The following is a 225,051-nucleotide window of genomic DNA, read 5'->3' as shown; positions in this document are numbered from 1 at the left end:
GACCCGAGGACGCGCTGACCGAATGGCGTGAGGTCTATGAAGCCGAGAGCTTCGAGGCCGTGGGTGCGGACCCGCTGGACCTGCGCCTGCATGCGATCAACAACGCCGCGCGCCTGCTCGAGACCGAGCGCCGCTATGGCGAATCACAGGCCCTGATGCGCCGCAGCCTGGAGCTGAAGGCCGACCAGAGCGACGTGCAGCAGCACTATGTGCACATCCGCCAGAAGCAGTGCGACTGGCCCGTTTACCAGCCGGTGGGCGAGGTCACGCACAACCAGTTGCTGGTCAACACCTCGCTGCTGGCCACGCTCAGCGCCACCGACGACCCGGCCGTACAGCTGATGGCGGCCCAGCGCTTCGTCCATGAGAAGGTGGTCAAGTACAAGGGCCCGGCCTTCCATTTGGAGGCCTCGGGCAAGCAGCGCCGCGCTGGCAAGATCAAGATTGGCTACCTCTCGGGCGACCTGCGCATGCATGCGGTGGGCTTGCTTACGCCCGAGCTGTTCGAGCTGCACGACCGTGAGCGCTTCGAGGTCCATGCCCTGTGCTGGAGCATCGACGACGGCACGGCCCAGCAAGCCCGCATCCGCAAGGCCATGGACAAGCGCCTGCCGCTGGCCGGTGTCGACGACATCACGGCGGCGCGCCTGATTGCCGAGGCTGGCATCGACGTGATCGTCGACCTGCAGGGCCTGACCAGCGGCGCTCGCCCCAACATCCTCGCCTACCGGCCGGCGCCCATCCAGGCCAGTTACCTCGGGCTGCCCGCCACCTCGGCCATCCCGGGCGTGGACTGGATCATTGCCGACCGCTTCACGATGCCGCCGGAGTACCTGCCGTACTGCACCGAGAAGCCGCTCTACGTGCCGCATTGCTACCAGGTCAGCGACCGCCAGCGCGAGGTCGGACCGCTGCCCACTCGCGCCCAGTACGGCCTGCCGGAAGACGCCTTCGTCTACGCGACTTTCAACAACAACCACAAGTTCAACGAAGAGACCTTCTCGGCCTGGATGCGCACCCTGCATGCCGTGCCCGGTAGCGTGTTGTGGCTGCTGGCCGACAACGAATGGGCGCAGGCCAACATGCTGCGTGTGGCGGCCGAGAACGAGGTGGCGGCGGAGCGCCTGATCTTCGCGCCGCGCGTGGCGCCGCCGGAGTACCTGGCTCGCTTCACGCTCGCCGACCTGGTGCTCGATACCTTCCCCTACAACGCCGGCACGACGGCCAGTGATTGCCTCTGGATGGGCACGCCGATGCTGACCCGTTCGGGCCGCAGCTACATCTCGCGCATGTGCGGCAGCTTGCTCACCAGTGTCGGCCTGCCGGACCTGGTGACCTTCTCTCTGGAAGAATACGAGCAGCGCGCCATCCAGATCGGCCGCAACCCGGCGCGAGCCGCCTCCTACAAGCGCTTCCTCGCGGAGCAGGGGCGTTCGTCCAAATTGTTTGACATTCCGGGCCTGGTGCGCGATCTTGAGGTCGAGTTCGAACGCCTGGCCCTGGCCGCCCGCCAGCGCCAGCCCGGCTGAGAGAGATTTGTAGGACCGATTCACCGTGCCGCAGCGCCACGACCCCTTCTTCGACGGACCCGGCAAGGGCGCCGGCGGCCTTTACCTGGCCGCCGACGGCTCCACGCCGCCGCCTGCCGCTGATCCTCCCGCGCTCGACGCTGGCGCCGCCGAGTTGGGTGATCCGCTGCTGCAGGCCCTGGTCTGGCTGACCCAGCATCATGGCAAACCGCGCTCGGCCGCATCGCTGCGCGCGGGCGCTGCCTTCAACGGCGTGCTGGCTCCCGACCAGGCCATGCGCATGATGCGCGAGGCCGGCTATGAGGCTGGCCTGCTGCGCCGCTCCATCCCTGAGATCAGCCCGCTGGTGCTGCCGGCCGTGCTGCTGCTGAATGGTGGCGATGCCTGCGTGCTGGTACGCAAGGGGGAGGGTGGCGAGTTCGATGTGGTCTTTCCTGGGCCCGAGCCCAAGATCTGCCGCGTCACGGCGGCCGACCTGGAGAGCGAGTACGGCGGCTTCGTCATGCTGGTCACGCCGCAGGAGCAGCCGCAGGCCAATGCCCGCAACAGCCTCTTGCTGCGCGACAGCGGCAGCCACTGGCTGTGGGGCACGCTCAAGCGCTTCATTCCCTACTACCGCGGCGCCATGCTGGCGGCCCTGCTCAGCAATGTGCTGATGCTGGCCTCGGGCATCGTCACCTCGGTGGTCTACGACAAGGTGATCCCGCACCACGACGCCATGGCCACGCTATGGACGCTAGCGATTGGCGCGGGCCTCGCCCTGCTGTTCGACCTGTTCGCCCGCCAGTTGCGCGCGCACTTGATCGACCTGGCCGGCCGCAAGGCCGACCTGATCATCGGCTCCAAGCTGTTCAAGCAGACCCTCGGTGTGCGCATGGAGCACAAGCCGGCCTCGGCCGGCAGCTATGCGCACTACCTTGGCCAGATCGAGGTGGTGCGCGACTTCTTCACCTCGGCCAGCATGTCGGTGGTGTCGGACCTGCCCTTCATCCTCGTCTTCGTGGCGATGACCTTCGTGATCGGCGGCCCGCTGGGTTGGGTGGTGGCGGGGGCGGTGCCGCTGCTGATCTGCCTGACCCTGGGCATGCAGGCCTACCTGCGCCGCGCGGTGCGCACCAATATGGCCGAGCAGGCCGAGCTGCAGGGCTCCCTGGTCGAGGTGATCGAAGGCCTGGAAGACCTCAAGACCTCGGGCGCCGAAGGCCGCTTCCAGCATCGCTACGAGGTCAGCAATGCCGTGGCCGCGGAGTCCGGCCTGCGCATGCGGGCGATGCATGCGATGTCCAGCAATCTGACGATGACGCTGCAGCAGGCGATCACCCTCGTCATGCTGGTCTGGGGCGTCTACCTGATCCAGGACAAGACCATCTCTTCGGGCGCCCTGATCGGCGCCATCATGTTCGCCGGCCGCGCCATTGCGCCGCTGGGGAGCGTGGTGAGCCTGGCAGCGCGCTACCAGAGCGCCCGTGCCGCCATGCAGTCCATCGACGACATGATGAGCCGCCCGGTCGAGCGCGAGTCCGACAAGAACTATGTGCCGCTGTCCAGCTTCACGGGCCGGCTGGGCCTGCGCGAAGTCGGCTTTGCCTATCCGCCCACTGGCGCCACGCCCTCGCCCAAGGTGCTGAAGAGCGTGACCATGCGCATCGAGGCCGGCGAGCGCATCGCCGTGCTGGGCCGCATCGGCAGTGGCAAGTCCACCGTGCTGCGTCTGCTGGCGGGCCTGTACCAGCCGACCGAGGGCATGGTCGACGTGGACGGCATCGACCTGCGCCAGATCGACCCGGCCGAGTTCCGGAGCCGCGTCGGCTTCGTTTCGCAAGAGCCGCGCCTGTTCCATGGCACGCTGCGCGAGAACGTCTCCATGGGCCGCGCCGAGATCGACTCGGCCCGTCTCGTTGAAGTGGCCCGGCTGACCGGCCTGGACCGCGTGATCGCCGGCCATCCGCAGGGCTGGGACCTGCCGGTCGGCGAGATGGGTGGCCTGCTCTCGGGCGGCCAGCGCCAGATGGTGGCCCTGGCCCGTGCCTTGGTGAACAAGCCCCAGCTGCTCCTGATGGACGAGCCCACCAGCTCGATGGATGCGCAGAGCGAGATCGCCTTCCTGCGCCAACTGCGCGACGCCACACAGGGCTGCACGCTGATCGTGGTGACGCACCGCCCTGCGGTGCTGGAGCTGGTGACGCGCATCGTCGTGATGGATGCTGGCAAGCTGGTGCTCGATGGTCCGCGCGACCAGGTGTTGGCGGCGCTCTCGGGCGTGCGTCCGACGCAGCCTGATCAGGCTGCCGCACAGTCGAATCTTCACATGCACCCGTCCGCACAGCCCGTGCAGCGCTCACCGTCGGTGTGAGCACCTTTCCTTTTCCGATGACCCAGAGCGAAGAAGGTGGCCATGGCCGCGCAGCGTGAGGAAGGCCTGTTCATCAGCAGCCTGGCGGCCGCCCAGGTCGATGAGCCCTTGCCCCGCGTGATGTGGGCGCTCTACCTGCTGCTGGCCGTGGTGGCCACGGCGATTGCCTGGGCGTCGTTCGCCCAGGTCGACCAGATCAGCCGCAATGAGGGCCGCGTCGTGCCCGACGGCCGCGAACAGGTGATTGCCAGCCTGGAGGCCGGCATCCTGCGCGAACTGCTGGTGCGCGAAGGCCAGCAAGTCGAGGCCGGCCAGGAGCTGGCGCGGCTGGACCCGACCCGCTTCGAGGCGCAGCAGAACGAAGGCCAGGTTCGCTACGTCGCGCTGCGTGCCACGCAGGCGCGTCTGCTGGCCGAATCCAGCGGCGGCAGGCTCAGCTTTCCGCCCGAGGTGCAGGCCCAGCCCAGCCTGGTGCAGGCCGAGACGCAGGCCTTCCAGGCCCGTCAGCGCCTGCTGGAAGAGGCGCTCTCCACCATGGACCGCAGCATCGCCTTGCTGGTGAAGGAGCAGGGCGTTTCGCAGCAGATGGCGGCCAAGGGCTTGATGAGCGACGTGGAGGTGATGCGCCTCACCCGCCAGGTCAACGAGTTGCGCCAGCAGCGCAGTGAGCGGCTGGGGCGTTTCCGCCAGGAGGCGGCCTCTGAACTCGTGAAGCTGCAAAGCGACCTCGGCATGCTGGACGAGCAGCAGGTCGTGCGCAAGGACGCGCTCACGCGTACGGTGCTGCGCTCGCCGGTCAAGGGCGTGGTCAAGAACATCCGCGCCAACACGATTGGCGGCATCGTCACCAGCGGCTCGGCCGTGATGGAGATCGTGCCGCTCGGCGCCCGCTTGCTGATCGAGGCCCGCATCCCGCCCAAGGAGGTCGGTTTCGTCCATGTGGGCCAGGAGGCCGTGATCAAGCTGGCCGGCTACGACTTCAATAACCTCGGCGGCCTGGAAGGCAAGGTCGAGCAGATCAGCCCGGACGCCATCGTCGACGGCGAGAAGGTGGCCGGCGGCGAGAGCCGCTTCTACCGTGCCCTGATCAGCGCCGAACGCAAGGGCCTGAAGTACAAGGGCGAAGACCTGCCAGTGATTCCTGGCATGACGGCCAATGTCGAGATCAAGACCGGCCAGCGCTCGGTGCTGCAGTACCTGCTGCAACCGATGATGAAGTCGCGCGACGCGCTCAAGGAGCGTTGAAGCCCTGACGCTTCGCGGCCGATAAACGCCCGCTGCGCGGCGCTGTTCCGGCCTTTGAGAGCCGCTCATCCGTGATGAAGTAGCGGCATGTCAAGATTTCCCCTGGCCTTGCTCGCCTGCCTGCCCTTGCTGGCCCTCACGCCGGCGGCTGCGCAGCGTGGCTGCAACGAAGACGAGGCCGGCCCTTCGGGCAGCGGCCGCGATGCCTCGATGCTCGAGACGAGCGGTGTGGACCCGCGCGCCCAGATCCTCGAACTGGTCGAGCGCGCCATGCAGCGCAGCCAATCCATGGGTGCCATCACTTTGCTCGCCCAGGCCGCGCGCGCCGACTGGGAAGAGGCCAAGGACGCCGGCAAGCCGCGCGTCACGGCCGATGGCTATGCCAACCACCTCGGCAGCATCAACAACGGCATCCTGGATCGCAAGGGTTTCCAGGGCCGCATCGGCCTGACCGCTACCGCGCCGATCTTCGACTTCGGCCGCGTGGCCCAGACCACGGCCTGGCGCACCCAACTGGCCGAGAGTGCCCGTCAGGGCATGATCAGCAGCGAACAGCAGCTGGCCTTGAATACCGTTTCGCTGGCCCTGGACCGCAGCCGCTATGTGTTGCAGGCCCAGGTCTATGGCCAGTACGTGCGCAAGATGGCCTGCCTCGTCGATGCGCTGGAAATCATCACCAAGGCCGACCGAGGCCGCGCCAGCGAACTGGTGCAGGCGCAGAAGAGCCAGCAGCAGGCCGAAATGGCCGTCGAGCAGACCATGTCGGCACTGCGCCAGACCGAGATCCGCCTGAAGCGCTTTGTTGGCGAGCCGCTGCCGCCCAGTGCCAGCTATTCCAACCTGCTGACCAATATTCCCGACCTGGCCGAGATCCAGCGCGATGCGCGCAGCGCCGCCGACATCATCCAGCTCGAGGCCCAGGAGCGCGCCCAGGCCCGCTACGCCGAGGTGGTGGCGGCCAACAACAAGCCGCTGATCAGCGCGGCCGTCAATACCGGCGCCCTCGCGGGCCTCAGCAAGGGCCAGGAATGGAGCGCGGGTGTCAACGTCAGCATCCCCATCCTCTCGCCGGGTGCCGATGCCGGCGTCGACGCGGCCCGCAAGCGCGCGGCCGCCGCCCGGCTGCAGCGCGAGGATGCCGTGGAATCACGTCTCTATCGCGCTGCTGACATGTACGAATCCGCCAGCTCGGCCTTCGACCGCGCCCGCCGCGTGGTCGAGATCCTTCGCAACAGCGACCGCGTGCGCGCCTCGACGCTGCAGCAATGGCAGCAACTGGGCCGGCGATCGCTGTTCGACGTGATGGGTTCGGAAGCCGAGTACTACTCCCTGCGCGTGGCCCATGTGAACGCCATCTACGATGGCCAGCAGGCAGTGGCGCTGCTATGGTCTCTGGGCCGTGGCGTGATGACGCCATTGCGCTGAGCCATGAGCATTCAAGATCCCCGCGAACTTCTCACCCCGCTGCGCTTCGACATCAATGCCAAGACCTTGTACGCGCGCCAGCGCGACAAGGGCGTGGCTTGCGTCTGGAACCAGGCGCTGTACCTGGAGCATCTGAAGGTCTGGAACGGCTTCTTCGAGGCTGAGCCGCGCAAGAGCGGGCCGCATGACTTCATGAATGCCTTCAATGCCTTGCTGGATTCGGTCAAGGCCGAGGGCTGGCGCGCCGACGCGCCGCCGGTGCCGTTGAAAGAGGGCTCGCCCTACAACGGCGCGCACCGCGTCGCGGCAGCCATCACCTACGGCCATCTGCCCGCCACGACGGACCAGATCACCAGCGGAAGGGCGCAGTGCGACTGGACCTTCTTCCGCGACAAGACCGACATCGTGCCCAACGGCCTTTTGCCGATGTTCAGCGACGCCATGGCGCTCGAGTACATCCGCCACAAGCGCAAGGTCCACACGGTCTCGCTGTTCGGCGCCGACCGCATTGACTGCGCAGCGGCCGAGGCGCTGCTGTCGCGCTTTGCGACCATCGTCTATGCGAAAACGGTGCAGCTCAGCGAGCTCGGCAAGTTCAACTACATGCTGCAGCTGTACGAGAACGAGCCCTGGATAGGCACGGCCGAGAACGGCCATGCTGGACTGCATTTCAAGAAGCAGGCCTGCTTCGGTGATTCGGGTGCCGTGCGCGTCTACCTGATCGAGGCTGAGGGCCTCGAGCCGCTGATCGAGTGCAAGCGCCTGATACGCGCCCACTACGGCCGCGAGAACCACTCGGTCCACATCAATGACAGCTGGCGCGAGACCTGGGAGATCGCCAGCGCGGTCTTCCACGGCAACAGTCTGGCCTTCCTGAACCAGGGCCGGCCGCTCTCGCAGCCGCGCTTCAACGCCTGGTTCCAGCTCTACCGCGACTGGGTGATGCAGAGCCAGGATGTGGAGGACCTCTGCGTGGTCTCGAGTGCCGTGCTGGCGGCCTACGGTCTGCGCGATTGCCGTGACCTCGATTTCTTGAGCCACGCCGAGCCGCCGCCGGCCACGCCGCATCCGGGCCTCGGTTGCCATAACAAGGAAATCGAGCACTACGGCGTGCACCGCGACGAGATCATCTACAACCCGCAGCACCACTTCTACCACCGCGGCCTGAAGTTCTGCACGCTGAACGTGGTCAAGGTGATGAAGTGGAAACGGCGCGAGCCCAAGGACCTGGCGGACCTGCAGCTCATCCTGGAATTCGAAGGCAGCAAGGCATGACGACGATGAAGAAGGTGGCCTTTGTGGGCGGCTGGGGCGAGAGCCCGCAAAGCATGTTGCAGCGCTATGCCATGCAGACGCCAGGCAACCGCGGCATCTGGGGCGATCTGGTCGGCATTCCCGACCCGCGCCAGGCCGACCTGATCGTGGTGATGGACCGCACGCCGCGCGACTGGGACCTGGACAAGCTCGACTTTTCCAAGGTCATCTACTTCGAGCGCGAGCCGCACCAGGAGCCGTGGCTGAGCCGCCAGTTCCCGTCGAACATGCTGTTCGACGGCAGCTACACCAAGTGCCACAACGTGCCGACCTGGTGGATCAGCGTGCCCTTCGATCAGCTGGTGGCCATGCCCTACCAGGCCAAGACCAAGCGGTTGTCATGCGTCAACAGCGGCATGTACAGCCAGGTGCTGGAGCACCGGCTGCGCGTCGAATTCCTGGCGCGCTTCACCCGCGAATATCCGCACATCGATATCTGGGGGCGCGGCATCGACAAGTTCATCAACCCGGCCACATTCCGGGGCGAGCTGAACTACAACGGCAACTGCAAATTGCGCGGCTTCATCGACCATGAATATGCGCTGGTGCTCGAAAACGTGCGCCTGCCCAATACCTGGAGCGAGAAGATCTGCGACCCGCTGTTGTCCTGGACCGTGCCCATCTACTGGGGCGCCAGCAATATCGACTATTTCTTCCCGGCCGAATCCTATTTCGCGCTGCCCTGTGACATCACCACCGTGACGCCGGCCATGATCGAGGAGATCCTGGCCCGCCCGGTGAATGTCGATGCCTTGCGCGCCGCGCGCAACGACCTGCTGTTCAAGTGGAATATCTGGCCGACCATCCAGCGGATTGCAGACGGTCAGCCGGCCATGTAGGTATCGGTGGCAATTCCTGGCTGTTTTGCTAGCCGATGAGGCGGCGCGGGCCGGTGCTTTTCTTGTGCCCCATCGGGAGATTCAGGTGGCGGACTGTGGCATATGAGGTGAAAACCACTTGAATACTGGCCGGTGGGCGCCGATAAGTTACTGAAGGGCCCTTGCGGGACTACCATCGCCGGCACGGGTGATCTTTGATTCCTATCAAAGTCGTTGGTTCGCGGCCCGCTTGGGTCCGGCCGCCACAGTTTGCAAGGAGACGGCTCATGAAGATGCTTCAGCAACGCCCCCTGCTGCGCCGCACCGCCGCAGCCCTGTTGGCCAGTCTGGGCGGTCTGACGGCCATCCCCGCCGGCGCAGCCGACAACGCCACCGCCAGCGCCACCGCCGTGGTGCTCATTCCGATTGCGGTGAGCAAGTTTGCCGACATGGTGTTCGGCAACCTGGTGGCTGGCAACGACGACGTGACCATCTCCACCAGCGGCGCGCGCACCAAGTCCGGCACCACCGGCCTGCCTTCGGGCGGTTCGGCCCCGGCCGCAGCCCGCTTTGACGTGACCGGCAGCGGTGCCGCCACCTTCTCCATCGACTACACCGGCAGCGACAGCGTGCTGACCAGCGGCTCCGACACCATGGCCATTGCCTGGATCAGCGAGGCCGTGGCCACCTCTGGCGGCGCCACCGGCAAAACCACGACGACGACCGATGCCACCGGCACCCTGAGCTCGGGCGCGGCCTACATCTTCGTCGGCGCCAAGCTGACCGTGGGCTCGACCCAGCCTGCCGGCACCTACACCGGCAGTGTCAAAGTCACGGTCGCCTACAACTGAGCCGGGCCGGCCTCGGCCGGACCTTCAGATGCGTCGTTTGGAGAATACCCATCGCCCCGGGTTTTGCTGGCCGCTGGCCGGCCGGCTGGGCTTGGTCCTTGCCCTGGCGGGCCTGTGCTCGCCCGGCAGTTCGGGACCTTTGCCGACAGGCCGCGCTGGCGCCGCAGCGGCCGTGTCGGCCACCGTGGTCGAACCCATCAACATCAATGGCGTGCTGGGCGGCCTGTTCGGCGTGAGCGAGGTGCTGGCCTTGCAACAGGGGGCGGCCAGCCCCAGCACCGGGTCCGTGCTGATTCGCCTGGTCAATACCGTGCCGGCCGTCGTCAGCTCGGGCGGCGAAGGCGGCTCCACACTGAGCCTGCTGATAGCGGCCGGTCGCAATGCCGATGCGGGCGGCCTGGTCGCCACGCTGAACGGCTTGCTGGCACCGCTGGGTGGCGGCACTTTGCAGCGCGAATTGGTGGCTGCCGTCAGCATGAGCACCGAGGCAGCGAGCCTCACGAACGTGCAGGGCCAGGCGGCCCGCGAAGGGGATGAGCGTGTCGCCATCGTCGTGGCCTTCAACTGAGGCCCGGCGGCGCCGCATCTTCCGGCTGGCGTTTCCCCTGTTCCTGCTGCTTGCGTTCAGCCCGAGCGGCGGCCAGAGCATCAGCTCTTCCATCAACATGTCCTTCGGCAGCTTCTCGGCCGGTGGCGGCGGCACGATCTCGCTCACGGCAGGCGGCGCGCGCACCAAGACCGGCGGCGTGTTGCTGACCAGCCAGGGCGCTCTGCCAGCGGCGGCCCAGTTCACCTTGAGCGGCACACCCAGCGCCAATGTGGTGATCAGCCTGCCGCTGGACGGCACCACCCAGCTCGACGACGGCAGCGGCCATTTCATGGCCTTGAACAGCTTCGTCAGCAGTCCCGGACCGGTGGGCACGCTGTCCGGTGGCGGGACGCTGATGCTGTCCGTCGGCGCGACGCTGACTGTTGGAAATCTGCAAGCACCGGGCAGTTATTCGGGCTTTTTCACCGTGACCATCAACTACGAGTAGCGGCATAGTCCCGACACAGAAATGGATCCACGCATGCATGCCTCCTCACTTTGCCGCTGCCTGGCCGCCAGCCTGCTCCTGCTGCTTTGCAGCCCGGCCGCCTGGGCCGACCTGGTGCTGTTCCCGACCCGCGTGGTGTTCGAGGGCCGCCAGGGGGCGGCGCAGATCGAGCTGATGAACCAGGGCAAGAGCCCCGAGACCTACCGGCTCAACATGGTCAACCGCCGCATGGGCGAGAACGGCGAGTTCATCGCCATAGAAACGCCGGGCCCGGGCGAGCAGTTCGCCGATGCCCTGGTGCGCTTCTCGCCCCGCCAGGTGACGATTGCCCCGGGGGGCTCTCAGGTCGTGCGCCTGCAATTGCGCAAGCCGGCCGACCTGGCGCCTGGCGAGTACCGCTCCCATCTGCAGATCGATCGCGTGGCCGAGGCCAGCGGCAGCAGCAGCGTGGAGTCCGTGGCCCAGCGCGGCGCCAAGGAGATGGGCGTGGTGATCCAGGCCCTGGTGGGTGCCTCCATCCCGGTGATTGTCCGCCACGGCGAACTGCAGGCCACGGTCGGCCTTTCGGAGCTGAGCCTCATCCCGCCGAGCGCTGCCAATCCCGGCGGCATGCTGGCCCTGAAGATGAGCCGCGAGGGCAACCGCTCGGTCTATGGCGACCTGCTCGTGACCCTGACCACGGCCGCCGGCGTCACGCTGGAAGTGGCCAAGGCTGGTGGCGTGGCCGTCTACGCACCGAATGCGGTACGCCGCGCGCGCCTGCCGCTGCAACTGCCGGCCGGCACGCCCATGCCCGGCGGCACGCTCAAGCTGACCTACCGCGAGCGGCCCGAGGCCGGCGGCAAGCTGCTGGCCGAAGCCAGCCTGACCCTGCCCTGAGCCACGGGGCAGGCTTCGGCAGCATCCACGATGAGCCGCCCGCCCGCCCCAAGCCACCGTCTGCTCCTGCTTGCGCTGGCGGCGCTGGCTCTGCCGCCGTCCATCGATGCCGAGGCCAAGCCGGCGCGCAGCAGCCCGCGCCGCATCGAGAAAGCGCCTGCAGCGCCCCCGGTCCAGCTCAAGCCGCTGACGGCGCGCCTCGACGGCCTGCTGCTGAGCCCGCGCATCGACGCCATCCAGAACGGCTACCAGGTGCTGCTGCCGCTCGGAGAGCTGTCGCGCCTGCTGGTGCTCGGCATCACGGTGCGGCCGGAGCAGGGCGTGGCCGGTGGCTTCGTGCTGCAGCCCGACCAGACTTTCTGGCTGAACCTGGCGGAGTCGCGCGTGACGATTGGCGGCCGCCAGCAGAGCTTCGAGCCGCGCATGGCGCAGGTGGTGGGCAATGACATCTATGTCTCGACCCAGCTGCTGTCGCGCTGGCTGCCGGTCGAGCTGGCGGTGAACCTGCCGACCGCCGAGCTGCGCCTGCAGGCCCGCCAGCGCCTGGCCGTGCAGACCCGGCTTGAGCGAGAAGCGCCGCCCCGGCCGCCTGCGCCTGCCGTGACTGCTGCCGCCGCCCCAGCGCCTCGCGCCCTGCGCAAAGCCAGCGAGATGGAGTCCAGCCTGCTGGTGCTGGAGGTGTTGCTGGATGGTCAGCTGCTGTCCGACAGCTTCAGCGCCTACCAGGACGAGCGCCAGGTGCTGCTGCCGTTGGGCGAGCTGTCGCGGTTGCTGACGATGGCCATCAAGGTGCAGCCTGAGCAGGGCAATGCCACTGGCATCGTGCTGCGCGAGGACCGTCCGTTCGCGCTGAATCTGGCGGAGTCGCTGGTCAGCGTGGCCGGGCGCGAGCAGGTGTTCGAACCGCGCATGGCGGTCGTCATCGGCGAGGACATCTATGTCTCGACGCAGCTGCTCTCGCGCTGGCTGCCGCTGGACCTGCGCATGGATTTGCAGACCCTGCAGCTGCACATCAAGCCGCGCGAGAAGCTGCCCTTGCAGGAACGCCTGGAGCGCGAGCGCCAGGCCGCCAGGCTGGCTGGCATCCAGACAACGGAGCGGCCCAACTACCCCTTGCAGAACTCAGCACCGGCACTGGCCGGCGTGCCCTTCATTGACCAGTCGCTCGGAGTGGACGTGCGCCGCAACCCGGCCGGCAGTCAGAGCCGCAGTGCCTACACGGCCTACCTCACCAGCGACCTGCTGGGCATGGAGGGCTCGGCCTACCTGCTGAAGACCAGCGACGTGAACAAGCCCGAGCTGCGCATGACGCTGGCCAGGCACGACCCCGAGGCGCGCCTGCTCGGGCCGCTGCAGGCGCGTTCCTTCGTGGCCGGCAACATCGTGCTGCCAAGCATCCGCAACATCATGCAGGGCGCCTCCAAGGGCAGCGGCATGACGGTCAGCAACCGCTCGCTGGACCAGCCGACGAGCTTCGACCGCCACAGCCTGCGCGGCGACCTGCCGCCCGGCTGGGACGTCACGCTCTACTACAACGACGCGCTGCTGGCCTACCAGACCTCGCGCGCCGATGGCCAGTACGCCTTCGACGACCTGCCGCTGTCCTTCGGCCCGAACGAGTTCCGCCTGGTCTTCCATGGCCCGCTCGGCCAGCTGCGCGTGGAGCGCCAGAGCTTCCTGCTTGACCAGGCCAGCATCAAGCCGGGCGAGTTCTTCTATGCAATGACCCAGCACTACGCCGACAACGGCGATGTGCGCAGCATCGCCCAGGTCGACGTCGGCCTGAGCAAATCGCTGACCGCCAATGCCGGCCTGGTGCGTCGGCCCCGCGGTATTGGCGGCCTGCCGACCGACTATGCCCAGATCGGCCTGCTGGGCTACCTGAACTCGATGATCCTCAGCGGCCAGCTGACCCGCATGCGTGGCGGCTCGCTGGCCGAGTTGGGCTTGAAGACGCGCCTGGGCAAGGTCTCGGTCGACCTGCTGCATGCCCAGGCCCAGCGGCAGTTCGAGAACGACCAGTTCCTGCCCGGCTTCGGCAGCCTGCGCCAGCGCGACCAGCTGAGGCTCAACGGCAGTGTCAAGCCCGACGGTTTTCCGACCCTGGCGCTGACGCTGGATGCGCAGCGCCTCGGACTCTCAGCAGGCCCGGACGACTACCTGCTGGCCGGGCGCGTCTCGACCATCCTGAGCGGCACGGCCTTCTCCAACTACCTGCGCTGGCAGCGCAGTGCCGGCATCGCCGGCACCGATGGCAGCCTGCAGGTCAGCCGCCGCGTGGCCAATGTGGGCCTCAACGCGCAGCTGGCCTACACCGTGCAGCCCACCTCCAAGCTGCAGGCGCTGGCGCTGAGCGCCGACCGCAACATGAGCGACGGCTACCAGATCAACGGCGGCCTCCTGCATGCGCTGGATTCCAACCTGACCCTGGTCTCGGCCGGCGTCAGCAAGAACTTTGGCGAGTTCGGCCTGGCACTCAGCGGCAGCTATTCCAGCCAGCGCGAGCTGGCCGTGGGGCTGCAGCTGTTCATGGCCCTCGGCCGCGATCCGCGCAGCGGCAAGTGGACGCTCGACGGCCAGCCGCTGGCCGGTACCGGCGCGATCTCGGCACGCGCTTTCGTCGACCGCAACATGAACGGCCGGCGCGATGCCGATGAAGAACTGGTGCAGGGCGCCGGTTTCATCCTCAACGGCGGCGGGCGCCATCCCAAGCTCACCGACGCGAATGGCACGGCCTTCCTGGGCCGTCTGCAACCCGGCCGCTACACCGACATCGCCCTCGACCCAGCCACGCTGGAAGACCCGCAATGGAAGCCGCTAACACCCGGTGTGCGCGTGCTGCCAAGGCCCGGCCGCGTCGAGCTGCTGGAGTTCCCGGTGGTCTCGAGCTCGGAGATCGAGGGCACGGTCTACCTGGTCGAGCAGGGCAAGCGCCGCGTGATCGGCGATGCGCAGCTGGAACTGGTCGATGCCAAGGATCAGGTCGTGGCCAGCACCACCAGTTCGGCCGATGGCTACTACCTGTTCCACCAGATCAGCCCCGGCAAGCTGAAGCTGCGCATCAACCGCGACCAAGCGGCCAAGCTGGGGCTTGGCGGCTTGGTGGAGCGTGCTGTCGACGTGCCGGCCAGCGGCGACTTCATCAACGGCCTGGACCTGGAGCTGCGCCTGGTGGGGCGCTGATCAGGGCTGGGCGAAGGCCAGGCACGCGGCGGCCAGATCCTCGAGCCCGGTGCCCACCGACTTGAACACCGTGCGCTGATCCGCCTTGTGCGCCGTCCCTGGGGCGAGCCGGCTGAGCGCCGCCAGGTCGCCGCGCACCGAGGCCGGCGTGATCAGGCCCTCGGCCAGCGGCTGCAGCAGGTCGCCGCTCTTGCACAGGGCTTCATCGGTATCGACCCAGAGTTCGGCGTCGGCAAAGCAGTTTGAATGGGCCTCGCGCATCTGCGGCGTGAAGCCGCCAATCAGGTCCAGGTGGCTGCCAGGCCGGAGCCACCCGGCCTGGATCAAAGGCTCGCGAGCCAGCGTGGCGCAGCTGATGATGTCGGCCTGACGGCAGGCTGCGGCGAGATCGGAAACGGCCTGCGCCTCGATGCCCAGCGCTCGCCAGTGCTCGGCGATCTGCTCGGCCGCCTCCGGTCGGCGTGCCCAAACCTGGATCTCTTCCAGCCCCGGCAAGGCTGCGCGATAGGCCTCGGGCAAGAGCGCTGCGACGCGGCCGCTGCCCACCACCAGGAGCCTGCGCGCCGCGGGGCTCGCCAGGCGCGATGCCGCAAGCGCCGAGGCCGCCGCCGTGCGGCGCGAGGTGATCTCGTTGCCGTCCAGCATGGCCAGAGGCTGGCCGGTCTGCGCATCGAACAAGGTGTAGCTGGAGAACAGCCCCGGCAGGCCGCGATCTGCATTGCCAGGCGCAATGCTGACCGTCTTGATGCCCAGCAGGCCACCGCTCTGCCAGGCCGGCATGATCAGGAGCGTCAGGTCTTGCCCGACCGCATGCTGGTGTCGCTGCGGCACCTCGCAGCCCTCGACGAACAGCTGCCGCAGCGCCTCGATCAGCGCCGGAAAAGGCAGGGCCGCGCGAGTGGCCTCGGCATCGAAATGCCGCATGGCTTAGAACCACTCGATCGGCAGGCTCAGGCCCACGCCGGCCAGCAGGGCCTGGCGCTGCGCCTTCAGCTCCGGCGTCGGCGCCGGCCAGCGGCGGTAGGTGTAGAGGAAGTCGAGGATGACCACGTTGTTGGACGAGGTCTCCTGCGTGCCACGGCGGGTGCCGGGGTTCACATAGTCCTTGTGCATCACCACGCCGGTGCTGGCGAAATGCTGGGGCAGGGCGCGGGCGCAGACGGCAACCAGGAACTCCCAGTCTTCCAGCGAGGCCATGTGGGCGTCGAACGTGATGCCCTCCAGCAGCGAGCGGCGGTAGGCCAACGCGTGGTTGGGAATGAAGTTCTTGACCCAGAGCTGGCTCACGTCCTGGCGGCTGAAGTCCAGCTGCTGGCGCGACAGCGGCGGCATGCCGGCTTGCGTGCGGTCTTCGGTGACGACGGCGCAGTCGGTGAACAGCACGGCTGAGCTGGAGGCCGCGATGGCCGCCTTCAGCGTGGCAAGGTGCTGGGGCTCGAAGCTGTCGTCGTCGTCCAGGAAGACGATCCATTCGCCGCGTGCCTGGGCCATCGCCACATTGCGGCTGGTGGCCGGGCCATTCTTGCCCTGTCGCTTGATGAAGCTGTCCTGCGGCCGCAGCAGTTCGGCCGCCACGGCCGCGCTCTCGGGGTCCCAGGCATCGGCCACGACGATGATCTCGAAGTCCTGGCAGCTTTGTGCCAGCAGCGAGCCCAGCGAGCGGCGCAAGAGCGCCGGCCGCAGGTGGGTGGGCATCAGGACGGAGAAGAAGGGGGGCGTGACCATGCGGCGATGCTAGCGCCGCCGCCTGCAGGCCGATGCCCCGATTTGTACGGGTTTGGCCCGCAGAACTGGGCCACCGGCTGCCCGCAGATGCCCGGATCGTCCGGCCGCTGGCCTTCGTATCATCGGCAAACCCAAGAGACCGAGAAGCCAGCCATGCCGAGCGTTGCCATCGTCATCCCCACTACCGGCGCGCCGCTGGTGCGCCAGGCCATTGAATCGGTGCGAGCGCAGACCCATCCGGACATCCAGCTGCACGTGGTGATCGACGGCCCCGAGTTCGTGGCGGCTTTTCAGGCCTCGACGGCCGGCATGGACCTCACGGGCATTCATGTCACCACGCTGCCCAACAACGTGGGCCGCAACGGCTTCTACGGCCACCGCGTCTATGCGGCCTGGTCGCACCTGGTCAACACCGACTACATCAGCTTCCTCGACCAGGACAACTGGTTCGAGCCCGACCACATCGCCGCCCTGGTGGCCGCCATCGAACGCCATGGCTGGCAATGGGCTTTTGCGCTGCGCCGCGTGGTCAGCGAGGAAGGCCAGTACCTGATCGACGATGAATCGCAGAGTGTCGGGCCCTGGGGCGCCACCGGCCCGCTGAAGCTGGTCGACACCAACTGCTATTGCCTGAAGGTGGACACGGCCCACCGCATCGCCAGCCATTTCCATGGTGGCTGGGGGCAGGACCGGGTGTTCTACACGCAGCTGGCAGCAGCCTTCACGAACTTCGGCTGCTCGGGTCAGTACACGGTCAACTACCGCACCCGGCCCGAACTGCAGCCGCGCGTGCTGGAGCTCTTGCAGCGCGAGAACGCGGCGATGCGGGCGCGCTATCCGCAGGGCTTCCCGTGGATGGCGGCTGCAGCCTGAGCACAGCCGGGCTTGAATCAGCGGCCGTAGAAGCGGCGGATCTCGCTGCAGATGCGCGCGACTTGCGCGTCCGTCAGCTGGATCATGCTGGGCAGCCAGAGGCCATCGCGGCCCACCAGTTCCGAGACCGGATGGCTGCCGGGCAGGGCATAGGCCTTCTGCTGGTTGATCGGCGGATACATGGTGCGCGTGCCGATGCCCGCAAGCTTCAGGTGGGCGGCCAGCTCATCGCGCCGCTCGGCCAGGCAGTCGATGAACCAGGGCGTGCAGAGCTTGAGGTCATGGCCGAACAGCTTGAGCTCGGGGATGCCGGCCAGGCCCTCGGCATAGCGCTGCCAGATCACTTTCTTGCGCACCACGCGCTCCGGCAGCTTCTTCATCTGCGCAATGCCCACGCAGGCCTGCAGCTCGGTGAACTTGAAGTTGTAGCCCACCGAGTCGTGCACGTCGGTGCCGCCGGCGCGTCGTCCGAAGTCCTTCAGGCGGCGCAGCTTTTCGGCGAGTATGTCGTCATCGGTGATCAGGGCGCCGCCCTGGCCGGTGGAGATGATCTTGGGGGCCGAGAACGAGAAGCTGCCGATGGCGCCAGCGCGGCCCACATGCAGGTCGGGCGCGTAGAACGAGCCCAGCGATTGGGCCGAGTCCTCTATCAGCGCGATGCCACGTTCGGCACAGAGCTGCTGGAACGCGCCTATGCCGGCCTTGGGTGCGCGGCCATTGGCCGAGACCAGCATCAGGGCCTTGGTCTTGGGCGTGATAGCGGCGCGGGCCTTCTCGAGGTCCATCACCAGGGTCTCGGGCTCCACGTCGACGAAGACCGGCGTGGCGCCCAGCATCTTCACCGAGTTGGGCGAGGCGATCATCGTGTAGTTCGGGACGATGACCTCGTCACCGGGCCCCACGTCCAGCGCGATGGCGGCCAGCGTGAGGGACACCGTGCCGTTGTTGACCACGATGCAGTGGCGCGCGCCCGTGTAGTGGGCGATCTGCTGCTCGAACAGCTCGGTGCGCTTGAACTCGGTGAAGAAGCCGTCTTCGGTCAGATAGTCGGCCAGCTCGGCCTTTTCTTCCTCGCCGAACAGCGGGCGCATTTGCGGGATGAATTCGGGAGCGGACATGGCGGTTCAGGCTTTTCTGGCTTGGAGATTGAGCGAGAGTAGCAGGCCATGGGCCTTGTCCATGTGCGGAAAATAGGCCTGGGAGTAGTCGTCTATCTGCGCATGCTCGGTCTGGCGCCAATCCCAGTGGCGGATGCTGACGAAGCCGGCCTCATGCATCAGCCGGCCGAGCGTGGCTTCGTCGTAGGCGGTCTTGTGGAACAGCGTGGCGGGGCCGGCCTCAGTACTGATTTCCAGCCGGCCATACAGAGGGCCGAGGATGCGCGAAAGCTCTCCCGTCTGCTGGTAGACCTTGACCAGGGCGGCGATGTCAGGCACGGCCAGCCTCAGGAGGCCGCCGGGCTTGAGCACACGGCGCCATTCGACCAGCGCCTGCTTGGCTTCGAGGGCGTCGAGGTACTCGAAGGCGTGGCTGCAATAGATCATCTCGGCCGCGTCGTCGGCCAGGAAGGGCAAGGGGCTGATGGCCGCCTTGTGATCGATGTGCGGATGGTCGGCGAGATCCACGTGGACGAAGCCCGGGATCACTCGCGGGCCGCATCCCAAATGCAGACGCATGCTCAGGCTTGCTGGAGCCGGCGGCGATCGGCGTCCGCGCCGACGTAGGGGCCATTCTTGATCTCGAGCACCTGGGTGCCATCCTCGAGGATCTCGTAGCCATGGCCACCGCGCAGCAGCACAAGGATGTCGCCGGCGCCGGCTTCCAGTTCGGCCACCTTCTGGTCGTTCGTGTCGAAGACCTCGGCCTTCACGCGGCCCTGGCGGATGTAGAGCACTTCCTGGGTCCACAGCACGGCGCGCGTCACCTCGTTGTGGCTGTGAGCCAGCAACTGCTTGCCCTGGTCGTAGCCCCAGGTGCCGACCTGCTGGTAGTCGCCGTCGGGCGAGAAGAACTTGAGGCCGCCGCCCCAGGCGTCCCCAGCGGGGATGTGGCGGGCGAGGACCAGCTCGCCTTCCTTGATTTCTTGCACAGCCATCGTCTTCAGCTTCCGTGTTCCATGTACCAGGCCACAGTGTCGCGCACGCCTTGCTCAAAATCGCGCGAGGGCGACCAGCCGAGCAGGGCGGCGCCCTTGGTGCCGTCCACCGTCTTGTAGGGCGCGCCATCTTGCTTGCTGGTGTCCAGCACCAGCTCGCCTTGATAGCCGACCACGCGCTTGATCAGCTCGGCCATCTCGATGATGGAGATGCCCTGGCCCACGCCGACATTCACCGGCTGGTTGGTGGCCGGCGCCGCCAGGCCGCGAACCAGGGCCTCGGCGCCATCGTCCACATGCAGCCACTCGCGCACCGGTTTGCCGCTGCCCCAGACGACGACTTGCGGCGTCTGTTTGCGCTTGGCATCAGCGATCTTCATGATCAGCGCGCCCATGGCATGCGAGCGTTCTTCCTCGAAGTGGTCGTCCGGGCCGTACATGTTGGAGAGGATCAGGTTGACCACGTCCAGCCCGTACTGCTGCTGGTAGGCCCAGGACCCAACCCAGGAGGCCTTGCGCACGAAGCCGTAGACCATCACCGAGTCGTGCAGCGGACCATCCCAGAACTCCTCTTCCTTGAAGAGCGTGGCGGCGGCCGGGTAGGCGCAGTTGCTGATCGGGTTGACGATGCGGGTGACGCCTGTCGCCTGGGCGGCGGCCAGCAGGCTCAGCGTCATCAGCAAGTTGTTGTGGAACAGCTCGGCCGGATGCTTGCTGCCGAACTGGATGCCGCCCACGTAGGCGGCGCAGTTGATCACCGCGCTGGGGCGGTGCTCTTCGAAGAAGGCCAGCGTGGCGGCGGCGTCGCGCAGGTCGAGGCCCATGGACTGCGAGGTCCGCATGAAATCGCGGCCCTGCGTGGTCAGCAGTCGGCAGACGCGCTTGCCCAGGAAGCCGGTGGCACCAGTGACCAGGATCACAGCTCGGGCCCTCCGTACTGGTCGTTGTGCAGGTCGTACTGCACCATCTTGCGCACCAGCTCGCGCACGGGGGTCTTGGCGACCCAGCCCAGCTTCTCACGGGCCTTGGCCGGGTTGCCCCAGAGCAGGTCCACCTCGGCCGGGCGGAAGTAGCGCGGGTCGATGGCCACGCGCACCTTGCCGGTCGCGCGGTCTATGCCCTTTTCGTCCACACCGGTGCCGACCCAGTCGAGCTTGACGCCGATCTCGTCGAAGGACATGTCGACGAACTGGCGCACGGTCCAGGTCTCGCCGGTGGCGATCACGTAGTCGTCGGGCTGCTCCTGCTGCATCATCAGCCACATGGCCTCGACGTAGTCGCGGGCATAGCCCCAGTCGCGCTTGGCGTCCATGTTGCCCAGCGTCAGCAGCTCCTGGCGGCCCTGGTGGATCTTGGCCACGGCCTGGGTGATCTTCTTGGTCACGAAGGTCTGGCCGCGGCGCGGCGACTCGTGGTTGAACAGGATGCCGTTGCTGCCGTGCAGGCCGTAGGACTCGCGGTAGTTCACCGTCACCCAATAGGCATAGAGCTTGGCTGCGCCATAGGGCGACTTCGGGTAGAAGGGCGTGGCCTCGCTCTGCGGCGCCGTCTCGGGCAGGCCACCGAACAGCTCGGACGTCGAGGCCTGGTAGAAGCGCGGCTTGATGCCCAGGTCCTTGATCGCGTTGAGCAGGCGGATGGTGCCGAGCGCGTCGACCTCGGCCGTGTATTCGGGCACCTCGAAGCTAACAGCCACATGGGACTGGGCGCCGAGGTTGTAGATCTCGTCCGGCTCGATCTTGGACAGCAGGGTGTGCAGGTTGCTGGAGTCGGTCAGGTCGCCGTGGTAGGTCTTGAAGCGCTCGTGGTCGATGAAGCTGTCCACCCGGTGCGTGGTGAAGACCGAGCTGCGGCGCAGGATGGCGTGGACCTCGTAGCCCTTCTCGAGCAGCAGTTCGGCGAGGTAGGAGCCGTCCTGGCCGGTCACGCCGGTGATGAATGCTTTCTTCATGGGATGTGCTGGCCTCGGTCTGGGATCCAGGGGGAATTGGAGCGCATCTGTCGCCCGGGCAGCGGTCAGAGTGGCGCAGGAATCCCCCCGTATTTTGAGGGTGCGGGCGTCTGGCCCTGATTTGCCGCCGTCTTCGCTGGACCGCGGCGCCCGCGCTGCGGGACACTCGCCGCATCTCGAAAACGCGGGAGACGCTTCCCATGCAACTGCTGAGCCTGGGCTACGACTGCAAGGTGGCCTGGCAGATCCGCCGCCACAGCGGCCAGGACCAAGCCTTCTTCTTCGACTGGCTGATGACGCCGGTCGATGCCTTGTCGGTCCTGCTCGGTCGGGATGAAGACCTGCTGCGCGACGGCCGCTGGGAGCTGATCAAGGACGACTGCTGCCTGCGCGACCTCGATACCGGCCTGATGTTCATGCACGAGTTCCCGTCGGTGCCGGTGGTGGGCGGCGAGCAGTCGCACCGCATCCTGCCGGAGCAGGTGCCGGCCCATCTGCCCATCGCCCGGGCCAAGTTCGCCTACCTGCGCAAGAAGACGCTGGAGCTGATACGTCGCGCCCCGGATCTGTTGATGGTGCGGGCTGACGAGGTAGCCACGCTGGACGAAGCCATGGACATCGCCAACCAGATGCGCCGCCTGCTGCTGCCGATCAACCCGAGGCTGAAGTTCGCCGTCGCCTCGACGCTGATTCCCACCAGCGGTGCGGTGGCCGACACCTTGATCTTCAAGACAGAGGCCGGCGAGGACTGGCGTGGCGGCCATGAGAGCTGGAGCCAACTCTTCCGCACGGCCGAGCAACTGTTTGCGCCGCAGCCCGCCTGAGGCCTGCCATCATCCGCCCCATGAGCAAGATCGATTACTACGTTCATCCGCAGGCGCTGCTGGAATCGACCCAGGTCGGCGCCGGCAGCCGCATCTGGGCTTTCAGCCATGTGCTGCCAGGTGCGCGCATCGGCGCGGACGCCAACATCTGCGACCACGTCTTCATCGAGAACCAGGTCGTCATCGGCGACCGCGTGACGGTCAAGTGCGGCGTGCAGCTGTGGGATGGCGTGACGCTGGAGGACGACGTCTTCATCGGCCCCAACGTGACCTTCTCCAACGACCCGGCGCCGCGCAGCAAGCTCAAACCCGAGGCGCCGCTGCAGACCCTGGTGCGGGCCGGCGCCAGCATAGGGTCCAACGCCACCATCCGCCCTGGCATCACCATAGGCCCCGGCGCCCTGGTGATGGACGGCGCGGTCGTGACCCGCGATGTGCCTTCCAATGCCATCGTGGCCGGCAACCCGGCCCACATCACCGGTTACCGCGACACGCCGCAGCTGGCCCTGGCCGGCAGCCTGAACGCCGGCGCGACCTTGCCTACATTGCAGGCACGTGGCGCGGCCTTGCACAAGCTGCCCAAGATCGTGGACCTGCGCGGCGCGCTCAGCTTCGGTGAGGTCGGCGCCCATCTGCCGTTCACGCCGCAGCGCTTTTTCATGGTTTACGACGTGCCCAGCAAGGAAGTGCGCGGCGAGCATGCGCACAAGGCCTGCCACCAGTTCCTCGTCTGCGTGAAGGGCAGCGTGGGCATCGTGGTGGACGATGGCGAGCGCCGCGACGAGCTGCTGCTCGACAACCCGCAGCTGGGCCTGCACATCCCGCCCATGGTCTGGGGCATCCAGTACCAGTTCTCCAGCGACGCGGTGCTGCTGGTGCTGGCCTCGGACTGCTATGCGGCCGACGACTACATCCGCAACTACGACGACTTCCTGGCCGCTGTTCGGGGAGTCAACGATGGCCGTTGAAGCCATTCCCTTCCTGGACTTGCAGCCGGCCTACCGGGCGGCGCAGCCGGCCATAGACGCGGCCCTGCTGCGCGTGGCCGGCAGTGGCTGGTTCTTGCTCGGCAAGGAGCTCGCAGCCTTCGAAGAGGCCTGGGCCCGCAGCTGCGGCACGGCGCACTGCGCCGGTGTGGCCAATGGGCTGGACGCGCTCTTCCTCAGCCTGAAGGCGCTGGGCGTGGGCGAGGGCGACGAGGTCATCGTGCCCTCCAACACCTACATCGCCACCTGGCTGGCGGTGAGCCAGTGCGGCGCGAAACCGGTGCCGGTGGAGCCCGATGCGCAGACCTACAACCTCGACCCCGCCCTCCTCGAGGCGGCGATCACGCCGCGTACCAAGGTGATCTTGCCGGTGCACCTGTACGGCCAGCCGGCCGACATGGACACCATCATGGACGTGGCGCGCCGCCATCACCTCAAGGTGCTGGACGATTGCGCCCAGGCCCATGCCGCGCGCTACAAGGTGAGGCCGGTGGGTGGCCTGGCCGATGTGTCGGCCTGGAGCTTCTACCCGGGCAAGAACCTCGGCGCCTTCGGCGACGGCGGCGGCGTCACCAGCCGCGATGCCGAGCTGATGCAGCGCGTGAAAGTGCTGCGCAACTACGGCTCGGAGAAGAAGTACCACAACGAGGTCAAGGGCATCAATTCGCGGCTGGACGAGATCCAGGCCGCGGTGCTGGCCGCCAAGCTGCCGCTGCTGGAAGCCGCAACCCATGAGCGCCGCGCCATTGCCGCGCGCCTGCTCGAAGGCCTGGCTGGCTGTGACCTGCAACTGCCCCATGTTCCGCACTGGGCCGAGCCGGCCTGGCATCTGTTCGTGGTCCGCCATGCGGATCGCGATGGTCTGCAGCGCCGCTTGGCCGAGCAGGGCATAGGCACGCTGATCCACTACCCCGTGCCGCCGCATCGCCAGCCGGCCTATGCGGAACTAGGCTATGCCGAGGGTGATTTCCCGATTGCCGAGGCCATGCACCGCGAGGTCCTGAGCCTGCCGCTGTGGCCGGGCATGAGCGAGCTGCAGATCGAGCGCGTCATCAAGGCGGTGCGCGCGAGCTGCTGAGGCGGCCGATCAGCTGCTGTGGTCGTGCACGGCCTTCCAGCCCTTGGCCGTGCGCTGCCACACGAGCGTGAACCAGCCGGTCTGGTCCGGCTCGCCGCCGCCCGAGAGGATGAAGTTGCCGGTAACCAGGGCCGAGTCGGGCGATAGCGAACGGATCACCACCTTTTCCATCCGCAAGGCCTGCTTGGGTTTGTCGCCGTTGAAGTACTTGGCGCGGAAGGCGGCTTCGATGGGCGCGATGCCGGGCCGTGGGCCCTTCTCCGTCATGAAGGTGATGGATTCGTCGTAAAGCCCCAGGTGGCGGCGCAGGTCGCCTTCGTTCCAGCCGGCCAACGAGGCATCGAGCTCGGCCTTCAGCAGGCGGTGGTCCTCAAGCTGGCGGGCCGAGCCCTCGTAGGGAGCGCTGGCACAGGCGCTCAGCAACACGAGCCCGAGGCTGGAGAGAAGCAGTCGCATGGATTCAGTCCTTGGTTGATGCTGGTTGATGTCAGACCGGGCCGCGCGAGCGCGCCGGGTTGCCCACCCAGAGCTCGCCGGCCGGCACGTCGCGGGTGACGACACTGCCGGCACCGATCATGGCACCGGCACCGATGGTGATGCCGCCGAGGAGGGTGGCATTCGCGCCTATCGAGGCGCCACGCTGCACCACGGTGCGCTGGAAGGCCTCGGGGTATTGCTTGGAGCGCGGCCGCTTGTCGTTGGTGAAGGTGGCGTTGGGGCCGATGAAGACATCGTCCTCGAGCGTGACGCCGTCCCACAGCTGCACGCCGCATTTGACGGTCACGCGGTCACCCACCGTCACATCGTTCTCGATGAAGCACTGTGCATTGATATTGCAGTCGCGGCCGATGCGGGCGCCGGCCAGCACGACACAGAACTGCCAGATGCTCGTGCCTTCGCCGATCTGCGGGCTCTGCACGTCGGAACTCGGATGGATGAAGGCAGCTTGGCTCACGTGATCTCGTGGTGGCTTGTTCGAGGCGGCCCAGCATAAAGCAAGCCGCCCCGCCTCGGCATGAACCGGGGCGGGGCGGCTTTGGGAGCGGGGCGCTGGGCCCCGCTCGGGTTTTCATCAGATCAGCGGCGGCAGGCGCTCATCCTCGTCCAGCTTCTTGTGCGCCAGCAGGTGCGCATTGAGCGGATCGTGGTGCGGCACGTAGCCGGTCGACGCCGAGGCATCGCCAAGCACGCTGCCCTGCGGCGGCGCCAGCACCTCGTGCAGGCTGACCTTGGGCTCGGTCGTGGCACTGCCCTCGGGCTTGACGTCCTTGGCGAACCAGACGTCGGCCATCTGGTGCGTGCTGCCATCGGCCGTCTTGTAGCCAGACACCAGGCCCACCAGGTTGCCGTTGTCGATCACGCTGCTGGCCTGCGCCTTCAGGTCGAGCTCGGTGATGCCCAGATCCTGCAGGGCCTTGAGCTCGCCGGCATCGGTCTTGCCGTCGTGGTTGGCATCCACCCAGACCTTGAGGTCCTTGAAGGCCGCATCGAGCAGGTCGATCTTGCCGTCGTGGTTGATGTCCAGTGCCGCCAGTGCCTGGTAGCCGTTGGCCGCATGCTGGCCGTTCGCGAGCACCGTGCCGCTGCCGAACAGTTCCTTGCCGTCGTTGATCAGACCGTCGTGGTTCAGGTCCATCACCAGCAGGCCGTCGTTGCCGCCGACCCAGCCCCACTTGTGGGTGTTGCCGTTGCCGAGCAGGTCGAAGTTGACGCCCTGGGCGGCCGACAGCGTGGTGATGCCGTTGCCATCCAGGTCCAGCATGATCGGCGTTGCCGAGACCATGCCTTCGATCTGTTCGCCGGTCATCGAGCCAATCTGGTCGGACGTGAAGGCGGCAACCTGGGTCATCGTCATCTTGGCGATGTCCTGGGAGTCGAGGCCGTCGATCTGATCGGTGGTCAGCGAGCGGATCTGGTCGGTCGTCAGGCCCGGCATCTGCGCGGTGGTGAACGCGTGGATGTGATCCGAGTCCAGCTGACGCAGCTGATCCGTCGAGAACGCGCCGATCTGGCTGGAGTTCAGCGCCGCGATGTGGGCGGTGCTGAGCGCATCCATCTCGTCGGTCGTGATCGCCCTCAGCTGGTCGGTCGTGATCGCGGTGATCTGCGCCGTCGTGAACGAGCTGATCTGGTCGCTGGTGAAGGCCAGGAACTGATCGGTCGTCAGGGCGTGCAGGGCCGAGGTCGTGAGACCGCGCAGCGAGTCGGTGCTGATGTTGTCGATGTCGGCGGCGTCGATGCCCACCACCTGCGAGGAACTCAGGGCACCGATCTGGGCGCTGGTGAAGGCGCTGATCTGGTCGGAGTTCAGGGCCGACAGATCGTCCGAGGCCAGACCCTTGAGCGCCGAGGTGCCCATGGCACGAAGATCGTCGGTCGCGAAGGTCTTGATCTGGTCACTGTTCATGGCCGAGATCTGGTTGGACGTCAGCGCACCCACCTGGTCGGATCGCAGGGCCTGCACATCGTCAGTCGCCCAGGTGGCCACTTGGGCCGTGGACAGCAGCGAGACCTGCAAGTTGGTCAGCGTGCCGACCTGGTCGGTGGTCAGCGCGTTCAGCTGATCGCTGCTGAGGGCACGCAGGCCGAACAGGCTCAGCGAGCGCAGGTCGTCCGTCTCCAGCTTGGCCATCATGCCGACCGTGATACCGGCCACCTGGGTGGCGGTGAGCGCGCCGAACTGAGCCGTGCTCATCGCATTCAGGTCGTCCGAGCCCATGGCCGTGACCTGGGCCGAGGTGATCGCCGTGACCTGGGTATTGGTCAGCGTGGCCACCTGGTCGGAGGTGAAGGCCACGAACTGCTCGGTCGTCAGCTTGGACAGGGCCGCCGTGGACAGAGCGCGGAGGTCGTCCGTCTCCATCTTGGCGATCTGGTCGGTGCGCAGGCCGGCCACCTGGCCCGAGCTCAGGGCCGCGAACTGCTGCGTGCCCAGGGCCACGATGCCGTCGGTCGTCAGGGCCGCGATCTGGTCGGAGCTGAAGCCACGCAGTCCCGCCGTCGAGATCGCTGCCAGGTCGGCCGTCTGCAGGGTCTTGACCTGATCGCTGCTGATGGCAGCGACCTGGTTCGAGCCCATGGCGCGGAACTGGTCGGTCGTGAAGGCGTTCAGGTCGTCGCTGACCAGGCCCTGGATCTGGACCGAGGTGAGCGAGTTCACCTGCGTCGTCGTCAGCGCGCCGAGCTGGTCGGAGTTCAGGGCGCCGAGCTGGTCGGTGCCGAACTTGGACAGGGCCGCCGTGCCGATGGCGCGGAGGTCATCGGTCTCCAGCTTGGCGATCTGGTCGGTGCGCAGGCCGGCGGTCTGGGCGCTGGTCAGCGAGGCGTACTGGGCCGTCGTCATGGCCACGGTCTCATCCGTGGTCAGTGCGCCGATCTGCGTTGACGACAGGCCGCGCAGCGAGGCCGAGCTGATGGCAGCCAGGTCGTCCGTCTGCAGCGCCTTGACCTGGTCGGTGCCGAGGCCGGCGATCTGGGCCGAGGTCAGCGCCTTGAACTGATCGCTGGTGAAGGCGTTCAGCTTGTCGGTCGCGAGACCCGCGACTTGCGCCGTGGTCAGCGAGGACACCTGGGCCGAGGTCAGGGCGCTCAGCTGGTCGGTGCTCAGGCCGGCCAGTTGGTCGGTGCCGAGGCCACGCAGCGCGGCGGTGTTGATCGCACGCAGGTCGTCGGTCTCGAGCTTGGCCATCTGGTCGCTCGACAGGCCCTTGACCTGGGCCGTGGTCAGCGCCGCGGCCTGGGCCGTGGTCAGCGCCTTCACGTCGTCGGTCGACAGGCTGGTCAGCTGCTGCGAGGTCAGCGACACGATCTGGGCCGTGGACAGCTGGCCGATCTGGTCGGAGGTCAGCGCTGCGAACTGGTCGGTCGAGAACTTCGACAGGGCCGAGGTGCTCAGCGCACGCAGGTCGTCGCTTTCCAGCTTGGTGATCTGGTCGGTGCGCAGGCCGGCGATCTGGCCCGAGCTCAGCGTGCTGACCTGGGCCGTCGTCAGGGCGACGATCTCGTCGGTCGTCATCGCGCCGATCTGGTCGGAGGCGAAGCCCTTGATGCCAGCGGTGGAGATGGCAGCCAGGTCGGCGGTCTGCAGGGTCTTGATCTGATCGGTCGTCAGGGCGGCCACCGTGGACGAGGCCATGGCCTTGAACTGGTCGCTGGTGAAGGCGTTCAGGTCGTCGCTGACCAGGCCGCGGATCTGCGTCGAGGTCAGGATGTTGACCTGGGCGGTCGTCATCGCGCCGAGCTGGTCGGAGTTCAGCGCACCGAGCTGGTCGGTGCTGAGCGCGCGCAGGCCGGCCGTGCTGATTGCACGCAGGTCGTCGGTCTCCAGCTTGGCCATCTGGTCGGTGCGCAGGCCGGCCACCTGGTTGCTGCCGAGGGCAGCGAACTGGGCGGTGTTCATCGCCACCACCTCGTCGGTGGTCATGGCGCCAAGCTGCGCAGAGCCGAGGCCCTTGATGCCGGCCGTCGAGATGGCCGCCACATCGTCGGTCTGCATGGCCTTGACCTGATCGGTCGTCAGCGCGCCGATCTGGGCGGAAGACAGGACCTTGATCTGATCGGTCACCAGGGCATTCAGGTCGTCAGTCTGCAGGCCGGCCACCTGGGCGGTGGTCAGCGAGCTGACCTGCGCCGTGGTGAGCGCGCCGATCTGGTCGGAGTTCAGTGCAGCGAGCTGGTCGGTGCCCAGGGCCTTGATGGCGGCCGTGTTGATGGCACGCAGGTCATCGGTCTCCAGCTTGGCCATCTGGTCGGTCGAGAAGCCCTTGACCTGCGAGCTGGTCAGCGCAGCGGCCTGGGCCGTGGTCAGGGCCCGGATGTCGTCGGTGGACAGGGCACCCAGCAGGTTGACCGGCGTCGTGCTCAGCGTTGCGACCTGGGCCGTGGTCAGCTGGGCCACCTGGTCGGAGGTCAGTGCCGCGAACTGGTCGCTGCTGAACTTGGACAGGGCGCCGGTGTTGATGGCGCGCAGGTCGTCGCTTTCCAGCTTGACGATCTGGTCGGTGCGCAGGCCTGCCACCTGGGCCGAGCTCAGGGCGGCGTACTGGGCCGTGGTCATGGCCACCGTTTCATCGGTGGTCATGGCCGCGATCTGGGCCGAGTTGAGGCCCTTGATGCCGGCGGTGGAGAGGGCCGCCACATCGTCGGTCTGCATGGTCTTGACCTGATCGGTCGTCAGCGCGCCGATCTGGGCCGAGGACAGCACGCGGATCTGGTCGCTGACCAGGGCGTTCAGGTCGTCGGTCTGCAGGCCGGCCACCTGGGCGGTGGTCAGCGAGCTGACCTGCGCCGTGGTCAGCGCGCCCATCTGGTCGGAGTTCAGCGCGGCGATCTGGTCGGTGCCCAGGGCCTTGATGGCGGCCGTGTTGATGGCCCGCAGGTCATCGGTCTCCAGCTTGGCCATCTGGTCGGTCGACAGACCCTTGACCTGCGAAGAGGTCAGGGCAGCGGCCTGGGCCGTGGTCAGGGCACGGATGTCGTCGGTGGACAGGGCGCCGAGCTGGTTGGCCGGCGTCGTGGCCAGGGCCGCGACTTGCGCCGTGGTCAGCACGGCCACCTGGTCGGAGGTCAGCGCGGCGAACTGGTCGGTCGTGAACTTGGAGATCACGCCCGTGCCGATGGCGCGCAGGTCATCGCTTTCCAGCTTGGTGATCTGGTCGGTGCGCAGGCCGGCCACCTGGGCCGTGCCGAGGGCGGCGTACTGGGCCGTCGTCATCGCCACCACCTCGTCCGTGGTCAGCGCGGCGATCTGGGCCGAGTTGAAGCCGCGGATGCCGGCGGTGGACAGCACGGCCAGGTCCTGCGTCTGCAGCGCCTTGACCTGGTCGGTCGTCAGCGCAGCCACCGTGGCCGAGGCCATGGCCTTGAACTGGTCGGTGCTGAAGGCGTTCAGGTCATCCGTGGCCAGACCCTGGATCTGGCTGGAGGTCAGCGAATTGACCTGGTTGGTCGTCATCGAGGCCAGCTGATCCGAGGTCAGCGCGCCGAGCTGGTCGCTGTTCAGCGCACGCAGGGCACCGGTACCGATGGCGCGCAGGTCATCGGTTTCCAGCTTGGCCATCTGGTCGGTGCGCAGGCCAGCCACCTGGCCCGAGCCGAGCGCGGCCATCTGGGCCGTGTTCAGGGCCACCACCTCATCGGTGGTGAGGGCGCCGAGCTGCGTCGAGGTCAGGCCCTTGACGCCGGCGGTGGAGATCGCCGCCACGTCGTCGGTCTGCATGGCCTTGATCTGATCGGTCGTCAGTGCGGCGATCTGGCCCGAGGTGAGGACCTTGATCTGGTCGGTCACCAGGGCGTTCAGGTCGTCGGTCTGCAGGCCGGCCACCTGGGACGTGGTCAGCGAGACGAGCTGGGCCGAGCTGAGCGCCGCCATCTGGTCGGAGTTCAGGGCCGCGATCTGGTCGGTGCCGAGGGCGCGGACGGCGCCGGTGTTGAGCGCACGCAGATCATCCGTCTCGAACTTGGCCATCTGGTCGGTGGTCAGGCCCTTGACCTGCGAGCTGGTCAGGGCTGCCGCCTGCGCCGTGGTCAGCGCGCGGATGTCGTCGGTCGAGAAGGCGCCGAGCTGGTTGGCCGGCGTCGTGGCCAACGAGGCAACCTGGGCCGTGGTCAGCTGGGCTACCTGATCGGAGGTCAGCGCCGCGATCTGGTCGGAACTCAGCTTGGACAGCACGCCCGTGCTGATCGCACGCAGGTCATCGCTTTCCAGCTTGATGATCTGGTCGGTGCGCAGGCCGTTGAGCTGGGCCGTGCCCATGGCGGCGAACTGCGCCGTGCCAAGCGCCTGGATCTCGTCGGTCGTCATGGCCGCGACCTGGTCGGACAGCAGGCCCTTGACGCCGGCCGTCGAGATGGCGGCCAGGTCTTGCGTCTGCAGCGTCTTGATCTGGTCGGTCGTCATGGCCGCGATCTGGCCGGACGACATGTTCTTGAACTGGTCGGTCGTGAAGGCGTTCAGGTCGTCACTGACCAGGCCCCTGATCTGGGTCGAGGTCAGGGAGTTGACCTGCGCCGTGGTCATGGCGCCGAGCTGGTCGGAGTTCAGGGCGCCGAGCTGGTCGGTGTTGAGGGCTCTCAGCGCGCCGGTGTTCAGCGCACGCAGGTCGTCGGTCTCCAGCTTGGCCATCTGGTCGGTGCGCAGGCCGGCCACCTGGGCCGAGCCGAGCGCGGCCATCTGGGCCGTGTTCAGGCCCACGACCTCGTCGGTGGTCAGGGCGCCGATCTGGGTGGACGAGAGGCCCTTGATGCCGGCCGTGGAGATGGCCGCCACATCGTCGGTGGTCATGGCCTTCAGCTGGTCGGTGGTGATCGCACCGACTTGCGTGGAGGTCAGCACCTTGATCTGGTCGCTCACCAGGGCGTTCAGGTCGTCGGTCTGCAGGCCGGCAATCTGGGCCGTGGTCAGCGACACCACCTGGGCGCTGCTCAGCGCGCCGATCTGGTCGGAGTTCAGCGCGGCCAGCTGGTCGGTGCCGAAGGCCTTGATCGCGGCCGTGTTCAGGGCGCGCAGGTCATCGGTCTCGAACTTGGCCACCTGGTCGGTGGTCAGGCCCTTGATCTGGGCCGAGGTGATGGCCGCGGCCTGGGCCGTGGTCATCGCGCGGATGTCGTCGGTCGAGAAGGCGCCGAGCTGGTTGGCCGGCGTCGTGGCCAGGGCCGCGACTTGGGCCGTGGTCAGCTGCGAGACCTGATCGGAGGTCAGTGCCGCGATCTGGTCGGAGCTCAGCTTGGACAGCACACCCGTGCTGATGGCCCGCAGGTCGTCGCTTTCCAGCTTGATGATCTGGTCGGTGCGCAGGCCGTTGAGCTGGGCCGTGCCCATGGCAGCGAACTGCGCCGTACCGAGGGCTTGAATCTCGTCGGTCGTCATCGCCGCGACCTGGTCGGACGACAGGCCCTTGACGCCGGCCGTCGAGATGGCGGCCAGGTCCTGCGTTTGCAGCGTCTTGATCTGGTCGGTCGTCATGGCCGCGATCTGGCCGGACGACATGTTCTTGAACTGGTCGGTCGTGAAGGCGTTCAGGTCGTCACTGACCAGGCCCCTGATCTGGGTCGAGGTCAGGGAGTTGACCTGCGCCGTGGTCATGGCGCCGAGCTGGTCGGAGTTCAGGGCGCCGAGCTGGTCGGTGTTGAGGGCTCTCAGCGCGCCGGTGTTCAGCGCACGCAGGTCGTCGGTCTCCAGCTTGGCCATCTGGTCGGTGCGCAGGCCGGCCACCTGGGCCGAGCCGAGCGCGGCCACCTGGACGGTGCCCAGCGCCACCACCTCGTCCGTGGTCAGCGCGGCGACCTGGGCCGAGGAGAGACCCTTGACGCCGGCGGTGGAAATGGCGGCCAGGTCCTGTGTCTGCAGGGTCTTGATCTGGTCGGTCGTCATGGCCGCGATCTGGCCCGACGTCATGTTCTTGAACTGGTCGCTGGTGAAGGCGTTCAGGTCATCGCTGACCAGGCCCTGGATCTGGGCGGAGGTCAGCGAATTGACCTGCGAGGTCATCATCGCGGCCAGTTGGTCGGAGTTCAGCGCGCCGAGCTGGTCGGTGTTGAGGGCGCGCAGCGTGGCGGTGTTGATCGCACGCAGATCGTCCGTTTCCAGCTTGGCCATCTGGTCGGTGCGCAGGCCGGCCACCTGGGCCGAGCCGAGCGCTGCGAACTGGGCCGTGCCCATGGCGACCACCTCATCGGTGGTCAGCGCAGCAACCTGAGCCGAAGACATACCCTTGACGCCGGCGGTCGAGATCGCCGCCACATCGTCGGTCTGCATGGCCTTCAGCTGATCGGTGGTCAGCGCCGCGATCTGGCCGGAGCCGAGCACCTTGATCTGGTCGGTGGTCAGGGCGTTCAGGTCGTCGGTCTGCAGGCCGGCCACCTGGGCCGTGGTCAGCGAGACGAGCTGGGCCGTGGTGAGCGCACCGATCTGGTCGGAGTTCAGCGCGGCCAGCTGGTCGGTCGACAAGGCCTTGATGGCGCCGGTGTTCAGCGCGCGCAGGTCGTCGGTCTCGAACTTGGCCATCTGGTCGGTGCCGATGCCCTTGATCTGCGCCGAGGTGATGGCGGCGGCCTGGGCCGTGGTCAGCGCACGGATGTCGTCGGTCGAGAAGGAGCCGATCTGGTTGGCCGGCGTCGTGGCCAGGGCCGCGACCTGGGCCGTGGTCAGCTGGGCGACCTGGTCGGAGGTCAGCGCCGCCGTCTGGTCGGTGCTCAGCTTGGACAGTGCGCCGGTGCTCAGGGCGCGCAGGTCGTCGCTCTCCAGCTTGGTGATCTGGTCGGTGCGCAGGCCGGCCACCTGGGCCGAGGTGAGCGAGGCGAACTGGGCCGTCGTCATCGCGACGATTTCGTCGGTCGTCAGCGCGCCGATCTGGTCGGAACCAAGACCGCGGATGCCGGCGGTGGAGATCGCGGCCAGGTCCTGCGTCTGCAGCGTCTTGATCTGGTCGGTCGACAGCGACGCGATCGTGGCCGAGGCCATGGCCTTGAACTGGTCGCTGGTGAAGGCGTTCAGGTCATCGCTGGCCAGGCCCTTGATCTGGGTCGAGGTCAGCGAGTTGACTTGCGCCGTGGTCATGGCTGCCAACTGGTCGCTGGTCAAGGCGCCGAGCTGGTCGCTGTTCAGCGAGCGCAGCGCGCCCGTGTTGATGGCGCGCAGGTCGTCGGTTTCCAGCTTGGCCATCTGGTCGGTGCGCAGGCCCACGACCTGGGCGCTGCCCATGGCTGCCACCTGGGCGGTGCTGAGGCCCACGACCTCGTCGGTGGTCATGGCGCCGAGCTGGGTCGAGGTCAGGCCCTTGATGCCTGCCGTGGAAATGGCTGCCACGTCGTCCGTGGTCATGGCCTTCAGCTGGTCGGTCGTGATGGCACCGATCTGCAGCGAGCTCAGGACCTTGATCTGATCGCTGACCAGGGCGTTCAGGTCGTCGGTCTGCAGGCCGGCCACCTGGGCCGTCGTGAGCGAGACGACCTGGGCCGAGGTGAGGGCGCCGATCTGGTCGGAGTTCAGCGCTGCGAGTTGATCGGTGCCGAGGGCCTTGATGGCGCCAGTGTTCAGCGCGCGCAGGTCATCGGTCTCGAACTTGGCGATCTGGTCGGTGCCGAGGGCCTTGACCTGGGCCGAGGTCAGCGCGGCCGCCTGGGCCGTGGTCAGGGCGCGGATGTCATCGGTCGAGAACGAGCCGAGCTGGTTGACCGGCGTGGTGGCCAGCGAGGCGATCTGGGCCGTGGTCAGCTGGGCGACCTGGTCGCTGGTCAGCGCGGCGGTCTGGTCGGACGTCAGCTTGGACAGCGCGGCGGTGCTGATGGCACGCAGGTCGTCGCTCTCCAGCTTGGTGATCTGGTCGGTGCGCAGGCCGGCCAGCTGGGCCGAGGTCATGGCAGCGAACTGGGCTGTGCCCAGGGCCACGATCTCGTCGGTGCTCAGCGCAGCGACCTGATCGGAAGACAGGCCGCGCACGCCGGCGGTCGAGATGGCGGCCAGATCCTGGGTCTGCAGCGTCTTGATCTGGTCGGTCGTGATCGCGGCGATGGTCGCCGAGCCCATGGCCTTGAACTGGTCGCTCGTGAAGGCGTTCAGGTCATCGCTGACCAGGCCCTTGATCTGGGTCGAGGTCAGCGAGTTGACCTGGGCCGTGGTCATGGCGGCCAACTGGTCGGAGCCGAGGGCACCGAGCTGGTCCGTGCTGAGCGAGCGCAGGGCGGCCGTGCCGATGGCGCGCAGGTCGTCGGTCTCCAGCTTGGCCATCTGGTCGGTGCGCAGGCCGGCCACCTGGGCCGTACCCAGCGCAGCGACTTGCTGAGTGCCGAGGGCCACCACTTCATCGGTGGTCAGGGCGGCAATCTGAGCCGAGTTGAGGCCCTTGATGCCGGCCGTGGAGATCGAAGCCAGGTCGTCGGACTGCAGCTTGCCCACCTGGTCGGTACCGATGGCGCCGATCTGCAGCGAGGTCAGGACCTTGAACTGGTCGGTGGTGAAGGCGTTCAGGTCGTCGCTGGCCATGGCGGCGATCTGGCCAGTGGTCAGCGAGACGACCTGGGCCGAGGTCAGGGCAGCGGTCTGGTCCGACGTGAGTGCTGCGAATTGGTCGCTGTTCAAAGCACGAAGCGCGCCGGTGTTAATGGCGCGCAGGTCGTCGGTTTCCAGCTTGGCGATCTGGTCGGTTCGCAGCCCCGCCAGCTGGCTGGATCCGAGGGCATTGAACTGGGCCGTGCCCATCGCCCGCACCTCGTCGGTGCTCATCGCGGCGATCTGGGCTGAATTCATCCCCTTGATGCCGGCGGTGCTGATCGCCGCCAGGTCATCGGTCTGCAGCGCCTTGATCTGGTCGGTCGTGAGGCCGGCCACCTGGGCGGAACCGAGGACCTTGAACTGGTCGCTGGTCAGGCCGTTGAGGTCGTCGGTGGTCAAGCCCGCCAACTGGGCCGTGGTAAGCGACACCACCTGGGTGGTGCTCAGCGCGGCGAACTGGTCGGAGTTGAGGGCGCCCAACTGGGCGGTGTTCAGGGCGCGCAGGGCGCCGGTGCTGAGGGCGCGCAGGTCGTCGGTCTGCAGCTTGCCGATCTGGTCGGTCGTCAGGCCGGCCATCTGGGCCGAGGTGAAGGATTTGAACTGGTCGCTGGTGAAGGCGTTCAGATCGTCGCTGACGAGGCCGGCCAACTGGGTGGTGGTCAGGGTCGAGACCTGGTTGGTACCAAAGGCCGCGAGCTGGTCAGAGTTCAGCGCACCGAGCCGGTCGGTGCTCATCGAGCGCAGGGCCGTGGTGGACAGCGCCCGCAGGTCTTCGGTCTGGAACTTGGCGATCTGGTCGCTGGACAGCGAAGCGATGGCGAAGGTGCCGAGCGTGCCGACTTGCCGGGTTGTGAGGGCCGCTATCTGGTCGGAGTTGAAAGCTGCCCAGTCTTCGGTGGTCAGCTTGGCGAGTGTTTGAGTGGCAAGACTGGCGATCTGTGCTGTCGAGAGGCTGGAAATGATAGAGGCCATCTTTAACTCACTTGGTTCATTGCTGAATTGCCACCCAGGGGCGACATCTTCGACACAGATCTCACAGGCGCAGTGTCACACGCCATTGCTGTCATTCGGGCAGGCGTTCGCGCATGGCGCATGCACGAGGCCTTCCCGCTTCATTCGGTTTTCGACAAGAGTGCTCACAACTTGAGCACTCTTGTCGCAAGCTTCGCTTGAGCGACAAGCAAGCCCGGAACTGGGCACGCTTGTTACAAATATTGCTGAGGCCACATATTGCTATAAAAACAGGCAATTGGGGGCTCCGGGCGGACTGATTTCAGGGTCCGACCATGCTAGGGGTCAGGCGTCCCGACAATGGTTACAAAAGCCGGAGCAATACTTGGCTGTTCTGCCCATGAACCCTGATGAGTCGCGAGTTAAATCACGCATCGTCGCCGGCCATCCGGGCGACAGTCGCCCCTGCGCAATTCCATGCAAATCACCACGCTGATTCCTGCCTACAAGACCAAGTACATGGTCGAGCTGATGACCAGCCTGGTCACGCAGACGCACAAGAGTCACCGCATCATCGTTTCGGACGACAGCCCGGGCGGGGAGTTCCGCCAGATCCTGGAATCACCCGCCATGCTGGTGGCACGCGAGCGCCTGCCGATCGAGATCCACGAGGGGCCGCGCGTCGGTGCCTACGAGAACTTCCTGCACCTGCTCAAGCTCTGGGACAACAGCACCGAGCTGGTGCACCTGCTGCTGGATGACGATGTGATCTACCCGGACTTCTATGCCGCCCACCGGGCGATCCATGGGGCCGGGAGTTTCTCCTGCAGCATCAGCGCCCGCTGGACGGCCAATGAGCGCGGCCAGCCCATCGAGGGCATGCCGATACCGGCCGGCGTGCTGCAGGCGATGAGCCGCGTCGTCTCGCTGGACGCGGGCGCGATGTTCACCACCACCATCCCGAAGTGCCAGAACTGGTTCGGCGAGTTCTCCAATTGCGTGATGACCCGGCAGTCGGCCGCGCTCCTTTTCAAGCCGGAGTTCGGCGGCGTCTCCTACGCTGGCCTGTGGGACCTCGGAGCCTTCCTGGCTGCCAGCCTGAACGGGCCGGTCGCCTACATCCAGGACCGGCTCGGCCACTTCCGCACCGGTGGCGAGGGGCACTCCAACCAGCTCTACGGCAAGCACATGAAGGCGGCCCACCTGGGCTATGCCGCCCTGGCCGTGGGCGCGCGGCGCATCGGCCAACTGGGCGAGGAGCATGCGAGGCAGTGCTACGACGGCATTGCCGCTGCCCTTCATCAGCGCTACACGGGGCAGGAAGACATGCAGCCCTTCTGCCGTGTGCTGCCGCGCATGCGGGATGGTGAGCCGGGTGCGGAGGACGAGTTCCTGCCGATCTGGCAGGAGTTCCTCGCCTTGCACAAGTTCTGAACCGGCGGGCTTCGCACCATGCTGAACATCATCGAAGGCCTGCGCAAGCGACTGTCCCGCAGCAATCCGCTGGACCTGGAACTGTGGGTGCGCGGCCTCCTGATCCACTATTTCTTCCACACCTCGGAGCGTGGGCGGATCGAGCTGACGGGTCAGGGCGCCCGCACGCTGAACCTGCTGACGCCCACGCAGTTCAAGGGCGCTGGCCGCATCCGCATCGACGCCACGGCCGTCTTCGGCGTGCCGCGCTCGCCCGGCGCGCACAGCTGTACTTATGTGGAGGCGCGGACGCCCGAGTCGCTGATCGAGATCGGCCCGGGCTGCGTCTTCAACAACCGCTGCGTGCTGATCTCCGAGGGCGCCAGCATCCGCTTCGGCGCCAATGTGCTCGTCGGCCCCGAGTTGCATGTGATGGACAGCAATTCGCACGACCTGCGCCTGCCGCACCGTCGCTCGCCCGATCCGCGCCCGGCCGGCGTTGAAGTGGGCGATGAGGTTTTCATCGGCTCGCGCGTCACCCTCTTGAAGGGCGTGAAGATTGGCCGGGGCTGCGTGATTGCGGCCGGCGCGGTAGTGACGCCTGGCTTCGAAGCGCCGCCCATGAGCATCGTGGCCGGCAATCCGGCGCAGGTGGTGGGTCAAGTCAGCGCGGAGGGAACCAACCCATGAAGGTCGACATCCACACCATTCCCGTGGTGGCCGTCTCCTATAACTCGCCCGAACTGCTGCAGGGCCTGTTGAGCTCGCTGCGGCAGTTCTATTCGAACCCGGTGCACGTGGTCGATGGCTCGACGCCCGAGCATGTGGAGAAGATCCGCGAGGTGGCGGCCGGCTTCGAGAACGTGGCCCTGCACGTGATGGGCTACAACATCCACCACGGCCCTGGCATGGCCTGGGCGATCACGGAGCTGGGCCTGAGCGGCCCGGTGCTGTTCCTGGATACCGACATCGTGATCCGCCGCGATGGTTTCCTCGAGTTGCTGGCCGAAGCCCTGCAGCCCGGCGACTACGGCGCCGGCGGCGTGGCCTATGTGAACCGCGACGGTTTCGACATTCCCTATGCCTACGGCGCCGTGCCCTATCTGCATCCGCCCTGCATGCTCTGCAATGTCGAGGTGATGCGCCAATGGCCGCTGCCGATCAAGCATGGCGCGCCCATGGTGGCGCCCATGCTGGCCCTGCACGATGCCGGCAAGTCGGACCTGCTGCGCCACCTGGACTGGTGCGGCAACGACGTGCTGATGGGCACAAAGAAGGTCTATGTGGACCACATCGGCCAGGGCACCAGCCAGGCCACGGGCAGCTACAACCTCGATGAATGGTTTGCAGAGGTGCGCGCCAAGCAGGCCGCCCAGGCGCTGCCGCCGCCCACCGGCCACAACCCGGACCTGCTGGCCCTGATTCCCGCCACGGCCAAGGCCATTGTCGAGATCGGCTGCAGCACCGGCGCCCTGGCGCATGCGGTGAAGAGCAGCCGGCCGGGCGTCCACTACATCGGCGTCGAGTTGGACCCCAAGGCCGCCGAGATCGCCGCGCGTTTCTGCGACGGCGTGCAGGCGCTGGACCTGGAGGCGACCGACGACAGCCAGTTCCGCGACTACGCGTCGCGCGACTGCTGGGTGTTCGGCGACGTGCTGGAGCACCTGCGCGACCCCTGGAAGGTGCTGCAGCGCATCCGCGCCGTGCTGCCGCCCGGAGGATGCGTGGTGGCGAGCATTCCGAATGTCCAGCACTGGAGCCTGCAGGGTCGGCTGTCGGTGGGCGACTTCCGCTATGAATCGGGCGGCTTGCTGGACCGCACCCATCTGCGCTGGTTCACCCGCGTGACCCTCTTCGAGCTGTTCCAGTCGGCCGGCTTCAGGATAGAAGCCGGCGTGCCGCGCATCTTCGACGAGCCGGGCCGCGAGCCGGTCCTGAACGCGATCCGGCAGATGGCCATGGCCATGGGGCGCGATCCTGAAGGCGCGGTGCGCGACGCGCTGCCGCTGCAGTACGTGGTGAGGGCGGTCGCGGCCTGAAGGGGGGGTCAGGCGTCGGCCGTCGCGGCCGTCAGCCCGTTTTCGAAATGCTCGCGCATCAGGCGCGCTGCGGACTTGCCATCCCGCTGGCTGATGGCCTTCATCACGGCCTGGTGTTCGGCCAGGGACTCTGCCAGCCGGCCGTGCTTGAACAGGGAGTGGTGGCGGTTCAGCTTCATCACGCGGCGCAGATCGTTGACCATCTGATGGCGCCAGCGGTTGCCCTCGATCTCCAGCAGGCGCAGGTGGAAGCGCTCATTGGCGATGAAGAAGGCGTCGCGCTGGTCGATGGCGGCTTCGAGTTCTTCATGCAGGCCTTGCAGTTCAGCCAGTTCGGCGTCGCTGCCTGATTCGGCCACGCGGGCTGCCGCATCGCTTTCCAGCAGGGCGAGCAACTGGTAGGCCTCGCGCACATCGCGCTCGCTCATCTCGGTGACATAGGCGCCGCGCCGAAGCTTCATCGTGACCAGGCCTTCGACGGCCAGCACCTTCAGGGCCTCTCGCATCGGCGTGCGGCTGATTCCGAGCTCAGCGCAGAGCTTCAGCTCGTCGATCCAGCTGCCGGGCTCGAGCTCGCGGCCGAAGATCTGCTGACGCAGGCGTTCGGCGACCTCCTGGTAAAGGGCGCGGGGGGCGAGGGGTGGTGCAGCGGACATGCGTGTTGAAAAGCGAGGCGTGTCAGATTCTAGCCAGTTCTGAATTCATAATTATGAATAACGGAGGCGGTATGATGCCACCTTCAACGGAGTTGCCCCATGCCTGAGTCCAAGCCCAACCCATCTGAATTTGCTGCCGCCACGCTGGAGCAATGGCACAAGGCGGCCGCCAAGTCGGCCCCGGGCGGCGATGTCTCGGCCCTGAACTGGGTGACGCCCGAAGGCCTGACGGTCAAGCCGCTCTACACGGCGGCCGACACGGCAAATCTGCCGCACGCTGACACGCTGCCTGGCTTCGAGCCCTATCTGCGCGGCCCGCAGGCCACGATGTATGCGGTGCGTCCTTGGACCATCCGGCAGTACGCCGGCTTCTCCACCGCCGAGGAATCGAACGCCTTCTATCGCAAGGCTCTTGCCGCGGGCGGGCAGGGCGTGTCGGTGGCCTTCGACCTGGCCACGCACCGCGGCTACGACTCCGACCATCCGCGCGTAACCGGCGACGTGGGCAAGGCCGGCGTGGCCATCGACTCGGTGGAAGACATGAAGATCCTGTTCGACGGCATCCCGCTCGACAAGGTCTCGGTCTCCATGACCATGAACGGCGCCGTGCTGCCCGTGCTGGCCGGCTACGTGGTCGCGGCGGAGGAGCAGGGCGTTTCGCAGGACAAGCTGTCCGGGACCATCCAGAACGACATCCTCAAGGAGTTCATGGTCCGCAACACCTACATCTACCCGCCCGAGCCGAGCATGAAGATCATCGGCGACATCATTGGCTACACCGCCAAGAACATGCCGAAGTTCAACTCGATCTCGATCTCGGGTTATCACATGCAGGAAGCCGGCGCGAACCAGGCGCTGGAACTGGCCTTCACGCTGGCGGACGGCAAGGAGTATGTGAAGACGGCCATTGCCTCCGGCCTCGACGTGGACGACTTCGCTGGCCGTCTCTCCTTCTTCTGGGCCGTGGGCATGAACTTTTATCTGGAGATCGCCAAGATGCGCGCCGCGCGCCTGCTGTGGTGCCGGATCATGAAGGGCTTCGACGCCAAGAACCCCAAGAGCCTGATGCTGCGCACGCACAGCCAGACCTCGGGCTGGAGCCTCACCGAGCAGGACCCGTACAACAACGTGGTGCGCACCACCATCGAGGCCATGGCGGCGGTGTTCGGCGGCACGCAGTCCTTGCACACCAACTCGCTGGATGAAGCCATCGCGCTGCCCACCGAGTTCTCCTCGCGCATCGCCCGCAACACCCAGCTGATCATCCAGGAAGAGACCCACATCACGAACGTGGTCGATCCCTGGGCTGGCAGCTACCTGATGGAGTCGCTCACGCAGGACATGGCCGACAAGGCCTGGTCCATCATCGAAGAGGTCGAGGCCATGGGCGGCATGACCAAGGCGGTGGACAGCGGCTGGGCCAAGCTGAAGATCGAGGCCAGCGCGGCCGAGAAGCAGGCCCGCATTGACTCGGGCAAGGACGTGATCGTCGGCGTCAACAAGTACAAGCTGGCCAAGGAAGACCCGATCGAGATCCTCGACGTGGACAACATGAAAGTGCGCGACAGCCAGATCGCCCGCCTGAACACCATCAAGGCCACGCGCGACACGGCTGCCGTGCAAGCGGCGCTGGCCGCGCTGACCGAAGCGGCGCGCAACGGCCAAGGCAATCTGCTGGACTTGTCGATCAAGGCCGTGCGCCTGCGCGCCACCGTCGGCGAAATCAGCGATGCGCTGGAAGAAGTCTTCGGCCGCCACCGCGCCGACACGCAGAAGGTCAGCGGCGTCTATGCCGCCGCCTACGACTCGGCCGAGGGCTGGGCCAAGCTGCAAGACGAGATCAAGGCCTTTGCCGAGACGGAAGGCCGCCGCCCGCGCGTGATGATCGCCAAGCTGGGGCAAGACGGCCATGACCGCGGCGCCAAGGTCGTGGCCACGGCCTATGCCGACCTGGGCTTCGACGTGGACATGGGCCCCCTGTTCCAGACACCCGAGGAATGTGCCCGCCAGGCCATCGAGAACGATGTGCATGCCGTCGGCGTCTCGACTCTGGCTGCCGGCCACAAGACCCTGGTGCCGGCCATCATTGCCGAGCTGAAGAAGCAGGGCGCGGACGACATCATCGTCTTCGTCGGCGGCGTGATCCCGGCGCAGGACTATGAGTTCCTCTATGAGGCCGGCGTGAAGGGCATCTACGGCCCCGGCACGCCGATCCCGGCCAGCGCGAAAGACGTGCTCGAGCAGATCCGAAAATCCGTTGCACAGGTCGCCGCCTGATGAACCTCGCTGCGGCGGTCGCTGGGGAGCCGGGTGCCGAGCAGCGCCGTGCCATCGCCAAGAGCATCACGCTGCTCGAATCCACCCGCGCCGACCACCGCGTGGAGGCCGATGCCCTGCTGACCGAGCTGCTGCCGCGCACCGGCCGCTCGCTGCGCCTTGGCATCTCCGGCGTGCCCGGCGTGGGCAAGAGCACCTTCATCGAAGCCCTGGGCCTGTTCCTGATCGCGCGCGGCCACCGCGTGGCGGTGCTGGCGGTGGACCCGTCCAGCAGCCTGTCGGGCGGCTCCATCCTCGGCGACAAGACGCGGATGGAGCGGCTCTCGATGGACCAGCGCGCCTACATCCGTCCTAGCCCCAGCAGCGGCACGCTGGGCGGCGTGGCGGAGAAGACGCGCGAGGCCATGCTGGTCTGCGAGGCGGCGGGCTTTGACATCGTCATCGTCGAGACCGTCGGCGTCGGCCAGAGCGAAACCGCCGTGGCCGGCATGACCGACATGTACTGCTTGCTGCAACTGCCCAATGCCGGCGACGACCTGCAGGCGATCAAGAAGGGCGTGATGGAACTGGCCGACCTGGTGGTCATCAACAAGGCCGACCTGGACCATGCCGCTGCAACGCGTGCGCAGGCCCATATCGCCTCGTCGTTGCGCCTGCATAGCATGCACGGCCATGCGCATGACGAATCCGTCTGGCACCCTCGCGTGATGCAATTCTCAGCCTTGAAGGGCGAAGGGCTCGATCATTTCTGGGAAGCGGTGAGCCGCTTCCAGCAACTGCAAGCCGGCAACGGCAGCTTCGCCGCCAAGCGCCAGCAGCAATCGCTGGCCTGGATGTGGGAGCGCATCCAGGCCGGGCTCAAGCAACAGTTTTCCGAAGCGCCCGCCGTTCGCGCGGCGCTCTCGACCATCACCGAGCGAGTGCTGCAAGGCCAGCTCGCGCCCTCAACGGCAGCCCGTGCGCTGCTGTCCAAGTTTTCAGGAGACACCGACCATGCATGACATCCAGCAGATGCTCGAAGAGAAGCGCGCCAAGGCGCGCCTGGGCGGCGGCGAGAAGCGCATTGCCGCCCAGCATGCCAAGGGCAAGCTGACCGCGCGAGAACGGCTCGAGCTGCTGTTCGACGAAGGCACGTTCGAGGAATGGGACATGTTCGTCGAGCACCGCTGCGTGGACTTCGGCATGCAGGACAACAAGATCCCGGGTGACGGCGTGGTCACCGGCTACGGCATGATCAACGGCCGCCTGGCCTTCAGCTTCAGCCAGGACTTCACCGTCTTCGGCGGTGCGCTCTCGGAGTCGCATGCCGAGAAGATCTGCAAGGTGATGGACCAGGCAATGAAGGTCGGCGCGCCGGTGATCGGCCTCAACGACTCGGGCGGGGCCCGCATCCAGGAAGGTGTGGCCTCGCTCGGCGGCTATGCCGACGTGTTCCAGAAGAACGTGCTGGCTTCGGGCGTGATCCCGCAGATCAGCATGATCATGGGCCCCTGCGCCGGCGGCGCCGTGTACTCGCCGGCCATGACCGACTTCATCTTCATGGTGAAGGACTCGTCCTACATGTTCGTCACCGGCCCCGAGGTGGTGAAGACGGTGACGCATGAGGAAGTGACCGCCGAAGAGCTCGGTGGCGCCACCACTCACAACACCAAGAGCGGCGTGGCTGATCTCGCGTTCGAGAACGACGTCGAGGCCATCCTGATGCTGCGGCGCTTCTTCAACTACCTGCCTCTGAACAACCGCGAGAAAGCACCGGTGCGCCCCAGCGGCGACCCGGGCAATCGTGTGGACATGTCGCTGGACACCCTGGTGCCCGACAACGCCAACAAGCCCTACGACATGAAGGAGCTGATCCTCAAGACGGTCGACGATGGCGACTTCTTCGAGCTGCAGCCCGACTACGCCAAGAACATCATCATCGGCATGGCCCGCATGGACGGCCAGACCGTGGGCATCGTGGCCAACCAGCCGCTGGTGCTGGCCGGCTGCCTGGACATCAAGAGCTCGATCAAGGCCGCACGCTTCGTGCGTTTCTGCGATGCCTTCAACATCCCGGTGATCACCTTCGTCGACGTGCCCGGCTTCATGCCCGGCACCTCGCAGGAGTACGGCGGCATCATCAAGCACGGCGCCAAGTTGCTCTACGCCTATGCCGAGTGCACGGTTCCGAAGGTGACCGTGATCACCCGCAAGGCCTACGGCGGCGCCTACGACGTGATGGCCTCCAAGCACTTGCGCGGCGATGTCAACTTCGCCTGGCCCAATGCCGAGATCGCGGTGATGGGTGCCAAGGGCGCGGTCGAGATCATCTTCCGCGAGGACAAGAACGATCCCGAGAAGCTGGCGGCTCGCGAGGCTGAATACAAGGCCCGCTTCGCCAACCCGTTTGTCGCCGGCGCGCGAGGCTTCATTGACGATGTGATCCAGCCGCACGAAACCCGCAAGCGCATCTGCCGTTCGCTCGCGATGCTCAAGGACAAGAAGCTCGAGAACCCGTGGCGCAAGCACGGCAACATCCCGCTGTGATCAGGAACGAGGAGAAGACCACCATGTTTACCAAGATCCTGATTGCGAATCGCGGCGAGATCGCCTGCCGCGTCATCAAGACCGCCCAGAAGCTGGGCATCAAGACGGTTGCCGTCTATTCGGAAGCCGACAAGGATGCGCGCCATGTCGAGTTGGCCGATGAAGCCGTGCTGCTCGGCCCCGCACCTTCGCGCGAGTCCTATTTGGTGGCCGACAAGATCATTGCGGCTGCCCAGAAGACCGGCGCTCAGGCCATCCACCCTGGCTACGGCTTCCTGTCCGAGAACGAGGACTTTGCGCGCCGCGTCGAGGAGGCCGGTATCGCCTTCATCGGCCCCAAGCACTATTCCATCGCGGCCATGGGCGACAAGATCGCCTCCAAGAAGCTGGCGAACGAGGCCCGGGTCAACACCATCCCCGGCCACAACGAGCCCATCCTCTCGCCTGAAGAGGCGGTGAAGATCGCGCAGGGTATCGGCTACCCGGTGATGATCAAGGCCAGCGCTGGCGGCGGTGGCAAAGGCCTGCGCGTGGCCTTCAACGACAAGGAGTGCTTCGAAGGCTTCACGTCCTGCCGCAACGAGGCGCGCAACAGCTTCGGCGACGACCGCGTCTTCATGGAGAAGTTCGTCGAGGAGCCGCGCCACATCGAGATCCAGGTGCTCGGGGACGCGCAAGGCAATGTCGTCTACCTGCACGAGCGCGAATGCTCGATCCAGCGCCGCCATCAGAAGGTGATCGAGGAGGCGCCGTCGCCCTTCATCAGTGACGAAACGCGCAAGGCCATGGGCGAGCAGGCCGTGGCCCTGGCCAAGGCTGTGAAGTACCAGAGCGCCGGCACGGTGGAGTTCGTGGTCGGCAAGGACCAGAGCTTCTATTTCCTCGAGATGAACACCCGCCTGCAGGTGGAGCATCCGGTGACGGAGTGCATCACCGGCCTCGACCTGGTGGAACAGATGATCCGCGTGGCCGCCGGCGAATCGCTCGCCATCAAGCAAGCTGACATCAAGCGCGAAGGCTGGGCCATCGAGTGCCGCATCAATGCAGAGGACCCGTTCCGCAACTTCCTGCCCTCCACCGGCCGCCTGGTGAAGTACCAGCCGCCCGAGGCCAACCTGGAGCAGGGCACGGTGACGCTGCAGGGCGAGAGCTACGAGGGCGCACATTTCGGTGGCGTGCGCGTGGACACCGGCGTCTACGAAGGCGGCGAGATCCCGATGTTCTACGACTCGATGATCGCCAAGCTGATCGTGCACGGCCGCGACCGCAAGGACGCGATTGCCAAGATGCGCGAGGCGCTGAACGGCTTCGTGATCCGTGGCGTCTCGAGCAACATCCCGTTCCAGTCGGCCCTGCTGGCCCACCCCGATTTCGCCAGCGGCAACTTCAACACCGGCTTCATCGCCCAGCAGTACGGCGGCGGCTTCCTGGCCGAAGACGTGCCGCATGACGACCCACTCTTCCTCGTGGCGCTGGCCGGTTTCATCCGTCGCAAGGCACGCGAGCGCGCCGCCGGCATCAGCGGCCAGATGGCGGGCCATGAGGTCAAGGTCGAGCACGACTATGTGGCCGTCGTCAACGAAGGCCATGGCGACTTCGAGCGCCACGCCATGCATGTCTACGAATTCAGCGGTAGCCAAGGCGAGGCGCTGATCGACGTCAGCGACGGCACCGAGACCTGGAGCTACCGCATCGTCTGCCAATCGCGGCTCAACGACATCCGCTTGAGCGGCACCGTCAACGGCCGCCCGTTCACGGCCCAGGCCGAGCGCGGCACGCCCAAGAACCCCTTGGCCTACCGCATCCAGCACAACGGCCGCGCCATCGAGGTGACCGTGCTCTCGCCGCGCGCGGCCGAGCTGCAGCAGCTGATGCCCTATAAGGCGCCGCCCGATACCAGCAAGTTCCTGCTCTCGCCGATGCCGGGGCTGTTGGTCCACATTGCCGCACAGCCAGGGCAGGTCGTGCAAGCTGGCGAGCGCCTCGCCGTGATCGAGGCGATGAAGATGGAAAACATCCTCGTCGCCGAGCGCGACGTCAAGGTGGCCGAGGTGCTGGCCAAGATGGGCGAGAGCCTGTCGGTCGATCAGCCCATTCTTCGATTCGAGTGAGGTTCGAGTGATGAGCGCCAAGCCGTACAAGATCCTCGGCATTCAGCAAATCGCCATCGGCGGGCCCGACAAGCAGCGTCTCAGCAAGCTCTGGGTCGATGTGCTGGGCCTCACCGTCACCGGCAACTTCGTCTCCGAGCGCGAGAACGTCGACGAAGACATCTGCGCGATTGGTTCGGGCCCGTACAAGGTCGAGGTCGACCTGATGCAGCCGCTGGACCCGGAGAAGAAGCCGGCGGTGCATGCCACGCCGCTGAATCACGTGGGCCTGTGGGTGGACGACCTGCAAAAGGCCGTCGAGTGGATGACGGCCAACGGCGTGCGCTTCGCCCCCGGCGGCATCCGCAAGGGCGCGGCCGGCTACGACATCTGCTTCATCCATCCGAAGAGCAATGACGAGTTCCCGATAGCCGGCGAGGGCGTGCTGATCGAGCTGGTGCAGGCGCCGCCGGAGGTGGTGGCGGCGCTGGGCTGATCAAGGCTGGCCGGCAATCGCCTGTGCCAGCTGCCACAGCGCGCTGCGGTGGGCACTGACCAGGGCGTCGGTGTCGGGGCCGGTCACGGCCACCTCGATGCGCCGCTCGGCCACTTGCGGCCGGCTTGCGCCGCTGGTGTCGATCAAGGTCCAGCGGGCCTGCAGGACCACGCTGCGCCCGCCGCTCTCGGCATCCAGCCGCTGGATTTCGACGCGCAGTTGCCGCGCGGCCGCGACGCCGGGCGGCAAGGGCATGCGCCAGACCGATTCGCCGCCCCGCAGCCGTGCCAGGTCTTGCTGCAAGAGCCGGGGCACGGCATCGCGCAGCGCCTCGGCCCAGCGCTCGCCAGGGTTGGTGAGGAGGCTGGCCTGCCCGCTGGCGCGGACGATGGCGTCACGGTCCAGGTACTCGGGCAGCAAGACCGGGCCGAGGCCCCAGGTGGCCGCGTTGGTGGTGGCGGCGAGCGCCTGCGCAGGGCTGTAGCCGGGCGGATCGGCCCGCAGCTGGTAGAGCTGCACCGGCGGCGAGGTACCGCAGGCGCCGAGGGCGAGGGCGGCCAGCAGGCCGAGCTGAGTGACTGTCGATTTCATCGCGCTCATTTGCGCCCCTTCAGCACCGACTCGGGTTGCTTGTCCAAGGTGTCGGCCAGCTCGCGCAGCGCGCGTGCCGCCTGGCCTATGTCCTTCAGCGCGCGCTGCAGGTTCTGGTTCAGTGGCGCTTCGTCCTGGGCTGCGTCAGCCACGGCCGCTGCGGCGCGGGCCAGCTCGTTGGCCACGCGGCGCAGGTCGGCCACCATGGGGCCGTCCGGATTGAAGGTCTTGCTGACGCGGTCGGCCGCGCCATCCACCGTGACGGCCGCCTTGCTCATGCGCTCCATGGCCTGCTGCGTGGTTTGCAGAGCGGCCAAGGTCGCCTCGGTCATGGGGCCGGCGCGGCGGTCCAGTTGCTCGCTCAGGCGGCGCAGATTGGCGGCCACTTGTTCGATGTCCTTGACCGCATGGCTCAGCTCTGGGCCTTCGATGATGCGCCGGCCGGTGCTGGCCAACGCCGACAGGTCAACCACCAGGCGCTTGATGTCCAGGCCATCAACCTGGTTGCGCAGATCCTGGAAGGGCGTGGTGACGGTGGGAATCTCCACGTACTTGTGCTCGGGTGCATCGACCACCGGGCCCTTGCCGGGACGGAAGTCGAGGTCGATGTAGAGCTGGCCGGTCAGCAGGCTTTGCAGGCCCAGCTGGGCGCGCAGGCCCCGCGCCACCAGGGTGTTGAGCGTGGGCAGGGTGCTGCCGCGCTGGTGGTCGCCAGTGAGGTTGCCGAGCATGTCGCGTTCCAGCTCGGCCTCGACCGGAATCGACACCGTGTTGTTGGCGCCGTCGTAGGCCACACCGATGGCACTGACGCTGCCCAGGTGCACGCCCCGGAACACCACCGGCGCGCCGACCTGCAGGCCGTAGATCGAACCGTTGAAATACATCACCACCTTTTCCTTGCCGCCGAGCAGCTTGCCGCCGGCGATCACGAAGACACCGATGAACAGCAGGATCAGCCCGGTGACGACGAACAGGCCCAGCAGGGCAGGGTGGCCGTGGCGCTTCCTCATCGTGGACCACCTTCCCTTCCGCGCAGGAACTCGCGCACGGCCTCGGGCCCGGTTTCCAGCAAGCGGCGTGGCGCGTCCAGCGCGGTCATGGTTCTTTCCTTGGCGTCGAGAAATAGAGCGCGGTCGGCCACCGCGAAGATGCTGCTCAGCTCATGCGTGACCAGCACGATGCTGGTGCCCAGATGATCGCGCAGGTTCACGATCAAATCATCCAGCCGGGCCGAGGTCAGCGGGTCCAGGCCGGCCGAGGGCTCGTCCAGGAAGAGCAGTGGTGGGTCCAGCGCCATGGCGCGGGCAATGGCGGCACGCTTCTTCATGCCGCCACTCAGGCTGCTCGGCATTTCATCGAAGGCGCCATCCAGGCCGACCAGGGCCAGCTTGAAGCGAGCCACCTGCTCGACCGCTTCTTCGTCCAGGTCGGCGAACTCGGTCAGCGGCAGCATCACGTTCTCGCCCACGGTCATCGAGCTCCACAGCGCGCCGGACTGGAACATGACGCCGAAGTGGCTGCGGATCCGCGCCAGCTCGGCTTCATCGGCCTCGGCCAGGTCCACGTCGCCATAAAGGACGCGGCCGCAAACGGGCTGTTGCAGGCCGACGAGATGGCGCATCAAGGTGCTCTTGCCGCAGCCGCTGCCGCCCATCAGCGCGAGGATCTCGCCGGGCCGCACGTCGAAATTCAGATCTTTCTGCAACAGGCGGCCTGCCACGCTCAGCGACAGGTTCTCGGCACGCAAGAGGGCTTGCTCGCTCATCACCAGCCCAGCCTCTGGAAGGCGATGGTCAGGGCCGAGGCGGCAATGACGATCCAGATGATGGCCTGCACCACGGCCTGGGTTGTGGCCTGGCCCACGGCCTCGGCGCTGCGACCGGCGTAGAGGCCCTGGCGGCAGCCGGCCAAGGCCACCAGCACGGCGTAGACCGTGCCCTTCAGCAGGCCAATGCCGGCATGGGCCAGGGTCAGGGCCTTGGCGCTGCGGTAGAGGTAGTCCAGCAACTCCACGTGGAAGATGCCCACGGCCACCAGCAGGCCGGCCGCCATGCCGACGACAGCGGCAAAGGTGGTCAGCAGCGGCGCCATCAGGGCCATGGCCAGCACGCGCGGCAGCACCAGATGCTCGACCGGGTTGAGCCCCATGGCACGCAGCGCATCGATTTCCTCGTTGGCCTCCATGCTGCCGAGCTGGGCGGCAAATGCCGCGCCCACGCGGCCCGCGAGGATGATGCCAGTCATCAGCGCGGCGATTTCGCGCACCACGCCTATGGTCACGAGGTCCGCCATGAAGGACTGGGCACCGAGCCGCTGCAGCTGGGCCGCGCCCATGTAGGCAATGATCAGCCCGACCAGGAAGCTCACCAGGGCCACGATGGGCAGGCTGGCCGGGCCGGTGGCATGCAGCTGGGTGGCCAGGTCTTCGCCGCGCATGGCCGTGCTGCCGCGCATGGCCGTGCTGCCGCGCATGGCCTTGTAAAGGGATTGCAGTACCGCTCCGGTGAACTCCAGCGTGTTCCGCGTGCGCCGGTAGCGGCCCAGCCAATCCAGGCCGACCAGGGTGAGCCAGCGTGCGCGGCGGCTCCGGTTGGAAGCACTGGGTTCCGCAGCAGCGGGGGCGCGGCTGACCAGGTCCAGCATGCCGCGCAGGCCGGGCGGCAGAAGTCGGGTATCGAGCTCGCAGCGGCTCCGCTGGCACAGCGCCCACAGCGCGGCGGGCAGGGCACTGTCGAAATGGGTGAGGGCCTGGCCGTCGAGGCGCAGCGCTGCACCGTCGGCATTCAATTCAGGCAAGGGGGGCAGGGCCGAGCGGCCTCGCCAGTCGCCGGACAGCCGCAACAGCGGGCCATCGTCGTTGGTCTCCCACTGCGCCAGGGCGGCGCCCGCGCCCTCGGGTTCCGGTCTGTTCGTGGGCAAATCAGAGAATTCGCTCAAGGCCTCTCCCGGGCTGTCTTGTCGCCAGGTGGCCGCAGGTTAACAGGGCGCTGCGAGTGCCACCATCGCCGCGAGCTTCCGGCCAGGAATGTCTTGAGGCTTCGCATTCAAAGAATGCACAATTGGAATTCGCCGTAGTTGCCTTGAATCTGGCGAAGGCAAAATCCAAACCGATCCCGAAAGGGCTAGATGCCATGAGACTCGACCTCACCACCCTCAACCTCGTGCTGGCGATTGAGCAGACCCGCTCCATCACCCGCGGGGCCGAGCGCGAGCATCTGGCGCTGGCGGCGGCGAGCAAGCGCATCTCCGATCTGGAGTCGCGCCTCGGTGTGCAACTGTTCGAGCGCCGTGCGCGCGGCGTCGAGCCCACCGAGGCCTGCCGCGCTCTGGTGCGGCACATCCGCACGCTGAACGCCTCGCTGCATGCGCTGGAGAGCGAAGTGGTCGAGTTCGCGCGGGGCATCAAGGGCCATCTGCGCATTGCAGCCAACGCCGGGGCCATCGCCGAATGCCTGCCTGCCGACATGGCCGGCTTCCTGCAAGCCCATCCGCAGATCCGCATCAGCCTGGAAGACATGACCAGCGCTGAAACCCAGGCCGCCGTGGCCGAAGGCCGGGCCGACGTCGGTGTGTTCACACCGCCCATCCTTGACAACCGCCTCGAGACCCGCAGCTACAGCCAGGGCCGCCTGGCCGTGTTGGTGCCGGATGGCCATGCGCTGGCGGGCCGCAAGTCCGTGTCTTTCGATGATCTGCTGGACTACGACCTCGTCGGCCTGCATGCCGGCGCCTCGGCCCAGGAGCTGATGCGCGAGCAGGCGCTGGCCCGAGGCCGCACGCTCAATGCGCGTTTGGCTGTGCGGGGCTTTGATGCGATCGCGCAGTTGGTCGAGGCCGGCCTCGGCGTGGCCGTGCTGCCGCAAGGCCCGGCCCAGCGTTTTTCGCAAGTCTTTGCCGTCAAGCTGCTGCGCCTGGAAGAACCCTGGGCGCAGCGCGACTATGTTCTGGGGGTGGCCCGCGTCGAGCGGCTGCCCACCGTGGTGCAGCGCTTCGTTGATGCGCTGTGTCCTGCTGACAAGGAAGAGAAGAAGCCATGAGCGCACGCACGCTTTACGACAAGCTCTGGGACGAGCATGTCGTCCACACCGAAGACGACGGCACGGCCGTGCTCTACATCGACCGCCACCTGGTCCATGAAGTCACCAGCCCGCAGGCCTTTGAAGGCCTGGATCTGGCCGGCCGCAAGGTCTGGCGCCTGTCGGCCAATCTGGCGGTCAGCGACCACAACGTGCCGACCACCGACCGCAGCCAAGGCATTGCCGACCCGGTCTCGCGCCTGCAGGTCGACACGCTGGACAAGAACTGCGACCGCCATGGCCTGACGCAGTTCAAGATGAACGACAAGCGCCAGGGCATCGTCCATGTGATCGGCCCGGAGCAGGGCGCCACGCTGCCGGGCATGACCGTGGTTTGCGGGGACAGCCACACCTCGACACATGGCGCGTTTGGCGCGCTGGCCCATGGCATCGGCACCTCCGAGGTGGAGCATGTGTTGGCGACGCAGACGCTGCTGGCCAAGAAGGCCAAGAACATGCTGGTGCGTGTTGAAGGTGCCTTGCCGCGCGGCGTGGGCGCCAAGGACATCGTGCTGGCCATCATCGGCAAGATCGGCACGGCCGGCGGCACCGGCTACACCATCGAGTTCGCCGGTTCGGCCATCCGCAGCCTCAGCATGGAAGGTCGCATGACGGTCTGCAATATGGCCATCGAGGCCGGCGCGCGCGCCGGCTTGATCGGCGTTGACGACACGACCATCGCCTATTGCAAGGGCCGCCCCTTCTCGCCGAGCGGCGTGGAATGGGAGCAGGCCGTGGCCTACTGGCGCACGCTGCACAGCGATGCCGGCGCGCATTTCGATGCGGTGGTCGAGCTGGACGCAGCGCAGATCCGCCCGCAGGTGACCTGGGGTACCTCGCCCGAGATGGTGCTGTCCATCGAAGACCGCGTGCCCGATCCCGACAAGGAAAAAGACAGCGTCAAGCGCGGCGCGATCGAGCGCGCCCTGCAGTACATGGCCCTGGAGCCCAACAAGGCGCTGGCCGACATCCGCATCGACAAGGTCTTCATCGGCTCGTGCACCAACAGCCGCATTGAAGACATGCGCGAGGCCGCGGCCGTGGTCAAGCGCGTGGGCGGCCGTATTGCCGGCAATGTGAAGCTGGCCCTCGTGGTGCCGGGCTCCGGCCTCGTGAAGGCACAGGCCGAGGCCGAAGGCCTGGACCAGGTCTTCAAGGCTGCGGGTTTTGAATGGCGCGAGCCGGGCTGCTCGATGTGCCTGGCGATGAATGCCGACCGGCTGGAGCCGGGCGAGCGCTGCGCCTCGACCAGCAACCGCAATTTCGAAGGGCGCCAGGGCGCCGGTGGCCGCACGCATCTGGTGAGCCCGGCCATGGCGGCGGCCGCCGCGATGCAAGGCCATTTCGTCGACGTGCGACGCCTCGCCTGAGAAGGATTCTGAGATGGAAAAGTTCACCCTCCACCAAGGCCTCGTGGCGCCGATGGACCGTGAGAACGTCGACACCGACGCGATCATGCCCAAGCAGTTCCTGAAGTCGATCAAGCGCAGCGGCTTCGGCCCCAACCTGTTCGACGAATGGCGCTATCTGGACCGTGGCGAGCCCGGCCAGGACCCGGCCTCGCGCAGGCCCAATCCAGACTTCGTGCTCAACCAACCGCGCTATCAAGGTGCTTCGGTGCTGCTGGCGCGCCGCAACTTCGGCTGCGGCTCGAGCCGCGAGCATGCGCCCTGGGCCCTGGATCAGTACGGCTTCCGCGCCCTGATCGCACCGAGCTTTGCCGATATCTTCTTCAACAACTGCTTCAAGAGCGGCTTGCTGCCGATCCAGCTGTCCGAGGCACAAGTGGCCCAGCTGTTCGACGAAGTGGCGGCCTTCCCGGGCTATCAGTTGACGGTGGATCTGCCGCGCCAGGTCGTCATCAAGCCCGATGGCACCGAGCTGCCTTTTGAGGTGCAAGCGTTCCGCAAGTTCTGCCTGCTGAACGGTTTTGACGACATTGGCCTGACGCTGCGCCATGCCGACAAGATCAAGGCCTTCGAGGCCGAACGCATTGCGACCAAGCCGTGGTTGAACAACCGGCTGGTGGGCTGACTGAACAGGGATACAGAGAAATGAAGATCGCAGTCTTGCCGGGCGATGGCATCGGCACCGAAATCATCAACGAAGCGGTCAAGGTCCTGAAGGTCCTCGATCTGCCTCTGGAGCTGGAATTCGCACCCGTGGGCGGCGCGGCCTATGAGGCGTCCGGCCATCCGCTGCCGGACGCGACGCTGAACCTGGCCAAGGCCGCCGACGCCGTGCTGTTTGGCGCCGTGGGTGACTGGAAGTACGACAAGCTGGATCGCCCGCTGCGCCCCGAGCAGGCCATCCTCGGCCTGCGCAAGCACCTGGGCCTGTTTGCCAACTTCCGCCCGGCGATCTGCTACGAGCAGTTGACCCATGCCTCGAGCCTGAAGCCCGAGCTGGTGGCGGGCCTCGACATCCTGATCATCCGAGAGCTGACCGGCGACATCTATTTCGGCCAGCCACGCGGCCGCCGCACGGCGGTGGACGGTCATTTCCCAGGCAGCGAAGAAGCCTTCGACACGATGCGCTATTCGCGCCCCGAGATCGAGCGCATCGCCCATGTGGCCTTCCAGGCCGCCCGCAAGCGCAACAAGCGGGTGACCAGCGTCGACAAGGCCAATGTGCTGGAGACCTTCCAGTTCTGGAAGGACGTGGTCACCGAGGTCCACAAGGACTATCCGGACGTCGAGCTGGACCACATGTACGTGGACAACGCGGCCATGCAGCTCGTGAAGGCGCCGAAGAAGTTCGACGTGGTCGTGACCGGCAATATGTTCGGCGACATCCTCTCGGACGAGGCCGCGATGCTGACCGGTTCCATCGGCATGCTGCCCTCGGCCTCGCTCGACAAGAACAACAAGGGCCTCTACGAGCCCAGCCATGGCAGCGCGCCGGACATCGCCGGTAAGGGAATTGCAAACCCGCTGGCTACAATCCTCTCCGCTGCCATGATGCTCAAGTTCTCCCTCAACCAGCCCGAAGCGGCCGCTCGTATCGAAGCGGCGGTTCAAGCGGTGCTGTCCCAAGGTCTGCGCACCGCCGACATTTGGAGCGAGGGCACCCAGAAGGTGGGTACGCGCGAGATGGGTGATGCCGTGGTTACGGCAGTCACCACCATGACCAAAACCATTAAGGGCTAGTTCAGCTCCGGTTCGTCTCGCCCCTACAAACCCGGCGAAGCGAGCCGGGGAAGAAGAAACCTAGAGGGTTTGTTTTTTGTAGAGCGATTGAGGAATACGAGATGACGACACTTGTTGGATTGGTGGGCTGGCGCGGCATGGTCGGCTCGGTGCTGATGGACCGCATGGCGGCCGAGCGCGATTTCGATTTGATCGAGCCGCTGTTCTTCAGCACCTCGAACGCCGGCGGCACCGCCCCGGCCTTCGCCAAGAACGAGACCCAGCTGCAAAACGCCTTCGACATCGAGCAGCTGAAGCGCTGCGAGATCATCATCACCTGCCAGGGTGGCGACTACACCAGCGAGGTCTTCCCCAAGCTGCGCGCCGCTGGCTGGAACGGCCACTGGATCGACGCCGCCTCCACGCTGCGCATGGCCGATGACGCCGTGATCGTGCTGGACCCGGTCAACATGCCCGTCATCAAGGACTCGCTGTCCAAGGGCGGCAAGAACTGGGTGGGCGGCAATTGCACCGTCTCCTGCATGCTGATGGGCGTGGGCGCGCTCTACAAGGCCGGCCTCGTGGAGTGGATGAGCACCCAGACCTACCAGGCTGCCTCCGGCGGTGGTGCCCAGCACATGCGCGAACTGCTGACGCAGTACGGCACGCTGAATGCCGAGGTGCGCTCGCTGCTGGACGACCCCAAGAGCGCCATCCTCGAGATCGACCGCAAGGTGATCGCCAAGCAACGCTCGCTGTCCGAAGCCGAGACGGCCAACTTCGGCGTGCCGCTCGGTGGCTCGCTGATCCCCTGGATCGACAAGGACCTCGGCAACGGCCAATCCAAGGAAGAGTGGAAGGGCATGGCTGAGACCAACAAGATCCTCGGCACCGATGGCATCCCGGTCGACGGCTTCTGCGTGCGCGTGGGCGCGATGCGCTGCCACAGCCAGGCCCTGACCTTCAAGCTGAAGAAGGACGTGCCGCTGGCCGACATCGAGGCCATGATCGCCGCCGACAACGAGTGGGTGAAGTTCGTGCCCAACACCCGCGAAGCCACGCTGAAAGACCTGACCCCCGTGGCCGTGACCGGCACGATGACCATCCCGGTCGGCCGGGTGCGCAAGCTGGCCATGGGCCCGGAGTATGTCGGCGCCTTCACCATCGGCGACCAGTTGCTGTGGGGCGCGGCCGAACCTCTGCGCCGCATGCTGCGCATCCTGCTGGATCGGTAATTCCCCTAGCTGGCTCCCGTCCCCCGTTGCCCTGAAGCTACAAGCGGTGACAGGGGGTAAATCAGAGCGCTGACATGGGGCGTATTCACGCTTTGCATGAGGGTTGCAGCGTATATGCTTGCCGCTATTGTGTTTTCGGACCGTTCGGTCACTGAGGGCATCGTGCACGCAGCCGACAACGAGACCATCATTGCAAGAACAGGCGGGACCCTTGTCGGCCCCGCCTTGTCGTTTTGGGGGACGCCTTGAAAAAACAATCCAGCGCTCTGGGGCGCTTTGCCCTGTCTCATGTCGCGGTGGCAGCGATTGCAACGCTGACCACCACGGCTTCCTGGGGCCTTGGCCTGGGCCGTCTGTCGGTGCAGTCCTCGCTCGGCGAAACGCTGAGGGCCGAAATCGATGTCAGCAGCCTCAGCGCTGAAGAGGCCGGGTCGCTCAAGGTGCGCATCGCACCGGCCGAGCTGTATCGCACCAGCGGCGTCGAGTTCAACGCCATCCTCAGCAACACCCAGGTCCAACTGGCACGCCGTTCTGACGGGCGTCCGTATTTCCGCATCCAGAGTGACCGTGCCGTCCAGGAGCCCTTCGTCGATGTGATTCTGGAGATCACCTGGACCGGCGGCCGCCTGGTGCGCGAATACACCTTGCTGTTCGATCCGCCGGCCACGCCTTCGCGCCAGGCCGCGCCGCCAGCTGTGGCCACTTCGCCGGTGATCGCCCCCGCGCCTGCTGAGCCGACGCCGCTGCCAAGTGCTGCACCCGTACCTACTCCCGCAGCGCCGCCGGTGGCCGCTGCCCCGCAACGCCCGGTCACGTCGGCCCCGGCGCCGAGAGCTCGCCCCGAGCCGGTGACGCCGCCGCCGGCCGCCCCGGCACCCAAGCAGGATGCCAGCCAGTACCAGGTCAAGCCAGGCGATTCCCTGTCCCGCGTGGCCGCCAAGACCCAGGCGCCCGGCGTTTCGCTGGACCAGATGCTGGTCGGCCTGTTCCGCTCCAATCCCGAGGCCTTCATCGAAGGCAACATGAACCGCCTCAAGTCCGGCTCGGTGCTGCAGGTGCCGGCCAGCGACGAGCTGACCAGCGTCTCGCCCGGCGAGGCGCGCCAGATCATCGTGGCGCAGAGCGCTGACTTCGAGAGCTATCGCCAGCGCCTGGCCGGTGCCGCGCCGGTGATGAAGCAAGACGAGAGTCCGCGCCAGGCCAAGGGCCAGGTGCAGACGGCCGTGGAAGACCGCAAGCCAGCGCCTGCTGCCACGCCCGACAAGCTGACGCTCTCCAAGGGCGGGGTGGCAGCCTCGGAAGCCAAGGCGTCCAAGGACACCGAGAAAAAAGATTCCGCCGCCCGCGTGGCCGAGCTGACCCGCAATGTGGAAGAGCTGAAGAAGCTGTCCAGCGCGGCCAAGCCGGCCGTGGCCCCGCCGCCCCCGCCGCCGACAGCACCCCCGACGGTGACGCCGCCCCCGAGTTCGCCGGCCGTGGCTGCCAAGCTGGCCGCGCCGCCTCCAAGTGCACCGGCTGCTGTGGCGCCGCCGCCGAGCTCGCCCGCGCTGGCTGCTCCGCCGCCCAGCGCACCGGTGGCCGCCTCCAAGCCGGCCAGCATGCCGGTAGCGGCCTCCAAGCCCAAGACCATCACCAGCGCCGAGGCGCCGGGTCTGCTGGATGGCCTGCTCGACAGCCCGTTCATGCTGCCGGGTGCCGCCGCCCTGATCGCCTTGCTGGGTGGCTTCGGCCTGTACCGTCTGCGTGCCCGCAACGCCGGCAAGAACTCCAAGCCTGACACCGGCTTCCATGAAAGCCGTCTGCAGCCGGATTCGTTCTTCGGCTCGGCCGGCGGCCAGCGCGTGGACACGCGCGATCAGTCGACCACCGGCCAGTCGTCGATGAGCTACTCGCTGAGCCAGCTCGACGCCATCGGTGATGTGGACCCCGTGGCCGAGGCCGATGTCTACCTGGCCTATGGCCGCGACCTGCAGGCCGAGGAAATCCTCAAGGAAGCCCTGCGCGCCAACCCCGAGCGCATGGCGATCCGCCTCAAGCTGCTGGAGGTCTACGCCAAGCGCCGCGACATCAAGGGTTTCGAGCAACTGGCCGTGCATCTCTATGCCGAGACGCAAGGGCAGGGCGAGGACTGGGACAAGGCCCAGGAGCTCGGCCGTCAGATCGACCCGGACAACCCGCTGTACCAGCCCGGTGGCGCCCCGGCCCAATTGCTGAGCTCCAGCATGGGCGGCCGCCCTGAGCCGATGGACGCCAGCACGCTGCCGCAGACGGTGAATGCGGCCGGCATGTCCACCGAGCCGATGTTGGAGCGTGCCAGCGATCCGGGCCCGACCAGCGGCCTCGGCGACCTGGACCTGGACCTCGATCTGGACCTGGGTGGCGGCGACGCGCCGGCCACGACCTCAATGGAGGCCACGCAGGCCATGGCCATCTCTGTCGAGCAGGCTCCGATGGAAATGGACTTCGACCTTTCCAAGCCGCCGGCCAAGCCCGCCGAAGCAGCGGCTCCCGAAGGCGATCTGGAGTTCGACCTGGATCAGCTGGACACTGCACAACCGGCGGCTGCCGAGCAGGTTCCGTCGCTGGACTTCGACCTGTCCTCCATCGATCTGGACCTGCCCGCCGCACCGGCTGCTGCGCCTTCGGCCAGCGAGGAAATGGCCTTGCCCGATCTCGGCGATGCCGGCTCGCTTGGCGAGGACGAAGGCGATCCGCTGCAGCGCCAGCTGGAGCTGGCCGACGAGTTCCGCCAGATCGGCGACACCGAAGGCGCCCGCGACGTGCTGCAGGAGCTGGTCTCCAAGGCCAGCGGCGTGCTCAAGGCCAAGGCCCAAGCGATGCTCGACGAGCTCCGCTGACCGATACTCGAGCCTGATCCGAAGGCGCTCGGCCCCGGCCGGGCGCCTTTTCTTTTGCCGAATCGAAGAACATGACGACACGAGTGGCCCTCGGCCTCAGCTATCGCGGCGAGGCCTACAAGGGCTGGCAGAGCCAGCCGGGTGGCGGCACGGTGCAGGACGCACTGGAGGCCGCGCTGAGCCAGTTTGCGGCCCACCCGGTGCGCACCATCTGCGCCGGCCGCACCGATGCCGGCGTCCACGGTCTGAACCAGGTCGTGCACTTCGATGCCGAGGTGGAGCGCGATCCTTTCTCCTGGATACGCGGCAGCAATCGCTACCTGCCCAAGGACATCGCGATCCAGTGGTGCGAGTTTCCGGGCGCCGACTTCCATGCCCGCAACCATGCGCGCGGCCGCCGTTATGCCTATCTGCTGCGCGAGGCCGTCGTGCGCCCGGCCATCGAGACCGGCTCCTGCGGCTGGGTGTTCCGGCCGCTCGATGGCGATGCGATGCGCGCGGCCGCTGCAGTGCTGATCGGCGAGCACGACTTCTCGTCGTTTCGCTCGGCCGAATGCCAGGCGCTGTCGCCGATCAAGCAGCTGCGCGCCATCCACATCAAGAAGCACGGCGCCTATTGGCGTTTCGAGTTCGATGCCTCGGCCTTCCTCCATCACATGGTGCGCAACATCATGGGCTGCCTGATCGCCGTGGGCTCGGGCACACGCTCGGTGCAATGGCTGGCCGAGGTGCTGGCTGCGCGTAACCGCCAGGTGGCGGCGCCGACCTTCGCTCCGGACGGGCTGTACTTCGTCGGGCCGTACTACGATGCCCATCTCCATCTCCCTGAGCATGTCGCGGCCCTGGACTGGCTGCCAGGTGCATGAAGGCATGAACCAGCACGCAAGAACCCGAATCAAGATCTGCGGCCTGACCCGCGAGGCCGACGTGGACGTGGCCGTCGAGGCCGGCGCCGAGGCCATAGGCTTTGTCTTCTACGAGAAGAGCCCGCGCTATGTGAGCCCGGCCCGTGCGGCCGCGCTGGCGCGGCGATTGCCGCCTTTCGTCACGCCGGTGGGACTGTTCGTGAACGCCTCGCCCGCGCTGCTGGCTGAAGGCCTGGCTGCCTTGCCGAACATGCTCTTGCAATTCCATGGCGATGAGACGCCTGAAGCCTGCCGCGCGCCCGGCCGGCCCTTCCTGCGCGCCGCGCGCATGGCGCCGGGCTTCGATTTGCTAGACTTCGCCCATCAATTTTCAGAGGCATCAGGCCTGCTCGTCGACGCTCATGTCGAGGGCTATGGCGGTGGTGGAAAGGTTTTCGATTGGTCACTGCTTCCAACAAACGTGCCCCGTCCAGTCGTTTTGTCTGGTGGGTTGCATGCCGGAAATGTGATCGAAGGGATTCTTCGGGTCCGGCCCTGGGCCGTTGACGTCAGTTCCGGCGTGGAGGAGGCCAAGGGCCTCAAGAACGCCGCGCTGATGCGCCAGTTCTGCGATGCGGTCCGCGAGGCGGATGCGCAGATTGCCGGCGCTGCATCTGCACCGAATCTCTGAAGAAGGAAACCCTCATGTCCTACGACCAACCCGATGCCCGCGGGCATTTCGGACCCTATGGCGGCCGCTTTGTCGCCGAGACCCTGATCCACGCGCTGGACGAGCTGAACGAGGCCTATGCCCACTACAGCAAGGACCCCGAGTTCATCGCCGAGTTCAACAAGGAACTCGCCCATTTCGTCGGCCGCCCGAGCCCGATCTATCACGCCGACCGCCTGAGCCGCGAGCTTGGCGGCGCGCAGATTTTTCTCAAGCGTGAAGACCTGAACCACACCGGCGCCCACAAGGTCAACAACACCATTGGCCAGGCCCTGCTGGCCAAGCGCATGGGCAAGAAGCGCGTGATCGCCGAGACCGGCGCCGGCCAGCACGGTGTGGCCACGGCGACGATCTGCGCGCGCTATGGCATGGAATGCGTGGTCTACATGGGCAGCGAGGACGTGAAGCGCCAGTCGCCGAACGTCTACCGAATGAATCTGCTGGGTGCCACGGTGGTACCGGTGGAGTCGGGATCCAAGACCTTGAAGGACGCGCTGAACGAGGCGATGCGTGACTGGGTCACCAACATCGAGTCGACCTTCTACATCATCGGCACCGTGGCCGGCCCGCATCCGTATCCGATGATGGTGCGCGACTTCCAGCGCATCATCGGCGACGAATGCCTGACGCAGATGCCGGCCATGACCGGCCGCCAGCCCGACGCGGTGATCGCCTGCGTGGGTGGCGGGTCCAATGCCATCGGCATCTTCTACCCCTACATCGAGCACAAGGACGTCAAGCTGATCGGCGTCGAGGCCGCAGGGCAGGGCGTGGCCAGTGGCAAGCATGCGGCAACATTGACTGCGGGCACGCCAGGCGTCTTGCATGGCAACCGCACCTACCTCTTGCAGGATGCCGACGGCCAGATCATCGAGACGCACTCGATTTCGGCCGGGCTCGACTATCCCGGCGTTGGCCCCGAGCATGCCTACCTGAAGGACATCGGTCGTGCCGAGTACGTGGGCGTCACCGACCAGGAGGCGCTCGCCGCCTTCCACCGCCTGTGCCGCACCGAGGGCATCATTCCAGCGCTGGAATCCAGCCATGCGGTCGCCCATGCCATCAAGCTGGCACCGACGCTGCGGCCGGACCAACACCTGCTGGTCAACCTCTCCGGCCGAGGCGACAAGGACATGGGCACGGTGGCCGATCTGTCGGGCGCCAAGATCTATGACCAGCCTTCGCAGGCTGGCCACTCGGTGAAGGGAGGTGTGCAATGAGCCGCATCGCCGCCGCCTTCTCCAAGCTGAAGTCCGAAGGCCGCAAGGCGCTGATTCCCTTCGTCACTGCCGGCGATCCGTATCCGGATGCGACCGTCGAGATCATGCATGCACTCGCCAAGGGCGGGGCCGACGTGATAGAGCTGGGCGTGCCGTTCTCCGACCCCATGGCCGACGGCCCAGTGATCCAGAAGGCCGCCGAGCGCGCACTGAAGCATGGCATCGGCCTCGCCAAGGTGCTTGACTTCGTGCGCAGCTTCCGCACCGAGGATGCCAATACGCCGGTCGTGCTGATGGGCTATGCCAATCCGATCGAGCGCTATGGGGTCGAGCGCTTCGTGGCGGATGCCAAGGCAGCCGGCGTCGATGGCGTGCTGATCGTCGACTACCCGCCGGAGGAGGCCGAGAGCTTCGCCGCTGCGCTGCGCACCCAGCAACTGGATCCGATCTTCCTGCTGGCCCCGACCAGCACCGAGGAGCGCATGGCCCGCATCGGGAGAATCGCCAGCGGCTATGTCTACTACGTCTCGCTGAAGGGCGTGACCGGCGCCGGTCACCTGGATACGGCAGCGGTGGCCGAGGTCGTTCCGCGCATCCGCCAGCATGTGAGCGTGCCCGTGGGTGTCGGTTTCGGCATCCGCGATGCAGCCACGGCCCGGGCCGTGGGGGCGGTTTCGGACGCCGTGGTCATCGGTTCGCGCCTCGTTCAATTGCTCGAGGTCCAGCCACGCGATAATGTGGCCTCGACTGCGGCGGCCTTCATGGCCGAAATCCGCGCGGCACTGGACGCTTGAGCCCGGTGCCGGTCACCCAAAGCACAAGGAGAACTGAATCATGAGTTGGCTCGAAAAACTGTTGCCGCCCAAGATCCAGCAAACCGACCCCGCCGAGCGCCGCACGGTGCCCGAGGGGCTGTGGATCAAGTGCCCGTCCTGCGAGACGGTGCTCTACAAGACCGACCTGGAGCAGAACGTCAACGTCTGCCCCAAGTGCTCGCACCACCACCGCATCGTTGCCCGCGCCCGCCTGGATGCCTTCCTCGACGGCGAAGGCCGCTACGAGATCGGCCAGGAGGTGCTGCCGGTCGACGCGCTGAAGTTCAAGGACAGCAAGAAGTACCCCGACCGCCTGAAGGAAGCGCTGGAGAACACCGGCGAGACCGACGCGCTCGTGGTGATCGGCGGTTCGGTGATGAGCGTGCCGGTGGTCGTGGCCTGCTTCGAGTTCGACTTCATGGGCGGCTCCATGGGTTCGGTGGTCGGCGAGCGCTTCGTGCGTGGCGTCGAAACCGCCATCGAGCAGAAGACGCCCTTCATCTGCTACACCGCCACCGGCGGCGCCCGGATGCAGGAAGGTCTGCTCTCCCTGATGCAGATGGCCAAGACCAACGCGGCCCTGACCAAACTGGCCAAGGCCAAGTTGCCCTATATCAGCGTGCTGACCGACCCGACCATGGGCGGCGTCTCGGCCTCGTTCGCCTTCGTCGGTGACGTGGTGATCGCCGAGCCCAAGGCCCTGATCGGCTTTGCCGGCCCGCGCGTGATCGAGAACACCGTGCGCGAGAAGCTGCCGCCGGGCTTCCAGCGTGCCGAGTTCCTGATGGAAAAGGGTGCCGTCGACATGATCGTCGACCGCCGCCAGCTGCGCGAAACCATCGCCCGCCAACTGGCCATGCTGCAGCGCCAGAGCGCCGACGCTGTCGCCTGAACCTGAAAAGCTCTTGTGACACCGGCGGCCAGGCCCTCAAGCCTGGCCGTCTTCATTTGCGAATCGAACATCCATGAACCTCGACGACTGGCTGGCCCATTGCGAACGCCTGCACCCCAAGCAGATCGACATGACGCTGGAGCGCGTGGCGCGCGTTCGCGATGCGCTGGGCCTCAAGTTCGAGGCGCCGGTCATCATGGTGGCGGGCACCAATGGCAAGGGCTCGACCTGCGCCATGCTGGAGTCGGTGGCCTTGCAGGCGGGCTTTCGCGTCGGGCTCTACATCAAGCCGCACCTGGTGCATTTCCAGGAGCGCTGCCGCGTGGGCGGCGCGCCAGTGGAGGCTGATTCGCTCTTGCCGCATTTCGAAGCCGTGGAGAAGGCGCGCGGCGATGTGTCGCTGAGCTATTTCGAGTTCACCACGTTGGCCATCATGCGGCGCCTGAGCCAGGAGCCGCTGGACCTGGTCATCCTCGAAGTGGGCCTGGGTGGCCGCCTGGACGCCGTCAACTGCATCGATGCCGACTGCAGCATCATCACCAGCATCGACCTGGACCACACCGAATACCTGGGGCCGGACCGCGAATCGGTGGGCCGCGAGAAGGCCGGCATCATGCGGGCCGGCCGACCGGTGGTGGTGAGCGATCCGATGCCGCCGGCATCGCTGGCTGCGCGTGCTGCCGAGATTGGCGCTGACCTGCGCCAGTTGGGCAAAGACTTCAGCTTCAACGGCGACCGCCAGCAATGGCAGTGGGTGGGCCGCGAGAAGCGCTTCTCCGGCATGGCCTACCCCTCGCTGCGCGGCGTGAACCAGCTGCTCAATGCCTCGGGCGTGCTGGCGGCCTTCGAGGCCCTGTACCAGCAACTGCCGATCAGCGCACAGGCGGTGCGCACCGGGCTTTCGATGGTTGAATTGCCAGGGCGTTTCCAGGTCGTGCCGGGCCAGCCGGCCCTGGTGCTGGACGTCGCGCACAACCCGCATGCGGTGGCGGCGCTGGCGCAGAACCTCGACCAGATGGGCTTCTTCCCGCGCACGCATGCGGTGTTTGGTGCGATGGCCGATAAGGACCTGGCGCAGATCTTCGAGCGCATCGCCCACCTGGTCGACGACTGGCATTTCTGCGACCTCGAAATTCCCCGCGCCGCCAAGGCTGACGCGCTGGCCGAGACCTTCGAGTCGCTGCGCGCGGCGGGGCGCTTGAAGACGACCGGTCAGCCCTCAATTCACAGGCACGCCGACCCGGTTTCCGCCCTGTCGGCTGCAGCGGCCGCCGCAGACCCCGCTGATAGAATTCTGGTCTTCGGCTCCTTCTACACCGTGGGCGGTGTGCTCAAGAACGGAGTGCCGCGGCTGCAGTCGGCCAAGCACCTGCCGACCTGATTGCCTTTGCTATCCAGCCCCTCCACCGGAACCTGCCAAAACCATGGGTTTGATGTCCTTCTTCAAGCGCGGTACGGACAAGCCGGCGGCCAAGCCGGTGGCGGATTCGGCCGACGCGGTGCAGCAGCTGCGCCTGCGCGCCCGCCGTCGCCTGATCGGCGCCGCCGTGCTGGTGCTGATCGGCGTGATCGGCTTCCCGCTGGTGTTCGAAACCCAGCCGCGCCCCATCCCGGTGGACCTGCCCATCGACATTCCCCGCAAGGAAGGCGCGGCGCCGCTGCAGATCCCGGCTGCGCCGGCCTCTCAGTTGGTGGCTGCGGCGCCGGTGCAGCAGCCGATGGTTGAGCCTGCAGCAACCGCGGCCAGTCTGCCGACCGAAACCAAGCCGGTGAGCGAGAGCAAGATCCAGCCGCCGGTCAAGGCAATTGAAAAGCCGGTTGAAAGACCGGCTGAGAAGCCAGCAGAAAGGCACACCGACAAGCCTCAAGACAAGGCAGCTGAAAAGGCCGCTGCAAAAGCCTCCGAGAAGGCCGCCGCCGACAAGGCGGCGCGCGAATCGGCCCGCATCCAGGCCTTGCTCGAGGGCAAGCCAGCCCCCAAAGCCAGCGAGGCGGCACCGGGCCGCTTCATCGTCCAGGTCGGTGCCTACGGTGAGGCCAAGGCCGCGCAGGAAGCCCGCATGAAGGTCGAGAAGCTGGGTCTGAAGACCTATACGCAAGCCGTCGAGACGGCCGATGGCAAGCGCATTCGCGTGCGCGTCGGCCCCTATGGTGACCGCGCCGAGGCCGACAAGGCGGCCGCCAAGGTCCGCAGCGCCGGCCTGCCGGTGCAAGTGCTGACGCTTTGACAGCGGAGTCCGCATGAGCACGCTCGATTGGATCCTGCTGGCCTTGCTGGCCATCTCCGTCGGCGTGGGCTTGTGGCGCGGCCTGGTGTTCGAGATCCTGTCCATCGTGGGCTGGTTCGTTGCCTACTTCACTGCTCCTTATGTGTCGCCCATCGTGGCCCAGTGGCTGCCCGATCAGCGCATGAGTCCGGCGACGCTGCAGGTCGCGGCCTTCGTCGTCGCCTTCCTGCTGGTGCTGCTGGTCTGGAGCCTGGGTGCCAAGCTGGTGCGAATGCTGATCCATGCCACGCCGCTCAGCCTCGTTGACCGCGTCGGCGGTGCCGGCTTCGGCGTGCTGCGGGGCGTGCTGTTCGCCTTGCTGGCCGTGCTGCTGATTGGCCTCACGCCGGTGCGAGAGACGCCGTCCTGGCAGGATTCGGTGCTCGCGCCGCCCTTGCTGGCGCTCCTGCAGGGCATCAAGCCGGTGCTGCCGGAGCAACTCGTCAAATTCATCCCGGCCTGAGCGTCACGAGCGCTAGTGTCGGCAAGCTTCTAGAAACCAAGGATCTCCATCATGTGCGGCATCGTGGGTGTGCTCTCCAAGCAGCCGGTCAATCAACTGATCTATGACGCCTTGCTGCTGCTGCAGCACCGCGGCCAGGACGCTGCCGGCATCGTCACCATGCAGGGCCACAAGTGCTTCATGCACAAGGCGCGCGGCATGGTGCGCGACGTGTTCCGCACCCGCAATATGCGCGCGCTGCCGGGCACGGTGGGCCTCGGCCAGGTGCGCTACCCGACGGCTGGGAATGCCTACAACGAGGAGGAGGCCCAGCCCTTCTACGTCAATGCGCCGTTCGGCCTGGTGCTGGTGCACAACGGGAACCTGACCAACGCCCATGCGCTGAAGGACGAGCTGTTCGAGAACGACCGCCGCCACATCAACACCGAGAGCGACACCGAGGTCCTGATCAACGTGCTGGCGCATGAGATCGAGCGCGTGGCGCGCGACCTGCCACTGACGCCTGACTCGATCTTCGAGGCCGTGCGTGCGGTGCAAAAGCGCATCAAGGGCTCCTACGCCGTGATCGCGCTGATCGCCGGCCATGGCCTCTTGGCCTTCCGCGACCCCTTCGGCATTCGCCCGCTGTGCTTCGGCCAGGCCGATGACGGTGAGTTCATGGTGGCCAGCGAAAGCGTGGCGCTGGAGGGCACGGGCCACAAGCTGATCCGCGACGTGGAGCCCGGCGAGGCCTTGTTCATCGACACGGCAGGCAAGGTCCATACCCGCCAGTGCAACGACAGCCCGAGCCTCAATCCCTGCATGTTCGAGTTTGTCTACCTGGCTCGCCCAGACTCGGTGATGGATGGCATCTCGGTTTACCAGGCCCGCCTGAACATGGGCGAGACCCTCGCCCAGCGCCTGATCTCAACCATGCCGCCGAGCGACATCGATGTGGTGATCCCCATCCCCGAATCGAGCCGCCCCTCGGCCATGCAACTGGCCCATCGCATCGGCAAGCCCTACCGCGAAGGCTTCGTCAAGAACCGCTATGTTGGCCGCACCTTCATCATGCCGGGGCAGGGCGCCCGCAAGAAGTCGGTGCGCCAGAAGCTCAATGCCATCGGCCTCGAGTTCAAGAACCGCAATGTGCTGCTGGTGGACGATTCCATCGTGCGCGGCACCACCTCCAAGGAAATCGTGCAGATGGCTCGCGAGGCTGGTGCCCGCAAGGTCTACCTGGCTTCGGCCGCGCCGCCCGTGCGCTTCCCGAATGTCTATGGCATCGACATGCCGACCAGCGAAGAGCTGATCGCCCACAACCGCACCATCGAAGAGATCCGCGCCTACATCGGCGCCGATGCGCTGATCTACCAGGACGTGGATGCGATGAAGCGCGTGGTCGCGGCCTTGCGCCCGGGGCTCAATGGTTTCGAAGCGTCCTGCTTTGACGGCAAGTACGTGACCGGCGATGTGTCGGTGGAGGACTTCGCCACCATCCAGGCCCAGCGCAAATCGCAAGGCGATGAGGAAGAAGAGTCCGCCCGCACGCGCCTCGCGCTGCAAAGCCGCACGGAGGGCTGATGAGCATGAGCGACGAAGAGCGCCGCATCGCGCGCGCCACGCTGCCGGCAGGTCTGCGCCCCGAGACCCTGGCCGTGCGCACGGCCCTGCCGCCCAGCCAGCACGGCGAGAACTCCGAGGCGCTGTTCCTGACCAGCGCCTATGTGCAGCCCGATGCCGCGACCTCGGCGCAGCGCTTTGCCGCGTCGGAAGACTTCACCTACTCGCGCACCAGCAACCCCACGGTGCGCAGCCTGGAAACCCGTCTGGCGGCCATGGAAGGCACGGAAGCCGCCATCGCCACCTCCACCGGCATGAGCGCCATCCTGCTGCTGTGCATGGGCCTCTTGAAGGCGGGCGACCACGTGATCTGCTCGCGCTCGGTGTTCGGCTCCACGATCAATCTGTTCGCCAAGGAGTTCGGCAAGTTCGGCGTCGAGACCAGCTTCGTCTCGCAGACCGACCTGCAGGACTGGCAGGCGGCGATCAAGCCCGCGACCAAGCTGTTCTTCGCCGAGACGCCGACCAACCCGTTGACCGAGGTCTGCGACATCCGCGCGCTGGCCGACATGGCCCATGCGGCGAATGCGCTGCTGGTGGTCGACAACACCTACTCGACGCCCTCGCTGCAGCGGCCGGCGGAGTTCGGTGCGGACCTGATCATGCATTCGGCCACCAAGTACATGGATGGCCAGGGCCGCGTGATGGCCGGTGCGCTGTGCGGCCCCACGCGCCTGATCAAGGACGTATTTGGCCCGGTGATGCGCACGGCGGGCATGGTGTTGTCGCCGTTCAACGCCTGGGTTGTGCTGAAGGGACTGGAGACGCTTGGGCTGCGCATGCGCGCCCAGAGCGAGCAGGCCCTGGCCGTGGCGCACTGGTTGGAGGCTCGGCCCGAAGTGGCACGTGTCTACTACCCATCGCTGGCATCGCATTCTCAGCATGAGTTGGCGATGCGCCAGCAATCCGGGCAGGGCGGGGCGGTGCTGTCCTTCGAACTGCAGGGTGAAACACCAGAGGCTGCGCGCGCCGCGGCCTTCCATGTGATCGACAGCACCCGCGTGCTGAGCATCGCCACCAACCTGGGCGACACCAAGTCCATCATCACGCACCCGGCGACCACCTCGCATGGCCGCCTGAGCGAAGAACAACGCCGCGCTGCCGGCATCAGCCAGGGCTTGATCCGCCTGGCCGTCGGCCTCGAGCATGTGGACGACATCACCGACGATCTGCTGCGCGGCCTTTCCACCTTGAAGAACCGATGAGCCAACAAGCTTCCACTCCCGTGCGCACCCGCATTGCGCCTTCGCCCACCGGCTTCCTGCACCTGGGCACGGCCCGCACGGCGCTGTACTCCTGGGCCTATGCCCGCCACCACGGTGGTCAGTTCGTGCTGCGCATCGAAGATACCGACGTGGCCCGCTCAACTCAGGATTCGGTCGACCAAATCCTCGCTTCGATGAAGTGGTTGGGCCTGGAGTACGACGAAGGCCCGATCTACCAGATGCAGCGCCTGGAGCGCTATCACGCGGTGGTCGATCAGCTGATCGCTGAAGGCAAGGCCTACCGCTGCTACTGCACCCCCGAGCAGCTCGAGGCGATGAAGGCGGCGCAAGACGCGCGCGGCGAGAAGCGCCGCTACGACGGCACCTGGCGCCCCGAAGCCGGCAAGCAACTGCCTGCAGTGCCCGAAGGCGTGCAGCCGGTGGTGCGCTTCAAGAATCCGGTGGACGGCGACGTGACCTGGAATGATCTGGTCAAGGGCCCGATCACGATCAACAACCGCGAGATCGACGACCTGATCATCGTGCGTCCGGACGGCGTGCCGACCTACAACTTCGCCGTCGTGGTGGACGACTGGGACATGGCCATTACGCATGTGTTCCGTGGTGATGAGCACATCAACAACACGCCCTGGCAGATCAACATCTTCAACGCACTGGGCGCCCAACTGCCGGTGTTCGGCCACCTGCCCATCATCCTCGGCGATGACGGGCAGAAGCTTTCGAAGCGGCGCGGTGCGGTGAGCGTGACGGCCTACGAAGACAACGGCTACCTGCCCGAGGCCATGCTGAACTACCTCTCGCGCCTGGGCTGGAGTCATGGCGACGACGAGTTGTTCTCCAGCGAACAGATGGTCAGCTGGTTCGATGGCACGCATTTGTCCAAGAGCCCATCGCAATGGGATCCTGCCAAGCTGGAATGGGTCAACAGCCAGTACATCAAGCAGATCGACGAAGGTCGTCTGGCCGCGCTGGTTTCGGCCCAGCTCGCCAAGCGCGGCATTGCTGCCGACGCGGCTCAGTTGCAGCCGATGTGCAGTCTGTTCAAGGACCGTTGCGCCACCACCGTTGCCTTGGCAGATTGGCTCAGCATGTACTTCGCGGACGTCATGCCCTCGGGCGAAGAGCTGGCCGCGCATGTCACGGAAGCGGTGAAGCCGGCTGTTGCGGCGCTGGCCGACAAGTTCGCGGGGATCGAATGGAACAAGGCTTCCATCCAGGCGGCGATCAAGGAAGTGATCGCCGCGCACGGCCTGAAGATGCCGCAACTGGCCATCCCGGTTCGCGTTCTGGTCTGCGGGCGTGCGCAAACGCCGTCGGTTGATGCGGTGCTCGAACTGTTCAGCAAAGAAAAAGTCATCGAACGCTTGCGCGGGGGATGAAAACCGGTCTATACTCTTGGTCTTGCTTGAACAGCGCGATACATTGAATCGCAAGCGGCTTCGGAGAATAAATACTCTCGCTGGCTTGAGGATCAAAGTAACCGAAGTTGGCTGCTGAAACTGAATGCGGAAGCGGACAGTGAATGCAAACAAACCGGGGGTATAGCTCAGCTGGGAGAGCGCTTGCATGGCATGCAAGAGGTCAGCGGTTCGATCCCGCTTACCTCCACCAAGTTTTCTTGAGTGGCGCGCAGTTCAGGTGCAGAAGGATTAGTCCCCTTCGTCTAGAGGCCTAGGACACCACCCTTTCACGGTGATTACAGGGGTTCGAATCCCCTAGGGGACGCCAGATTTATCTGGGCAATTCCGTCGAAAGACGGGCAAGTTTGGTAAGCTTGGCAGGAGTTTGAGAAATTAAACTTCTGCACAAATTACCCCACGCGGAGTGGTAGTTCAGTTGGTTAGAATACCGGCCTGTCACGCCGGGGGTCGCGGGTTCGAGCCCCGTCCACTCCGCCAAGGTTTGCTGATATGAGCGGCCATTCAGTTGGCCGCTTGTATTTTGATGGTATAGTTAGTTTGTGACACGCTTGAACAGCGCGCCCTGATTGAAGTAATTCAAATGGGGGTATAGCTCAGCTGGGAGAGCGCTTGCATGGCATGCAAGAGGTCAGCGGTTCGATCCCGCTTACCTCCACCAAGTTTTCTTGAGTGGCGCGCAGTTCAGGTGCAGAAGGATTAGTCCCCTTCGTCTAGAGGCCTAGGACACCACCCTTTCACGGTGATTACAGGGGTTCGAATCCCCTAGGGGACGCCAGATTTATCTGGGCAATTCCGTCGAAAGACGGGCAAGTTTGGTAAGCTTGGCAGGAGTTTGAGAAATTAAACTTCTGCACAAATTACCCCACGCGGAGTGGTAGTTCAGTTGGTTAGAATACCGGCCTGTCACGCCGGGGGTCGCGGGTTCGAGCCCCGTCCACTCCGCCAACATTCGAAAGCCCCGATTGCGTATGCGGTCGGGGCTTTTTCTTTGGCTTTTCAGTTCTTTGTTGCGCCAATATTCAATATTGGCAGAGCTTCATCGAACATTATGATTCGGCAATTGGTTGGGTGATTGGCCCGCATTACCGAGTTGCCCGAAGGATGCCGCGCAAGAATAGCAATTCAGATCGTCCCGTACAGCGCCTTGCGCTGGGCTGTGTAATGCCACCAGGGGCTCGGCGCGGCGCCAGACATGAAATCAACTGCTGCCATGAAAGTATCAAGCACGCAGGGATCGTGGCGCTGTTCGGTGCGGGCGCAAAGCTCCTGGTAGAGCACGAAGGCGTCGCGGCCTCGCAGCTCGCGAGGTGTCTTGATGCCCAGCAGTCGCAGATCGGCGGCGGCCGCCGGACCGATGTTAGGGATCTGCTCCAGTTCTTTGCATTCGTCGCGGTGCTGGGCCTTGGTCGGATGCGGCATGGGCTGGTGGTCGCGGCTCAGAACTGGGAACGGATCAAGCCGACGGCCAGGCCTTCGAGTGCAAAACTCTCATCGCCGTTACTGACGATGATGGGCTCGAACTCGGGGTTCTCGGGAAGCAGTTCGATGCCGCTACGGCCGCGCTTGAAGCGCTTGACCGTGACCTCGTCGCCCAGCCGTGCCACCACGATCTGGCCGTTCTTGGCTTCGCTTGCCCGCTGCACGGCGAGCAGATCGCCATCGACGATGCCGACGTCACGCATGCTCATGCCCTTGACCCGCAGCAGGTAGTCGGGCTTGCGGGCGAAGAGGCTGGGCTCGACGTTGTAGTGCTGCTCTATGTGCTCCTGCGCCAGGATGGGATGGCCGGCGGCCACTCGGCCCACCAGCGGCAGGCTCAGTTGCGCAATGCCGGGCACGGGCAGTGAAAACTGGCGCTCGCGAGCCTCACGTGCCTCGTTCAGGGCACGCAATGTGTCAGACTTCAGCCGGATACCACGCGAGGTGCCGCCCACCAGTTCGATCACGCCTTTGCGGGCCAGCGCCTGCAGATGCTCCTCGGCGGCATTGGCCGAGCGATAGCCCAACTCGTTGGCGATTTCGGCACGGGTGGGTGGGGCGCCAGTCTGCGCGATGGACTCGCGCACCAGGTCGAGGATTTGCTGTTGGCGGGCAGTGAGTTTGGGGCTGTCGTCCACAAGGTCCTCTTTGCGTTGGTGCTGCCTCGGCAGGCTGCGGGCTGCAGCTACAAGCGGCGGCTGAGTATTTATCCAGTGGCTGTATTTTCATCCAGGAATTTCCAAATTGCAAAACAAAGCTGATCGCATCGTCATTCTCGGAACCGGCGGCACCATCGCCGGCAAGGCGGCAGATGCGGCTGACAACGTCGGCTACGTGGCAGGGCAGGTGTCCATCGAACAACTGGTGCAGGCGGCACCGCCGCTGGCGGCGTATCTGCTTGAGACCGAGCAGGTGGCGCAACTTGACAGCAAGGACATGGATTTCGCGACCTGGCAGTTGTTGGCCCGAGCGGTTGATCGGCACCTCGCCAGGCCCGAGGTCCTGGCCGTTGTCATCACGCACGGTACGGATACGCTCGAAGAGACGGCCTTCTTCCTCCAGCGGGTGCTGGCGCCAGGCAAGCCGGTGGTGTTGACGGCGGCGATGCGGCCGTCCACGGCCCTGATGCCCGACGGCCCGCAGAACCTGCTGGATGCGGTGGCGGTGGCCGCGCAAGCGGAGTCGGGCGTGCTGGCGGTGATGAACGGCCGCGTGCATGGCGCCGAGCGCCTGCGCAAGGTGCACAGCTATGCGGTTGATGCCTTTGCCTCGGTCGAGTCAGGCCCCTTGGGCTTGGTGGAGGAGGGCAGGCTGCGCTGGCTGGGTGCAATGCCGGAGTCGGCTTCGGCGCTGGGCTTGTCACGCATTGCAAAGGACGCCAAGGACTGGCCCTGGGTGGAGCTGATCCAGAACTATGCGGGTGCCGATGGCAGGGGCGTCGATGCGCTGCTGGCGCAAGGTGTGAACGGCATCGTGGTGGCCGGCACGGGGAATGGCACCTTGTCCGTGCGCTTGAGCGTTGCGCTGGAACGTGCTCAGGCGCAGGGCGTTCGTGTGCTGCGCAGCACGCGCTGCGACGCCGGCCCAGTGATAGGCGGCGTGCTGCCCAGCGCGGGAGCGCTGAGCCCGGTCAAGGCGCGTGTCGAGTTGCTGCTGCAACTGCTGGCCTGACCGGGCAAGGCCGCGATCAGACCATCAGGCGACGGTCAGCGTCACGTCGATATTGCCGCGCGTGGCGTTCGAGTACGGGCAGACCTCGTGGGCCGTTGCCACCAGGGCTTCCAGGGCGGCACGGTCCATGCCGGGCACCGAGATCTTCATGTCGACGGCGATGCCGAAGGCGCCCGGCTTGCCGGCCATCGGGCCGATGCTCACGCTGGACGAGATCGAGACCTCGGCCGGCAGCGCGATCTTTTGGCGAGCCGACACGGCCTTCATCGCGCCGATGAAGCAGGCCGAGTAGCCAGCCGCAAACAGCTGCTCGGGGTTGGTGCCGGGGCCGCCGGCGCCGCCCAGTTCCTTGGGTGTGGACAGCGCGACGTTCAGCGCGCCGTCGCTGGAGGCAGTCTTGCCTTCGCGGCCGCCGGTGGAGGTGGCGTGGGCGGTGTAGAGAGCTTTTTCGATGGCCATGATGGGTCCTGTCAGGGTGGGGTGAGGGTGGTGGCTGCGGCGTCGCCGAGCTGCTGTCGCAACTCATGCAGACGCCGGGTGAGGGAACTCAGTTCTTCCAGCGAGCAGGCGGCGGCGCAGGCCAGCTGGGGCGGTATGGTCAGGGCTTGCTGCTTGAGCGCCAGGCCTTGGGGATTCAGGAAGATCTCGACACGCCGCTCGTCATCGCTGGCCCGCTGGCGATTGATCAGGCCGGCAGCTTCCAGTCGCTTGAGCAGTGGGGTCAGAGTGCCCGAGTCCAGCGACAAGCGCTGACCCAGGGTGGAAACGCTGATGCCGTCCTGCTCCCAAAGCACCAACATCACCAGGTACTGCGGATACGTGAGGCCGAGCGGCTCGAGCAAGGGCTTGTAGAGCTTGGTCATCGCCAGCGAGCTGGAATAGAGCGCAAAGCAGAGCTGCTGATCAAGCCGCAGCCAATCTGCTGCTGCTGCTGCGCTCTGCTTGCCGGGTGTCTTGCTGCGTGCCATGGGTGATAATGTAGTTCGCAATTAAATTGCGCACAATTTATGTGGTTATTGCGAGCTCGGCTCGCTGCAATGGAGATCAAAGAAATGACGATGCTCGCCAATGTGCTGGTCGGCCTGGTGGCTGCCTTGCACCTGTATTTCCTGGTGCTGGAGATGTTCTTCTGGACCAAGCCACTGGGCCGCAAGGTCTTCAGGCTGGAGCCCGATTTCGCCGAGGCCAGCAAGGTGCTGGCGGCCAACCAGGGGCTGTACAACGGCTTCCTGGCGGCAGGACTCGCCTGGGGTCTGCTGGCCGGCAAGGCCGATGTGCAGCTGTTCTTCCTGGGCTGCGTGGTCGTGGCTGGCGTGTATGGCGCGGCCACGGTTGGCAAGAAGATTCTCTTCGTACAGACGCTGCCGGCGGCTGTCGCGATAGCCGCCGTTTTGGCGAGTTAGGCGGGAAGAGCGAGAAAGGCGCTCAGGCGGCCGCAGCGTGCATCGCGTCGACCTGGCCGCTCAGTTCGAGCCAGCGCAGCTCGGCAGCTTCCAGCTCGTCATGGATGGCCTTCAGACGCTTGCCCACATCGGCGATCTGGGTCGGCGTGGCTGAGCCGCTGGCGAGCTGGGCCTCGAGCGCGGTGCGCTCGTCGGCCAGCTTGTTCAGCTTGGCGTCGATGCCTTCCATTTCCTTGCGTAGCGGGCGGGTCTGCTCGGCCAGCTTCTGGCGTGCCTGGCCGCTGGCCTTGCGGTCTTCCCGCGAGGCAATGGGGGCAGGCGGAGGAGGCGCTGCCACCACGACAGGCGCTGCCGGTGCAGAAGCCGCTTTCTTTGCTGCTTCTTTGGCCAGCTTGGCCGCTTCCTTGGACTGGTCCAGCAGCCACTTCTGGTAGTCGTCCAGGTCGCCGTCGAAGGGGCCGACGCCGCCCTTGGTGACCAGCCAGAACTCGTCGCAGACCTCTCGCAGCAGCGCGCGGTCATGACTGACCAGCATGACTGTGCCTTCAAACTCGTTGAGCGCCATCGAAAGCGCCTCGCGGGTCTGCAGGTCCAGGTGGTTGGTGGGTTCGTCCAGCAGCAAGAGGTTGGGGCGCTGCCAGACCAGCATGGCCAGTACCAGACGCGCCTTTTCGCCACCCGAGAGGCTGCCGACAGCCTGGTTGACCATGTCGCCAACAAAGCGGAACTGGCCCAGGAAGTCGCGCAGTTCCTGCTCCCGCGCGGAGGGGCTGACCTCCTTGGCCAGCCTGACCATGTGCATCAGCGGGCCTTCGTCGGGCCGCAAGACATCCATTTCCTGCTGGGCGAAGTAGCCGATCGAGAGGCCTTTGCCCTCGGTGATCTTGCCGCCCATGGCGCGCTGCATGCGGGCCACCGTCTTCACCACCGTCGACTTGCCCTGGCCGTTGGCGCCCAGGATGCCGATGCGCTGGCCGGCCAGCACCGAGCGGTCGATGCCGCGCACGATGATCTTCTCGCCTTCATCGGTGTCGTAGCCGCAGGCCACTTCATCGAACATCAACATCGGGTTCGGCAGGCTGACCGGCTCGCGGAACTCGAAGGAGAAATCTGACGCGGTGAGCACCGGCGCGAGTCGTTCCATCCGCTCCAGCGCCTTGACGCGGCTCTGCGCCTGCTTGGCCTTGCTGGCCTTGGCCTTGAAGCGGTCGATGAACTTCTGCAGATGGGCCATGCGGTCCTGCTGCTTCTCGAAGGCCGCCTGCTGCAAGACCATGCGCTCGGCGCGCATCGCCTCGAAGGCCGTGTAGTTGCCGCCGTAGCGCATCAGCTTGGCGTCGTCGAGATGCAAGGTCACCTTGGTGATCGCGTCGAGGAATTCGCGGTCATGGCTGATGATGATCAGCGTGCCTTCATAGCGCTGCAACCAGGCTTCCAGCCAGACGAGGGCGTCCAGGTCCAAGTGGTTGGTCGGCTCGTCCAGCAGCATCAGCTCGGCCGGGCACATCAGCGCTCGGGCCAGTTGCAGGCGCATGCGCCAGCCGCCGGAGAAGCTGTTCACCGGCGCGTCGACCTGCGCGCCCTTGAACCCGAGGCCCATCAGCAGGGCCTGCGCGCGCGGTTTGGCGTCAAAGGCGCCGGCATCCATCAGCAGGCCGTGGGCATCGGCCATGGCATGGCCATCCTCGGCCGCCTCGGCTTCTTCCAGAGCCTTGCGCGCGGCCATCAGGCGGGTGTCACCTTCCAGCACGAAGTCGGTGGCCGGCATGTCGGTCTCGGGCATGTTCTGCGCCACTTCGCCGACGGCCCATTGGCGCGGAATCTCGACCTCGCCCTTGTCGCTTTGCAGCCGATCGGTCAGCAGCGCGAAAAGACTGGATTTGCCCGCGCCGTTGCGGCCCACCAGGCCGACCTTCTCGCCGGGTTGCAGGGTGACGCTGGCGTCGTCGAGGACGACCTTGGTGCCGCGTCGCAGCGTGATATTGCGCAGGGTGATCATGTGTTCAGACTGTCTTTCGTCACCAGCAATACCTGGTCATCTCCGGCCGATGCTTCCATCCAGGCCACTTCCAGCTGCGGGAACGCAGCCTCGAAAAATTCGCGTTCATTGCCGATCTCAAGCACCAACACGCCTTGCGCGCTCAAGTGCTTCGGCGCGGCGGCCAGCAACTGGCGAACGAAGTCCATGCCATCTGCGCCGCCGGCCAGGGCAAGCTCGGGCTCGGCAAGATACTCGGCCGGCAGCTTGGCCATCGAGCCGCTGTTCACGTAGGGTGGGTTGCACAGGATCAGGTCGTATTCGCCATTGGCTGGCGCCAGGCCGTCGCCTTGCAGGAGGCGGATGCGATCCTGCAGGCCGTGCTTGTCGACATTGATGCGGGCAACGGCCAGCGCATCCGGGCTGAGGTCGATGGCATCGACTTCGACCTCGGGCCAAGCCATCGCCGCCAGCACGGCCAGGCTGCCGTTGCCGGTGCACAGGTCCAGCACGCGCTTCGTCTGATCCGAGAGCCAGGGGTCGATGCTTGCGTCGGCAATCAGCTCGGCGATGAAGCTGCGCGGCACGATGGCGCGCTCGTCCACATAGAAGGGCACGCCCTGCAGCCAGGCCTCACGGGTCAGGTAGGCCGCCGGTTTTCGGGTGGCGATGCGCTCGCCCACCAGGGTTTCGATCTCGGCCAGCTGCGTTGGGGTCAGGTCTTGCTCGGCGTGCTCGTCCAGCGAATTCAGCGGCAGCGAGAGTCGCCACAGAGCGAGCCAGGCGGCTTCATCGAAGGCATTGCTCGTGCCATGCCCAAATGAAACGCCCGCCTCGGTCAGGCGGGCGGCTTGTGCCTCGATGCAGGCGATCAGGGTGCTTGTCACAGCAGCAAATTCTCCAGGGTGCGCCGGTAGATGGCGGTCAAAGGCTCGATGTCGGCCACGGGCACGTATTCGTCGATCTTGTGGATGCTGGCGTTGATGGGGCCGAACTCGATCACCTGGGGGCAGATCTTGGCGATGAAGCGGCCATCCGAGGTGCCGCCGGTTGTCGAGAGCTCGGGCCGCCGGCCGGTCACGGCCTCGACCGCAGCGGCCAGCGCTTCCGAAAGGCTGCCCGCCGGCGTCAGGAAGGGTTCGCCGCCCAGCGTCCACTCGAGCCGGTAGTCCAACTGATGCCGGTCCAGCAGCGCATGCACGCGCTGCTTGAGACTCTCGGGCGAGGACTCGGTCGAGAAGCGGAAATTGAAGTCCAGCACGCAGTCGCCCGGGATCACATTGCCAGCGCCCGTGCCGGCTGCGATGTTGGAGATCTGGAAGGTCGTGGCCGGGAAGTACTCGTTGCCGCGGTCCCACTCGATGCTCACCAGTTCGGCCAGCGCCGGTGCGGCCTGGTGGATGGGGTTGCGGGCCAACTGCGGATAGGCCACATGGCCTTGCACACCGAGCACGCGCAGCTTGCCGCTCAGCGAGCCACGCCGGCCATTCTTGGCCATGTCACCGAGTTGCTTCACGGAGGTGGGCTCGCCGACGACGCAGAAATCCAGCCGCTGGCCGCGCTCGCGCAGCTTGGCGCAACAGACCACGGTGCCATCGCGCGCCGGGCCTTCCTCGTCACTGGTCAGCAAGAGCGCGACGCTGCCACGGTGCTGCGGATGCTGAGCCGTGAACTGCTCGGCTGCCACCACCATGGCGGCGACCGAGGTCTTCATGTCGGCCGCGCCGCGCCCGAACAGCTTGCCGTCGCGGAAGCTCGGCACGAAGGGCGCCGACTTCCAGTCGCTCAGCAGGCCCGGCGGCACCACATCGGTGTGGCCTGCGAACACGAGCACCGGGCCGTCGGCCGCACTGCCGCGGCGGATCGCCCAGAGATTGCTGACGCGGAAATCGGCCGGCCCACTGTCCATGCGCTCGCACACAAAGCCCGCAGCCTCCAGGCGCTCGGCGATCAGCGTCTGGCAGCCGCCATCCTCGGGTGTCACCGAGGGGCGCGCAATCAGCGCTTCGACGAGGGCCTGGGTAGAGCTCATGTGTTCATTCGCCCTTCACGTCCAGCTGGATTTCGGTGAAGCTGGCCTGGTCGCTGGCCGGCTCTTCCTTCTTGGGCGCTTGCTTGCCGGTGGCGGGGCCTTCGTTTTGCAGACGCCAGATCAGGTTGGTCGGCGAGTCGGCGTAGAGCAGGCCTTCCTCACGGGTGATCACGCCGTCGCGTATCAGCTTGGCGAAATGTTCCTCGAAGGCCTGCGAGCCTTCGGCAATGGACTTCTCCATCGCTTCCTTGACGCCGTTGAAGTCGGACTTCTCGATCAGCTCGGACACCAGCTTGGTGTTGAGCAAGATCTCGACCACCGGCACGCGGCCGCCCGCCGTCGCACGCACCAGGCGCTGCGAGACGATGGCCTTCAGGCCGGCAGAGAGGTCGTTCAAGAGGGCGGGACGCGATTCCGGCGTGTAGAACGAAAGAATCCGGTTCAGTGCGTGATAGCTGTTGTTGCCGTGCAGGGTGGCCAACACCAGGTGGCCCGACAGCGCGTACGAGATCGCTGCCGTCATCGTCTCGCGGTCGCGGATCTCGCCGATCAGGATGCAGTCCGGCGACTGGCGCAGCGCGTTCTTCAGCGCCACCTGCAGCGAGGCCGTGTCGCGGCCCACTTCGCGCTGGTTGACCACCGAGCGCTTGTTGCTGAACAGGAACTCGACCGGGTCCTCGATGGTGAGGATGTGGCCCGCCATGTTCTGGTTGCGCTGCTCCAGCATGGCCGCGAGCGTGGTGCTCTTGCCGGTGCCGGTGGCGCCCACCATCAGGATCAGGCCGCGCTTTTCCTGCACCAGCTTGCCGAGGATGGGCGGCAGGTTGAGGCTGTCCAGCGACGGGATCATGTGCGGGATGTGACGGAACACAGCCGCGATGGAGCCGCGCTGGCGGAAGCCCGACAGCCGGAAGCTGCCCACCTTGGGCACAGACACGGCCATGTTCAGCTCGCCGGTCTTGTCCAGTTCTTCCAGTGCGTCTTCGCCCACCACCTCGGCAATCAGCTGCCGAGGTTGCGAGGGCGTCAGCTGCTGATCGGAGAGCTGGAGCATCTGGCCGTTGATGCGTATCAGCACCGGCATGGCCGCCGACAGATAGGCGTCCGACGCCCCCTTCTCGGCCATCAGGCGCAGGATGCGCTCCATGTTCCCACCACTCATGCGGACTCCCTGTTGCTGGAAGAAATTCAGGCGCGCAGCAGCTCGTTGATTGAGGTCTTGGCGCGGGTGCCCGCGTCGACCTTCTTCACGATGATGGCGGCATAAAGGCTGTACTTGTCGCTCTTGGGCAGCGAGCCGCTGATCACCACCGAGCCGGCGGGCACTCGGCCGTAGCTCACGGTGTCGGTCTCACGGTCGTAGATCGGCGTGCTCTGGCCGATGTAGACGCCCATGGAGATCACCGAGTTCTCTTCGACGATCACGCCCTCGACCACCTCGGAGCGGGCGCCGATGAAGCAGTTGTCCTCGATGATGGTCGGGTTGGCCTGCAGCGGCTCGAGCACGCCGCCGATGCCGACGCCGCCGGACAGGTGGACGTTCTTGCCGATCTGCGCGCAGGAGCCGACGGTGGCCCAGGTGTCGACCATGGCGCCTTCGTCGACGTAGGCGCCGATGTTCACGTAGGAGGGCATCAGCACCACGTTCTTGCCCTGGAAGCTGCCCCGGCGCGCCACGGCAGGCGGCACCACGCGCACGCCGGTGGCACGGATGGCTTCATCGCTCATGCCGGCGAACTTGGTCGGCACTTTGTCGAAGAAGGTCAGGTCGCCCGAGCCCATGATGTGGTTGTCGTTCAGACGGAAGGACAGCAGCACGGCCTTCTTGATCCACTGGTGCACGGTCCACTGGCCGACGGCCTGGCGCTCGGCCACGCGCAGGCGGCCGCTGTCGAGTTCGCTGATCACGTGCTCAACGGCCTCGCGCACCTCGGCGGGCGCACTGGCGGGGCTGAGCGAGGCGCGACCTTCCCAGGCGAGATCGATGACGGATTGCAGTTGTTGGCTCATTTGGAGGGGGAGGCTAGGTAGGTTTTCGTGAAGCGGACGATGCGTTCGGCCGCTTCCAGGCATTCGGCTTGATCGGCCACCAGGGCCAGGCGGACTCGTCCGGCGCCCGGGTTGTGCCCATGCGCCTCCCGGGCCAGGAGACTGCCCGGCAGGACCGCGACATTGTATTGAGCCAGCAGGCCCTGGGCGAAGGCGACATCGTCTCCGCCAGGGACTCCCACCCAGAGGTAGAAGCCGGCGTCAGGCAGGGCCACGTCCAGCACTTCGGCGAGCAGCGGCGTTACCGCCGCGAACTTGGCACGGTACTGCTCGCGGTTGGCCTGCACATGGGCTTCGTCGTTCCAGGCGGCGACGCTGGCGGCCTGCACCATGGGGCTCATGGCGCTGCCGTGGTAGGTGCGGTAGAGCAGGAATTTCTTCAGGATCGCAGCGTCGCCCGCCACAAAGCCCGAGCGCATGCCCGGCACATTGCTGCGCTTGGAGAGGCTGCTGAACACGACGAGATTGCGCAAGTCCGTGCGGCCCAGTTGCTGGGCCGCTTCCAGCGCGCCGAGGGGCGCCTCCTCGCGGAAATAGATCTCCGAATAGCACTCGTCCGAGGCGATCACGAAGCCGTGGCGGTCGCTCAGCGCGAACAGCTCGCGCCATTCAGCGAGCGGCATCACGGCACCCGTCGGGTTGCCTGGGGAGCAGACATACAGAAGCTGGGTGCGGGTCCAGGTGGCCTCGTCGATCTGGCTCCAGTTGGCTGCGAAGTTGCGGGCGGGGTCGCTGTTGGCAAACGCGGTCTGCGCACCGGCCAGCAGGGCTGCGCCTTCGTAGATTTGATAGAAGGGGTTGGGGCAGACGACGGTAGCGCCGGGCCGCGTCGGGTCGATCACCGTCTGCGCGAAGGCGAACAAGGCCTCGCGCGAGCCATTGACCGGCAGAACCTGTGTGGCGGCGTCCAGCTTCACGCCATAGCGCCGATCAATCCAGGCGGCGATGGCGGCTCGCAGCGCCGGATCGCCGGCCGTCAGCGGGTAGCTAGACAGGCCCTTCAGGTTGGCCATCAAGGCCTCTTCGACCACGCCGGGGGCCGGATGCTTGGGCTCGCCCATGCCCAGCGAGATGGGCCGCAGGGCCGGGTTGGGCGTGATGCCCTGGGTGAGCGCGCGCAGGCGCTCGAACGGGTAAGGATGCAGCCGCTCGAGCAGCGGATTCACAGGAAAACTCATGGCCCGGATGATAGGGGAGCGAGGGCGCTCGGCAGCCTGCTGCGCAGGCCTCAAAGCCAGCCCGCGCAGCCCGGCGCGCCACAGCGGCAGGCCAGTCTTCCTGCGTGGTGGCTGCTGCCGTAGTCGACCGTCAGTTCTTCGCCAAGGGCGATTTCGCGCAATGCGAAGAATTCGATCTCGCCGCCCTCGACCTGCAGGCGCGCATTGGGGCTGCAGCCGTGGTTGGTGAAGCGCATCGGATCGTCGGAGCGGGTGGCGTCGATCGCCCGGCTGGCCGAGATCTCGACCAGCATCAGGCGCTGCCGACCTTCCGCTCGGCGGCGCGCCTCGGCCACGGTGATGGCCTCGCCGGTCAGCGCGCCAATCTTGGCTGCCGCCGGGATGGCCTCGGCCGCGAATACGCCATAGCCATCGATGCGGCTGCGCCGCACGGCGACGGCGTAGTGCTGGTGGGCGGAGTTCGAGGCGAAGGCCAAATGCGGCTCAGTGCAGGCTCGGCAAGTCTTGGTGCGTCTCAGCGAAGCAGGCCGGACTCAAAGCCATGCGTCGGCAGGTCGACGCGCGGCTCGGGCTTCCAGCCCTTCTTGCGGTGCTCGACCACCACATTGGTGTAGATGCCACCGCGCACATACCACTTGGCCGTGATGCGGATGAAGCGCGGCTTGGTGACCTTGACGATGTCTTCGAGGATGGTGTTGGTCACCTTCTCGTGGAAGGCACCTTCGTCGCGGTAGCTCCAGAAGTACATCTTCAGGCTCTTCAGCTCCACGCAGTACTGGTCCGCGATCATGTCAATCGTGAAGTGGGCGAAGTCGGGCTGGCCGGTCAGCGGGCAGTGGCAGGTGAACTCGGGCACCTGGAACTGGATCACGTAGTCGCGCTCGGGCGCCGGGTTCGGGAAGGCGTGCAGCTCCTTGCTGGGGCGCGAGGGCGGGTTGGGCGGCATCTCGCGCTGCTTGGGCGCCAGGCTGCTGCCGGGCTTCTTTGCGGCGGCCTTGGTACCAGTCGTCGCTGCAGGCTTTGCGCTGGTCTTGGGGGCGGCTTTTGCCGCAGGTTTGGTCGATGCGGCAGAGGTGTTCTTGGCCATGTGGGGTCAATGCTTGCGCCCGGGTCTGCACGCAGACGCCAAGGCATTTTTGGGGAGGGCCCGATGGTATCATCCCGACCCGAGACAAAGCCCCGCGAAGGGGCTTTTCTTTCGATAAATCAACGGCTTAGCAGTTCGATCACCACCGATGCGCCTGAACTCGATCAAGCTCTCGGGCTTCAAGTCCTTTGCCGACCCGACCAACTTCCAGCTGCCCGGGCAACTGGTCGGCGTGGTCGGACCCAACGGCTGCGGCAAGTCCAACATCATGGATGCGGTGCGCTGGGTGCTGGGCGAAAGCAAGGCCTCGGAGCTGCGCGGCGAGTCCATGCAGGACGTGATCTTCAATGGCTCGGGCAACCGCAAGCCGGCCAGTCGTGCCAGCGTGGAGCTGGTGTTCAGCAATGAAGACGCGCGGGCCGGCGGCCAGTGGAACCAGTTCACCGAGATCGCGGTCAAGCGCGTGCTGACCCGCGACGGCACCAGCAGCTACTTCATCAACAACCAGCCGGTGCGCCGCCGCGACGTGCAGGACGTGTTCCTCGGCACCGGCCTTGGCCCCCGCGCCTACGCCATCATCGGCCAGGGCACGATCTCTCGAATCATCGAGAGCAAGCCGGAAGAGATGCGCATGTTCCTCGAGGAGGCGGCCGGCGTCTCCAAGTACAAGGAACGCCGTCGCGAGACCGAGAACCGGCTCAAGGACACGCGCGAGAACCTGACCCGCGTCGAAGACATCCTGCGCGAGCTGAACAACAACCTCGAGAAGCTGGAGCGTCAGGCCGAGGTCGCCGCGAGCTACCGCAGCCTGCAGGAGCAGGGCACGCTCAAATTGCACCAGCTGTGGTTCCTGAAGCACCGCGATGCGGCGGGTGAGGAAGCACGGGTCAAGGCCGCGCAGTCGGAAGCGGTGAATGCGCTCGAAGCCCGCATGGCTGAGCTGCGCCATGTCGAGGCCGAACTTGAGACAGTGCGTCAGGCCCATTACGCCGCGGGCGATGAGCTGCATGCATCCCAAGGCCGCATGGCCGAGGCCCAGCTGGAAGTGAGCCGGCTGGAAGAGCGCATCCGCTATGTGGTCGAAGGCCGCAACCGCGTCGAGCAGCGCATCGCCGAGTTGAAGGCGCAGGACCAGCAATGGCAGGAGCGTTCTGCTTCAGCCACCGAAGAGCTCGAGAACATCGCGACCCAGATCGCCATGGCCGAGGAGCAGAGCGAGATCCTCGCTGCCCAGGCCGAGGAGCAGTCGCTCAACCTGCCGACCATTGAAGACGCGGTGCGCGCCGCGCAGGGCAAAGCCAACGAGCAGCGCGTCCACGTGACTCAGGTCCAGCAGCAGATCCAGGTGTTGGCCGCCGACAGCCGCAACATCGAGGAACAGTCGCGCACGCTGCGCACACGCCGCGAGCGACTCGCCACCGAGCGTGCCGGCCTCGCCGCACCGGACACCGAAAAGCTCGCTGAACTGAAGACGCAAAGCGCCGCCGCCGATGAGCAGCGCGAATTGGCCGACGCCCGCCTGCACGAACTCTCCGAGCAGGTGCCGGCGCTCGACGAGGCCCGTGCTGCTGCCCAGGCTGATGGCAACGCCCAGTTGGCCAAGCAGGCCGACCTCTCGGCCCGCCTGGAAGCGCTGCGTGCGCTGCAGGAGAAGGTGCAGACCGAGGGCAAGCTGAAGCCCTGGCTGGCCAAGCATGGGCTCGATGGCCTGGCCGGCCTGTGGACCAAGCTGCACATCGAATCCGGCTGGGAAAACGCACTCGAAGCCGCACTGCGCGAGCGCATGGGCGCGCTGGAAGTCGGCCGCCTCGACACCGTGCGCGCCTTCGCCGCCGATGCGCCGCCGGCTCGCATGGCCTTCTATTCGCCGCCACCGGCCGGCATCGCCAACACGCACGAAACGCTGCCGCGCTTGTCGGAGCTGCTGCGCTTGAACGACGCGGGGCTCAAGGCCCTGCTGAACGACTGGCTGGAAGGCGTCTACACCGCTGGTTCCATCGACGAGGCCCTGGCCGGCCGGTCCAAGCTCACCCACGGCGAGGTCATCATGACCCGCGAGGGCCACGCGGTCAGCCAGTTCGCCGTGGCCTTCTATGCGCCTGATTCCGAGCAGGCCGGCCTGCTGGCCCGCGCCCAGGAAATCGAGAACCTGGAGCGCGAGCTGCGCGCCCAGGGCCTGATCACCGAAGACGCCAAGACCCGCGTGGTGCGGGCCGAAGCGGCCTACACCGAGGCCGCCCAGCGCCTGGCCGGCGTGCGTCGCGAGGCGAGCGAAACCCAGACTCGCGCGCATCAGCTTCATGTCGAACTGCTGCGCCTGTCGCAACAAGCCGAGGCTGCCAGCACCCGCCGCAGCCAGCTCGAGGAAGAGCTGGCCGAGATCGACGCCCAGGCCGAAGAGCTGCAGGAGCGCCGCATGACCGGCGAAGCCCGCTTCGAGGAACTGGACCTGCAGCTCGCCAACACGCAGGAGAAGCACGCCGAGCTGGAAGAGGGCGTGATCAACGCCGAGCGCAAGCTGGCGGAAGCGCGCGAGCAACTGCGTGCGCTGGAGCGTCGCTCGCAAGAGGCGCAGTTCAGCGCCCGCGCGCTGGCTTCGCGCCGGGGTGAGCTGCAGCGTTCGATCGAGACCGCGCAGGCCCAGGTCCAGCAGAACCAGGCCTCGAGCGAGAGCCTGCAGAACGAGCTGACCACGCTGAACGACGCCGCCGCGCAAGCCGGCCTGCAGGACGCCCTGGCATTGAAGGCCGAGCGCGAGCAGGCCCTGGCTGCCGTGCGCGGCAATTACGACGACCTGAGCCTGCGCCTGCGCAGGGCCGACGAGCAGCGCCTGGAGTTCGAGCGCAGCCTGGACCCGCTGCGCGAGCGCATCACCAAGCTGCAGCTCGAAGAGCAGGCCGCGCAGCTCGGCGGCGCTCAGTACATGGAGCAGCTTACCGCTGCTGCTGTGGACATGGAGGCGCTCGCCAAATCCATCGAGGAGGGCCAGGTCAAGCTCTACGGCCTGCAGGGCGAGATCGACCGCATCAACCGCGAGATTGCCGCCCTCGGTGCCGTGAATCTGGCCGCGCTGGACGAGCTCACCACTGCCCGCGAGCGCAAGACCTTCCTCGATGCGCAGAACGCCGACCTGCAGTCCGCGATGAAGACGCTGGAAGACGCGATCCACAAGATCGACCTCGAGACCCGCGACCTGCTGGGCGCGACCTTCGAGCAGGTCAACATGCATTTCGGCCGCATGTTCCCGACGCTGTTCGGCGGCGGCCAGGCCAAGCTCGTGATGACCGGCGACGAGATCCTCGACGCTGGCGTGCAGGTGATGGCCCAGCCGCCCGGCAAGAAGAACTCGACCATCCACTTGCTCTCGGGCGGCGAGAAGGCGCTCACCGCGATTGCGCTGGTGTTTGCGATCTTCCAGCTGAACCCGGCGCCGTTCTGCCTGCTCGACGAAGTCGATGCGCCGCTGGACGACGCCAACACCGAGCGCTATGCAAAGCTGGTCTCCGAAATGAGTGCCGGCACGCAGTTCCTCTTCATCTCCCACAACAAGATCGCCATGGAAATGGCCAAGCAGCTGATCGGCGTCACGATGCAGGAGCAGGGCGTGTCCCGCATCGTGGCCGTCGACATGGAAGCCGCATTGACGATGGCCGAAGCCTGAGCACCTCATGACATTGACCGCATTGCTCGCAATCCTCGGCGGCCTGGTCCTGGCCGGCGTCATCGCCCATGGCGCCTGGAGCGCCCGCAAGGCCGGCCCGCGCCGCGCCGACCCGGCCATCGAGCCGCAAATGGGTGAAGGCCGCCAGGAGCCCAGCCTCGGCGACGCCCGCGAGGCCGTGGCCTCGGAGCTCGACAACACGCTGCCGGCCGCCGCGCGCCTCTTGCCGCGCAAACCCTCGGCCCGCATCGATGCGCTGATCGACGTGATTGCCACGCTGAGCCTGGAAGCGCCGGTCAGCGGCGAGATGGCGGCGGCGCAGATGCCGCCCAGCCGCCGCGCCGGCACCAAGCCCTTTCACATCGAAGGCCTGAACACCGAGAGCGGCGAGTGGGAACTGCCGCTGCCCGGCCAGCGCTACGGCGAGTTCCAGGCCGGGGTGCAGCTGGCCAATCGCAGCGGTGCGCTGAACGAGATCGAGTACAGCGAGTTCGTGCAGAAGGTGCAGGCCTTTGCCGATGGCATCAATGCCTCGGTCGACTTCCCCGACATGCTGGAGGTCGTGGCCCGCGCTCGCGAGCTGGACCAGTTCGCCAGCGCGCACGATGCCCAACTGGCCGTGCTGCTGCGCGCGCGCGATGCCGCCTGGACCCTCGGCTTTGTGCAGCAGCTGGCCTTGCGCCATGGCTTCGTGCCGGGTGCCATCCCGGGCCGCCTGGTGCTGTCGGCCGACGAGGAGGGCGCGCCGCCCATCCTGACCCTGAGTTTCGAATCGCAAGCCGCCCTGGCCGAAGACCCGCAGGCCAGCTCGCTGCGCGAGCTGACGCTGGCGCTGGACGTGCCGCAGACCCCCGAGTCGCAGGAGCCTTTCGCCGCCTGGCAGGAAGCCGCGCGCGGCCTGGCCCGCGACATCGAGGCCGACATCTGCGACGACCGCAGCCAGATCCTCAACCTGCACGCCTTCGCCGCCATCGACCAGGAGCTTGGCACGCTGTACCGCGCGCTGGCTTCGCGCGACCTGGCGGCCGGTTCAGCGGTGGCGCGCCGGCTGTTCAGCTGAAATGCATCGAGCCCACGAGCCATGCGGCTCGTGGGCTCGATGGGCCTGCGGCGCCGGGCGCACCGCAGGCGGCAGATCACTGCTTGGTGTTGCGGCGGCGGACGCCAACCACGGCACCGGCCATCGCCAGTGCGACCAGCGGAAGCGAGGCCGGTTCCGGAACCTTGCCGCCCGTATCACCGGCAGTTGCCGAACCGATGGTGATGTCGTCGTAAGCGGTCTGGTTGACGGTGCCACCAAAGTCGATCGACTTTGCGATGCCGGCGAACGAGGCGCCGACGGCGGTCCAGTTACAGAAACTGCCGGTCGGATCGCCCGAGCATCCATTGGCGCCGAATTGAGCGGCGAGGTCGATGCTGGCAATCAGGTTGCCTGTCGCGTTGATGTCGTCGTAAATCTTGATCGTGGCCGCCGTGGACGACGAATAGAAGAACGAGAAGCCGGTGTCGAACCCGGCTGCGTAGTTCAAGACGGCCGACCCCGTCAGGAAGAACATCACCGTCTTGCCAGATGGTTCGTTCGCAATGTTGCCGGAGCCACCAGCGTCCTGGTCAATGATCGACAGCGCATTGCTGCCGAAAGTGATGCCGTAGTTGCTGCCGGCGTTGCCGAGGCTGTCAGTGCCGCCACCATAGAAGCCGTTGAGGGACGCCTGATTGCCGGCGCCCTCGAACGTGAGAACGATCGGGGCAGCGCTGGCTGCCGTGGCTGCGAGCATGCCGACCGCAAGCGCGGCCGAAAGTAGATGCTTCTTCATAGGTCCTCTCTGATGTTGAGTGTGCAAAGGGTCGTCGTCGAAGGCGACCGCAGTGCTAAGCAACATTTGTGCCATCCCCTGTGATTCCGAAATTCTCCCAATTCAATCAGATACTTAGGTCATGATTTCATCAATATTTAGGAGGCTCGGCTTCTAGCGCCAGGTGACGCGCTGTAAAGAAAGCTGACATCCCTCTTTGGCAGTCCAGTTTGCGTCGCGCGCGGTTCAGCGTTGGCCCGACAGGCGTTTCGCTGCACTTGGTCGCGCGCTGCCTTCAGGCAGCTTTCAGCCTGAACCTCGCCACCACCTCAGCCAGCTTGTCGGCCTGCTCGCGCAGCGACTCGGAGGCCGCCGCTGACTCTTCGACCAGCGCCGCGTTCTGCTGGGTCATGCCGTCCAGCTGGGTGACCGCCGTATTGACCACGTTCAGGCTGCTGGTCTGGGTCTGCACCGAGCCAGCGATCTCGGCAATCAGCTGCGTCACCTGACGCACGGCCTGTACCACTTCACCCATGGTGCTGCCGGCATCGGCGACCTGGCGGGAGCCCGCTTCCACCTGCTCGACCGAGCTGGAGATCAAGGCCTTGATCTCGCGCGCCGCCTGTGCGCTGCGCTGAGCCAGCGTCCGCACCTCGGCTGCCACGACCGCAAAGCCGCGTCCCTGCTCACCGGCCCGCGCGGCTTCGACGGCGGCGTTCAGGGCCAGGATGTTGGTCTGGAAGGCGATGCCGTCGATGACGCCGATGATGTCGCTGATCTTGCGCGAGGACTGCTGGATGCCGTCCATGGTGGTGATCACGCGCGAGACCACGGTGCCGCCTTGCTCGGCCACGGTCGAAGCATTGGCGGCGAGGCGGCTGGCTTCGCTGGCTGAGGCGGCGCTGTTGCGGGCCGTCTCGGTGATCTGCTGCATGGCGGCCGAGGTCTGCTCCAGGTTGGAGGCGGCCTGCTCGGTGCGGGCCGACAGGTCGGCGCTGCCTGATGAGACTTCGCGGCTCGCCTCGGCGATGTAGTCGGCGCTGTGGCGCACGGTGCTGACCGAGGCGTTGAGGGCTTCCTGCATGCTGGAGAGGCAGCGCAGCAGGTCACCGAGTTCGTCGCCGCGGCTGCTGTCCACGTCGGTGCTCAGGTCGCCGTCGGCGATACGGTCTGCGGCATCGGCGGCCAGGCGCAGCGGCTGGGTCAGCGAGCGCGTCATCAGCCACGCGACCAGAGCGCCCAGGCCCATGGCCACGGCCACGGCCACCATGGTCCAGAGGCCCCAGAGCACCGACTTGTAGCTTCACTCGGCGTCGGCGTGAGCCGTCTGGGCGCCTTGGGTGTTGATTTCGGTCAGCTTGCCTATGGCATCGGCCGTGGAACGGAAGATCTTGCGCGATTCGCCGCGCAAAAAGGCAAGCGCTTCTTCTTGCTGGCCGGCCTTGACCATGGCCACCAATTTGTCCTGGCTCTGGCGGTAGCTCTCGACGATGGCATTGAAGGTCTTGAACTGTTCGCGCTCGGCCTCGCTGCTGAGCGTTTCGCCATAGGCTTTCAGCAGAGGAGGCAAGACCTGCCACTGCTTGGCCAGGCGGGCGCTTTCGTCCTCCACGGCCTTGGCGCCGCCGCCCAGCAACATCTGCAGTTCGGCGCGCCGCATCTGGTTCAGCGCTTCGTTGATGCCGGCGATCTGCTGGGTGCTGGGCAGCCAGTTGTCGCTCAGGTCGATGACGTTGTCCTGCACCCGGCTGACCCGGTTCGCGGCATAAAGCCCCATCAGCAGCATCAGCAGCAGGGTGCCGAAGCCCAGGCCCATGCGCAGGCCCACACGCACATTCGAGAGTTTCATCGTCAGTCCTCCGGCGCCAATCGGCGCAAAAAAGCTTGGGAAACCGAGTGAAGCAAGTGCGGCACATTGCTGTTGGGGCCTCATCGGGAACTTAGCACGCAGCCGTTCGCTTGTCGCTACCCCGGCAACGCCGTCTCTCAGCAGCGAGGCGGCGGCTAAACTGCCGCCCATGAGCACCAGCCTCTTGCTGATCGCGCTGCTGATTGCCGCCAGCGCCTTCTTCTCCATCGCCGAAATCTCGCTGGCCTCGGCCCGCCGACTCAAGCTGCAACAGCTGGTCGAGGAGGGTGATCCGCGTGCCGCGCGCGTGCTGGCCACGCAGGAACGCCCGGGCCATTACTTCACCGTGGTGCAGATCGGCGTCAACACGCTGGCCATCCTGGCCGGCATCGTCGGCGAGGGCGTGCTCTCGCCGCATTTCGAGGCCGCGATGAAGCTGGTGTTCGCCGATCCCGAGCGCGCCGCCGCCCTCGGTTTTGCGGCCTCCTTCGCCACCATCACCGGCCTCTTCATCGTGCTGGCCGACCTGCTGCCCAAGCGCCTCTCGATGAACGAGCCCGAGCGCCTCGCGATGGCTGTGATCGCTCCCATGCTGGCCCTGGTCACGGTGCTCAAGCCGCTGGCCTGGGTGTTCAGTGCGCTGTCCGATCTTTTGATACGCCTGCTGGGTCTGCCCGCTGGCCGCGACAACAGCATCACCCACGACGATATCCTCGCCCTGACCGAGGCCGGCAACCAGGCCGGCGTGGTGGCCGACGCCGAGCAGCAGGTCATCAACAACGTGTTCGAGCTCGACACCCGCCGCGTCGAAAGCGCGATGACGACCCGCGAGCGCATCGTCTACCTGTCGCTGGACGACGAGGAGGCGCTGATACGCACGCGCATCGCCGAGGAGCCGCATTCCACCTACCTGGTTTGCGACGGCGAAATCGACGCCGTGATTGGCTATGTCGATGCCACCGACCTGTTCCAGCGCGTGCTGCGCGACGAGCCGCTGGCGCTGCGCGACAGCCCCATCGTCAAGAAGGTGCTGATGGTGCCGGACCGGCTGACGCTGTCCGAGGTCCTGATCCAGTTCCGCGAGAAGCTCGAGGACTTTGCCGTCATCGTCAACGAGTACAGCCTCGTGGTCGGCGTGATCACGCTGAACGATGTGATGAGCACCGTGATGGGCAGCCTCGTCGCCTCGCACGACGAGGAGCAGATCGTGCGCCGCGACGACGGCAGCTACCTGGCCGACGGCATCACGCCCATCCCCGATGTGCAGCGCGCGCTGGAGCTGGAAGCCTGGCCCCATGCCGGCCAGTACGACACCCTGGCCGGCTTCCTGATGGTGATGCTGCGCCGCATCCCCCGGCGCACCGACCAGGTGGTCTGGGAGGGCTGGCGCTTCGAGGTGGTGGACGTGGACAGCCACCGTGTGGACCAGGTGATGATCACGCGCGTGCCGGCCGACCAATGAGTTTTCAGAATGCTTGATTTCGATTCCGCGAGCCGACGCGCCGCCGAGCTGCGCGAGCAGCTCAACCACCATGCCCACCTCTACTACGTGCTGGACGCACCGACGCTGCCGGACGCCGAGTACGACAAGCTCTACCAGGAGCTGCAGGCGCTGGAGGCCGCCCATCCCGAGTTGCTGACCGCCGACTCGCCAACCCAGCGCGTGATCGGCAAGGTGCTGGACGGCTTTGCGCCGGTGCGCCATGCGGTGCCCATGCTGAGCATCCGCACCGAGACCGACACCGAGGACACTGGCGCCATCGCCTTCGACGAGCGGGTGCGCCGCCAGCTGGAGCTGGCTGCCGATGCGCCGGCCATCGAGTACGCCGCCGAACTGAAGTTCGACGGCCTGGCGATGAACCTGCGCTACGAGAACGGCCTGCTGGTGCAGGCCGCCACGCGCGGCGACGGCGAGACCGGCGAGGATGTGACGCAGAACGTCCGCGGCATTGGCCAGATCCCGCTGCGGCTTCAGGGCGTGGCGGCTCCGGTGCTGGAGGTGCGCGGCGAGGTCTACATGCGGCGCGACGACTTCGAGGCGCTCAATGCACGCCAGCGCGAGCTGGGCGAGAAGACGTTCGTCAACCCGCGCAACACGGCCGCCGGCGCTGTGCGCCAGCTGGACCCCGAGCAGGCGCGCAAGAAGCCGCTGAGCTTCTACGCCTACGGCCTCGGCGAGGTGCAGGGCTGGGCCGTGCCAGACACCCATGCAGGACTGCTGGACGCGCTGGCGGCGATGGGCCTGCCGGTCTGCGAGCACCGGGTCGTGGCCCCGGGCGCGGCCGGCCTGGTCGAGTTCCACCAGCGCATCGCCGGTCTGCGCGACAGCCTGCCGTTTGACATTGACGGCGTGGTCTACAAGGTCAACAGCCGCGCGCTGCAGCAGCGCCTGGGTTTCGTCACCCGCGAGCCGCGCTGGGCCGTGGCTCACAAGTACCCGGCGCAGGAGCAGCTGACCACGGTCGAGGCCATCGATGTGCAGGTGGGCCGCACCGGCGCCATCACGCCGGTGGCGCGGCTCACGCCGGTCTTCGTCGGCGGCACCACGGTCAGCAATGTGACCCTGCACAACGAGGGCGAGGCCCAGCGCAAGGACGTGCGCATTGGTGACACCGTGATCGTGCGCCGCGCCGGCGACGTGATCCCCGAGATCGTCGGCGTGGTGCTGGAGCGGCGGCCGATGCGAGAGCTGCCCGGGCTGGACCTGCTGATGTCGCAGTCCGAGCCCTTGCATCCGCAATACCGCCTGCCTGCGGCCTGCCCGGTCTGTGGCTCGCATGTGGTGCGCGAGGAGGGCGAGGCGGTGGCCCGTTGCTCAGGTGGCCTGGCCTGCCCGGCGCAGCGCAAGGAGGCGATCCGCCATTTCGCCGGCCGCCGTGCGATGGACATTGAAGGCCTTGGCGAGCGCTACATCGACAACCTGGTAGAGCTCGGCTATGTGAATGGCATTGCCGACCTGTATGCGCTGACGCTGGACATGCTGCTCGAGATGAAGCGCCGTGCCGACGAGCGCGACGGCGTCACGCCCGAGACGGTGCAGGCCGGCAAGGTCGCCACCAAATGGGCCGAGAACCTGCTGGAAGCCATTGCAGCCAGCAAGCGGCCGCCGCTGGCTCGCCTGCTGTTCGCGCTGGGCGTGCGCCATGTTGGCGAGTCCACGGCCAAGGTGCTGGCCGACTGGCTGGGCCAGCTCGCCCTGGTGCGCCGCGCGCCCATGCCGCTGCTGCGCGTGCTGCCCGACATAGGCGCGACCGTGGCCGAGGCCATCGTCGACTTCTTTGCCGAGCCCAAGAACCAGCAGGCGCTGGACACGCTGCTGGCCGCCGGCGTGCAACCGGCCGACGAGCATGCGCCCAGCGCGCGACTGCGCGGATCCCTGCAGGACACCGTGCTGCTGGCCGCGCTGCAGATCCCCAAGCTCACCGAGCTGCGTTGCAAGCAGCTGGCCGATCAGGGGGTGGACTTGCGTCGCCTGGCCGCCATGGAGTCTGCCGGCGAGCCAGCCCTGGCTGCCTTGCCGACCGAAGCCGCTGCCGCGCTGATGCAATGGCTGGGCGAGGGCGCGCATCGCCAGGAGCTGCAGGCCCTGGCCGCGCTGCGCGATGAACTGCTGGCCCAGTTGCCCGAGGGCAGTGGCAGCGAGGGCCGCCTGGTGGGCAAGACCCTGGTGCTCACCGGCACCCTGCCCACGCTGAGCCGCGACGCCGCCAAGGACCTGATCGAGGCCGCTGGCGGCAAGGTGAGCGGCTCAGTCTCCAAGAAGACGCATTACGTCGTGGCCGGCAGCGAGGCGGGCTCCAAGCTGGACAAGGCCCAGGAGCTGGGCGTGCCGGTGCTGGACGAGGCCGGCCTGCAGGCCTTGCTGGCCGGCGAGTGAGCCCCGCCATGACTTGAGTGGCCTGTCACGAGGGCCACCGACAATCGCCGTCATGCACATCCTGATGGTTGAAGACGACATGGACCTCGGTGCCGCGCTGCACAAGGCGCTGCGCCTGGAGGGCCACAGCAGCACCTGGCTGCGCCGTGCTGCCGATGCTCCGCTGCGCCTGGAGCCGGGCGAGCAGGACGCGGTACTGCTGGACCTGGGCCTGCCCGATGGCAGCGGTCAGAGCCTGCTGGCACGCTGGCGCGAACAGGGCAGTGCCACGCCCATCGTCGTGATGACGGCGCTGGGCGCGCTCGAGGACAAGCTGGCCGGCTTCGATGGCGGCGCTGACGACTACGTGGTCAAGCCCTTCGAGCTGCCCGAGCTGCTGGCAAGGCTGCGCGCCGTGCTGCGCCGCGCGGCCCAGCAGGCCAGCGACAGCTGGCAGTTCGGCAGCCTGACGATAGAACCGCGCCGCCACCGCGCGCTGATCGCTGGCCAGGAGCTGGCGCTCTCGCCCAAGGAATACCAGCTTTTGTTCGAGCTGGCGCGCGAGCGCGGCGGCGTGCTGGCCAAGCCGCTGCTGGCCCAGCGCCTGGCACCGCTGGGCGAGGCCATGGACTATGGTGCGCTGGAGGTGCATCTCTCCAACCTGCGCCGCAAGATCGGGGCCGAGCGCATAGGCACGCAGCGCGGCGTGGGCTACTGGCTGGAGAGCCTGTGATGTGGCGCTTGCTGCGCCGCCTGCTCCAGGCCAGCCTGGCACGCCGCCTGCTGGGCACCTTGATGCTGTGCTTCGTGCTGGTGTCGGCCGTCTTGCTGGCGCAGAGCTGGTTCGAGTACCAGGCCTCGATGAAGCAGAACCCCGGCGTGCGCCAGTACGGCAGCCTGGTGGCCAGCGCGCTGGACGGCATAGACGACGAGGCCACAGCCGCGCGGGTGCTGCACTCGCTGGCGACGCGCACCAATGCGCTGCGCCGCGAGACCGCGCTGCTGCCGGGGGATCTGCTGCTCCAGCTCTACGATGCGCAAGGCCGTCGCATCTATGCCAGCGCCGAGAGCGATGCCGTGAGCCAGGTCGGCATGGCAGAGCAGCAACTGCTTGGCGTCCGGCACTGGACCTGGCGCGAAGACGGGCCGCGTTGGTCCTTGCGCATTGCCGAGCCAATGCTGCCCGACCGCAGCGTGCTGAGCTGGCTCTTGCTGGAGCTCGGCAGCTCGATGCTGATTGCCTTCCCGCTGGTGCTGCTGCCGCTGTGGCTGGCCGTTTACACCGGCCTTGCGCCGCTGCGCCGCCTGGCGCGGCGCCTGGCCAGCGTGGATGCCGACCCCAAGCTCGCGCCCCTCGATGTGGACCTGCGCTACGCCGAGCTGCGGCCGCTGGGTCAGGCCTTTGACGCCCTGATGGAGCGGCTGCGCAGGCGCCTGGCGCGCGAGCGCGCCTTCGTGCACGACGCGGCCCACGAGCTGCGCACGCCGTTGGCCGTGATCGCCACGCAGACCCATTTGCTGACAGGCGCACGCGACGAGGCCGAGCGCCAGGAAGCCGCCGAACAACTGCTGGCCTCGATACGCCGCACGGCCAAGCTCTCGCAGCAGCTGCTGGATCTGGCGGCGCTGGACCGCGAAGTCGGCATCGAACCAAGCCCGGTGGACCTGGCCAGCCTCAGCGCCCAGTTGCTCGCGGCCCAGGGTGGCATGGCCAGGGAGCGTGGCCTGACTCTGGAGTTGGACGCGCCCGAGCACCTGCCCTGGACGCTGGACCTGGCGGCCTTCCAGTCGGTGCTGCAGAACCTGATCGACAACGCCTTGCGCTATGTGCCGCGCGGCGGCCGCATCGAGGTGAGCCTGAGCCGCAGCGATCAAGGCCTGCGGCTCGCCGTCAGCGACGACGGCGAGGGCATTGCTGCCGAGCAGTGCGAGCTGGTGTTTGAGCGCTTCTGGCGCGGCCACCATCCCGGCCAGCCCGGCAGTGGCCTCGGCCTCGCCATCGTGCAGCAGGCGGCCCAGCGCCTCGGCGGCCGGATGCGCCTGGTCGAAGGCCTGCCCAACCGCCGTGGCGGCCACGGCGCCTGCTTCGAATTGAGCGTACTTGGCAAGTCTTAAGCTCGGGTTTTCCAGAATCTTCCCCATCGACAACGACGAGGGAGATTTCGATGGAACGAGGAGCAGGGCGAGCGGTGGCCGTGTTGGGCCGCAGGCGCTTGATGGCCTGGCTGGGCGCGGCGGCTGCCGCGTCCAGCCTGCCGGGCTGTGGTGGTGGCGGCAAGTCCATCACGGACCCGGTCGGCGAGCTGGACCGCTACAAGCAGCAAAAGACGCTGGACGATCAGGCGGTGGCCTGCCGCAAGGATGGCCTGGTCGGTGTGGCGCTGGCGCGCATGGCCGGGCCTGACGCAGAGCTCTTGCGCGCTGTGTCCGGTAGCACCCGCCTGACGGGTGGGCAGACGCTCAAGGGCAACGAGCGTTTTATGATTGGCTCCAACACCAAGGCCATGACGGCTGCCTTGGCGGCGCTGTGTGTCGAGCGAGGCCTGCTGCGCTGGGACAGCAAGCCCGCCGAGCTCCTGCCCGAACTCAAGGGGGCCTTGCATCCCGGCTATCAAGCCCTGACCCTCGCCCTGCTGCTGGATCACAAGGGTGGCCTGCCGGCCTTCACGGGCGAGGATGACCCGGCCCGCTTCATCGACTACCTCTCGACCTACGAAGGCCCCCTGCCGGCAGACGAGACCGGCCGCCGCCGCTTCTTCTGCGCCTGGCTGCTCGGCCAAGCGCCGGCTGCCAAGGTCGGCGAGGACTTCCTGTATTCCAATGCCGGCTACGCGCTGGCAGGCGCCATGCTCGAAGCCGCCAGCGGCCAGCGCTTCCAGGCCTTGTTCGATGCGCTGCTGTCCAAGCCGCTGAAGCTGGATCTGCAGTGGGGGCCGCCCCAGGCTGCCGAGCAGCCGCGCGGCCATGTGGGCGACACGCCCGCCGCGTTGAAGGCGACCCAGCCGCTGCCCGCCGAGTTGCAGATCTGGTGGGACGTGCTGCTGCCCTCGGGCGACGCCAACCTGGCGGTCGAAAGCTATGGCCAGTGGCTTCGCTGGCATCTCGAGGCCCTGCGGGGCCGCAGCACACCGCTGCCGGCGAGTTATGTGAGCCGGGTGCGCGCCCTCAAGCCGGCGCAGTACGCCCTCGGCTGGCTGGGCAGCGAGGTGGATGGCCGCGCCATCATCTTCCACACCGGGGCCGACCAGGGCTTCATGGCACTGGGCGCGATGGCCCAGGACGGCAGCCTGGCCCTGTTCGGTCTGACCAATACCTTCGGCTACCGTGCCGACGGCAGCAGCTGGGTGCTGGATTCGCTGAACCGCGCGGCGCAAGCCCTGCTGAAGGCTTAGCATGGCGGCGGCAACGAGCCGCCATCATGCAACGACGTCAGCTTCTTCTTCCCCTGCTTCTCGGCAGTGCGACCGGTCTCACCCGGGCTGCTTCCGATCCGGCCGTCCGGGTGCTGGTCGGCGATGCCGCCCCGTACTCCTTCCGCGATGGCGGGGGCCAGGTGGCCGGTGCGGCGGTCGAGCTGCTGCAGCTGGCGGCCAGGCGGCTCGGCCGCGAGTTGCAGCTGGAATTGATGCCTTTTGCGCGAGCGCTGCAGGACGCCTCGCTCGCTCGCCCGCAACTCGTGCTGCCGTCGGCACGCCTGCCGGCGCGTGAAGCGCTGCTCAACTGGATCGCGCCGCTGATCGAGGTGCGCTTCATGCTGTTTGCGCCGGTCGAGAGCCGGGTCGACATCAGCAGCCTCGATGCCGCCAAGCGATTGCGCGTTGGCGGCATGCGCTCGGCCGGCATGGTCGAGCTGGTGCAGGCGGCTGGCTTTTCCAGGCTGCAGTTCGTGACCAGCAACGAGGTGGCGCTGCGCATGCTGCGGCTCGGGCGCTTTGATGCGCTGCTGACGGCCGACCACTCGGTGTGCGAGGGCCTCAAGCGCATGGGGCTGTCCTATGACACGGTGCGCGAAGGCGCGCTGCTGCAAAAGGTCCAGCTTTGGCTTGCCGCCTCCAAGGGCATGCCCGAAGCCGAGCTGCTGGTCTGGCGGCAGGCCGTGGAGGCAATGAGGCGCGAAGGCCTCATCGCGCCGGTGCTGCGGCGCTCCGGACTGCTCGCTTGATCAGGCCCACCGCCAGCGCCGTGCCCAGCAGCACGATGGCGCAGCCGGCCAGCATGTGCAGGCTCAAGGACTCGCCGAGGAAAAGCCCGCCCCACAAGAGCGCGAACACCGGGATCAGGAAGGTCACGGCCAGCGCATTGGTCGGCCCCACGCGCTGCAGCAGGCGGAAATAGAGGATGTAGGCCAGGCCCGAGCACAGCAGGGCAAGGCCCACCACGCTGACCCAGGCGCGCGGCTCGGGCGTCGCCGCCGGCCAGAACCACAGCGCGAAAGGCAGCAGCCACACGGCGGCGGCCAGTTGGCTGCCGGCGGCCTGCGTCATGGCCGACACGCCGCCCATGTAGCGCTTGGTGAAGCTGGCTGAGAGGCCGTAGCTCAGCGTCGCTGCCAAGCAGGCCAGGATGGCCCAGCCGCTGCCGCCCGGCTTGAACGAGGCCTGGTCCCAGGCCAGGAACACCACGCCGCCGAAGCCCACGATCAGGCCCAGCACGCGCATCGCATCGAGCCGCTGGCTCAGCCACAGGAAGGCCACCAGGGCGCCCCACAGCGGCGTGGTCGCATTGAGAATGCTGGACAGGCCGGCCGTGATTGACAGTGCCGCGTAGGAAAAGAGCACGAAGGGGATGGCGCTGGTCAGGAGGCCGAGGCCCAGCATCGGGCGCCAGACCTGGCGCAGCTCCGCGAGGCCCTGGCGATGGGCGAGGATGGGCAGCAGGAACAGGGCCGCGCCGAGCACCCGCAGGCCGGCCAGCGTCATGGGCCCGAAAGCCGGTGCGCCCCAGCGCAGGAACAAGAAGCTCGCGCCCCAGACGGCGGCGAGCAGGACCAGTTCGCTCAGGTCGGCAAGTTTCACTGCAGCAGTCCTTCCAGCTTCAGCAGTGCCGTCTTGCGATGCAGGCCGCCGGCATAGCCGGTCAGCGAACCATCGGCGCCCAGCACGCGATGGCAGGGGATCAGGATGGACACCGGGTTGCGCCCCACGGCCGCGCCGACAGCGCGCGCGCTGCCAGGCTTGCCCAGCTGTGCGGCCAGCTCGCCGTAGCTGCGGCTCTCGCCGGCCGGAATCTGCAGCAACGCCAGCCAGACAGCGCGCTGGAAAGGCGTGCCCTGCGGATGCAGGGGCAGGTCTTGCGGCAAGGCCTGGCCCTTGAAGTAGGCGGCGAGGCCCGCCTCGACTTGCTCGAACAGCGGGTCGGCCGCAGCCTCGGGTGCATCCAGCAGCCCGGGATGGTGTTTCTGGCCGTCGAACCACAGGCCCACGAGGCCTTCGTCGTCGCGCAGGGCGGTCAAGGGGCCCAGCGGCGTGGCTATCCGTTGTTGTGCAAGCATGGCTTGTCGTCCTTCAATCATTCAATGAGGTCACTTCGGTGCGGTGGCTGCTTCGCGCCACAGCTGCAGCACGGCATAGCTGCGGTAGGGCTGCCAGTCGGCGGTGTCGGGCCCGGGCTCGCGCAAGGCGAGCATTTTCTTCAGCACCACGTCGCCCGGCGGAAAGGCATCCGGCCAGCTCCAGCCGCGCATCAGCATGTAGTGGGCGGTCCAGGGGCCGATGCCGGGCAGGGCTTCGAGGCCGGCCAGGGCTTCGGCCACGCCACCATCGCCACGGGCAAAGGCGAGCTGCGGCCAGGCCTTGGCAATGGCAATCAGCGATTCGGCGCGACGGCGGATGATGCCGAGCTCGGCGATGGACTCCACCGTGGCTTCGGCGATGTGCTCGGGGCGGGGGAACAGGCGATCGACGCCGGGGGCGGCTTGTTCGGGATCGAGAGGCTCGCCGAATCGCTCGACGAAACGGCCACCAATCGTGCGGGCCGCCGCCACCGTGATCTGCTGGCCCAGCACGGCGCGGACGGCCAGTTCGAAGCGGTCGGTGCTGCCGGGCAGGCGCAGACCCGGCGTGGCGGCCGCGAGCGAGCCCAGGCGCTCGGCAATGGCCTCAGGCTCGGCATCGAGGTCCAGCCAGCGCCTCACCAGCGGTATCAGGGCGGCCGCGCCGGCCCAAACCGAGCTGCAGGGTGAGAGCATCACGACCGGCTGATGGGCATCGAAGCGCACGACGATGCGGCCGGCCAGCTCGCGGCCGCCGTGGCGCAGCCTCAGCGAGCGGCTGACGGTGCGCGCTTCGAAATCCACGGTCTCGATACCCGGCAGGGCGCGCGCTGCAATGAACTGCAAGAGCGCCTCGGCGGCATAGGGCGGCCGGTAGGCCAGGCGCAGCGCCGGCTCACCGCAGGCTGACACCACCGAGCCGCGCCGCAGCATCGAGGGCTGCATCCGGTAGTGTTCCAGGAAGGCGGCATTGAAGCGCCGCAGGCTGCCAAAGCCGGCCGTGGCTGCCACTTCGGTGATGGGCAGGCCGGTATCAGCCAGCAATTGTTTGGCGAGCAGCAGGCGGCGCGTCTGCAGGTATTGCAAGGGGCTCACGCCATGCTCGGCGGCAAAGATGCGGCGCAGGTGGCGGTCGGTGATGCCGAGGCGCTGGGCCAGGGCCTCGACGGTCTCGGCCTCGCCGGCATCCATCAGTTCGGCGGCCTGGCGTGCCAGCGTCCGCGAAGCGTCCATCATGCTCCAGGCCTGGCCGGGCGCCAGCTCGGGCCGGCACTTCAGGCAGGGCCGGAAACGCTGGGCCTCGGCCTGGGCGGCGCTGGCGAAGAAACGGCAGTTGGCGGCCTTGGGGGTGCGCACCCGGCAGACGGGGCGGCAGTAGATGCCGGTGGAGGTGACGCCGACGAAGAAGCGGCCGTCGAAGCGCGCGTCGCGGGCCAGGAGGGCGGGGTAGCAGTGCAGGGCGTCTAGCGTGGACATGCAGCCATCTTAGGCCGCTGCCCCTGAATTACTGGCCGTTTCCGGACATGTGCCCGCCGGCCTTCAGCAGCTGGTATTTCTTCTGCAGGCGGCCCACGCTGCCGTCCTGCTCGAGGGCTCGATAGGCATCGAGCCATTGCTGCGCTTCGGCAGGGGCGAGGCGCAGCGAAGTGCCCATGTAAAGGTCGGCATCGCCGAGCGTGGCGACCATGCGGTAGTCGCTCGCCTTGAAGCCGAACGCCTGCATCGCCGCCTGCAGCATGGGCGCGCCGGCATAGGCGGCCACGGCCACGCCACGCGACACCATGCGCAGCATGTCGCGGTAGTCCTTGGCCTCGGCAATGTCGGCGAAGCCCTGGGCCTGCAGGTTCTTGATGATGGGCGAGCCGCGCAGCACGACGACCTTCTGCGCTCGCAACTGCTCCAGGCCGAGGGGATGGGGCGCCGTGTTCAGGGCGAAGAAGCTGTAGTGCACATGGGCCAGCGGTATCAGCCAGCGGAACTGGGCCTCGCGGTCGGGCGTGCGGGCCAGCGGGAACACGCCATAGGCCTCGCCCTCCTGGGTCAGCTTGACCGAGCGGGCCCAGGGGTAGAAGGCGACCTCGGGCTGTCGGCCGAGCTTGCGTGCCATCAGCACCAGCAGCTCGTAGGCATAGCCCTGGGGCCCCTGGGCGCTCTGCCAGACGAAGGGCGGCAGGTCGCCGCCCAGCCAGTGCAGGCGCTCCTGCACTTGTGCCAGCGCCGTGCCGCTGCCCAGTACAGCCAGGGTGGAGGCAATGATGAGCGAGCGCCGCATGGGCCCACTCTAGCAGCGGCGCCCGTCTACATGGCCTTGAACAGATGGACGTAGGCCCGGCTCACCGGCAGTTCACGCTCCAAGCCCTTGATCCGAACGAACAGCCGGCTCGTCTCGTCGCGCCGCGTGCCGGCCAGGTGCGCCAGGTTGATGACGGTCGAGCGGTGGATCTGCCAGAACTCATCGGGGTCCAGCTGCGCCACCAGCTCGGCGATGGGCATGCGTATCAGGTACTCGGCGTCGGCCGTCTGCACGCAGGTGTACTTGTCGTCGGCATGGAAGAAGCGCACCTCGCGCACATCGACCTGGTGCATCAGCTCGCCTTGGCTGGCACGCACGTAGCGCAGGCGGCTGGCGCTGGGGACCGGTGTGGCTGGCACCGGGCTGAGCTTGCGCAAAGCCTCGGCCAGGCCGGCGTCGGGCTCCGACTCAGGGGCTGCCAGCGCGGCGCGCACGCGCTCGACGGTCTTGGCGAGGCGATCGGTCTTGATCGGCTTGAGCACATAGTCCAGCGCTGCATGTTCGAAGGCCTCGACGGCGTATTCGTCGAAGGCGGTCACGAAGACCACGCGGGTCGGGCCCTCGATGCTCTCGGCCACCTCGAGGCCGGTGAGTCCGGGCATCTGGATGTCGAGGAAGGCAATGTCCGGCGACAGCTCGGCGATGCGGGCGGCGGCCTCGGTGCCGTTGCGGGCCAGGGCCACGACCTCCAGCTCGGGCCACAGGGTTTTCAATTGCTGGCGCAGGTACTCGGCCAGGTGGACTTCGTCGTCGGCGATCAGGGCGCGGGTCATGGGGTCTTCTTGTCGTCCAGGGGCAGGATGAGCTCGGCCACACAGCCTTGCTCGCTCGGGGTGACGCTGAGGCTGGCCTCCTCGCCATGGCGGGCGACCAGTCTTTCACGGATGTTCTTCAGGGCGAGGCCATGTCCGGGTCTGGCGCGGCGCTGGGCGGCGGCGAGGCCGAGGCCGTCATCCTCCACGCGCAGCCGCAGGCACCCGTCCAACAGCGTGGCCTCGATGCGCACGTGGCCGCCCTCGGCCTTGGCTTCGAGGCCGTGCATCACGGCGTTCTCCACCAGCGGCTGCAGCAGCAGCGGCGGCAGCTTCAGCTTGGCGAGCGCGGGCGGCACCTCGATGCTGAACTGCAGCCTTTCCTCGCCCATGCGGATCTGCATGAGCATGAGATAGCTTTGCACGGCCTGCAGCTCCTGCTCAAGCAGGCAGGTCTCCAGCCGCAGCGTGCCGAGGCTGGCGCGCAGGTAGTCGGTGAAGCATTCCAGCATCTGCTTCGCACGCTCGGGCGCCGGGTCGATCAGGCTTTGCACGGCTGCCAGACTGTTGAAAAGGAAGTGCGGCTCGATCTGGGCCTGCAGGCGCAGCAGCTGGGCCTCGGTGGCCTGCAGCTGCAGGGCCTTGCGCTTGTTGCTCTGCCAGGCCATGTAGATGCTGGCCAGGGCGAACATCAGGCTGATGAACAGGAACTGGCTGGCTGCGCGCACCGAGTCGAACGGCGATCCCCGGACCTCGACGTCGGCCACGACCCGCAACAGCCAGGTGAAGACCCAGAAGCTGAGCGCCATGATCACCATGGGCACGCCGGCAAAGAACAGGCTGCCGCCCCAGCCGCCCGCGTTGAGCCGGGCCAATCGCTTCTCAGAGGCCAGCAACTCGACGGCCCGGTAGGTGCCGTGGATGCAGAAGGCAATGAAAAAGCCGAGCAGGAAGGTGACCAGCACGGAGGCGAGGCTGAGCTGCGCCCGGCCGAACACCACGCCGAGGCTCATGAAGAAGCTCGGAAAGAACAGCGCAAAGGCGCTGCTGATCAGCAGGCGGGCCCACAGCTTCTCGTCGCGGTGCTTGTGCAACTTGAAGTAGCGGCTGCGGGCATAGCCGAAGTCTTGCAGCAGGGAGGTCAGGGTGGGCATGGCGCGTGAGTGTCGGTGTGACGATGGGCGAAGCCTAGAGGGATGGCCCCAGGGCGCGCGCCGGGCCGGCGACGAATCGACAGCGCGGCCGACGGACGGCGAGCCGCGGCCCCGGCCCGTCCCGATCACATGGCCTTGAACAGGTGGACGTAGGCGCGGCTGACGGCCAGCTCTCTTTCCAGGCCCCTCATGCGCAAGAGCAGGCGGCCGTTGTCGTCTCGCCGCGTGGTCTGCACGAAGTCGACATTGATCACCGTGGCGCGATGGACCTGCCAGAACTGCTCGGCGTCCAGCTGCTGCAGCAGCTCGGTGATGGGCGTGCGTATCAGGTACTCGCTGCCCGCCGTGCGGACCGCCGTGTACTTGTCGTCCGACTGGAAATACAGCACCTCGTCCACCGGGATCAGGTGGATCTGCGTCCCCTGGCTGGCGCGCACATGGCGCAACAGGCCTGGGGGTGGATCGCTCGCCGCCGGTGCCTGGGCCTGCATCAGCCGCTGCAGCACCCGGGCCAATTGGTCGTCCGACGCGGCTTGCGCGGCGGGTTGCAGCAGGCGCTGCAGCCGCTCCACCGTGCGTTGCAGCCGCTCGGCGCGGACGGGCTTGAGCACGAAGTCCAACGCCTCATGCTCGAAGGCCTCCAGCGCATGCTGGTCGTAGGCGGTGACGAAGACCACGCGGGTCGGGCCCTCGATGCCCTGGGCCACCTCCAGGCCGCTGAGCCCGGGCATCTGGATGTCGAGGAAGGCGACGTCGGGCTGCAGGCTGGCGATCTGCTCGGCGGCTTCGACGCCGTTGCTGGCCAGGCCGACGATGCGCAGCTCGGGCCAGAGCTCGCGCAGCCGGTCCTGGAGCACCCTCAGCAGATGGGGTTCGTCGTCGGCCAGCACGGCGCTGGGGGCGGCGGGTGATGTTGGAAGGCTCATGGTTCAGATCGTCAATTCTTGCGTCGCCGTGCTGGCCGCCGGGCGAAGGGCCGGAAAACTCAGGCGCACGCAGGTGCCATGGCCGCTGGCGGCCTCTTCAATCAGCAATTGCGCCTTGGGGCCGTAGGCTGCCAGCAGCCGGTCGCGGATGTTCTTCAGCGCCACGCCGTTGCCGCGCCTGGGATGGCGGCGGCTGTGCGCGAGGCCCACGCCGTCGTCCTCGATCTCCAGCACGAAGCCCGCGCCCTGCGGCCGCGCGCGCAGCAGCACCGTGCCACCCCGCACCTGCGGCTCCAGCCCATGGTGCAGGGCGTTCTCGACCAGGGGCTGCAGCAGCAGCGGAGGGATGCGTGCGGCGTGCAGCTCGGCCGGCACCTCGATGCGGGTCTGCAGGCGCGGGCCCATGCGGCATTGCATGACGGTCAGGTAGCTCTGCACCAGGGCCAGCTCCTGGCCGAGGCTGACGTCCTGAGCGCGCATCTGCTGCAGGCTGGCGCGCAGGTAGTCGGTGAAGGCGTCCAGCATGCGCCGGGCCTGGGCCGGCTCGTAGTCCATCAGGCCCTGGACATTGGCGAGCGTGTTGAACAGGAAATGCGGTTCGATCTGCGCCTGCAGCAGGCGCAGTTGGGCCTCGGTCATCTGCTGCTGGGTCAGCTGGCTTTTCAGCTGGGCGCGCAGGCGCCAGAAGGCGAGCAGCGCAAAGACAGCGCCGCAAAACAGGAAGGTGATCAAGCTGCCCTTGTCGGGCAGGCGCGGTGCGACCAGCACGCCTTCGTGCCGCGAGCGCACGAAGGTCTGGTACATCACCAACCCGAGGGCGCTTTGCACGGCTGGCAGGGCGATGAAGACGAGCAGGCTGTCGCGCCCGGTGCCCCGGTTCAAGGCCTCCAGGCGCTCGGCCGGCAGCAGCCGCTCGATCAGCCTGAATCCGAGGTGGCAAAGCAGGCCGATCAGGGCGCCCAGCTGGGCCGAGATGGCGAGGTAGGGCACCCAGAAGTCCGGCTTCAACAGGTTGGCACTGAAGAGGGCGGCGAGCAGGGTGAACCCATCGCCGACCAGGGCACCGACACCGGCATGCAGCAGCATGCCCAGCCACAGCGGCTCGGCGCGCTGCTTGTTGAGGCGCCAATAGTCGCGCCGTGCACCGCGCAGCCGCTGCTTCCAGGAAGTCGTCATCGCGCCAGTGTAGGGAGCCATGCGGCGCGGTGCGGCAGCATCGGTCGCGGGCGGTCGCGGCGCAGCGCCAATCGACGAGGCGGTGGGCTGGGCGGTTACGGCGCAGGCACGAAGCCGCCTCCGCTCCCTGCCTACAATCGCCGCCAGTCCAGAGCTGTCTACCCCTACAAGAGAGACCTTCATGCAAGTTCAAGCCTCCGCCTTCAAGGCCTATGACATCCGTGGCATCGTGGGCCAGAGCCTGACCGAGGAGATGGCCGAGCACCTGGGCCGGGCCTTCGGCACCGAGGCCAAGCTGATCGGCGAGAAGGCCGTGGCCGTGGGCCGCGATGGCCGGCTCTCGGGCCCCTCGCTGGCGGCGGCCCTGATCCGCGGCCTGGCCTCGACCGGCCTCGACGTGGTGGACATCGGCGCGGTCACGACCCCGATGCTGTACTACGTGGCCGCCACGCGCGGCAAGCATGGCTGCAACTCCGGCATCATGGTCACGGGCAGCCACAACCCCAAGGACTACAACGGCTTCAAGATGGTGCTGGGCGGCGCGGCCGTCTATGGCGAGCAGATCCAGGGCATCCGCCGCCGCATCGAGGCCGAGGACTACGACAGCGGCAAGGGCCGCGTCGGCAAGATGGACATCGGCGCGGAGTACCAGCATCGCGTCGTGTCGGATTGCAAGCTCTCGCGCCCCATGAAGATCGTCGTCGACTCCGGTAACGGCATCCCCGGCGCCAATGCACCGGCCATCCTGCGCGCCCTCGGCTGCGAGGTGATCGACATCTTCAGCAAGGTTGATGGCGACTTCCCCAACCACCATCCCGATCCCTCGCGCCCCGAGAACCTCGAGGATCTGAAGCGCATCGTCCACGCCTGCGACGCCGAGCTGGGCCTGGCGTTTGATGGCGACGGCGACCGCCTCGGCATCGTCACCAAGGACGGCCAGATGATCATGCCGGACCGCCAGATCATGCTGCTGGCCGCCGACATCCTGAAGCGCAACAAGGGCGCCGAGATCATCTTCGACGTCAAGTGCACGCAGCGCCTGGCGCCCTGGATCCGCAAGCATGGCGGCAAGCCGCTGATGTGGCTGACCGGCCATTCGCTGGCCAAGGCCAAGCTGAAGGAAACAGGCGCACCCATGGCCGGCGAGCTCAGCGGCCACATCTTCTTCAACGAGCGCTGGTACGGCTTTGACGATGCCATGTACACGGCCGGCCGCATGCTGGAGATCCTCTCGCGCTCCAAGGACCCGAGCGCCGTGCTGAACGCGCTGCCCGACAGCTTCGCCACGCCCGAGATCAACGTGCCCTGCGCCGAGGGCGAGCACCACGAGGTCGTGAAGCAGCTGAAGGAGATCGCCGAGTTCCCCGGCTCGCTGGAGGTGATCACCATCGACGGCCTGCGCGTCGAGTACGCCGACGGCTTCGGCCTGATCCGCCCGTCCAACACCACGCCGGTGCTGGTGCTGCGCTTCGAGGGCCACACGCCCGAGGCGCTGGAACGCATCCAGCACGATGTGGTGGCGCAGCTGAAGCGCGTCAAGCCTGACGCCGTCTTTGCGGCGGGCCATTGAAAGAAGCGATCAGCCGCTGGCTCTACGCGAGCTTCCTGCGGCTGGCCACGCCGCTGTACTTGCTGCGCCTGTGGCGGCGCGGTGCGGCCGAAGCGGCCTACCGCCAGCACTGGGGCGAGCGCCTGGGGCTGTACAGCGGCACCGCCGAGGCGGGCCGCCTCTGGGTTCATGCCGTCTCGCTCGGCGAGACGCTGGCCGCCCGCGCCCTGATCGAAGAGCTGCGCTACCAGCGGCCCGGCCTGCGCCTCTTGCTGACCCACAGCACGGCCACCGGCCGCGAAGCCGGCGCCGCGCTGCTGCAGCCCGGCGATGTTCAGGCCTGGCTGCCCTACGACACGCCGGGCGCCGTGCGGCGTTTTCTCAGGCATTGGCGGCCGGCCATCGGCGTGCTGATGGAGACCGAGATCTGGCCCGTTCTTCAGCATGAGTCTGCGAAGGCGGGCTTGCCGCTGGTGCTGGCCAACGCGCGCTTGTCGGAGAAGAGCTTCCGGCAAGGCCGGCGGTTGCGTTGGCTGATGGAGCCGGCCGCACGAGCACTGAAGCTGGCCCTGGCCCAGACCGAAACCGATGCACGGCGCTTGCGCGAGAGCGGCGTGGGTGCCGTGCAGGTCTGCGGCAATCTGAAGTTCGACCTCCATCCCGATGAAACCCTGCTGGCCCAGGGCCGTGCCTGGCACGCACAGTTGAAGCGGCCGGTGCTGCTGTTCGCCGTCAGCCGCGAAGGCGAGGAAGCGCTGCTGCTGAGCACCTTCGCCGCCCTGCCTGCCGCCAGCCGGCCGCTGCTCTTGATCGTGCCGCGCCATCCGCAGCGTTTTGACGAAGTGGCCGGCCTGATCGAGGCGGCGGGCCTAAGGCTCGCGCGGCGTAGCAGCTTTGGCGAGAAGCCGAGCAGCGAGGCGTGGCAGGCCGATGCCTGGCTGGGAGACAGCCTGCGCGAGATGGCGCTGTACTACGGCCTGGCTGACGCGGCCTTGCTCGGCGGCAGCTTCCTGCCGCTCGGTGGCCAGAACCTGATCGAGGCGGCGGCCTGCGGCTGCCCTTTGCTGATGGGGCCGCACACCTTCAACTTCGCCCAGGCTGCGGAGCTGGCGCTGGAAGCCGGTGCGGCCTTGCGTGTGGCCGACATGGAGCAAGGCCTGGCTCAGGCGCGTGCCCTGATCGCCGATGCGTCGCGCCGTGAAGCCATGGCGGGCCGGGCCGAGGCCTTTGCCGCGGCGCATCGCGGGGCAGCCGGCCGCATGGCCGAGGCGCTGCTGGGCTTGCTCAAGCGCTGAGGATCAGCCCGGCCGGCCCGGCGCTGACCTGGCCAATCTCGGCCGCGTCGTCGAAACCATGGCGGTGGAGGATCTCCATCACCGCCGGCAGGGCTTGCTCCGTACAGCTGACGAGCAGGCCACCGCTGGTCTGCGGGTCGGTCAGCAAGGCGCGGTCGGCCACTGCAAAGCCCTCTGGCAGGCCGATCTGCTCGCCATAGGACGCCCAGTTGCGGCCCGAGGCACCCGTCACCAGGCCTCGCTCGGCCAGCTCGCGCACACCATCCAGCAAGGGCACGCGGGCCCAGTCGATCAGCACGCTGAGGCCCGCGCCGCGCGCCAGCTCCAGGCCATGGCCGGCCAGGCCGAAGCCGGTGACATCGGTCAGCGCATGGACGCCGCTCAAGGCGGCGAGTTCGGGGCCCGGCGTGTTCAGCTTCGTCGTGGTGGCGATCATCTGCGCGTAGCCGGCAGCATCGAGCTTCTCCTTCTTCAGCGCGGCTGACAGCACGCCCACGCCCAGCGGCTTGCTCAGCACCAGGCGGTCGCCGACCTGGGCGTCGGCATTGCGCTTGACCTGCTTGGGATGGACGAGGCCCAGCACCACGAGGCCGTAGATCGGCTCGACCGAATCGATGGTGTGGCCGCCGGCAATCGGGATCCCGGCGGCGGTACAGACCGACTGGCCGCCCGCCAGGATCTTGCCTATGGTCTCGACCGGCAGCACGTTGACCGGCATGCCCACGAGGGCCAGCGCAAAGATGGGCTTGCCGCCCATCGCATAGACATCGCTGATCGCATTGGTGGCGGCGATGCGGCCGAAGTCGAAGGGGTCGTCGACGATGGGCATGAAGAAGTCCGTCGTCGCCACGAGGGCCTGTTCCTCGTTCAGCTGGTAGACGGCCGCGTCGTCCGCCGTGGCGATGCCGACCAGCAACTCGGGCGGCATCAGGGTGCTGGCGCCGCTGTGCTTGAGGATGTCGGCCAGCACTGCGGGTGCGATCTTGCAGCCGCAGCCGCCGCCATGCGAGAGGCTGCTGAGACGGGGAACGGCGGCGTCGGGATTCATGGCGGACGATGGCTGCTGTCGGGCCGCCATGATAGGCGCAGGCTCAGCCGTTCATCGCCCGCAGCTTGCGGTACAGCGTGCTGCGCCCGATGCCCAGCGCCCGCGCCGCCAGCGAGAGATTGCCACCGCTGGCTTGCACCGCCGCCTGGATGGCCTGGCTCTCGGTCTGGCGCAGGCTGTGCATGGCCGCCGCCGCTGGCGGTGGCGCCGGTGTGAACAAGCTGCGTGGCGCAGCGGCCTCGGCGGCCGACAAGGGATGGCGCGAGAGCGGCTGATTCAGTTGCACGCTGAGCTTGGCATGCAGCACGCGCTCACCGCGCGGGAGTTGCAGCGAGGCATCACCGCGCGAGCGGTCCACAGCCTCGCCGTAACCGAGACCGAACAGGCTGGACAGGCTTTCACGCCGCAGCACCGCCGCCGGCAGGCCGAGCAACTCCAGCGCGCGCCGGTTGGCGCCCAGCACATGGCCTTCTTCGTCCAGCGCCAGCTGGCCTTCGTTCAAGGTGCCGAGGCCGGCGATGCTGGTGTGGAACTGCAGCCGCGTGCTGTGGCGGAAGCGGTCGCCAAACCACTGGTCCTCGATCAGGCGGGCCGACATGGTGGCCAGGGCCAGCGTGTGCGGATGGTAGGAGCGGCGGTCGCCGGAGACGTCGATCACGCCAAGGAGTGCGCCCTTGTGGTCAAAGATGGGCGCGGCCGAGCAGGTCAGGAACTGCATGGAGCGCAGGTAGTGCTCCTGACCGTGGACCAGGGTCGGCAGCTCGGTCATCAAGGTGGTGCCGACCGCGTTTGTTCCCTTGTCCGCCTCTGACCAGAGCGCGCCGGGCGAGAGCGCCACCTGCTGAGCGCGCTGCAGGAAGCCGGGGTCGCCGAGCGAATGCAGGATCACGCCGCTGGCGTCGGTCAGCAGCACCATGCTTTGCGCGTGGGTCAGCTGCTCGTAGAGCATTTCCATCACCGGCAGGGCCTGGGCACAGAGGCGCGCGTTGCGGTGCTGCAGGTCTTGCAGGCCGGCGCTGGTGAGGCGGGTGAGGTCGGCCTCAGCGCCGGGGCTCAGGCCGAAGGCGACGCAGCGTTCATGCGAGCTGGCGATGTCTTGCGCATGCTTGGCGTCGAGCGCCGCGCGTGGCACCGCGCCGTTGCCGTGCGGCCCCTGCGGACCTTGCAGACCCTGCGCTTGCGCCATCGGAACACCTTTGCTGCATGAAGCTGCATCGACTATCGCCGATGGCTGCAAGCGGTTGCAAGCAGGACTTGTCCCAGCGATTTCGGCCGGAGGCTGACAGCCTGGCGTCAGCTATTGCTGGTGGCTCGCACCTCGGCCATGCTGGTGACGCCGGTCAGCACCTTGGCGATGCCATCCTGGCGCAGCGTACGCAGACCCTCGGCCAGTGCGGCGTGCTGGATCTCCTCGGCGCGGGCGCCGGTCTGGATCAGGCGGCGCACATTGCGCGAGACCATCAGGAGCTCGTGCAGGCCGGCGCGGCCCTTGTAGCCGCTGTGCTCGCACTGGCCGCAGCCGGGACTGTGGTAGTGCTGCAGCTGGCCCTTGACGCCGTGCTGCGAGACCCAGTCCTTCAAGAGCGCCGCGCGCGAAGGGCGCTGGTCGACCGGGAACACATGCAGGTAGTCGTCCAGCCACTCCTGCTGGTCGGCATCGCTCAGCGGTTCGGCCACACGGCAGGCCGGGCACAGCCGCCGCACCAGGCGCTGGGCCAGCACGGCCAGCAGCGAGTCGGCGAAGTTGAAGGGGTCGCAGCCCATGTCGAGCAAGCGGGTGACGGTCTCGGCCGCGCTGTTGGTGTGCAGCGTGGACATCACCATGTGGCCGGTCAGCGAGGCCTCGATGGCGATCTCGGCGGTTTCCTGGTCGCGGATTTCGCCGACCATGATCACGTCCGGGTCGGCGCGCAGGAAGGCCCGCAGCGCCTTGGCAAAGGTCCAGTCGATCTTCGGATTGACCTGCACCTGACGCAGGCCGGCCTGGGTGATTTCAATCGGGTCCTCGGCGGTCCAGATCTTGCGTTCGGCCGTGTTGATGTGGGCCAGGGCCGAGTGCAGCGTGGTGGTCTTGCCGGAACCGGTGGGCCCCACGCACAGCACCATGCCATAGGGCCGCGCCACGGCCTCGCTGAGCTGGCTCAGATTGCTGGCCGAGAAGCCCAGCTTGGAGAGAGGGATGGGCTTGGCCGACGACAGGATGCGCATCACCACGTCCTCGAGACCATTGTTGGTCGGGATGGTGGCCACGCGCAGCTCGAGCCGGTGCTGGGCCGAGAAGCGGGCGAAGTTGATCTTGCCGTCCTGCGGCTTGCGGCGCTCGGAGATGTCGAGGTCGCACATGATCTTGATGCGGGCGATCATGGCGCTGCGGTAGGTGTGGGGCAGCTCCAGGTAGGGGCGCAGCTGGCCGTCCTTGCGGAAGCGGATCTTGAGCTTCTCGCGGCCTGGCAGCGTCTCGATGTGGATGTCGGACACGCCCTGCGTGTGGGCCTCGATGATCATGGTGTTGATCAGGCGCACCAGGGAGTTGTCGCTCTGCTCGATCTGCGAGTCGTCCTCGCGGCCGCTTGAGCGCTCCAGGCCTTCGCGCTCCAGCGTCTCGATCAGCTTGTCGGCATTGTCGAGTTCGAAGTCGGCCTGGAAGGCGGGCAGGTTGAGATCGCCACGCGGGACGTTCTCGCCGCCGAAGCGGTCGTACACGCCGGGCAGGGCGAACTGCAGGCTGCCGACCTTGGCCAGCGCTGGCACCACCTTGACCTGGGTGATGAACTCGGCCTCGTCGATCGCATCACGCCGGGTCGGGTCTTCCATCGCCACGACGAGGCGGCCCTCGCGCATCATCAGCGGCATCATCTCCAGCCGTTTGGCGATGGCGAACGGCAGCTTGCGCACCGCATCGGGCTCGACCGGGAAGTTCTCCACGTCCACCAGCGGGTAGCCCATCTTGCGCGCCAGCGCTGACTGCAGGGCCTGGCGGCTGACCACGCGCTTGCGCACCAGCAGCTCACCGAGCGGCACTGAGCGGTCCTGGCGCTGCTGAACGAGCGCCTCCTCGAGCTGCTCGGGCGTCACCAGCTCCAGCGCCAGCAGGGCTTCGCCGATGCGCACCATGGGCATCTTGGATTGCTGCTCGATGGCCTGCAGCAGCTGTTCCGGCGTGACGATCTGCTTGGCCACCAGGATCTCGCCGACGCGGCGCGAGCGCAGGTCTTCCTGCTCCCGGGCCACCGCCTCGACCTGCTCCAGCGTCGCGGCCTGGGCGCTGACCAGCAGGTCGCCGATGCGCTCGCCGACGTCAAAGTCCGCCAAGGCCTCACGCGGGATGAAGAGACGCTGGACCTCGTCGGTGTCCTCGCTCAGCGGCACGAACAGGAACAGGCCCTGGCCGTCGTGGTGATGGCCTATGGTGAGGCCGTTGAGGTCGCCGCCGCCTACAAACTGCAGGCGAAAGGGGGCGCGCGGCCGGTGGTCCAGCGACAGCGGGTTGTGATGCGCCGACGGGTCGCGCGGCGCGGCCGGCAGCGGCGTCAAAAGCTTGAGCACGCGGAACTGGCCGAACTTCAAGGGCATGGCCGCGCGCGCCGGCGGCACCTTGATCTGCACCAGGCGCTCGGTCGGCTTGAAGCGGATCAGGTGGCCGCTGCTGCGGCTGTTGTTGAGGCCCTGGATCTCGCAAGGCTCGGGTACCTGCTGCGCCATGGGCTGCGGATAGGCGGCGTAGGGCGGCGTGGGCCAGAAGAAGGGCGCTTGCGTCGATGCGCTGCCTGCGTCCTCGAGATCGGACCTGACCGTGTCATGGGGCCAGGGAATCGAGGCGGACGGATCAGACATGCGTGGGTCTCCAACAGCTGCTTCTCATGAACAGGCCTGAATGCTAAGCGCAAAGGACCATGGCAACACTCAGGCCATGTCCCGCTTCTTGTCCTCTTCGAGCTTGCGAGCGTAGACGGCCAGCACGATGCGTTCGGAGTGCACCAGGTAGTCGTTCAGCGCGGCGGCGGCGCGGGCGAACTCGCCGGCCTCGGCCAGTTCGAGGATGTCGCGGTTCATGTCCACATAGGGCGCATGCAGGAACTCCGGGTCCTGCAGGAGACCGAAGGCGAGGCGCAGTTCGGCCAGCACCTGGGCGAACAGCAGGTTGAGGCGCTCGCTGTCGGCCAGTTCGACGATGCCCATGTGGAAGGCCATGTTGGCCGTGCCCACGGCCTGCCAGTCGGCCGCATCGCGGGCGCGGATCGCCCGCTCGACGGCCTGGCGCATGCGCTTCTTGGCCGGGTGGCGCGGATAGGCCTGGGCCAGGGCCTGGCACTCGATCAGGCGGCGCACGCGGTAGATGTCGATGATGGCGGCGATGCTGGGCGCAGCCACGAACACGCCCCGGTTGGGCTCATGGCGCAGCAGGCCGTCCTTGGTCAGCAGGCGGAACACCTCGCGCAACGTGTTGCGCGAGATGCCCAGGTGCTCGCTCAGCGATTGCTCCGACAGGCGCTGGCCCGGCTGGAACTCGCCGGCGGTCAGCATGCCGCGCAGCTGCTCGGCGATGCGCTCGCTCAGGCTGGTGGCCTGTGTTGCGACTTCGGTAGCGGCGGGCGGAGGGCTGGATTTCATCGGAAGGAGGCCTGGTTCTGGGGTGCCGGGGGCAGCGGATGCCGGACGCCATTCTGCCCGCAGGCAGTCTGCTTTCGTGGAACAAGACTGCGGGTTTGCACCAGGATGCGTTTTGGCATGAAAGGGCAACAATTCATCAATTGTTCAACAATTATTTGTTGTTGTTCTTCAATAAACCCAGCACGGAGCAGCCAACCTCATGACAAGCGATCCTTACCTGTGGCCCCTGATCGGGGTGGCCGTGATCATCGCGGGCTTCGTGCTCCGCTTCAATCCGATGCTGGTGGTGGCCATCACGGCCGTCGTCACCGCCGTGGCGGCGGGCTTCCCGGTGCAGAAGCTGCTGGCCACCATAGGCACGGGCTTCGTGAAGACCCGCAACCTGCCGCTGATCCTCTTGCTGCCGCTGGCCGTGATCGGCCTGCTGGAGCGTCATGGGCTGCGCCAGCATGCGCAGCAGTGGATTGCGCGCATCCGCTCGGCCACCAGCGGCCGCCTGCTGATCGTCTATCTCGGCGCGCGCCAGCTCACGGCGGCCGTGGGCCTGACCAGCCTCGGCGGCCATCCGCAGATGGTGAGGCCGCTGCTCGCGCCCATGGCCGAGGGTGCGGCCGAGGCGCGCTACGGCAGCCTGCCCGAGCGCGTGCGCTTGAAGCTGCGCGCCTACGCGGCGGCCACCGACAACGTGGGCCTGTTCTTCGGCGAAGACATCTTCGTGGCCTTCGGCGCCATCGTCCTGATGACCACCTTCCTGCACGAGGCCGGCATCGACGTCGAGCCCATGCGCATCGCGCTGTGGGGCATACCGACCGCCATCGCGGCCTTCGTGATCCATGCCTGGCGTTTGCGCCGCCTGGACAAGGCGCTGCAGCAGGAATTGGGCGCCGGCTCGTCTGACGCTCGCAAGGAGTCATGAGATGACATTGACCCTTGACCTCCTGTTCTACCTCGCCGGCTTCGTGCTCAGCGCCATGTCGCTGATGACCTTGGCCGACCGCCAGCATCCCAAGCGTTTCACCAGCGCCTTCTTCTGGGGCCTCTACGCGCTCGTCTTCCTGGTCGGCCACCTGCTGCCGCCCGAATGGGTGGGCGCCGGCGTGCTCCTGATGGCCTTGATCGCCGGCCTCGGCGGCGTGGGCGCCGGCAAGCACCAGTTGCCCTCGGCGGCGGAGTCGCTGGCCAGCGCCAAGCGCCTCGGCCACAAGCTCTTCGTGCCGGCCCTCGCCATCCCGCTCTTGACGATGGCGGGCACGCTGTCGGCCAAGCATCTCTTCATCGGCGGCGTGCCGCTGATCGAGGCGAAGAACGCGACGCTGGTGAGCCTCGGCCTCGGCTGCATCGTGGCTCTGGGCCTCGCTTGCTGGCAGACCCGCGAGGCGCCTGTCCAGGGCCTGCGCGAATCGCGGCGCCTGATCGATGCGCTGGGTTGGGCCCTGGTGCTGCCGCAGATGCTCGGCATGCTGGGCCTCGTGTTCTCGGATGCCGGCGTGGGCAAGGCCGTGGCGCACGTGACCACGAGCTACATCAACATGGACCTGCGCTTCCTGGCCGCCACGGTGTATGTGGTCGGCATGGCGCTGTTCACCGTCATCATGGGCAACGGCTTCGCGGCCTTCCCGGTGATGACCGGCGGCGTGGGCGTGCCCATCCTCGTCGGCGTGTACCACGGCGATCCGGCCGTGATGGCCGCCATCGGCATGCTCTCGGGCTACTGCGGCACCCTGATGACGCCGATGGCCGCCAACTTCAACATCGTGCCCGCCGCGCTGCTGGAGCTGCCGGACAAGAATGCGGTGATTCGGGTCCAGGTGCCCACGGCCCTGGCCTTGCTCACGGTCAACGTGCTCCTGATCAACCTCCTGATGTTCCGCTGAAGGACTGCTTGCCATGCATCGCCTGCTGCTCACCGGTTTCGAGCCCTTCGACAACGATGGCATCAATCCATCCTGGGAGGTGGCGCGCGCCTTGCACGGCTGGCCCTGCGAGGGTGTGACGGTCGAAGCCGTTCAACTGCCTTGCGTGTTCGGCGCCGCGCTGCAGCGGCTGGACGAGGCCTTGCTGAAAGGCCCGGTGCCGCAGCTGGTCGTGGCGCTGGGCCTGGCCGGCGGCCGCGCCGAGATCACGCCGGAGCGCGTGGCCATCAACATCGACGATGCGCGCATCGCCGACAACGCAGGCGGCCAGCCGGTGGACCGCGCCGTGCAGGCTGAAGGCCCGGCTGCGTATTTCTCGACGCTGCCGATCAAGGCCATCGTCCATGCGCTGCGCGAGGCCGGCCTGCCGGCCTCGGTGTCCAACACGGCCGGTACCTTCGTCTGCAACCACGTCTTCTACGGCTTGATGCACCGCCTCGCCACCAGACCGCAACTGGCCGGCGTGCGCGGTGGCTTCGTCCATCTGCCGGCCTTGCCCGAGCAGGCGGCGCGCAAGCCCGGCCTGCCCAGCATGGCGCTCGCCACGCAGATCGAAGCCCTTCGTGTGCTCTTGCAAACGGCATTGCGCACCCAGGCCGATCTGCGCGAGCAGGGCGGCAGCCTTCACTGATTGAACCCGGATTGATGCCATGAAAATCGACCTCAACAGCGACCTCGGCGAAGGCTATGGCGCCTGGCGCATGGGCGACGACGCCGCCATGCTGGCCATCGTCAGCAGCGCCAATGTGGCCTGCGGCTTCCATGCGGGCGATCCGGCCGGCCTGCTGACCACGCTGCGGGCGGCGGCCAAGCAGGGCGTTTGTGTGGGCGCCCATGTGTCCTACCCCGACCTGGTCGGTTTTGGCCGCCGAAACATGGACATGGCGAGCGCCGACCTGTGCGCCGCCGTCATCTACCAGATCGGCGCTCTGCAAGGTCTGGCTGCAGCCTCCGGCACGCGCGTGCGCTACGTCAAGCCGCACGGCGCGCTCTACAACTTCATCGCGCATGACGAGCGCCAGGCGCAGGACGTGATCGCCGCCGTCAAGGCCGTCGATCCCTCGCTGGCCCTGGTGGTGTTGGCCGGCTCCAGGCTGGCCGACTGGGCCCGCGAGGCCGGCCTGCACACGGTGGAAGAGGCCTTTGCTGATCGAGGCTACCGCGCCGACGGCAGCCTGGTGCCGCGCAACGAAGCAGGCGCTGTGCTGCACGAACCCGACGCAGTTGCCGAACGCATGCTGCAACTGGTGCGCGAGGGCACGGTCTCCGCCGTGGATGGCAGCCTGGTCCGCATCGCCGCCGATTCCATCTGCGTCCATGGCGACAGCCCCGGCGCCGTGGCCATGGCCCGGCGCCTGCGCGAACGGCTGCAGGCTGAGGGCGTGGTGATTCGCCCCTTCATGGATGCGGCCCGCTGATGCGCATCCTGCCTGCCGCCGAACACGCGCTGCTGGTCGAGCTCGACGATCTGCCGCAAACGCTGGGCCTGCTCGCCTCACTGCAGGCGGCGCCCATCGAGGGTGTGCGCGAGATCGTGCCCGGCGCGCGCACGCTGCTGATCGATTTCGACCCGTTTCGCGTCAGCCGCGATGAGCTGGTGGCGCAGCTGATCGCCCGACCGCTGGACCAGCGTGAAGCCGCCAACGGCGCGCTCGTTGAAATCCCGGTTCACTACGACGGCGAAGATCTCGCCGAGGTTGCGCGCCTGCTGGGCATCACGGCCGAAGAGGTCGTACAGCGCCACACGGGCAGCGACTGGTTCGTCGCCTTCACCGGCTTTGCGCCCGGTTTCGCCTACCTCAGCGGTGGCGACGAGCTGCTGCGCCAGCTGCCGCGCCGCGCCAGCCCGCGCACCCGCATTCCACCCGGCGCTGTGGCGGTGGCCGGCGGCTTCAGCGGCGTCTATCCCAAGGCCAGCCCGGGTGGCTGGCAATTGCTGGGGCAGACCTTCACGCCGATGTGGGACCTGCAGCGCGAGCAGCCGGCCCTGCTGCAACCGGGGCAGCGTGTGCGATTCGTCGATGCCGGGCCAAGGCCTTCGAATGCGCAAGAGCTGGGCCGTCAAGGGCCTGTCCCCGAGATGCCGGGCGATGGACCTGCATTGGAGATCAACAAGCCCGGCTTGCAGGCCCTGCTGCAGGACCTGGGCCGGCCCGGCCAGGCGGGGCAGGGCGTGGCCGCCTCTGGTGCGATGGATCGCGGCTCGCTGCGTGCTGCCAACCGGCTGGTGGGCAACCCTGCCGGCAGCGCCTGCATAGAAATCGTCCAGGGTGGTTTCGAGTTCACGAGCCGGGGCGACACCGTCGTGGCCGTGACCGGTGCCGACGGCCCGCTGGACCTGATCGCGTCCGATGGCCGCCGCTGGCCCGTGCCGCGCCATGCGCCGCTGGCTCTCGGCGAGGGCGACCGCCTGCTGGTCGGTGAACCGCGCGCCGGCCTGCGCAGTTATGTAGCCGCGCGCGGCGGCTTCGCACGCCAGCCGGTGCTGGGCAGCCTCTCCTTCGACACGTTGGCAGAGGTCGGTCCGGCGCCGCTGCGCGCGGGTGATCGCCTGACACTGAATTCACGGCAAGACCTGACCCCGGTCGGTTCGCCGGAGGCGCCGCGAAGCTGGCCCACCGCGAACGAGCTCGTCACGCTCGACGTGCAGCTCGGCCCGCGCAGCGACTGGTTCACGCCCGAGGCGCTGGCGCTGTTCGGCTCCCAAGCCTGGACCGTCACGCCGCAATCGAACCGCATCGGCGTGCGCGTGCAGGGCGAGCAACCCTTGACGCGCGCCATCACGGCCGAGCTGCCCAGCGAGGGCACGGCGCTCGGCGCGATCCAGGTGCCGGCCAGCGGTCAGCCGGTGCTGTTCCTGGCCGACCATCCACTGACCGGCGGCTACCCCGTCATCGCCTGCATCGCGCCCTGGCATCTGGACCTGGCTGGCCAGTTGCCCATCGGAGCGCAGGTCCGCTTCCATGTCGTGGCCGGCTTCGCGCCGCTGCACGCTCCATCCGAATCACGCTGAACCCGAGCCGTACACCATGAAGAAGGTCCTGATTGCCAACCGCGGCGAGATCGCCGTCCGCATCGCCCGCGCCTGCGCCGACTACGGTGTGGGCTCCGTTGCCGTCTATGCCGATCCCGACCTGGATGCGCTGCATGTGCGCGTGGCCGACGAGGCTTGGGGCTTGGACGGCGCGCGCCCGGCCGACACCTACCTGAACATCGCCAAGCTGCTGGACGTGGCCCGCCGCAGCGGCGCCGACGCGGTGCATCCGGGCTACGGCTTCCTGTCCGAGAACGCTGGCTTCGCTCGCGCCGTCATCGACGCTGGCCTCACCTGGATTGGCCCGCCGCCCAAGGCCATCGAGCAGCTCGGTGACAAGGTGCAGGCGCGCCGCCTGGCGCTGGAGGTGGGTGCCCCGCTCGTGGCTGGTTCGCCAGGGCCGGTGAGTGGCGCGGAGGAGGTTGTCGCCTTCGCGCGCCAGCACGGCCTGCCGATTGCGATCAAGGCGGCCTTCGGCGGCGGCGGACGCGGCATCAAGGTGGCCTGGAAACTGGACGAAGTGGCCGAGTTCTACGAGTCGGCCGTGCGCGAGGCCACGGTGGCTTTCGGGCGTGGCGAGTGCTTCGTCGAGCAGTTCCTGGACCGGCCGCGCCATGTGGAGGCCCAGGTGATCGCCGATCAGCAGGGCCGCGTGGTCGTGCTCGGCACGCGCGACTGCTCGCTGCAGCGGCGCAACCAGAAGCTGGTCGAGGAAGCGCCAGCGCCATTCCTGACTGACGAGCAACGTGCGCGCATCCACGGCGCAGCCCGCGACATTTGCGCGCGCGCGGGCTACGTGGGCGCGGGCACGGTAGAGTTCCTCTTGAGCCAGACCGGCGCCATCTCCTTCCTGGAGGTCAACACGCGGCTGCAGGTCGAGCATCCTGTCACCGAAGAAACCTGCGGCCTCGACCTGGTGGTCGAGCAACTGCGCGTGGCCGATGGCCTGCCGCTCTCCATCACCGAGACGCCGGCGCCCCGCTGCCATGCCATCGAATTCCGCATCAATGCCGAGGACGTGGGCCGCGGCTTCCTGCCTGCGCCGGGCCCGGTCGTTCGCTTCGACCCGCCTGGTGGCCCCGGCGTGCGCGTGGACAGCGGCGTGGCGAGCGGCTCGGTGGTGCCTGGCACGTTCGACTCGCTGATGGCCAAGCTGATCGTCACAGGCAGCACGCGCGAGCAGGCGCTGGCGCGAGCGCGCCGTGCGCTGGCTGAGTTCCGCATCGAGGGCTTGCCGAGCGTGCTGCCGTTCCACCGCGAGGTGGTAAAGCACGCCGACTTCACGGCCGAGGCCGGCTTCAAGGTCCACACGCGCTGGATAGAAACCGACTTCGCGAACACCCTGGCGGCGGCTGTGCGGGCCGAGCCCATGAATGAGCAGCCCCTGGTGCGGACCGCTGTCGAGATCGACGGCCGGCGCGTCAGTCTGGGACTGCCGGCGCTGCTGCTGCAAGGGCTGCCCGCTAGCGGCGGGGCTCAGCCTGTAGCGGCTGCGAGTGATGCCTCGTCCGATCCCGCTGTTCTCGCAGCGCCCATGCCCGGCAATCTGCTGGCCTGGAAGGTGGAAGAGGGCGCCGAGGTGAAGGAGGGCGAGCTGGTCGCCGTGATGGAGGCGATGAAGATGGAGTCGCAAGTGCTGGCGCACCGGGCCGGGCGCCTGGCGCGCCAGGCGGAGGCGGGCACGTTCCTGGCGGCCGGCACCGCACTGGCCCGGATTGCTTAGTCGCCCGACGACTCTTCGCTGTAGCTGCGCCAGCGGGCCGTGGCCTTGCGCATCAGCTTCACCTGGCCGGTGAAGCGCGTGCAAGCCGTGCAGGCATAGAGGTGCAAGCGCACGGCCAGGCGCTCCACGAGCGGCAGCGCGCGGTCCTCGGCTCTCAGCACCAGGGCCGTCACCTGCTTGCAGGTACGCCGGAGCGGCATCGTCACGTCGTCTTCTCCTTGTGGCCAAACCAGTTCAGTTCCAGGCATTCGCGCAGCCTCAGACGGGCGCGGTGCAGCATCACCCAGAGGTTGGTCGGGCTGATCTGCAAAGTCTTACAGATCTCCTCCGTCTCCAGCTCCAGCCACTCGCGCATCATGAAGAGCCGGCCCTGCTGACCAGGCAGCTTGTCCACGCAGGCCTCCAGCACCTTCATGAACTCCACCTGGCGAAGGCTGTGCTCCGGGTCGCCCCAGTCGGGCGGCACCTCGCGCCAGTGGCCGTCTTCCTTGAACAGCTCGTCCTCGAAGTTCTGCTCATCGTCCTCGGTGGTGGTCGAGAGCTCGCGGCAGTTGCGGCGGATCTGGTCCACGAGCTTGTGCTTGAGGATGCCGATCAGCCAGGTCTTCAGCTGGCTCTGACGGCCGAAGGCTTGCGGCTTCTCCAGTGCGGCGAGCAGGGTTTCGGACACGGCGTCCTCGGCCCAGGCGCTGTTGCGCAGCTGCAGGAGCGCGAACTTGAGCAGCTGCGGGCGCAGCTTCTCCAGGGCCGGGGCGATGTCGGTGGCTTGTGCATCCATTTCGCCGGGCAGTGTAAGGACTTGGCCGGCTCTTGCGACACTAGGGCAGTCGCGCCATTCGGCCGACACGCCACACCACAGATGGAGCAAGCAATGCAGACCAAGCAAATCCTGTCCTCGGCCCTGGCCGCTGCCCTCAGCCTCGGCCTCGCCCAGGCCGCCTCGGCCCACGATGCCAAGGACACCAAGACCAAGGAGAAGTGCTACGGCATCGCCAAGGCTGGCCAGAACGACTGCTCCAACCTGAGCGGCAGCCACTCCTGCGCCGGCCTCGCCAAGGCCGACAACGTGACCGAGGAATGGAACTACGTGGACAAGGGCAGCTGCAAGGCCAAGGGCGGCATGAGCACCGACGAAGCCAAGGCCAAGCTCAAGGCCAAGAAGTAAACCATGCGCGCGGACGCCATCGGCATCGGCTGGCGCCAGCCGCATTACGCAGCGCTGATGGCTCGGCAGCCCGCGCTGGACTTCATCGAGGTCCACTCGGAGAACTTCTTTGCCGATGGCGGTGCGACGCTGCAGGTGCTGATGGGGGCCCGCGAGCACTACCCGGTCAGTCTGCACGGCGTCGGGCTCTCGTTGGGCTCGGCCGCCGGCCTCGATGCCTGGCATCTGGAGCGGCTGGCGCAGCTGGTGGAACGGATCGATCCCGTGCTGGTCTCCGACCATGCGAGCTTTGCCCGTGTGCCGGTGGCCGGTGGCGCGGTGGTGCATGCCAACGACCTGCTGCCCGTGGCCTTCAACGAGGCCAGCCTGGCGATCATGGTGAGCAACGTGCAGCAGGTGCAGGAGCGCTTGAAGCGGCCAATCGCCGTTGAGAACCTCAGCGCCTACCTGGGCTGGCGCCTGAAGTCCGGCGATATCGCCGAGCCGCAGTTCCTGATGGAGCTCTGCCAAAGAAGCGGCTGCGAGCTGCTGCTTGATGTGAACAACCTGATGGTCAATGCCTTGAACAGCGGGGCCGATGAGGCCGGAGCCATCGAGCAGGCGAGTCGCTGGATCGCCTGCATCGAGCCTGAACAGGTGGCCGAGATCCATCTGGCCGGCCATGCGAACCTTGGCGACATCGTCATCGACGACCACGGCAGCCGCGTCAGCCCGGCGGTCTGGCAGCTGTACGAAGCGGCGCTGCGCCACTGCGGCCCGGTGCCCACCCTGATCGAATGGGACACCGACATCCCGGCGCTCGATGTGCTGCTGGACGAAGCCGCGCAGGCCGTCGCGAGGATGCGGCGATGAGCACCGAGTTGCAGCGCCAGCAGGCGCTCTTGCAAGCCTTGCTCAGCGGCGAGCCGGCCGAGGGCTTGAGCGCTGCGGCCCATGGCGTGAAGCGCGGCCTGCAGGCCTATCGCGTCAATGCCCAGGCGGTGGCGGCGCGGGCCTTGGCGGCGGTCTACGCGCCACTGTACGAAGAGCTGGGCGAAGAACAGTTCGCCGCCATGGCCTGGGCCTTTTGGCGCCGCCAGCCGCCCGTGCAGGGCGACCTGGCGCGCTGGGGCGGCGGCCTCGCGGACTTCATGGCCTTGCAGCCGCAAGTGCCGGCGACGCTGGTCGACCAGGCGCGCCTGCTGTGGGCCCGGCACGAGGCGGAGCAGGCTGCGGATGCGCAGCTCGATGCTGATTCCTTGCAGTGGCTCGATGGGCGGCATGAGGCCGCAGCGCTCTCGCTGCGCTTGATGCCCGGGCTTTGCCTCGTCGAGCGGCAAGCCGGGCCGGTGCTCGTCTGGCGCCGCGACTGGCGCGCCGTCAGCGAACACCTGCCGGTGGCTGAGACGCTGTTCTTTCATCGATTGCTGGCGGGGCTGTCGCTCGGCGAGGCGCTCGACGCCACGCTGGCCGCCCATCCGGATTTCGATTTCTCGGCCTGGCTGCAGCGCGCGCTGCGTGAGCCCTGGCTGCAAGCTGTGGAAGTGATCTGAAATGACTACCCTGATGAACCTGCTGATGAGCGCGGTGATCAAGCCCTTGAGCGACCCCGGCCAGGCAGCCAGTGGCGGCGACTGGTACCAGCGGCCGCTGGCCTGGCTGCAGTCGGTGGCGCTGCTGGGCGCGCGGCTCTATGTGGCCCAGGTGTTCTTCCAATCGGGCCTGAGCAAGCTGCGAGACTGGTCCAGCACCCTGGCCCTGTTCCAGGACGAGTACCACGTGCCCCTGCTGCCGCCCGAACTGGCGGCCTATATGGGCACGGCGGGCGAGCTGGCACTGCCGGTGCTGCTGGTGCTGGGCCTCTTCGGCCGCTTCGCCGCGCTGGGGCTGTTTGTGGTCAACCTGATGGCGGCGCTGAGCCTCGAAGAGATCGCGCCGGCCGCGCTGGCCGGCCATCAGCTGTGGGGCGTGCTGCTGCTGTTCGTCGCCTTGTGGGGCGCGGGCCGCTTGTCGGTCGACGCCTGGTGGCGGCGCCGCAGGACTCGCGAGGCAGGGCGCTGAAAGTCCGCGCTATTCGCGCGGCCTGAGACTCAGCACGATCACCGGCGGCACGCGGCCGTCGGTGTCGCGGGGCAGGATCTCGGTCTTGTCGATGGCACGTTCCACTGCCCGGTCCCATTCCGCATCGCCACTGGGCTTGAGCAGGCGCTTGGAGATGATGCGGCCATCCGGCGCCACGCGCACTTCGACCTCGGCCACCGGATTCGTGGCGCCTACATCGAACACGATGTTGGGCCGGATCTTGGCCTTGATGCGCCCCGCATAGCCGGCCGAGGGACCGCTGCTCTGCTGGGCCGTGCCAGTGGCATCAGCCGCACCGGTGCCGCCGGCCAGGCCTTGCAGGCGGCGCAGTGCGTCCTTGCGGGCGTTCTCCTGCCGTGCCTCGGCTTCCTTGGCGGCCTTGTCCTTCTGCTGCTTCTCAAGCTGCTTGGCCTTGTCGAGCTTGTCCTGCTTCTCTTGCTTCTCGGCCTTCTCCGCTTTTTCCTTGGCCAGCTGCTTTTCGCGCTCCTGCTTTTCCTTCAGCTGCTTGGCCTTCAGCTCCTTCTCGCGGATCTCGGCCAGGCGCTGCTCTTCCTTCTTTTCCTCGGCGCGCTTCTTGGCCTTGGCGATGGCGATCTCGGCTTCGCGCTGAGCCTGCAACTCCTCGGCGCTGGGCTCCTGGGGCTTGGGCTTGTCCTCGACCACCGGCTTGGGCGGCTCGGGCTCAGGCTCGACCGCTGCGGGCGCTGCCGCCTGCGGCACGGCCGACCACAGCTCGGCCTCGAAGGCCTCGGGCGTAGCGCTGTGCCACTGCACGTTCAGCGTCAGCGCCAGCAGCAACAGGGCGTGCGCCACCAGGGCGACGGCAAAGCCACGGCCCATGGCTATCGGCTGCGGCGGTCGCAGCGAAAGCCCAGGCATCTGCAGAGTGCTGTTCTGCATCGATCAGTTCTCGCTCGAAGACCCTTGGCGTACCGCCAGGCCCACGCGCTGCACGCCAGCGGCCTGCAGCTTGTCCATGGCTTTCACCACGGCCTCGTAGCGCACGGCCTTGTCGGCCGAGATCACCACGGGCGTCTTTGGGTCGCCATCCTGGGCCTGCTTGACGCGATCAGCCAGGCCAGAGAGCGTGATCGGCTGCGGCTCCTGGCCGTCGACGCGGATCTTCAGCTTCTCGTCGGCTCCAACGATCACATGCACCACATGCACCGGCTGCTGGCTGGAGCGGCCCACGCTGGGCAGATCCACCACGCCAGTGGTGATCAAGGGAGCGCTGACCATGAAGATGATCAAGAGCACCAGCATCACGTCGATGAAGGGCACCATGTTGATCTCGTTGATGGTGCGGCGGCGGCCGCCGCGCGAGCTCATCGCGGGCATGGCTTACTTCCCGGCGGCCGGCTGGCCGGCGTTGCGCTGCAGGATGTTGGAGAACTCTTCGATGAAGGTTTCCAGCGTGATCGCGCTGCGGTCGATCTGGCGGGCGAAGCGGTTGTAGGCCAGCACGGCCGGGATGGCGGCGAAGAGGCCGATGGCCGTGGCCACCAGGGCTTCGGCGATACCGGGCGCCACGGTGGCCAGCGTCACCTGCGTGAGGTTGGACAGGCCGACGAAGGCATGCATGATCCCCCAGATCGTGCCGAACAGGCCCACATAGGGCGAGACCGAGCCGACCGAGGCGAGGAAGGACAGGTGCGACTCCATCGCATCGAGCTCGCGCTGGAAGCTGGCGCGCATCGCGCGGCGGGCGCCATCGAGCAGGGCGCTCGGCTCCTGCACGCGGCGCTCGCGCAGTTTCAGGAACTCGCGCATGCCGGCCACGAAGATGCGCTCCAGCGGCGCACCGTTCTGCTTGGCGGAGACCGACGAGTAAAGCTCGTTCAGGTTCTTGCCCGACCAGAATTCCTGCTCGAAGGCCTCGTTGCTGCCCTTGATCTTGGACAGCGAGATCAGCTTGCTGAAGATCACGCTCCAGCTGGCCAGCGAGACCGCCAGCAGGGCGGCGATCACCAGCTTGACGGTGAAGCTGGCGTGGAGGATCAGGGCGACGATGGACAGGTCTTGGTTCATTGCTTGGGCAGGGCCTGCAAGAGGGAAGAGGGAATGCGTGCGGGACGGAACGTGGCGGCGTTGATGCAGCCGATGCGGATCTCGCCTTCGGCCAGCAGATCATCGCCGCGCCGGGCCTGCTGGAAGAGGGTCATGCTGGCGCGGCCGCTTTCGCGCAGCTCGACCGAGACTGTGATCCAGTCGTCCAGCCGCGCCGGTGCGAGGTAGCGCACCGAGGTCGCGCTGGCAACGAAGATCAGGCCTTCGGTCTCGCGCAGCTTCTGCTGCTCGAAGCCGAGCGAACGCAGCCACTCGGTGCGCGCGCGCTCGAAGAACTTGAGGTAGTTGGCGTAGAACACGATGCCACCGGCATCGGTATCTTCCCAGTAGACCCGCAGGCCTTGCTGAAACAAGGTGTGGCTCATGGCTTCAGCAGCGCCTTCAAGCGGGCGAGGGCTTCACGCAGGTCGGCCTCGCTGCTGGCGAACGAGAGGCGCAGCCAGCGCTCGGGGTCGGCGCGGCCGAAATCGCGGCCGGGCGTCAGCGCGACCTGGGCCTCGCGCATCAGGCGGTGGGCGAAGTCCCAGCTGTCGCTTGAGAAGGCCGAGCAGTCGATCCAGGCGTAGAAAGCGCCATCGGGTTCGACCGGCACGGTGAGCCCCATCTCGTTCAGCGCCGGCACGACCAGGTCGCGGCGGGCCTTGAAGGCGACGCGGCGGCGCTCGTATTCCTCTATGACGGCCGGCTCGAAGCAGGCCAGCGCGGCGTGCTGGGCCACGGTGGAGGCGCAAATGAACAGGTTCTGCGCCAGCTTCTCGACCGGTGCCACCAGGGCCGGCGGCAGCACCAGCCAGCCGAGCCGCCAGCCGGTCATACCGAAGTACTTGCTGAAGCTGTTGACCGAGACAACGTCCTCGCCGCAGGCCAGGGCGCTTTGGCCGTAGCGTTCGTCGAAGCTGAGGCCGAGATAGATCTCGTCGACGATGCTGATGCCGCCGCGCTCGCGCACGGTCTGCACCAGCCTTTGCATCTCGGCCGGGTCGATCGAAGTGCCGGTGGGGTTGCTGGGAGAGGCCAGCACGATGCCGAGTGTCTCCTCGGTCCAGGCGGCAGCGACCTGCGCAGCGGTGAGCTGATAGCGGCTCGCCGCGTCGGTGGGCAGCAGCACGGCCTGGGCATCCGCCGCCGCCACGAAATGGCGGTTGCACGGGTAGCTGGGGTCGGGCATCAGCACCTGGTCACCGCGCTGGAACAAGGCCAGACAGGCCAGTTGCAAGGCTGCCGAGGCACCCGCCGTGATGACGATGCGCTCCGGCGCGATATCGAGGTCAAAGCGCTGGCGATACCAGGCGCTCAGCTTCTGGCGCAGCGCGAGCAGGCCGGTCGCTTGCGTGTACTGGGTGCGGCCGCCTTCGATGCAGGCCTGCGCAGCCTGTTGCACTGCGGGCGGCGCCCCGAAGTCGGGCTCGCCGATGTTCAGGTAGATCATGCGCCGGCCGCCAGCGGCCGGATCGCACAGCGGGCCACGGGCGATTTCGTCCGCGGCCTTGGCGCATTCCATGACGTAGAAGGGCTCGATGTGATCGAGCCTCTCGGCCAATCTCATCGCGCGCCGCGTACCGCCGTGACTTCGGTGGGGCGCAGGTCCACGGCCGCGCGGTCCAGCACGCCGTTGACGTACTTGTGGCCGTCGGTGCCGCCGAAGCCCTTGGCCAGTTCCACGGCCTCGTTGATCGCGACCTTGTAGGGAATGTCGATGCAGTGCTTCAGCTCGTAGGCACCGATCATCAGCACGGCATGCTCGATGGGCGAGAGCTCGGTGGTCTCGCGGTCCACGTGGCGCGAGAGCACGGCGTCGAGGTCGGCGGCTTCGAGGATGCAGCCGTGCAGGAGGGCGTCGTAGTGGGCGCGGTCGGCCTTGTCGAAGCCGTCCTGCTCGCGCATGTGGGCGTCGATGGCGCCGGCCTCATCGCCTGTCAGCAGCCATTGGTAGAGCCCCTGCAAGGCGGCCTCGCGCGAGCGGCGGCGAGCCGACTTGGCACCCGGCTTCTTGACCAGGTTCTTCGGCTTGCCCGGCTTGGGCAGGGGTTTCTCGTTGCTGGGGGTGCTCACTGCAGTTCTTTCAAAAGTAGGGCCATTTCGACGGCCACACGGCCGGCATCGCGGCCTTTGTCTTCGGCGCGGGCCCAGGCCTGGGCTTCGTTCTCGACGGTCAGGATCGCATTGGCGATGGGGATCTGGTGATCCAGCGAGATGCGCGTCACGCCAGCACCGCTCTCGTTGGCCACTAATTCGAAGTGGTAGGTCTCGCCACGGATGATGCAACCGAGGGCGACGAGCGCGTCGTAGTCCTCGCTGTCGGCCATGGCCTGCAGGGCGGTCGGTACTTCCAGCGCACCCGGCACGGTGACGTGGCGGATGTGGCGCTCGGTCACTCCGAGGGCCAGCAGCTCGGCCTTGCAGCTTTCTGCCAGCTTGTCGGTCAGCGCGGCATTGAAGCGGGCTTGGACGATACCCACGCGCAGTTGGCTGCCGTCGAGCTTCGGGACGGTGCTGCCCTTGTCGGCGTCTTGCATCTGGCTTTACTCCTTGGCGGCGACGAAGCCGGTGACTTCGAGGCCGTAGCCGGTCATGCTGGGCATGCGGCGTGGGCTGCCCAGCAGCTTCATCTTGTGGATGCCCAGCTCGCGCAGGATCTGCGCGCCCACGCCGTAGGTGCGCAGGTCCATGGTGGAGGCGGGTGGCTGGTTGCGTTCGCCTTGCAAGCGGCCGACCAGGCTCTCTGCTTCTTCGCCGCAATTGAGCAGCAGCACGGCGCCATGCGACTCGCGCTTGATCGCGGCCAGGGCCGAAGGCAGGGGCCAGGAATGACTGCAGGGGCCGGCGTCCAGCAGGTCCAGCACCGACAGCGGCTCGTGCACGCGCACCAGCACTTCGTCGGTCGGCTGCCACTGGCCATGGCTCAGCGCCAGGTGGACCGCGCCGGTGCGGTCGCGGAACACCTTGCAATCGAACTCGCCCTGGGCGGTGTTGAGCGTGCGCTCAGCGACCTGCTTGACCAGGGACTCGTTGCGGCTGCGGTACTCGATCAGGTCGGCGATGGTGCCGATCTTGAGGCCATGCTCGGCGGCGAAGACTTCCAGGTCCGGCAGGCGGGCCATGGTGCCATCGTCCTTCATGATCTCGCAGATCACCGAGGCGGGGCTGAGGCCGGCCATCTGGGCCAGGTCGCAGCCGGCTTCGGTATGGCCGGCGCGCATCAGCACGCCGCCGTCTTGTGCCTGCAAGGGGAAGATGTGGCCAGGCTGGACCAGGTCGCTGGCCTTGGCGCCCTTGGCCACGGCAGCCTGCACCGTGCGAGCACGGTCGGCGGCCGAGATGCCGGTGGTGACGCCGGTGGCGGCCTCGATGGAGACGGTGAAGGCCGTGCCATGCTTGGTGCCATTGCGGGGCGCCATGGGTGGCAACTGCAGGGTCTCGCAGCGCTCGCGGCTCAAGGTCAGGCAGATCAGGCCACGGCCGAACTTGGCCATGAAATTGATCGCTTCGGGCGTCACGTGGTCGGCGGCGAGGACGAGGTCACCCTCGTTCTCGCGGTCTTCTTCGTCGACCAGGATGACCATGCGGCCGGCCGCCAGCTCGGCGACCAGCTCGGGAACAGGAGATATGGGCATGGGCGCGATTGTAGGCGGGCAGGGCCTGCCCCTCGCCGGGCTCAGGCCTTGTGGTCTTGCCCGATTGGGCCGAGCCAGGACGCCAGACGCCCGCTCGGGCGGGCACGCAGGCGCAGGTCGGCACCCACGGCGGTGCTGTCCAGCCAGTCCAGCTGCACGGCCTGGTCCAGGTTTTCCAGCGGGCCGAAGCTGGCGATCTCGCGGCCCAGGCCCACCAGCTTGGGCGCCAGGTAGAGCAAGAGCTCGTCAACCAGGCCCTCGCGGATCAAGGAGCCGTTCAGCTTGTGACCGGCCTCCGCATGCAACTCGTTGATGCCGCGCCGGCCCAGGTCCGCGAGCACGGCGGCCAGGTCAACCTTGCCGGCGGCGTTCGGCAGGCAGGCGATCTCAGCGCCTTGCGCGCGCAGGGCGGCAGCTTTGACCTTATCGACCTCGGCAGCGTAGATCAGCACCTGGCCGGGCGGCTGCAGGAGCCTGGCCGTGGCCGGCGTCTGCAGGCGCGAGTCGATCACCACGCGTAGCGGCTGCAGGGCGGTCTCCACGAGGCGCACGTCGAGGCGCGGGTCGTCGTCCAGCACCGTGCCTATGCCGGTCAGCACGGCACCGGCGCGCTTGCGGAAGGCGTGGCCGTCGCGTCGCGCGGCTTCGGCCGTGATCCACTGGCTGCGGCCGTCGGGCAGGGCGGTGCGGCCGTCCAGCGAGGCCGCCACCTTCATCCGCACATAGGGTTGGCCGCGCAGCATGCGGGAGAAAAAGCCGATGTTGAGTTCACGGGCCTGGTCACCCAGCTCGCCGAGCGGCCCCAGCTCAGCCTGGATGCCGGCGGCACGCAGGCGGGCCAGGCCTTGGCCGGCGACGGCTGGATTCGGGTCCACGCAGACGGCGACCACGCGTTTGACGCCCGCGGCGATCAGGGCATCGCAGCAGGGGGGCGTGCGACCGTGGTGGGAGCAAGGCTCCAGCGTCACATGGGCGGTAGCGCCGGTCACCTCATGCCCTCGGGCGGCAGCATCGCGCAAGGCCATCACCTCCGCATGGGCCTGGCCGGCAGCCTGGGTGTGGCCCTGGCCCAGCAGGCGCCCGCTGGCATCGACGATGACGCAGCCGACGCGTGGGTTGGGATCGGACAGGCCGATGGCGGAATGCGCAAGCTCCAGAGCCCGGCGCATGGCGCTCAGATCATCGGCAAACGGTTCGGAGTCAGGGGCAATGGCAGGCATGGCGGCAGTCTAGCCGCCATGCGCGGGCAACCAGGCCTCAGGGCGCCGACTGGTGACGCACCGTCGCGGTGTTGGTGAACACGCCCGTGCTGGGGGAGGCTGCATGCCCGGCCGGGCAGTCGTCGATGGCGCGAATGACGAGGAAGTTCTGCCGCGTCAGGGCACCTGCGACCTTGGCATAGGTGGCGGGATGCTCGCCGTTGGAAATGCTCCCGTTGCCATCGTAGTCGGCCGAGTAACGGCAGACCTTGTAGTTGGTCAGCGAAAAGCCGTCGAGCTCCAGGCGACCGCCCCAGGTATCGATTGGTCGCGTGGCGGGGCTGGCAGTGCTGCTTCTGGGAAAGACAGCACAGTAATAGCTCCCCATCGTGGCGGATGGCAGGCGGCTGTAGCACTGATACGCGGGCGAGGGGAACTCCGCCTCAGGCGTGTCAACCGCCAGGCTGAGCCCGAATGCAAAGGCAGAGCTGCTGGGCAGTTCGGAATCGGGTGGTGAGACCAGGGAAAAACGCACATAGCCGCTCAACAGATAGGCCTTGGTTGCAACGCAGCCACTGATGTCCACGTCGGCAGGCAGTGTGCCCGCCGACAAGTCGGAACAGAGATTGGTGATCTCGCCACTGATGTTGTTGAAGACCCAGGCCACGGTGCCGGCGGGATCGGGCTTGAACACACTCCTGCCACCACCCACATCGGCAGCGGGCGCAGGGATGTCGGCGCTGCGATTCTGTGGCCTGCGGCTGGCAACGCCATTCGCGGGCGGCACCATCAACGAGCCGCTGAGGCCTGGATCAATGGCGGCGACAAAGGTGGACAGCCGCACGTTCTGCGCTTGGCCGGCTCGATCTACCCATTGCACGTTGACGTCCACGGAGGTCAGCGGCCTGTTCAGGCTGACGCTGGAGACAACCGTGCGGCTCAACGAGAACGTGGCGTTGCTGTCCGCGCGGCCGGCGCTTTCAACTGCCGAGGCAGCGATGTCGGAGAAGGCCGTAGTCCCCGCGGGGGCGGTCTCCGCATCGAGAGCGGCGAAGAATCGAGTCCCTTCCATGTCGACCTGCGCGAGCTTGGTGGCCTCGCCGCGCTGCTTGGCCACGTCCGCGCTGCGCCGCAGATTGGCTTGCAGACCGACCAGGGCCAGCATGCCGAAGGACATGATCAGCAGCGCCACCATGGCCTCGACCAGGGTCACCCCGCGCAACTGTTGCCGACTGAGGGGCGGGCGGGCGCTCATCGTGCCTGGTCCCAGGTGCTGCCGGGCACCCGCACAAAGCTGCCCCGCTGGTTGTTCAGGATCTGCATCACGGTGCCGTCATAGACCATGTTGACCGGGCCCGGGCCCGCGACGGTGACATTGCCTTCGGCTACCACGGCCCCGGTCACGGTGGCCTGAATGCCTGCGCCGCTGGGGTTGGTCCAGCTCAGATTGCCGCGAACGTAGAGCAGGCCATAGATCTGGATGGGCTGGCTGATCGTCAGATCGCCGTCGACGATGATGACCACCGGGTTGGTCGGGCCACCCAGGGTCACATTGCTGCTGAAGGTGGAGGCAGCATTCAGCCAGAACATCTGCGCGCCAGCGGCGATCTGTGTCTGCAAGGGGTCCGAACAGTCACTGCCGCAGACGTCGGCAGCGATCTGGCGCATCTTGGGCTGGTTGCGGTAATAGTCTTTGTTCATGCCGAAAAAGCTGGCAAAGAACAATTCGACCGTCTGGTCGCGCATCGCGGTGTCGGCCGTGATGATGTAGTCGCTGGCAGGAGTGCCGGGGATGCCCTCCGCATGAGCCAAGTCCGCCAGCGACAGCAACCGCCCCGTCTGAACCAGCATGCCCGGGCCGTTGGGCGCCGAATTGAACAGGCCCAGGGCAGCTGGGCTGCCCGGATCGATCAGGCCCTTGGCCACCAGAGGGCTGATCGGCGGCATCTTGACAGCACTGACCAGGGCGATGTCCACCGCCTGCTCAGCCTTGCCAAGCGCATTCCCGGCGGCGGTCAGGTTGTTGGCGCAACTGGTGATGAGGCCGGTGCAACCGATCACGGTCAGCCGCGCCGTGCCGGGGCGAGTGCCTGCCTTGAATCCGACGCCAAACATCGGCTGCAGGCCGGAGGCCCCCAAGACAGGCATGACCAGCGCACCAGGGGCTGCGGCCGTCGGCGTCGGGCATTGGCAGGTCCAGGTGTTGGCGTCGGTGAAATGGCAGGCCAGCATCACATTCGGGCTGGCCGAAACCGGGGTGATGGCTCGGCTGCTTTGATTGATGTTCAAGTAGCGCTCGCGCAGGCTGTCGCCGGCAGCGTTGTTCTGGCAAGTGGTGTCAATCCTGTCGGCATTGACCATGCCCAGGGCCCATTCGACCCCCGCCTCGGCTGCCTCATAGGCCACGCCGGCGCGGTAATAGTTGCTGGCGATGCGCTGCTCGTAGACCATGTTGCGGCTGGCAAAGGCTGCCAGCATGGCCACGACCAGGAACAGCGCCATGACCACCACCAGCGTGGTCGCGCCACGCTGCCGGCGTTGGCTCAGATTCCAGGCCGCGGGCTTCATGAGCAGCTTCCCACGATGCGGTCGTTGAGCAGGCGGGTACCGAGCTCCACATGGCGCACGATCTTGGGCGTGCTGACCGACTCACCGGTGATGGACACGACCACCTGGCGCACCAGCTGTTGCGGGCAACTGCCGGCAGCGCAAGGCACGTTGCAGAAATTGTCGAGCGGGATGGTCTGCACGGCCTGGTTCACGCTGAAGGCCGTGATCTTCATCGAGTTGGGATCGGTCAGCGGCTGCGACGGTGTGCCAGCCGCAGCACTCGGGCTGTAGAACAGTTGATCGCCAGACCAGAAGAAGCGGCGCTGCTCGTTGGGCGTGACCACGTTGTCTTCGGCTGGCCCAGAGCCGCGCAGCGTTTGGGTGACTTGGTAGGTGATGGTGCTGCCAGTACCTGCCGCGCTCGGCGTGAGATTGGTGTAGGGGTTGGCAATCGGCGTTGCTGCACCTCCAGGCGCCCAAACGCCGTTGCTTGCCCCCTCCCAGGCCCCGGCGCGGCGCAGCTCGCTGAGTATCAGATCGGCCGCCGCGCGCAGGTCCTGCTGCATCTGGGTTTCCGTCATCAGACGGCGATGCTCGGTGATTTGCGCCGTCACGAGCATGGTGGCACCGGCCACGATGATCAGGCCCACAGTCAGCCCGACCATGGCCTCGATCAAGCTCAGGCCGCGTTGCCCCGCCCTCGGCGCCCGGAGCTGCTTCACGTTCAGCATCGCGCGACTCCGGTGATCGAGCCATCGGGACTGCAACTTGCTACTCGCCCGGCGGCATTCACACTCAACTTGAGTTGACCGGCCCGGCTGCTGCTGATCGTGACCGAGGCACCGTCGGGCGCGGCCGACATGCGGCGCGACTGGAAGGTGATGGGGCTGTCCGTTGCGGTCAACTTGACGCCGCCGGTGCCGGCCAATTGAACCGTCTTGAATTCGGTGGCAATGACGCCCGGCGCTGAGCAGGCATTGCCAGCACCGAGCGTGCAATCGCAATCACCGGCGCCGCCCCAGAACACCAGCGAGTAACAACTGCCGGCCGCATCAAAGTAGATGTAGACGTTCTGCGGCCGCATGCCCGCCTCAGAGCGGGCATAGGCCAGGTTGGTTGCCAGTTCGGCCGCCACCATCTCCACCCGCCGGCGCGCCATGAGGTCGGCGATCGACGGTGCTGCAGCGGCCACGATGATGCCAAGAATGCCGACAACAATCAGCATTTCGACCAGGGTTACGCCACGACGGAGAAATGCAGGCTTTTTCATCGGGGCCAGCAGCTGTTGTTGGGGGTGCTCAGGTCGGACCTGAGCGCGGTGTAGATCGAGTTGCCGGTCCTCATCTGCAACTGGAATCGCGCGCAATCGGTGTCGCGACTTTGCGGGCTGCTGCTGCGCGCCGTGGCGGTGAGCGTGTAGCCGGTGGCTGCCGCAGCAGTGATGGCAATCGTGTAGTGCCCTTGGGGCGATACGCTGGAGGTGATCCCCAAGGTTGCCAGCGCGTCGGCATAACTCTGCTGGTTGGCCCGATACCGCTCCTGCGCCTGCTGCAGATTGCCAAGCGCGGCCGTGGCATCGGCGCGGCGGCTGCGGAACATGTATTGCTGGTAGGCAGGCAGCGCGATCGCAGCCAGGATGCCAACCACCACCACGGTCACCATCAGCTCGATCAGCGTGAAGCCCCGGCTGGGCTTTTCAGCCCGAGCGCGTTGACGGTTCCGTGGCAAGAATTGAAAAGACATGAGCAATTATTGGCAGTTCACCCAGGCTCTTGAGCCCTCGATGACCACTCGTCGCTCCGATTGAACCGTTCGTCAGTCGCCCCCCTGATCGTGGGCCTTTGCATCAATTTCTCAGGCGCAGGCGTTCAAGCGACTGACACTGCGGTCAGGGGAGCAACTCCGCACCCGACCGGCCAGGCTGACCACGTGACGTATCGTGGCGCGGCGGTCGGTGGCGGCAATGTCGATGCTGCCCGTCGGGCTGACGGTGCCCCGGCTGCCCGAAAAGGTCATGTTGCCGACATTGGCCTTGACGCTGGCGGCTTGTTGCAGCGGTATCCACTGGACCTTCAGCGCCAGGGCGCCCTCGGCGGTGCAAACCGCACGGCCTTCGCTGTCGCAGCTGCAATCACCGCTAGCACCGACATGCATCACGTAGCAACTGCCCGTGGGGTGGCTGCTGAAGCGGACCTGGACCGACTGGCCCAGGCGCAAGGCTTCGCTGCGGGCCTGCATCAGGTCGGTCATCACCGTTTCGGCCAGGCCATTGACCTGCTGGCGCTGCTTTAGCTCGCGCATGGCCGGCAGGGCCTGGCTCAGCAGGGTGCCAAGGACGGCGCAGCTGATCAGGCATTCGACCAGGCCCAGACCGCGCTGGTGCTTCTTTGTGGATGTGGACATGAGAGCCTCCTCGGGTGTTCGCTGTGGGTGTGAACACAATGTAGGAAAGCCAGCTCAAGCTGGCTTTCCTTCCGTGGAGGGGAGGGGCACCCCACCTTGGTGGGGGCCGGTGCCGCGACTGGGGCTAAATGTCGCGGATCAGTTGGCGGAACTCGTCCACGTCCTCGAAGCTGCGGTAGACCGAGGCGAAGCGCACATACGCAACCTTGTCGATGCGCTTCAGTTCGCGCATCACCAGCTCGCCGAGCTTGGTGGAGGGCATTTCGCGAGCACCGCTGGCCAGCAGCTTTTCTTCGATTCGAGCCAGCGCAGCATCGATCTGCTCAATGCTGACCGGCCGCTTGCGCAGCGCGAGCTGCATGGAGGCACGCAGCTTGGCTGGCTCGAAGTCGGCCCGCGTACCGTCCTTTTTGACCACGGCGGGCAGGGCGATTTCGGCCCGCTCGTAGGTCGTGAAGCGCTTGTCGCAGCTCAGGCAACGGCGGCGACGCCGGATGACGTCGCCTTCGTCCGATTCCCGGGTCTCGGCGACCTGGGTCTCGGTATGGCTGCAGAAAGGACAGCGCATGGGCCTTGTCGATCAGCGGTAGACCGGGAAGTCGCGCGTCAGCGCGGCCACCTTGGCGCGGACCGCCTCGAGCACGGCCTCGTCGTTCGGCTTGTCCAGCACGTCGGCGATCAGGTGAGCCGTGGCACGCACCTGCTCTTCCTTGAACCCGCGCGTGGTCATGGCCGGCGTACCCAGGCGGATGCCGCTAGTGACCATGGGCTTTTGCGGGTCGTTCGGAATGCCGTTCTTATTGCAGGTCATGTGGGCCTTGCCAAGGATGGCCTCGGCTTCCTTGCCGGTCAGGCCCTTGGGACGCAGGTCGACCAGCATCACATGGCTCTCGGTGCGACCGGAGACGATGCGCAGGCCGCGCTCGATCAGCGTTTCAGCCAGCACCTTGGCGTTCTTGACCACCTGCTCCTGGTAGGCCTTGAACTCGGGCGTCAGCGCTTCCTTGAAGGCCACGGCCTTGCCGGCGATGACGTGCATCAGCGGGCCGCCCTGGATGCCGGGGAAGATGGCCGAATTGATCTTCTTGGCGATCTCTTCGCTGTTCGACAGGATGATGCCGCCGCGCGGGCCACGCAGGCTCTTGTGCGTGGTGGAGGTGACCACGTCGGCATGGGGCATCGGGTTCGGATAGACGCCGGCAGCGATCAGGCCGGCGTAGTGGGCCATGTCGACCATGAAGTAGGCGCCGATCTCCTTGGCGATCTTGCCGAAGCGTTCGAAGTCGATGCGCAGACTGTAGGCCGAGGCGCCGGCAATGATCAGCTTGGGCTTTTGCTCACGCGCCAGTTTTTCCATGGCGTCGTAGTCGATCTCTTCCTTCTCGTTCAGGCCATAGCTGATGACCTTGAACCACTTGCCGCTCATGTTCAGCGCCATGCCGTGGGTCAGGTGGCCGCCTTCGGCCAGGCTCATGCCCATGATGGTGTCGCCGGGCTGCAGCAGGGCGAAGAACACTCCCTGGTTGGCCTGCGAGCCGGAGTTCGGCTGCACGTTGGCGAAGCTGGCGCCGTAGAGCTGCTTCAGGCGGTCGATCGCCAACTGTTCCACCACGTCCACATACTCGCAGCCACCGTAGTAGCGCTTGCCTGGATAGCCTTCGGCGTACTTGTTGGTCAGCTGGCTGCCCTGCGCCTGCATCACGGCCGGCGAGGTGTAGTTCTCCGAGGCGATCAGCTCGATGTGGTCTTCCTGGCGCTGGTTTTCCTGCTGGACGGCTGCCCACAGATCGGGGTCGACATGGGCGAGAGTGGATTGGCTGCGATCAAACATGTGTGGCTCGTGGGTGTGTTCAAGAGGTGGCGCCACGCGCACCTCCACGCGATGCGCAGAGTTGCGGGGCTGCCCAGGCGAACGGCTGTTGACGGACGGGCAAAGCCTAGCCCCGGCCGCTCGCGCTCCACGGTGTATCCACCTCGGGCCGAAGGGTCGGCCCTGATCGCCAGTCGCGCGAAGCCCGCAGTGTAGCGCCTGCCATCCCGGCAGACGCCGAGCTCAGTCAGCGCAAAAGCGCAACTTGCTCTTCGGCAGACTTTGGGGCCACCGGCTTCGGTGCCGGCTTGCCATTCGCAATGGCCTTCATCTGCTCATGCTCGGCTAGCACGCGGGTGGCGTAGCCAGCGTCATCGGGCAGATTGGCGGCGCCCACATAGTGGCGCAGGCCTTCTTCGACGCTGCCGGCGCGCTGGATGCAGTCACGCAGCACCTGCACGCCCACGCGCATGTTGGTGATCGGATCAAAAGCGGCCAGATTGCCGCCGAAGGCCTCGTACTTGTCGTCGTGCACGCGGGTCAGCACCTGCATCAGGCCTTGGGCGCCAACACTGCTCTGCGCGAAGGGGTTGAAGCCAGATTCCACGGCCATGACGGCCAGGATCAGCGTCGGCTCCACATGGGCGCGCTGGCCGACCGACCAGGCTTCCTGCACCAGGCGGCTGACCGGCTCGGGCGCGACCTTGTACTTGCGCGCCAGCCACAGCGCGACGGCCGCTTGCTGGCGGGGCAGGTCGCGCGGATAGGCGGCGGTGGCGCGGTTCACCGCATCCGGCTCGCTCATCGTGGCGAGCAGGCGGCCTTCGGCCTCGGCGCGGGCTTCGCTGCGGGCATTGAGCCAGCCCAGGGCCACGGTTTCGAACTTGTGGCGCAGCTCGGCTTGCGAGAGCACCATCAGGAGGACAGTCACCACGGCGAGGCCCACCAGGGCGAGTGTGTTGTGGCTGACGACCAGGAGACCCTGGCCGATGTCCTTGAAAAACAGGGACAAGGCGGCATTGGCCTTGTCGCTCAGGGATTGCAGATCACGACGCGCTGTCATGTGACTCCTTTCTTCTCTGCACCTCATCCACCGCCGGCCTTGCGGAGCCGGTGGCAGCGTCGGGTGACAGTGATAATGGGCCGCCCTTTGTTCTCAGACCCGGCACAACAGCCCTTGAAGGCTGATCGCAGGTCAGGACGGCGTCCATCGGCAGCGGCGCGCTCCATCCCTCCCGAAAGGCTGAAGCGCGGGTTAACCCTGCTCTTGGCAAGGCGTGCGGATTTTACGGTCCAAAAATAACCGGTCAAGGCTACAAGGCCTTTTCTAAATTACTGATAGTTATGAAATACAGGGATCTGCGCGATTTCATGGCGGCATTGGAGGGCATGGGCGAGTTGCGCCGCATCGCCGAGCCGGTGTCGCCGGTGCTGGAGATGACGGCCTTGAGCGACCGCGTGCTGCGCGCCGAAGGGCCGGCCCTGTTGTTCGAGCGTCCCACCGGCTTCCAGACACCCGCGCTTACCAATTTGTTCGGCACGCCCCGGCGGGTCGCCTTGGGCATGGGGGCCGAGAGCCTCGCTGAACTGCGCGAGGTCGGCCAGGTGCTGGCCAGGCTCAAGGAACCCGAGCCGCCCAAGGGCCTGAAGGACGCCGGGCGGCTGCTGCAGATGGCCAAGTCGCTGTGGGACATGAAGCCCAGTCTGGTGCGCAAGGCCGCCTGCCAGCAGGAATGCTTTGAAGGCCCCGATGTAGACCTGAAACGCCTTCCCATCCAGACCTGCTGGCCCGGCGACGTGGCGCCGCTGATCACCTGGGGCCTGGTGGTCACACGCGGTCCGCAGTCAGTGGCGCAACCGCGCTTGCGCCAGAACCTGGGCATTTACCGCCAGCAGCTCATCGCCAAGAACCAGGTGATCATGCGCTGGCTGGCCCATCGGGGCGGGGCACTGGACTTCCGGGCCTTTGCCCTGGCCAAACCTGGCCAGCCGTTCCCCATTGCCGTGGCCCTGGGTGCCGACCCGGCCACCATCCTCGGCGCGGTGACGCCGGTGCCGGACAGCCTGTCCGAGTACCAGTTCGCTGGCCTGCTGCGCGGCTCCCGGACCGAACTCGTCGAAACAGGCGTGGGCGAGGCCGGCCGCATGCTGCAGGTGCCGGCCAGTGCCGAGATCGTGCTGGAAGGGCATATCCCCACGGCGGCGCCCGGCTTCACCGGCCACAGCGAGGACGGCGTGCCGCTGAAGGAAGTGGGCGGCTATCTGCACGCCCTGGAAGGCCCCTATGGCGACCACACCGGCTACTACAACGAGCAGGACTGGTTCCCGGTGTTCGAGGTCAGCCGCCTGACGCAGCGGCAGGACCCGATCTACCACTCGACCTACACCGGCAAGCCGCCTGACGAGCCCGCCATCCTCGGCGTGGCCTTGAACGAGGTCTTCGTGCCCATCCTGCAGAAGCAGTTCACGGAGATCGTCGACTTCTACCTGCCGCCTGAGGGCTGCAGCTACCGCATGGCGGTGATCTCGATCAAGAAGTCCTACCCCGGCCATGCCAAGCGGTTGATGTTCGGCCTGTGGAGCTTTCTGCGCCAGTTCATGTACACCAAGTTCATCGTGGTGGTGGACGAGGACATCAACATCCGCGACTGGAAGGAAGTGGTCTGGGCCATCACCACGCGCATGGACCCGGTGCGCGACACCACCCTGGTGGAGAACACGCCGATCGACTACCTGGACTTCGCCTCGCCGGTCAGCGGCCTCGGCGGCAAGATGGGCTTGGACGCCACGAACAAATGGCCCGGTGAGACACCGCGCGAATGGGGCCGCACCATCACGATGGAGCCGCAAGCGCAGCAGCGCGCCGACGCCTTGTTCGAACAACTTTTCGGGCGTTCTGGCAACTAGGGTTTGCAGCCCGGCCGCTGCCTTGTATTGGCTAGTGCGCTCACCTACTGTTGTTGGGCCTGTTCGCAGGTTCAACCTCTGGCGCAATCTTTGCGCGCCAGGAGCCCTGGAGCAAATCGCTCCGGAGCCCCAATGACGGCGTGTCCGTCCGCCCCACCCCTCCCGGGGTGGGGTTTGTCATTTCTGGGCCGAGCATTTGGCGCCGCTCAATGGCCGGAGATCAGGCCCAGCACCTCGGTCCACACGTAGCGGTTCTTGCGGAAGCCCGGGCTGCCGGGCAAGAAGTCGCCCCAGCTCCAGGGCGCCTCGGGCCGGTAGTCGACGCCAGCCGGAATCAGCGTCAAGCCAGCCGGCGCTTGCGCCTCGAAGGCGCGCAGCGCTCGCGGCAGGTGCATCACATGCGTGACCAGCAGCACGCGCTTCACCCCGGCCGCCTGCAACAGCGGCAGACTCTGGCTGGCGTTCTCCCGCGTGTCGCGCGAGCCACTCTCGGTCCAGCGCAGCGGTAGGCCGTATTCCTCGCTGGCAATGCGCTGGGCCAACTCGGCCTCGGGCTTGCGGCCTGTGCCGCCAAGCGGTGAGATGCCGCCGGAAAAGCCCAGCGGCGCGTGCAGCCGCCGCGCCAGCCAGATGCCGTAGCGCAGTCGCTCCAGCGACAGCGGGCTCAGGTCGGGCGCGAATTCGATTTCCGCCGCCTGGGCGACGCTGCCGCCCCCCAGCACCAGCACCGCCGTATCGGGCTGGTTCGCCAAGGCCACCAGCTGCGCCGAGTTCAGGGGTGGGGGCGGGTTCAAGAGCCAGCGCTGCAGCGTACAGGCCAGCCATTCGGTGCAACTGAACCAGCCGTAAAGCAGGCCGGCCACGATCAGCCACAGGCCGAGCCGGCGTCGCCGCAGCCAGAGGCCGCCGAGGGCCATGAGGATCAGGCCCGGCGTCGGCGGCAGCAGCAGGGCGAGCAGCAGGGGTTTCAAGAGGTAGAGCGCTTCATTGGAAGATGGCATGGGCGATATCGTAGGGGCCGCACAATGTCAGCCGGATTGACTCCCGATGCCGATGCGCCATCTCCCCATGCGCCTGCCCATTCGCCGCCGCTGGCTGCTCCTGCTGCCCGTACTGCTGATCGTCCTGCCCTTGCTGATGGCCTGGCTGTTGTTGCCGCGCTGGATCGAAGGGCGCGGCATGGGCCTGGCCAGCGAGGCGCTGGGCCGGCCGGTCTCAGTGGCGGCCGCGCATTTCCAGCCGTGGCGCCTCGGTCTGGTGCTGGAGCAACTGCGCATCGGGCCGGCGCCGGCGGGCAGCGAGGACCTGCTGCAGGTCCAGCGCATCGATGCGCGCCTCTCCTGGCGCTCGCTCATCCACCTGAGCCCCATCCTCGGCTCGCTCACGGTGGAACAGCCCTTGGTGCGGCTGTCGAGGCTCGATGAAGACCACACGAGCGTCGACGACCTGATCCAGCGCTTCGCCGCCAAGCCGAACGAGCCGAACCCGGCTGCGGGCAAAGAGCCGGACTTCGCGCTGTACAACATCCGCTTGCTCAGGGGCCAGGTCCTGCTCGACGACAAGACGGCCGGCCGCCAGCACAAGCTCGAGCAACTGGACCTGGAGCTGCCCTTCATCTCCAGCCTGGACACCGACGAGCAGGTGCAGGTGCTGCCGCGTCTGCAGGGCAAGCTGAACGGCGTGAATTTCGGAAGCCAAGCCTCGCTGAGACCCTTCGACCCGCGCCATGACGGCAGCCTGGACTTCCACCTGGCCGAGACGGATTTGCAGCCCTACGCCGTCTACCTTCCCAGGGAGCTGCCGCTGCAATTGCAGCGCGGCAAGCTGGCGTTGGACCTGAAGCTCAGCTTCTCCCGCCCCGAGAAGCAGGCACCGCAGCTGACACTCAGCGGCACGCTTGCGGCCAAGGATTGGGCGCTCAGCCAATCCGGCAAGGACTGGCTGACCTGGCAGCAGCTGCAAGTGAAGATTGCCGAGCTGCTGCCCTTGCAGCGCCGCCTGCGCCTGGCCGGCATTGAGCTCGATGGCCTTGGCCTGCAACTGCGCCGCGATGCGCAAGGCCGCCTGCAATTGCCGGTCCATGCAGAGCCGGCGAAGGCCGCCCCCGCGCAGGCCATTGCGCCGGCACAGCCCTGGCAGTTGGCCCTCGATCAGCTGGCGCTGCGCAAGGCCAGCCTGGCCTGGACCGATGCGGCGCCCGCCGCCCAGTTGCTGCTCCAAGACATCGAGCTCAAGGCGCAAGGCCTGCAGTGGCCGCTCGGCAAGCAGGCCGCCAGTTTCGAACTCGCCAGCCGCTTGAAGGACGCCCGGCTGGCGCTGAAGGGCCAGTTGTCCGCCGAGGCGCTGAAGGCCGATGCCGACCTGCAGGACTTTGCGCTGGAAAGCCTGGCCGCCTACCTGAAGCCCGTGAGCCCGCTGGCCTTGCGCGGCCGCCTCTCCAGCCATGCGGCCCTGCAGTGGGACAAGCCGATGGAGGCCGCCAGCGCACCGGTCGTGAAACTCGGCGAGTTGTTGCTCGACAAACTGCAGGCCGGGCCCGATCTGAGCCTGGCGCGCCTGAGCCTCGACCAGGCCGAGATCCAGCCCGCCAAGCACCAGGTCCAGCTGGGCCAGTTGCGGCTGCAGCAGCCGCGTCTTGCGATCAAGCGTGGCGGGGAGGGCGGCTGGAACTTCGAGCGGTGGATGCCGCCGTCTGCCGAAGCAAAGCCGGGTGATCCACCCACGCCTTGGCAGCTGCAACTGGCGGGATTCACCTTGGAACAAGGTCAGGTCGAACTGCAAGACGCCAGCACGCAGCGCCCGGTCCACCTGGTGGCCAGCGAGATCGCCGCCAAGCTGCAGGACCTGGCCTGGGGCAAGCCCGCCAGCAGCGCCATGCAGCTGAGCCTCAAGCTCGGCGCCGTGCGAGACGGCCGCGCCAAGGTGGACGAGAACGGCAAGCTGCGCTGGACGGGCCGGCTGAGCCTGCCCGAGCCGCAGCTCGCAGGCCGCCTGGTGGTCGAGCATCTGCCGCTCGGCGGCATCAGCCCCTACCTCGAGCAGCAGCTGGGCCTGCGCCTGCAGCGCGCCGATGCCAGCTGGCAGGGCGATGTGGAGCTGGCCGGCCCGCGCTTGAAGCTGGCCGGCGACCTGCAACTGGCCGACCTGTTGCTGCGCATGGCGCGCGGTGAAAACCGCGAGGAATTGCTCAGCTGGCGCGGCCTGAATCTCAGCGGCCTCAAGTTCGCCGTGGCGCCCGATGAAGCGACCCGGGTGGCCGTGGCGGAAACCCGGCTCGATGAATTCTTCGCCCGGCTCGATATCGCGCCCGATGGCCAGTTCAACCTGCGCGGCCTGAACCAGCCGGCCAATGCCAATGCCGGCGCCACGCCGCCCGCTCAGGCCGCGGCCAAGCCGCTGCAGTACCAGCTCGGTCCCGTCCGGCTCAGCAATGGCCGCATCGACTTCAGCGACCGCTTCATCCGCCCCAACTACAACGCCCGCCTGAGCGAGCTCAGCGGCAGCGTCGGCGCGTTGGCGAGCGACAAGGCCGAGATGGCCGCCGTCGAGCTGCATGGCAAGGTCGCGGGCACGGGCAAGCTGGAGATCGGCGGGCGCTTCAAGCCGAGTCCGCTGGCGCTGGACATCAAGGCGCAGGCCAGCGAGATCGAGCTGGCGCCGCTCTCGCCCTATGCCGGCAAGTACGCCGGCTACGCCATCGAACGCGGCAAGCTCTCGACCAAGCTCGAATACCAGATCGCGCCCGGCGGGAAGCTGCAGGCCAACAACCAGGTCATCCTCAACCAGCTGCAGTTCGGCGACAAGGTCGACAGCCCGGACGCCACCTCGCTGCCGGTCAAGTTCGCCCTGGCGCTCTTGAAGGACCGCGACGGCGTGATCGACATCAACCTGCCCATCTCCGGCTCCATCGACGACCCGGAGTTCAGCGTCGGGGGGCTGGTCTGGCGGCTCTTCCTCAACCTCGTTGGCAAGGCGCTCACGTCGCCCTTCAGTCTGCTGGCCGGTGGCGGCCATGAAGATGCCAGCAGCCTGGCCATGCTGCCCGGCAACAGCGAGCTGGGCAGCGAGGGCATGGCCAAGCTCGACAAGCTGGCCAAAGCCCTGATCGACCGGCCGCAGCTGCGCCTGAACATCACGGGTTCCGCATCGCTGGAGGCCGAGCGCAATGCCTTGTTGACGCTGCGCCTGGAGCAGGCCTTGAACGCCGAGCGCCAGCGCGAGCAGCGGCGCGATGCCAAGGCCCAGCCGAGCCGCGATCAGGTGCTGCGCACGCTCTACCAGCGCACGGACCTGAAGACCCGACCGCGCAACCTGGTGGGCCTGCTCAAGGACCTGCCGGCGGCCGAGATGGAAAAGCTGCTGCTGGACTCATACGTCGTCGATGCCGAGACAGCCCGCCGGCTCGCACTGGCGCGGGCCGTGCTGGTGCGCGATGCGCTGATCGCGCGCGGCGTGCCCAACGAACGCCTGTTCCTGGCCGCACCCAAGGGCGGCGATCCCCAGGTGGAGCTGGCCCTGGAGGCGCCATAGGTATGGTGGCTCCGCTATGCTGCCGGCCCCTGCAAGCCTTTCGGAGCACCTGGCGATGAACACCCTGGAACGCATCACCCTGGCCGGCGGCTGCTTCTGGTGCACCGAGGCCGTCTACGAGCTGGTGCGCGGCGTGCAGCATTGCGAGTCCGGCTACGCCATGGGCCAGTTGCAGAACCCCAATTACGAGCAGGTCTGCTCCGGCAACACCGGCCATGCGGAAGTGCTGCGCATCGACTTCGATCCCTCGGTGGTCAGCCTGCGCGAGCTGCTCGAGGTGTTCTTCGTGATCCACGACCCGACCACCTTGAACCGCCAGGGCGCCGACGTGGGGACGCAGTACCGCTCGGGCATCTATTTCGAGGCGCCGGAGCAGGAAGCGGTGTGCCGCGAGGTGCTGGACGAGGCCAACCGTGCGCATGGCGGACGCGTCGTGACCGAGCTCGCGCCCCTGCGCGACTACTGGCCCGCCGAGCCCTATCACCAGCACTACTACGCCCGGCATCCGGACCAGGGCTATTGCGCCTTCGTGGTGGCCGGCAAGGTCGAGAAATTCCGCAAGACCTTCGCCCGCCTCATGCGTAAGGACACTGCCTGAGTCGGCCGGAGCCGGCACAATAGCGCCCGCCATGCAAGTCTCACTTCACCGTCTGCGCCAACGCACCCGCCGCTTCGGCTGGCTCGTGTTGTGGCTGGCCGCGACGGTGCTGGCCACCCAGGCTCTGGGCCAATGGCACGGCCTGGTCCACGGCCAGAAGCTGGAACTGAAGAAGCAGGCCCTGGGCCACGATGCCGGCAGCAAGGACTGCCAGCTGTTCGACCAGCTCAACCAGCAGCTGGGCTTCGACTGTGCGCCGCCGACCTGGCAGGCGCTCAGCACCGCGCAAGCGGTACCGCAGGCCCTGCCTGCCGGCTTGATTCAGACCGCACCGGCGGTCACCCGGGCTCGCGGCCCGCCCTCCTTGACCTGAACCCCATCAGGTGCCCTGTGTCGCCCCAAGTCGGGTCGCTGCGGGGCTGAGGTGCATTCGCGTCCGGCTCTTGCGAGCCTGGGCGCCCGCTGAGTCTTCCATCCATGTTCAAGTCCAAGAACCCCAAGCTGTTTCCGCTGAGCGCGCTGGCCCTGGCCTGCCTCCCTCATTTCGCCCGGGCCGACAACGCGCCCGCTGAGGCTCCGGCCGCCAGCGGCGCTGCCGCAACGACCGCTGCAACGACCGCCACAACAGCGGCCGCCACATCGGCCGAGAAGCTGAGCACCGTCGTCGTGACCGGCAATCCGCTGCGCAGCAGCGAAGCCCCGGGCCAGCTCCGCAGCCTCGCCGGCGACGAGCTGACGCTGCAGCGCGGCACCTCGCTCGGCGACACGCTGAGCGGCCTGTCCGGCGTCAGCTCCACCTACTTCGGGCCGAATGCCAACCGGCCGACCATCCGCGGCCTCGATGGCGACCGCGTCCGCCTGCTGAGCAACTCCGGCGCATCGGTCGACGCGTCCAGCCTCAGCTTCGACCATGCCGTGCCCATGGACCCGCTGGTGATCGAGCGGGTCGAGGTGCTGCGCGGCGCTTCCGCGCTGCTCTATGGTGGCAATGCCTTGGGCGGCGTGGTCAACACGCTGGACAACCGCATCCCGCGCCAGCGCCAAAACGAGCTCAGCGGGGTTACCGAGTTCCGCCTCGGTGGCGCCAATGGCGAGCGCAGCGCTGCTGCCGTGCTCGATGGTGGTTCGGGCGACTGGGCCTGGCATGCCGACATCGCCGGCCGCCGCACCGACGACTTGCGCGTGCCGCGCTTCACCGACCCCGAGGGCCAGACCGGCAGCCGCGTGCGCAACTCCGCCAGCGAGAGCCAGGGCGGCGCCGTGGGTGGCTCGCGCCAGTTCAGCAACGGCTATGTGGGCCTGTCGCTGGACAGCTATCGCACCGACTACGGCGTCACCGTCGAGCCCGACGTCAAGATCAAGATGCAGCGCGAGCGCCTGGCCAATGCCGGCGAGTTCCGCTGGAACGACGGCCCGCTGCGCCGCCTGCAATGGCAGGCCTCCAGCAGCCGCTACGAGCACCGCGAACTGGAAGGTGATGGTGCGGTGGGTACGGTCTTCAACAGCCGGGGCAAGGACCTGCGTGTCGAGGCCGAACATGCGCCCATCGGCTTGCTGCGTGGCATCGTCGGCACGCAGATCGAGCGCGGCGACTTCTCGGCCCTCGGTGAGGAAGCGCTGGTGCCAACCACGCGGACCCGCAGTGCCGCCGTCTTCGTGCTGGAGCAAGTGCAGCTGGGCGACTGGCACCTCAGTGCCGGCGGCCGCCGCGAGCAGGTCCGCGTCAACTCCGACGGCGACAGCACCGACAGCACGACGCCGCGCTTCGGCGGGCCGGACCAGCGCCGCTTCAAGCCCGGCAGCCTCTCGCTCAGCGCCAACTGGCATCTGGCCTCGCAGTGGGAGCTGTCGCTCAACCTGAACCAGAGCGAGCGGGCACCGACCTTCGCCGAGCTCTATGCCAATGGCGTGCACGTGGCCACCGGCGCCTTCGAGCGCGGCGATACCCAGCTCGGCCTCGAAAAGGCGCGCGGCTCCGAGTTGAGCCTCGGTTGGGAGCAGGGCGGTGCCGGCGTGCGCGTCGGCATCTACCGCACGCGCTTCTCCAACTACATCGCCCTGCAAGCCACCGGCGAGCACGAAGACGACCAGCCGGTCTATGCCTACCGGGGCGTGCGAGCCCAGCTGCAGGGCTTCGAGGTCGAGGCCCACCAGGAATGGAAGCTGGCCGCCGGCAATCTGCGCCTGACGGCGGCGCTCGACGCCGTGCGTGGCACCGAGCTGGCCACCGGCGAAGCCTTGCCGCGCCTGGCGCCGATGAAGGCCGTGCTCTCGGCCGAATGGCGCCAGGGCCCCTGGTCCAGCCGCGTCGAATGGCGTGGCGTGGCGCGCCAGGACCGAGTGCCGGCGCTCGATGAAGCAACGCCCGGCTATGGCATGGTGCGCGTGGCGCTGGCGCGGCAGTTCCGCATCGGCGAGAGCGATGCGCTCTGGTACCTGCGCCTCGACAACCTCGGCAACCAGCTCGCCTACAACGCCAGCAGCCCGCTCACCATCCGGGGCTATGCGCCGCTGCCGGGCCGTGCGGCGCAGACCGGTGTGCAGATCCGCTTCTGAGGCAGGCGAATCAGGGGGCCAGTCGCTCGCGCAGCCACTGGCCGTCGGCCTGCAATCGGTAGCTGAGGCGGTCATGCAGACGCGAGCGGCGGCCCTGCCAGAACTCCCAGTACTCAGGCACCAGGCGGTAGCCGCCCCAGTGCGGCGGGCGCGGCGGATTGAGGCCGTGCTGCACGGCGGCCTTGGCCGCATTGGCCACCAGCACCGCGCGCGAGCTGATCACCTGCGACTGCGGCGAGGCCCAGGCACCCAGGCGCGAATCCAGCGGGCGGGTCTGGTAGTAGGCGTCGGACTGCGGCCCCTCGACCTTCTCGACCCGGCCCTCGATACGGACCACACGCTCCAGCTCCACCCAGTGGAACTGCAGCGCGGCGAACGGATGCCCGGCGAGTTCCTGGCCCTTGCGGCTGTCGTAGTTGGTGTACCAGACCAGTCCACGGGCATCGACATCCTTCACCAGCACGATGCGGGTCGAGGGGCGGCCGTTCGCGCCCACGGTGGCCAGCGTCATTGCATTGGGCTCGGAGACGTCGAGCTTCACGGCCTCGTCGAACCAGGCCTGGAACTGGGCCAGCGGCTCGGCCGCTGCGGCCTCGTCCTCGAGTTCGGCGCGCTCGTAGCTCTTGCGCATGTCGGAGAGTTTGCTCATGGCGGAAGTATCTCTCTCGCCAGATATTCCCTGCGGCTTATGCAGGGCTTCCCTTAAGTGCAGGACCCTATGGTTCGTGCGCTGAGCGCACTGCATGCTGTCTCCCATCGGCAACCGGCGGCCCAGCTGGCCGTCTGCCGCAGACCAAGGAAGTACCGATGATCAAACGACGACCGGTTGTCGTCGTCCTCGCCGCAGGACGCGGCCTGCGCTTTCGCGGCAATGGGCACAAGCTCGAACAGAGCCTGGGCTCGGGCACCTTGTTGTCGCGCACCGTGGCGCATGCGCTGGAGACCCAGCTGCGTGTGGTCGTGGTGAGCAGCGAAAAGCTGGCCCCCATGGTGACCGGCCTGATGGGTGCGAACGACGTGATCAAGGTGCCCGAGCTGGCCAGCAGCGGCCGGCCCAATCCGCTGGGCATGGGCTTCTCCATCGCGGCCGGCGTGGCCGCCACCGGCGATGCCGAGGGCTGGCTCATCGTCCCGGGCGACATGCCCTTGCTGACACCCGCCACCATCCTCGCCGTGGCATCCGCCATCGAACAGTACCCGGTCGCCTTCGCGCAGTACCGGGGCGTGCGCGGCCATCCGGTGGGCTTCAGCGCCGAGCTCTATTCCGAGCTGGTGGCCCTGGAAGGCGACGAAGGCGCCCGACGCCTGCTGGCGCGCTATCCGGCCCAGGCCGTGGACGTGGAAGACCGTGGCGTGCTGGTCGACGTGGACACGGTGGAAGACCTCGCACGCCTGCGCGGTGAGCAGGCCCGCGAGCGGCTCAGTTCCGGCGGCTGAGCAAACCACCGGGCGGGTCCAGCGGCTGGCTGCGGTGGTGCGGCTTGTGGGCCGCCGTACCCGTCCTGTAACCTGGGAGTGCCTCCGCTCCTGTAATATGGTTACTTGATTTCACCCGGGCGAGTTACATCGTCGCGTGCTGCATGACTCACAAGACCCTGAACGAAGTGACGGAGCGCATCCGTCGGCGCAGTGCGGCCACACGCCAGCGCTACCTGGACGGCATCGCCAAGCTCGCCGGCCGCCAGCGCGGCATCGAGCGCATGGGCTGCGCCAACGTGGCCCACGCCGTGGCCGCCATGCCGGCCAACGACAAGCTGCGCATCGTCGCCGAGAAGGCGCCGCACCTGGCGGTGGTCACGGCCTACAACGACATGCTCTCGGCCCATCAGCCCTACGAGGGCTACCCGGCGCTGATACGCGACGAGGCGGCGAAGCAGGGCGCCACCGTGCAAGTGGCCGGCGGCGTGCCTGCCATGTGCGACGGCGTGACGCAAGGCCTGCCCGGCATGGAGCTGAGCCTGTTCTCGCGCGACACCATCGCCATGAGCACGGCCATCGCGCTCTCGCACGACGTGTTCGATGCGGCCCTGCTGCTCGGCATCTGCGACAAGATCGTGCCGGGCCTCTTGATCGGCGCCTTGCATTTCGGCCATCTGCCCTGCGTCTTCGTGCCGGCCGGGCCGATGAGCTCGGGCCTCTCGAACAACGACAAAGCCAAGGTGCGCGAGCTCTATGCGCAAGGCAAGGTCGGGCGTGACGAGCTCTTGAAGGCCGAGTCCGCCGCCTACCACGGCGCTGGCACCTGCACCTTTTACGGCACGGCCAACAGCAACCAGATGCTGCTCGAGGCCATGGGTCTGCATGTGCCCGGCGCGGCCTTCGTCCATCCGCACGATCCGCTGCGCGAGCGCCTGAGCCGCGAGGCTGTGCGCACCGCGCTGCGCATCACCCCCAAGCGCGACTACACACCCATCGGCCAGCTCGTGGACGAGCGCGCCATCGTCAATGCCATGGTGGCCCTGCTGGCCACCGGTGGCTCGACCAACCACCTGATCCACTGGGTGGCCGTGGCCCGTTCGGCCGGCATCCTGATCGACTGGAGCGATTTCTCGGAGCTCTCCGGTGTCGTGCCGCTGCTGGCCCGTGTCTACCCGAACGGCTCGGCCGACGTGAACCAGTTCCAGGCCGCCGGTGGCCCGGGCTTCGTGATCCGCGAGCTGCTAGACGCCGGCCTGATGCACGAGGATGTACTGAGCGTAGCCGGCAAGTCGCTGCGGCCCTTTACGCGGCTGCCGGTGACCAGCGAACAGGGTGTGGGCTGGCAGGACCTGCCTGCCGCGAGCAGCGACGATTCGGTGGTGCGCACGGCGGCCGCGCCTTTCAGCGCCACCGGCGGCCTCAAGCTGCTGGCCGGCAACCTGGGCCGCGCCGTCATCAAGGTCTCGGCCGTGCCGGAAGACCGGCACATCGTCGAAGCACCGGCCCGCATCTTCAACGACCAAGACAGCATGCTGGCCGCTTTCAAGGCCGGCGAGCTGGAGCGCGACGTCGTCGTCGTCGTGCGCTTCCAGGGGCCGCAGGCCAATGGCATGCCCGAGTTGCACAAGCTGACCCCGCCGCTGGCCGTCTTGCAGGGCAAGGGCTTCAAGGTGGCCCTGGTGACCGATGGCCGCATGAGCGGCGCCTCGGGCAAGGTGCCGGCAGCCATCCATGTGTCGCCAGAGGCACTTGCGGGCGGCCCACTGGGCAAGCTGCGTGATGGCGACCTGGTGCGACTCGATGCCACCACGGGCGAACTGCTCGCCCTGGTATCTGAAACCGACTGGGGCGCCCGCGAGCAGGCCCAGATCAGCCCCGAACAGGCCGACGACAACGCCCACGGCCTCGGCCGAGAGTTGTTCGGCGGCATGCGCCGCAACGTCAAAACCGCCGAAGAAGGCGCCGTGACTTGGCTCTAACCCTGGTTGTGAACTCCATGAGCACCGAAACCCTCAGCCTGGCCAGCCACGGCCCCGTCATTCCCGTCATCGTGATCCAGAAGCTGGAGCATGCCGTGCCGCTGGCCGAGGCCCTGGTGGCCGGCGGCGTCAAGGTGCTGGAGGTGACGCTGCGCACCCCGGCGGCCCTGCAGGCCATGGAGGCCATGGCCCGGGCCGTGCCCGAGGCCATCGTCGGCGCCGGCACGCTGCGCACGGCGGCCGATGTGCAGGCGGCCAAGAATGCCGGCTGCCGTTTCGGCGTCAGCCCCGGCTATACCGATGCCCTGGCCGCTGCCTGCAAGGAAGTGGGCCTGCCTTTGCTGCCAGGCGTCTCAACCGCCAGCGAGGTGATGCAGGCCAGCAGCGCCGGCTTCCAGTTCCTGAAGCTGTTCCCGGCCGTGGCCGTGGGCGGCGTGAACCTCTTGAAGGCCTTGTCGGGCCCTTTCCCGGACATTGCCTTCTGCCCCACCGGCGGCATCACGCCGGAGACGGCACCGCAGTTCCTCTCGCTGCCGAACGTCAAGGTCTGCGGCGGTTCCTGGCTCACGCCGCAGGACGCGATGGACGCGGGTGACTGGGGCCGCATCACGGCCCTTGCCAAGGCGGCATCAGCCCTGCGGTAGGTCGAAGACCAGGCAGGTGGTGCTGGCGTGCGCATAAAGGCGCCCGTCATGCCCCACCAGATCCGCCTCGGCGGTGGCCACCTGCTTGCCGCCATGCACCACGCGGCCGATGGCGCGAACCAGTGGCACTTTCTCGTTGAGCGCGCGTACCAGGTTCACCTTGAACTCCAGCGTCGTGTAGCCGCGGCCGACCGGCATGGTCGTGTGGACGGCGCAGCCCAGCGCTGAATCGAGCAGGGTGGCGTACCAGCCGCCGTGCACGCTGCCCATCGGGTTGTAGTGGCGGCGTTGCGGCTTGCCCTGGAAGATCGCTTCGCCAAAGGCCACTGAGACCAGGCCGAAATCCAGCGTCTCGGCAATCGGCGGCGGCGGAAGCTCCCCGGCCAGCATGGCCTCCATCATCTGCAAGCCGGTGCGTCCGCGGACCTGGTCGGGGCGTGAGACGCCGCTCGCCAGCAGGCGGGCTCGCACGGCGGCCTCGTCAGCCATCCATTGCTGCAGCACTTGATCGTGATTGACGGACTGGTCCATGCGAGACTCCAAACTGTTGTAGCTGCAATTATTGTAAATACAATCAAGCCATGGCAAGTCGCACCACAAAGCCCGGCAGCCCGCAGGGCTGCACCAACTTCAAGCTGCGCCAGTTGGCCCGGCTTGTGTCGCAGCACTGCGAGCCCTTCTTCAGCGAGACCGGACTCAAGACCACGCAGTACTCGCTGCTCTCGCACATCGACCATCTCGGCCCCTTGGCGCCGGGGCAGCTCGCAAAACGCATGGGGCTCGATGCCTCGACGCTCAGCCGCAATCTGCAGCCTTTGGTCAACGCCGGTTTGGTGGAGCAACTGCCCGGCGAAGACGCCCGCAGCCTGCTGGTGCAAGTGACAGCAGTTGGCCGCACCAAGCGCGCCGAGATGAAGGCGGATTGGAAGCGCGCACAGTTGTCGGTCAACGCCACACTCGGCGATGAGCGCGTGCAGCGCCTGCATGCCTTGCTCGACGAGTGCCTGGCCCTGATGCGGGAGGAGGCGGCGGCAGAATAGCCACATGCCTCTTGCCAATGACTCAAAGCCCGCCAGCTACTACGCCGCCACCGCTCCGAAGATCCAGTTCTCCTCGCTTGCCGGCACCGGCACTCAGCTTGAAGTCGCCGTCGTAGGCGGCGGCTTTGCCGGCCTCGCCACTGCGCGAGGTTTGCAGGAGCGCGGCATGAGGGGCGTGGCCGTGCTGGAGGCCATGCGCATCGGCCACGGCGCCTCCGGCCGCAACGGCGGTTTCGTGTTCGGTGGCTACAGCCGCGACGCGCGCGAACTGCTGCTGGACCTCGGCCCCGGACCGGCCCGCGAGCTCTATGCCTTGAGCCGCTCGGCCGTGGGGCTGATACGCGACCGCATCCAGCGGCACGCCATTGATTGCGACCGCATCGAAGGCGGCGCGCTGCTCCTGAACTGGTTCCGCGGCAGTGCCCGCGCCAGCGCCGAGATGCAGGCGCAGCGCGACTTCCTGCGGGAGCATTTCGGCACGGTCTGGGACGAGGTCGATGCCGCGCAAGTGCGCGACTGGTTGGACAGCGAGCGCTACGGTTGCGGCCTGATGGAGCGCGACGCTTTCCACTTCCATCCCTTGAAATACGCCTTGGGCCTGGCTCAAGCGATTGAAGCGGACGGCGGGCGCGTTCATGAGCACTGCGCGCTGGCACGCCTCGAACCGAAGGCTGGCGGAGGCTTTCGACTCTGGACCGGGAACGGCGCCAGCCTCGAGGCGCAGCAAGTGGTCATCGCCGGCGGCGGCTATCTGCAAGGCCTGTTGCCCGAGCTGACTGGCGCCCGCTTGCCCATTGCCACTTACGTGATGGCTACCGAGCCGCTGTCTGGGGCGCTCAATCCAATCCGCACACCGGCAGCGCTGTACGACAACCGCTTTGCCTTTGACTACTACCGGCTGATGCCCGACCGCCGGCTGCTGTGGGGTGGCCGCATCTCGACACTGGAGCGAGCGCCGGAGCGCATTGCCGAGCTGCTGCGCGCCGACATGCTGAAGGTCTACCCGCAACTGGCTGGCGTGCGCATCGAGCATGCCTGGAGCGGTCTGATGAGCTATGCCCGCCACAAGATGCCGCAGATCGGCGAGCTGTCACCGGGCCTCTGGTTCGCCCAGGCCTTTGGGGGGCACGGCGTGGCGCCGACAACGGTGGCCGGCGAGTTGCTCGCCGATGCCATTCACGGACGCAAGCCCTTGCCTGCTGCCTTGAGTCGCTATGGCCTGACGCCGGTATTCGGCAAGCTCGGCCTGCTGGCCGCGCAAGCCAGCTACAGCTGGGCCGAGCTGCGCGATGCTCTCAGGGAGCGGGCGGCGGGCTGATCAGAGGTCGATCTCGACGATCACTGGCGCGTGGTCGCTCGGCCGCTCGTTCTTGCGTGGCAGCTTGTCGATCACGCAAGACCTGACCCCTGATTGCAGGGCCTTGGAGACCAGGATGTGGTCGATGCGCAGCCCCTGGTTCTTGCGGAAGGCGAGATTTCGGTAGTCCCACCAGCTCCAGCTCTTGGGCGCCTGCTCAAACATGCGGAAGGCGTCCACCAGGCCCAGGTCCAGCAGGCCCTGGAAATGCGCGCGTTCCTCGGGCGTGCAGTGGATCTGGCCGGCCCAGCCCACCGGGTCGTAGACGTCACGGTCTTCCGGAGCGATGTTGTAGTCGCCCATCAGCACGAGCTTGTCGTTCGCTTGCAGCTCGGCCTGCACCCAGGCGCGCAGCGCGTTGAGCCAGGCCATCTTGTAGACGAACTTGTCGCTGTCGGGTGCCTGGCCGTTGGGGAAGTAGGCGCCGATGACGCGCACGCCATTCACGGCGCCAGCGATCACGCGGGCCTGGTCGTCGGCAAAGCCCGGGATGTTCTTGACCACCAGGTCGGCCGGCGTCTTGCTGATCAGGGCCACGCCGTTGTAGGTCTTCTGGCCGAACCACTGCACCTGGTAGCCGGCCGCGCCGATCTCCATCGTGGGGAACTTGTCGTCGGTCAGCTTGGTTTCTTGCAGCACGAGGGCATCGACCGGATTGGCGGCAAGCCAGTCGAGCAGTTGCGGCAGGCGCACGCCCAAGGAGTTCACATTCCAGGTCGCCAGCTTCATGGTTTTCGTCCTTGTCAGAGGTGGAACCAGGCCACGCCGCCAAGGGCGATGCCAACGAGGCCCATGGCGATGGTGGCGACTTCCATCCAGCGCTTCTTCGTGAGCAAGGCGATCGCGGCCAGCGCGATGGAGACCGACAGCGCCGTGGTTGCCTGGGCCCAGCGGTGATGCTGGTGCATCTGCTCCGCGCTCTTGTGGTCCAGTTCGCTGGATTCGGCTTCGAGCTTCTCGGCTTCCGCCTTGATCGCGTTCTTCTCGCCCTCGTAGCGCTCGATCTTCTGCTTGTACTTTGCCTTCTGCTCTTCGCTGGTCGAGAGGTCCAGCGCGATCTCGGTCAGGTTCTGCTTGCTGCTCTTGGCCTGGTAGTAGGCCCAGCGGTTGGCGGCCTCGGTCTTCTTGATCGCGGCGTCGTTCTTGTAGAGGCCGGCATTGGCCTGTGTGGCGCCACCCATGTAGGAGAACATGGCGCCGACCGTCGCAAGAATGGCGGTGATCACCGCCAACTGGCCAGCGAGGCCCTTGGGCTCGTGCTGCGCCGCATGCTCCAGCTCGTGGTCGTGCGGGCCGTGGACGTGAAAACCATGTCCGGACATATCAGGATTCCTTGGGTTCGTGTGCGCGCTCATAGCGCGCGAAATGGAAGGCCAGGCCGCTGGCGCTTGTATGCGACTCGCGCGACACCGGTTTGAATATTTGCGTGTCCCAGGCCGGGAAATGCGCGTCGGCATCGGCGTACACGGCATCTACCTCGGTCAGCTCCAGGCGTTGCGCCAGGGGCAGGGCGGCCGCGTAGATCTGCGCGCCACCGATGACGAAGACTTGCGGTACATCGCGGCAGGCCTGCAGCGCCGCGTCCAGGCTGGGCAGGACCTCGGCGCCCGGCAATTGCAGACCGGCCTGGCGGCTCAGCACGATGTTGCGCCGACCCGGTAGCGGCCGGAAGCGCTCGGGCAGCGAGTCCCAGGTCTTGCGGCCCATGACGACCGGGTGGCCGAGCGTCAGCGCCTTGAAATGCGCCAGGTCCTCGGGGAGGCGCCACAGCAGCTCGTTGTTGCGGCCTATGGCGCCATCGCTGGCCACGCCAGCGATCAGGGTGATCAAGCTCATGTTGGCACCCTGAGCGCTGCGCGCTGTCCCGCCGAGCGGGAATGAGCCCCTTCGGGCGGCCGTGCGGGGCTCATACGGCCACAGGCGCCTTGATGGCCGGATGCGACTCATAGCCCACCAGCTCGAAGTCCTCGTACTCGTAGTCGAAGATCGAGGCCGGCCGGCGCTTGATGTTCATGGTCGGGTAGGGCAGGGGCTCGCGCGACAGCTGGGTCTGCACCTGTTCGAAATGGTTGCTGTAGATGTGGCAGTCGCCACCGGTCCAGATGAAATCGCCGAGCGCCAGATCGCATTGCTGGGCCAGCATCTGGGTCAGCAAGGCATAGCTTGCGATATTGAAGGGCACGCCGAGGAAAATATCCGCGCTGCGCTGGTAGAGCTGGCAACTGAGCTTTCCGTCTGCCACGTAGAACTGGAAAAAGGCGTGGCAGGGCATCAGGGCCATCTGGTCCAGCTCGGCCACGTTCCAGGCGCTCACGATGATGCGGCGTGAATCCGGGTTGGTCTTGAGCTGCTTCACCACCTCGGCAATCTGGTCCACATGGCTGCCGTCGGCCTTGGGCCAGCTGCGCCATTGCACACCGTAGACCGGGCCGAGCGAGCCATCTTCACGCGCCCATTCGTTCCAGATCGTGCAGCCGCGTTCCTGCAGCCACTGGACGTTGGAATCGCCGCGCAGGAACCACAGGAGCTCCAGGATGATGGACTTCAGGTGCACCTTCTTGGTCGTCACCAGCGGAAAGCCCTCCGCCAGGTTGAAGCGCATCTGGTGGCCGAACACGCTGCGCGTGCCGGTGCCGGTGCGGTCGGCCTTGGTAACGCCATGCTCGAACACATGGCGCATGAAGGATTCGTATTGGGAGGGGGCGCTCTGCATGGCGGGGATTCTATTCAGCCGACAGCTCGGCCGCGGCGGCCGTGCCGGCCAAAGGCCGACCGGCTCGCGCCCAGCCCTCAAGGCCGCCCGTCAGCGCGCGGGCGCGGGTGTAGCCCTGGCTGGCCAGGGTATTGGCGGCGATGGCGGCCGAGACCTCGTTCGGGCAATTGCAATACAGCACGAGCTCGATGTCGCTGGGCAAGGCCGCCTGCTGTTCGCGGCGAATTCGCAGTTGCTCCAGCGACAACGCACCCGGGATATGGCGGGGATCGGCAGCGCGACCGGCCTCGCCACGCACGTCCACGAAGATCGGCTCCAGCCCCTGCTCGATCAGCGCGAAGGCCTCGCTGACCGAGATGCGCGGCGACGCCACGTCACGCAGGAAGCGGCGCCGGCGCCACCAGCGGCGCAAGACGAGCACAGCCACGATCAGCAGCAGGCCTGCCGCCGCCGCGATGCCGGCATTGGCAAGCAGGTCCAGGGTCTGCTGGATCTGCTCGCTGAGCAAGAGACCGAGGCCGAGGAAGACGCCGCTCCACAGGGCCCCGGCCGCGAGGTCGAAGCTGAGGAAGCGCAGCCAGGGCATGCCCAGCGCCCCGGCCATGGGCGCGGCCACGACCGAGATGCCGGGCAGGAACTTGGCCGCCAGCAGCGAGCTGCCGCCCCAGCGGGCGATCATCGATTCGCTCTGCCGCACGCAGGAATCCGGCGACAGCGAGATCCGGCACAGCAGCTTCAGCACCCGGTGGCCGTAGGCGCGGCCGGCCTGGAACCAGACCGCATCGCCCAGCAGGTTGGCCAGCAAGGTGGCGCCCAGCAGGCCGGGGGCCGAGAGCTCGCCGTTCGCCGCCAGGCCACCGGCCACCACCAGCAGCGGTGCGGCCGGCACCGGCAGGCCGACACGCGCCGCAAACGTCACCAAGAAAACCAGCAGGGTGCCGTGCTGGATCAACAGTTCGACGAGGGTGCGCATGCTCATCGGGCGATTCTGGCGCAGTGCGGGTGCACCCGCGCTGCCAGGCAGCGCTTTCGCCCCATGCGCCTAGAGCGAGGGGGCGATCAGCACCACGCGGCGGTTCTGCGCCCGGCCGGGCTCGTTGCCGTTGTCGGCAATCGGCTTGGCGCTGCCAAAGCCTTGCGTCGGCAAATGGGCCCGCAGCAAGCCAGCGCCTGCCAGGACCTGCGCAACGGAACCGGCGCGACGCAAGGACAGCCGCTTGTTGTACTCGGCATCGCCGACGTTGTCGCTGTGGCCCTCCACGCGAAGCCCCAGCAAGCCGACCTGGGCCAGCGTGCGGCCGATGCGCTCCAGTTGCTGCTTCTGCAAGGGGCGGACCTGATCGGAATCGAACTCGAACAGCACGCTTGCCGCGAGGTTCAGGGCCCAGTCGTCGCCAACCGGCGCGAAGCCCAGCTCGCGCAGCGCACGCGCCTGAACTGCCGTCAGAGGCTGGGGGCGCGAGAGCTCGGAGGGCTGCAGCGGCGCCTGCTGGCAGGCCGCCACGAAGACCGACAGGGGCAGGCAGAGAAGGCTTCGGCGTGGGATCAACTTCATGGGCTTGTGGGGGCAAATGGGCCGAGCCTGGTCGTTGCAAGTGCGAGCTCAGTCTCTCGAGACGTCGCTCACGGCTTGCTCGGCGGGGTTGAGCCGGCGCACGCGCTTGCGTCGGTACATGGATTCATCTGCGTGCCTGAGCAGGGCTTCGGCGCTGTGCCCATGGTCAGGATAGAGGGCCACGCCAACGCTGATGCCGGGCGTGATCTCGATGGGGCCGGCGGCGGTCGGCAGGGCCAGCGGGCGCGCCACCAGCGCCTCGATCTGCTGCGTCACGCGGTGGGCATCGTCGGCATGGCGCAAGGGCTCGATCAGCACCACGAACTCATCGCCTCCCAACCGCGCCACCAGGTCATGCTCGCGCACGGCGCTGCGAACGCGTTGGGCCAGCGCGATGAGCACCTGATCGCCGGCCTCATGGCCATGCTGGTCGTTGATCTGCTTGAACCGGTCGGCATCGATGAACAAGAGCGCCAGCCGCGTGCCGCCTGCATCGGCCCGGGCCAGGGCCTCGACCAGCCGGTGCTCGAAATGCGCGCGGTTGGCCACCCCGGTGAGCGAGTCGCGGCTGGCGCGCTCTGCCAGGTCGGCATGGTCGGACTGCAAGGCCTCGTGCCGGTGGAGCAGCTCAGCTTCGCGCGCCAGCACCTCGTCCAGCAGCGCGTTCAGATCGTTGGCCAGCGCGTCTATCTCACGGATGGAGGCCCCGCGGACTCGGGTCCTGTAGGCCCTGGCCTCGCGAACGTGGCGTGACTGCGCCGCCAGATCACTCAAGGGTGCCTCGATCATCTGCGTGAGCCGTCGGGTCATCAGCATCACGGCCTTGCCGCTCAGGAGCATGCCGAGTGCAGCGGCAGCGAGCGACCAGCCCAGGGCCACCAGCAGCGGGGCAACATCACCACGCAACTGCAGCCGCCCCACCACTTCTGCCTGGAAGCGGATCTCGGCTTCGGCATGCAGAGGCAGCAGCATGTCGACGGCGGCTTCCAGCCTTGGCCAGCGCGCCGGGCGCTGCCATTGCGCAAGACTGGCGCCCGAAGCCAGCACGATGCGGGCGCCCGCCAGCTCGTCGCGCGCTCCGGCGTCGGCCAGCAGCTCGGCTGCCGAGCGCGCGTCCCGGAAGACCACAGCAGCCTCGCTCGTGTAGGCCAGCGATTGAGCCACCAGGTTCAAGTGCTTGAGCTGATTGAGCCGCAAGGACACCAGCATCCCGACGATCAGCACCGAGCCAACCACCAGCAGGGTCAGCAACGCCACCCGCAGCTGGGCCCGCCGCAGCACCGAGGCCACCGAGGGCAGCGGGGACGAGCGCAGGTCCGTGCTCATCCCGACACTCCCTGCGGCCGGGGGCGCGCCAGGCGCAGCACCTGGGGATGAACGCGCAGCCCGCTGCGCGACACCGCATCGAGGTTGACCTCGAATCGCAGACCGGCGGAATCCGGCGTCAGGCAGAACAGCCCGCCATCGCTGCAGAATTCGCTGCCCTGACCGATGCTGAGCACGGGGCGCCCCGCCAGGCTGCGCAAAGCTTGCCGCTGCGGCAGTGCTTGCCAGCCTTCGAAGATGATCACGTCACAGGGGGTGGGCGGCGGTTCGTCCGGCTCGATGCTGCGGCCCGACAGCGGCCAGCGCAGGCGCTGGAGCTTGGCATGGGCCAGGATGGCCTCCGCGTCCGTTGCGCCACGGCTGACGCACAGCAGCAGGCCGTTGCGGTCCGGCTCGATCCAGGCGGTGTAGCCCAGAATGGCACTCACCAGCTCGGCCGTGGTCAACCCAGTCTGGGCCTGCGCCAGCGTCCGCGGCGCCTCCGCAGCAACTGCCGGCCCGACCAGCAGCCCGGCCGCGACGCACAACCACACCAGCATTCGGCAGGCCTGAACAGCAAGGGGCGGAAAGGAACCAGGACGCATACGGCAGACAACGGGACGGCCTGAGTTTAAGGGCCCCAAGCGCGTCAACCAAGGACGGCATCCCCGCACCCAGGGGGCGCCCTGGGCACCGGCAATCCGGGGCTTCAGGTCCCGGTTGCCGAGGCCTTGGAGCCTGGATCAGCCCTGAAACTGCAGCGCCGCCAGCCGCGCGTAGACGCCGCCGGCCTGCACCAGCTCCTCGTGCCGACCCTGCTCGACGATGCGGCCCTGGTCCAGCACCACGATGCGGTCGGCCTTCTGCACGGTGGCCAGGCGGTGGGCGATCACCAGGGTCGTGCGGTCGCGCATGGCCACTTCCAGCGCGGCCTGCACCATGCGCTCGCTCTCGGCATCGAGAGCGCTGGTGGCCTCGTCGAGCAGCAGGAGCGGCGGGTTCTTCAGCATGGCCCGCGCGATGCTGATGCGCTGGCGCTGGCCGCCCGAGAGCCGCACGCCGCGCTCGCCGAGGAAGGTCTCGTAGCCCTGAGGCAGCTGGCGGATGAACTCGTCGGCGAAGGCGGCCTTGGCGGCGGCCCTCACGTCCTCGTCGCTCGCCTCGGGGCGGCCGTAGCGGATGTTCTCCAGCGCATTGGTCGAGAAGATCACGCTGTCCTGCGGCACGAGGCCGATGCGCTGGCGCAGCTCGTGCAAGGGCAGGGCGGCGATGTCCACGCCGTCCAACCGCACGCGGCCGGCTTGCGCGTCGTAGAAGCGCAGCAGCAGCTGGAACACCGTGCTCTTGCCCGCGCCACTCGGGCCCACGAGGGCCACGGTCTGGCCGGGCTCGATGGCGAGGCTCAGCTCGCTGAGGGCCGCATGCTGCGGGCGAGAGGGATAGTTGAAACGCAGGCCTTCGAGGCTCACAGAGGCGCCACCGGTGCTGGCCGGCAGGGCCTGCGGCGTGGCGGGCTCGCGCACCGGACTTTGCGTGTTCAGCAGCTCGACCAGGCGCTCGGTCGCGCCGGCGGCGCGCAGCATGTCGCCCCAGACCTCGGACAGCACGGCGACGCTGGACACCAGCAGGGTGACGTAGACGACCGTCTGGCCCAGATGGCCGGCCGTGATCTTGCCGGCGATCACCGCCTGCGTGCCCTGGTAGAGGCCCCAGACCAGGGAGCCGAAGGTGGCCGTGATGATGAAGGCCACCAGCATGGAACGCACGCGGGTGCGCTTGCGGGCGGTGTCGAAGGCGCTCTCGCTGGCCTCGGCAAAGCGTTTCGCTTCGCGGCCCTCGGCCGTGTAGCTCTGCACCACGGTGACGGCGTTCAGCACCTCGGCGGCGATGGCGCTGGTGTCGGCCACGCGGTCCTGGCTGGCGCGGCTGAGCTTGCGCACGCGGCGGCCGAAATAGAGGGCCGGCAAGACCACCAGCACCAGCATGCCCAGCACCTGGGTCATCACCAGCGGGTTGGTGGCGATCAGCATGACCATGGCGCCAATGCCCATCACCGTATTGCGCAGGCCCATCGAGAGGCTGGAGCCCACGAGGGTCTGCACGACCGTGGTGTCGGTGGTGATGCGGCTCAGCACCTCGCCGGTCTGCGTGGTCTCGAAGAACTCGGGGCTCTGCTTCAGCACATGGGCATAGACGGCCTTGCGCAGGTCGGCCGTCACGCGCTCACCGAGCCAGGTCACCGAATAGAAGCGCAGGGCCGAGAAGAGGCCCAGCAGGGCGCCGACCCCGAACAGCGCGAGGAAATGCTCGCGCAAGGCCATGATGCGCGCGCCCGGGTCGCTGGCCACCAGGCCCTGGTCGATCAGCTCCTTCAGCGCCAGCGGAAAGGCCAGGGTGGTCAGCGCCGCCAGCACCAGGAAGAGCAAGGCGGCCGCGATGCGACCCCGGTAGGGCATCAGAAAGGGCAGCAGGCCACCCAGCGCACGCGGCGGTGCCTTGTTGAGGTCGTGTCGGGAGGCTTCGGTCATGGCGGGTCCAGATGGGGCGAACCCCGTGCAATGCAAGGCTGACGGCGATTGTCAGCGATTAATTGCCTTGACAATCATTGCCTAGGCAATTAAATTTCAGCCCATGTCACCCAAGCCTGTCAAGTTCTACAGCGCCGAGACCTACCGCCGCGAGGAGAGCCTCGGCTGGCTGATCAAGCGCATCACCGGGTCGGTGGTCGCCATGGCAGATCGCCACATGGGCCCACTCGGCCTGACGCATGCGCAATGGGCGCCGCTCCTGCACCTGCGCCTGCAAGGCCCCGGCCCGGTGGCCACGCTGGCCTCCGAGCTGAACATCGACCCCGGCGCGCTGACCCGGCTGCTGGACCGCTTGGAGGCCAAAGAGCTGGTGCGCCGCGAGCGCAGCAGCGAAGACCGCCGCGTGGTCATCGTGTCGCTGACCGAGCTGGGCCAGCAGGCCACGGCCGAGGTGCCGGCCGTGCTGTCCGACATCTTCAACCAGCTGCTCAGCGGCTTCACGCGAGAGGAATGGCGCAGCCTGGTTTCCATGCTGCAACGCCTCGCAGCCAATGGCGAAGCGCTGCGCGCCGCCCAGAACAACGACGCCACCGCGTCCGAATGATGACGATGATGAAGAAATTCCAACCGACCCTGCTGGCCTTCGCGGCTGCACTGCTAGGCGCCTGCGCCCAGATCCCCGAACTGCCCAAGGCGGCCGCGCCGTTGCAGGCTCAGCAGCTGGGTTTGAGTGAGCCCGCCGGACAGGCATTTGAGAGCCGCTGGTGGGGCGCGTTCAAGGACGCCCAGCTCGACGCCCTGGTGGACCGCGCCCTGGCCGAGTCGCCGAATCTGGCACTGGCTCAATCCCGCATCACCAAGGCGGCCGCCGTGGTCGAAGCCGCCGGCGCGGCCGACAAGCCGGTGATGGGTGTGGGCCTCGACGCCAGCCGCCAGCGCTACACCGAGCACGGCCTGATACCGCCGCCCGTCGCTGGCACCATTCGCACGACGGCCACGCTGCAAGCCGGCATCAGCTATGAGTGGGACTTCTTCGGCAAGCATGCCGCCGCGCTGAACGCTGCGCTCGGCCAGCACAAGGCCAGCCTGGCCGACATGGCCGCCGCCCGCCTGGTGCTGGCCACGCAGGTCAGCCGTGCCTACCTCTCGCTCGCGCAGGTGCAGGCCCAGGCCGCCCTGGTGGACCGCATGATGGGTGAGCGCCAGGCCGCCCTGGCCCTGGTCCGCCAGCGCAGCGAGGCCGGCCTCGACGGCGCGCAGGAGCTGCGCAATGCCGAGCTGCCGCTGCCCGAGCTGCGCCGCCAGCGCCTGGTACTGAACGAACAAGCCACGCTCTTGCGCCATCAACTGGCGGCGCTGACGGTGCAGTCGCCCCAAGCCCTGGACAGCCTGCAAGCCCAACTGCCCGCCGCCCAACCCTGGCCAACCGAAGTGGCACCGGGCCTCGACCTGCTGGGCCGCCGGCCGGAGCTGGTGGCGGCACGCTGGCGCGTCGAGGCGGCCACGCAGCAGGTCAAGGAATCGCGCGCCCAGTTCTATCCGAACGTGAGCCTCAGCGCCTTCGCCGGCTTCAGCTCGATCGGCCTCGACAACCTGGTCAATGCCGGCAGCCGCCAGTACGGCTTCGGCCCCTCGCTGCGCCTGCCCATCTTCGACACCGGCCGCCTGCGCGCCCAGCTGAAGGGCTCGGCCGCCGAGGCTGACGCGGCCGTGGCCTCGTACAACGCCGCGCTGCTGGAAGCGGTGCGCGACGCCAGCGATCAGTACACCGGCCTGCAGTCGTTGCGCGCCCAGACCAGCGCGCAGGCCGAGGCGCTGACGCAATCGCAGAAGCTGCTGGATCTGGCCCAGCAGCGCCGCGAGGCCGGCCTCGGCAGCCAGTTGGCCGTGCTCAATGCCCGCTTCGCGGTGCTGCAGCAGGAGCGCCAGGCGCTCGACCTGCGCGCCCAGGCCCTGGACAAACAAGTGAACCTGGCCCGCAGCCTCGGCGGCGGCTGGAACGAAGCTACGAACTGAATCAGCAAGCGAAGAACACCATGAGCGACAACAACCAAACCACCGCCCCCGTCAACGCAAACGGCAACGGCAATGGCAAGCGCAACAAGGCGCTGACGATCCTGACCGTGGCCGTGCTGCTCGGCTTCGGCGGCTATGTGGCCTACGACAAGCTGATCGGCAGCAAGGTCGAGAACACCGACAACGCCTATGTGCAGGCCAATGTGGTGCAGATCACGCCCCTGGTCGGCGGCACGGTGCGCGCCATCCATGCCGACGACACCGACTACGTGAAGGCCGGTCAGCCGCTCCTGAGCCTGGACCCGGCCGACGCCAAGGTGGCGCTGGAGCAGGCCGAGAGCCAGCTGGCCCAGACCGTCCGCGAAGTGCGCACGCTGTACGCCAACAACAGCACCCTCGGTGCCCAAATCAAGCTGCGCGAGGCCGATGTGCAGCGCGCGCAAAGCGAGATCAACCGCCTGCAAAGCGATGCCAAGCGCCGCGCGCCGCTGGTTGAGACTGGCGCCGTGGGCCGCGAGGAATATGAGCATGTGCTGGCCCAGATCACCACGGCCAACAGCAGCCTCGCCGGCGCGCAATCGGCCCTGGCCGCAGCGCGCGAGCAGCTCGCCAGCAACCAGGTGCTGACCGACGGCGTGCCGCCCGAGCAGCACCCCAATGTGCAACGCGCCGCTGCCCGCGTGCGCGAAGCCTTCCTGGCCCTGCAGCGCACCGAGCTGCCGGCGCCGGTGGATGGCTGGGTTGCCCGCCGCAGCGTGCAGCTCGGCCAACGCGTGGCCGCCGGCGCGCCGCTGATGGCCGTGGTTGGCCTGCAGCAGGTCTGGGTCGATGCCAATTTCAAGGAAGGCCAGCTGAACCACCTGCGCATCGGCCAGCCCGCCAAGCTGGTGGCCGATGTCTACGGCAAGAAGGTCGAGTTCAACGGCAAGATCGTCGGCCTGTCGGCTGGCACTGGCGCAGCCTTTGCCCTGCTGCCGGCGCAGAACGCCACCGGCAACTGGATCAAGGTCGTGCAGCGCGTGCCGGTGCGCATCGCGCTGGACGCCAAGCAGGTCGCCGAGCATCCGCTGCGCGTGGGCCTGTCGATGAATGTGGACGTGGACGTGACGGACCAGAGCGGCAAGTCGCTGGTCGATGCGCCGCGCGCTGCGGCCAGCATCGAGACCAAGGTGCACGAGCGCTCGGAAGCGGCGGCTGATGCCGACGTGGACCGCATCATCAAGGCCAACCTGGGCCGCGCGATCAAGTCGACGCCGATGGCGGCGCGCAAGGTGCAAGGATGAGCAATCCCGCCGCAAACGCACCGGCTCAGCCGGCGCCGCTGCATGGGCCCAGCCTGATCCTGGGGACGCTGGCCTTGTCGCTGGCGACCTTCATGAACGTGCTGGATTCGTCCATCGCGAACGTGTCCTTGCCCGCCATCGCCGGTGACCTGGGCGTGAGCCCGGTGCAGGGCACCTGGGTCATCACCAGCTTCGGCGTGGCGAATGCGATCTCGGTGCCGCTGACCGGCTGGCTGACCCGCCGCTTCGGTGCGGTGCGCCTGTTCACGACCAGCGTGCTCTTGTTCGTGCTGGCTTCCTGGTTGTGCGGCTTCGCGCATTCGCTGGAAATGCTGGTGGCCTGCCGCGTGCTGCAAGGCCTGGTGGCCGGGCCCATGATCCCGCTGTCGCAGACCCTGCTGCTCGCGAGCTATCCGCGCGAGAAAGCGGGGACGGCGCTGGCCTTATGGGGGGTGACCACGCTGGTCGCACCGGTTGTGGGGCCGCTCCTGGGCGGCTGGATCACCGACAACATCTCCTGGCCCTGGATCTTCTACATCAACGTGCCGGTGGGCCTGTTCGCGGCCTTCCTGACCTGGAGCATCTACAGGAAGCGCGAGACGCCGACGGCCAAGCTGCCCATCGACGGCATAGGCCTCGCGCTCCTGGTGATCTGGGTCGGTGCGTTGCAGCTGATGCTAGACAAGGGCAAGGAACTCGACTGGTTCGCCAGCGGCGAGATCCAGATCCTGGCGGTCACGGCCGTGGTGGGCTTCCTGTTCTTCCTGATCTGGGAGCTCTACAACGAGCATCCGGTGGTGGACCTCAGGCTGTTTGCCGGGCGCAATTTCGCGGTGGGCGCGGCCACGCTGTCGGTGGCTTACGGCCTGTTCTTCGGCAATGTGGTGCTGCTGCCGCTGTGGCTGCAGCAGTGGATGGGCTACACCGCCACCGACGCCGGCATGGCGCTGGCGCCGGTGGGCTTGCTCGCCATCCTGCTGTCGCCGGTGGTGGGCAAGAACGTCAGCCGCTTCGACCCGCGCGCCATGGCGACCTTTGCCTTCGTGATGTTTGCAGTCGTCTTGACCATGCGCTCCAACTTCACCACGCAGACCGACTTCGCCACCATCATGGTGCCGACCCTGCTGCAGGGTGCCGCGCTGGCCTTCTTCTTCATCCCGCTGACCACGCTGACCCTGGCCGGCATCACGCCGGACCGGTTGCCGGCGGCGGCCGGCCTGTCGAACTTCGTGCGGATCACGGCCGGTGCCATGGGCACGTCGATCTCGACCACGCTGTGGGAGAACCGCGCCACGCTGCATCACCAGCACATGGTCGAGAACCTGGGGCAGGGCAGCGCCGTGGCGGCCGATGCGGTGGCCAAGCTGACCGGCAGCGGCATGTCGGTGGATCAGGCCTGGGCCCAGATCAACCGGCAGATCGACCAGCAGGCCTTCACCCGGGCGGCGGACGACATCTTCCTGATCTCGGCCGTGCTCTTCCTGGTGCTGATCGCCTTCATCTGGATGACGCGCCGGCCGCCCCGCATCGGTGCCGCGCCGGTGGACGCCGGCGGCGCGCACTGAAGCCGCGACCATCGGTCACACGGTGTCACCGATATAAGGGGTGCGGGCTGCTTTCCAGCGGCCCGCATTGTGTTTGAATAGGCGCGTACCCCAGGGTCACGCGCCACCATGTCGTCCCACCTCACGCCCGACCATCCGCGCTGGCTGCAACAGCTGGCCGAACTGCGGCGCCGCCATGGCGCCACCTTGGTCTGGGCCGGCCTATTCGCCGCGCTGTGGCTGCCGGGCCTGCTCCTGACCCTCTTGATGAGCGTGCCGCTGGGCGTCGCGCCGGGCACAGCCTTGTTGCTTGGCAGCGTGGGTTCGCTGATCTGCGCCGCTGCGGCCAGCGCGCTGCTGCTGGGCCTGGCCGACCCGCTGGACCGTGCGCTGCGCCTGCTCGGCCGCCAGGGCACGCTGGACCCGGCCACCGGCGTCTGCGACCGCCGGCATTTCCTGCATGCCGCCGAGCGCGAGCTGTCAGCCGCGCGGCGCTATCAGCGGCCTTGCGCCCTGGTGCTCTTGCAGCTCGATCATTTCGCCCAGATCCAGAATCGCTTCGGCCAGCGCTGCGGCGAGCTGCTGCTGCGCGCCCTGGCCGAAAGCGCCCAGGCCCAGCTGCGCCAGCCCGACCTGCTGGCCCGCTTCGACGACGACCGGTTCATCCTGTTGTTACCCGACACCGACCCGCTGGGCGCCCTCGATGTGGCCGACCGGCTGCGCGAACGCGCCGAGCGCCTGGGCTTCGAATGGCAGGGCCAGATCCTGCAATGCACGGCCAGCCTCGGCGTGGCGGCCTTGCAGGAAGAGCATGCAGCCCTGCAGCAGCTGGTGCAGGCCACCGAGGCCGCCTTGCGCGAGGCGCTCGCTGCGGGCCGCAACTGCGTGCGGGCCGACGCACAGCTGCTGCCTTCGCGGCCGCGCGTCAGCAAGCCGCAGAGCAAGCTGTAGCGGCCCCTAGAGCTGCATCTTGCCGGCGTAGCCGGTCATCTCCAGGTAGCCCAAGCCGATCTGCTGGCCACGGCTGTCACTCAGCCTGGCCACACCTTCCCAGTAGGCCATGCCGGTGCTGCGCCGGGCATCGACCTCCTGCGCGTCGAACAGCGCCGCCAGCTGCAACTCGCCAAGCGGGCTCTTGATCCGCCATTGCACCGGGTACTGCGCGCTGCTGAGCTCGCTGCGCCAGCGGCGCTGCGGCTCGAAGGCCAGCTCGCCATTGGCGAACGTGCGCAGGCTGCCATCGGGCTTGCGCCAGCTGCCGCCGGTCCACAGCGTGCTGCCATCGGCCCGACGCAGGCGGAAGGCGGTGAGGGCGCCGCCATTGTCCAGGTTGATGCCCAGCCAATCCCAGCCCTCGGCCTCGGGCGGCAGCAACTGGCCACTCCATTCGTGGTCCAGCCAGGAGCGGCCCCGCAGTTGCAGAGGACGGCCATCGATCTGCAAGCGGGCGCGGGTCTGCAGCTGAACCTGGCTGTAGTAGTGGCTGAAGGTTGCAGCCGATTTGCGCGACAGGCCCTGCTCGCCCTGCTGCAAGGGTGCTTGCGTGGTCTGCAAAGCCAGCTCCAGCGCAAAGCCGGCCGTGCTGCTTGCAATGGCCGCAACATAGCCTTGCTCGGTGCGCTTCAGCGTCCAGTCGGACAGCCGCAGATCGCTGTCGCCTTCCGCCGCCCGCGCATGCTCGAAGCCCACCCGCGCCAGCCGCTGGTCGTGGTGCAGCCGCTGGCCCCTGATGTCGCTCAGCGCGGCATGGGCCAGCAGCAGTTGACGCGCGGCGAAGGGGCTCGGATGCTCGCCGTGCACCGGCCCGCGCAGACTGAAGAAGGTCAGCTGATAGCCGTAGTCGGGCCGCTTCGCGTCAGCACCGATCAGGCCGGTGAGGTACCACCATTCGATGGCTTCGCCTGGATGTGAGCCGTGGTCGCGCGGGAACTGCAGACCGGCGGCGGCAAGGGCGGTAGTCGGGCCCGGCAAGGCGGCGAGCAGGAGCGCGCGGCGGCCGATCTTCATCATCACCAGTCCTCCTTTACCGACTGCACCGCATCGACCGACAGGGCCTGGCGCCCCGCCAGCAGCGCGGCCGCGACGGCGGTGACGAACACCGCCGCCAGCAGGCCTGCGAGGCGCAGCCAGGGGATGTGCATCTCCATGCTCCAGTGGAAGCTCTGCGGGTTCAGCACCCACACGAGCACCGCGCTGATCAGCAGGCCGAGTACCAGCCCAAGCAGCAGGCCGCAGGCGGCCAGCAAGCCCGCTTCGCGCAAGAGCAGGCCCAGCACATCGCTGCGCGACAGGCCCAGATGCCGCAAAAGGCCGAACTCACGCCGCCGCGCCAGCGTCTGCGCTGACTGGCTGGCGGCGATGCCGAACAGGCCGATCGCCAGGGCCACGGCCTGCAGGCCATGGGTCAGCACAAAGCTGCGATCGAAGATGCGCAGCGAGAGCGTGCGCAGGTCCTCGGCGCTGGCGACCTCGATGTCGTCGGGCTCCGCCGCGAGCGCCCGCAGCTGCTTCACCACGCCCTCTGCTCCGGCCTTGGGCCACAGCAGCAATTCGCTGACTGCCGCCTCGCCACTGGCACGGCGGTAGTCGGCCAGGGCCAGCAGCAGGGCCGGGCTCTGGCGGCTGTAGTCGCGCCAGACGCCGGCCACCTGGCCATCGAGACGGGCGCCGCCCGCGAGCCGCAGACTCAGGCCTTGACCAGGCTGCAGCCGCAGGCTGTCGCGCATCGCCTCATTGATGAAGAAGGCCGGGCCCTGGGTCGCCACCGCCGGGTCGACCAGGGGCAGATGGCCCGGGTCGAACTCGCGCGCCAGCAAGGCCAGTTCCTGCCCGTTCGCTGCCGCTTCGGCCAGCCAGGCCTTGGCCGTGCGTTGCTGGGCGGTGCGCTCGAACAGCGGGCTTTGCTGCACAGCCTCGACGAAGGCCGGCGGCAGCGGCGCGCCGCCCCGGATGCCGCTGCGCAGGTACATCTCGGCCGGCAGCATCTGCGTGAGCCATTGCTGCAGCGACTCGCGGAAGCTGCCCACCATCACCAGCATGGCCACCGACAGGGCCAGTGCCACCAGCACGCCCGACAGCGTCTGCAAGGCATCGCCACTGTGCTCGCGCAGCCGCGCACGCGCCAGCCGCGCGAGGGCCGTGCCGCGCTGGCGCTTCAGCAGCAGCGACAAGGCCTGCGGCAGGCTCAGCATGCCACCGAGCAGCAGGCACAGCATGGCGGCATAGGCGCCGAGAGACAGTTCCTGCCAGGCCGGTGCCAGCGCCAGCGGCAGGGCCGCCAGCAGCAGACCGGGGCCGAGCCAGGCCGGCCAGCGCCGCAGCGAGGTGCCGCCCAGGCCCTTGAGCACCTGGGCCACCGGCATCTCGCGCACCGCGAGGGCTGGCGCCGCTGCGGCCAGCAGGCAGACCAGCAAGCCCAGAGCGCCAAAGCCCAGCAGCGGCAGCGGCTCCAGCGACGCAGAAGCGACCTGGCTGATGCCCAGGGCCGCACCGAAATCGCCGCCCAGCAGCTTCAGCACCACGCCATGCAACAGCCAGCCAAGCAGCAGGCCGAGACTGCTGCCGACGAGGCCCAGCAGCGTCGCCTCGGCCATCACGAGGCCGGCGCGCTCTCGGCCCGAGAGGCCCAGCACGCCCAGCAAGGCCAGCTGCGGCTGGCGCTGGGCCACCGACAGCGAGACCACCGCGAACACGAGGAAGCTGCCGGTGAACAGCGCCATCAGGGACAGCACGCCGAGGTTCACGCGGTAGGCCTGCGTGAGGCTGGAGAGTCGGGCGTCGGCGTCAACGGGTGGCGCTGCGTGCACGGCGTCCGGCAGCGCGGCACTGGCCAGGAATTGCGCTGCTGTCACGCCGCTCTGCAAGCGCAGGGCGATCCGGTCCAGCGTGGTGCGGCCGAGCAGGGCCTGGGCGCCGGCGATGTCGATCACCGCCAGCGGCGGACCGCCGGCTGCTACTTCACCGCCGCGCTGCAGGCGGGTGGTCTGCAACTGCGAGCCTTGTGGATGGCGCAGCTCGATCAGCGCCTGCTGCTCACCGAGCCACAGGGCGGCAGCGCGGTTCAGATGCAGGCGCTGCGGGTCCAGCCACAGCTGCAAGGGCGATTCGGTCTTCAGCGGCCGGGCCAGCAGGTCGGGGCTCAAGCCGGTGGCGGCCAGGGCGTCGATGCCCAGCAGGCGCAGGCTGCGAACCTGACCGTCGGCTCGGCGCATCTGCACGCTGGCCTCGATCTGCGGCGCGGCCTGCAGCACCTCGGGCCGCGCGGCGATGCGCTCGAACAAGGCCAGGTCCAGCGTGCCGCCATCGCGGCTCAGCACCAGGTCGGGCTGGCCTTCGACGCTGCGGGCGGCCGCCGCGAATTCACCAAGTGCGGCTGCATTGATCAGGTGGACGGCATAGGGCAGGGCCACGCCCAGCATCACGGCCACCAGGGCCAGCAACTGGCGTCCGGCCTGGTGGCGCAGCGCCGGCAGCGAGAGGCGTCGCAGCCAGCGCAACCCCGTCATGGCAGGGCTTCCAGGCCGGCCTCGCCGAGGTGCAGGCGGCGGTCAGCCAGCGCAGCGGCGCGCTCCGAATGCGTCACCAGCAGGCAGGCCGCACCTTGCTCGCGGCATTGCTGGCGCAAGAGCTCCAGCACACCGTCGGCATGGCGAGGGTCCAGGTTGCCGGTGGGTTCATCGGCCAGCACCAGGGCCGGCTTGTGGACCAGGGCGCGGGCGATGGCCACACGCTGCAGCTGGCCGCCGGAGAGCTGGCGCGGCATGCGTGCAGCAAGGTCGACCAAGCCCACAGCCTCCAGCATTTCGGTCACGCGGGCCGCGTCTTCACGGCCCTGCAAGAGCAGCGGCAGGCCCACATTGCCGGCCACGTCCAGGTGCGGCAGCACATGGAAGGCCTGGAACACGAAGCCGAGGCGTTCGCGCCGCAGCCGCGCCTGGGCCGCCTCGGCGAGCGCATGGATGTCCTGCCCTTCGAGCAAGACCTGGCCCTCGTCGGGGCGGTCCAACCCGGCCAGGCAGTTCAGGAAGGTGGATTTGCCGCAGCCGGATTCGCCAAGCAAGGCCACCAGCTCGCCCGGCGCCAGGTTCAGCGACAGGCCGCTGAACACGGTGCTGTCGCCGTAGCGCTTGGCGAGCTTGCGGGCCTCCAGCATGGCGCTCATCGCAGGGCTTTTTGCAGCGCGGCCAGCACATGCAGGGCCGCGTCCGGATGCTGGCAGTCGACCACCTGGCGCTGCGGCATGCTGCGCAGCCAGGTGATCTGTCGCTTGGCCAGCTGGCGCGTGGCGGCACTGCCGCGTTCGACCAGATGCTTGAAATCGCCGCTGTCCAGTGCCTCCCAGGTCTGGCGGTAGCCCACGCAGCGCATCGAGGGCAGGTCCGGCGACAGATCGCCCCGCGCGCGCAGCGCCTTCACCTCATCGATCAGGCCCTGGTCCAGCATCTGCTGGAAGCGCTGGTCCAGCCGCTGGTGCAGCCAGGCACGGTCCTGCGGCTCCAGCGAGAGCAGGGGCCAATCGACGCCGCTGCTGCGCTGCGGCTCCGCATGCAGCTGCGACAGGGTCTTGCCGCTCAGGTGCCAGACCTCGAGCGCGCGCTGGATGCGCTGCGAATCGTTCGGCGCGAGGCGGGCTGCCGTCTCTGGGTCGATAGTGGCAAGCTTGGCATGCATGGCCGGCCAGCCGATCTGCTCGGCCTCGGCATCCAGTTGCGCGCGCAGCTCGGCATCGGCCTGCGGCAGGGCCGAGAGCCCGTCGAACAAGGCCTTGAAATACAGCATGGTGCCGCCGACCAGCAGCGGCAGCTTGCCGCGCGCCAGGATCTCTTCCGCCAGTTGCTGGGCGCTGCTGGCGAACTCGGCGGCCGAGTAAGACTCGAGCGGATCGAGGATGTCGATCAAGTGGTGCGGCACCGCCGCCAGCTCGGCCTTGCTCGGCTTGGCCGTGCCAATGTCCATGCCTCGGTAGACCAGGGCCGAATCGACGCTGATGATCTCGACCGGCAGGTACTCCGCAATCTTCAGCGCGGCAGCGGTCTTGCCGGTGCCGGTCGGCCCGGCAAGACAAACCGGCTGCATCATCAGAAGCGTTCCCAGGGTGTCAGGTAGCGCCATTCACCCACCGGCAATTTACCCAACGGAATGCGGCCGATGCGCACGCGCTTCAAGCCCACCACCTTGAGTCCGACCAGTTCGCACATGCGGCGGATCTGGCGCTTGCGGCCCTCGCGCAGCACGAAGCGCAGTTGGTCCTCATTGGCCCAGCTGACGTTGGCCGGCTTCAGCTGCACGCCATCGAGCTCCAGGCCATGGCGCAGCAGGGCCAGGTCTTGCTCGGTGAAGCCTTCGTCGCTCTTGACGCCATTGCGGCCGACGTACTCGACGCGCACGAGGTACTCCTTCTCGACCAACGAGTCCTCGCCGATCAGGGCCTTGGCCACGCGGCCGTCCTGCGTCAGCACGAGCAGGCCGGTGGAGTCGATGTCCAGGCGGCCGGCGGGCGCGAGGCCGCGCAACTGGCCTGGATGGAACTTGATGCCCGAGGTGTCTTCGCCCCAGTGCGTGTCCTGCTTGATCAGCACGGCCGCCGGCTCATAGCCATCCTCAGCTTGGCCTGACACATAGCCGATGGGCTTGTGCAGCAGGATGGTCACGCGGGTCGCCTGCTGCTGATGGGCAGCGTCGTCGACCTCAATCTTGGCGTCGGGCAGCACGCGCTGGCCGAGGTGGGCCATCTTGCCGTCCACGCGCACCCAGCCGGCTTCGATCCACTCGTCGGCCTCACGGCGCGAGGCGATGCCCAGCTCGCCCATGCGCTTGGACAGGCGTTCGCCCTCGGGCGGCGGTTCGACGGGTTCGCGGCGCTGACGCGGCTGCGGCGCTTGCTGGCCGTAGGGTTGATCGAAGCGCGGGCCGGTGTTGCGGCGCTGATCGCGGCGCGGTGGCGGGGCATCGTCACGGTTGAACTGGCCTTCGTTGCGGTCACCGCCACGGAAACCACCACGGTCATCGCGATCATTGCGGTCAGATTGGCGTGGCGGGCGCTCATCGCTGCGCTGTGGGCGGCTGTCTTGCCTCGGGGCGGCGCGACCCTCGCCACGTGGTGCGGGCCGGCCTTCACCGCGCGGTGCCGGGCGCCCTTCGCCACGCGGCAGCGCACGGCCTTCATTGCGCTGCTGGCCTTGCTGCTCTTCACGGCGGAAACCACCGGAAGGCTTGGCCGGCCTGTCACCCGAACGCGCCGGGCGCTCGCCGGGGGCTGCGGGACGAGCTGGCCGAGCTGGGCGGGCCGGGCCGCGTTCTTCGCTGGGGCCGCGTTCTTCGGCGCGGCGCTGCTCGAAAGCCTTTCGCTCGGCCTGCACCTGCTCGAGGGTCTGGCGCGGGCGCGACACGCCCTTGCCGCGCAGCGGGGCGCGCTTCTCGCCGTCCGCCGTGGTCTTGCGCGGGGCGGGCTTCTTGTTCAGTTTCAGGGTGGCCATGGGTACTTTCGCTAGGACGCTATTGGACCATCAAGCGAGCCTTCAGCGGCCCCGCAGGAACAGGGCGTCCAGTTCCTTCATCGTCAGCTGGCGCCAGGTCGGCCGGCCGTGGTTGCACTGGTCGGCCCGTTCGGTGCGCTCCATGTCGCGCAAGAGGGCGTTCATTTCGTCCAGCGTCAGTTGCCGGTTGGCGCGCACTGCGCCATGGCAGGCCATGGTGGCGAGGATCTCGTGCTGGGCCCGCTCGATGGCCTGGCTGGCATCGAACTGGCCCAGTTCGGCCAGCACGCCGCGCGTCAGCTCCACCACGTCGCCACCGGCCAGCGCAGCCGGGCGGGCGCGCACGGCCAGCATCTTGCTGGACAGCGGCGCCACGTCCAGACCCAGCCGCAACAGGCCCTCGGCCTGGGCTTCCGCCGTGGCGATCTCCTGCGCCGTGGCGGCGAAGGTCACCGGGATCAGCAGCGGCTGCGACTCGATGGCGGCCGCGCCGAGCGAGGCCTTGAGCCGCTCGTAGACCACGCGCTCATGGGCCGCATGCATGTCGACAATGACCAGGCCCTGGGCGTTCTCGGCCAGGATGTAGACGCCCTGGATCTGCGCCACGGCGCGGCCCAGTGGCCAGTCATGCGCGGGCAGGGCGCTGGGCTCGGCAAAGGCGACCGGCAGTGGCGTCTGCGGCGCATAGAGCGCCTGGGCTTCGGCCAGGCCCAGCGAGACCTGGGTGTTGCTGCGCCAGCTGGGCACGTAGGCCGGGGCCGGCGCTTCGGCGGCCGTCTGGGCGTTGCCGAACCAGGCCGGCGGATTGCCGGGCGAGGGGCGATAGCCGGGTGCCTCCGCTGTCGCCTGCTGGGCCGCCTGGATGGCATTCGTGGTTTGAGCCTCAGCCGCGCGCGACACCGCCAGCGCATCCTGCACGGCATAGCGCACGCGCTGGTGCAGCTCGCGGCCATCGCGGAAGCGCACCTCGATCTTGGTCGGGTGCACGTTCACGTCGACGAGGCTGGGGTCGATTTCGAGGAACAGCAGGTAGCAGGGCTGGCGGTGGCCGTGCAGCACGTCTTCATAGGCCGAGCGCACGCCGTGCGCGATCAGCTTGTCGCGCACGAAGCGGCCGTTGACGTAGACGTACTGCATGTCGGCGCGGCTGCGCGAGGCCTCGGGCAGGCCGGCGCGGCCATGGATGCGCAAGGGGCCGGCGCCGCCTTCCACCGGGCGGCTCTCGGCCACGAACTCCTCGCCCAGCACATCGGCCACGCGCTGTTCGGCCGTGCCGGCGCGCCATTGCTCCACGAGCTTGCCCTCGTGCCAGACCGCAAAGCCCACATCGGGCCGCGCCAGCGCATGGCGGCGCACGGCCTCCACGCAATGCGCTAGCTCGGTGGCATCGGTCTTCAAAAACTTGCGGCGTGCCGGCGTGCTGAAGAACAGCTCGCGCACCTCCACGCTGGTGCCGCGCGCCCGTGCCGCCGGGTTCAGCTCGCCGGAGCGGGCGTCGATGCGGTGGGCATGGGCCGCGCCCTCGCTGCGGCTGGCAATGGCCATCTCTGACACCGAGGCGATGGCGGCCAGCGCCTCGCCCCGGAAGCCCATGGTGCCGACCGATTCCAGTTCATCGAGGTTGCGGATCTTGCTGGTGGCATGCCGGCGCAGCGCCAGCGGCAGCTCTTCGGACGGAATGCCGAGGCCATCGTCCTCGACGACGATGGCACGCACGCCGCCGGCCATCAGCTTGACCTGGATCTGGGTGGCGCCGGCATCCAGCGCGTTGTCCACCAGCTCGCGCACCACCGAGGCAGGGCGCTCGACCACCTCGCCGGCGGCGATCTGGCTGATCAGTTCATCGGGGAGTTCGCGGATCTCGCGGCGCGGGGCGGGGGAAGACGACAAATCCATGGGCCGGATTGTAGGAAGCCGGCGTCATCCCCAGAGCCCGTCAGGGCAGCCCGGCCAAAAAGTCCGCCAGCGCCGCATTGAAGGCCTCCGGCGCCTCCAGCGAGGGCAGGTGGGCCACACCCGGCATCAGGGTGCGCTGTGCGCAGGGGATGCGTGCGGCCATCTGCTCGCAACGCTCGGAGAAATAGGCCAGGTCCAGATCACCCCACAGCAGATGCGTGGGCACCTGCACCCGTTCCAGCTGCGGCCAGCTGGGCGGCGCCTCGATGGCCGGGCCGGGCTTGGGCGCGCGCAGCATCAAGTCGTCCATGTCGAGGAAGAGGGTGCGGGCCTCGCCGTCCACGCGGCCGGCCGGGCTGGTGGGGCCGTCCAGCCACAGGGCGGCCAGGGCCGCGTTGGTCTTGTCGAAATCGCAGGACAACTCGGCGGCGTCGATGGCCTCATCCAGCCGCTGTTCGGCCTCGGTCAGCTCGGGCACGGGAGCGCCATTGACGGCCGGCGCCACCAGGAAGAGCCCAGTCACGCGGGTGGGCCGGTCCAGCGCCGCCTCCAGCGCGAGGCGCCCGCCGAGCGAACAGCCGACCAGCACCGCATGCTGCAGGCCCGCCGCATCCATCACGGCCCAGAGGTCGTGCAGGTGCGAGAACGGGCCCACGGTCTCGATCTCGGCAACGCCATAGCCGCGCCGGTCATAGGCCAGCACGGTGCGCTCGGCGCCGAAGGCCTGCAGTTGTGCGAGCCACAGGCGATGGTCCGTGACGCCGGCGTGCAGGAAGACCAGCGGCGACTTGCTGGGGTTGGGATGGCGGCGCAGCACACAGGGCAGGTGGGCACCGGCGACCGGTATCCATTGAAGGGCATTCATCGGGGTAAAGGGACTTGAGGGACTTGAGGGACTTGGATCAGCGACCGGGCCATTGTGAGAGCTTGATCTCGCCATGCCATTCGTTTCTGCTGTGGCACCGCATAATGCGCCGCCATGGAATTCATCACCCTGCTGATCGACTTCGTCGTCCATGTGGACAAGCATCTCGCCACCTTCGTGGCGGCCCACGGCGCCTGGATCTACGGCCTCTTGTTCCTGATCATCTTCGTGGAGACCGGCGTCGTGGTGATGCCCTTTCTGCCGGGTGACTCGCTGCTCTTCATCGTCGGTGCGATGTGCGGCACGGGCTTGCTGGATCTCGGCCTCTCTATCAGCCTGATGAGCGTGGCCGCCGTGGCCGGCAACCAGAGCAATTACGCGATAGGCCGCTACTTCGGGCCCAAGGTCTTCCAGTGGGAGAACTCGCGCTTCTTCAACCGCAAGGCCTTCGACCAGGCCCACGCCTTCTATGAGCGCCATGGCGGCATCACCATCGTGATCGCGCGCTTCATGCCCTTTGTGCGCACCTTCGCGCCCTTCGTGGCGGGCGTGGCACAGATGACGCGCAGCAAGTTCACGCTGTACGACGTCAGCGGCGGCCTGCTTTGGGTTGTGGGCATCACCATGGTCGGCTACCTGTTTGGCAATGTGCCCTGGGTGCAGGCGAACCTCGAAAAAATCATCTGGGCCATGATCATCATCCCTGGCCTGATTGCAATCGGCGGCGGCCTGAGATCCAAGCTGCGACGCCCCAACAAGGAGACCGCATGAAGTACCGTCTTTCCGCGCTGGTCGCGGCATTGGCCCTGGTCGGCGTGACTCAGGCCGCGCAGGCTGCTGAAGAACCGACCCGGCTCTTGCGCCAGCCCACGATCTCGGCCACGCAGCTGGCTTTCGTCTATGCGGGCGACCTCTGGATCGCCGGCCGCGACGGCAGCAACCCGCGCCGCCTGACGACCCACGCGGCGGCCGAGTTCTCGCCGCATTTCTCGCCGGACGGCAAGAGCATCGCCTTCTCCGCCAGCTATGACGGCAACACCGACGTCTATGTGATCCCGGCCGAAGGCGGCCAGCCCCGCCGACTGACCTGGCATCCGTCGGCCGATGTGGTGAGCGGCTGGAGCCCGGACGGCAAGCGCGTGCTGTTCGCCTCCTCGCGCGAGGTGGCCAACAACCGCAGCAACCAACTGTTCGAGATCGATGCCGAAGGCGGCTTCGAGCGCAAGCTGATGGAGGCCGTGGCCTACGAAGGCAACTGGTCGCCGGATGGCAAGAAGCTCGCCTACCGCCCCTACCGCCAGGCCTATGTGGGCACGGCCGGCTGGCGCCAGAGCCGTGGCGGCACCACGCCGCCGGTCTGGATCATCGACCCGGCCACCAACCAGTGGGAGCAGATTCCCCACGTCAACGCGAGCGACACCAACCCGGTCTGGGCCGGTGACGAGGTCGTGTTCATCTCGGACCGCAACGATGGCGCCGCCAATCTGTTCGCCTACAACAGCAAGACCAAGGCACTGCGCCAGCTGACGAAGGAAACGGTTTGGGACGTCAAGAGCGTCGAGGCGAGCGGCCGCACGGTGGTCTACGAGGTCGGTGGCCGCATCAAGGAGCTGAGCCTCGACGGCGGCGCCGCGCGCGACATCAACGTCGGCATCAACACCGCCTCCATCCAGGCGCGCACGCAGTGGAAGGACGCGGGCCGCAACCTGACCTCGGCCCAGCTCTCGGCCACCGGCAAGCGTGTGGTGGTCAGTGCCCGTGGCGACGTGTTCACTGTGCCGGTCAAGGACGGCTCGGTGCGCAACCTGACCGAAACCTCCGGCGTGCGCGAGAAGGACGCACTGTGGAGCCCTGACGGGCAACGCGTCGCCTACATCTCCGATGCCCCCGGCATGCAGCACCAGATCGTGCTGCAAAGCCAGACCGGCACCGGCAAGCCCGAGGTGCTGCCGCTGCCCAAGAACGGCTACTTCTCGCTGCGCGACTGGTCGCCCAATGGTCAGACGCTGGTGGTGGAAGACAACCACCTGAACCTGTACACGATCTCGCTGGTCGAAGGCCCCAAGCGCGGCCAGCTGAACAAGATCGACAGCAGCCTGCGCCGCCGCGGCAGCTTCAACGCCGTGTTCTCGCCGGACAGCCGCTACCTGGCCTACGCCGTGACCATCGCCAACTCCTTCAGCCAGGTGCGCATCGCCGACCTGCAGACGGGCAAGCAGATCCCGGTCAGCGACGGCCTGAGCCATGCCGACGATCCGGCGTTCTCGAGCAAGGGCGACTACCTGTTCTTCACGGCCTCGATCAATGCCGGCCCGACCCTGGTCGGCCTCGACATGTCGACGCAGGAACGTTCGGTGCGCTCCGGCATCTACGCCGCCGTGCTGGCCAGCGACGGCAAGTCGCCGCTGCCGCCCAAGGGTGGAGACGAGGACGCCAAGAAGGAAGAAGCGAAGAAGCCGGAAGCTGCTGCGCCTGCAGCATCGGCCGCTTCTGCTGCCAAGCCCGCTGACAAGAAAGACGAGAAGAAGGACGACAAGGTCAGGCCGGTGCGCCTGGACGTGGAAGGCCTGCAGCAGCGCATCGTGGCGCTGCCGGTGGCCGAACGCGCCTACGACAGCCTGGCCGTGGCCGCCGACGGCGCACTGTTCTACATGGAACGTCGCCAGCCCGGCATCAGCAACGAGCTGCCGGCCACCTTTGGTGATGCCAGTGGCGAGCTCTACCGCTTCGACTTCGAGGAGCGCAAGGCCGTCTCGGTGCGCACTGGCCTGAACGGCTACAGCCTGAGCGCCGATGGCAAGAAGATCCTGCTGCAGGGATCGCGCGGCCGCCTCGACATCTCGGATGCCAAGGAGAAGCTCGATCCCAAGCCCATCGACCTCTCCGGCCTGCGCACCAAGGTTGACCTGCGTGCCGAATGGAAGCAGATCTTCGACGAGACCTGGTGGATGGAGAAGGAGTACTTCTACGACGCCGGCCTGCATGGCCTGGACTGGGACGGCATCTACAAGCGCTACCTGCCGCTGCTCGCGCATGTGCAGCGCCGCGAGGACCTGAACGACCTGCTGGTCGAGATGATTGGTGAGCTGCAGGTCGGCCACAACCGCATCGGCGGCGGCGACCAGCATTCGGAGCCGACCGTCAGCGTGGGCCTGCTGGGTGCCGACTTCACGGTGGAAAGCGGCCGCTACAAGGTGAGCAAGGTGCTGGCCGGCGACCGCTGGAGCCCCTTCATGAAGGCGCCTTTGGCAACGCCGGGCGCCAACGTGAAGGCAGGGGAATTCATCCTGGCCGTGAACGGCCACCAGGTCGATGCCAAGCAGAACCTCTACTCGCGCCTGGAGAACCTGGTGGGCAAGCAGGTCAGCCTGACCGTGGCCAGCGATGCCAGCGGCAAGGGCAGCCGCGAGGTGGTGGTGGAACCGATCGCCAACGAAGCCGCGCTGCGCCAGTGGGACTGGATCGAGCGCAACCACCAGTACGTGCAGCAGAAGTCCGGCGGCAAGGTCGCCTACGTCTACATGCCCGACACTGGCACCGGCGGTTTCCGCTCCTTCAACCGCATGTTCTTCGCCCAGGTCGACAAGCAGGCCCTGATCGTGGACGACCGCCGCAACGGCGGCGGCCAGGCGGCCAACTACGTGACCGAGCTTTTGAGCCGGCCCTACCTGTCGAGCTGGAAGGACCGCGACGGCCTCGTGTTCGACACCCCCGGCGGCGCGATCTACGGCCCCAAGGCCATGCTGGTGGACCAGGACGCCGGTTCGGGTGGCGACTTCATGCCCTATGCCTTCAAGCGCGTGGGCCTCGGCCCGCTGATCGGCAAGCGCACCTGGGGTGGGCTGATCGGCATCTCGATCAACCCCAACCTGATCGATGGCGGCTCGCTGGTGGTGCCTTACTTCCGCTTCTACACGCCGGAAGGCGAATGGCGGATCGAGAACGAGGGCGTGGCGCCGGATATCGACGTCGAACTCGACCCGGCCGCCGTCAACAAGGGCCAGGACACCCAGCTCGATGCGGCCATCGCCAATGTGCTGAAGCGCCTGGAGACCTGGAAGCCCATCCAGCGCCATGTGCCGCCGGCGCCGGCCACGTTGGGAAAGTAGTCATTTCAAAGGACTAAATTCGGTCCACGCGATCCACCGGCGCCGGACGGATCGCGCCTTCCTCACCAGGCACACACATCGGGAGCTAGCACCATGTCTTTGCGCATCAACGACATCGCACCGGATTTCACTGCCGCCACCACCCAGGGCACGATCAAGTTCCACGACTGGATCGGCGACGGCTGGGCCATCCTGTTCTCGCATCCCAAGGATTTCACGCCGGTCTGCACCACCGAGCTGGGCTACATGGCCAAGATCCAGCCGGAGTTCACCAAGCGCAACACCAAGCTGATCGGCCTGTCCATCGACCCGGTGGACAACCACGCGCGCTGGGCCGCCGACATCGAGGAGACCCAGGGCCATCTGCCCCAGTACCCGATGATTGGCGACACCGATCTGGCCGTGGCCAAGCTCTACAACATGCTGCCCGCCGATGAAGCCGGTGGCTCGGACGGCCGCACCGCCGCCACCAATGCCACGGTGCGCTCGGTCTTCGTCATCGGCCCGGACAAGAAGATCAAGCTGATGATGACCTACCCGATGACCACGGGCCGCAACTTCGACGAAATCCTGCGCGTGGTCGACTCCATGCAGATGACGGCCAAGCACAAGGTCGCCACGCCGGTGAACTGGAAGCAGGGCGACGACGTGATCATTGCCGGCTCGGTGTCGGACGACGACGCCAGGACGCTGTTCCCCGAAGGCTGGAAGGCACCGAAGCCCTATCTGCGCATCGTCAAGCAGCCGAAGTGAGCTGCCGAGACTGGCACCGGGGCCTCGACGGGCCTCGATGTAGCAAGGGCTATGACAAGGCCCGGTGACGGGCCAGCGGAGGATTCTTCGCGAAGTAGCGTGCGATCCCGGTGGCCAGCGCCTCGACCAGTTTCTGCTGGTAGGCCGGGTCGCGCAGCTTGGCTTCCTCCTCCGGGTTGGAGATGAAGGCGGTCTCCACGAGGATGGACGGGATGTCGGGTGCCTTCAGCACCACAAAGCCCGCCTGCTCGACCTGCTTCTTGTGCAGGCGGCCGACTTGGCCGATCTGGCCCAGCACTTCGCCGCCGAGGCGCAGGCTGTCCTTGATCTGGGCCGAGGTGCTCATGTCCAGCAAGGTCTTGAGCACGGCTGCGTCCTTGACCTTCACATTGCTGATGCCGCCCACCTGATCGGAGGCGTTCTCCTTGTCGGCCATCCAGCGGGCGGCATTGCTGCTGGCCGCACCATCGCTGAGCGCGAACACCGAGGCGCCGCGCGCCTGCGGCGTGAAGAAGGCATCGGCATGGATGGAGACGAAGAGGTCGGCCTGCACGCGGCGGGCCTTGCGCACGCGGTCCTGCAAGGGCACGAAGAAGTCGGCATCGCGGGTCAGCATCACGCGGATGTTGCGGTTGGCATTGAGCTTGTCGCGCAGCTTCAGCGCGACGGCCAGCACCACGTCCTTTTCCTTGAGGCCACTGGGCCCCACGGCACCAGGGTCCTCGCCGCCATGGCCGGGGTCGAGGGCGATCACGATCAGGCGGTCCAGCTGGCGCTGCGAGGGCGGCGGCAGGCTGGGTGCGGGCGCGGGCGTCATCGCACTGGCAGGCGTCGAAGGGCCGGGCGGCGGGGCAGGGCGCAGCGCGCTGGCCGCCGGGTCGCTCTTGCGGGGCAGCTCGGGCGGCCGCTCGATCTTGCGCACCAGTTCGTCCAGCGCGTCATTGACGGCCGCCGCCGCCTTGGCCTCGGCCTGTTCCTTCTCGCGCACCAGGGCCAAGAGCGGATCGGGCTCCTCGGCCGGATGCAGGTCGAACACCAGGCGGTGCTGGTACGGCGCGACCGGCTTCAAGGTGAAGATCTGCGGCGCCGCGACCTGCTTCAGGTCGAGCACGATGCGCACCACAGTCGGCGTGTTCTGGCCCACCCGCACGCCGGAGATGTAGGGGTCGTCGGCGCGCACCTTCTTGACCAGCTCGCGCAGGCCAGGGCTCAGCTCCAGACCTTCGATGTCGATGACCAGGCGGTCGGGCTTGTCGACCATGAAATGCTTGGCATCGAGCGGCCGGTCCGACTCCAGCGTGACGCGGGTGTAATCGGCCGCCGGCCAGACGCGCACGGCCACGATGCTGGCGGCGTTGGGCGCAGCACGTAGCAGCTGCGGTGCTTGCAAGAGCAGCACGAGGCTGCCGGCGTTTCTGAGCAGTTGGCGACGGCTCATGTTTGCTGCTCCAACGCCTTCAGCAACGAAAGGCCAAGCGGCGTTCCTGCATCGAGGCGCACCCGGCGGCTGTCGTCGTCCTCGGTGTGCAGATGGATGGCCAGGTCGGCTGGCGGCAGCATGCCGGCCGCTTTCTCGGGCCATTCACTGAGCTTGAGGCCGGGGGCCATGAAGACATCGCGAAAGCCTGCGTCGGCCCATTCGCGGGGATCGTCGAAACGGTAGAAATCGAAATGGCTGGCCACGCCTTGCGTGAGGTCATAGCTCTCCAGCACCGCATAGCTCGGGCTCTTGATGCGGCCCTCGACGCCCAGCGCGCGCAGCAGATGCCGCACCAGGGTGGTCTTGCCGGCACCGAGGCTGCCATGCAGCTCGATGCTGGCCAGCAGCAGGCCCGGCGCTTGCGCCAGCGCTTCGGCAAATCGCTGGCAAGCGGCTTCGTCCTGCCAGCGCAGTTCACGGCTTTCTAGAATGGCCAAATGTCTTCGACTCCGGGTGAACAGGGCGCGCACTTCGATGGCGCAGCCCTGCTTGAACAATTGCGCGGCTGGGCCGGCGCGTTGGGATTCTCACAGATTGGCGTGGCCGGTATCGACCTGGCCAGCGCCGAGCCCGGCCTGCTCGCCTGGCTGGCGGCCGGCCACCACGGCAGCATGCACTACATGAAGGCCCATGGCCTCAAGCGCGCGCGTCCGGCCGAGCTGCTTCCGGGCACGCTGCGCGTGATCACCGCCCGCATGAACTACCTGCCGGCCGCCACGCCCGAGGGCTGGCAGGCGATCGAATGGCAGGGCCTGCAAACGCCCGAGCAGGCCCAGGTCTCGGTCTATGCGCGGGGGCGCGACTATCACAAGGTGCTGCGCAATCGGCTGCAGCAGCTGGCGACGCAGTTGGAGCAGGCGATTGGCCCGCTCGGCTATCGCGTGTTCACCGATTCGGCGCCGCTCTTGGAGGTGGAACTGGCCACGCGTTCGGGCCTGGGCTGGCGCGGCAAGCACACGCTGGCGCTGGACCGCGAGGCCGGCTCGATGTTCTTCCTGGGCGAGATCCTCGTGGACCTGCCGCTGCCCTTGACGCCGCCGACCACAGCGCATTGCGGCCAGTGCACGGCCTGCCTCGACGTTTGCCCGACCCAGGCCATCACCGCACCCTATCGGGTGGACGCGCGCCGCTGCATTTCCTACCTGACGATTGAGAGCGATGAGCCCATCCCGGTCGAGCTGCGGCCGCTGATCGGCAACCGCATCTATGGCTGCGACGACTGCCAGCTGGCCTGTCCCTGGAACAAGTTCGCCGGCCGCAGCAGCCTGCCCGACTTCGATGCGCGCGAGGCGCTGAGCGCGCCCACGCTCTTGCAGCTCTGGCGCTGGGACGAGGCCGAGTTCCTGCGCCGCACCGAGGGGTCGGCGATACGCCGCATCGGCATCCAGCGCTGGCGGCGCAACCTGGCAGTGGCCATGGGTAATGCGTTGCGGGCGGGGGAGAACGGGGAAATACGGGCCGCCTTGGTGCAGGCAAGGCCAGAGGCCTCGGCCCTGCTTGCTGAGCACATAGCCTGGGCGCTGAGCGAAAGTCTGTAGACGACGGGGCCGCCGACCACGTTAGGCTAGCGTCCCTCAACGGAGAAACCATGAAGCTGACGAGACGGGCGCTGCTGCTGGGCGCCGCCGCCATCGCCGCCCCCAGCTGGGGCAAGCGCTACGAAGACCACGATTTCGAAGACCAGATCCTGCTCGGGGGCAGCCCCCTGGTCTTGAACGGCGTGGGCCTGTTTGGCAAATACGGTTTCAAGGGCTATCTGACGGCGCTGTACCTGAGCCGCAAGGCGGACACCGCCGAGGCCGTGTTTGCCAACACCGGCCCCAAGCGCATCCAGATGCGCATGCTGATGGGTGTCAGCGTCGAGGAGTTCATCAAGGCCATCCACAAGGGCGTTGGGCGCAACTGCACGCCCGAGGAGCAGCAGTTGATGGCCGACAAGCTGCCGGCCCTGATCAAGAACATCCAGATGGTCGGCAAGCTGCGCAAGGGCGACCTGATCAACTTGGACCATGTGCCCCAGCAGGGCACGCAGCTGACCGTCAACGGCAAGGCCTTCGGCACGCCGGCGCCCGGCAACGAGCCGATGCTGGCCCTGCTCAAGGTCTTCCTGGGCGTCAAGCCGACCAACGAGCGCCTGAAGGCTGGCATGCTGGACCAGCCGATTCCCTGAGTGCCTCGATGGACCTGATGGACCGATCAGCGCGCGAGCAAAGCCAGGCCGGCATCGAGCGCTTCCTGGAAGCGCTGTGGATCGAGGACGGGCTCTCCACCAACACCCTGGCCGCCTACAAGCGCGACCTGCAGCTGCTGGCCGACTATCTGGCCACCGAGCCGCGGCGCAGGCTTGACGACTGCAGCGAAATCGACCTGCTGGCCTACCAGGTCAAGCGCCACACGGCCAGGAGCAAGGCCACCAGCGCCAACCGCCGGCTGAGCGTCTTCAAGCGCTATTTCCGCTGGGCCTTGCGCGAAGCACGCATGACGCAGGACCCGACGCTGCGCCTGCACAACGCCAAGCAGGCGCCGCGCGTGCCCAAGACCCTGAGCCAGGCCCAGGTCGAGGCCTTGCTGCATGCGCCCGACACCGACACCACCCTCGGTCTGCGCGACCGCGCCATGCTGGAGCTGATGTATGCCAGCGGCCTGCGCGTGAGCGAGCTGATCAGCTTGAAGAGCGTGCACGTGGGTCTCAAGGAAGCGGCGCTGCGCGTGACCGGCAAGGGCGACAAGGAGCGCCTCGTTCCGTTTGGCGAGGAGGCACACGGCTGGCTGATGCGCTACCTGCAGGAGGCGCGCGCAAGTCTGCTGGCGGGGCAGCGCTGCGACGAACTCTTTGTCACCGTGCAGGGTGCCGGCATGAGCCGGCAGATGTTCTGGAACCTGGTCAAGAAATACGCCTTGCTGGCCGGTATCCGCAGCCCCATCTCGCCGCACACCTTGCGCCATGCCTTCGCTACCCACCTCTTGAACCACGGCGCCGACCTGCGCGCCGTGCAATTGCTGCTGGGTCATGCCGACCTGTCGACCACGCAGATCTACACCCATGTGGCGCGGGAACGCCTGCGGCAGATCCATGCCTTGCACCATCCGCGTGCCTAGGTCATCTGCATACCAGTGGAAGCCCTAGCTGGGGAGAACTCCCTAGGTGGTTCGCTACCAACAGCTGAAACATTTGCGTCATCTCGGCGCTTGCCTGGCGGGCCGAGGCTCTGCAGCATGTCGGCTTTGCAAAACAACAGCCGCCTGCCCAAGGAGCTTTAGCCATGAACTTCAAGCCGACTCTCATCGCCGCCGCCAGCCTGGCCGCGATGGCCACCCCCGCACTGGCACAGCAAGCCCCGGCCACTGCGCCCGCTGCCGACCGCCAGGTGCTGGAGACCGTGGTCGTGACCTCGCAGAAGCGGGTCGAGGACGCGCGCAAGGTGCCTCTCAGCGTCACCGCCATTGGCGGCGAGGCGCTGAAGGAAGGCCAGATCCTCGATTTCGCCGACCTCACGCGCAACCTGCCCAATGTCTCGTTCAGCAGCCAGGGCGGCGCCGGTCTCTCGACCATTGAAATTCGTGGCGTCAGCTCGCAAGCCGGTTCGGCCACCGTGGGCGTCTACCTCGACGACGTTTCCTTGACCACCCGCAACCTCTACAGCCAGGGCACGGCCGAGCCGCGCTTCTTCGACCTGGAGCGCGTGGAAGTGCTGCGCGGCCCGCAGGGCACGCTGTACGGTGCCGGCTCCATGGGCGGCACGCTGCGCTTCATCAGCAAGCAGCCGGACCTGAAGCGCTTCAGCGGTGATGTGCTGGCCGAGATCAGCAGCACCAGCCATGGCGGCGCCAACTACATGGCGCAGGGCGTGATCAACGTGCCGTTGCAGCCCGGCGTTGCCGCGCTGCGCATCGGCGTGCAGGCCGGCCATGACGCGGGCTACATCGATCAGGTCAGCCCCAAGACGCTGCAGGTGATCGACAAGGGCATCAACGACGTGGACTGGACCGTGCTGAAGCTGTCGGCCAAGTTCAAGTTCAACGAGTCCTGGAGCCTGACGCCGGCGCTGTTCTACCAGCACAGCAAGAGCAAGGACATCGACGCTTCCTACCTCGCAGTGGGCAGCTACCAGGAGTTCAATGCCGACAAGGCGCTGCCCTTGTTCCAGACCTCCAAGATCATGCGCGAGCCGGGCGATGACAAGCTGACCGTGCCCTCGATCACGCTGAATGGCGACCTCGGTTTCGCCGACTTCACGGCCATCGCCAATACCTACCAGCGCAAGTTCAATCGCACGCAGGATGGCACCAGCATCAACTCGAGCTACATCGGCAGCCTGATTGCCAACCCGGCGGTCGCAAGCATCGTCACCTACTTGCCGTCGGCCGTCTACCTGGACAACAAGATCGATCAGAAGTCGCTGGAGCTGCGTCTGGCGTCCAAGGACTACCAGGACGGCGGCATGCCCATCACCTGGGTGGCCGGCCTCTACAGCGCCTCGACCAAGACCGACGTGGCCGACAACGAGCCGGTGTTCAGCATCACGCAAGCCTTCACCAAGAACGGCGTCAACATCTATGACCCGAACCAATGGGTGGAAGACTCGGGCATCTACACCGGCGCCTTTGCGGGTGACAACAGCTACTTCAGCGCCCGCCACTACAACACCAAGCAGAACTCGGTGTTCGGGGAGCTGACCTATCACTTCGGCAAGACGCTGCGGGCCACGGTCGGCATGCGCTACCTGCGTTCCAGCGAAGGCTTCAAGCGCGAAGGCGACTTCTTCTTCGCAGGTGGCCCGTCCACCACCGGCATCGACACCAAGGCCAACAAGAGCACGCCGCGCTTTGCCCTGACCTGGGATGTGGATGCCGACACCAGCCTCTATGCCAACGTGGCCGACGGCTTCCGCCTGGGCGGTGCCAATCGCCCGATCCCGGCTATCGCTGCCAATATCAGCGACCTGGCCAAGCTCGGGATGAGCTTCGCTCAGACCGCCGCCTTCGGGCCGGACAGCCTGCGCAGCTATGAGGTCGGCAGCAAGTCGCGCCTGATGGGCGGCAAGGTCATGCTGAACCTGGCCGCGTACCACATCGACTGGAAGAACATCCAGCAGGACGTCTACCTGCCCACCGCCGGCTTCGACTTCGAAACCAACGTTGGCAAGGCCACCAGCGACGGCGTCGAATTCGAGCTGAAGGCGCGCGTCACGCCCAACTTCACGCTCACCAGCGGCGGCGGCTACAACAAGGCGGTGTTCGCCGAAGACGTGCCCTCGCTGGGCATGGGCGACGACGGCAAGCCCAACGTCCGCAAGGGCGACAGCATCCAGGGCGTGCCCAAGTACAGCTTCAAGCTGGGCGGCGAGTACCTGTTCAAGCTCGGCGAGCTGGACAACGTGTTCCGCCTGAACACGCAATGGACCGGCGCCAGCCACGGCTCGCTGGTGCGCGGCGAGCCCGACTACGACCGCCCGGCCTACATGACGGTGGACGCCAGCTGGGGCATCAACTTCGACAAGTGGGACCTGAACTTCTCGATCAAGAACGCCGGCAACAACCACAAGGTTCTGCAGCAGCCCAACATTCAGTCGGTGCGGCAGGCTTATTACATGAAGCCGAGAACGATTGGTGTTTCACTGAGCGGTACGTTCTGATCCCGCACTGAAATCAGGGCAGGGCGGCGAGAATAGTGGCCATGGACCACAGCTTTCTCTCCGCCCTGATTCTTTTGTTGCTGGTGCTGGACCCCTTGGGGAGCCTGCCCATCTTCATCCCAATCATGCGGGAGGTGCCCAAGGCGCGACGCACAAGGGTGGCCGTGCGCGAGGTCGGCATCGCGTTCTGCGTGCTGCTCGCCTTCATGTTCTTCGGCGAGACCTTTCTGCGGGTCATGCACCTGTCGGAGCGTTCGCTGGAGGTGGCCGGCGGCGTGATCCTCCTGATCATCGCGATACGCATGATCTTCGGCTCGAGCGGCGACTCGTCCTATGGCCTCGAGCCCGGCAAGGAGCCGCTGATCTTCCCGCTGGCCGTACCGCTGCTGGCCGGCCCCTCGGCCATGGCCACGGTGCTGCTCCTGGCCTCGCGCCAGCCCGAGCGCATCTGGGAGTGGATAGGTGCGCTGGCCACGGCCATGGTCATCTCCTTCCTGACCCTGCTGCTGTGCGACCGCATCCGCAAGCTGCTCGGCGATTCGGTGGTTTCGGCCATCGAGAAGCTGATGGGCCTCGTGCTGACGGCCATTGCCGTCGAGATGGTGCTGGCCGGGCTGAAGCGCTACTTCGTCGGCGGGCTGTAGCTCGCGAGGCGTGCCGCCCGCTCGCGCCATTGCCCGGCGCTGATCGCATAGGTCGCCCAGTCACGCTCATACCAGCGCTCGAGGCCACGGTAGGCCATGCCGAGCCGCTCCATCACGCGGGAGGAGGCCAGGTTGTCGGGTGCACAGATGGCGGTGAGCTGCGGCGCCTCCAGCGTGTCGAAGGCGAAGGAAGTCATGCGCTCGGCCGCTTCGGAGGCCAAGCCCTTGCCCCATTGGCTGCGCTGCAGCCGCCAGCCAATCTCATGCGGCTGGCTGGCGTCGCGGTCCAGGTGCTGAATGCAGCCGGCGCCGATCAGCTCGCCGCTCTCGCGATCAAAAAAGCTCCACCAGGAATAGCCCCAATCCGCCCAACGCGCCTGGACGCGGTCGATCATGGACTGCGTGTCTTCCAGCGTGTCTGGCTTGCCGGTGATGTAGCGCATCACCAGCGGATCGCTGTTGAGTCGGTGAAGGCCTTGCAGATGGTCCTGGCAACAAGGCTCCAGGCGCAGGCGGGCGGTGTGCAGCGTGGTCATGGCCAGGCAGTCTATGCGTCGCGCCGGCGCCAGCCGTTCGGCATGAATCCCGCAATGCGAAAGCGTGATTTCACATCGTGCGAAATCAAATTGGTGCACTGCGCAAAATTTTCTCATCATGACGAAACGCATTTCGCAATCCAAAACACAGAACTTAAGTCTTTGTTTTAATTGAAGAAGATTTTTAGTCTTATATAAGACATAAGTCTTCCGTCATCGCTTGGCGAGGAATAGGCTTGAGCCCATCAAGTCACCGCATTTCTTCCCCTCTCTCCACCCACTTGCTAAGCAGGAGCACACCATGACGACTTTGACCCGTGAACAGCAGATCGCCGCCCTCGAGAAGGACTGGGCCGAGAACCCGCGCTGGAAGGGCATCAAGCGCGGCTACACCGCCGCCGACGTGGTGCGCCTGCGCGGCTCGCTGCAGATCGAACACACGCTGGCCAAGCGCGGCGCCGAGAAGCTGTGGGGCCTGGTGAACACCGAGCCCTTCATCAATGCCCTGGGCGCACTCACGGGCAACCAGGCCATGCAGCAGGTCAAGGCCGGCCTGAAGGCGATCTATCTGAGCGGCTGGCAAGTGGCCGGCGACGCCAACAGCAATGGCGAGATGTACCCCGACCAGTCGCTGTACTCGGTGGACTCGGTGCCCAAGGTCGTCAAGAAGATCAACGCCACCTTCAAGCGCGCCGACGAGATCCAATGGAGCGAAGGCAAGAACGACACCGACTACTTCGCGCCCATCGTGGCCGATGCCGAAGCCGGTTTCGGCGGCGTGCTGAACGCCTTCGAGCTGATGAAGTCCATGATCGAAGCGGGCGCCGCTGGCGTGCACTTCGAAGACCAACTGGCCGCCGCCAAGAAGTGCGGCCACATGGGTGGCAAGGTGCTCGTGCCGACCCGCGAAGCCGTGGCCAAGCTGAACGCTGCGCGCCTGGCTGCTGATGTGATGGGCACGCCCACCGTGCTGCTGGCCCGCACCGATGCCGAAGCCGGTGACCTGGTCACCAGCGATATCGACGACAACGACAAGCCCTTCTGCACCGGCGAGCGCACCGTCGAAGGCTTCTTCCGCACCCGCAACGGCCTGGACCAGGCCATCAGCCGCGGCCTGGCCTATGCCGAGTACGCCGACATGATCTGGTGCGAAACCGGCAAGCCCGATCTGGCTTTCGCCAAGGCTTTTGCTGACGCTATCCATGCCAAGTTCCCGGGCAAGCTGCTGGCCTACAACTGCTCGCCGTCCTTCAACTGGAAGAAGAACCTGGACGACGCCACCATCGCCAAGTTCCAGCGCGAGCTGGGCGCCATGGGCTACAAGTTCCAGTTCATCACGCTGGCCGGTTTCCACAGCCTGAACTACTCGATGTTCAACCTGGCCTACGGCTATGCCCGCAACAACATGAGCGCCTTCGTGGAGCTGCAGGAAGCCGAGTTCGCCGCCGCCGAGAAGGGCTTCACCGCCGTGAAGCATCAGCGCGAAGTGGGCACTGGATATTTCGACGCCGTGACCACCACCATCGAGCGCGAGGCGTCCACGGCAGCCTTGAAGGGCTCGACCGAAGACGAACAGTTCTTCGACAAGAAGCACGGTTGAGCGCCTGCGGCGCTCACCGTGCCGGTGAACGTTGCGCTCCCCCAGCCCCCTCCGAGAGGGGGCTCCAGCATGAATGACGAGACCGGGCCACGGCCCGGTCTTTTCTTTGCGTCGTTCGTTCCTGCTTACATCGAGTCCCGCAGCATCTGCCGATAGTCTTCGGCGCTGGCCAGCCGCGGATTGGTCTTGTGGCAATGGTCGAGCAGGGCATGTTCGATCACGGCGTCAAACATGCCCTCGGTCACGCCGAGGGCTGCCAGGCCCGAGGCCAGGCCAAGGCGGGCATTCATGGCCTTGATCGCCTCGGCCACCGCATGGCCCGCTGCATCACTGCCTTCGAGTCCCATGGCCTGCGCCATGCGTTGCAGACGGCCCTCGTTTTGCAGGCTCGGGTGTGCGGCATTGAAGCGGACCACCGCCGGCAGGAACATCGCATTCAAGGTGCCGTGATGCAGGCGCGGATTCACGCCGCCGAGCGAATGGCTGAGCGAATGCACGCAACCCAGGCCCTTCTGGAAGGCCATCGCGCCCTGCATGCTGGCGCTCATCATGTTCATGCGCGCTTCACGGTCTGTTCCGTCGCGCGTCGCGCGCTCGATATGGCCCCAGCCGCGGCGCAGGCCTTCCAGCGCAATGCCATCGGCCGGCGGATTGAAGGCGGCCGACATGAAGGTCTCCATGCAATGCGCGATCGCGTCCATGCCGGTGGCGGCCGTCAGGAGCGGGGGCAGGGCGAGGGTGAGTTCCGGGTCACAGATCGAGGCCTTGGGCATCAGCTCCCAGTTGTGGAAGCCCAGCTTGCGGCCGTCGTCCACGATGATGATGGCGCCGCGCGCCACCTCGCTGCCGGTGCCGGCCGTGGTGGGCACGGCGATCACCGGCGCGACGGCTGACGTGATCCTGGTGCTCCCGCCTTCGATGGTGGCGTAGGTCTTCAGCGGCCCGGGATGCGTGGCGGCAATGGCCACACCCTTGGCCAGATCAAGGCTGGAGCCGCCGCCGATGGCAACAAGCCCGTCGCAGCCCGCGCTCCGGTATTGCTCTACGGCCAGGCGCACCGCCGCCTCGGTCGGATTGCTCGGTGTGGCGTCAAAGATTTCCAAAGCCGTACCGCCAAAGGCCGCCAGCGCCTTGTCCAGCACCCCGGCCGCGCGCACGCCGGCATCGGTCACGACCAGAGGCTTCTTGATACCCACACGCGCACATTCCTGCGGCAAGAGGGCGGCAGCGCCGAAGTCGAGCTGGATCTGGGTCAGGTACTGGATCAGGGCCATGCTGCACTCTCTGTGAAAATCGGGGCTTGATTGATGGGGACGAGCCTAAGCCCTGGAGCCTTTCTTGAGTAGCACCTTGTTGACACCGCGCATGGCCGGTGTTTTGGAGCGCATCCACCGCGCCCACCGTCCCGCCTTCCACAGCCTCACCCCGAAGCAGGCCCGCATCGCCTACCTGATGGGCGCCGAGATCCTGGACCTGCCGCGCGCGCCGCTGCCCCGGGTCGAGAACCTCAGCGTGCCTGGTGCTGAAGGCGAACTCTCCGCGCGGCTCTATGCGCCAAGCGATGCCAGGCTGCCCGTCCTGCTCTTTTTCCACGGCGGCGGCTTCACGATTGGCAGCATCGAGACGCATGACAGCTTGTGCCGCCAGCTCGCGCTGCGCTCAGGTGCGGCGGTGATCTCGCTGGACTACCGCCTGGCGCCTGAACACAAGTTCCCGGCTGCGGTGGACGATTGCTGGGTCGTGATGAAGTGGCTTGCCAGCGCCGCCGAATCGCTGGGGCTGGATGGCACACGCATCGCCGTGGGTGGTGACAGCGCTGGTGGCACGCTGGCTGCGGTCAGCGCCCTGCATGCGCGCGACATCGGCTTGAAACTTGCGCTGCAACTGCTGATCACGCCGGGCACCACGGCCCATGCCGACACGCCTTCGCACAAGCTGTTTGCCAATGGCTTCCTGCTCGACGCCGCGTCCATCGCCTGGTTCTTCGACCACTACATTGCCCACAACCACAAGCGCGACTGGCGTTTCGCGCCGCTGGAGGCCGACGATCATTGCGACCTGGCCCCGGCCTGCGTGCTGCTGGCCGAATGTGACCCGCTGGTCGACGAAGGCGTCGCCTATGCTGACCTCCTGCGCGCCAATGGCAACGAGGTCGAGCTGGAGCTGGTGCGCGGCGTGACCCATGACTTCATCAAGATGGGGCGCTCGATTCCCGAGGCCATCACCGCGCTGGAGACCTGCGCGCAAGCGATCAAGAAGGCATTGAATCCATGAGCATGACGAACAGCATCCAGCGCAAGGACTTCCGCCACTTCGAACGTTTGCGCGTTCGTTGGGCCGAGATCGATGCGCAGAAGATCGTTTTCAACGGCCACTACCTGACCTATGTCGATACTGCCGTCGGTGGCTACTGGCGCGCGCTGGCCTTGCCCTATGCCGAGACCATGGAGCAGCTCGGCGGCGACCTGTTTGTGCGCAAGTCCACGCTGGAGTATCTGGGCTCGGCCCGCTACGACGACCAGCTCGAGATCGGCGTGCGCACGCTGAAAATCGGCAACAGCTCGATGACGATCCAGGCCGCCGTGTTCCGCGGTGATGAACTGCTGGTTCATGGCGAGCTGGTCTATGTGTTTGCCGACGCCACGAGCCAGGTGCCCAAGGCGGTGCCTCAGGCCCTGCGCGCTGCCATCGAGGCTTTCGAAGCCGGCGAAGCAATGGTGACGGTCAAACTCGGGGAATGGTCATCGCTGGGCGACGATGCCCAGCGCATCCGGCAGGAAGTGTTCGTCAACGAGCAGAAGATCCCGGCCGAGATGGAATGGGATGCCGCCGACGAAGGCTGCCTGCATGCCGTGGCCTACAACCGCTTCGGCCGCGCCCTGGCCACAGGCCGCCTGCTGGAGCATGTGCCCGGCGTCGCCAAGATTGGCCGCATGGCCGTGCTGCGCGGCATGCGCAGCAGCCGCATCGGCCGCGAGGTGCTGGACGCGCTGATGCGGGAAGGTCGCTCGCGCGGCTACCGCGAGGTGCTGCTGCACGCCCAGCTCGCCGCCATCAGTTTCTATGGCCGGGCCGGTTTCCTCGAGCGCGGGGAGCGCTTCGAGGAGGCGGGCATAGGCCATGTGGAAATGGTGCGCGGGCTCTGACAATATTCGTCAACCCAAGGGAGAACAAAGCAGATGAAGTCACACACGATCCGGGGCCTCCTGGCCCTCGCCACCTCGTTGCCCATGATGGCTTTCGCGCAATCAACGGCGCCGCAGATGCCAGGCCCCGACGCGCCGCAGGCCCAGTGCAGCCGGCAGCCGGAGTTGGCCAAACCCGAGCTGGACTACCGAGGTGTGATCCACGTCCAGGCAACGATGAAGGTCGAGCGTGGGCGCGTGGTGATGATCGAGCTGCGCTCGATGACCGGCGGTGTTCAGCGCCGAGAGCTGCGCAAGTTCAACCTCGCCATCGACATGCATGTGCGGGACCGCTACCTCTGCGAAACCGACGGCCGCCTGCAGAAGGACTTCAAGTTCACCTACGAGTGACCAGCGCCCGCTCGTAGACCTCGACGAACTCCGCTGGCATCCGCTTCGGCCGGCCGCTGCTCATCTCGATGCAGATTAGCGCCCAGCGGCCGCGCATCAGCGTGATGCCGTCGGCCGCGCGCTTGAGCTCGAAGCGACGCTCCATCGCGAGCTTGCCGTCGCTGGCTGTCAGCCAGGTGCCGAGCAGCAACTGCTCGCCCAGCAGCGAGGGCAGCAAGTAGTCGTACTCGCCCCGGCGAATCGCCATCGCACGGTCCAGGCGCTGGTAGTCGGCGAGGGCGAGGCCCAGCGACTCCGAATGCGCCCAGGCGACCTTCTCGCACCACTGCACGTAGACGGCGTTGTTGGTGTGATTGAGGCCATCGATGTCGGCCGGCTGCGGCTGCAGGGCCACGGTAAAAGGCTGCGGGTGGTCCCAATCCATGGGCGTCAGGCCTGCAAGGGCGCAAAGCGCTCATGGTGGCGCGCGCCTTCAACAAAGGCCGCGAGGGCAGCAGCCACGTCCGGTTCATGCGCCTGCTGCTCGGCCGTCGCGTAGGTCTCCATCCAGGTCAGCAAGCCCGCCTCATCGTTCTTCTGCAGCAGACGCACGCCACAACCGGCGCTGGCCTGGCGAAACGCCGTCAAGGCAGCCTCCGCATGCGATGCCTGCAGGCGGTAGTAGACGTAGAGCTCAGGCGCGCTCACTGCGGTTCGGCGACAGCGTAGGGGAGGGGCCGCTGGCTGAGCTGCGGGCCGCCGGCGCTGCCCAGATGCAGGCTGCCGCCTTCGAGCGCCGCCAGCTTGACCTCGGCCAGCAGCAAGACCTGCCCCTCGTGGCTGCCCACCGCCGCCACCAGGCCGGCCGGCTGCTCCGGATCAGCGCTGTGGAAGATCTCCTGGCCGATCTGGGCCGAGCCACCACCCGCCACCGCGAACTGCAGCGTGCGTCGCTTGACCGTGCCCCGGTACTGGCTGCGCGCCACCACCTCCTGGCCGGGGTAGCAGCCCTTCTGGAAGTTGACACCGCCCAGCAGCTCCAGGTTGATCATCTGCGGCACGAACTGCTCGACCGTCGGCGTGCGCACCCAGGCGAGGCCCGCCTGCACCTCCAGCCATTGCCAGCTGTCGGCATCGAGGGCGGGCAGGGCGGGGGCGGGCGCATCGGCAGCCTGCAGCAGTGCGTAGCGCGGCAAGCTGGCGCCATCGACCAGGGCATCGGGCAGGCGCATGGCCAGCGCATTGCCGATGTGGGTGACGCTCCAGACCTCGGCCGGCACGTCTGCGCCGAGCAACTCGCGCGCCGCCTCTCCCGCGAGGCCCCACAAGGCCAGCTCGGCCGAGGCATCGCTGAGCTTGCACTTGGCGCGCATCACAAACATCGAGAGGCGTTTCAGCGTGGCGGGCAACAGCTCGGCCGGCAGGGCCAGCAGCATTTCGTTCGCATCGCGCTTGAAGGCCAGCATCAGGGCCAGCAGCCGGCCCTTGGCCGAGCAGTAGCCCGCCAGGCGGCCCTGCTGCGGCGTCTGCAGCGCGGTGTCCTGGGTCAGCTGGCCATGCAGGAACTTGGCGGCTTCTTCGCCCTGGGCGCGCATGACGCCCCAGTCAGACAGGCGCAGCGCACCACCGGTGATTGCAAGAGAGGTGTCGGTCATGGCCGCGATTATCATCAGCGCCCGCAAACACCAGTGGTCGTCGGGTCTTGAGCAAGCGCCATCGTCAGAAGAAAAAAATCAGGAGCCAGCGCGCCAGCCGCCTGGGCTGGCTGGGCGGCCTCTTGCTGCTCATCGTGCTGGCGGCCGGGGCTGCTGGCGGCGCCGCCTGGTGGTGGCTGCAGGCGCCCTTGCCGTTGGACAAGCCCGCCGTCGAACTCTCTATCGAACCTGGCACGGCGCCGCGCGACGTGGCCCAGGCCTGGGTCGCGGCCGGCGTGCAGGCCGATGCCAGGCTGCTGTACCAGTGGTTCCGCTGGTCGGGCCAGTCGCGCCAGATCCGCGCCGGCAGCTACGAGATCCACGCCGGCATCACGCCGCGCGAGCTGCTCGCCAAGATGGTGCGCGGCGACCAGGTGATGGAGCAGGTGCGTCTGATCGAGGGCTGGAACCTGCGCCAGTTCCGCGCCGCGCTGGCCAAAGCACCAGCGCTCAAACCCACCACCGCCAGCATGAGTGAGGCCGAGCTGATGGCGGCCCTGGGCGCTGCGGGCAGCTCCGCTGAAGGCCGTTTCTTCCCCGACACCTATGCCTACAGCCGGGGCGTCAGCGACCTCACCGTGCTCAAGCGTGCCCATGCCGCCATGCAGCGCCGGCTGGAATCGACCTGGAGCCAGCGCGAGCCCGGCCTGCCGCTGAAGAGCATCGACGAGGCGCTGATCCTGGCCTCCATCGTCGAGAAGGAAACCGGCGCGGCGGCCGACCGCGGCCTGGTGGCCGCCGTCTTCATCAATCGCTTGAAGCTCGGCATGCCGCTGCAGACCGACCCAACAGTGATCTACGGCCTCGGTGAAGCCTTCGACGGCAATCTGCGCAAGCGCGACCTGCTGACCGACACCCCCTTCAACACCTACACGCGCGGCGGCCTGCCGCCCACGCCCATCGCCATGCCCGGCGCCGCCTCGCTGCAGGCGGCCCTGCATCCGGCGCCGAGCCGGGCGCTGTACTTCGTGGCGCGGGGCGACGGTTCCAGCGAATTCAGCGAAGACCTCGCCGCGCATAATCGCGCCGTCAACAAGTATCAGCGTGGTCATTGAGCGTGCTTTCCAGCGGTAGATTCATCAGCATCGAAGGCATCGATGGGGCGGGCAAGTCCACCCATCTGCAGGCCCTGGTCGAGCGCTTGCAACAGCGCGGCGCCATCGTCGTGCAGACCCGCGAGCCCGGCGGCACCGAGCTGGCCGAGGCGATTCGCGGGCTGTTCCTGCACAAAGGCATGGACGGCCTGACCGAGGCCCTGCTGGTCTTTGCTGGCCGGCGCGACCATCTCTTGCGCGTGATCGAGCCGGCGCTGGCGCGCGGCGACACCGTGGTCTGCGATCGCTTTGCCGATGCCAGCTTCGCCTACCAGGGTCATGGCCGTGGCATGGACCTGCAGCAGCTCACCACGCTGGAGCAATGGGTGCTGCAAGGCCGCCAACCCGACCTGACCCTGTGGTTCGACCTGGACCCGGCTGTGGCCGCTCAGCGCCGCGCAGCGGCCCGCGAGGCTGATCGCTTCGAGCAGCAGGATCTCGACTTCTTCAGCCGGGTGCGCGCCGGCTATGCGGCGCGTGCGGCTGCCGCGCCCTCTCGCTTCGTTCGCATCGACGCCGGTGTCTCGGTGGCCGAGGTGGCCGCCCAGGTTACGGCTGCGCTGGAGTCGCGCGGATGGTGATGAACGACAAAGGCAGCGACAAGCTGCCCTGGCTGAACGAGCCGCTGCAGGCCGCCCTCGCGCTGCGCTCGCATGCCTTGCTGATGCAGGGTCCGAATGGCGTGGGGCAATTCGAGCTGGCCATGGAGCTGGCTGCTGCCTGGCTGTGCGAAGACAGCGAGGGCCAGGCGCCGGCCTGCGGCCACTGCGCCAGCTGCAAGCTGCTGCAATCGCGCACCCATCCCGACTTCCAGCTGTTGGTGCCCGAGGCGCTGCGAGAGAGCCTCGGCCTCACTGAAGAAGCCAGTGAGTCCGAGACCAAGGCCAGCAAGACCAAGCCCAGCCGCGAGATCAAGATCGACGCCGTGCGCGCCACCCTGGCCTTTTCCCAGGCCACCTCGGCCCGGGGCCGCGCCAAGGTGGTGGTGATCTATCCGGCCGAGGCACTCAACACCGTGGCGGCCAACGCACTGCTGAAGACGCTGGAAGAGCCCTCGGGCCTGCTGCGCTTCGTCCTGGCCAGCGATGCGCCCGAAGACCTGCTGCCCACCATCCGCAGCCGCTGCCAGGCGCTGAGCCTCACGCTGCCGCCGCAGGCCCTGGCTGCGAGCTGGCTGGCGGAGCAGGGCTTGGAGCAAGCGGAGATCTTGCTCAAGGCCGCCGGCGGCCGCCCGCGCCTGGCCCAGGCCTGGGCGCAGGACGGACTCTCAGCCGCCGCCTGGCTGGCCCTGCCCAAGCGCCTGGCGCGTGGCGAGGTTTCTGCGGTTTCCGACTGGCCGGTGCCTCGCGCCATCGATGCCTTGCAGCGCCTGAACCACGACCTGGTCCGCGTCGCTCATGGCGCCGGCCCCAGCTACTTCCCGGCCGAGGCCCTGCCCAAGCCGCGTCAGGCGGCGCCGCTGCAGGCCTGGGGTCAGGTCTTGCAGCGAGCCATGCGGCATGCCGAGCATCCGCTCAACGCTGGCCTGTTGCTCGAATCGCTGGTCGGCCAGGGCCAGAGCGCAATGGCCGAGGCCATGGGTACACTGCGGCCATGAGTGACATTCCCGCAGCAGCACCGGCACCGCAGGGCGCCCGGCCCGGCGTCATCCAGCTGGTGTTCAAGGAAAAGGGCGCGCTCTATGCCGCCTACATGCCGATGTTCACCGACGGCGGTCTGTTCGTGCCGACCAACCGAGAGTACCGGCTCGGCGACGACATCTACCTGCTGCTGTCCATGCCCGACGACCCGCAGCGCTATCCGGTGGCCGGCAAGGTCGCCTGGATCACGCCGGCCAATGCCTCGGGCGGCCGCACCCAGGGCGTGGGTGTGCGCTTTCCGTCCGACGAGAAGACGCGCCTGATCAAGCTGAAGATCGAAGAGATGCTCGGCACCTCGATCTCCTCGTCCAAGCCAACGCAGACGATCTGAGTTTTTTTCGGGCCGTGGAGGCCCTCGCGATGTTCATCGATTCCCACTGCCATCTGAGCTTCCCCGAACTGAGCGCCCAGTTGCCGCAAATCCTGGACGCCATGCAGGCCGCCCAGGTGAAGCAGGCCATCTGCATCTGCACCACGATGGAGGAGTTCTCCACCGTGCTTGGCCTGGCCGAAGCGCACCCGCAGCTCTGGGCCACGGTAGGCGTGCATCCGGACAACGAGGACGTGCACGAGCCCACGGTGGCCGAGCTGGTCCAGGCCGCCCGGCATCCCAAGGTGCTGGCCATCGGCGAGACTGGCCTCGATTACTACCGATTGAACGGTCGCAGCCTCGCTGACATGGAATGGCAGCGCGAGCGCTTCCGCACCCACATCCGCGCTGCCAAGATCGCGAACAAGCCGATGGTGATCCACACGCGCAGCAGCGCCGCCGACACCTTGCGGCTCCTGCAGGAAGAGGGCGGCGAAGCGGCCGGCGGTGTGTTCCATTGCTTCACCGAAGACCTGGCCGTGGCCAAGGCCGCGGTGGAGGCGGGCTTCTACATCTCGTTCTCCGGCATCCTGACCTTCAAGAACGCGCAGGACCTGCGCGATGTGGCCGAGGCGCTGCCGCTGGAGCGCCTGCTGATCGAGACCGACAGCCCCTACCTGGCCCCGGTTCCCTACCGGGGCAAGACCAACAGCCCCGCCTACGTGCCGCACGTGGCGGCGCAGCTGGCGGCCGTCAAGCAAGTCCCGGTGGAACAGGTCGCGGCGCAAACCACGGCCAACTGCCGGGCTCTGTTCAGGATGCCCGCATGAAACAGCTCATCAAGACTTTGGCGGCGCTGGCCTTGATCACAGCCGCCGGCCTGGCCACCGCGATCACGCCGGAGGAGCGAGACCTGCAGGTCTCGGCCGACCGCGACCATCTGAGCTCGCTGAACAAGTTGCTGCAACGCGGCGTGGATCCCAATGTGCCGGACAAGGACGGCAACGGCGCGCTGATGATCGCTTTGCGCAGCGAGTCCTTCCAGGCGGCCGAACGCCTGATCGCCCATGCGGCCACGGACGTGAACCGGGCCAATGCCGCCAACGAAACGCCGCTGATGATGGCCGCCCTGCGCGGCCGTCTGGATCTGGTGAAGAAGCTGGTCGAGCGCGGCGCCAAGATCAACCGAGAGAGCTGGACGCCTTTGCACTACGCCTGCAGCGGCCCTGACAACGGCGTGGCTGCCTGGCTGCTGGAGCAGGGCGCACAGATCGATGCCCGTGCGCCCAACGGCTCGACGCCGCTGATGATGGCCGTGCGCTATGCCCCGATCGCCACGGCCGAGTTGCTGCTCAGCAAGGGCGCGAACGTGCGGCTCTCGCATGAGAACGGCAACACGGCAGCCGATTTCGCCACCGGTGCTGGCCGGGAGGCGCTCGCAGCCAAGGTGTTGGCGGCAGCGCGCTAAGCCCGCACTGGCTCTGCGCGCCGAGGCGTCAACCGCGCTCGTGCCCGCCCGTTCAGGAAGCACCGGTCCCTTTTCATCGGCCGGTCTTTTGACGGGAACAAGACCATGACCACGCTGACGCTGACTTTCAACGGCCCCTCCAGCCAGGCTCGCCAAGCCCTCGGAGGCCTGCTGCAACGCTTCCGTTCGGCCTACTTCGTGGAGCGCAGCAGCAACGAATATGCGGTGACTGCGGACAAAGTCACGGCCGCTGAAATCGCCCGGCAACCCCAGTGGTCGGCCCGACCGACACAGTCCTGAGGCCCTTTCGGCCTGGTTTTCGTGAGCCAGTTCACGAACGGCACCTCACTAGCGGCAACTACCTAGGAAGTTGTCCGACAAGGCTTTTGGCGGTGGCCCGACTGGGTGGAATTGGGGCCGTTGCCTAGAGTTGCTCCATCAACCCATGACACCGTTGGAGCCCCTCATGATCGACACCACCCCGAGCGCTGCCGCCAATCCCTTCGCCATGCTGCTGGACCTGGAGCGCGTCGTCCGCGAGGTCGAATGCTCCGAGCGCCTGAACCGCCTGCGCCGTCGCGTGTTCCGCCCGCTGGACAAGCCGGTGATCGCCAAGACCGAGGAAGATGGCTTCGACTTCGACTACCACGTCGATGCCGCCAACGACAACGGTCGCTACTGATCGCTTGATGGAAGCAAGGCAGGGGCCGCTCAGGCCGCCTGCTGATGCGGCAGCTGCGATGCCACGCCCCGCAGCCGCTGCCAGCGCCGCTGCAGGTCCAGCCACTGACGGCCACGATCGCGCGAGACGTGTTTGCAGTCGATCAGGCTCAGCTCCCCACAGCTCGACAGCGTGTGCAGCCCGGCTTGATGACTCGCAGACACCAGCTCGCCCCGCAGCTGAGCCGGCAGGTGCCGGTACGCCACCTCGCGCTCGTTCAGCCGCATGAAACGCAGCAGGCGAATCGAACCGCCATAGGTCTGGCTGCAGTCCTGCACCGGCAGGTTGAGGCAGCCACCGGCCGACACAAAGGGCGTACCGCCAGGCCGCGCCCCGGCGCGGTCCACCAGCACTGGATTGAGCAGATGCAGCTGCCAGGGCCCGGTGAGCTGATCGGCATAGGCCAGATGCAGCTCGCGTTGATCGCGCGCACCTGCCCCCACCAGCGTGAAGAACATCCACCAGCGGCCCTCGTACTGAATCAGCGAAGCCTCCGCGCCCGGCAGGCCCGGCAGCATCGCGCATTCGCGCACCCAGTGGTCCAGCGAGCCTTGCGCACGGTAGAGCGCGATCTCGCCAGCCTGGTGGCTCTCCGGCACCATGAACAGCTCGCCCTGGTCCTCCAGCACGAAGGGGTAGGAGAGGTGGAAGGGCCGGGCCAGCGCAACGCTCTTGTCTCGCCATTCGAGGTCGGGGCCGAACTCGTGGCGCTCAATCACCGCATGCTTGGTCCGGTAGTCGTAGGCCTCGACAAAGACATGGGTGCGGCCGGCACGCCTGATGCCGAAAGGATCGGCCAGGTAACGCCAGGGGCCCGGGTCCGGCAGCCAGCGGATCTGCTCGCGTTGGGCTGACAGCGCGGCCTCGGTACTGAGGCTCGAGATGTGGGCCGGCACGATGCCGACTTGCCAGAAGTCGCTGCGCGGCCGCTTAAACATGGTGGGCGCGGGCCACCTGCAACTCCGGCTCCACCGCCAGGCGGCGACGCATGGCCAGCAACAGCTGGCCATACAGCTCGCCGATCGCGGCCACGCCGCGCTGCGGTGTGAAGGCGCGCATGTCATGCGTCTCGCGGGGCAGACCCTCGGCCTGCAGGCGGGCCAGCTTCATGCACAGGGCACGGCCGAGGGCCGGCACCGAGCCGGGCTCGATCAACTCGTCCTGGCGCGCCGCCAGGATTTCGCGCGGGCCCTCGGTGGCCGTGGCCAGCACCGGCAGGCCGGCGGCCATGGCCTCCAGGATCGCCAGGCCAAAGGATTCTTCGCGCGAGGGCGAGACGAACAAATCGAGCGCCTGCAGCACCTCGCCGACCTGTTCCTGGAAGCCCAGCAGGCGGATGCGCGAATCGCCGGCACAGAGCTTTTCGAGCGCGGCACGCTGTGGGCCTTCGCCGACGATGGCCAGCACCGCCTCGGCGGGCGCGTGGGCCTTGAAGGCCTCGATCAGCACGTCCATGCCCTTGCTTGCATGCAGGCGACCGACCGCGCCGACCAAGGGCTGGTCGGGCCGCAGCCCCAGCACAGCGCGCCAGCGGGCGCGACTATCACTCGACACCGAAGCCTGGGGTAGCCAGTTGGGGATCACGCGATGCCGGCCGGCATAGCCTGCGAGGCGCTGCTGCTGGCTGTGGTTCACGCAGATCAGGCCGTCCAGGCCGCCATGCTGATGGGCCTTGTAACCCACGTGCAGCGTTGCCAGCGTGGCGACCTGCTCGGGTGCGCCGGCCAGCGCCTTGCAGGCGGGGCTCAGGTGCGCATGGGCGATTTGCGGATCAAGCCTCTCCATCAGGCGGCGCATCTGCAGGCCGCGCAGCACCGGCCAACGAATGGCATGGAAGCGCACAGCCGAGCCCTGCAGCGCCCGCTCCATGGCCGAACCGGGCTGGCCCGCCACATGGACCTCATGCCCCTGGGCTGCCTGTTGCAGCGCGAGATCGACGCAGTAGCGTTCAGAACCCGCCATGCGGGGTGAGAACAGCAGATGAAGCAGGCGCAGGGCAGGGCGGGCCGGGGTCGAAGTCAGCATGTCGAAATCCAGGGCAACAGGATGGAAACACTTCAGCAACATTTATCTCCGGGAGCGCCTGACCGGATCCTGACTTCCCACCACCCCGGACGCGGGGATCAAGCCCGCGCAATCGCTACAGTTCGCGCCTATGCGCATCCTGCTGGTCGAAGACGATCCCACCCTCCGCACCATCGTGGCCACCAGCCTCCAGCAGGCCGGCCATCGCGTGGACACGGCTGCGGACCTGGGCCAGGCCCGCTGGCTCTGGAAGGTTCAGCAGTTCGACGCTGTGTTGCTGGACCTCAGCCTGCCGGACGGCAACGGCCTGCAAGCACTGCGTGAGGCCCGCGCTGCCGGTGACCGCACGCCGGTGCTGATACTGACGGCCCGCAACCGCACCGAGGAGCGCATCCAGGGGCTGGATGCGGGCGCCGACGACTACTTGGGCAAGCCCTTCGAGCTGGCCGAGGTCGAGGCCCGCTTGCGAGCCCTGGTGCGCCGCCGCCTGGACCTGGACGATCGTGTGCAGGTCGGCAGCCTGTGCCTGGACCGCCGCGCCGGACGCATCTACCTGCGTGATGTGCAGATGGAACTGCCGGCGCGCGAGTTCGACGTGCTGTGCGAGCTCCTGACGCCGCCGGGCAGGGTGGTCAGCAAGAAGATGCTGTCCGAGAAACTCTCCGACCTTGACGATGTGCTGGGCAGCAACGCGCTCGAAGCCTTCGTCTCGCGCCTGCGCAAGAAGCTGCAGGGCAGCGGGGCGTCGATACGCACGCTGCGTGGCCTCGGCTACCTGCTGGAGCCCGAGCAGTGAGCGGCAGCGCCACGCTGAAGAAGAAGCCCTCGCTGCGCTCGCGCCTGCTCTGGCAGCTGGTGCCGGCGCTGCTGCTGAGCTGGGTGGTTGGCAGCACGATCTCGGTCTACACCAGCTCCTATTTCATGCAGCAGGCCTATGACCGATCCATCCTGGACGATGCCCAGCTGCTGGCCTCGCACACCAAGCTGCAGAACGGCAAGCTGGTGCTGGATGCGCGCGAAGAAGACCTGCAATCCATCCTGTTCGATTCCAGCGAGACCATCTACTACGCCGTGGAAGCGCGCGGCGGCCGCCTGATCGCTGGCACGGCCGGCCTGATGCCCCACATCCCGGGCAACTGGACCGAGGTGCCGGGCACGCTTTTCCTCGACTCGCATTGGGATCAGAAAAGGCTCAAGGTGGTGGTGCTGACACGCCTGGACCCGCAGCCATATCGGGTCGCCGTGGCCGTGACCACCGGCGCCCGCGACGCCGTACTGAACCAGCTGACCGTGGCCTCGCTGGTGCCGCGCACGCTCCTCATGCTGACGCTGATCCTGTGGTTCCGATGGGTCATACGCCGCGAATTGCGGCCGCTGACGCACCTGGAGGAGTCAGTTGAGGAACGCGACTCCGCCGACCTCTCGCCGCTGCCCAAGCAATTGACCACGGGGGCAGCGACCCGCGACCTGCATTCATTGTCATCGTCCATCGATGACCTGCTCAGGCGCGTGGCCCAGAGCCTTGAACAACAGCGAGAATTTGCCGGCAACGTGGCCCATGAACTGCGCACTCCCTTGGCCGGCGTGCGCGCGGCCGCCGAATTTGGCCTAGCGCAAAGCGATCCCGAGCAATGGCGCAAGCAGCTGCAGGAAGTGCTGCGTAGCGAGCAGCGCGCCAGCCATACGGTCGAACAGCTGTTGATGCTGGCCCTGGCCAACGAGGCCAGCTCCGGCGTGCGCATGGAGCAGCTGAGGCTCAACGATTGCGTGCGCGAGCAGGTACTCGGCTGCCTGCCCAAGGCCGACCAACTCGGCGTCGAACTGGTGGCTTCCGGACTGGACGAAGACCTGCTGGTGCGCGCTGACCGAGCCCTGGTCGAAGGTCTGCTCAGCAATCTGCTCGACAACGCTTTCCGCTACGGCGGCAAGCCCGAAGGCGGTGGCACGGTCAGCGTGGTGCTCAGCCGCGTGGCCGGCGAAGTCTGGCTGTCGGTCATCGACCAGGGCCCGGGCATTCCGGCCGAACAGCGCGAGCTGTTGCTCAAACGCTGGGCGCAGGGCGAAGAAGGCGCACGCGTAGGCGCAGGTGCCGGCCTCGGCCTGGCCATCTGCCAACGCTTCGCTCGGTTGATGCATGCGCAACTGGTGCTGAACGCAGGGTTCGACGGGCACGGACTGAGCGCCAGCGTGGTGTTTTCTCGGGCCTGAGGATCGATCTTAAATATCGACAATGTGTATTATGTCAACTCACAAATCAGCCTCGCCCATGGACCCGATCCCGGACCGCTTGCAGTAAGGCGAAGACATTTCACCCCCCCCAGAAATGCCTGTTTTCGACAGCATTTCACCCCCTAGCCCCTCAAAACACGAAGCAAATACGCTCCGCAACCTTGCGTTGCATTTGAGTGCGACAGCATTTCACCCCCTAGCCTTATTGCCTCTTCGCCCAACAGCAGGCTGAATCGCCCCGGTTCAGACGCCGCCTTTCAACGAACGGTGACGCAAGGGTTGCATCGACAAGCACGTTGTTGCGAAGACGCGCCATACCTCCACCAGCGCCGCGCCCATGTGAACCACCATAGTCACTAGCCCCAGCATGGGGGCCACACGGCTAGTGATGCGCAGTTGCTCCAGCAGCTTCAGCGACTGCGGTTCCACCGTCTCGGCGGTGGCCTCGTGGTTGTCGTCACGGTGCCCATGAGCGCAGCTGGACGAGTTGCTGCAGGCATTGGCCCAGGCTTTTAACTGAGGTGAGCTGAGCGGAATTCTTCCGTGCGGCGAGTCCCGCCATGTCCGGGTTGCCCACGAGACCGCGTTGGCCACCCTGACTGCTAGGCACAGGGCTTGGTAGCGCTCAACTCGGGGAACCTCTATGACTCTGCCTTCCACGCGACTGCCTGTTGCCTTACTCAGCTGGGCCTTGATCGGCGTTGCCAGTTCGGCCGCGCAGGCCTCCCCGGTGTTTCAAACAACCGGCATCGTCAATACCCATGTCCATAGCTTCTCGCCTGGTCCCAATCAGACTGATGTGGGCTACCAGCAGTTCAACTACCTGAACCAGCCGCAGGCCCAAACCAGTACGACGATCGAGCAGACCGCCGCCGTGGCGGGCGCAGGCAAGGCCTTTGGCCGTGTGTCCGCTGCACCAGGGGTGCTCAAGGCCTGGTCGTGGTCCACCAATCCAGCCTGGACGCCGGGCACCAATCCGCTGGACTACGCAGCATCCGAAATCGGCAGCACCTTTGCCGACACCGTGCTGGTGAAGGGCGGCGGCCTGGCGGCGGGCACCCCTGTGCAGTACCAACTGGCACTTCACATTGAGGGCACGACGAGCACGCCTAGCTTCGAGATGGGCGGCGCCCTCGCGACCGAGGTAAGCGCCTACGTGAACTTTCGGGACTTGACGGGCGCCACGGTGTCGCTGAACTGGAATTCCAACAGAGACGACGAGGGCTGGTACTGGCTGACGCTGGACACACAGATCGGTGCAGAGCTACTGATCAGCGCCGGCCTCAATGCCACCACGTATGTCTCGGCCAATGCCAAGAGCCGCTTTGCCGAAGCCGACTACGGGCACTCCTCCTACTTCTACCTCGCACCTTCGGTGGCTGATCTCAACACCCTGGGTGCCAGCGGGCATGACTTTGCGCTGCCGAGTGACACGCCGCCTGATGGCTCTGTGCCGGAGCCGGCCACGCTCAGCCTGGTTCTGACGGGTCTGCTATTCGGACGTCGGCGTCGCGCCGGTCGTTCGCATTGAGCAAACCTACGATGCCAACGTCCCCTGTGCTTGCATCGGATCGGCTTGGCATGACACGCCCCTGTTTCGCCTTGAATTTCGGGAAGACGCACCTGCGGTGAGAGAAGCCTCCCGCTAGAGGGAGGCCATTTGGGAATTGAAGCGGCTAGCGAGTTCGCAGTTGCTGGCGGCAGTGCCCCTGCCCCAGTTCAACGCCGCTCGTGCGCGAGACCTACCTCAAGCTTTAAACAGCGAGGTGTACGCGTTGACGTTTCAGATGCGCCAGGCTTCGCACCGACTATCGCCTTGAGCGACATTTACGCCTTGATGCGCCTGTTCGTTCATCCTCGGGAGGCACAACAGCCATCAGGCACACCTTGAGGACTGCCTGCGAAGGCACCCTCGCCGTTGACCAGTGGTGTCAGAGTTCCCGGGGCGAGTGGCGGGACGCATCTCCTTGTCTTAAGCTCGGTCGGCGCTACGCATGAGTCCGCGCAACACAGCCCGGGAAGCTTCGCCTAGTTCGTTCGGGAGGCAAATGCACGTAGCACGAACAGCGTCTCGAGAGACCGCTCAGCCTTGAACACCGGGCTAATTCAAAAGGCGGGGACTGCCCACTCCCTATTGCAACCTGAGTGCGGCGATGGTGGAGTCAATTTTCAGGCTCAACGACGGGCTGGGGTCACGGAACCGGCCGTGCGGGTTTAACGTCGAAACGCAATGCCAGCAAGCGCACGCCTTCTTCGAGGCAGCTGCGCAGGCCCTCATCGAGGCCATCTTTTCGGCTGCTGCTATGAGCCACCTCGGGCGTGTAGGCGCTGGCTACTTTGCCGCGTTCGGCCATCACGCGGCTGACAAGCGCGCCAACGCCTGACACGCTCAACGACGAGCCTGCCAGCTTGCGACGCACGTTCACGGCATCCACGATGTCACCCGTGGCGGCATCGACGATGGAGATGTCCAAGCCCAAGGTATCCTTGTTGTCAGAGCCGCCGAGCTGCAGTCCGGCCACGTTCAGCCCGGTGGACGAGCCGCTCCCGCTGGCGCTGATCTCGGTGATCTCGGCCTGGAAGATGTACTCGGCGCCACGCAAGGGCTGCTGTGCCACGGTCCCCGTGGTCTGACCGGCTCCGTTCAGCTGCTTCTCGGCCACAACGCCGCGCGCCAGCTTGGCGCGCTCGACCACACGGAACTGCCCGGACTTCACCAGCGCCGTCTTGAACATCTCGGTGGCCCCGCGCGAGGGCAGCTCCATCGAGTTGCTGCTCACCTCGTAGACGGCCACGGCCACGCGTTGCTCCTGGCTCTTGCGCGGCAGCTTGCGCAGAGCCTGCGAGGTGCCCGACGAATCTTCGCGCGCACCCTTGCTGGCACACCCCGCGAGAGCAGCGAGCGCCAACGTCATACCGCCGCACAAGGCAAAGCGGCGTGCAGAGGAAAAACAACCAGGAGCGCAGTGGGGCGTATTCATGACGGCGGTGTCCTTGCAACTGACGAGACGAAGGTGGAGAACTTGGAACCGCCAACGCCACCCGAAGGCAGAACAGGACATGGGCCTACATTGGTGCCTTGACGTTGTCATAGCTGGTTGTGGCCTTGACCGCGGTGCTTTCCTCCCGGTAAGGCAAGCCGTCCTGCGTGCCAACCCACACCTGCGCCGCGACCACACCGACCACCGGGTCCTTGACGGAAAACTTGAACACCTGCGCCGGCTTGCCGTCCACGGTCTCAATCCCGCCACGCTCGCAGCTCACGATGGCTTTCTCGGCGACTGCTACCGCATTACGCAGGACCTGCACCGTGAAAGGAGCTGCAGACCAGGGCTCGCTACCCATGCGCTGATAGAGCTTCCCGTTGGCCTTAATGACCTCGAGGCTCGTGCCCGAGAAGCGCTTGATGGAATGAAAGGAGGGCGAGTCGATCTGCTTGAGATTGGCCTGGCTGAGGGATTTGACGCAGGCCGCGTTCTGGGCGTGGGCAAAGCCAGGACATGCGCTGGCCGCCAACCAGAAAAGCGCGGTGCAGAGCGGTGGGCGAAAGCTGAGGATCATGGAGTGTCCTTGCAGTGAAGAGGGGAGATCCCCTGCTCGAACGCAGCTTCGGGTCAAAGACGGACATGTCCACCCATTGATCCACCACCCGCTGGCATGAGGCCCAGGCCGCATGCAATAACGCCCACTCGCGCCGCCTTGCATCGGCCCTGGTTGGTCGCTTGGCCGCTGGTGATGCGGTGCCGCAAGGTTTGGCTTGGGCTTACCACTTCGGCGCACCTGGCTGGCATGCGCCGAGGCAAAACGCGCCCGGAGGCCGCGGCGCGCTGGAGGCCTGTTGCGTAACGGCTCGACAAACCGCCTGGATGTCCGGATCGTGTTTCGGTCTGCGTTGGTTGGGAAGTCGATGCACTGCGATCAACGCCAAGCCGATGGTCAACACCAACTGCCTCTCCCGTTGCTTAACCGCCTTGATGGCCGCCCTGCTTATGTGGGGCGGCGGCGCTGCCCTGGCTCAGGTCAAGACGGCACCGCCCAACTGGGGCGTGGGAGCGCCGGCGCAGCCCGGTACCCCATCGCCGGTACAGCGGCAGGTCCCGCCCCCTGCCGCACAAACGCTGACGCAGCCGCCGGTGTTGCCCTCCCCTGCCCAGGCAGCGCTGCCGGCCTCCGCCGCCGCGCGCCAGCAACCCACCCAAGCCGCTGGCGCGTCCATGCTGCCTGAGGGGCTGCAAAGCCCGGAAGCTCAGCTTCAACACATGCAGCGTCGCATGCAGGCCCTCGAAGTGCGACTGGCAGCCACCGAGAAAGCCCTCGCGACGCACCGCCATGCCTACCAAGGCGTTACGGTGAATCAATACAACTACCGAACCCTGCGCTACTTGCTGGAGAACTCGGACCGCAGTGACGGTCTGCTCAATTGGCCCTCGCTGCCACGCACGCTGCATACCAGCCCGCCGCAGGCCGACACGCCGTGAGGCCCCGCACCTCATTCGCCAAGGAAGCCACCATGCGCCGCCTTCTCCACCGTTTCGCCGTGCTTGGACTCACGGCCTGGGCCGCTTCCGGTCCGAGCACTTCCCAACCCCTGCCGCCAGCGCCCCGTGCGTCGGCCGCCATCAACTGGGAGGGCGCGCAACGCCAGGCGCCTGCACCGCTCCCGTCGCCGCGTGGATTGCCAGGCGTGATGACAGGTGCACCAGCCATGCGGGCACTGCCGACAGCGCCAGCGCTTCCTGCCCCGTCGGCAGTCGTGGAGCCACGGGCGTCCACGCCGTTGCCGCAAGGGACCGGAGCCGTGCCTCGCAACCTTCCGGGTGTAAACCTTCCAGGTGCAAACCCGCCAGCTCCGCCCGCCTTGGGCCCAGCGGCTGAACCGTCTTCCACCGGCAGCACGTCACCGATCCATCGTGCCCTGGGGCGTGATCCCAAGCTGTCGGGAAGCTGCGGGAACCTGGAGACGGAAGCACCACAGGTGAGCCGGGTCACGGGCGGCCAAGGGTTGGAGGCGTTCTATCACGGCGTCCTTCGCCTGTCCCCGCCCGCACTGCCCGAGGACAGGAGCGACGTCGTGGCGCCGGGCGAAAGCCTGATCGTCACGGGGCGTTGCTTTGGCGGTACACCCGGGCAGGTCAAGGTGGTGCTGCAGGCGCTCGACCGGCCTGCTGGTCAAGGCACCGTAGCATTGGCGCAGTCGGCACCAGTCATCGTGGCGACAGTGCAGCAGTGGACCGATGACCGCATCGAGTTGCTGGTGCCGAGCGACGTGCGTGGAGTGCCGCCCAGCCCGGCGGCACTCCTGGTGGTGCGAGCCGACGGACGCACCAGCGCAGCACAGGGCGTCAGCTTCTATCCGCTGTGGGAAGTGGGGCCGCTGGCTGCGGCGTTCCAGGTGCTCGCATGTGCCGAGCCTCACCCCACAGCCGCCTCGCGATGCGACGTGCTGCAGAGGCCCCTGTTCAAGAGCCAGCGCCTGCACGAGCGCGGCGACACCATGCTGTCCTTGCTCGGCCGCTATGAACACACGCAGCTGCGTGCCATTCACTTCCAGGATGGGGATTGGCCCGCGCGCGCGCCCAACAAGGCTGACGGGGTCGACACGTACGGCTTTCGTCTGCCGGCGTGGACAGCGGCCTGGGTCTCGCAAAACCCGGCCGAGGTTGACGTGCGCTTCTGGTCTGGCGACATGCAGCTGGGTCGTCCCGAGGAGATGCCGATACGCGAGCTGCTGGTGCGTCCGACTCAGGGCGAGCGGCGCTGGAGTGCCGCGGCCGACCATGTCGTGGATGTGCCCTGGCAGGCACCAGGGGTTGGGCGCTGGCGGATGTACGAGCTGAAGATCATGGCAATCTGGCCCGCTGGCATGGGCAGCAAGCCTGGCGATCTGCTCACTCAGCGCGGCACTGCGGACCTGTGGCAGCGCCCTGCCACCAGCACGCCGCAACCCAGTCGCGCGGCACCCGTCCTCGTGCCGCCCACTCGTGCGGGGCCCGCCCAGCGCACCACTCCCGTCGCACCCACGGCGCTGCCGCGTCGGTGGTGAGGCCTGCTCCGGATGACGCTCATGCCTGCTCGCCTTCTACACCTTTCCCGTTCGGCCGTGCTCACCGCCATGCTCGCACTGGCTCACCCGGTCCAGGGCGAGCCCGCGCCACCCGCGCCCCGCGCCTCGGCAGGCATCAACTGGGGCAGCACCTCGGCGGCTCCCGCGCCGGGCCTGTCGTCTACCCTGCGGCCGGCGCCGCCCCGTGCACCCTCCCTTACCGTGCAGCCTGCAGTGGCATCGCCAGTGGCGCCCTCCACCTTCAGCGCCAGGCAGCCACCAGGCAATGGGGCGCACACCCTCGCGCAAGGCAGTCTGCCCGAGCTGAAAACACCGCGGGACCTGACCAACCTGACCGACAGCCAGCCCGTTCGCTTTGAGGGTCGCAACACCACGATCAAGGCACTGCGTGAGTCCTCCACCATGCAAGTGCTGCGTGGTGGCAGCCCGGCGATGACGCAGGCCACCTGGACGCGCACCGTACATGGCCAGGGCATGAACACCCTGGGCACCTCACCTGCAGGCCAGTGGGCTGCAGCCAATGCGGCGCTGCGCCAGTCCGTCGAAGGCGCTGGTCCGGGCAACATGGCCAGCACGCTGCTGCGCCCCAGCGGCGGCGCCATTTCCATCCAGCACTGCAACGGCGTGGACTACACGACTCGCACCACCCGCGGTGCCACATCGCTCACAGGCCCGCAACTGCTCAACCTGAAGCAAAGCCATATCGGCCCCGGCGGCGCCGTGGTGCTCAACGGCCTGTGCTTTGGCGCCACCCCCGGTCGTGTACGGCTGATTGGCAATTTTCCGGGCGGGCAGTTGCTACTGAGTACCCCCGTGTGGCGACACGATGTGGTGTACGCCGAGATTCCTCAGCTCAATGGCGTGGCCAGCCATCAGGTGGTGGTGCAGTTGCTCGATGCCCGAGGCGTGCTCTCCAACGAGCTGCCCGGCACCTGGGAGGCGCCACCCCAGATCCTGGAAGTCGACTCGGCACGCGTGTGGGAGATCGTGCAATGCGATAGCAACCAGGCCCCTTTCGACGCGGTGTGCCGCTCCGGTGCACAACTGCTCCAGAGTCTTGATGCCAAGCCCCTGTTCGGCATCTTTCTCGCTCAGCACACGCAGTGGCTCGCCGAATCCCTCCCCGCCACGGCCATCGGCGCGCTGCACCGTCGCGTCGACCTGGACAAGCCGGTCGAGCCCTTCCAGGGGCGTGACGTCTACCGCCTGCGCGCACCGGCAGGCTGCGTTGCGGAGAAGACCTTCTGGAGCCCTCCCAACAACGCGCCTGCCACCGGCATTACCGCCACCCACCTGGACGAGCGCACGGTCGCCGTGGACTGGCGCGCCGACTTCTGCGTGAAGTACGGCTGGGCGCTCGACCACGACTGGAGCTGCGTCGGCAGCTACATGAGCCGCAAAACCGTGATCAGTTGCCCCGCCGGCACCGCACTGCCATGACGACCACCATGATTGCCACGCCCAGCCGATGGACGCTGCTGCTACTGCCGGCCCTGCTGGCGGCCTGCAATGGCAGCGCACCGCCCCCCGACACGCAGCAGGCGAGCACGCCCGCCGCATCCACGACAGCCTGCGCCCGATTGAGCCCGGCCCAGGCCGCGCTGGTGCTGCGCCTGCCGACGAGCCATGCCACCGCCGACAAGCCCGAGAACTGCAGTTGGAACAGCGGCCGCGAGGACATGCCCTTCCCCGTGCTCACGCTCAGCGTCAACCGGCTGCCTGACGCTGCCAATGCAGCCCGGCTGTTCGAGGCGATATCAAGCGTGCAAAGCAAGCTCAGCAAGGGCGTGAATGCCGCACTCGGAGAGAAAACCCGCCGCTCGGGGCGCGCGCCCGAAGGTTTGGGCGACGAGGCCTGGCTGCAAACCGACGACTTGGCCGGCGCCGACACCACGCTGCTCGTTGTCCGCGCGGGGCACACGGTTTACGCATTCGGTGTCGTGGGCATGGGCATGACGCAAGGCCTGGGCGAGCGGCTGGAAGCTGCGGGCCGGAGCGCCTTGGCGGCACCATGACAGCCCTGAAGCTGGCCACCGGCCTGCTCCTGGGGGCGGCGCTGGCTGCCGGGTTGGCGCAAGCCGAAAACCCTGGGGCAGGCACCGGCGTCGACAAGGGAGGCAAGGCCAGGGTGTCGCTGCTGGCACAGCCGTCCGTCGCCCTGCCAGGCGAGCCCGTGACCCTCACCGGCATGACACCGCTGGACGGCAAAGGCGCCGTGGTGCTGCGCATCACGCCCCCCCGAGGGGCAGGCGGCGGTGGAGCTGCGCACACAGCCCGCGCCGAACGGCGACTTCAGCGTGGGCTTCGCCGTCACGCAGGGACCGGGCTGCTACCGCGTGGAGGCCACCTCGCCCGCCGGCACTGCACGAGGCAGCCAGAGCTTCGAGGTGATGACCAGCGCCGCTGCGGCAAGCACACTCGACCAGGCTGCGGCTAGCGCCAAGGCCGAGCTGACCGAACTGGCTCGGTTGACGCAAGACATTGCCCAGGACATCGACGCGCAAATCGCCAAGCTGCCCGACAACCCCGCCCGCGACGAGCTGCGCACCCGCTGGAGCGCCGCCGGGCCGGGCCTGCAGCAACACATGCGCGAGCTCGGTGACGTGGACGCGCTGCTGGCACCGATCCGCGCGGCCGTGGCCGACCAACCGGCGCTGCACCCGGCCCTCGTCTTCGCTGCGCGCCGGCTCGACGACTGGACCCGCAGTGCCATGGCAGAGCGCCGCCGCATCGTGAATCAACTGGCAGCCAGCCGGCGCGCGAGCGTGACCTGCGAGTCGCTGGAACGGGTGGCCGAGGGCTTCAAGCTCGCCTCGGCCCTGAGCAACAGCGCCGCCAGCGTGGGCGAACTGCTCAAAGGGGCCCTGCAAGACTTCGGCATCAGTCAACTGATGCGCCTGGTTCAACCTGCTCCCAAGCAGCGCCTGGCCAACGCCAAATCCGCTGCCGAACTGCTGTCCAAGGTCGCCTCGGAGAAGGGGGCGAACTGGCTGGTGCGGCTCAACGACCTGGCGGCCTGGACAGCCGGCAAGGCCTTCGACCGCTACTGCGAGCGCCTCTCTGGCAACTTCGAGGGCGAGATGCATGCCGAGTTCTTCTCACAGATGACAGGCCAGAAATGGTGGGCCTACGACATCAGCTTCAAGGGCCTGCTCGATCTGCGCTACGCAAAGGGCAGCACAGCCGGGGCGGCGGTGGCCGTCAAGGGCGAGTTCACCGGGCAGGCCACGCGCTTCACGCTGGACGAAGACGCCATCCGCATCGGCTGGCCAGACCTCACCGCCGGGGCACGCCTGTTCAAGCGTGCCCTGCTCCCCCGGCCGCTCATCGGCATGGCCTTGAGCGCTGACCGGACGCTGCAAGAAGAAAAACCCATCGACATCGACGGCAAAGCCTCCATCGCCATGCTGCAGCCCTATGGTTTCCTCGTGCCGGTGGAGGGCGAGATCGTCAACGACCGCCTCAGCTTGCGCATCGGCAGCCCCACGAGCGACTACACCGCCAACGCTCGCGTGGTCTATGTCATCGTCTCGCCGCTGAGCATCGTGCCCGTGGCCACGGCCTTCGAGCTGCCCTACAAGGATGCGGGCTTCTTCCTTACCCGCGTCTCGGGCGGCACCGCCCTCCAGTTGCCCGTGAAGCGCACCAAGGCCGGCCTCGTGTTGGACGAGGTCCTTACGCAGGAGAATGGCAACCGAGTGGCCCAGGGGCGCTACAAGCTGCATCTCAAGCTCTGCAACCCGGCAGGGAGCTGCTGATGGCAACGCCCCTAAATCGGCGGACATGGCTGGCGGGCTTGGCCTGGCCGATCGTGGCAAGGGCAGTCCCCGAGCCCGAGCCGCCACTGCTCGTGCCCCTCGTGGCGGGGCTGCGCGTGACGACCGCCGTGCACGAGAGCGGCGCAGGCGACTACGAATCCACCAAGACGCTTCTCGGTCGCCTGCCAGCGCCGCTGCAGGGCTGGCGCATCGAACTGCAAGCCACCCGCCGCCATCCGAACGGAGGCCCGGCCCCGCATCCATCGCGAAGCCTGCGTTTGCAGCTCGACACGGACCTGGCCTCGGCCACCACCTACCGCCCCCGCTTTGAAGACGACGCCGAGGAAGACTACCCCGGCACGACCGCGCTGGGCCCCTCGACCCGGGTGCTGGCAGCGCTGCGGACGGGGCGCAGCACACTGCGCATCGTTGAAGACCCCGCAGCCTTCATGCCAGGCGCGCCCGACCCTCTGGGTCTGGGTGCCCTCTTCGCGGCCGGCGAGGTGGTGCTGAGCGGCGAGTTGCTGCGCCAGGCCGCACCACCGCCCCGAGCCGTCCTGCTGAGAGGTCGGCCACAGACCCTGCCCGTGCTGCGTGCTGCTGGTGAGCTGCGCACCCGCAGTGGCCACAGCGTACCCGTGCAGCTTGACGTGCTGGACGATGCCCGCAACCCCATCGCCCTGGGCTGGCGCATCGGGGTGCACGAGTTGGCCGTGGTGCGCATCGACTGGCCCGCCCCCGACGACGCTGCGCGCCTCACCGCAGCACTGGATCGGGAGCGCCGCGTGGTCCTGCCGGGACTGAGCTTCGACTTTCGTTCCGCCGTGCTGCGCAGCGACTGCGCTGCCGCGCTGGACACCCTTGTCGCAGCCCTGCAGGCCGCACGACCCAGCGCCACTTGGCGCCTCGAAGGGCATACCGACAACATCGGCAGCGACGAGGCCAACCTGGCGCTATCGAAGGCTCGGGCCCAGGCGGTGCAGGCGGCACTGACGCAGCGCAACGCCAGGCTGGGCTCCCGCCTTCGCACCGTCGGCTTTGGGGCCAGCCGCCCCGTCGACAGCAACGCGACCCTGCAAGGCCGGGCCCGCAACCGACGGGTGGAGTTGGTGCTGGAGGCCGAGTAAGCGGGCAGCACCGGAGCAGGGGCGTCCAGCTGTCCGGATTCAGCATGGCGACGCGTTGAGCTAGACGAACTCCACTCCCGCTGCCGCACCATGACGCACAACCCATCTTCCCTACGCCGCCGCGCCAGTCTCATGCCCCACCGGCTGAACCGCCTGGTGCGCAGCCAGGCTTGGCTTGCTGCGTCGCTGATCGCCACCGCCGCCTCGTCGGGGGTGCTTGCCCAGGGCTCTGCGCCGCGCCCGCAGCGCGCCATCGACTGGGGCGGGCCGGCAGCACAAAACCCAGGCAGCACACCACCTGCGATGCCCCCTGCCATGACACCCCCCTCACCCACGCTCCCGCCACCCACCATGGCCCCGGCACGTCAAGGGGTAGCCGCGATGGCCAGGCCGAGCCCCTCTTCCCCGACGGGTGCGAATGGCAAGCCGACTGTGCGTGTCTTGAGCCGGGGCGAGCGCGCCTCGGCCGAGCTGAGCCGCTACACCGCCGCAGTCCCGGGGGAAGCCGCCCCCGTGGCGACGGGCCTCGCAGCTGCCAACGAGGCCCTGCGTCGCGAGGCCTCATCCCTGGCGCAGAAGACCACACCGCCCACGACGCCCCCTTCGGGCCTGGGTGTGCGACCTGGCGCCCTCAGCGGCACCTCCCCCCTGGGCGCACTCACTGGCCACATCACTTGCAATGGCGTGGACTACCCAGTGGGGCGCAACAGCAGCGCCGTGCTGGATCGCCCCAGCGTGGCCAGCCTGAAGCAAAGCCGCGTGGCACCTGGCGGCGCCCTGCTGTTGCAGGGCCGCTGCTTTGGCAAGGCGCCCGGCCAAGTCAGGTTGGTGGGGGGCTTCCCCGGCGGCGCGCTGGTGCTGACGCCCTCGATATGGCAGCACGACACCGTGTTCGTCGACATTCCGTCCACTGCCCAATCGCAGAGCCCAGACGTGCTGGTGCAACTCATCGACGCCCAAGGCAGGCAGGGCACCCAGCAGCGCGTGGCCTGGGAAGCACCCGCCCAGAAGATGCAGCGCATGGAGGTCGATTCCGCCAAGGTCTGGGAGGTGGCACAGTGCCAGTTTCCGGGGATCTCGGGTGGCCAATGCAATGGCGTCAATCGCGTGAAGAACTACGGCTGGATGCGCGAAGGTGGGTTATTGGATCGTCCGTGGGTACCGCAGCCCGGTGAGCTGAGCGCCCATCATCTGCTCTACAACCACGACAAGCCGGTCGCACCTTTCCGCGGGCGCGACACCTACACACTGCGTGCGCCGGCTGGATGCACAGTGGACCGGACCTACGGCGGGCAGGTCAGCGGCGCAGCCCTGGAGGAAGCGCCGATCTCCAGCGCCATCGTCAGCCACCCTGATGGCCGCAGCATGGTGGTGGACTGGACCGCCAACTACTGCCTGGAGGTGGGCTGGGCGCTGGATCACGACTGGCAATGCGAGGCCGTCTTCGCGAGCAGGAAGACCGTACTCAACTGCCCCGCAGGCACGTCGCTGCTGCCATGACCCCGGAGGCCGGCCACGGCAACCGCTTCACGATCGGCAGCTCGTACCCCTGACCTTCAGCGTGAAGACGGTGCACCCCAGCCCGGCCGGCGGCCCCTCGGGCGCGTACCACCCTGCGGACGAGGCGGCCGCTTGAGCCTGCAGGGCCTGCGCAGCGACCGCCTGCCCCTGGCTCCGCAACAGCTCAGCCTGCACCGCCCAAAGATAACTCTGCAGCCGCAGCTCGCGGCTGGCGGGCAGCGAGGCCCAAACGGCCTGCGCCTCAGCCAGGGCATTGGCAGCCGCCGTCAGGTCCTTGTTCAGCAAGGCCACGCGGGCCAACCCAAGGTGGGCAAGCAACTGCGCGGCGGTAGCGCGACGCTGCGCGCCAGGTGCCCCCAGGTGCACGGCCTGCCGCAGCAGTGTCAGCCCTTGATGCTGGGCCTGTGAATCGCCTTGGTCCAGCAGGAAGCGTGCCCATCGCTCGCGCGCCGAGGCGAGCGCAGCGGAATCGGGTGCGTCATGCGCCTCGCTGGCCTGCAGCGCAGCCCAAAGGTGCTGCCGGGCTGCGGCCGCGTCGCCGGTTTGCGCCAAGGCCGTGCCCAGCAAGCCGTCCAGGCGGCGCTGGTCCGCCTCCCGGTTCATATGTTCGGCGTAGTCCTTCTGCACGCCGCGCAGGATGCTCAGGGCGAGGTCCGGCCGGCCGTCCATGAGCAGCGCTGCCCCGCGGTACTCGCGCGCCGTGTCGTCCCCGGGGCCGTCGCTGCCTTTGGGCGTGGGCAGGGACTCGAACATCGCCAAGGCCCGGCGCCGCTCACCCAGGCGGTGCAGCCAGCGGGCGTGGTTGGCCACGGCGTGGAAGTGGTTGCTGTGGTTGGGGCCGTAGGTGCTCAGCGCCTGGGCTGTTGCCGTCTCGAAGTGCTTCAGCGCGGCCGACACCTGCCCCTGCTCCATCAGCGACATTGCCAGGTTGGTGTGAATGACCGACAGGTTCTCCTCGCTGGCCCCCGGGGCCAGGGGCACAGCCAGGGCCTGCTCGTACAGCGCCTGCGCCTGCGGCCAGGCCTCGCGGGCGTTGTGCACATTGCCCAGGTTGGCCAGCGCGGCCGGGTAGTCCTCGGATTGCGGCGCATGCCGGCGGTACAGCGCAATGGCACGCTCCAGCGCCTGGACGCGCTGCGCATGGGCTCCCGGCACGGCGCGCAGCACTTCGCTCTGCGCCATCCACCAGGCCGCACGCTGCTCGGAAGCGTCCAGACCGGCACGCCGGATGAGCTCGTCAACCCGCGCCAGGGTCGCCTTGGCGGCCTCCGGGTGAAGGCTGAAGATGTCGCCGTAGGCATCGACCAGCAGCCCCTGGATGTATACCGGATCGGTCACCCCCAGGTACTTCTCAGCCAGCTCCATCTGGCGGCGGTGCAGCACCTCATAGCGGTCGTCCTCCGCCAAGTATCCATACACATTCGCCACCACGCCGAGCAGCTCGATCCGCAACGCGGGGTCATGCTCGAAATCCCGGTCGATGCGCTCCGACGCCAGGTCCATCAGCTGCCGGGCGGTGATCTGGCCGCGCGGTTGGTCGGAGGGTCGGCGAGGATCGACGGCGTTGAAGATGCCCAGCACGAAGCCCTTTACCGCTTCAGCGCGGCGCGCCTGGGCCAGCGCTCGCTGCCCCTGCCACACCACGCCCGCAACGCCGACGACGAGACTCAGGGCCAGCAGGCCTGACAAGGCCACCCCCACGCGGTGTCGGCGTACGAAGCGAGCCATGCGCACGGGGCCGGTGATGTGCCGCGCCATGATGGGCTGACTGCGCAGGTGACGCTCCAGGTCCGCCGCAAAGGCAGCAGCAGACGCGTAGCGGTCGTCGGGGCGGGCCTGCAGCCCCTTGCACAGGATGGCATCAAGATCGCCAGCCAAGGCGCGTTTGAGCCGGCTGGGCGTGCTGCGCATCACCTCGGCATGGCCGGGCGCCACGCGCTGTGAGACAAAGGGTGGCGGATCGGCATCGAGGTCGGCTCTCACGCGAAGGCGCGGGCGGTGTCGCTCGGCTTCGAAGGGGGCCGCGCCGGTCAGCAACTCGAACAGCATGGCCGCCAGGGCGTAGACATCCGTGGCCACGCTGACGGCACCACCGGTGAATTGCTCGGGGGCAGCGTAGGCGGGGGTGGCCAGCCGCACATCGGACCGGGTGAGCGGTGAGGCGTCGTCGCTGGCATGCAGCAGCTTGGCGATACCGAAGTCCAGCAGCCGCACGTGCCCCTCCGCATCGACCAGCACATTGGCGGGCTTGAGGTCCCGGTGTGCGATCAGCTTGCCATGCGCATACTCCACCGCGGCGGTCACCTGAATGAACAAGCGGATGCGCGCTGGGAGGTCCAGCCGATGCTCGTCAGCCCAGCGGGTGATGGGCAAGCCCTCCACAGCTTCCAGCGCCAGGTAAGGCTGCCCATGGGCACTGAGCCCTGCGTCATAGAAGCGCGCAATGTTGGGGTGGGAGAGGCTGGCAAGGATGTCGCGCTCCCGCTCAAAGCGCTCCCGCACCGTGCCCGCCAGCAAGTGCGCGTGAGGCAGCTTGAGGGCGACCTCGCGCTGGTAGGCACCATCGACCCGACGCGCCAGCCACACCTCACCCATGCCGCCCCGTCCCAGTTCGCGCAGGAGTTCGTAGGGTCCCACCCGCAGCCCCGCCTGCAGCGTGGGGGTGCCGCTGTCCTCAGGCGCGTGCTGCCCGTGCGCCGGCTCAGGGGGCAGCCTCGGCATTTCCGCCAAGAACTGAGGCGATTCCTCCACCGCCGCCAACCCCACCAGCACCTGCCTCAACGGCTGGAGCAAATCGGCATCGGCTGAGCCCAAAGTGTCCAGCCAGCCGCTGCGCTGCGAGGCGGGCAGCGCCATGGCCTGATCTAGCAACTCGGAGAACCTACTCCAGCGCTGCGGCGGGCAAGGCAATGTCTTCATTGGGTCTCCAACGCGAAACGCCGCCCAGAACGGACAGCCGGTGGGCGTCTAGCTGAGCATCGTCTTGAGAATGGCGCGAGCCTTTTCCCAATCTCGCCGCACGGTGCGGTCCGTGACCTGGAGGACCTCGGCAATCTCGATCTCGGTCATGCCAGCGTAGTAGCGCATTTCCACGACCTGCGCCAAGCGAGGCTCCACCTGCTCCAGAGTCCGCAAGGCCTCATCGAGCTGCAGCGGTTCGTCTTCGGAGGCAACGAGACCTGGCTCGGTCTCCAACGTGACTCGGATCAGCCCGCCGCCCCTTCGATCAGCATTGCGCTCTCGCACCAAATCGACAATGACCGAGCGCATCACCTTGGAGACGTAGGCGAAAAAGTGGTTTCGACTCGGAAAGGTCACCGTTCCCACGCGCTGCGACAGCTTGAGGTAGCTCTCATGAACCAGTGCGGTGGTGTTGAGTTGAGTCACTGAACCGACGGTGCGCAAGCGAGACCTTGCAAGGAGCTTCAACTCATTGAAGGCTTCATTCCAGAGCGCATCCCCGAGCACTTGAGGAACATCATCCGGATCATTCATGCATTCATTGTCAGCGATTTAGGCTGCCACGCACCGGGGCCACAGATCCGTAGATGCACAGTTAGGTACACCTGCCCGACCTCCGGACCTCAAAAAGCGATTCGCCTGGCCGGCACGTCGCAAGTCTGTTGATTTCCGCCGAATCCTGACCCACCACCCGCAGTAATTTCCATCCAAACCTGACCCACGTATGAACCCTACCCTGCCGCTATTTGCGGCAGGAGCACTGGAGTGATTGACGTGGCGACACTAAGTGTCATCAGGCGATGGGCCCTGCGCGAGCAGCTGTCCATCCGCGAGATAGCCCGGCGCACCGGCCTGTCTCGCAACACCATCAGGAAGTACCTGCGCGGCGATGCCCAAGAGCCGGCCTATGCCAAGCGTGAGAGCCGCAGTCGGCTCGATCCGTTTGCGGAGAAGCTGGCCCAATGGCTCAAGACCGAGGCCGGCAAGAACCGCAAGCAGCAGCGCACGCTGAAGCAGATGCACGCAGAGCTCATGACCGAGGAGCGCGACATCCTAAAAAAGGCCGCAGCGTACTTTGCCAAGCAGTCCGGGTGAAGTACGCGTTCATCG

Annotated in this window: 201 protein-coding genes, 6 tRNA genes, 1 pseudogene and 1 riboswitch (1 of these 209 only partly in view); of the genes and pseudogenes, 114 read left to right on the top strand and 94 right to left on the bottom strand. The window is 67.2% G+C overall.

Going from position 1 to position 225,051, the window contains the following annotated elements; genetic code table 11:
- From J7U46_RS01040 to J7U46_RS00990, 11 genes are all read left to right on the top strand, one after another.
- Positions 1 to 1,529, top strand: partial view of an acetylglucosamine transferase gene (locus J7U46_RS01040; RefSeq protein ID WP_282822954.1) — the 3' portion only. Its footprint begins 352 nt before the window's first position; only the last 1,529 of its 1,881 coding nucleotides appear in the window; its start codon lies off the left edge, out of view; the stop codon is at positions 1,527 to 1,529.
- Positions 1,530 to 1,554: 25 nt separating this feature from the next.
- The gene (locus J7U46_RS01035) at positions 1,555 to 3,882 is read left to right on the top strand and encodes a type I secretion system permease/ATPase (RefSeq protein ID WP_282822953.1); all 2,328 of its coding nucleotides are present in this window, start codon (positions 1,555 to 1,557) and stop codon (positions 3,880 to 3,882) included.
- A 42-nt stretch (positions 3,883 to 3,924) separates the two neighbouring features.
- Positions 3,925 to 5,127 (top strand): HlyD family type I secretion periplasmic adaptor subunit, encoded by a 1,203-nt coding sequence (locus tag J7U46_RS01030; protein WP_282822952.1) that lies wholly within the window; start codon positions 3,925 to 3,927, stop codon positions 5,125 to 5,127.
- A gap of 87 nt (positions 5,128 to 5,214) precedes the next feature.
- Complete coding sequence (locus J7U46_RS01025; RefSeq protein ID WP_282822951.1) at positions 5,215 to 6,552, top strand: TolC family protein; 1,338 nt, start codon at positions 5,215 to 5,217, stop codon at positions 6,550 to 6,552.
- 3 nt (positions 6,553 to 6,555) lie between these two features.
- Complete coding sequence (locus J7U46_RS01020) at positions 6,556 to 7,827, top strand: hypothetical protein (RefSeq protein WP_282822950.1); 1,272 nt, start codon at positions 6,556 to 6,558, stop codon at positions 7,825 to 7,827.
- Positions 7,824 to 8,705: a glycosyltransferase family 10 gene (locus tag J7U46_RS01015; protein ID WP_282822949.1), complete on the top strand. Its 882-nt coding sequence runs from the start codon at positions 7,824 to 7,826 to the stop codon at positions 8,703 to 8,705. Before J7U46_RS01020 ends, J7U46_RS01015 begins: the two co-directional genes overlap by 4 nt.
- Positions 8,706 to 8,971: 266 nt before the next feature.
- Positions 8,972 to 9,535 (top strand): DUF4402 domain-containing protein, encoded by a 564-nt coding sequence (locus J7U46_RS01010; RefSeq protein ID WP_282822948.1) that lies wholly within the window; start codon positions 8,972 to 8,974, stop codon positions 9,533 to 9,535.
- Between the two features lie 139 nt (positions 9,536 to 9,674).
- Positions 9,675 to 10,103 (top strand): hypothetical protein, encoded by a 429-nt coding sequence (locus J7U46_RS01005; RefSeq protein WP_282822947.1) that lies wholly within the window; start codon positions 9,675 to 9,677, stop codon positions 10,101 to 10,103.
- Positions 10,075 to 10,572 carry a DUF4402 domain-containing protein gene (locus J7U46_RS01000; RefSeq protein ID WP_282822946.1) on the top strand — a complete coding sequence of 166 codons (498 nt, stop codon included), beginning with the start codon at positions 10,075 to 10,077 and terminating at the stop codon, positions 10,570 to 10,572. Before J7U46_RS01005 ends, J7U46_RS01000 begins: the two co-directional genes overlap by 29 nt.
- Before the next feature lie 33 nt (positions 10,573 to 10,605).
- Positions 10,606 to 11,451, top strand: coding sequence for a molecular chaperone (locus J7U46_RS00995; protein WP_282822945.1), 846 nt, complete (start codon positions 10,606 to 10,608; stop codon positions 11,449 to 11,451).
- Between the two features lie 30 nt (positions 11,452 to 11,481).
- Positions 11,482 to 14,634 carry a hypothetical protein gene (locus J7U46_RS00990; RefSeq protein WP_282822944.1) on the top strand — a complete coding sequence of 1,051 codons (3,153 nt, stop codon included), beginning with the start codon at positions 11,482 to 11,484 and terminating at the stop codon, positions 14,632 to 14,634.
- Here the strand turns inward: J7U46_RS00990 and J7U46_RS00985 are convergent, their stop codons facing one another.
- Together J7U46_RS00985 and J7U46_RS00980 are read right to left on the bottom strand one after the other, a co-directional pair.
- Entirely contained in the window at positions 14,635 to 15,558 is a 924-nt protein-coding gene (locus J7U46_RS00985; protein WP_282822943.1) for an ornithine cyclodeaminase family protein, read from the bottom strand.
- A 3-nt stretch (positions 15,559 to 15,561) separates the two neighbouring features.
- Positions 15,562 to 16,359 carry a glycosyltransferase family 2 protein gene (locus tag J7U46_RS00980; RefSeq protein WP_282822942.1) on the bottom strand — a complete coding sequence of 266 codons (798 nt, stop codon included), beginning with the start codon at positions 16,357 to 16,359 and terminating at the stop codon, positions 15,562 to 15,564.
- Between the two features lie 153 nt (positions 16,360 to 16,512).
- On the opposite strand from J7U46_RS00980, the gene J7U46_RS00975 reads away from it, so the two are divergent.
- Positions 16,513 to 17,232: a glycosyltransferase family 2 protein gene (locus J7U46_RS00975; RefSeq protein ID WP_282822941.1), complete on the top strand. Its 720-nt coding sequence runs from the start codon at positions 16,513 to 16,515 to the stop codon at positions 17,230 to 17,232.
- Between the two features lie 17 nt (positions 17,233 to 17,249).
- On the opposite strand, the gene J7U46_RS00970 is transcribed toward J7U46_RS00975, so the two are convergent.
- From J7U46_RS00970 to gmd, 5 genes are read right to left on the bottom strand one after another with little or no spacing between them, the layout of a single operon-like run.
- Positions 17,250 to 18,350, bottom strand: a complete 1,101-nt coding sequence (locus tag J7U46_RS00970; RefSeq protein ID WP_282822940.1) for a DegT/DnrJ/EryC1/StrS family aminotransferase — start codon at positions 18,348 to 18,350, stop codon at positions 17,250 to 17,252.
- Positions 18,351 to 18,356: 6 nt separating this feature from the next.
- Positions 18,357 to 18,908: a methyltransferase domain-containing protein gene (locus tag J7U46_RS00965; protein WP_282822939.1), complete on the bottom strand. Its 552-nt coding sequence runs from the start codon at positions 18,906 to 18,908 to the stop codon at positions 18,357 to 18,359.
- Positions 18,909 to 18,910: 2 nt separating this feature from the next.
- A complete protein-coding gene (locus tag J7U46_RS00960) occupies positions 18,911 to 19,327 on the bottom strand; it encodes a hypothetical protein (RefSeq protein ID WP_282822938.1) in 417 nt (138 codons plus the stop codon).
- A 5-nt stretch (positions 19,328 to 19,332) separates the two neighbouring features.
- The gene (locus J7U46_RS00955) at positions 19,333 to 20,247 is read right to left on the bottom strand and encodes an NAD-dependent epimerase/dehydratase family protein (RefSeq protein ID WP_282822937.1); all 915 of its coding nucleotides are present in this window, start codon (positions 20,245 to 20,247) and stop codon (positions 19,333 to 19,335) included.
- Complete coding sequence (gene gmd, locus J7U46_RS00950) at positions 20,244 to 21,278, bottom strand: GDP-mannose 4,6-dehydratase (protein ID WP_282822936.1); 1,035 nt, start codon at positions 21,276 to 21,278, stop codon at positions 20,244 to 20,246. The genes J7U46_RS00955 and gmd overlap by 4 nt, the downstream gene beginning before the upstream one ends.
- A 200-nt stretch (positions 21,279 to 21,478) precedes the next feature.
- Here gmd and J7U46_RS00945 point away from each other — a divergent pair, with 200 nt between their 5' ends.
- From J7U46_RS00945 to J7U46_RS00935, 3 genes are read left to right on the top strand one after another with little or no spacing between them, the layout of a single operon-like run.
- Positions 21,479 to 22,102, top strand: a complete 624-nt coding sequence (locus J7U46_RS00945) for a hypothetical protein (protein WP_282822935.1) — start codon at positions 21,479 to 21,481, stop codon at positions 22,100 to 22,102.
- A 20-nt stretch (positions 22,103 to 22,122) separates the two neighbouring features.
- A complete protein-coding gene (locus J7U46_RS00940) occupies positions 22,123 to 23,070 on the top strand; it encodes a WxcM-like domain-containing protein (protein ID WP_282822934.1) in 948 nt (315 codons plus the stop codon).
- On the top strand, positions 23,060 to 24,166 hold the full coding sequence (locus J7U46_RS00935; RefSeq protein ID WP_282822933.1) for a DegT/DnrJ/EryC1/StrS family aminotransferase: 1,107 nt from the start codon (positions 23,060 to 23,062) through the stop codon (positions 24,164 to 24,166). Before J7U46_RS00940 ends, J7U46_RS00935 begins: the two co-directional genes overlap by 11 nt.
- A 9-nt stretch (positions 24,167 to 24,175) precedes the next feature.
- Here the strand turns inward: J7U46_RS00935 and J7U46_RS00930 are convergent, their stop codons facing one another.
- From J7U46_RS00930 to J7U46_RS00920, 3 genes are all read right to left on the bottom strand, one after another.
- Positions 24,176 to 24,622: a DUF4440 domain-containing protein gene (locus J7U46_RS00930; protein ID WP_282822932.1), complete on the bottom strand. Its 447-nt coding sequence runs from the start codon at positions 24,620 to 24,622 to the stop codon at positions 24,176 to 24,178.
- A 31-nt stretch (positions 24,623 to 24,653) separates the two neighbouring features.
- Entirely contained in the window at positions 24,654 to 25,121 is a 468-nt protein-coding gene (locus tag J7U46_RS00925) for an acyltransferase (RefSeq protein ID WP_282822931.1), read from the bottom strand.
- Between the two features lie 117 nt (positions 25,122 to 25,238).
- Entirely contained in the window at positions 25,239 to 36,128 is a 10,890-nt protein-coding gene (locus tag J7U46_RS00920) for a hypothetical protein (RefSeq protein ID WP_282822930.1), read from the bottom strand.
- 456 nt (positions 36,129 to 36,584) lie between these two features.
- Between J7U46_RS00920 and J7U46_RS00915 the strand changes: the two genes are divergently transcribed.
- The 3 genes from J7U46_RS00915 to J7U46_RS00905 are packed head-to-tail and all read left to right on the top strand — an operon-like array spanning position 36,585 to position 39,559.
- Positions 36,585 to 37,541, top strand: coding sequence for a glycosyltransferase family A protein (locus J7U46_RS00915; RefSeq protein ID WP_282822929.1), 957 nt, complete (start codon positions 36,585 to 36,587; stop codon positions 37,539 to 37,541).
- Positions 37,542 to 37,559: 18 nt separating this feature from the next.
- Complete coding sequence (locus J7U46_RS00910) at positions 37,560 to 38,210, top strand: acyltransferase (protein WP_282822928.1); 651 nt, start codon at positions 37,560 to 37,562, stop codon at positions 38,208 to 38,210.
- Complete coding sequence (locus tag J7U46_RS00905) at positions 38,207 to 39,559, top strand: bifunctional glycosyltransferase/class I SAM-dependent methyltransferase (RefSeq protein ID WP_282822927.1); 1,353 nt, start codon at positions 38,207 to 38,209, stop codon at positions 39,557 to 39,559. Before J7U46_RS00910 ends, J7U46_RS00905 begins: the two co-directional genes overlap by 4 nt.
- 8 nt (positions 39,560 to 39,567) lie before the next feature.
- On the opposite strand, the gene J7U46_RS00900 is transcribed toward J7U46_RS00905, so the two are convergent.
- Positions 39,568 to 40,215, bottom strand: a complete 648-nt coding sequence (locus J7U46_RS00900) for a GntR family transcriptional regulator (RefSeq protein ID WP_282822926.1) — start codon at positions 40,213 to 40,215, stop codon at positions 39,568 to 39,570.
- Between the two features lie 99 nt (positions 40,216 to 40,314).
- Here J7U46_RS00900 and scpA point away from each other — a divergent pair, with 99 nt between their 5' ends.
- Genes scpA through J7U46_RS00875 form a run of 5 tightly spaced genes read left to right on the top strand, consistent with a single transcriptional unit; the run spans position 40,315 to position 47,604 of the window.
- The gene (scpA, locus tag J7U46_RS00895) at positions 40,315 to 42,492 is read left to right on the top strand and encodes a methylmalonyl-CoA mutase (protein WP_282822925.1); all 2,178 of its coding nucleotides are present in this window, start codon (positions 40,315 to 40,317) and stop codon (positions 42,490 to 42,492) included.
- Positions 42,492 to 43,493 carry a methylmalonyl Co-A mutase-associated GTPase MeaB gene (gene meaB / locus J7U46_RS00890; RefSeq protein ID WP_282822924.1) on the top strand — a complete coding sequence of 334 codons (1,002 nt, stop codon included), beginning with the start codon at positions 42,492 to 42,494 and terminating at the stop codon, positions 43,491 to 43,493. Before scpA ends, meaB begins: the two co-directional genes overlap by 1 nt.
- On the top strand, positions 43,486 to 45,018 hold the full coding sequence (locus tag J7U46_RS00885; protein WP_282822923.1) for an acyl-CoA carboxylase subunit beta: 1,533 nt from the start codon (positions 43,486 to 43,488) through the stop codon (positions 45,016 to 45,018). The genes meaB and J7U46_RS00885 overlap by 8 nt, the downstream gene beginning before the upstream one ends.
- A gap of 23 nt (positions 45,019 to 45,041) precedes the next feature.
- On the top strand, positions 45,042 to 47,129 hold the full coding sequence (locus tag J7U46_RS00880; protein ID WP_282822922.1) for an acetyl/propionyl/methylcrotonyl-CoA carboxylase subunit alpha: 2,088 nt from the start codon (positions 45,042 to 45,044) through the stop codon (positions 47,127 to 47,129).
- A gap of 10 nt (positions 47,130 to 47,139) precedes the next feature.
- Positions 47,140 to 47,604 carry a VOC family protein gene (locus tag J7U46_RS00875; protein ID WP_282822921.1) on the top strand — a complete coding sequence of 155 codons (465 nt, stop codon included), beginning with the start codon at positions 47,140 to 47,142 and terminating at the stop codon, positions 47,602 to 47,604.
- On the opposite strand, the gene J7U46_RS00870 is transcribed toward J7U46_RS00875, so the two are convergent.
- From J7U46_RS00870 to J7U46_RS00855, 4 genes are read right to left on the bottom strand one after another with little or no spacing between them, the layout of a single operon-like run.
- Positions 47,605 to 48,204 (bottom strand): PqiC family protein, encoded by a 600-nt coding sequence (locus tag J7U46_RS00870; RefSeq protein ID WP_282822920.1) that lies wholly within the window; start codon positions 48,202 to 48,204, stop codon positions 47,605 to 47,607.
- Complete coding sequence (locus J7U46_RS00865; RefSeq protein ID WP_282822919.1) at positions 48,201 to 49,205, bottom strand: MlaD family protein; 1,005 nt, start codon at positions 49,203 to 49,205, stop codon at positions 48,201 to 48,203. The genes J7U46_RS00870 and J7U46_RS00865 overlap by 4 nt, the downstream gene beginning before the upstream one ends.
- The gene (locus J7U46_RS00860; RefSeq protein ID WP_282822918.1) at positions 49,202 to 49,960 is read right to left on the bottom strand and encodes an ATP-binding cassette domain-containing protein; all 759 of its coding nucleotides are present in this window, start codon (positions 49,958 to 49,960) and stop codon (positions 49,202 to 49,204) included. Before J7U46_RS00860 ends, J7U46_RS00865 begins: the two co-directional genes overlap by 4 nt.
- Complete coding sequence (locus tag J7U46_RS00855; RefSeq protein ID WP_282822917.1) at positions 49,960 to 51,114, bottom strand: ABC transporter permease; 1,155 nt, start codon at positions 51,112 to 51,114, stop codon at positions 49,960 to 49,962. The genes J7U46_RS00860 and J7U46_RS00855 overlap by 1 nt, the downstream gene beginning before the upstream one ends.
- Positions 51,115 to 51,326: 212 nt before the next feature.
- Here J7U46_RS00855 and J7U46_RS00850 point away from each other — a divergent pair, with 212 nt between their 5' ends.
- The 23 genes from J7U46_RS00850 (at position 51,327) to J7U46_RS00740 (ending at position 71,918) form a co-directional block, all read left to right on the top strand.
- Positions 51,327 to 52,232 (top strand): LysR family transcriptional regulator, encoded by a 906-nt coding sequence (locus tag J7U46_RS00850; protein WP_282822916.1) that lies wholly within the window; start codon positions 51,327 to 51,329, stop codon positions 52,230 to 52,232.
- The gene (leuC, locus tag J7U46_RS00845; RefSeq protein ID WP_282822915.1) at positions 52,229 to 53,641 is read left to right on the top strand and encodes a 3-isopropylmalate dehydratase large subunit; all 1,413 of its coding nucleotides are present in this window, start codon (positions 52,229 to 52,231) and stop codon (positions 53,639 to 53,641) included. The genes J7U46_RS00850 and leuC overlap by 4 nt, the downstream gene beginning before the upstream one ends.
- A 13-nt stretch (positions 53,642 to 53,654) precedes the next feature.
- Positions 53,655 to 54,305 carry a 3-isopropylmalate dehydratase small subunit gene (leuD, locus tag J7U46_RS00840; RefSeq protein WP_282822914.1) on the top strand — a complete coding sequence of 217 codons (651 nt, stop codon included), beginning with the start codon at positions 53,655 to 53,657 and terminating at the stop codon, positions 54,303 to 54,305.
- A 20-nt stretch (positions 54,306 to 54,325) separates the two neighbouring features.
- Complete coding sequence (gene leuB, locus J7U46_RS00835; protein WP_282822913.1) at positions 54,326 to 55,420, top strand: 3-isopropylmalate dehydrogenase; 1,095 nt, start codon at positions 54,326 to 54,328, stop codon at positions 55,418 to 55,420.
- A gap of 101 nt (positions 55,421 to 55,521) precedes the next feature.
- Positions 55,522 to 56,634 (top strand): aspartate-semialdehyde dehydrogenase, encoded by a 1,113-nt coding sequence (gene asd, locus J7U46_RS00830; protein ID WP_282822912.1) that lies wholly within the window; start codon positions 55,522 to 55,524, stop codon positions 56,632 to 56,634.
- Positions 56,635 to 56,930: 296 nt separating this feature from the next.
- A complete protein-coding gene (locus J7U46_RS00825) occupies positions 56,931 to 59,492 on the top strand; it encodes a FimV/HubP family polar landmark protein (RefSeq protein WP_282822911.1) in 2,562 nt (853 codons plus the stop codon).
- 71 nt (positions 59,493 to 59,563) lie between these two features.
- A complete protein-coding gene (truA, locus tag J7U46_RS00820) occupies positions 59,564 to 60,358 on the top strand; it encodes a tRNA pseudouridine(38-40) synthase TruA (protein ID WP_282822910.1) in 795 nt (264 codons plus the stop codon).
- 4 nt (positions 60,359 to 60,362) lie between these two features.
- The gene (locus J7U46_RS00815; RefSeq protein WP_282822909.1) at positions 60,363 to 61,028 is read left to right on the top strand and encodes a phosphoribosylanthranilate isomerase; all 666 of its coding nucleotides are present in this window, start codon (positions 60,363 to 60,365) and stop codon (positions 61,026 to 61,028) included.
- Positions 61,029 to 61,042: 14 nt separating this feature from the next.
- Positions 61,043 to 62,287, top strand: coding sequence for a tryptophan synthase subunit beta (gene trpB, locus J7U46_RS00810; RefSeq protein ID WP_282822908.1), 1,245 nt, complete (start codon positions 61,043 to 61,045; stop codon positions 62,285 to 62,287).
- Complete coding sequence (gene trpA, locus J7U46_RS00805; RefSeq protein ID WP_282822907.1) at positions 62,284 to 63,081, top strand: tryptophan synthase subunit alpha; 798 nt, start codon at positions 62,284 to 62,286, stop codon at positions 63,079 to 63,081. The genes trpB and trpA overlap by 4 nt, the downstream gene beginning before the upstream one ends.
- 40 nt (positions 63,082 to 63,121) lie before the next feature.
- The gene (gene accD / locus J7U46_RS00800) at positions 63,122 to 63,994 is read left to right on the top strand and encodes an acetyl-CoA carboxylase, carboxyltransferase subunit beta (RefSeq protein WP_282822906.1); all 873 of its coding nucleotides are present in this window, start codon (positions 63,122 to 63,124) and stop codon (positions 63,992 to 63,994) included.
- A 73-nt stretch (positions 63,995 to 64,067) separates the two neighbouring features.
- Positions 64,068 to 65,375: a bifunctional tetrahydrofolate synthase/dihydrofolate synthase gene (gene folC / locus J7U46_RS00795; protein WP_282822905.1), complete on the top strand. Its 1,308-nt coding sequence runs from the start codon at positions 64,068 to 64,070 to the stop codon at positions 65,373 to 65,375.
- 43 nt (positions 65,376 to 65,418) lie between these two features.
- Entirely contained in the window at positions 65,419 to 66,222 is an 804-nt protein-coding gene (locus tag J7U46_RS00790; protein WP_282822904.1) for an SPOR domain-containing protein, read from the top strand.
- A gap of 13 nt (positions 66,223 to 66,235) precedes the next feature.
- Entirely contained in the window at positions 66,236 to 66,724 is a 489-nt protein-coding gene (locus tag J7U46_RS00785) for a CvpA family protein (protein WP_282822903.1), read from the top strand.
- Positions 66,725 to 66,775: 51 nt separating this feature from the next.
- Positions 66,776 to 68,287 (top strand): amidophosphoribosyltransferase, encoded by a 1,512-nt coding sequence (purF, locus tag J7U46_RS00780; protein ID WP_282822902.1) that lies wholly within the window; start codon positions 66,776 to 66,778, stop codon positions 68,285 to 68,287.
- 5 nt (positions 68,288 to 68,292) lie between these two features.
- A complete protein-coding gene (locus tag J7U46_RS00775) occupies positions 68,293 to 69,531 on the top strand; it encodes an O-succinylhomoserine sulfhydrylase (RefSeq protein WP_282822901.1) in 1,239 nt (412 codons plus the stop codon).
- Positions 69,528 to 70,931 (top strand): glutamate--tRNA ligase, encoded by a 1,404-nt coding sequence (gene gltX, locus J7U46_RS00770; protein ID WP_282822900.1) that lies wholly within the window; start codon positions 69,528 to 69,530, stop codon positions 70,929 to 70,931. The genes J7U46_RS00775 and gltX overlap by 4 nt, the downstream gene beginning before the upstream one ends.
- 156 nt (positions 70,932 to 71,087) lie before the next feature.
- Positions 71,088 to 71,163: transfer RNA gene (locus J7U46_RS00765), tRNA-Ala, on the top strand.
- 41 nt (positions 71,164 to 71,204) lie between these two features.
- Positions 71,205 to 71,280, top strand: a tRNA-Glu gene (locus J7U46_RS00760).
- 93 nt (positions 71,281 to 71,373) lie between these two features.
- A tRNA-Asp gene (locus J7U46_RS00755) sits at positions 71,374 to 71,450 on the top strand.
- 105 nt (positions 71,451 to 71,555) lie between these two features.
- A tRNA-Ala gene (locus tag J7U46_RS00750) sits at positions 71,556 to 71,631 on the top strand.
- A 41-nt stretch (positions 71,632 to 71,672) separates the two neighbouring features.
- Positions 71,673 to 71,748, top strand: a tRNA-Glu gene (locus J7U46_RS00745).
- A gap of 93 nt (positions 71,749 to 71,841) precedes the next feature.
- Positions 71,842 to 71,918: transfer RNA gene (locus tag J7U46_RS00740), tRNA-Asp, on the top strand.
- A gap of 177 nt (positions 71,919 to 72,095) precedes the next feature.
- On the opposite strand, the gene J7U46_RS00735 is transcribed toward J7U46_RS00740, so the two are convergent.
- Together J7U46_RS00735 and lexA are read right to left on the bottom strand one after the other, a co-directional pair.
- Positions 72,096 to 72,392: a helix-hairpin-helix domain-containing protein gene (locus J7U46_RS00735; protein ID WP_282822899.1), complete on the bottom strand. Its 297-nt coding sequence runs from the start codon at positions 72,390 to 72,392 to the stop codon at positions 72,096 to 72,098.
- A gap of 17 nt (positions 72,393 to 72,409) precedes the next feature.
- Complete coding sequence (lexA, locus tag J7U46_RS00730; protein ID WP_282822898.1) at positions 72,410 to 73,090, bottom strand: transcriptional repressor LexA; 681 nt, start codon at positions 73,088 to 73,090, stop codon at positions 72,410 to 72,412.
- Positions 73,091 to 73,196: 106 nt separating this feature from the next.
- On the opposite strand from lexA, the gene J7U46_RS00725 reads away from it, so the two are divergent.
- Positions 73,197 to 74,123, top strand: coding sequence for an asparaginase (locus J7U46_RS00725; protein WP_282822897.1), 927 nt, complete (start codon positions 73,197 to 73,199; stop codon positions 74,121 to 74,123).
- Positions 74,124 to 74,147: 24 nt separating this feature from the next.
- On the opposite strand, the gene J7U46_RS00720 is transcribed toward J7U46_RS00725, so the two are convergent.
- Complete coding sequence (locus tag J7U46_RS00720; protein WP_282822896.1) at positions 74,148 to 74,582, bottom strand: organic hydroperoxide resistance protein; 435 nt, start codon at positions 74,580 to 74,582, stop codon at positions 74,148 to 74,150.
- An 11-nt stretch (positions 74,583 to 74,593) separates the two neighbouring features.
- Positions 74,594 to 75,091 carry a MarR family transcriptional regulator gene (locus J7U46_RS00715; protein ID WP_282822895.1) on the bottom strand — a complete coding sequence of 166 codons (498 nt, stop codon included), beginning with the start codon at positions 75,089 to 75,091 and terminating at the stop codon, positions 74,594 to 74,596.
- A gap of 84 nt (positions 75,092 to 75,175) precedes the next feature.
- On the opposite strand from J7U46_RS00715, the gene J7U46_RS00710 reads away from it, so the two are divergent.
- Positions 75,176 to 75,526: a DUF1304 domain-containing protein gene (locus J7U46_RS00710; protein ID WP_282822894.1), complete on the top strand. Its 351-nt coding sequence runs from the start codon at positions 75,176 to 75,178 to the stop codon at positions 75,524 to 75,526.
- A 22-nt stretch (positions 75,527 to 75,548) separates the two neighbouring features.
- On the opposite strand, the gene J7U46_RS00705 is transcribed toward J7U46_RS00710, so the two are convergent.
- The 8 genes from J7U46_RS00705 to queF form a co-directional block, all read right to left on the bottom strand.
- Complete coding sequence (locus J7U46_RS00705; RefSeq protein WP_282822893.1) at positions 75,549 to 77,525, bottom strand: ATP-binding cassette domain-containing protein; 1,977 nt, start codon at positions 77,523 to 77,525, stop codon at positions 75,549 to 75,551.
- Positions 77,522 to 78,391, bottom strand: a complete 870-nt coding sequence (gene prmB, locus J7U46_RS00700) for a 50S ribosomal protein L3 N(5)-glutamine methyltransferase (RefSeq protein WP_282822892.1) — start codon at positions 78,389 to 78,391, stop codon at positions 77,522 to 77,524. Before prmB ends, J7U46_RS00705 begins: the two co-directional genes overlap by 4 nt.
- Positions 78,388 to 79,536: a succinyl-diaminopimelate desuccinylase gene (dapE, locus tag J7U46_RS00695; protein ID WP_282822891.1), complete on the bottom strand. Its 1,149-nt coding sequence runs from the start codon at positions 79,534 to 79,536 to the stop codon at positions 78,388 to 78,390. Before dapE ends, prmB begins: the two co-directional genes overlap by 4 nt.
- Positions 79,537 to 79,540: 4 nt before the next feature.
- A complete protein-coding gene (locus J7U46_RS00690; protein ID WP_282822890.1) occupies positions 79,541 to 80,698 on the bottom strand; it encodes a PilT/PilU family type 4a pilus ATPase in 1,158 nt (385 codons plus the stop codon).
- A 26-nt stretch (positions 80,699 to 80,724) separates the two neighbouring features.
- Positions 80,725 to 81,546 (bottom strand): 2,3,4,5-tetrahydropyridine-2,6-dicarboxylate N-succinyltransferase, encoded by an 822-nt coding sequence (gene dapD / locus J7U46_RS00685; RefSeq protein ID WP_282822889.1) that lies wholly within the window; start codon positions 81,544 to 81,546, stop codon positions 80,725 to 80,727.
- Positions 81,543 to 82,751 carry a succinyldiaminopimelate transaminase gene (gene dapC / locus J7U46_RS00680; protein ID WP_282824923.1) on the bottom strand — a complete coding sequence of 403 codons (1,209 nt, stop codon included), beginning with the start codon at positions 82,749 to 82,751 and terminating at the stop codon, positions 81,543 to 81,545. Before dapC ends, dapD begins: the two co-directional genes overlap by 4 nt.
- 62 nt (positions 82,752 to 82,813) lie before the next feature.
- Entirely contained in the window at positions 82,814 to 83,239 is a 426-nt protein-coding gene (locus J7U46_RS00675; RefSeq protein WP_282822888.1) for an SET domain-containing protein, read from the bottom strand.
- Between the two features lie 38 nt (positions 83,240 to 83,277).
- Complete coding sequence (gene queF / locus J7U46_RS00670) at positions 83,278 to 83,709, bottom strand: preQ(1) synthase (protein ID WP_282824921.1); 432 nt, start codon at positions 83,707 to 83,709, stop codon at positions 83,278 to 83,280.
- A 289-nt stretch (positions 83,710 to 83,998) separates the two neighbouring features.
- Between queF and smc the strand changes: the two genes are divergently transcribed.
- Positions 83,999 to 87,511, top strand: coding sequence for a chromosome segregation protein SMC (gene smc / locus J7U46_RS00665; protein ID WP_282822887.1), 3,513 nt, complete (start codon positions 83,999 to 84,001; stop codon positions 87,509 to 87,511).
- A 7-nt stretch (positions 87,512 to 87,518) separates the two neighbouring features.
- Positions 87,519 to 88,571: a cell division protein ZipA C-terminal FtsZ-binding domain-containing protein gene (locus J7U46_RS00660; protein WP_282822886.1), complete on the top strand. Its 1,053-nt coding sequence runs from the start codon at positions 87,519 to 87,521 to the stop codon at positions 88,569 to 88,571.
- 76 nt (positions 88,572 to 88,647) lie between these two features.
- Here J7U46_RS00660 and J7U46_RS00655 read toward each other — a convergent pair whose 3' ends face one another.
- The 3 genes from J7U46_RS00655 to J7U46_RS00645 all read right to left on the bottom strand — a co-directional run bounded on the left by J7U46_RS00655 (position 88,648) and on the right by J7U46_RS00645 (position 91,156).
- Positions 88,648 to 89,328: a PEP-CTERM sorting domain-containing protein gene (locus J7U46_RS00655; protein WP_282822885.1), complete on the bottom strand. Its 681-nt coding sequence runs from the start codon at positions 89,326 to 89,328 to the stop codon at positions 88,648 to 88,650.
- Between the two features lie 274 nt (positions 89,329 to 89,602).
- The gene (locus J7U46_RS00650; RefSeq protein ID WP_282822884.1) at positions 89,603 to 90,598 is read right to left on the bottom strand and encodes a methyl-accepting chemotaxis protein; all 996 of its coding nucleotides are present in this window, start codon (positions 90,596 to 90,598) and stop codon (positions 89,603 to 89,605) included.
- A 12-nt stretch (positions 90,599 to 90,610) separates the two neighbouring features.
- Positions 90,611 to 91,156: an MCP four helix bundle domain-containing protein gene (locus J7U46_RS00645; protein WP_282822883.1), complete on the bottom strand. Its 546-nt coding sequence runs from the start codon at positions 91,154 to 91,156 to the stop codon at positions 90,611 to 90,613.
- Positions 91,157 to 91,325: 169 nt separating this feature from the next.
- On the opposite strand from J7U46_RS00645, the gene J7U46_RS00640 reads away from it, so the two are divergent.
- The 6 genes from J7U46_RS00640 to J7U46_RS00615 are packed head-to-tail and all read left to right on the top strand — an operon-like array spanning position 91,326 to position 99,174.
- Positions 91,326 to 92,618 carry a hemolysin family protein gene (locus tag J7U46_RS00640; RefSeq protein WP_282822882.1) on the top strand — a complete coding sequence of 431 codons (1,293 nt, stop codon included), beginning with the start codon at positions 91,326 to 91,328 and terminating at the stop codon, positions 92,616 to 92,618.
- Positions 92,619 to 92,627: 9 nt separating this feature from the next.
- On the top strand, positions 92,628 to 95,033 hold the full coding sequence (ligA, locus tag J7U46_RS00635) for an NAD-dependent DNA ligase LigA (protein ID WP_282822881.1): 2,406 nt from the start codon (positions 92,628 to 92,630) through the stop codon (positions 95,031 to 95,033).
- Positions 95,034 to 95,085: 52 nt separating this feature from the next.
- Entirely contained in the window at positions 95,086 to 95,745 is a 660-nt protein-coding gene (locus J7U46_RS00630) for a response regulator transcription factor (RefSeq protein ID WP_282822880.1), read from the top strand.
- Positions 95,745 to 97,127: a HAMP domain-containing sensor histidine kinase gene (locus tag J7U46_RS00625; protein WP_282822879.1), complete on the top strand. Its 1,383-nt coding sequence runs from the start codon at positions 95,745 to 95,747 to the stop codon at positions 97,125 to 97,127. The genes J7U46_RS00630 and J7U46_RS00625 overlap by 1 nt, the downstream gene beginning before the upstream one ends.
- Positions 97,128 to 97,177: 50 nt before the next feature.
- Positions 97,178 to 98,404, top strand: a complete 1,227-nt coding sequence (locus J7U46_RS00620) for a serine hydrolase domain-containing protein (protein ID WP_282822878.1) — start codon at positions 97,178 to 97,180, stop codon at positions 98,402 to 98,404.
- 26 nt (positions 98,405 to 98,430) lie between these two features.
- On the top strand, positions 98,431 to 99,174 hold the full coding sequence (locus tag J7U46_RS00615) for a transporter substrate-binding domain-containing protein (protein ID WP_282822877.1): 744 nt from the start codon (positions 98,431 to 98,433) through the stop codon (positions 99,172 to 99,174).
- On the opposite strand, the gene J7U46_RS00610 is transcribed toward J7U46_RS00615, so the two are convergent.
- The 8 genes from J7U46_RS00610 to J7U46_RS00575 form a co-directional block, all read right to left on the bottom strand.
- Complete coding sequence (locus tag J7U46_RS00610; RefSeq protein ID WP_282822876.1) at positions 99,134 to 100,027, bottom strand: DMT family transporter; 894 nt, start codon at positions 100,025 to 100,027, stop codon at positions 99,134 to 99,136. The genes J7U46_RS00615 and J7U46_RS00610 overlap by 41 nt on opposite strands.
- Positions 100,024 to 100,503, bottom strand: coding sequence for a methylated-DNA--[protein]-cysteine S-methyltransferase (locus tag J7U46_RS00605; RefSeq protein WP_282822875.1), 480 nt, complete (start codon positions 100,501 to 100,503; stop codon positions 100,024 to 100,026). Before J7U46_RS00605 ends, J7U46_RS00610 begins: the two co-directional genes overlap by 4 nt.
- Before the next feature lie 30 nt (positions 100,504 to 100,533).
- On the bottom strand, positions 100,534 to 101,979 hold the full coding sequence (locus tag J7U46_RS00600) for an Ada metal-binding domain-containing protein (protein WP_282822874.1): 1,446 nt from the start codon (positions 101,977 to 101,979) through the stop codon (positions 100,534 to 100,536).
- A gap of 28 nt (positions 101,980 to 102,007) precedes the next feature.
- The gene (locus tag J7U46_RS00595; RefSeq protein WP_282822873.1) at positions 102,008 to 102,775 is read right to left on the bottom strand and encodes a transporter substrate-binding domain-containing protein; all 768 of its coding nucleotides are present in this window, start codon (positions 102,773 to 102,775) and stop codon (positions 102,008 to 102,010) included.
- A gap of 26 nt (positions 102,776 to 102,801) precedes the next feature.
- Positions 102,802 to 103,569, bottom strand: a complete 768-nt coding sequence (locus J7U46_RS00590; RefSeq protein ID WP_282822872.1) for a LytTR family DNA-binding domain-containing protein — start codon at positions 103,567 to 103,569, stop codon at positions 102,802 to 102,804.
- Positions 103,566 to 104,702 carry a histidine kinase gene (locus J7U46_RS00585; RefSeq protein ID WP_282822871.1) on the bottom strand — a complete coding sequence of 379 codons (1,137 nt, stop codon included), beginning with the start codon at positions 104,700 to 104,702 and terminating at the stop codon, positions 103,566 to 103,568. Before J7U46_RS00585 ends, J7U46_RS00590 begins: the two co-directional genes overlap by 4 nt.
- Before the next feature lie 125 nt (positions 104,703 to 104,827).
- Positions 104,828 to 105,628, bottom strand: coding sequence for a LytTR family DNA-binding domain-containing protein (locus J7U46_RS00580; RefSeq protein WP_282822870.1), 801 nt, complete (start codon positions 105,626 to 105,628; stop codon positions 104,828 to 104,830).
- 3 nt (positions 105,629 to 105,631) lie between these two features.
- Positions 105,632 to 106,804: a histidine kinase gene (locus J7U46_RS00575; RefSeq protein ID WP_282822869.1), complete on the bottom strand. Its 1,173-nt coding sequence runs from the start codon at positions 106,802 to 106,804 to the stop codon at positions 105,632 to 105,634.
- A 181-nt stretch (positions 106,805 to 106,985) separates the two neighbouring features.
- Between J7U46_RS00575 and J7U46_RS00570 the strand changes: the two genes are divergently transcribed.
- A complete protein-coding gene (locus J7U46_RS00570; RefSeq protein WP_282822868.1) occupies positions 106,986 to 108,374 on the top strand; it encodes a phosphomannomutase/phosphoglucomutase in 1,389 nt (462 codons plus the stop codon).
- A complete protein-coding gene (locus J7U46_RS00565) occupies positions 108,371 to 109,648 on the top strand; it encodes a 3-deoxy-D-manno-octulosonic acid transferase (protein ID WP_282822867.1) in 1,278 nt (425 codons plus the stop codon). Before J7U46_RS00570 ends, J7U46_RS00565 begins: the two co-directional genes overlap by 4 nt.
- On the opposite strand, the gene selD is transcribed toward J7U46_RS00565, so the two are convergent.
- The 4 genes from selD to J7U46_RS00545 all read right to left on the bottom strand — a co-directional run bounded on the left by selD (position 109,638) and on the right by J7U46_RS00545 (position 115,307).
- Entirely contained in the window at positions 109,638 to 110,696 is a 1,059-nt protein-coding gene (gene selD, locus J7U46_RS00560; RefSeq protein ID WP_282822866.1) for a selenide, water dikinase SelD, read from the bottom strand. The two genes, J7U46_RS00565 and selD, sit on opposite strands and share 11 nt — an antisense overlap.
- Before the next feature lie 43 nt (positions 110,697 to 110,739).
- Positions 110,740 to 111,882, bottom strand: a complete 1,143-nt coding sequence (locus tag J7U46_RS00555; RefSeq protein ID WP_282822865.1) for a helix-turn-helix domain-containing protein — start codon at positions 111,880 to 111,882, stop codon at positions 110,740 to 110,742.
- 107 nt (positions 111,883 to 111,989) lie between these two features.
- A complete protein-coding gene (locus tag J7U46_RS00550) occupies positions 111,990 to 113,879 on the bottom strand; it encodes an ATPase, T2SS/T4P/T4SS family (protein WP_282824919.1) in 1,890 nt (629 codons plus the stop codon).
- 720 nt (positions 113,880 to 114,599) lie between these two features.
- The gene (locus J7U46_RS00545) at positions 114,600 to 115,307 is read right to left on the bottom strand and encodes a GntR family transcriptional regulator (RefSeq protein ID WP_282822864.1); all 708 of its coding nucleotides are present in this window, start codon (positions 115,305 to 115,307) and stop codon (positions 114,600 to 114,602) included.
- Positions 115,308 to 115,506: 199 nt separating this feature from the next.
- Here J7U46_RS00545 and J7U46_RS00540 point away from each other — a divergent pair, with 199 nt between their 5' ends.
- The 6 genes from J7U46_RS00540 to J7U46_RS00515 are packed head-to-tail and all read left to right on the top strand — an operon-like array spanning position 115,507 to position 121,977.
- Positions 115,507 to 116,223, top strand: a complete 717-nt coding sequence (locus J7U46_RS00540; protein WP_282822863.1) for a DUF969 domain-containing protein — start codon at positions 115,507 to 115,509, stop codon at positions 116,221 to 116,223.
- Position 116,224: 1 nt separating this feature from the next.
- Positions 116,225 to 117,181, top strand: coding sequence for a DUF979 domain-containing protein (locus J7U46_RS00535; RefSeq protein ID WP_282822862.1), 957 nt, complete (start codon positions 116,225 to 116,227; stop codon positions 117,179 to 117,181).
- Between the two features lie 13 nt (positions 117,182 to 117,194).
- Positions 117,195 to 117,851, top strand: a complete 657-nt coding sequence (gene pcp / locus J7U46_RS00530; protein ID WP_282822861.1) for a pyroglutamyl-peptidase I — start codon at positions 117,195 to 117,197, stop codon at positions 117,849 to 117,851.
- Between the two features lie 19 nt (positions 117,852 to 117,870).
- Positions 117,871 to 118,638 carry a 5-oxoprolinase subunit PxpA gene (locus J7U46_RS00525; protein ID WP_282822860.1) on the top strand — a complete coding sequence of 256 codons (768 nt, stop codon included), beginning with the start codon at positions 117,871 to 117,873 and terminating at the stop codon, positions 118,636 to 118,638.
- On the top strand, positions 118,638 to 120,233 hold the full coding sequence (locus J7U46_RS00520) for a 5-oxoprolinase/urea amidolyase family protein (protein WP_282822859.1): 1,596 nt from the start codon (positions 118,638 to 118,640) through the stop codon (positions 120,231 to 120,233). The genes J7U46_RS00525 and J7U46_RS00520 overlap by 1 nt, the downstream gene beginning before the upstream one ends.
- Before the next feature lie 16 nt (positions 120,234 to 120,249).
- The gene (locus tag J7U46_RS00515) at positions 120,250 to 121,977 is read left to right on the top strand and encodes a biotin carboxylase N-terminal domain-containing protein (protein ID WP_282822858.1); all 1,728 of its coding nucleotides are present in this window, start codon (positions 120,250 to 120,252) and stop codon (positions 121,975 to 121,977) included.
- Here the strand turns inward: J7U46_RS00515 and J7U46_RS00510 are convergent.
- Both J7U46_RS00510 and J7U46_RS00505 read right to left on the bottom strand, forming a co-directional pair.
- Positions 121,974 to 122,177, bottom strand: coding sequence for a zf-HC2 domain-containing protein (locus J7U46_RS00510; protein WP_282824917.1), 204 nt, complete (start codon positions 122,175 to 122,177; stop codon positions 121,974 to 121,976). The two genes, J7U46_RS00515 and J7U46_RS00510, sit on opposite strands and share 4 nt — an antisense overlap.
- A 2-nt stretch (positions 122,178 to 122,179) precedes the next feature.
- Positions 122,180 to 122,755: a sigma-70 family RNA polymerase sigma factor gene (locus J7U46_RS00505; RefSeq protein WP_282822857.1), complete on the bottom strand. Its 576-nt coding sequence runs from the start codon at positions 122,753 to 122,755 to the stop codon at positions 122,180 to 122,182.
- A 93-nt stretch (positions 122,756 to 122,848) separates the two neighbouring features.
- Here J7U46_RS00505 and J7U46_RS00500 point away from each other — a divergent pair, with 93 nt between their 5' ends.
- Genes J7U46_RS00500 through J7U46_RS00485 form a run of 4 tightly spaced genes read left to right on the top strand, consistent with a single transcriptional unit; the run spans position 122,849 to position 125,182 of the window.
- The gene (locus J7U46_RS00500; protein ID WP_282822856.1) at positions 122,849 to 123,142 is read left to right on the top strand and encodes a DUF2282 domain-containing protein; all 294 of its coding nucleotides are present in this window, start codon (positions 122,849 to 122,851) and stop codon (positions 123,140 to 123,142) included.
- Positions 123,143 to 123,145: 3 nt separating this feature from the next.
- Positions 123,146 to 123,994 carry a DUF692 domain-containing protein gene (locus J7U46_RS00495; protein WP_282822855.1) on the top strand — a complete coding sequence of 283 codons (849 nt, stop codon included), beginning with the start codon at positions 123,146 to 123,148 and terminating at the stop codon, positions 123,992 to 123,994.
- Entirely contained in the window at positions 123,991 to 124,674 is a 684-nt protein-coding gene (locus J7U46_RS00490; protein WP_282822854.1) for a putative DNA-binding domain-containing protein, read from the top strand. The genes J7U46_RS00495 and J7U46_RS00490 overlap by 4 nt, the downstream gene beginning before the upstream one ends.
- Before the next feature lies 1 nt (position 124,675).
- Positions 124,676 to 125,182, top strand: a complete 507-nt coding sequence (locus J7U46_RS00485) for a DoxX family protein (protein WP_282822853.1) — start codon at positions 124,676 to 124,678, stop codon at positions 125,180 to 125,182.
- A 9-nt stretch (positions 125,183 to 125,191) separates the two neighbouring features.
- Here J7U46_RS00485 and tolA read toward each other — a convergent pair whose 3' ends face one another.
- The 18 genes from tolA to J7U46_RS00395 form a co-directional block, all read right to left on the bottom strand.
- Positions 125,192 to 126,103 carry a cell envelope integrity protein TolA gene (gene tolA, locus J7U46_RS00480; RefSeq protein WP_282822852.1) on the bottom strand — a complete coding sequence of 304 codons (912 nt, stop codon included), beginning with the start codon at positions 126,101 to 126,103 and terminating at the stop codon, positions 125,192 to 125,194.
- A 3-nt stretch (positions 126,104 to 126,106) separates the two neighbouring features.
- Complete coding sequence (locus tag J7U46_RS00475) at positions 126,107 to 126,541, bottom strand: ExbD/TolR family protein (RefSeq protein ID WP_282822851.1); 435 nt, start codon at positions 126,539 to 126,541, stop codon at positions 126,107 to 126,109.
- A gap of 3 nt (positions 126,542 to 126,544) precedes the next feature.
- The gene (tolQ, locus tag J7U46_RS00470; RefSeq protein WP_282822850.1) at positions 126,545 to 127,231 is read right to left on the bottom strand and encodes a protein TolQ; all 687 of its coding nucleotides are present in this window, start codon (positions 127,229 to 127,231) and stop codon (positions 126,545 to 126,547) included.
- Complete coding sequence (gene ybgC, locus J7U46_RS00465; protein WP_282822849.1) at positions 127,228 to 127,635, bottom strand: tol-pal system-associated acyl-CoA thioesterase; 408 nt, start codon at positions 127,633 to 127,635, stop codon at positions 127,228 to 127,230. Before ybgC ends, tolQ begins: the two co-directional genes overlap by 4 nt.
- Positions 127,632 to 128,816: a pyridoxal phosphate-dependent aminotransferase gene (locus tag J7U46_RS00460; protein ID WP_282822848.1), complete on the bottom strand. Its 1,185-nt coding sequence runs from the start codon at positions 128,814 to 128,816 to the stop codon at positions 127,632 to 127,634. Before J7U46_RS00460 ends, ybgC begins: the two co-directional genes overlap by 4 nt.
- Positions 128,813 to 129,268, bottom strand: a complete 456-nt coding sequence (gene nusB / locus J7U46_RS00455) for a transcription antitermination factor NusB (RefSeq protein ID WP_282824915.1) — start codon at positions 129,266 to 129,268, stop codon at positions 128,813 to 128,815. Before nusB ends, J7U46_RS00460 begins: the two co-directional genes overlap by 4 nt.
- Positions 129,269 to 129,318: 50 nt before the next feature.
- Positions 129,319 to 129,786 carry a 6,7-dimethyl-8-ribityllumazine synthase gene (gene ribH, locus J7U46_RS00450; protein ID WP_282822847.1) on the bottom strand — a complete coding sequence of 156 codons (468 nt, stop codon included), beginning with the start codon at positions 129,784 to 129,786 and terminating at the stop codon, positions 129,319 to 129,321.
- 6 nt (positions 129,787 to 129,792) lie between these two features.
- Entirely contained in the window at positions 129,793 to 130,884 is a 1,092-nt protein-coding gene (gene ribBA, locus J7U46_RS00445) for a bifunctional 3,4-dihydroxy-2-butanone-4-phosphate synthase/GTP cyclohydrolase II (protein WP_282822846.1), read from the bottom strand.
- A gap of 41 nt (positions 130,885 to 130,925) precedes the next feature.
- On the bottom strand, positions 130,926 to 132,104 hold the full coding sequence (ribD, locus tag J7U46_RS00440) for a bifunctional diaminohydroxyphosphoribosylaminopyrimidine deaminase/5-amino-6-(5-phosphoribosylamino)uracil reductase RibD (RefSeq protein ID WP_282822845.1): 1,179 nt from the start codon (positions 132,102 to 132,104) through the stop codon (positions 130,926 to 130,928).
- Positions 132,105 to 132,141: 37 nt separating this feature from the next.
- Positions 132,142 to 133,338, bottom strand: a complete 1,197-nt coding sequence (locus J7U46_RS00435; protein WP_282822844.1) for a prepilin-type N-terminal cleavage/methylation domain-containing protein — start codon at positions 133,336 to 133,338, stop codon at positions 132,142 to 132,144.
- Entirely contained in the window at positions 133,335 to 134,651 is a 1,317-nt protein-coding gene (locus J7U46_RS00430) for a PilX N-terminal domain-containing pilus assembly protein (RefSeq protein WP_282822843.1), read from the bottom strand. The genes J7U46_RS00435 and J7U46_RS00430 overlap by 4 nt, the downstream gene beginning before the upstream one ends.
- Positions 134,648 to 135,364: a prepilin-type N-terminal cleavage/methylation domain-containing protein gene (locus J7U46_RS00425; protein ID WP_282822842.1), complete on the bottom strand. Its 717-nt coding sequence runs from the start codon at positions 135,362 to 135,364 to the stop codon at positions 134,648 to 134,650. The genes J7U46_RS00430 and J7U46_RS00425 overlap by 4 nt, the downstream gene beginning before the upstream one ends.
- Positions 135,358 to 135,903, bottom strand: coding sequence for a GspH/FimT family pseudopilin (locus J7U46_RS00420; protein WP_282822841.1), 546 nt, complete (start codon positions 135,901 to 135,903; stop codon positions 135,358 to 135,360). The genes J7U46_RS00425 and J7U46_RS00420 overlap by 7 nt, the downstream gene beginning before the upstream one ends.
- Positions 135,900 to 136,376, bottom strand: a complete 477-nt coding sequence (locus tag J7U46_RS00415; RefSeq protein WP_282822840.1) for a type IV pilin protein — start codon at positions 136,374 to 136,376, stop codon at positions 135,900 to 135,902. Before J7U46_RS00415 ends, J7U46_RS00420 begins: the two co-directional genes overlap by 4 nt.
- Positions 136,377 to 136,487: 111 nt before the next feature.
- Positions 136,488 to 137,036 carry a GspH/FimT family pseudopilin gene (locus J7U46_RS00410; protein ID WP_282822839.1) on the bottom strand — a complete coding sequence of 183 codons (549 nt, stop codon included), beginning with the start codon at positions 137,034 to 137,036 and terminating at the stop codon, positions 136,488 to 136,490.
- 124 nt (positions 137,037 to 137,160) lie between these two features.
- Positions 137,161 to 137,604: a transcriptional regulator NrdR gene (gene nrdR, locus J7U46_RS00405; RefSeq protein WP_282822838.1), complete on the bottom strand. Its 444-nt coding sequence runs from the start codon at positions 137,602 to 137,604 to the stop codon at positions 137,161 to 137,163.
- Between the two features lie 12 nt (positions 137,605 to 137,616).
- Positions 137,617 to 138,867 (bottom strand): serine hydroxymethyltransferase, encoded by a 1,251-nt coding sequence (glyA, locus tag J7U46_RS00400; RefSeq protein WP_282822837.1) that lies wholly within the window; start codon positions 138,865 to 138,867, stop codon positions 137,617 to 137,619.
- A 64-nt stretch (positions 138,868 to 138,931) separates the two neighbouring features.
- A riboswitch (ZMP/ZTP riboswitch) is annotated at positions 138,932 to 139,054 on the bottom strand.
- 39 nt (positions 139,055 to 139,093) lie between these two features.
- The gene (locus J7U46_RS00395) at positions 139,094 to 139,909 is read right to left on the bottom strand and encodes a lytic transglycosylase domain-containing protein (RefSeq protein ID WP_282822836.1); all 816 of its coding nucleotides are present in this window, start codon (positions 139,907 to 139,909) and stop codon (positions 139,094 to 139,096) included.
- Positions 139,910 to 140,190: 281 nt separating this feature from the next.
- On the opposite strand from J7U46_RS00395, the gene ubiD reads away from it, so the two are divergent.
- Entirely contained in the window at positions 140,191 to 141,753 is a 1,563-nt protein-coding gene (gene ubiD / locus J7U46_RS00390) for a 4-hydroxy-3-polyprenylbenzoate decarboxylase (RefSeq protein ID WP_282822835.1), read from the top strand.
- Positions 141,754 to 141,959: 206 nt separating this feature from the next.
- On the opposite strand, the gene J7U46_RS00385 is transcribed toward ubiD, so the two are convergent.
- Positions 141,960 to 142,754 carry a YdcF family protein gene (locus tag J7U46_RS00385; protein WP_282822834.1) on the bottom strand — a complete coding sequence of 265 codons (795 nt, stop codon included), beginning with the start codon at positions 142,752 to 142,754 and terminating at the stop codon, positions 141,960 to 141,962.
- 67 nt (positions 142,755 to 142,821) lie between these two features.
- On the opposite strand from J7U46_RS00385, the gene J7U46_RS00380 reads away from it, so the two are divergent.
- The 4 genes from J7U46_RS00380 to J7U46_RS00365 all read left to right on the top strand — a co-directional run bounded on the left by J7U46_RS00380 (position 142,822) and on the right by J7U46_RS00365 (position 149,437).
- Positions 142,822 to 146,283 carry a DUF748 domain-containing protein gene (locus J7U46_RS00380; protein ID WP_282822833.1) on the top strand — a complete coding sequence of 1,154 codons (3,462 nt, stop codon included), beginning with the start codon at positions 142,822 to 142,824 and terminating at the stop codon, positions 146,281 to 146,283.
- Between the two features lie 55 nt (positions 146,284 to 146,338).
- Positions 146,339 to 146,881 (top strand): peptide-methionine (S)-S-oxide reductase MsrA, encoded by a 543-nt coding sequence (msrA, locus tag J7U46_RS00375; RefSeq protein WP_282822832.1) that lies wholly within the window; start codon positions 146,339 to 146,341, stop codon positions 146,879 to 146,881.
- Positions 146,882 to 146,912: 31 nt separating this feature from the next.
- Positions 146,913 to 147,254 (top strand): hypothetical protein, encoded by a 342-nt coding sequence (locus tag J7U46_RS00370; protein ID WP_282822831.1) that lies wholly within the window; start codon positions 146,913 to 146,915, stop codon positions 147,252 to 147,254.
- A gap of 104 nt (positions 147,255 to 147,358) precedes the next feature.
- Positions 147,359 to 149,437: a TonB-dependent receptor gene (locus tag J7U46_RS00365; protein ID WP_282822830.1), complete on the top strand. Its 2,079-nt coding sequence runs from the start codon at positions 147,359 to 147,361 to the stop codon at positions 149,435 to 149,437.
- 10 nt (positions 149,438 to 149,447) lie between these two features.
- On the opposite strand, the gene pdxH is transcribed toward J7U46_RS00365, so the two are convergent.
- Positions 149,448 to 150,086 carry a pyridoxamine 5'-phosphate oxidase gene (pdxH, locus tag J7U46_RS00360; RefSeq protein ID WP_282822829.1) on the bottom strand — a complete coding sequence of 213 codons (639 nt, stop codon included), beginning with the start codon at positions 150,084 to 150,086 and terminating at the stop codon, positions 149,448 to 149,450.
- Between the two features lie 158 nt (positions 150,087 to 150,244).
- Between pdxH and J7U46_RS00355 the strand changes: the two genes are divergently transcribed.
- The 3 genes from J7U46_RS00355 (at position 150,245) to J7U46_RS00345 (ending at position 153,479) form a co-directional block, all read left to right on the top strand.
- Positions 150,245 to 150,874, top strand: coding sequence for a nucleotidyltransferase family protein (locus tag J7U46_RS00355; protein ID WP_349239478.1), 630 nt, complete (start codon positions 150,245 to 150,247; stop codon positions 150,872 to 150,874).
- Positions 150,875 to 151,017: 143 nt separating this feature from the next.
- Complete coding sequence (gene edd, locus J7U46_RS00350) at positions 151,018 to 152,835, top strand: phosphogluconate dehydratase (protein WP_282822828.1); 1,818 nt, start codon at positions 151,018 to 151,020, stop codon at positions 152,833 to 152,835.
- A 17-nt stretch (positions 152,836 to 152,852) separates the two neighbouring features.
- Positions 152,853 to 153,479 carry a bifunctional 4-hydroxy-2-oxoglutarate aldolase/2-dehydro-3-deoxy-phosphogluconate aldolase gene (locus J7U46_RS00345; protein WP_282822827.1) on the top strand — a complete coding sequence of 209 codons (627 nt, stop codon included), beginning with the start codon at positions 152,853 to 152,855 and terminating at the stop codon, positions 153,477 to 153,479.
- Here J7U46_RS00345 and J7U46_RS00340 read toward each other — a convergent pair.
- Positions 153,465 to 154,010, bottom strand: coding sequence for a PaaI family thioesterase (locus J7U46_RS00340; RefSeq protein WP_282822826.1), 546 nt, complete (start codon positions 154,008 to 154,010; stop codon positions 153,465 to 153,467). The genes J7U46_RS00345 and J7U46_RS00340 overlap by 15 nt on opposite strands.
- A gap of 50 nt (positions 154,011 to 154,060) precedes the next feature.
- Here J7U46_RS00340 and J7U46_RS00335 point away from each other — a divergent pair, with 50 nt between their 5' ends.
- Both J7U46_RS00335 and J7U46_RS00330 read left to right on the top strand, forming a co-directional pair.
- On the top strand, positions 154,061 to 154,519 hold the full coding sequence (locus J7U46_RS00335; protein WP_282822825.1) for a MarR family winged helix-turn-helix transcriptional regulator: 459 nt from the start codon (positions 154,061 to 154,063) through the stop codon (positions 154,517 to 154,519).
- A 4-nt stretch (positions 154,520 to 154,523) separates the two neighbouring features.
- Positions 154,524 to 155,837, top strand: coding sequence for an FAD-binding oxidoreductase (locus J7U46_RS00330; protein ID WP_282822824.1), 1,314 nt, complete (start codon positions 154,524 to 154,526; stop codon positions 155,835 to 155,837).
- On the opposite strand, the gene xth is transcribed toward J7U46_RS00330, so the two are convergent.
- From xth to J7U46_RS00285, 9 genes are all read right to left on the bottom strand, one after another.
- Complete coding sequence (xth, locus tag J7U46_RS00325; protein ID WP_282822823.1) at positions 155,838 to 156,605, bottom strand: exodeoxyribonuclease III; 768 nt, start codon at positions 156,603 to 156,605, stop codon at positions 155,838 to 155,840.
- A gap of 14 nt (positions 156,606 to 156,619) precedes the next feature.
- Complete coding sequence (locus J7U46_RS00320) at positions 156,620 to 157,198, bottom strand: DUF4337 domain-containing protein (protein WP_282822822.1); 579 nt, start codon at positions 157,196 to 157,198, stop codon at positions 156,620 to 156,622.
- Position 157,199: 1 nt separating this feature from the next.
- Positions 157,200 to 157,712, bottom strand: coding sequence for a dihydrofolate reductase (locus J7U46_RS00315; RefSeq protein ID WP_282822821.1), 513 nt, complete (start codon positions 157,710 to 157,712; stop codon positions 157,200 to 157,202).
- 70 nt (positions 157,713 to 157,782) lie between these two features.
- Positions 157,783 to 158,589 (bottom strand): thymidylate synthase, encoded by an 807-nt coding sequence (locus J7U46_RS00310; RefSeq protein ID WP_282822820.1) that lies wholly within the window; start codon positions 158,587 to 158,589, stop codon positions 157,783 to 157,785.
- Positions 158,590 to 158,599: 10 nt separating this feature from the next.
- Positions 158,600 to 159,568 (bottom strand): VTT domain-containing protein, encoded by a 969-nt coding sequence (locus J7U46_RS00305; RefSeq protein ID WP_282822819.1) that lies wholly within the window; start codon positions 159,566 to 159,568, stop codon positions 158,600 to 158,602.
- Positions 159,569 to 159,631: 63 nt separating this feature from the next.
- Positions 159,632 to 160,144, bottom strand: coding sequence for an OmpA family protein (locus J7U46_RS00300; RefSeq protein WP_282822818.1), 513 nt, complete (start codon positions 160,142 to 160,144; stop codon positions 159,632 to 159,634).
- A 48-nt stretch (positions 160,145 to 160,192) separates the two neighbouring features.
- Positions 160,193 to 161,470: a sensor domain-containing diguanylate cyclase gene (locus tag J7U46_RS00295; RefSeq protein WP_282822817.1), complete on the bottom strand. Its 1,278-nt coding sequence runs from the start codon at positions 161,468 to 161,470 to the stop codon at positions 160,193 to 160,195.
- Positions 161,467 to 162,009 carry a YfiR family protein gene (locus J7U46_RS00290; RefSeq protein WP_282822816.1) on the bottom strand — a complete coding sequence of 181 codons (543 nt, stop codon included), beginning with the start codon at positions 162,007 to 162,009 and terminating at the stop codon, positions 161,467 to 161,469. The genes J7U46_RS00295 and J7U46_RS00290 overlap by 4 nt, the downstream gene beginning before the upstream one ends.
- Before the next feature lie 183 nt (positions 162,010 to 162,192).
- Complete coding sequence (locus J7U46_RS00285) at positions 162,193 to 163,977, bottom strand: ABC transporter transmembrane domain-containing protein (protein ID WP_282822815.1); 1,785 nt, start codon at positions 163,975 to 163,977, stop codon at positions 162,193 to 162,195.
- Positions 163,978 to 164,080: 103 nt separating this feature from the next.
- Here J7U46_RS00285 and J7U46_RS00280 point away from each other — a divergent pair, with 103 nt between their 5' ends.
- From J7U46_RS00280 to J7U46_RS00260, 5 genes are all read left to right on the top strand, one after another.
- On the top strand, positions 164,081 to 164,581 hold the full coding sequence (locus J7U46_RS00280) for a MarR family transcriptional regulator (protein WP_282822814.1): 501 nt from the start codon (positions 164,081 to 164,083) through the stop codon (positions 164,579 to 164,581).
- Between the two features lie 5 nt (positions 164,582 to 164,586).
- Positions 164,587 to 165,993, top strand: coding sequence for an efflux transporter outer membrane subunit (locus tag J7U46_RS00275; RefSeq protein WP_282822813.1), 1,407 nt, complete (start codon positions 164,587 to 164,589; stop codon positions 165,991 to 165,993).
- Between the two features lie 20 nt (positions 165,994 to 166,013).
- Positions 166,014 to 167,276: an efflux RND transporter periplasmic adaptor subunit gene (locus J7U46_RS00270; RefSeq protein ID WP_282822812.1), complete on the top strand. Its 1,263-nt coding sequence runs from the start codon at positions 166,014 to 166,016 to the stop codon at positions 167,274 to 167,276.
- Positions 167,273 to 168,841 carry a DHA2 family efflux MFS transporter permease subunit gene (locus J7U46_RS00265; protein ID WP_282822811.1) on the top strand — a complete coding sequence of 523 codons (1,569 nt, stop codon included), beginning with the start codon at positions 167,273 to 167,275 and terminating at the stop codon, positions 168,839 to 168,841. The genes J7U46_RS00270 and J7U46_RS00265 overlap by 4 nt, the downstream gene beginning before the upstream one ends.
- A gap of 108 nt (positions 168,842 to 168,949) precedes the next feature.
- Positions 168,950 to 169,771, top strand: coding sequence for a GGDEF domain-containing protein (locus J7U46_RS00260; RefSeq protein ID WP_282822810.1), 822 nt, complete (start codon positions 168,950 to 168,952; stop codon positions 169,769 to 169,771).
- A 6-nt stretch (positions 169,772 to 169,777) separates the two neighbouring features.
- Here the strand turns inward: J7U46_RS00260 and J7U46_RS00255 are convergent, their stop codons facing one another.
- From J7U46_RS00255 to J7U46_RS00225, 7 genes are read right to left on the bottom strand one after another with little or no spacing between them, the layout of a single operon-like run.
- Positions 169,778 to 170,830, bottom strand: coding sequence for a lipocalin-like domain-containing protein (locus J7U46_RS00255; RefSeq protein WP_282822809.1), 1,053 nt, complete (start codon positions 170,828 to 170,830; stop codon positions 169,778 to 169,780).
- Complete coding sequence (locus J7U46_RS00250) at positions 170,830 to 173,325, bottom strand: ABC transporter permease (RefSeq protein WP_282822808.1); 2,496 nt, start codon at positions 173,323 to 173,325, stop codon at positions 170,830 to 170,832. The genes J7U46_RS00255 and J7U46_RS00250 overlap by 1 nt, the downstream gene beginning before the upstream one ends.
- Entirely contained in the window at positions 173,322 to 173,972 is a 651-nt protein-coding gene (locus J7U46_RS00245; protein WP_282824911.1) for an ABC transporter ATP-binding protein, read from the bottom strand. The genes J7U46_RS00250 and J7U46_RS00245 overlap by 4 nt, the downstream gene beginning before the upstream one ends.
- 5 nt (positions 173,973 to 173,977) lie before the next feature.
- On the bottom strand, positions 173,978 to 174,898 hold the full coding sequence (gene miaA, locus J7U46_RS00240) for a tRNA (adenosine(37)-N6)-dimethylallyltransferase MiaA (protein WP_282822807.1): 921 nt from the start codon (positions 174,896 to 174,898) through the stop codon (positions 173,978 to 173,980).
- Complete coding sequence (locus J7U46_RS00235) at positions 174,898 to 176,295, bottom strand: pseudouridine synthase (protein ID WP_282822806.1); 1,398 nt, start codon at positions 176,293 to 176,295, stop codon at positions 174,898 to 174,900. The genes miaA and J7U46_RS00235 overlap by 1 nt, the downstream gene beginning before the upstream one ends.
- A 42-nt stretch (positions 176,296 to 176,337) precedes the next feature.
- Positions 176,338 to 178,191, bottom strand: a complete 1,854-nt coding sequence (gene mutL, locus J7U46_RS00230; RefSeq protein ID WP_282822805.1) for a DNA mismatch repair endonuclease MutL — start codon at positions 178,189 to 178,191, stop codon at positions 176,338 to 176,340.
- Between the two features lie 40 nt (positions 178,192 to 178,231).
- The gene (locus J7U46_RS00225) at positions 178,232 to 179,056 is read right to left on the bottom strand and encodes an alpha/beta fold hydrolase (RefSeq protein WP_282822804.1); all 825 of its coding nucleotides are present in this window, start codon (positions 179,054 to 179,056) and stop codon (positions 178,232 to 178,234) included.
- A gap of 114 nt (positions 179,057 to 179,170) precedes the next feature.
- Between J7U46_RS00225 and J7U46_RS00220 the strand changes: the two genes are divergently transcribed.
- The 3 genes from J7U46_RS00220 (at position 179,171) to J7U46_RS00210 (ending at position 183,918) form a co-directional block, all read left to right on the top strand.
- Positions 179,171 to 179,827: a DedA family protein gene (locus J7U46_RS00220; protein WP_282822803.1), complete on the top strand. Its 657-nt coding sequence runs from the start codon at positions 179,171 to 179,173 to the stop codon at positions 179,825 to 179,827.
- Complete coding sequence (locus J7U46_RS00215) at positions 179,824 to 183,165, top strand: S41 family peptidase (protein WP_282822802.1); 3,342 nt, start codon at positions 179,824 to 179,826, stop codon at positions 183,163 to 183,165. The genes J7U46_RS00220 and J7U46_RS00215 overlap by 4 nt, the downstream gene beginning before the upstream one ends.
- A 93-nt stretch (positions 183,166 to 183,258) precedes the next feature.
- Complete coding sequence (locus J7U46_RS00210; RefSeq protein ID WP_282822801.1) at positions 183,259 to 183,918, top strand: peroxiredoxin; 660 nt, start codon at positions 183,259 to 183,261, stop codon at positions 183,916 to 183,918.
- Positions 183,919 to 183,967: 49 nt separating this feature from the next.
- Here J7U46_RS00210 and J7U46_RS00205 read toward each other — a convergent pair whose 3' ends face one another.
- Both J7U46_RS00205 and tsaE read right to left on the bottom strand, forming a co-directional pair.
- The gene (locus J7U46_RS00205) at positions 183,968 to 185,356 is read right to left on the bottom strand and encodes an N-acetylmuramoyl-L-alanine amidase (protein ID WP_282822800.1); all 1,389 of its coding nucleotides are present in this window, start codon (positions 185,354 to 185,356) and stop codon (positions 183,968 to 183,970) included.
- The gene (gene tsaE, locus J7U46_RS00200; RefSeq protein WP_282822799.1) at positions 185,353 to 185,835 is read right to left on the bottom strand and encodes a tRNA (adenosine(37)-N6)-threonylcarbamoyltransferase complex ATPase subunit type 1 TsaE; all 483 of its coding nucleotides are present in this window, start codon (positions 185,833 to 185,835) and stop codon (positions 185,353 to 185,355) included. The genes J7U46_RS00205 and tsaE overlap by 4 nt, the downstream gene beginning before the upstream one ends.
- Here tsaE and queG point away from each other — a divergent pair, their 5' ends adjacent.
- The 5 genes from queG to J7U46_RS00175 all read left to right on the top strand — a co-directional run bounded on the left by queG (position 185,836) and on the right by J7U46_RS00175 (position 191,678).
- Positions 185,836 to 186,936, top strand: a complete 1,101-nt coding sequence (queG, locus tag J7U46_RS00195; protein WP_282822798.1) for a tRNA epoxyqueuosine(34) reductase QueG — start codon at positions 185,836 to 185,838, stop codon at positions 186,934 to 186,936.
- Positions 186,937 to 186,986: 50 nt separating this feature from the next.
- On the top strand, positions 186,987 to 187,568 hold the full coding sequence (locus J7U46_RS00190) for a chalcone isomerase family protein (protein ID WP_282822797.1): 582 nt from the start codon (positions 186,987 to 186,989) through the stop codon (positions 187,566 to 187,568).
- A gap of 17 nt (positions 187,569 to 187,585) precedes the next feature.
- Positions 187,586 to 188,497 carry a site-specific tyrosine recombinase XerD gene (gene xerD / locus J7U46_RS00185; RefSeq protein WP_282822796.1) on the top strand — a complete coding sequence of 304 codons (912 nt, stop codon included), beginning with the start codon at positions 187,586 to 187,588 and terminating at the stop codon, positions 188,495 to 188,497.
- Between the two features lie 164 nt (positions 188,498 to 188,661).
- A complete protein-coding gene (locus J7U46_RS00180) occupies positions 188,662 to 191,034 on the top strand; it encodes a TonB-dependent receptor (protein ID WP_282822795.1) in 2,373 nt (790 codons plus the stop codon).
- 41 nt (positions 191,035 to 191,075) lie between these two features.
- Positions 191,076 to 191,678 carry a MarC family protein gene (locus tag J7U46_RS00175; protein WP_282822794.1) on the top strand — a complete coding sequence of 201 codons (603 nt, stop codon included), beginning with the start codon at positions 191,076 to 191,078 and terminating at the stop codon, positions 191,676 to 191,678.
- Here the strand turns inward: J7U46_RS00175 and J7U46_RS00170 are convergent.
- The gene (locus tag J7U46_RS00170) at positions 191,657 to 192,214 is read right to left on the bottom strand and encodes a GNAT family N-acetyltransferase (RefSeq protein ID WP_282822793.1); all 558 of its coding nucleotides are present in this window, start codon (positions 192,212 to 192,214) and stop codon (positions 191,657 to 191,659) included. The two genes, J7U46_RS00175 and J7U46_RS00170, sit on opposite strands and share 22 nt — an antisense overlap.
- Before the next feature lie 310 nt (positions 192,215 to 192,524).
- On the opposite strand from J7U46_RS00170, the gene aceA reads away from it, so the two are divergent.
- Positions 192,525 to 193,814 (top strand): isocitrate lyase, encoded by a 1,290-nt coding sequence (aceA, locus tag J7U46_RS00165; RefSeq protein ID WP_282824909.1) that lies wholly within the window; start codon positions 192,525 to 192,527, stop codon positions 193,812 to 193,814.
- A 125-nt stretch (positions 193,815 to 193,939) separates the two neighbouring features.
- On the opposite strand, the gene J7U46_RS00160 is transcribed toward aceA, so the two are convergent.
- Positions 193,940 to 195,088, bottom strand: a complete 1,149-nt coding sequence (locus J7U46_RS00160) for an iron-containing alcohol dehydrogenase (RefSeq protein WP_282822792.1) — start codon at positions 195,086 to 195,088, stop codon at positions 193,940 to 193,942.
- A 91-nt stretch (positions 195,089 to 195,179) separates the two neighbouring features.
- On the opposite strand from J7U46_RS00160, the gene J7U46_RS00155 reads away from it, so the two are divergent.
- The 3 genes from J7U46_RS00155 to J7U46_RS00145 are packed head-to-tail and all read left to right on the top strand — an operon-like array spanning position 195,180 to position 197,350.
- Positions 195,180 to 196,088, top strand: coding sequence for an alpha/beta hydrolase (locus J7U46_RS00155; protein ID WP_282824907.1), 909 nt, complete (start codon positions 195,180 to 195,182; stop codon positions 196,086 to 196,088).
- A 2-nt stretch (positions 196,089 to 196,090) separates the two neighbouring features.
- Positions 196,091 to 196,960, top strand: a complete 870-nt coding sequence (locus J7U46_RS00150) for a YbgC/FadM family acyl-CoA thioesterase (protein WP_282824905.1) — start codon at positions 196,091 to 196,093, stop codon at positions 196,958 to 196,960.
- A gap of 33 nt (positions 196,961 to 196,993) precedes the next feature.
- On the top strand, positions 196,994 to 197,350 hold the full coding sequence (locus J7U46_RS00145) for a hypothetical protein (protein ID WP_282822791.1): 357 nt from the start codon (positions 196,994 to 196,996) through the stop codon (positions 197,348 to 197,350).
- On the opposite strand, the gene J7U46_RS00140 is transcribed toward J7U46_RS00145, so the two are convergent.
- The 3 genes from J7U46_RS00140 to J7U46_RS00130 are packed head-to-tail and all read right to left on the bottom strand — an operon-like array spanning position 197,337 to position 198,984.
- Positions 197,337 to 197,774 (bottom strand): thioesterase family protein, encoded by a 438-nt coding sequence (locus J7U46_RS00140; RefSeq protein WP_282822790.1) that lies wholly within the window; start codon positions 197,772 to 197,774, stop codon positions 197,337 to 197,339. The genes J7U46_RS00145 and J7U46_RS00140 overlap by 14 nt on opposite strands.
- A 5-nt stretch (positions 197,775 to 197,779) precedes the next feature.
- A complete protein-coding gene (locus J7U46_RS00135) occupies positions 197,780 to 198,037 on the bottom strand; it encodes a DUF4936 family protein (protein WP_282822789.1) in 258 nt (85 codons plus the stop codon).
- Positions 198,034 to 198,984, bottom strand: coding sequence for a folate-binding protein (locus J7U46_RS00130; protein ID WP_282822788.1), 951 nt, complete (start codon positions 198,982 to 198,984; stop codon positions 198,034 to 198,036). Before J7U46_RS00130 ends, J7U46_RS00135 begins: the two co-directional genes overlap by 4 nt.
- A gap of 101 nt (positions 198,985 to 199,085) precedes the next feature.
- Between J7U46_RS00130 and mltG the strand changes: the two genes are divergently transcribed.
- From mltG to J7U46_RS00090, 8 genes are all read left to right on the top strand, one after another.
- Positions 199,086 to 200,078, top strand: a complete 993-nt coding sequence (gene mltG / locus J7U46_RS00125; RefSeq protein WP_282824903.1) for an endolytic transglycosylase MltG — start codon at positions 199,086 to 199,088, stop codon at positions 200,076 to 200,078.
- The gene (gene tmk, locus J7U46_RS00120; RefSeq protein ID WP_282822787.1) at positions 200,075 to 200,698 is read left to right on the top strand and encodes a dTMP kinase; all 624 of its coding nucleotides are present in this window, start codon (positions 200,075 to 200,077) and stop codon (positions 200,696 to 200,698) included. The genes mltG and tmk overlap by 4 nt, the downstream gene beginning before the upstream one ends.
- Entirely contained in the window at positions 200,698 to 201,714 is a 1,017-nt protein-coding gene (holB, locus tag J7U46_RS00115; protein ID WP_282822786.1) for a DNA polymerase III subunit delta', read from the top strand. Before tmk ends, holB begins: the two co-directional genes overlap by 1 nt.
- Positions 201,711 to 202,088, top strand: coding sequence for a PilZ domain-containing protein (locus J7U46_RS00110; protein ID WP_282822785.1), 378 nt, complete (start codon positions 201,711 to 201,713; stop codon positions 202,086 to 202,088). Before holB ends, J7U46_RS00110 begins: the two co-directional genes overlap by 4 nt.
- A gap of 29 nt (positions 202,089 to 202,117) precedes the next feature.
- Positions 202,118 to 202,897, top strand: a complete 780-nt coding sequence (locus J7U46_RS00105; protein WP_282822784.1) for a TatD family hydrolase — start codon at positions 202,118 to 202,120, stop codon at positions 202,895 to 202,897.
- Positions 202,894 to 203,535 (top strand): ankyrin repeat domain-containing protein, encoded by a 642-nt coding sequence (locus J7U46_RS00100; RefSeq protein ID WP_282822783.1) that lies wholly within the window; start codon positions 202,894 to 202,896, stop codon positions 203,533 to 203,535. The genes J7U46_RS00105 and J7U46_RS00100 overlap by 4 nt, the downstream gene beginning before the upstream one ends.
- 105 nt (positions 203,536 to 203,640) lie before the next feature.
- Positions 203,641 to 203,835 (top strand): hypothetical protein, encoded by a 195-nt coding sequence (locus tag J7U46_RS00095; protein ID WP_282822782.1) that lies wholly within the window; start codon positions 203,641 to 203,643, stop codon positions 203,833 to 203,835.
- A 166-nt stretch (positions 203,836 to 204,001) separates the two neighbouring features.
- Positions 204,002 to 204,217: a hypothetical protein gene (locus J7U46_RS00090; protein ID WP_282822781.1), complete on the top strand. Its 216-nt coding sequence runs from the start codon at positions 204,002 to 204,004 to the stop codon at positions 204,215 to 204,217.
- A 29-nt stretch (positions 204,218 to 204,246) separates the two neighbouring features.
- On the opposite strand, the gene J7U46_RS00085 is transcribed toward J7U46_RS00090, so the two are convergent.
- Positions 204,247 to 205,194 carry a hypothetical protein gene (locus tag J7U46_RS00085; protein ID WP_282822780.1) on the bottom strand — a complete coding sequence of 316 codons (948 nt, stop codon included), beginning with the start codon at positions 205,192 to 205,194 and terminating at the stop codon, positions 204,247 to 204,249.
- Entirely contained in the window at positions 205,187 to 206,281 is a 1,095-nt protein-coding gene (locus J7U46_RS00080; protein WP_282822779.1) for a glycosyltransferase, read from the bottom strand. The genes J7U46_RS00085 and J7U46_RS00080 overlap by 8 nt, the downstream gene beginning before the upstream one ends.
- Positions 206,282 to 206,411: 130 nt before the next feature.
- On the opposite strand from J7U46_RS00080, the gene J7U46_RS00075 reads away from it, so the two are divergent.
- From J7U46_RS00075 to J7U46_RS00065, 3 genes are all read left to right on the top strand, one after another.
- Positions 206,412 to 207,077 carry a response regulator transcription factor gene (locus J7U46_RS00075; RefSeq protein WP_282822778.1) on the top strand — a complete coding sequence of 222 codons (666 nt, stop codon included), beginning with the start codon at positions 206,412 to 206,414 and terminating at the stop codon, positions 207,075 to 207,077.
- Positions 207,074 to 208,489 carry a sensor histidine kinase gene (locus tag J7U46_RS00070; RefSeq protein WP_282822777.1) on the top strand — a complete coding sequence of 472 codons (1,416 nt, stop codon included), beginning with the start codon at positions 207,074 to 207,076 and terminating at the stop codon, positions 208,487 to 208,489. Before J7U46_RS00075 ends, J7U46_RS00070 begins: the two co-directional genes overlap by 4 nt.
- Positions 208,490 to 209,201: 712 nt before the next feature.
- Entirely contained in the window at positions 209,202 to 210,041 is an 840-nt protein-coding gene (locus tag J7U46_RS00065; protein ID WP_282822776.1) for a PEP-CTERM sorting domain-containing protein, read from the top strand.
- Between the two features lie 661 nt (positions 210,042 to 210,702).
- Here J7U46_RS00065 and J7U46_RS00060 read toward each other — a convergent pair.
- Both J7U46_RS00060 and J7U46_RS00055 read right to left on the bottom strand, forming a co-directional pair.
- Positions 210,703 to 211,425: a CsgG/HfaB family protein gene (locus J7U46_RS00060; RefSeq protein ID WP_282822775.1), complete on the bottom strand. Its 723-nt coding sequence runs from the start codon at positions 211,423 to 211,425 to the stop codon at positions 210,703 to 210,705.
- A gap of 151 nt (positions 211,426 to 211,576) precedes the next feature.
- A complete protein-coding gene (locus tag J7U46_RS00055) occupies positions 211,577 to 212,071 on the bottom strand; it encodes a hypothetical protein (protein ID WP_282822774.1) in 495 nt (164 codons plus the stop codon).
- 413 nt (positions 212,072 to 212,484) lie between these two features.
- Here J7U46_RS00055 and J7U46_RS00050 point away from each other — a divergent pair, with 413 nt between their 5' ends.
- From J7U46_RS00050 to J7U46_RS00020, 7 genes are all read left to right on the top strand, one after another.
- Positions 212,485 to 212,988: a hypothetical protein gene (locus tag J7U46_RS00050; protein ID WP_282822773.1), complete on the top strand. Its 504-nt coding sequence runs from the start codon at positions 212,485 to 212,487 to the stop codon at positions 212,986 to 212,988.
- 497 nt (positions 212,989 to 213,485) lie between these two features.
- Positions 213,486 to 214,553, top strand: coding sequence for a hypothetical protein (locus J7U46_RS00045; protein WP_282822772.1), 1,068 nt, complete (start codon positions 213,486 to 213,488; stop codon positions 214,551 to 214,553).
- A gap of 57 nt (positions 214,554 to 214,610) precedes the next feature.
- A complete protein-coding gene (locus J7U46_RS00040) occupies positions 214,611 to 216,014 on the top strand; it encodes a hypothetical protein (RefSeq protein ID WP_282822771.1) in 1,404 nt (467 codons plus the stop codon).
- Positions 216,011 to 216,589: a hypothetical protein gene (locus J7U46_RS00035; protein WP_282822770.1), complete on the top strand. Its 579-nt coding sequence runs from the start codon at positions 216,011 to 216,013 to the stop codon at positions 216,587 to 216,589. Before J7U46_RS00040 ends, J7U46_RS00035 begins: the two co-directional genes overlap by 4 nt.
- Before the next feature lie 240 nt (positions 216,590 to 216,829).
- Positions 216,830 to 218,332: a hypothetical protein gene (locus tag J7U46_RS00030; RefSeq protein WP_282822769.1), complete on the top strand. Its 1,503-nt coding sequence runs from the start codon at positions 216,830 to 216,832 to the stop codon at positions 218,330 to 218,332.
- A gap of 53 nt (positions 218,333 to 218,385) precedes the next feature.
- Positions 218,386 to 219,459 carry an OmpA family protein gene (locus tag J7U46_RS00025; protein ID WP_282822768.1) on the top strand — a complete coding sequence of 358 codons (1,074 nt, stop codon included), beginning with the start codon at positions 218,386 to 218,388 and terminating at the stop codon, positions 219,457 to 219,459.
- A gap of 381 nt (positions 219,460 to 219,840) precedes the next feature.
- Entirely contained in the window at positions 219,841 to 220,959 is a 1,119-nt protein-coding gene (locus J7U46_RS00020) for a hypothetical protein (RefSeq protein ID WP_282822767.1), read from the top strand.
- Positions 220,960 to 220,986: 27 nt separating this feature from the next.
- Here the strand turns inward: J7U46_RS00020 and J7U46_RS00015 are convergent, their stop codons facing one another.
- Positions 220,987 to 223,899 carry a serine/threonine-protein kinase gene (locus tag J7U46_RS00015; protein WP_282822766.1) on the bottom strand — a complete coding sequence of 971 codons (2,913 nt, stop codon included), beginning with the start codon at positions 223,897 to 223,899 and terminating at the stop codon, positions 220,987 to 220,989.
- Positions 223,900 to 223,947: 48 nt separating this feature from the next.
- Entirely contained in the window at positions 223,948 to 224,475 is a 528-nt protein-coding gene (locus tag J7U46_RS00010; protein WP_282822765.1) for an ECF-type sigma factor, read from the bottom strand.
- Between the two features lie 231 nt (positions 224,476 to 224,706).
- Here J7U46_RS00010 and J7U46_RS00005 point away from each other — a divergent pair.
- A pseudogene (locus tag J7U46_RS00005) lies at positions 224,707 to 224,976 on the top strand (helix-turn-helix domain-containing protein); the annotation flags it as partial.
- Between the last annotated feature and the right edge of the window lie 75 nt (positions 224,977 to 225,051).

Source organism: Pelomonas sp. V22, from assembly GCF_030014915.1.
Taxonomy (GTDB): Bacteria; Pseudomonadota; Gammaproteobacteria; order Burkholderiales; family Burkholderiaceae_C; genus JAUASW01.
The sequence above is the reverse complement of the archived record's forward strand: the minus strand, read 5'-3'. Positions and strand labels throughout refer to the sequence as shown.

Bases quoted from the DNA above. Each gene is read 5' to 3' on its own strand.
- J7U46_RS01030 (WP_282822952.1), top strand. From the start codon at position 3,925: ATGGCCGCGCAGCGTGAGGAAGGCCTGTTCATCAGCAGCCTGGCGGCC.
- J7U46_RS01025 (WP_282822951.1), top strand. From the start codon at position 5,215: ATGTCAAGATTTCCCCTGGCCTTGCTCGCCTGCCTGCCCTTGCTGGCC.
- J7U46_RS01020 (WP_282822950.1), top strand. From the start codon at position 6,556: ATGAGCATTCAAGATCCCCGCGAACTTCTCACCCCGCTGCGCTTCGAC.
- J7U46_RS01015 (WP_282822949.1), top strand. From the start codon at position 7,824: ATGACGACGATGAAGAAGGTGGCCTTTGTGGGCGGCTGGGGCGAGAGC.
- J7U46_RS01010 (WP_282822948.1), top strand. From the start codon at position 8,972: ATGAAGATGCTTCAGCAACGCCCCCTGCTGCGCCGCACCGCCGCAGCC.
- J7U46_RS00995 (WP_282822945.1), top strand. From the start codon at position 10,606: ATGCATGCCTCCTCACTTTGCCGCTGCCTGGCCGCCAGCCTGCTCCTG.
- J7U46_RS00990 (WP_282822944.1), top strand. From the start codon at position 11,482: ATGAGCCGCCCGCCCGCCCCAAGCCACCGTCTGCTCCTGCTTGCGCTG.
- J7U46_RS00985 (WP_282822943.1), bottom strand. From the start codon at position 15,558: ATGCGGCATTTCGATGCCGAGGCCACTCGCGCGGCCCTGCCTTTTCCG.
- J7U46_RS00980 (WP_282822942.1), bottom strand. From the start codon at position 16,359: ATGGTCACGCCCCCCTTCTTCTCCGTCCTGATGCCCACCCACCTGCGG.
- J7U46_RS00975 (WP_282822941.1), top strand. From the start codon at position 16,513: ATGCCGAGCGTTGCCATCGTCATCCCCACTACCGGCGCGCCGCTGGTG.
- J7U46_RS00970 (WP_282822940.1), bottom strand. From the start codon at position 18,350: ATGTCCGCTCCCGAATTCATCCCGCAAATGCGCCCGCTGTTCGGCGAG.
- J7U46_RS00965 (WP_282822939.1), bottom strand. From the start codon at position 18,908: ATGCGTCTGCATTTGGGATGCGGCCCGCGAGTGATCCCGGGCTTCGTC.
- J7U46_RS00960 (WP_282822938.1), bottom strand. From the start codon at position 19,327: ATGGCTGTGCAAGAAATCAAGGAAGGCGAGCTGGTCCTCGCCCGCCAC.
- gmd (WP_282822936.1), bottom strand. From the start codon at position 21,278: ATGAAGAAAGCATTCATCACCGGCGTGACCGGCCAGGACGGCTCCTAC.
- J7U46_RS00945 (WP_282822935.1), top strand. From the start codon at position 21,479: ATGCAACTGCTGAGCCTGGGCTACGACTGCAAGGTGGCCTGGCAGATC.
- J7U46_RS00940 (WP_282822934.1), top strand. From the start codon at position 22,123: ATGAGCAAGATCGATTACTACGTTCATCCGCAGGCGCTGCTGGAATCG.
- J7U46_RS00935 (WP_282822933.1), top strand. From the start codon at position 23,060: ATGGCCGTTGAAGCCATTCCCTTCCTGGACTTGCAGCCGGCCTACCGG.
- J7U46_RS00930 (WP_282822932.1), bottom strand. From the start codon at position 24,622: ATGCGACTGCTTCTCTCCAGCCTCGGGCTCGTGTTGCTGAGCGCCTGT.
- J7U46_RS00920 (WP_282822930.1), bottom strand. From the start codon at position 36,128: ATGGCCTCTATCATTTCCAGCCTCTCGACAGCACAGATCGCCAGTCTT.
- J7U46_RS00915 (WP_282822929.1), top strand. From the start codon at position 36,585: ATGCAAATCACCACGCTGATTCCTGCCTACAAGACCAAGTACATGGTC.
- J7U46_RS00910 (WP_282822928.1), top strand. From the start codon at position 37,560: ATGCTGAACATCATCGAAGGCCTGCGCAAGCGACTGTCCCGCAGCAAT.
- J7U46_RS00905 (WP_282822927.1), top strand. From the start codon at position 38,207: ATGAAGGTCGACATCCACACCATTCCCGTGGTGGCCGTCTCCTATAAC.
- J7U46_RS00900 (WP_282822926.1), bottom strand. From the start codon at position 40,215: ATGTCCGCTGCACCACCCCTCGCCCCCCGCGCCCTTTACCAGGAGGTC.
- scpA (WP_282822925.1), top strand. From the start codon at position 40,315: ATGCCTGAGTCCAAGCCCAACCCATCTGAATTTGCTGCCGCCACGCTG.
- meaB (WP_282822924.1), top strand. From the start codon at position 42,492: ATGAACCTCGCTGCGGCGGTCGCTGGGGAGCCGGGTGCCGAGCAGCGC.
- J7U46_RS00885 (WP_282822923.1), top strand. From the start codon at position 43,486: ATGCATGACATCCAGCAGATGCTCGAAGAGAAGCGCGCCAAGGCGCGC.
- J7U46_RS00880 (WP_282822922.1), top strand. From the start codon at position 45,042: ATGTTTACCAAGATCCTGATTGCGAATCGCGGCGAGATCGCCTGCCGC.
- J7U46_RS00875 (WP_282822921.1), top strand. From the start codon at position 47,140: ATGAGCGCCAAGCCGTACAAGATCCTCGGCATTCAGCAAATCGCCATC.
- J7U46_RS00870 (WP_282822920.1), bottom strand. From the start codon at position 48,204: ATGAGCGCGATGAAATCGACAGTCACTCAGCTCGGCCTGCTGGCCGCC.
- J7U46_RS00865 (WP_282822919.1), bottom strand. From the start codon at position 49,205: ATGAGGAAGCGCCACGGCCACCCTGCCCTGCTGGGCCTGTTCGTCGTC.
- J7U46_RS00860 (WP_282822918.1), bottom strand. From the start codon at position 49,960: ATGAGCGAGCAAGCCCTCTTGCGTGCCGAGAACCTGTCGCTGAGCGTG.
- J7U46_RS00850 (WP_282822916.1), top strand. From the start codon at position 51,327: ATGAGACTCGACCTCACCACCCTCAACCTCGTGCTGGCGATTGAGCAG.
- leuC (WP_282822915.1), top strand. From the start codon at position 52,229: ATGAGCGCACGCACGCTTTACGACAAGCTCTGGGACGAGCATGTCGTC.
- leuD (WP_282822914.1), top strand. From the start codon at position 53,655: ATGGAAAAGTTCACCCTCCACCAAGGCCTCGTGGCGCCGATGGACCGT.
- leuB (WP_282822913.1), top strand. From the start codon at position 54,326: ATGAAGATCGCAGTCTTGCCGGGCGATGGCATCGGCACCGAAATCATC.
- asd (WP_282822912.1), top strand. From the start codon at position 55,522: ATGACGACACTTGTTGGATTGGTGGGCTGGCGCGGCATGGTCGGCTCG.
- truA (WP_282822910.1), top strand. From the start codon at position 59,564: ATGACGACACGAGTGGCCCTCGGCCTCAGCTATCGCGGCGAGGCCTAC.
- J7U46_RS00815 (WP_282822909.1), top strand. From the start codon at position 60,363: ATGAACCAGCACGCAAGAACCCGAATCAAGATCTGCGGCCTGACCCGC.
- trpB (WP_282822908.1), top strand. From the start codon at position 61,043: ATGTCCTACGACCAACCCGATGCCCGCGGGCATTTCGGACCCTATGGC.
- trpA (WP_282822907.1), top strand. From the start codon at position 62,284: ATGAGCCGCATCGCCGCCGCCTTCTCCAAGCTGAAGTCCGAAGGCCGC.
- accD (WP_282822906.1), top strand. From the start codon at position 63,122: ATGAGTTGGCTCGAAAAACTGTTGCCGCCCAAGATCCAGCAAACCGAC.
- folC (WP_282822905.1), top strand. From the start codon at position 64,068: ATGAACCTCGACGACTGGCTGGCCCATTGCGAACGCCTGCACCCCAAG.
- J7U46_RS00790 (WP_282822904.1), top strand. From the start codon at position 65,419: ATGGGTTTGATGTCCTTCTTCAAGCGCGGTACGGACAAGCCGGCGGCC.
- J7U46_RS00785 (WP_282822903.1), top strand. From the start codon at position 66,236: ATGAGCACGCTCGATTGGATCCTGCTGGCCTTGCTGGCCATCTCCGTC.
- purF (WP_282822902.1), top strand. From the start codon at position 66,776: ATGTGCGGCATCGTGGGTGTGCTCTCCAAGCAGCCGGTCAATCAACTG.
- J7U46_RS00775 (WP_282822901.1), top strand. From the start codon at position 68,293: ATGAGCGACGAAGAGCGCCGCATCGCGCGCGCCACGCTGCCGGCAGGT.
- gltX (WP_282822900.1), top strand. From the start codon at position 69,528: ATGAGCCAACAAGCTTCCACTCCCGTGCGCACCCGCATTGCGCCTTCG.
- J7U46_RS00735 (WP_282822899.1), bottom strand. From the start codon at position 72,392: ATGCCGCATCCGACCAAGGCCCAGCACCGCGACGAATGCAAAGAACTG.
- J7U46_RS00720 (WP_282822896.1), bottom strand. From the start codon at position 74,582: ATGGCCATCGAAAAAGCTCTCTACACCGCCCACGCCACCTCCACCGGC.
- J7U46_RS00715 (WP_282822895.1), bottom strand. From the start codon at position 75,091: ATGGCACGCAGCAAGACACCCGGCAAGCAGAGCGCAGCAGCAGCAGCA.
- J7U46_RS00710 (WP_282822894.1), top strand. From the start codon at position 75,176: ATGACGATGCTCGCCAATGTGCTGGTCGGCCTGGTGGCTGCCTTGCAC.
- J7U46_RS00705 (WP_282822893.1), bottom strand. From the start codon at position 77,525: ATGATCACCCTGCGCAATATCACGCTGCGACGCGGCACCAAGGTCGTC.
- dapE (WP_282822891.1), bottom strand. From the start codon at position 79,536: ATGAGCTCTACCCAGGCCCTCGTCGAAGCGCTGATTGCGCGCCCCTCG.
- J7U46_RS00690 (WP_282822890.1), bottom strand. From the start codon at position 80,698: ATGAGTGGTGGGAACATGGAGCGCATCCTGCGCCTGATGGCCGAGAAG.
- dapD (WP_282822889.1), bottom strand. From the start codon at position 81,546: ATGAGCCAACAACTGCAATCCGTCATCGATCTCGCCTGGGAAGGTCGC.
- queF (WP_282824921.1), bottom strand. From the start codon at position 83,709: ATGCCGCCCAACCCGCCCTCGCGCCCCAGCAAGGAGCTGCACGCCTTC.
- smc (WP_282822887.1), top strand. From the start codon at position 83,999: ATGCGCCTGAACTCGATCAAGCTCTCGGGCTTCAAGTCCTTTGCCGAC.
- J7U46_RS00660 (WP_282822886.1), top strand. From the start codon at position 87,519: ATGACATTGACCGCATTGCTCGCAATCCTCGGCGGCCTGGTCCTGGCC.
- J7U46_RS00655 (WP_282822885.1), bottom strand. From the start codon at position 89,328: ATGAAGAAGCATCTACTTTCGGCCGCGCTTGCGGTCGGCATGCTCGCA.
- J7U46_RS00645 (WP_282822883.1), bottom strand. From the start codon at position 91,156: ATGAAACTCTCGAATGTGCGTGTGGGCCTGCGCATGGGCCTGGGCTTC.
- J7U46_RS00640 (WP_282822882.1), top strand. From the start codon at position 91,326: ATGAGCACCAGCCTCTTGCTGATCGCGCTGCTGATTGCCGCCAGCGCC.
- ligA (WP_282822881.1), top strand. From the start codon at position 92,628: ATGCTTGATTTCGATTCCGCGAGCCGACGCGCCGCCGAGCTGCGCGAG.
- J7U46_RS00630 (WP_282822880.1), top strand. From the start codon at position 95,086: ATGCACATCCTGATGGTTGAAGACGACATGGACCTCGGTGCCGCGCTG.
- J7U46_RS00625 (WP_282822879.1), top strand. From the start codon at position 95,745: ATGTGGCGCTTGCTGCGCCGCCTGCTCCAGGCCAGCCTGGCACGCCGC.
- J7U46_RS00620 (WP_282822878.1), top strand. From the start codon at position 97,178: ATGGAACGAGGAGCAGGGCGAGCGGTGGCCGTGTTGGGCCGCAGGCGC.
- J7U46_RS00615 (WP_282822877.1), top strand. From the start codon at position 98,431: ATGCAACGACGTCAGCTTCTTCTTCCCCTGCTTCTCGGCAGTGCGACC.
- J7U46_RS00605 (WP_282822875.1), bottom strand. From the start codon at position 100,503: ATGCTTGCACAACAACGGATAGCCACGCCGCTGGGCCCCTTGACCGCC.
- J7U46_RS00600 (WP_282822874.1), bottom strand. From the start codon at position 101,979: ATGTCCACGCTAGACGCCCTGCACTGCTACCCCGCCCTCCTGGCCCGC.
- J7U46_RS00595 (WP_282822873.1), bottom strand. From the start codon at position 102,775: ATGCGGCGCTCGCTCATCATTGCCTCCACCCTGGCTGTACTGGGCAGC.
- J7U46_RS00590 (WP_282822872.1), bottom strand. From the start codon at position 103,569: ATGACCCGCGCCCTGATCGCCGACGACGAAGTCCACCTGGCCGAGTAC.
- J7U46_RS00585 (WP_282822871.1), bottom strand. From the start codon at position 104,702: ATGCCCACCCTGACCTCCCTGCTGCAAGACTTCGGCTATGCCCGCAGC.
- J7U46_RS00580 (WP_282822870.1), bottom strand. From the start codon at position 105,628: ATGAGCCTTCCAACATCACCCGCCGCCCCCAGCGCCGTGCTGGCCGAC.
- J7U46_RS00575 (WP_282822869.1), bottom strand. From the start codon at position 106,804: ATGACGACTTCCTGGAAGCAGCGGCTGCGCGGTGCACGGCGCGACTAT.
- J7U46_RS00570 (WP_282822868.1), top strand. From the start codon at position 106,986: ATGCAAGTTCAAGCCTCCGCCTTCAAGGCCTATGACATCCGTGGCATC.
- selD (WP_282822866.1), bottom strand. From the start codon at position 110,696: ATGAATCCCGACGCCGCCGTTCCCCGTCTCAGCAGCCTCTCGCATGGC.
- J7U46_RS00555 (WP_282822865.1), bottom strand. From the start codon at position 111,882: ATGGCGCAAGCGCAGGGTCTGCAAGGTCCGCAGGGGCCGCACGGCAAC.
- J7U46_RS00545 (WP_282822864.1), bottom strand. From the start codon at position 115,307: ATGAAATCCAGCCCTCCGCCCGCCGCTACCGAAGTCGCAACACAGGCC.
- J7U46_RS00540 (WP_282822863.1), top strand. From the start codon at position 115,507: ATGACAAGCGATCCTTACCTGTGGCCCCTGATCGGGGTGGCCGTGATC.
- J7U46_RS00535 (WP_282822862.1), top strand. From the start codon at position 116,225: ATGACATTGACCCTTGACCTCCTGTTCTACCTCGCCGGCTTCGTGCTC.
- pcp (WP_282822861.1), top strand. From the start codon at position 117,195: ATGCATCGCCTGCTGCTCACCGGTTTCGAGCCCTTCGACAACGATGGC.
- J7U46_RS00525 (WP_282822860.1), top strand. From the start codon at position 117,871: ATGAAAATCGACCTCAACAGCGACCTCGGCGAAGGCTATGGCGCCTGG.
- J7U46_RS00520 (WP_282822859.1), top strand. From the start codon at position 118,638: ATGCGCATCCTGCCTGCCGCCGAACACGCGCTGCTGGTCGAGCTCGAC.
- J7U46_RS00515 (WP_282822858.1), top strand. From the start codon at position 120,250: ATGAAGAAGGTCCTGATTGCCAACCGCGGCGAGATCGCCGTCCGCATC.
- J7U46_RS00510 (WP_282824917.1), bottom strand. From the start codon at position 122,177: ATGCCGCTCCGGCGTACCTGCAAGCAGGTGACGGCCCTGGTGCTGAGA.
- J7U46_RS00505 (WP_282822857.1), bottom strand. From the start codon at position 122,755: ATGGATGCACAAGCCACCGACATCGCCCCGGCCCTGGAGAAGCTGCGC.
- J7U46_RS00500 (WP_282822856.1), top strand. From the start codon at position 122,849: ATGCAGACCAAGCAAATCCTGTCCTCGGCCCTGGCCGCTGCCCTCAGC.
- J7U46_RS00495 (WP_282822855.1), top strand. From the start codon at position 123,146: ATGCGCGCGGACGCCATCGGCATCGGCTGGCGCCAGCCGCATTACGCA.
- J7U46_RS00490 (WP_282822854.1), top strand. From the start codon at position 123,991: ATGAGCACCGAGTTGCAGCGCCAGCAGGCGCTCTTGCAAGCCTTGCTC.
- J7U46_RS00485 (WP_282822853.1), top strand. From the start codon at position 124,676: ATGACTACCCTGATGAACCTGCTGATGAGCGCGGTGATCAAGCCCTTG.
- tolA (WP_282822852.1), bottom strand. From the start codon at position 126,103: ATGCAGAACAGCACTCTGCAGATGCCTGGGCTTTCGCTGCGACCGCCG.
- J7U46_RS00475 (WP_282822851.1), bottom strand. From the start codon at position 126,541: ATGCCCGCGATGAGCTCGCGCGGCGGCCGCCGCCGCACCATCAACGAG.
- tolQ (WP_282822850.1), bottom strand. From the start codon at position 127,231: ATGAACCAAGACCTGTCCATCGTCGCCCTGATCCTCCACGCCAGCTTC.
- ybgC (WP_282822849.1), bottom strand. From the start codon at position 127,635: ATGAGCCACACCTTGTTTCAGCAAGGCCTGCGGGTCTACTGGGAAGAT.
- J7U46_RS00460 (WP_282822848.1), bottom strand. From the start codon at position 128,816: ATGAGATTGGCCGAGAGGCTCGATCACATCGAGCCCTTCTACGTCATG.
- ribH (WP_282822847.1), bottom strand. From the start codon at position 129,786: ATGCAAGACGCCGACAAGGGCAGCACCGTCCCGAAGCTCGACGGCAGC.
- ribBA (WP_282822846.1), bottom strand. From the start codon at position 130,884: ATGCCCATATCTCCTGTTCCCGAGCTGGTCGCCGAGCTGGCGGCCGGC.
- ribD (WP_282822845.1), bottom strand. From the start codon at position 132,104: ATGCCTGCCATTGCCCCTGACTCCGAACCGTTTGCCGATGATCTGAGC.
- J7U46_RS00435 (WP_282822844.1), bottom strand. From the start codon at position 133,338: ATGAGCGCCCGCCCGCCCCTCAGTCGGCAACAGTTGCGCGGGGTGACC.
- J7U46_RS00430 (WP_282822843.1), bottom strand. From the start codon at position 134,651: ATGAAGCCCGCGGCCTGGAATCTGAGCCAACGCCGGCAGCGTGGCGCG.
- J7U46_RS00425 (WP_282822842.1), bottom strand. From the start codon at position 135,364: ATGCTGAACGTGAAGCAGCTCCGGGCGCCGAGGGCGGGGCAACGCGGC.
- J7U46_RS00420 (WP_282822841.1), bottom strand. From the start codon at position 135,903: ATGAAAAAGCCTGCATTTCTCCGTCGTGGCGTAACCCTGGTCGAAATG.
- J7U46_RS00415 (WP_282822840.1), bottom strand. From the start codon at position 136,376: ATGTCTTTTCAATTCTTGCCACGGAACCGTCAACGCGCTCGGGCTGAA.
- J7U46_RS00410 (WP_282822839.1), bottom strand. From the start codon at position 137,036: ATGTCCACATCCACAAAGAAGCACCAGCGCGGTCTGGGCCTGGTCGAA.
- nrdR (WP_282822838.1), bottom strand. From the start codon at position 137,604: ATGCGCTGTCCTTTCTGCAGCCATACCGAGACCCAGGTCGCCGAGACC.
- glyA (WP_282822837.1), bottom strand. From the start codon at position 138,867: ATGTTTGATCGCAGCCAATCCACTCTCGCCCATGTCGACCCCGATCTG.
- J7U46_RS00395 (WP_282822836.1), bottom strand. From the start codon at position 139,909: ATGACAGCGCGTCGTGATCTGCAATCCCTGAGCGACAAGGCCAATGCC.
- ubiD (WP_282822835.1), top strand. From the start codon at position 140,191: ATGAAATACAGGGATCTGCGCGATTTCATGGCGGCATTGGAGGGCATG.
- J7U46_RS00385 (WP_282822834.1), bottom strand. From the start codon at position 142,754: ATGCCATCTTCCAATGAAGCGCTCTACCTCTTGAAACCCCTGCTGCTC.
- J7U46_RS00380 (WP_282822833.1), top strand. From the start codon at position 142,822: ATGCGCCTGCCCATTCGCCGCCGCTGGCTGCTCCTGCTGCCCGTACTG.
- msrA (WP_282822832.1), top strand. From the start codon at position 146,339: ATGAACACCCTGGAACGCATCACCCTGGCCGGCGGCTGCTTCTGGTGC.
- J7U46_RS00370 (WP_282822831.1), top strand. From the start codon at position 146,913: ATGCAAGTCTCACTTCACCGTCTGCGCCAACGCACCCGCCGCTTCGGC.
- J7U46_RS00365 (WP_282822830.1), top strand. From the start codon at position 147,359: ATGTTCAAGTCCAAGAACCCCAAGCTGTTTCCGCTGAGCGCGCTGGCC.
- pdxH (WP_282822829.1), bottom strand. From the start codon at position 150,086: ATGAGCAAACTCTCCGACATGCGCAAGAGCTACGAGCGCGCCGAACTC.
- J7U46_RS00355 (WP_349239478.1), top strand. From the start codon at position 150,245: ATGATCAAACGACGACCGGTTGTCGTCGTCCTCGCCGCAGGACGCGGC.
- edd (WP_282822828.1), top strand. From the start codon at position 151,018: ATGACTCACAAGACCCTGAACGAAGTGACGGAGCGCATCCGTCGGCGC.
- J7U46_RS00345 (WP_282822827.1), top strand. From the start codon at position 152,853: ATGAGCACCGAAACCCTCAGCCTGGCCAGCCACGGCCCCGTCATTCCC.
- J7U46_RS00340 (WP_282822826.1), bottom strand. From the start codon at position 154,010: ATGGACCAGTCCGTCAATCACGATCAAGTGCTGCAGCAATGGATGGCT.
- J7U46_RS00335 (WP_282822825.1), top strand. From the start codon at position 154,061: ATGGCAAGTCGCACCACAAAGCCCGGCAGCCCGCAGGGCTGCACCAAC.
- J7U46_RS00330 (WP_282822824.1), top strand. From the start codon at position 154,524: ATGCCTCTTGCCAATGACTCAAAGCCCGCCAGCTACTACGCCGCCACC.
- xth (WP_282822823.1), bottom strand. From the start codon at position 156,605: ATGAAGCTGGCGACCTGGAATGTGAACTCCTTGGGCGTGCGCCTGCCG.
- J7U46_RS00320 (WP_282822822.1), bottom strand. From the start codon at position 157,198: ATGTCCGGACATGGTTTTCACGTCCACGGCCCGCACGACCACGAGCTG.
- J7U46_RS00315 (WP_282822821.1), bottom strand. From the start codon at position 157,712: ATGAGCTTGATCACCCTGATCGCTGGCGTGGCCAGCGATGGCGCCATA.
- J7U46_RS00310 (WP_282822820.1), bottom strand. From the start codon at position 158,589: ATGCAGAGCGCCCCCTCCCAATACGAATCCTTCATGCGCCATGTGTTC.
- J7U46_RS00305 (WP_282822819.1), bottom strand. From the start codon at position 159,568: ATGAGCATGCGCACCCTCGTCGAACTGTTGATCCAGCACGGCACCCTG.
- J7U46_RS00300 (WP_282822818.1), bottom strand. From the start codon at position 160,144: ATGAAGTTGATCCCACGCCGAAGCCTTCTCTGCCTGCCCCTGTCGGTC.
- J7U46_RS00295 (WP_282822817.1), bottom strand. From the start codon at position 161,470: ATGAGCACGGACCTGCGCTCGTCCCCGCTGCCCTCGGTGGCCTCGGTG.
- J7U46_RS00290 (WP_282822816.1), bottom strand. From the start codon at position 162,009: ATGCTGGTGTGGTTGTGCGTCGCGGCCGGGCTGCTGGTCGGGCCGGCA.
- J7U46_RS00285 (WP_282822815.1), bottom strand. From the start codon at position 163,977: ATGACCGAAGCCTCCCGACACGACCTCAACAAGGCACCGCCGCGTGCG.
- J7U46_RS00280 (WP_282822814.1), top strand. From the start codon at position 164,081: ATGTCACCCAAGCCTGTCAAGTTCTACAGCGCCGAGACCTACCGCCGC.
- J7U46_RS00275 (WP_282822813.1), top strand. From the start codon at position 164,587: ATGATGAAGAAATTCCAACCGACCCTGCTGGCCTTCGCGGCTGCACTG.
- J7U46_RS00270 (WP_282822812.1), top strand. From the start codon at position 166,014: ATGAGCGACAACAACCAAACCACCGCCCCCGTCAACGCAAACGGCAAC.
- J7U46_RS00265 (WP_282822811.1), top strand. From the start codon at position 167,273: ATGAGCAATCCCGCCGCAAACGCACCGGCTCAGCCGGCGCCGCTGCAT.
- J7U46_RS00260 (WP_282822810.1), top strand. From the start codon at position 168,950: ATGTCGTCCCACCTCACGCCCGACCATCCGCGCTGGCTGCAACAGCTG.
- J7U46_RS00255 (WP_282822809.1), bottom strand. From the start codon at position 170,830: ATGATGAAGATCGGCCGCCGCGCGCTCCTGCTCGCCGCCTTGCCGGGC.
- J7U46_RS00250 (WP_282822808.1), bottom strand. From the start codon at position 173,325: ATGACGGGGTTGCGCTGGCTGCGACGCCTCTCGCTGCCGGCGCTGCGC.
- J7U46_RS00245 (WP_282824911.1), bottom strand. From the start codon at position 173,972: ATGCTGGAGGCCCGCAAGCTCGCCAAGCGCTACGGCGACAGCACCGTG.
- miaA (WP_282822807.1), bottom strand. From the start codon at position 174,898: ATGATGCAGCCGGTTTGTCTTGCCGGGCCGACCGGCACCGGCAAGACC.
- J7U46_RS00235 (WP_282822806.1), bottom strand. From the start codon at position 176,295: ATGGCCACCCTGAAACTGAACAAGAAGCCCGCCCCGCGCAAGACCACG.
- mutL (WP_282822805.1), bottom strand. From the start codon at position 178,191: ATGGATTTGTCGTCTTCCCCCGCCCCGCGCCGCGAGATCCGCGAACTC.
- J7U46_RS00225 (WP_282822804.1), bottom strand. From the start codon at position 179,056: ATGAATGCCCTTCAATGGATACCGGTCGCCGGTGCCCACCTGCCCTGT.
- J7U46_RS00220 (WP_282822803.1), top strand. From the start codon at position 179,171: ATGGAATTCATCACCCTGCTGATCGACTTCGTCGTCCATGTGGACAAG.
- J7U46_RS00215 (WP_282822802.1), top strand. From the start codon at position 179,824: ATGAAGTACCGTCTTTCCGCGCTGGTCGCGGCATTGGCCCTGGTCGGC.
- J7U46_RS00210 (WP_282822801.1), top strand. From the start codon at position 183,259: ATGTCTTTGCGCATCAACGACATCGCACCGGATTTCACTGCCGCCACC.
- J7U46_RS00205 (WP_282822800.1), bottom strand. From the start codon at position 185,356: ATGAGCCGTCGCCAACTGCTCAGAAACGCCGGCAGCCTCGTGCTGCTC.
- queG (WP_282822798.1), top strand. From the start codon at position 185,836: ATGTCTTCGACTCCGGGTGAACAGGGCGCGCACTTCGATGGCGCAGCC.
- J7U46_RS00190 (WP_282822797.1), top strand. From the start codon at position 186,987: ATGAAGCTGACGAGACGGGCGCTGCTGCTGGGCGCCGCCGCCATCGCC.
- xerD (WP_282822796.1), top strand. From the start codon at position 187,586: ATGGACCGATCAGCGCGCGAGCAAAGCCAGGCCGGCATCGAGCGCTTC.
- J7U46_RS00180 (WP_282822795.1), top strand. From the start codon at position 188,662: ATGAACTTCAAGCCGACTCTCATCGCCGCCGCCAGCCTGGCCGCGATG.
- J7U46_RS00175 (WP_282822794.1), top strand. From the start codon at position 191,076: ATGGACCACAGCTTTCTCTCCGCCCTGATTCTTTTGTTGCTGGTGCTG.
- J7U46_RS00170 (WP_282822793.1), bottom strand. From the start codon at position 192,214: ATGACCACGCTGCACACCGCCCGCCTGCGCCTGGAGCCTTGTTGCCAG.
- J7U46_RS00160 (WP_282822792.1), bottom strand. From the start codon at position 195,088: ATGGCCCTGATCCAGTACCTGACCCAGATCCAGCTCGACTTCGGCGCT.
- J7U46_RS00155 (WP_282824907.1), top strand. From the start codon at position 195,180: ATGGCCGGTGTTTTGGAGCGCATCCACCGCGCCCACCGTCCCGCCTTC.
- J7U46_RS00150 (WP_282824905.1), top strand. From the start codon at position 196,091: ATGACGAACAGCATCCAGCGCAAGGACTTCCGCCACTTCGAACGTTTG.
- J7U46_RS00145 (WP_282822791.1), top strand. From the start codon at position 196,994: ATGAAGTCACACACGATCCGGGGCCTCCTGGCCCTCGCCACCTCGTTG.
- J7U46_RS00140 (WP_282822790.1), bottom strand. From the start codon at position 197,774: ATGGATTGGGACCACCCGCAGCCTTTTACCGTGGCCCTGCAGCCGCAG.
- J7U46_RS00130 (WP_282822788.1), bottom strand. From the start codon at position 198,984: ATGACCGACACCTCTCTTGCAATCACCGGTGGTGCGCTGCGCCTGTCT.
- holB (WP_282822786.1), top strand. From the start codon at position 200,698: ATGAACGACAAAGGCAGCGACAAGCTGCCCTGGCTGAACGAGCCGCTG.
- J7U46_RS00110 (WP_282822785.1), top strand. From the start codon at position 201,711: ATGAGTGACATTCCCGCAGCAGCACCGGCACCGCAGGGCGCCCGGCCC.
- J7U46_RS00105 (WP_282822784.1), top strand. From the start codon at position 202,118: ATGTTCATCGATTCCCACTGCCATCTGAGCTTCCCCGAACTGAGCGCC.
- J7U46_RS00100 (WP_282822783.1), top strand. From the start codon at position 202,894: ATGAAACAGCTCATCAAGACTTTGGCGGCGCTGGCCTTGATCACAGCC.
- J7U46_RS00095 (WP_282822782.1), top strand. From the start codon at position 203,641: ATGACCACGCTGACGCTGACTTTCAACGGCCCCTCCAGCCAGGCTCGC.
- J7U46_RS00090 (WP_282822781.1), top strand. From the start codon at position 204,002: ATGATCGACACCACCCCGAGCGCTGCCGCCAATCCCTTCGCCATGCTG.
- J7U46_RS00085 (WP_282822780.1), bottom strand. From the start codon at position 205,194: ATGTTTAAGCGGCCGCGCAGCGACTTCTGGCAAGTCGGCATCGTGCCG.
- J7U46_RS00080 (WP_282822779.1), bottom strand. From the start codon at position 206,281: ATGCTGACTTCGACCCCGGCCCGCCCTGCCCTGCGCCTGCTTCATCTG.
- J7U46_RS00075 (WP_282822778.1), top strand. From the start codon at position 206,412: ATGCGCATCCTGCTGGTCGAAGACGATCCCACCCTCCGCACCATCGTG.
- J7U46_RS00060 (WP_282822775.1), bottom strand. From the start codon at position 211,425: ATGACGTTGGCGCTCGCTGCTCTCGCGGGGTGTGCCAGCAAGGGTGCG.
- J7U46_RS00055 (WP_282822774.1), bottom strand. From the start codon at position 212,071: ATGATCCTCAGCTTTCGCCCACCGCTCTGCACCGCGCTTTTCTGGTTG.
- J7U46_RS00050 (WP_282822773.1), top strand. From the start codon at position 212,485: ATGGCCGCCCTGCTTATGTGGGGCGGCGGCGCTGCCCTGGCTCAGGTC.
- J7U46_RS00035 (WP_282822770.1), top strand. From the start codon at position 216,011: ATGACGACCACCATGATTGCCACGCCCAGCCGATGGACGCTGCTGCTA.
- J7U46_RS00020 (WP_282822767.1), top strand. From the start codon at position 219,841: ATGGCCAGGCCGAGCCCCTCTTCCCCGACGGGTGCGAATGGCAAGCCG.
- J7U46_RS00015 (WP_282822766.1), bottom strand. From the start codon at position 223,899: ATGAAGACATTGCCTTGCCCGCCGCAGCGCTGGAGTAGGTTCTCCGAG.
- J7U46_RS00010 (WP_282822765.1), bottom strand. From the start codon at position 224,475: ATGAATGATCCGGATGATGTTCCTCAAGTGCTCGGGGATGCGCTCTGG.